This window comes from Variovorax sp. OAS795, from assembly GCF_040546685.1.
Taxonomy (GTDB): Bacteria; Pseudomonadota; Gammaproteobacteria; order Burkholderiales; family Burkholderiaceae_C; genus Variovorax.
In genome coordinates this window covers 1,343,216-1,567,449 of the sequence record NZ_JBEPOH010000001.1, presented here as the reverse complement: position 1 = coordinate 1,567,449, position 224,234 = coordinate 1,343,216, and the positions used below count along the sequence as shown (strand labels likewise).

Genomic DNA, 224,234 nt, shown 5'->3' with positions numbered 1-224,234 from the left:
CCGGTCGATCGGCACCCGCGCCCGCAGCCCCAGCGCCGGGTCGACGTGGATCTCGCCCGCACCGGTCTCCAGCGCATTCGCCAGCTCCACCAGCCCGTTCATCGCCATCCAGGGACAGTGCGCGCAGCTCTTGCAGGTGCCGCCATTGCCGGCGGTGGGCGCTTCGATGAAGGTCTTGCCGGGATTCAGCGTGCGCAGCTTGTGCAGCATGCCGGTGTCGGTGGCGACGATGAATTCGTTCGCGTCCATGCGGCGTGCCGCATTCAGGATTGCGGAGGTCGAGCCCACGGCGTCGGCCAGCGCGATCACGTCGGCCGGAGATTCGGGGTGCACCAGCACCTTCGCCGAGGGATGCGCCTTCATGAGCAGGTCGAGCTCCAGCGCCTTGAACTCGTCGTGCACGATGCAGGCGCCGTTCCAGCTCACCATGTCGGCGCCGGTCTGGCGCTGGATGTAGTCGCCCAGGTGGCGGTCGGGGCCCCAAAGGATCTTGCGGCCCTGTGCATGCAGCGCGCCCACCACGTCGAGCGCGCAGCTCGAGGTGACGAGCCAGTCGGCGCGCGCCTTCACGGCGGCGCTGGTGTTGGCGTAGACCACCACGGTGCGGTCGGGATGCCGGTCGCAGAACGCGCTGAATTGATCCACCGGGCAGCCGAGGTCGAGCGAGCAGTTGGCGTCCAGGTCGGGCATCAGCACGCGCTTCTCGGGCGAGAGGATCTTGGCGGTTTCGCCCATGAAGCGCACGCCCGACACCACCAGCGTGGTGGCGGCATGGTCGCGGCCGAAGCGCGCCATCTCGAGCGAATCGCTCACGATGCCGCCTGTTTCCTCGGCCAGGTCCTGCAGGTCGGGGTGCACGTAGAAGTGCGACACCATGACGGCATTGCGTTCGCGCAGCAGGCGGCGAATGCGCGCCTTCAGCGCGATGCGTTCGTCGGCAGATGGCTCGGGCGGCACGCGCGCCCAGGCATGGCGGGTGTCGCAGGCGCTGCCCTGCGATGCGGGCTGCTCGTAGTCGACGTCGATGATGGAGGCGGTCGCCATGGCGGGTCAGCCCTGCCGGGGTTGGAAGCGCATCGAGTAGTCGACGGCCTTGACGTCCTTGGTCAGCGCGCCGACCGAGATGCGGTCGACCCCGGTTTCGGCCAGGGTGCGCAGGCCTTCGAGCGTCACGCCCCCCGAAATCTCGAGCACGGCCTTGCGCCCTTCGCCGGCCTCGTCGTTGATGCGGACGGCTTCGCGCAGGGTCGGCAGGTCCATGTTGTCGAGCAGCACCATTTGGGCGCCGGCTTCCAGCGCTTCGCGCAGCTGCGAGAGGGTCTCCACCTCGACTTCGATGAAGGCCGCGCGCCCGGCCACCGGCGCCACCGCGCGCAGTGCAGCGGCCACGCCGCCCGCCGCGGCAATGTGGTTTTCCTTGATCAGCACCGCGTCGTACAGACCGATGCGGTGGTTCAGACCGCCGCCGGTGCGCACCGCGTATTTTTGCGCCAGGCGCAGGCCCGGCAAGGTCTTGCGCGTGTCGACGATGCGGGCGCGCGTGCCGCGAACGGCATCGGCGTACAGCGCCGTCTTGGTGGCGACCGCACTGAGCAGCTGAAGGAAATTGAGCGCGGTGCGCTCGGCGGTCAGCAGCGCGCGGGCCTTGCCCTCGATCTCCAGCACGGTCTGATCGGCCGCGCAGCGCTCGCCTTCGCCGCAGAGCCAGCGGATGCGGGCCTCCGGATCGAGCTGCCGCACAGTGGCTTCGACCCAGGGCGCACCGCAGACCACGGCCACTTCGCGCGCCAGCACGCGGGCAACGGCCTGGCGGCTGGGGTCGACCAGCGCGGCGGTCAGGTCGCCGTCGGCAACGTCCTCCTCGAGGGCACGGGCGGCATCGGACTCGGCCAGCGCGGCCACGGCCGGGGCCGAGAAATCAAAGCGAAGGCTCATGGCGGTCTTGTCTCTTCTGTCTCAGGGGGTTTGATCGTGCGGGTCCGACGGGCTCCGGAGCGATTCGGGCACCGGATCGCGGCCGGTGAGCGACGCGACGGCCTCGTGCGGGCTCAGCTTGCCGTCGAGGAGCGCGACCACGCCTTCGGCAATGGGCATTTCGACGCCCAGTCCCCGCGCGCGCTGCACCACGGTGCGTGCGCAATAGACGCCTTCGGCCACGTGGCCCAGCGAAGCGACCGCCTCTGCCAGGGTACGGCCCTGTGCCAGCAGCAGGCCGACCTTGCGGTTGCGGGACAGGTCGCCGGTCGAGGTCAGCACCAGGTCGCCCAGGCCCGACAGGCCCATGAAAGTCTCGGCACGCGCGCCGAGCGCGAGCCCGAAGCGCGTCATTTCGGCCAGGCCGCGCGTGATGAGTGCGGCGCGCGCGTTGAGCCCGAGCGCCAGGCCGTCGCACAGCCCGGTGGCGATGGCCAGCACGTTCTTGACCGCGCCGCCGACCTCGACGCCGACGATGTCGTCATTGGCATAGACGCGCAGGGCCGGCCCGTGGAAGGCGTCGACCAGGGCGTCGCGCACTGCGGGGTGCGGGCTCGCGGCCACCAGCGCGGTGGGCCGGCCCTCGGCGACTTCCTGCGCGAAGCTCGGCCCGCTGAGCACGCCCGCTCTTAATTCAGGAGCAACCTGCGCCCAGATCTCGTGCGCCAGCAAGCCGAAGGCGTTCGGGGATTGGCCACGCGCGGGTTCCACGCCCTTGCAGAGCCAGGCCACCGGCGCGGTCGTGCCGCGCAGGTCCGTGAGCTGCTGGCGCAGGGCGGCCATGGGCGTGGCCACGATGACGAGTTCGGCGCCGGCCTGTGCCTGGCGCAGGTCGCCGGCCCGCACCGCGAGCGCGGCCGGCAACGCGAGGCCGGGCAGGTAGCGGATGTTTTCGCGCGCCTTGGAGATCGCGTCGGCCTGGGACGCATCGCGCGCCCAGAGCGTGACCTCGTGGCGGCCCGCCGCGTTGGCGGCCAGCGCCGTGCCCCAGGCACCGGCGCCATGAACGCAGATCTTCATCGGCGCTGGCGGCGTTGCGCCGGGTTTACTGAGCGAGGGTCGGCGAGGGCTGGCCGGCGGCCTGCGCCTGCTGCTGCTCGTACATGGCCTGGAAGTTGATTTCCGCCAGGTGTACGGGCGGGAAGCCGCCGCGCTGGATGACGTCGGCCACGTTGCCGCGCAGGTAGGGGTAGACGATCTGCGGGCAGGCGATGCCGAGGATCGGGCCCATCTGGTCTTCGGGCAGGTTGCGGATCTCGAAGATGCCGGCTTGCTTGGCCTCGACCAGGAACACGGTCTTGTCCTGGATCTTGGTCTGCACGGTGGCCGACACGGTGATCTCGAAGATGCCTTCGGCGACCGGCTGGGCGTCCACGCCGAGCTGGATGTCCACCGTGGGCTGTTCCTGCTCGAGCAGGATGCCCGGCGAATTGGGCTGCTCGAGCGACAGGTCCTTGAGGTAGACGCGCTGGATCTGGAAAACGGGATCTTGGGCTTGCTGGTCGGCCATGGCTGAACTTTCAGGGATCAAAACAATGCCCGCCGGGGAGAGGTTCCCGCAGCGGGCTGCAGATGAATGAGCAGGCGATTATCGCCCGGCGTCCGGACCGGCCTGGTGACGCCTGGCTGCTTTGTGTATCAGGCGCCTTGCAGCAGCGGCACAAGGCCGCCGCGGCTGTCCAGCGCCATCAGGTCGTCGCAGCCGCCCACGTGGGTGTCGCCGATGAAGATCTGCGGGACCGTGCGGCGCCGGGTGATCTCCATCATGGTGTTGCGGGCTGCCGGGTCGCTGTCGATGCGAATTTCTTCGATCTCCTCGACGCCCTTGGACTTGAGGATCTGCTTGGCACGAATGCAGTAGGGGCAGACGGCGGTGGTGTACATCTTGACGGCTTGCATGGGATGTATCTCAGGGAGATTCAGGCTTTTTCAACGGGCAGGTTAGCGTCTTTCCAGGCCTTCAGGCCGCCGGCCACGGCTTGGGCCTGCTCGTAGCCGAGTTTCTTGGCCATGGCCACGGCGCGCTGCGCGCGGGCGCCCGTGGCGCATACCAGGAGCAGCGGCACGTTCTTGTTCTTGACCGCCCCGGCGAGCTTTTCTTCCAGCTGGTTCAGGGGCACGTTCTTGGCGCCGATCATGTGGCCGGTGGCGAACTCCTCGGGCTCGCGCACGTCGACCAGCACCGCGCGCTCGCGGTTGATGAGGTGGACCGCCCCCTGGGCCGTGAGCGTGCCGCCGCCGGCGCCGCGCAGCAGCGGCCAGGCCAGCATGCCACCCGAGCTGAGCGCCATCAGGATCAACATCCAGTTGGCGGTGACGAATTCGATCAATTTCACGGAGTTTCCTTGGATGGCAAACCCGGGATTTTAGAATGCTGGTTTTCCCAAGCGCTGCCAAAGGCTTCCCACATGCACAAACTGGTACTGATCCGCCATGGCGAATCGACCTGGAATCTCGAGAACCGGTTCACCGGATGGACCGACGTCGACCTGACCGAAACCGGCATCGAGCAGGCCAAGCAGGCCGGCCGGCTGCTCAAGGCCGAGGGCTACGACTTCGACATCGCCTACACCAGCGTGCTCAAGCGCGCCACCCGCACGCTCTGGCACACGCTGGACGAGCTCGATCGCACCTGGCTGCCGGTGGTGCACTCGTGGCGCCTGAACGAGCGCCACTACGGCGGGCTGCAGGGGCTGAACAAGGCCGAAACCGCCAAGAAATACGGTGACGAGCAGGTGCTGGTCTGGCGCCGCAGCTACAGCACCCCGCCGCCGCCGCTGGACGCCGACGACCCGCGCAGCGAGCGCAGCGACGTGCGCTACGCCAAGCTGTCGCCCGAGCAGATCCCGCTGACCGAGTGCCTGAAGGACACGGTGGCGCGCGTGCTGCCGTTCTGGAACGAATCGATGGCGCCCGCCATCCGCGCCGGGCGCCGCCTGGTGGTGGCGGCGCACGGCAATTCGATCCGTGCGCTGGTCAAATACCTGGACGGCATTTCGGACGACGCGATCGTCGGCCTGAACATCCCGAACGGCATTCCGCTGGTCTACGAGCTCGACGACGAGCTCAAGCCCCTGCGCCACTACTACCTCGGCGACGCCGCCGCCGCCGAAAAGGCCGCCGCGGCGGTGGCTTCGCAGGGCAAGGGCTGAAGAAAAGAAAACCCTTGGCGGCGCTCCCCCCGTGGAACCCCGGCAGGCAATCTGCTTCCAAGCTGTGTATATTGGCTCGACAGCCGACAAGGACAATCACTCATGATGGGCCAGAAATTGAAGATTACCGGCTGGGTCGCCGCTGGCGCCGTTGCCGGCGTCCTGACCACCGTCTCGTTGCAGACGGTCGCGCGGGGCTCGCTCGCGCCGCTCCCCCTCGAGGAATTGCAGCAGCTCGCTGCCGTCTTCGGCATGGTCAAGAGCGACTATGTCGAGCCGGTCGATGAGAAGAAGCTCATTTCCGACGCCATCTCCGGAATGGTGGCGGGGCTCGATCCGCATTCCCAGTACTTCGACAAGAAGTCCTTCAAGGAATTCAGGGAAGGCACCACCGGCCGCTTCGTCGGCGTGGGCATCGAGATCTCGCAGGAAGACGGCCTCATCAAGGTGGTGTCCCCCATCGAAGGCTCCCCGGCCTTTCGCGCGGGCCTGAAGCCGAACGACCTGATCACCAAGATCGACGACACGGCCGTGCGCGGCCTGTCGCTCAACGAAGCCGTCAAGCGCATGCGCGGCGAGGCCAACACCAAGGTGCTGCTGACCATCTTCCGCAAGGACGAGAGCCGCACCTTCCCGGTCACCATCACGCGCGAAGAAATCCGCACGCAGTCGGTGCGCGGCAAGGTGGTGGAGCCGGGCTACGGCTGGATCCGCCTGTCGCAGTTCCAGGAACGCACGGTCGACGACTTCGTGAAGAAAGTCGAGGACATCTACAAGGAAGAGCCCAACCTCAAGGGCCTGGTGCTCGACCTGCGCAACGACCCGGGCGGCCTGCTCGATGCGGCCGTGGCCATCTCGGCCGCATTCCTGCCCGAGAACGTCACCGTCGTGTCCACCGATGGCCAGCTGGCCGAGAGCAAGTCGGTCTACAAGGCCGCGCCCGAGTTCTACCAGCGCCGTTCGGGCAGCGACCCGCTGCGCAACCTGCCCGCGGCGCTCAAGACCGTGCCGCTGGTGGTGCTGGTGAACGAAGGCTCGGCCTCGGCCAGCGAAATCGTGGCCGGTGCACTGCAGGACCACAAGCGCGCGACCGTCATGGGCAGCCAGACCTTCGGCAAGGGCTCGGTGCAGACGGTGCGCCCGCTCGGACCGGACACCGGCCTCAAGATCACCACCGCGCGCTACTACACGCCGAGCGGCACCTCGATCCAGGCCAAGGGCATCGTGCCCAACGTGCTGGTCGACGAAAGCGCCGAGGGCAGCCCCTTCGCCGCCCTTCGCATGCGCGAGGCCGACCTCGAGAAGCACCTGGCCAGCGGCCAGGGCCCCGAGACGAAGGACCCGGAACGCGAAAAGGCCCGCGACGAAGCCCGCAAGCGCCTCGAGGAAGAAGCCAAGAAGCCGCCGCAGGACCGCAAGGTGCCCGAGTTCGGCACCGACAAGGACTTTCCGCTGGTGCAGGCGCTCAACCGCCTCAAGGGCCAGCCGGTGCTCGTGAGCAAGACGCAGGTCATCGTCGACAACAAGGAAGAGAAGAAGGAAAACTGAGCGCGCACCTGCCAACGCAGGGCGGGCCCAGGCGCGCATGGACGACCACGACCTGCTGCGCTATTCGCGGCATATCCTGCTCGAGGAATTCGGCATCGACGGGCAAACGCGCGTCAGTGCCGGGCGCGCGCTGGTCATCGGGGCGGGGGGGCTGGGTTCGCCCGTGGCGCTGTACCTCGCAGCCGCCGGCGTCGGGCATGTCACGCTGGTGGACGACGACGAGGTCGACCTCACCAATCTCCAGCGCCAGGTCGCCCACACCCACGCACGCGTCGGCCGCCTGAAGGTCGAATCGGCCGCAGAGGCCATGCGCGGCATCAACCCCGGCATCTCGATCGAGACGCACGCCCAGAGGGCCGACGAGCAACTGCTGTCGCGCCTGGTCGCGGCGGTGGACGTGGTGGTCGACTGCTGCGACAACTTCGCCACGCGGCACGCCGTCAACCGCGCCTGCGTGGCGCACGGCAAGCCGCTGGTGGCGGGCGCAGCCATCCGCTTCGACGGGCAGCTGAGCGTGTACGACACGCGCGACCCCGCCTCCCCCTGCTATGCCTGCATCTTCCCGCCCGACGCGGCATTCGAGGAAACACTGTGCGCCGTGCTCGGCGTGTTCGGCCCGGTGGTCGGCACCATCGGCACCCTGCAGGCCAGCGAGGCGTTGAAGCTGCTGGCCGGCATCGGTCCGTCGCTGGCGGGCAAGCTCCTGATGTTCGACGGGCGCCGCACCGCGTTCGACACGCTGAAGATCGCGCGCGATCCGCATTGCGCCGTGTGCGCAGAGCGCACGACGGGCGCCTGAGCGCAAGCACGCCGCGGCATCAGCGCTGCGGCTGCTGCTGCTTCGCTCCCTTCGCCTTGGACGCACCGGTGGCGGCCGGACCGGCCGTGGGCTTGTTGGCCTGTGACAGCACGGCCTTGCAATCCGCGTCCTCGCCCGGCCCGGTCTCGACCGTCGCGGCCAGGGCCAGCAGCGGATTGAGCGCCCCCAGCACCAGGGCGGCGATGCCGCGCTCGGCCAGGGGCATCGCCTGCACCCCGCCCGTCGGCGCCCCGAAGGTGCCGCCGATGACCAGCGGCGCACGCAGCGACAGGAAGCTCCTGTCCTTGGGCTCGGGGCGCACCACGAAATCGAGCTTCTCGGTCGCGAGGTTCGCCTGGCCGCTGGCATAGAAGACCGTGTCCTCGGTGTCCAGCACCATGCTGCGGCTGGTCATGACGCCCTTGTTGACGTCGAAGGCCACGGCGGCGCAGCGCAGCTCGACGTTCTGGTCGCCGCGCAGCAGGAACTTGATGATCTCGGCGCCGTCCAGCCCCATGAATTCGAGCAGCAGGTTGCTGAACCGCCCTCGCCCCGTCAGCGCCGCCACGTCGCCGGAGGCCCCGCCCAGCCAGCCGGCCACCGACGTGCCGCGGCCCGAGAGATTGATCCGGCCGTCCAGCCTGCTGAAGCTGCTTCGCATGGTCTCGATCTTCGGGACCAGCCGGTTGAGCTGCACGTTGCGCAGGTCGAGCGAGGCGCGGATGTCGGCCGGGTTCTGCGTGGCGTCGATGCGGATGGCGCCGGCCAGCTTGCCGCCGCCCACACCCAGGTCGAGCGGCTCGAGCAACAGCACGCTGTTGTTCAGTTTCACCTGCACGCTGCCGCGGTCGAGCGGCACGTCGCGCACGTTCTTGATCCGGTCGGCGGTGTACTTCACGTCGGCGTTCATGGCCCGCAGCCGGTCGAAGTCGAGCGTGGCCGTCGGCAGCACCCTGGCGTCCCGCGCGCGCTTGGTTTGCTTGATGGTGGGGGGCGGCGCCACGCCCTCCACCGCCTTGGCCGACCGTTCGGTGGGCGGCAGGCCGATGAGCGGGCCGAGGTCGTCCATGTCCATCACCCGCGACCGCAGTTCGCCCCCGAGGTGGGGCACCTTGCCGGCCTGGTCGAAGCGCATGTCGCCCGCGATGTCGGAGAGGCCGAGCCTGCCCTTGAGCCCCGCCACCTCCCATTGCTTGCCGCGCTTGCGCAAGTCGCCGCTCAGTGCATAGGGCGAGGTCTCCGGCAGCGCGATGCCCAGCAACGGGAACAAGGCGCCGAGGGTCTGGCCCTTGAGGTCGAACTTTGCGTCGATGCCTTCGAGTTCGGCGAAGTCGGTCACCGTGCCCGATGCCTTGAGGCGCGTCTGCCCCGCCGCGCCGTCGATCTCCAGCGGAAACGGCGCAGCGCCGGCCGACTTGAGTTGCAGCACGTTGCCCGTCCGGCCTTCGGCGGTGAGTGGCTGGCCCTTGTAACGGCCCTTGATGCGATAGCTCAGGGGCATCTCGCCGCGGCTGGTGTCGTAGCTCACGTCCGCATGCATGTCGACCCCGAGGTGCCCGGCCAGGAAATCGACCGCACCGCTGTCGATTTCCATCACGCCGATGACGGGAACCGTGCCGGGATCGGAGGTGTCCTTGCCCAGCGCCCAGGTACGCCGCCCGTCGGCCTCCATCTGGAGCCCCAGCGTGGGCGAGACGAGCGCCAGCCGCGGAATCACCACCTTCTGCCGGAGGAGCGGCCAGAGGCGGATGTCGAACTCCGCGTGCTCGGCCTTGACCAGGTACGGGTCGCGCGCCCAGGGCGGATTGGCAAACTCGATGCCGTCGGCCTTGACGGTCGCGCCGCGCAGCCCGATGCCGACGTCGAGGCGGCGCGTGATCTCGAACTTGCGCCCGGTCTTCTCGCTGACGTAGCGGTTCAGCGGCTCGCGCAGCCTGTCCCACGGAAAGAGCGCCAGCACCACCGCCAGGACCACGAGCAACAGCACGAAAGCCGCCAGCAACTTGAGCCAGAGCGGTCCGCCGCGAAGCCGGTTGCGAAGGAGGACGTTGGTTGCCATCCTGTCTGGATAAACCTCCCCGGCTTGTTCGCAGGTCGGCAGCGAACCGCAAAAACCGTGAGGCAATGCCTACGGAACGCGCGGCAACCGATGCGTCGTCGGAACCCGCCTACAACACGCATCCTCCGAACCCTGCATGATGCTTGCCGGCGGCGCATCAATCTTCGATGCGCAGGCATACGCCAGCAGGCGTCCCGGGACGCCTGCCAACGTCTGAGGAAGCGCGGTTCGGCATGGATACCAGATTGCAGACCTATATCGTCGAAGACAACCCCACGATCCGTGAAAACCTCATTGGCACTCTGGAAGAACTCACCTGCACGACGGTCGTCGGCTTTGCCGAAACCGAGGCAAATGCGAGGCAATGGCTGCACGACCACAGCCAGGAGTGGGACCTCGCGGTGGTCGACCTCTTTCTCAAGCAGGGCAGCGGGCTGGGCGTGCTCCAGGCCTGCACCGCGCGCCGGTCCAACCAGAAGGTGGTGGTGCTCAGCAACTACGCGACGCCCGACATCCGGCGGCGCTGCGCGGAGTTTGGCGTGGACGCGGTGTTCGACAAGTCGAACGAGATCGACGCGCTGGTCGATTTCTGCATCCTCGAATCCGTGGCTCACCGCCCCTCCGCGGGCGCTGACTGAAGCAGCAGCAAACAAAAAAGCGGCCGCAAGGGGCCGCTTCTTCGTGGGAGCCGGGCTGTTCTTCTCAATCGATCAGCTTGTTCTTCAGCGCGTAGTAGGTGAGGTCGCTGTTCGAGGACAGGTTCATCTTCTCCATCAGGCGCGTGCGGTAGGTGCTCACGGTCTTGACGGACAGCGACAGCGTCTTGGCGATGTCGCCCGCGGTCTCGCCCTTGGCAAGCTTCAGGAACACCTGGAACTCCCGTTCCGAGAGTTGTTCGTGCGGTGCAGCATCGTCCTTGCGGTCGAGCTGGCGCGCAAGCAGTTCCGCCACGGCGGGCGTGATGTAGCGGCGGCCCAGCGAGATGGTGCGGATCGCATTGACGATCTCGATCGGATCGCATTCCTTGTTGAGGTATCCGCTCGCGCCCTGCCGGATGAGATTCATCGCGTAGTGCTCTTCGGGATAGCCGCTCAGGATCAGGATGCCCACGTCCGGCGCCTTGGCGCGGATCATGGCGAGGGCGTCGATGCCGCTCTGGCCGGGCATGGAGAGATCCATCACCAGCACGTCGAGTTCGGTGGTGCGCACCAGTTCGATGGCTTCACGGCCGCTGGCGGCTTCGCCGGCCACGCGCAAGTCGACGTGTTCGGAGAAAAACTGCCTGAGGCCGGACCTCACGATGGCGTGGTCGTCCACAATTCCAATTTTGATCATCTGTTACTTTCTTCGTTGTGTCGCGTCCGTGGAAGCCGCAACATGCCGGTCCCCTGTTTGTTATCGATTATTCACGAACTTGTGTTGAAAGCACCTTCGAAAGTTTCATGCACTGGCTAGCTCCTCCAAAAATGGCCGTGAGCCTCCTGCTCGCGGCGCTGGCTGCACTGGCACTCGTCGGCATCAACGAGGCCGGCTACCGGCAGTCGAGCCGCGCCCTGGCGAACATCGGCGAGGCACAGAAGGTTCGCGCCACGCTCAACCTCATCCTGCAGAACATGCTCGATGCCGAAACAGGCCAGAGAGGCTATCTCCTGACCGGCGAAACCAGCTACCGGCAACCCTACGACATGGCCGTGAAGCAGGTCGACGGGCATCTGGCCACGCTGCGTCAACTTTACGCCGAACGGCCGGTCGAGCGTACCCAGCTGGCGGAGCTTTCCAAGCACGTGCTGCGCAAGATCGCCGAAATGGACATGAGCGTGCGGCTGCGGCAGGACGGCAAGGAAGATGCCTGGAAGTTCGTCATCACGACGGACGTGGGACGCGAGGAAATGGACGCCATCCGCAAGAGCGCCCTGGACCTGGTGGCCGTCAGCAACAAGACCCTGTCCGACAGCCAGGTGCAGGTGATGAAGTCGCTGCAGCTGGCACGCATCGGTACCGCGATCGTGGCGCTGGCTGCTTTCATCGCGTTTTTTCTCTACCTGCGGCAGACGCATGCGCTGCGCTCGATCGGGGAGCGGCAGCAGGAAACGCTGCAGCGCGAGCGCAACGCGCTCGAAGACGAGGTGCGCGAACGCACCGCCTCGCTGGCCGAGCTGGCCACGCACCTGCAGGACGTGCGCGAAACCGAGCGCGGCTATCTTGCGCGGGAGCTGCACGACGAGCTCGGCTCGCTGCTCACCGCGGCCAAGCTGGACGTGGCCCGCCTCAAGTCGAGGCTGCTCGATGCGCCCGACGCGACCCAGCGCCTGCAGCATCTGACCGAGCTGCTCAACAGCGGCATCGCGCTGAAGCGCCGCATCATCGAAGACCTGCGCCCTTCGTCGCTTTCGAACCTCGGCCTGGTCGCGTCGCTCGAGATTCTCGGGCGCGAATTCGCCGAGCGCTCGGGCATCCAGGTGCAGATGGCACTCGAACCCGTCACCATGGACGAGTCGCGCCAGCTCACGATCTACCGCATGGTGCAGGAGAGCCTTACCAACATCGGCAAGTACGCCGAGGCCACCGAAGCGACGATCGTGCTGAAGAACTACGAGAACCATGTGATCGTGGAAGTCGCCGACAACGGCAAGGGCTTCGATCCGCAGCGCACGCATCCGTCGAGCCACGGCCTGGCCGGCATGCTCCACCGCGTCGAAGCTGCCCGCGGCAGGCTCACGATCTCCTCGACCCCTGGACGGGGCACGCGGTTGAGCGCGATGCTGCCGACCCTGAAGGTGCTCTGACGCGGCAGTGCGGGCCGTGGCCGTTCGATCGGCGCCGAGGAACTCGGCCGTCTCCTACGCACCCCGCGCCCGGTTGCTGACAGGGCCCCGCCAGGGGGGCACTTAAGGTTGGACCCAAGCCGTTCATCTCCATTTGGACGGGCCACCTCAACCACGAGCGAAGCCTCGAAGGAGTCCACATGTTGCATTACGCAGTGGTGTTTCTGGTCATTGCCCTCATTGCCGCCGTCTTCGGTTTCGGCGGCATCGCAGCCAGTGCCGTAGGAATCGCCAAGATCCTTTTCGTGATCTTCGCCGTGCTCGCCATCGCCAGCTTCCTGGCCGGCTTGCTCAGGCGCAAGTAGCGTCGTTACGATCCACAGGCTCCCGAACTTCATCTTCCCGGAAAGGAAATTTTCATGAACACGACGACCAAGACTCCCTCGCAACTTGCCGACGAGGCGCGCCAGACTGCCACCGAGGCCGTCGAATCGACCCGTGCCTACGCACAGAACGCGGTGAATGCGGCCGGCGAGAAGGTCCGCGAACTGCGCCGCGATGCGGAACCCGCCGTCGAGCAACTCGCAGCCCGCGTGCAGCAGGCCGTGCAGCGCGGCCTCGATGCCGCCTCCACCACCAGCGCCCGTGCCCAGCGCCGCCTCGAGCAGGCAGCCGACGTGACCGGCCGCTACATCTCCGACCAGCCCGTGCGCTCCGTGCTGATCGCCGCTGCCGCCGGCGCCGCGATCACCGCGCTCATCGTGCTGGCCAGCCGCAACCGCCGGGACGACTACTGATCCGCTGCTGAAGCTCCGTTCCACCGATACCGCGCACCATGCTTCATCCGATCTTTTCCACGGTGCTCGGGCATCCGGAACTCATTGCCGAACATGCGGCGAACTACGCGGCCCTGGTCAGGCAAGAGGCCTCCGAGGCCGGCCGCGGCATCGTCACGCGCATCGTGGCCGGTGTGCTCGCGGCAGCCAGCGCCATGCTGGCGCTCGGGCTCATCGGCGTTGCGGTGCTCGTGGGGGTGCTTCACGGCAGCTTCCACTGGGTGCTGGTGGCCGTCCCCGGCGCGGCGCTGGTGATCGCCGGAATCTGCGCCTGGCTGGCCGCTCGCCCGTTCCCGGCCTACGGCTTCGACGACCTGCGCGAGCAGGTCCACGCCGACCTGACGGCATTGCACGAAGCAGGAGCGCGCCATGAACGACGCTGAGCACAATTCCCTCACGCCGAAGGAGCGGCTCGCCATTTCGCGCCGGGCCCTGGTGCGAGAGCTCAACGGCGAGGACGAGGCGGACGCCCGTTCGGACGCCAGGCTCGCCGCGGCGCAGCAGGAGCTGGACGGGTTGCAGGGCTTCGAGGACAGCCTGGCCTATCGCCCCTCGTCCGGCGGAAGCCGGCGCTGGATATCGATGGCGCGCAGCATGACCGAGCGCTGGTGGCGCCGCCATCCGGCGCACGCCATGGGCCAGCTCGCGCGGCCGGTGCTCGAACACTATGCCCGCAAGGAACCGGCCAAGCTCATGGCCATTGCCGCGGCCACGGGTGCGGCGCTGGTGCTGCTCAAGCCCTGGCGCCTGCTGTCCTTCACGGCGGTGCTGGCGGCTGTGCTCAAGACATCCGACGTGGCGGACGTCGTCAACACGTTGATGCAGAAAAACACAAGCCCACGAAAGGATCCTTCATGAATGCCCAAGTTTCCACGGCCACGAACCCGGCCGGACACGAGCGCCTGGTGCTCGACGAGAAAGCCATCGGCGAGGCCGCCAAGAGCCTCGACGAGGGCGCCGTCACACCGAGCTACGGTCCCTGGCGGGACGACGTCGTGAAGCTGCTCAACGACGCGCTCGCCACCGAACTGGTGTGCGTGCTGCGCTACAAGCGCCACTATTTCACCGCCAATGGCGTGTCGTCGCCTGCGATCGCCGAAGAGTTCCTGGTGCATGCCAACGAAGAGTCGGCCCATGCCGACCGCATCGCGGAGCGCATCGTGCAATTGGGCGGCGAGCCCGACTTCGCACCCTCGCACCTTCTCGAGCGCAGCCACGCGAGCTACGACGAATCCACCGACCTGCAGGCCATGGTCCGCGCCAACCTCGTGGCCGAGCGCATCGCCGTGGAAACCTATCGCCAGATGATCAACCTGATCGGCGACAAGGACCCGACCACGCGGCGCATGCTCGAAGACATCCTTGCCGACGAGGAAGAGCATGCCGACGAACTGAAGGACTGGCTCACCCACTGATGCGTCCAGCCCGCCCGTCACGCAGAAAAAAGCCCGGACCGTCCGGGCTTTTTTCTGCAGGAAGCGAAGCTGGCGCTCAGCCCTTCACCTCGAGCTGGTTGTTCACCGAGCTCACACCCTGGACGCCCTTGGCGATCTCTTCGGCTCGCGCCTTGGCGGCGGCACTGGGGGCGGGGCCCTTGAGGCTCACGACGCCGCCCTTGGTATCGACGTCGATCTTGATCGCGCTCAGGTCCGGGTCCTTGGCGAGGCCCGCCGATACGGACGAGGTGATCGACGCGTCGTCCGCGCTCGCGCTCATGGCGTTGCCGGCGTTCTTTGCAGCGTCCTTGAGGTTGGACATTCCTTCCTTCACTTCGGCCGTGGCGCCCGAAGCATCGATCCTGGCCTTGGCGTCCTTGACGGCCTCGCCGGTCTTGGCGGCGGCGGTGTCGGCCGCCTTCTCGGTTTTTGCGATCGCGCTGTCGAGCTTCTGGCCCGCGGTGCGGTTGTCGGCGTTGTCGCAACCGGCCAGCGCCAGTGCGGCGCCGGCCATCAGCACGGCAAGCCAGGTGCGGGAGAAGGGGAAGCTGTGTTGACGAATCTTGTTCATTGGAAATCCTCCAGTCGCTCGCAGGGAGCGGGGAATAGGCATGGCCAACGCCACGTTGAGGCCGTCCCTACTCTAGCTTTGGGGTGGGTAGACGGGGTATGGCGCGCCGCCCGAAATCCTGTAGGACGGAGGGGCGGCGCTCAGGCCGTGACGATCCAGCCTTCGAGCGGATCGATCGATTCCGGCAGGCCGTAGCCCGGTCCGGGTGTGGACGCGCGCTGTGCGCTCCAGGCCGCCTGCACGAGGCAAAGCACCGCATCGATGTGGTCGCCGCGGGCATCGCCCAGCAGTTCGCTGCGCTGCGCCGCGGTGAGCGCGAGCCGCAGGCCCAGCCGCGAGGTGCCCGCCTCGAGCGCGGCGAGCAGGTCGCTCCGGGCCGCGAGCCGCTCGGCCGTCTGCCTGGCCGCGTCATCGCTCTTGTAGCTGCGGCGCCCGATCAGCTCGCGCGCCAGCAGCCCCGGGTAGGCCTCCAGCGCCACGCGGTTCGGGTTGCACCCGGCGTGCAGGCCCGGCAGGCTCGCGCCCGCGGCCAGGAGCGGCGGCACCCCCGCGTGGAGCATGAAGGCAACGGGCGGGTTGACCCACTTCATCGACGTGCTCGAACCGGCCGGTCCGTCGGTCGCCCGGTGCGCGAACTTGCCGCCGACCGGGCGGGCGGCGCAGAACGCGGCAAAGGTGGCGCGGATTTCTGCGCGGCCAAGGCCTGCGTAGTGGGCCATGAGCGCGTTCCATTGCGTCGGCCAGCCCAGATGCGCCACCAGCTCGCGCGGAAGACCGAACGGAAAGTCGAAGCCGCCGATCCACTCGGGCTCGGTGCGCAGCCACACGGCCCAGTCATCGATCGTCGTGAAGCGCTGCAGCCCGGCCAGCGCGAGCGTGCCCTCCCCGCTGTCGGTGCCGCTCGCGACGACGATCGGCTTGCGCGGCGTGGGAGCGCACGAAAAATCGCAGCCGAAAAGCAGCATCGTGCCTTCCTACCCCAGCGCGAGCGCGACCACGCCAGCCGCAATGAAGGCGGCGCCGAGCAGGCGCAGCAGGCGGTCGCCTTCGCGCAGCAGGTGGCCGCCGATCAGCGCCGCAAAGAGCATCGAGACCTCGCGCGCGGGTGCGACGTGCGAAATGGGCGCCTGCTGCACCGCATAGAGCACCAGCACGTAAGAGACCGGGCTGATCGCCGCCACCAGCAGCGCGTACTTCCACTGCGCGCGCCACATGCGCGCCGTGGTGGCGCGGTCGTGCAGCGCCGCGGGCAGCAAGAGGCCCACGCGCACGAAGTTGCTGAAGTAGTCGAGCAGGATCGGCGACATCGCGAGGAACTTGACCGCATAGCTGTCGGCCACGGTGTAGGCCGCAATGAAGGCGCCCGTCAGCACGCCGTAGCGAATGCCCTTCTCCACCCGCGCGCGCTGCACGGGATCGTGCTTCTTGCGCCACAGGCCCGGTCCGCCGGCGACCAGGAACACGCCGAGCACGACGCCCGCGATGCCCGCCACGCCAATGAGGCTGATGCGCTCGCCAAGGAAGAGGATCGCCACCAGCGACGACAGCAGCGGCCCCGAACCGCGGGCCAGCGGATAGACCACGGTGAGGTCCGACTTGCGGTAGCCGCGCAGCAGGATGACGTAGTAGAAGACGTGCAGCACGCCGCTCAGCGCAACGAAGCCCCACTCCGTGAGGCCCCACCCCGGCACCACGCGCCAGCCCAGGGCAATGCCCACGGGCGCCCACACGACGGCCATGAACACGCCGCTCTGGAAGGCGAAGCGCGCATCGCCGTTCGCCTTCTTCGCGGCGATGTTCCAGCTGGCGTGGATGATCCCGGCCAGCAGGATCAGTCCGAAGGCGGAGAGTGGCACCTCGGCTCAGGCGAGGCAGGAAGAAAGCCAAGTGCCGGCCGCGAGCGCCACGCTCTTCAGTGGCGGCCGACGATGGCGGCTGTGGCCATCAGTTCTTCGAGCAGCGCCAGTGAGACCTTGCCCGACACCGCGTACGGGTTGAGTTCGGGCTTCTCCGAATACTTGAGCAGGGTCGAGGCGTTGAGCTTGGAGAGATTGACCTGGCCCATGGTCCAGCCGCCGAAGCGGCGCTCGGAAATCTCTTCGTAGTGCAGCAGCACCACGTCCTTGTGGCGCGCATCGCGCTGGATGTGGCCATACAGCTCGCTGATGGCCGTGCGCCCGCCTTCGATGGCTTGCAGGAAGGTGCCGGCACCGTAGCAAAGAATGCCGGTGATGCCGCAGGCGGTGTTGTGCGTGCGCGATTGCGCGAGGATGTCTTCGATGGCCGCGGGGCTGTTGTCGACGGCCCGGCTGGCATAGAGGAGTCGAACGAGCATGTTCAGCTCTTTCTGGGCAAGAGGGAAAGGAATTCGCGGCGCAGGCTCGGGTCCTTGAGGAACACGCCGCGCATCACGGAGTTGATCATCTTGCTGTCCATTTCCTTCACACCGCGCCACGCCATGCAGAAATGCTCGGCTTCCATCACCAGCGCCAGGCCGTCGGGCTGCGTCTTTTCCTGGATCAGGTCGGCCAGCTGCACCACGGCTTCTTCCTGGATCTGCGGACGGCCCATGACCCATTCGGCGAGGCGCGCGTACTTCGACAGGCCGATCACGTTGGTGTGCTCGTTCGGCATGATGCCGATCCACAGCTTGCCGATGATGGGGCAGAAATGGTGCGAGCAGGCGCTGCGCACGGTGATCGGGCCGACGATCATCAGCTCGTTCAGGTGCTCGGCGTTGGGAAACTCGGTGAGCGACGGCGGCGCCACGTAGCGGCCCCTGAACACTTCGTTGAGGTACATCTTGGCGACGCGGCGCGCGGTATTGCCGGTGTTGTGATCGTTCTCGAGATCGATCACCAGGCTCTCGAGCACGCCCTTCATCTTGACTTCGACTTCGTCGAGCAAGGACTCGAGCTCGCCGGGCTCGATGAACTCGGCGATGTTGTCGTTGGCGTTGAAGCGCTTGCGCGCCGCGGTCAGGCGCTCGCGGATCTTCACCGAGACGGGCGTGCCCTCGTCGTCGTTGTTGCCATCAGGGCGCGGTGGCACGTCGGTTTTCCTCAGCATCCGCGCATGGTATCAGCGAACGCATTCACGCCGCCGGGGCGGGAGAAGGCCCGCCGCCCCCACCCCGCGGCCTCAGGCCGGGAGCGCGAAATCGGCGACCAGCGGCAGGTGGTCGGACATGCGTGCCCAGATCGGCCCGCGCGGCACCGAGCAGGCCGCTGGCGCCAGCTGCCGCGCGTAGATGAAATCGAGCTGCGCCACCGGCAGGCGCGAGGGATAGGTGAGCGTCGGCGGGCCGCGCAGGTCACTGGTGTCGCGCAGGCCCATGGCGTTCATGGCGTGGCGCATGCGCGCACCCCAGTCGTTGAAGTCGCCCGCCACGACCACCGCCTCGCCCGCCGGCACTTCGCGCTCGATGAACTCGCGCAGCCGCGCCACCTGCCGCACGCGGCTGCCCTTGATGAGCCCCAGGTGCACCACGATGGCGTGCACCGGACGGCCCTCCACCTCGATCACGGCGTGCAGCAGGCCACGCTGTTCGAAGCGATGGTCCGAAATGTCCTGGTGGCCGGTGCGGATCACCGGCCAGCGCGTGAGCAGCGCATTGCCATGCTCTCCATGGCGCGTGACGGCGTTGGTTTCGTAGACCGCGGTGTAGCCCTCGGGCGCGAGAAAATCGGCCTGCGGCATCTCGGGCCAGCGCGCGAAGCGCGCCTGGGCCTGCCGGTTCATCTTGCGCACCTCTTGCAGGCAGACGATGTCGGCGTCGAGCTGCTCGATGGCATGCCCGAGGTTATGGATCTCGAGCCGCCGGGCAGGCCCGATGCCCTGCACACCCTTGTGGATGTTGTAGGTCGCGACCCGGAGCGTGTGTGCCGGCAGGTTCATCGGGCAAATTCTGGCAGCAACAGGATGGCTTCGGCATTCGATGGGGAAAAACACGCATCGGCGGCCTCGCGATAGGGCAGCCATTTCCAGGCGGTGTGCTCGCGGGGGTGGAGCGCGGGCACCACGCGTTCGGGCACGCAAAGCCCGAACAGGTGCTCGGTGTTGTGCGTGATGCCGGGTTCGTAGCGCGCGCGCCAGCCCGGATATATTTCATAGACGTTGCGCAGCTGCCAGTCGACCAGCCTGCTTGCCAGTGCGCTGCCCTGCCCGCACTGGATGCCGGTTTCCTCGGCCACTTCGCGGGCCGCGGTGAGGGCGAGCGGCTCGTCGGCCGCGTCCTTGCTGCCGGTGACCGACTGCCAGAACTCGTCGGCATCGGCGCGCCGGATCAGCAGCACCTCGAGCGCCGGCGTGTGGATGACGACCAGCACCGACTCCGGAATCTTCCAGGGCCGGGCGATGGTCGTCATGGGCGCATCAGGCGGGTTGCTGGACGTTGCGGAGGCGGATATGCAGCTCGCGCAGCTGCTTCTCGTCGACCGGGCTCGGCGCCTGCGTCAGCAGGTCTTGCGCGCGTTGGGTCTTGGGGAAGGCGATGACGTCGCGGATCGATTCGGCGCCGGTCATGAGCATGACGAGGCGGTCCAGCCCGATGGCGATGCCGCCGTGCGGCGGCGCGCCGTACTGCAGCGCGTCCAGCAGGAAGCCGAACTTGAGCTGCGCGTCCTCGGCGTTGATCTTGAGTGCGCGGAACACCTTGCTCTGCACTTCCTCCCGGTGGATACGCACCGAGCCGCCGCCCATCTCGATGCCGTTCAGCACCATGTCGTAGGCCTTGGCAATGCACTTCTCGGGCGCGGTGTCCATGAGGTCTTCATGGCCGTCCTTCGGTGCGGTGAACGGATGGTGCACGGCCGACCAGCGCTGGCCTTCCTCGTCGAACTCGAACATCGGGAAATCGACCACCCACAGCGGCGCCCAGCGGTCCTCGAACAGGCCGCTCTTCTTGCCGAAGGCGCTGTGGCCGATCTTCACGCGCAGCGCGCCGATGGCATCGTTGACGACCTTTTCCTTGTCGGCACCGAAGAACAGGATGTCGCCGTTGCGGGCGCCGGTCCGGGCGATGATCTCGGCCAGCGAGGCGTCGTCGAGGTTCTTGACGATCGGGCTCTGCAGGCCTTCGCGGCCGGCGGCTGCGTCGTTGACCTTGATGTAGGCCAGGCCCTTGGCGCCGTAGATCTTGACGAACTCCTGGTAGGCGTCGATCTCGCCGCGCGAGAGGCCGCCTTCGGCACCGCCGCCCGGCACACGCAGCGCGACCACGCGGCCGCCCTGCATGGTGGCTGCGTTCGAGAACACCTTGAAATCCACGCGCTTCATCAGTTCGGTGAGTTCGGTGAACTCGAGCTTCACGCGCAGGTCGGGCTTGTCGGAGCCGTACTTGAACATCGCGTCGGCGTAGCTCATGGTCGGGAACACCGGCAGGTCGATGCCCGCGGCATTGCGGAACACGGTGCGGATCATGCCCTCGAACATCTCGCGGATTTCTTCTTCGGCGAGGAACGAGGTCTCGATGTCGATCTGCGTGAATTCGGGCTGGCGGTCGGCGCGCAGGTCTTCGTCGCGGAAGCACTTCACGATCTGGTAGTAGCGGTCGTAGCCGGCCACCATCAGCAGCTGCTTGAAGAGCTGGGGCGACTGCGGCAGTGCGAAGAAGCTGCCGTCGTGCACGCGGCTGGGCACGAGGTAGTCGCGCGCGCCCTCGGGCGTGGACTTGCCGAGCATCGGCGTCTCGATGTCGATGAAGCCATTGGCGTCGAGGAACTTGCGCGTCTCCATCGTCACCTTGTAGCGCAGCATCATGTTGCGCTGCATGACGGGGCGGCGCAGGTCGAGCACGCGGTGCGTGAGGCGGGTGGTTTCCGACAGGTTGTCGTCGTCCAGGAGGAACGGCGGCGTGACCGAGGGATTGAGCACCTTGAGCTCGTGGCAGAGCACTTCGATCTTGCCGCTCTTGAGCTGGTCGTTGGTCGTGCCTTCGGGGCGCGAGCGCACCAGGCCGGTGATCTGCACGCAGAACTCGTTGCGCAGGTTCTCGGCCACCGCGAAGGTGGCGGCCCGGTCGGGATCGCACACCACCTGCACGTAGCCTTCGCGGTCGCGCACGTCGACGAAGATCACGCCGCCGTGGTCGCGGCGGCGGTTGACCCAGCCGCACAGGGTGACGGTTTGGCCCATCAGGGCTTCGGTCACAAGACCGCAATAGTGAGTACGCATGGCCATATCTTGAATTCCAGCGCCGCGAAGGCGCGTTTCCTACTTGTTCGCGATGGACGAGGGGCCGCCGGGAACGACCACCCCCATCGAGACGATGTACTTGAGCGCTTCGTCCACGCTCATCTTGAGTTCGATGCAGTCGCTGCGCTTGAGCATCACGAAATAGCCGCCCGTGGGATTGGGCGTGGTCGGCACGTAGACGCTGAGGTAGTCGCCGCCGCCCAGGTGCTCGACCACGTCGCTACCCGGCGCGCCGGTCACGAAGGCGATGGTCCAGACGCCCTCGCGCGGCCATTGCACCAGCACGGCCGTTCGAAAGGCGTTGCCGTTCTCGGAAAACAGCGTGTCGGAAACCTGCTTGACGCTCGAGTAGATGGAGCGCACGACCGGGATGCGCCGCACCACCGCGTCGCCCCAGCCGAGCAGGCGCTTGCCCACGAAATTGCTCGCGATGGCGCCCACGCCCAGCAGGATGGCCAGCGTGAGCAGCACGCCGAGCCCGCGCACGTTGTTGTCGTACAGCCATTTCTGCCAGACCGAAGGCAGCACCCAGAGCGTCTGGTCCAGCGTGTCGATGATCCACTTCAGCACCGCCAGGGTGATGAACAGCGGAACGATCACCAGCAAGCCGGAGAACAGCCATTTGCGCAGGGCGAGCATGTGCGTGGTCTCAGGCGCCCTTGGCGGGGGCCGGGGCTGGCGCAGGGCTGGGCGCGGGGGCCGGTGCGGGGCTGGAGGCTTCCGCGGGCTTGGCAGCGGGGGCCGGCGCGGCGGCGTCGCCGTTGCTTGCCGCGGGGGCCGCTGTTGCAGGCTCGGCCTTCTTGCCGCTGCCTTCGCGGAAATCGGTCACGTACCAGCCGGAACCCTTGAGCTGGAAACCGGCGGCGGTGACCTGCTTCTCGAACGCACTCGCGCCGCACGCCGGGCACACCGTGAGCGGCGCATCGGACATTTTTTGCAGGGCGTCCTTGGCAAAGCCGCAGGCGCTGCACTTGTAGGCGTAAATGGGCATTGGAATTGAGAGGAAAAGCGGCGCGGACCGGGCAAGACGCTGGGCAAAAACCCGGCGAAGGCCGCTCGCAAAGCCCTCGATTATAAGGGCCGCCCCGCCAACAGCGCGCGCCCTCAGGCGGCTTCGGTGGCCAGCAGCCGGTGCGGCGTGCGGGTGTTGGCCACCCATTGCGGCGCCAGCGATCCGGCCACCATCCCGGTAAAGGACGCCAGCACGCCGGCCAGCTGGGCCGGGAACGCCGCACCCCAGGGCATCGCGAGGAACAGCAGCCAGGCGCCGATGCCCAGCAGGATCGAGGCGATGGCGCCCTGGGTGGTGGCGCGGCGCCAGTAGAGGCCGCACACCAGCGGCACGAAGGCCCCCACCAGCGGCACCTGGTAGGCGCCCGACACCAGTTCGTAGATGGGCGTGCCCTGCATGCGGATGGCATAGGCCAGCACGGCCGCGCTGAAGACCAGCACCGTGATGCGCATGGTCATGAGGTTCTGGCGGTCGGTTCCCGCGGGGCGGAACTGGCGCCAGATGTTCTCGGTGAACGTGACGCTGGGCGCCAGCAGGGTGGCCGAGGCGGTCGACTTGATGGCCGACAGCAGCGCGCCGAAGAACAGCACCTGCATCACGAACGGCATCTTCTCGAGCACCAGCGTGGGCAGCACCTTCTGTGGATCGTCCTTGAGCAGCGCGGCAGTCTGCTCCGGCATGATCAGGAGCGCGCTCGCCACCAGGAACATCGGCACGGAAGCAAAGAGGATGTATGCGATGCCGCCGATCACGGGACCCCGGGTCGCGGCCTTGGTGCTGTTGGCCGACATGACGCGCTGGAACACGTCCTGCTGCGGAATGGAGCCCAGCATCATCGTGATGGCCGCGGCAAAGAAGAACACCATGTCGTGCCAGTTGGGCTCGGGCCAGAACTTGAAAAGATCCTTGCTGACGGCAAAGGCCACCACCTTGTCGGCACCGCCGGCCATGTTGCCCGCGAACACCGCGATGATGGCCAGCCCCGCGACCAGGATGATCATCTGGATGAAGTCGGTCACCGCCACCGACCACATGCCGCCGAACAGCGTGTACGCCAGGATCGAGACCACCCCGATCACCATGCCCACCGGAATGCTGATGGCGCCGGCCGACAGCACGTTGAACACCAGCCCGAGCGCCGTGACCTGCGCAGAGACCCAGCCCAGGTAGCTCAGCATGATGATGAGCGAACAGGCCACCTCCACCGTCCGGCCATAGCGCTCGCGGTAGTAGTCGCTGATGGTCAAAAGCGTCATGCGGTAGAGCTTGCCCGCGAAGAACAGGCCCACCAGGATCAGGCAGGTGCCCGCGCCGAAGGGGTCTTCGATCACGCCGTTCAGGCCGCCCTCGATGAACTTGGCCGGGATGCCGAGCACCGTCTCGGAACCGAACCAGGTCGCGAAGGTGGTGGTCACGATCATGAAGAGCGGCAGGTGCCGGCCCGCAATGGCGAAGTCGGTGGTGTTCTTCACCCGCTTGGCGGCGTACAGGCCGATCGCGATGGTGACCAGCAGATAAACGACAACCAGCGTCAACAGCACGGGGACTCTCCTCTAGAACAACTTCACGCGCACCAGCACCTGCATGGCGAGCAAGCCCAATACAAAACCCAAGCCTCCGTAGACGATGGCCTGCAGCAGCCGGTTGGTGCGCTTTTGCGCGGCCAGCAGTTCCAGCAGCTCGCGGCGGTTGTCGGCGGGCCGATTCTCAAGGAAATCGTGCAGCAGGCGCGGCAATTGCGGAAGCAATTTTGCGTAGCGCGGCGCCTCTGCCTTGAGCTGCTCGAACAGCTTCCTCGGGCCGATCTGGTCGACCATCCACTTCTCGAGAAACGGCTTGGCCGTGTGCCAGAGATCGAGCTCGGGGTCGAGCTGGCGGCCCAGTCCCTCGATGTTGAGCAGGGTCTTCTGCAGCAGCACCAGCTGCGGCTGGATCTCGACGTGGAAGCGGCGCGAGGTCTGGAACAGGCGCATCAGCACCATGCCGAGCGAGATTTCGCGCAGCGGCCGGTCGAAGTACGGCTCGCAGACGGTGCGGATCGCCGCCTCCAGCTCATCGATGCGGGTGCCTTCGGGCACCCAGCCGCTTTCGAGGTGGAGCTCGGCCACGCGCTTGTAGTCGCGCCGGAAAAAGGCCACGAAGTTCTGCGCCAGGTATTCCTTGTCCGACTCGGTGAGCGTGCCGATGATCCCGAAGTCGAGCGAGATGTAGCGCCCGAAAGTCGCGGGCTCCAGGCTCACCTGGATGTTGCCCGGGTGCATGTCGGCATGGAAGAAGCCGTCGCGGAACACCTGCGTGAAGAAGATCGTGACCCCGTCGCGCGCCAGCTTCGGAATGTCGACCCCGGCCGCGCGCAGGCGGTCGAGCTGGGCAATGGGCACGCCGTTCATGCGCTCCATCACGATCACCTCGGGGTGGCAGAAGTCCCAGAACATCTCGGGAATCAGCACCAGTTCGAGCGAAGCCATGTTGCGGCGCAGCTGGGCCGCGTTGGCCGCCTCGCGCACCAGGTCGAGCTCGTCGTGCAGGTACTTGTCGAACTCGCCGACCACTTCGCGCGGCTTCAGGCGCTTGCCGTCGGCCGAGAGGCTCTCGACCCAGCCGGCCATCATGGCCATGAGCGCGAGGTCTTTCTCGATCACGCCGCGCATGTTGGGACGCAGCACCTTGACCGCGACCTCGCGCACTTCGCCCTCGTTGGTGCGGATGGTCGCAAAGTGCACCTGCGCGATGGACGCGCTGGCGATCGGTGTCTCGTCGAACTGCACGAACACGTCGCCCACAGGGCGGCGGAAAGCCCGTTCGATGGTCGCAATGGCCACCGCCGAGGGGAATGGCGGCACCCGGTCCTGCAGGAACGCGAGTTCGTCGGCGATGTCGGGCGGCAGCAGGTCGCGCCGGGTCGACAGCACCTGGCCGAACTTGACGAAGATCGGGCCCAGCCGCTCGAGCGCCTCGCGCAGGCGCTGGCCGCGCGGCGCATCGAGGTTGCGGCCGATGGAGACGACCCGCGCCACCACGCGCAGCCAGGGCTTCTGGAAGCTCGTGAGCACCAGCTCGTCCAGGCCGTAGCGCAGCGCGACCCAGACGATGAACAGCCCGCGGTAGAAGCGCCTCATTCGGGCGTGCTCGCCGGGCCGGCCGCCGGACCGCCGGCCTGGGGCTTGCGATCGCCGACGAACTGGCGCAATGCCCCCACGGCGCGGCGCGCGCCATTGGCAACGGTGTGTGCCGGCACGTCGCCGATCAGGCGGGCGAGGTCGTCCTCGACATCCCAGCGCACGTGGTCCACCAGCCAGTTGACCTCGGCCGCGAGCTGCACGTCGCCGATGATCTGCACCGATGGCTTGCCGCCGCGCAGGGTGTTGCGGGCTAGCTCGAAGGGGGATTCGTCGGTGACGGTGAGCGTGAGCTCGGGCACCGATCCGGCAGGCGCCAGGTCGAGCAGGCCCGCGGGCGTGGCGACCAGTTCCATGGTCACGAAGCGCCACTGGAAGCGGACCACGCGGCCCTGCTGCCGGAGCAGGCGCTGCTGGGCTTCGGGTTCCTGCTGCAGCACATGGTTCAGGAACAGCACCGCCCGGTGCTGGATCTCGTGCACCGCCCAGGCGGGCGGCTGCAGACGTTCGCCGATGCGATTGAACAGATCGTCGAGAAAAGAAAATGGGGACGATGGTGTGGCCATGTCCCCATTATCGGTTCTGCGGGCGGCCATCCGGCCGCCGGAATGCGCTTACTGCAGCGCCTGCACGCCGGCCACCAGCCAGCCGCTGTTGCCGCTCGTCGGCTTGGTCATGTTCCAGACTTCGCGGAACGGGCCCGGGCCGGCCGAAGCGTCTTCGCGGATCATGCCGGAGAACTCCACGCTCGCCATGTAGACGTCGGCCAGTTCCTCGATGCCGAGCAGCTTGGCATCGAGCATCACGACTTCGGTCTTGTTCGAGGCGCCGCCGGTGTGGCTGGCGCGATCGGCCAGCTGGGCACGGATCTCGTCGACCATGCCGTCGGTCATCATCGAACGCAGGGTGCTGACGTCGGCGCGGTCCCAGGCGTCCTGCAGCGTCACGAAATTGCGCTTGGCCGCGGCCAGGAAGCCGTCCACGTCGAAGCCGACCGGGATGCCCCAGGACTGCGAACCCGACAGCGCCGAGCCGATCATGCTGCCGCCGGCCGCGGCGCCCGCTGCGGAAAGGCTGCTGCCGTGCCGCTCGTCGGCGGGTGCCGGCGTGGCCTCGAAGGCGCTGGCATTGCGCTCCCAGGGACGGGCCGATGCGTCATTGCCGACGTTGTTCGGGCTGTACTGCGCCGGAGAGCTGGCATTGGCGGGGTTGCCCGCGCCTTCGAAGGCGAAGCCGCCCGGACGGTTGGCACCCGACGACGCCGCCGACCGCGCCTTGAACAGGCGCCAGGCGAACAGTGCGGCCATCACCAGCAGACCGATCAGCAGGATGTTGGCAAAGCCAGCGCCAAGGCCGAGCGAATTCGCGAGCCAGGCGAGGCCGAGGCCCGCGGCCAGGCCGCCGAGCATGGCGCCCCACGGGCGCTTCGGTGCCGCGGCGGCAGGCGCCGGCGTGGCCGGCCGGGGCGCTGCGTTGGTCGCGCTTTGCTGCGTGGGCGCGGTGGGCGATGCGGATTCGCGCTGCGTCACGTTGGACGACTGGCGGCCGACCGATTTGCCGCCGCCGATGCGCGCTGCATCGGCCTGCACGCTGACCAGGGCCAGCACGCATGCCAGGAACAAAGAACTCAAACTTTTCATGTCGTCTCCTCTTTAGAGCGAAGAATTCGCGTCATCAACACTTGATTCCAACATGAAGGGCAACCACGCCACCCGTCATGTTGTGATAGTCCACATGCCCGAAACCGCCCTCTTTCATGAGGGTCTTGAGCTCGTCCTGCGCGGGGTGCATCCGGATGGATTCGGCCAGGTAGCGGTAGCTCGCGTCATCGCCCGCCACCAGCTTGCCCAGCCGCGGCAGGACGTTGAACGAATACCAGTCGTAGGCCTTGGCAAGCGGCTTGGCGACCTTCGAGAACTCGAGCACCAGGAGCTTGCCGCGCGGCTTGAGAACGCGGTTCATCTCCTTCAGGGCAAGGTCCTTGTGCGTCATGTTGCGCAGGCCGAACGCCACGGTCACCACGTCGAAGTGGTCGCTGGGGAACGGCAGTTTTTCTGCGTCGCACACCAGCGTGGGCAGCGCCACGCCGGCATCGAGCAGGCGGTCGCGGCCGGTGCGCAGCATGGCTTCGTTGATGTCGGTGTGCACCACCTGGCCGCTGGCGCCGACCTTCTTCGAGAAGGCCAGTGCGAGGTCGCCGGTGCCGCCTGCGATGTCGAGCACGCGCGAGCCTTCGCCCACGTTGGCCACCATCACGGTGTAGCTCTTCCAGGCGCGGTGCAGCCCCATCGACATCAGGTCGTTCATGAGGTCGTAGCGCGTGGCGACGGAATCGAAGACGCCGCGGACACGTTGCGCTTTCTCGCTTTCGTCGACCTTTTCGAAGCCGAAGTGGGTGGTGCTCATGTGCCCGATATTAGGGCGGAAGCACACACCTCAAGAACGCAACCCTCCAAAGACGGCGGGCATTCGTTGCTTTTTCTTCGAATAGCGGGGCGCCAGGAGGCGCGCCGTGCCTTGGCCCGAGGCTATATTTTCAGGAGCGGAGGCTGTCGGCGCCGTCAGTGGCTGCCGCAGGCGCCACCGCCGCCCTTCTCGATCATCGGCGCATCGCGGTCGGCCCCCGCGGCGGCGAGCCGGCGTTCGTACTCGGCCCAGCGCTCGGCCTGCCTCGCGCCCAGGTCGTACAGCAGGTCCCACGAGAAGATGCCGGTGTCGTGCCCATCGCTGAAGACCGGCTGCACGGCGTAGTTGCCCACGGGCTTGAGGTCGACCAGTTCGACTTCGCGCTTGCCGGTCTGCAGGATCTCCTGCCCCGGGCCATGGCCCTGGACCTCGGCGGACGGCGAGTAGATGCGCATCAGCTCGAAAGGAATGCGGAAGGTGGCGCCGTCGGAAAAACCGACCTCGAGCACGCGCGACTGGCCATGCACGGTGATCGATTGCGGCGTCGGTGCGCCGGCTTGCAAACCTGCCATCAGAAGCTCCTTGTGCCCAGTCGGCCCATCATCTCACGCTCCAGTCCAGGCAGGCGCGCGGCCACGGCGGCCACCTGCACGGCATTCGCCTGGCGCTGCACCGGAGCCCAGACGGAGCCCGGAAAATGGGTGTCGCCGGCAAAGCGCGCGATCACGTGCCAGTGCAGGTGCGGCACCATGTTGCCCAGCGCCGCCAGGTTGATCTTGTCCGGCGACAGGTGCTCGCGCAGGCACTGCTCGACGACCGTCACCGCTTCCATGCACAGCACGCGGTCGGCCGCATCGAGGTCCGAGAATTCGGCCGCGTGTGCGCGCCAGATGACGCGGTAGAAGGCCGGGAAGCCCGCCTCTTCCGCATGGACGACGCGGAGCTTCGCGCCTTCGAACACGACGCGGCCGCCGGGGCCTTCGCAGAAGGGGCAGCCTTGTTGACTGGTCATACCAGCACCCGCTCGATGCCGCCGTTGTTGGCGGCAGCCACGTATTCCGGCATCCAGTCCTTGCCGAGGATCTTGTTGGCCATCTCGACCACGATGTAGTCGGCTTCGAGCAGGCCGTTGTCCAGGTCGTTGCCGTAGCGCGAAAGGCCCTGCAGGCAGCTCGGGCAGCTGGTCAGGATCTTCACGTTGTCCTTCTCGCCGACCTGGCCGCTCTCGCGCAATGCGGCCTCGCCCTTCTTCAGCTCTTCTTCCTTGCGGAAGCGGATCTGGGTGGAGATGTCGGGCCGCGACACGCCCAGCGTGCCCGATTCGCCGCAGCAGCGGTCGTTCTTCAGCACGTTATCGCCGACCAGCGCCTTCACCGTCTTCATCGGGTCCTGCAGCTTCATGGGGCTGTGGCAGGGGTCGTGGTAGAGGTAGCCGCCGCCGCTTGCACCCGCGAGCGTGATGCCCTTCTCGAGCAGGTACTCGTGGATGTCGATGATGCGGCAGCCCGGAAAGATCTTGTCGAACTGGTAGCCCTGCAGCTGGTCGTAGCAGGTGCCGCAGCTCACCACCACGGTCTTGATGTCCAGGTAGTTGAGCGTGTTGGCGACGCGGTGGAAGAGCACGCGGTTGTCCGTGATCATCTTCTCGGCCTTGTCGAACTGGCCGCTGCCGCGCTGCGGATAGCCGCAGCACAGATAACCCGGCGGCAGCACCGTCTGCACGCCCGCGTGCCAGAGCATGGCCTGCGTGGCGAGCCCCACCTGCGAGAACAGCCGCTCCGAGCCGCAGCCCGGAAAGTAGAACACCGCCTCGGTTTCCGGCGTGGTGCCCTTCGGGTCGCGGATGATCGGCACGTAGTCGGCATCCTCGATGTCGAGCAGTGCGCGCGCCGTCTTCTTCGGCAGGTTGCCCGGCATCTTCTTGTTGATGAAGTGGATCACCTGCTCCTTGATCGGTGCCGGGCCCAGCGTGGCCGGCGGCGCGGCGGTCTGCTTCCTTGCGAGCCCGCGCAGCAGGTCGTTGGCCAGGCGCTGCGCCTTGAAGCCGATGCCCACCATGCCCGCGCGCACCGCCTTGATGGTCTGCGGGTTGGTCGCGTTGAGGAAGAACATCGCGGCCGCGTTGCCGGGGCGGAAGCTCTTCTGCCCCATCTTGCGCAGCAGGTTGCGCATGTTCATCGACACGTCGCCGAAGTCGATCTTCACCGGGCACGGCGTGAGGCACTTGTGGCACACGGTGCAGTGGTCGGCCACGTCCTCGAACTCTTCCCAGTGCTTGATGCTGATGCCCCGCCGCGTCTGCTCTTCGTAGAGAAAGGCCTCCACCAGCAGCGAGGTGGCGAGGATCTTGTTGCGCGGGCTGTACAGCAGGTTGGCGCGCGGCACATGGGTGGCGCACACCGGCTTGCACTTGCCGCAGCGCAGGCAGTCCTTCACGCTGTCGGCAATGGCGCCGATGTCGCTCTGCTGCATGATCAGCGACTCGTGGCCCATGAGGCCGAAGCTCGGCGTGTAGGCGTTGGTCAGGTCGGCGTGCAGCAGGGCGGCTTCGCCCGCGGGCGCACGCAGCAGCTTGCCCTTGTTGAAGCGGCCTTCGGGGTCGACGCGCTGCTTGTAGTCCATGAAGGGCTTGAGCTCTTCGTCGCTGAGGAACTCGAGCTTGGTGATGCCGATGCCGTGCTCGCCCGAGATCACGCCGTCGAGGCTGCGCGCCAAGGCCATGATGCGCACCACCGCGGCGTGCGCGGTCTGCAGCATGTCGTAGTTGTCGCTGTTGACCGGGATGTTGGTGTGCACGTTGCCGTCGCCCGCATGCATGTGCAGCGCCACCCACACGCGGCCCTTGAGCACGCGCTTGTGGATGGCCACGCATTCGTCCACGATGGGCGCGAACTCGGCGCCGCTGAAGATCTCCTGCAGCGGCTGGCGCAGCTGGGTCTTCCAGCTGGCGCGCAGGGTGTGGTCCTGCAGCTGCGGAAACAGCGTGTCCACGTCGCGCAGCCATTCGGCCCAGAGCCCACGCACGCCCTGCACCAGCGCCACGGCCTGCGCCACGCGGTCTTCGAGCATCTCGGCCGCCGGGATCTCGTGCGCATCGTCGCTCTTGCCGAGCGGCAGGTTGCCGCGCAGCAGGAAGGCCTCGAGCGCATCGGTGAGCTCCAGCTTGTTCTGGAGCGAGAGCTCGATGTTGATGCGCTCGATGCCGTCGCTGTATTCGGCCATGCGCGGCAGCGGAATCACCACGTCTTCGTTGATCTTGAAGGCGTTGGTGTGCTTGCTGATGGCCGCCGTGCGCTTGCGGTCGAGCCAGAATTTCTTGCGCGCCTCGGGGCTGATGGCAATGAAGCCTTCGCCGCTGCGCGAGTTGGCGATGCGCACCACTTCGGAGGTGACGCGCGCCACGGCGTCGGCATCGTCGCCCGCGATGTCGCCGAACAGCACCATCTTGGGCAGGCCGCCGTGCTTCTTCGACTTGGTGGCGTAGCCCACCGCCTTCAGGTAGCGGTCGTCCAGGTGTTCGAGCCCCGCCAGCAGCACGCCGGAGCGCTTCTGCTCGGCGAACATGAAGTCCTTGATCTCGACGATGCTCGGCACCGCATCCTTGGCATTGCCGAAGAACTCCAGGCAGACGGTGCGCGTGTGCGCCGGCATGCGGTGCACCACCCAGCGGCAGCTGGTGATGAGGCCGTCGCAGCCCTCTTTCTGGATACCGGGCAGGCCCGAGAGGAACTTGTCGGTCACGTCCTTGCCGAGGCCCTCCTTGCGGAAGGTGCGGCCTGGAATGTCGAGGCGCTCGGTGCGCAATCTCGTCTTGCCGTCGGCGGCGTAGTACTGCAGCTCGAAGACGGCGCTCTCGGCATCGTGGATCTTGCCCAGGTTGTGGCCGATGCGCGTGACCTCGAGCCATTCGGCCTGCGGCGTGACCATGCGCCACGAGGCCAGGTTGTCGAGCGCCGTGCCCCAGAGCACGGCTTTCTTGCCGCCCGCGTTCATCGCCACGTTGCCGCCGACGCAGGAGGCTTCGGCCGACGTCGGGTCGACCGCGAACACGAAGCCCGCGCGTTCGGCCGCATCGGCCACGCGCTGCGTGACCACGCCGGCTTCGGTCCAGATGGTCGGCACGGGGTTGTCGAGGCCCGCCAGCGAGACCATCTCGACCTCGGTCATGGCCTCGAGCTTCTCGGTGTTGATGACCACGCTCTTCCATGTGAGCGGAATCGCGCCGCCGGTGTAGCCGGTGCCGCCGCCGCGCGGAATGATGGTGAGTCCCAGCTCGATGCAGCCCTTGACCAGCAGCGCCATCTCGGCCTCGGTGTCGGGGCACAGCACCACGAAGGGGTATTCCACGCGCCAGTCGGTGGCGTCGGTCACGTGCGACACCCGCGAGAGGCCGTCGAACTTGATGTTGTCCTTGGCCGTCAGGCGGCCCAGCACGCGCGTGGCCTTGCGCCGCAGCGCGGCCACGTCGCGGAAAGCGGTATCGAAGGCGGCAACGGCCTGGCCGACGAGGGCGGTGAGTTCGCCCACCAGCTGGTCGCGCGGCAGGTCGCTGTCGGGGGTACGGCGCTTCTGCACCTCGGCCAGGCGGTGCCTGAGTGCATCGACCAACTGGCCGCGGCGGCGGGGGTTGTCGAGCAGGTCGTCGACGAGATAGGGGTTGCGCTGCACCACCCAGATGTCGCCGAGCACTTCGTACAGCATGCGCGCCGACCGGCCGGTGCGGCGCTCGGCGCGCAGCGTCTGGAGCAGTTCCCAGCCGCGCTCGCCCAAGAGGCGGATCACGATCTCGCGATCGGAGAAGCTGGTGTAGTTATAGGGGATCTCGCGCAGTCGTACAGGCTCTGCGGCCTGCGACAACAGCGTGGTCAACGCGGTCGGAGCATTCATCGGGGGTGGCACCTCGGCCGGGCGCTGCGCGCCCATAGCCGGGGGTGGGGATTTTAGGCCAGCGCCCGGGGGTTTGCCCGGAGGTGCCTCAGAACAGCACGCGGCTGCGGATCGTCCCGTTCACCTTGGCCAGCTTTTCCAGCGCAAGGTCGGAGTACGCCGCATCGATGTCCATCACCACATAGCCGATCTTCTCGTTGGTCTGCAGGAACTGCGAGGAGATGTTGATGTTGTTGTCCGAGAAGATCTTGTTGATCTCCGACAGCACGCCCGGCACGTTGCGGTGGATGTGCAGCAGCCGGTGCTTGCCGGGGTGGGCCGGCAGCGCCACCTCGGGAAAGTTGACCGACGAGGTCGAGGTGCCGTTGTCGCTGTACTTCACCAGCTTTTCCGCCACCTCCAGGCCGATATTGGCCTGCGCCTCCATGGTCGAGCCGCCGATGTGGGGCGTGAGGAGCACGTTGTCCAGGCCGCGCAGCGGCGACTGGAACTCATCCTTGTTGGTGCGCGGCTCGACGGGGAAGACGTCGATCGCGGCGCCCAGCAGCTTCTTCTGCTTCAGCGCCTCGGCCAGCGGCTCGATCTTGACGACCGTGCCGCGCGAGGCGTTGATCAGGATCGAACCCGGCTTCATGGCGGCGATTTCCGCCTCGCCGATCATCCACTGCGTGGCCTGCGTCTCGGGCACGTGCAGGGTCACGATGTCGCTCTGGGCCAGCAGCTGGTGCAGCTCGCGCACCTGGCGCGCATTGCCCAGCGGCAGCTTGGTCACCACGTCGTAGAAGGCCACGTGCATGCCCAGCGCCTCGGCCAGCACCGACAACTGCGCGCCGATGGAGCCGTAGCCCACGATGCCCAGCGTCTTGCCGCGGATCTCGAAGGCGTTCTCGGCCGACTTGAGCCAGCCGCCGCGGTGGGCCACGGCGCTTTTCTCAGGCACGCCGCGCAGCAGCAGGATGGCTTCGGCCAGCACCAGTTCGGCCACCGAGCGGGTATTGGAATAAGGCGCGTTGAACACCGCCACGCCATGTTCGCGCGCGGCTTCCAGGTCGACCTGGTTGGTGCCGATGCAGAAGCAACCCGCTGCCACCAGCTTGTGGGCGGCCGCGAACACCTCGGCCGTCAATTGCGTGCGCGAACGGATGCCCAGGAAGTGGACGTCGGCGATCTTGGCCTTGAGCTCCGCGTCGGGCAGCGCGCCGGGCAGCGACTCGATGTTGGTGTAGCCCGCGCCGCGCAGCACCTCCACCGCCGAGGGGTGGATGCCCTCCAGCAAGAGGAACTTGATCCGGCTTTTTTCGAGGGAGGTTTTGCTGCTCATGACGTACTCTCGGAAGCCCCGGCCGCGGCAACAGGCTAGGCCGAAAAAGGCGAATGCGATGCTAGCATGCTGCGGCGCAACACGAGGGGACGCGCCCCGCCGGAAGCCTTGCGCCAAAGGGGTTTTCCCGATTGGAAGATGACAGCGGTCCGTGCGCCAATGTGACGCGGCTGTGTCATGCACATGCCCTAGCATCCGCGCTTTCATTTTCCCTTCAGGAGTCTTCATGCGATTCAAGACGCTCGCGCTGGCCTCGGCGCTGGCCGCCACGCTGTTCAACCCGGCCCAGGCCCAGACCGAGATCCAGTGGTGGCATTCCATGAGCGGCCCGCTCGGCGAATGGGTCAACGACCTCGCCAAGCAGTACAACGCCAGCCAGAAGGAATTCAAGGTCGTCGCGACCTACAAGGGCCAGTACGACGAATCGATGACTGCCGCGATCGCGGCCTTCCGCGCCGGCAATGCGCCGGACATCCTGCAGGTGTTCGAGGTCGGCACCGCCACCATGATGGCCTCCAAGGGCGCGATCAAGCCCGTGGGCGAGGTGATGAACTCGGGCGGTGCCAAGTTCGACCCCAGCGTCTACGTGCCCGCCGTGTCGGGCTACTACACCGCGCCCAATGGCCAGATGCTGAGCTTCCCGTTCAACAGCTCGACGACCATCTTCTATTACAACAAGGACGCCTTCAAGGCGGCCGGCCTGGACCCCGAGAAGGCGCCCACCACCTGGCCCGAAGTCATGGCCGCGGCCGACAAGCTCAAGGCCAGCGGCCACAAGTGCCCCTTCACCACCAGCTGGATGAGCTGGACCCAGCTCGAGAGCTTCTCGGCCTGGCACAACACGCTCTATGCGACGCAGAACAACGGCTTCGGCGGCACCTCGGCGCGCCTGGCCTTCAACTCGCCGCTGCACGTGAAGCACTTCGAGAACCTGGCCAGGATGTCGAAGGACGGCACCTTCGTCTACAAGGGCCGCAACAACACGGCCGACGCCGCCTTCCCCTCGGGCGAGTGCGCGATGATGACGGGCTCCTCCGGCCTGTACGCACGCGTGGCCAAGGACGCCAAGTTCAAGTACGGCATCTCCACCCTGCCCTACTACCCCGACGTGAAGGGCGCGCCCCAGAACACCGTGATCGGCGGCGCCAGCCTCTGGGTCATGTCCGGCAAGCCGGCCGACCACTACAAGGGCGTGGCCAACTTCTTCACCTTCCTGTCCGACACCAAGGTGCAGTCTGAAAGCCACAAGCGCACGGGCTACCTGCCCATCACCACGGCGGCCTACAAGCTGACGGACGCCTCGGGCTTCTACAAGGACAACCCCGGCACCGACGTGGCCGTGACGCAGATGATCCGCAAGACCACCGACAAGTCGCGCGGCGTGCGCCTGGGCAGCTTCGTGCAGATCCGGACCATCATCGACGAGGAAACCGAACAGATCTGGAACGGCAAGCGTTCCGCCAAGGAAGCCCTCGATGCCGCCGTCAAGCGCGGCAACGAGCAGCTCGAACGCTTCGAGAAGGCAAACAAGGGCTGAAGCCCCGATCGGCTCGGCGCCGAGTAGACTCGCCCGCCCGCCACTGCAAAGGCCGTGGGCGGGCGTTTCGTTTTTGAGGGATTCGAGGGGCTATGGAAAAACGCGTTCTATTCCGATCGGCATGGCTGCCATGGCTGCTGATCGCGCCGCAGATGGCGGTGATCCTGGTGTTCTTCTTCTGGCCCGCCAGCCAGGCGATCTGGCAGTCGATGCAGACCGAGGACGCCTTCGGCACCTCCACCGCCTTCGTGGGCCTTGAGAACTTCAAGACCCTGTTCGATGATCCGGCCTACATCGAGTCGTTCAAGGTCACCGCGCTGTTCTCCGTGCTGGTGGCCGGCATCGGCATCTCGATATCGCTGCTGCTGGCGATCTTTGCCGACCGCATCCTGCGCGGTTCGCTGTTCTACAAGACCTTCCTGATCATTCCGTACGCGGTGGCCCCGGCGATCGCGGGCGTGCTGTGGGTGTTCATGTTCTCGCCCAGCATCGGCGTCGTGAGCTATGGCCTGCGCAAGATGGGCATGGACTGGAACCACCTGCTCAATTCCAACCAGGCGCTGTCGCTGATCGTGGTGGCCGCGATCTGGAAGCAGATTTCCTACAACTTCCTGTTCTTCCTGGCCGGGCTGCAGTCGATTCCCAAGGCGCTGATCGAGGCCGCGGCCATCGATGGCGCCGGACCGCTGCGCCGCTTCATGACCATCCAGTTCCCGCTGCTGTCGCCCACCACCTTCTTCCTGCTGGTGATCAACGTGGTGTACGCCTTCTTCGACACCTTCGCGATCGTGCATGCCACCACCGAAGGCGGCCCGGGCCGCGACACCGCGATCCTGGTCTACAAGGTCTGGCACGACGGCTTCCGGGCGCTCGACCTGGGCGGCTCGGCCGCGCAATCGGTGGTGCTGATGGTGATCGTGGTCGTGCTCACGGTGATCCAGTTCCGCTACGTCGAAAAGAAGGTCCAGTACTGATGGCGCATCCTTTCTTCTCTGCTTTCTTCTTCCGGAGTACCCGCCATGATTGAACGCAGGCCCGGCCTCACCGTCCTGTCGCACGTGGTACTGATCCTGGGGATCGCCATCGTGGTCTTTCCGATCTACCTGGCCTTCGTCGCCTCGACCCACACGCGCGACGAGATCCTGCGCGTGCCAATGCCGCTCGTGCCTGGCACGCACATGGTCGAGAACTACACCGCGGCCCTGCTCGGCACCGAAACGCAGGGCGCGCGCGTGGTGGTGGGCCGGATGATGTGGATCAGCCTGGTCACGGCGCTGGTCATCAGCATCGGCAAGATCGCGATCTCGCTGCTCTCCGCCTTTGCCATCGTGTACTTCCGCTTTCCGTTCAAGAAGATCGTCTTCTGGATGATCTTCGTGACGCTGATGCTGCCGGTGGAGGTGCGCATCCTGCCCACCTACAAGGTCCTGGCCGACCTGAACATGCTCAACACCTACGCGGGCCTGACCATCCCGCTGATCGCCTCGGCCACGGCGACCTTCCTGTTCCGGCAGTTCTTTCTCTCGGTGCCCGACGAGCTGGTCGAGGCCGCGCGAATAGACGGCGCGGGGCCGATGCGCTTCTTCAAGGACATCCTGGTGCCGTTGTCGCAGACGTCGATCGCCGCGCTCTTCGTGATCCAGTTCATCTACGGCTGGAACCAGTACCTCTGGCCGCTCCTGGCCACCACCACCGAGGACATGTACCCGGTGGTCATCGGCATCAAGCGGATGATCGCCTCGGGCGACGCCGCGGTCGACTGGAACCTCGTGATGGCCACGGCCATTCTGGCGCTCATTCCGCCGGCCATCGTCGTGGTGCTGATGCAGCGCTGGTTCGTCAAGGGCCTGGTCGACACCGAGAAGTAGCCCACCTCCGAAGCGGCTCACTTCGTGTGGCCGCCTCCCCCTCCAGGGGGCAACACCGGCGGCCCGGCGAAGCCGGTTCCGCGGTGTTTCCCCGGACAGGCCTGCCAGCCACAACCCGATATTCAGAACAGACAACATGTCAGCCATTTCCTTTCGCAACGTCATCAAGCGCTACGGCAAGGGTGCCAAGGCCAACCAGGTCATCCACGGCGTTTCGGCCGAGGTGAACAAGGGCGAGTTCGTCGTCATCGTCGGGCCTTCGGGCTGCGGCAAGTCCACGCTGCTGCGCATGGTGGCGGGCCTGGAAGACATCTCGGCCGGCGACATCGCCATTGGCGGGCGCGTGGTGAACCTGCTCGAACCCTCCGAGCGCGACATCGCCATGGTGTTCCAGAACTACGCGCTCTACCCGCACATGAGCGTGTTCAAGAACATGGCCTATGGCCTGAAGATCGCCAAGCTGCCCACCGCAGAGATCAAGACGCGGGTCGACAAGGCCGCCAAGATCCTCGAACTCGGCCACCTGCTCGAGCGCAAGCCGCGCGAGCTGTCGGGCGGCCAGCGCCAGCGCGTGGCCATGGGCCGGGCCATCGTGCGCCAGCCGCAGGTGTTCCTGTTCGACGAGCCGCTGTCCAACCTGGACGCCAAGCTGCGCGCGCAGACCCGCCTGGAGATCCAGAAGCTGCACCGCGAACTCGGCATCACCTCGCTGTTCGTCACGCACGACCAGGTCGAGGCCATGACGCTGGCCCAGCGCATCATCGTGATGAACGGCGGCGTGATGGACCAGTTCGCAACGCCCGAGGAGGTGTACAACCGCCCCGCAACCACCTTCGTCGCGAGCTTCATCGGCTCGCCGCCGATGAACCTGCTGCACCATGCGCCGGGCGTGCGGCCCGGCCAGATCCTCGGCATCCGTCCCGAGCACATGAAGCTGGACGAAAGCGGCTGGACCGTGCAGGTCGAGTCGGTCGAACTGCTGGGCGCCGAGCGGCTGGTGTACGGCCGCATCGGCGAAGAGCAGATCATCATGCGCACCGACGAAAGCGACCATCCGCCGGTTGCGGGCGACACGGTCAAGATCGCGGCGCGCCAGGACAAGCTGCACTGGTTCGACGCCGGTTCCGGCAAGCGGGCAGACTGAAGAATGGCGGCGCTGAAACCCTGGCCCTACCCGCGCTGGATCGCCCACCGCGGCGCCGGCAAGCTGGCGCCGGAGAACACGCTGGCGGCCTTCAGGCTCGGCGCCGCGCACGGCTACCGCATGTTCGAGTGCGACGCCAAGCTCAGCGCCGACGGCGTGGCCTTCCTGATGCACGACGCCACGCTCGACCGCACCACCAGCGGCCAGGGCACCGGCGGCACGCAGCCCTGGAGCGCGCTCTCGCAGCTCGACGCGGGCAGCTGGCATTCGCGCGCCTTCGCGGGTGAGCCGCTCGCCACGCTGGAAAACCTTGCGCGCTACTGCCTGGCCAACGGCCATCTGCTCAACATCGAGATCAAGCCCACGCCCGGGACCGAGCGCGAAACCGGCGAAGCGGTGGCGCGGCTCGCGGCCCGGCTGTGGCAGGGCGCTGCCACGCCGCCTCTGCTCACGTCGTTCAAGGCCGAATCGCTGGCGGGAGCCCAGGCCGTCCAGCCCGAGCTGCCGCGCGGGTTGCTGCTCGATACGCTCCAGGACGGCTGGCTTGCGGCTGCGACCGGGCTCGACTGCGCCGCCGTCGTCTGCAACCACGCGCTCTGGAATGCCGCCACGGTGGCGCAGGTGCACGATGCCGGGATGCGCGCGCTGAGCTACACCGTCAACGACGAATGGGCCGCAGAGCGGCTGATCGTGCTCGGCACCGACGGCATCATCACCGACCGCGTCGACCTGTTCAGTCCCGCCGGTTGACCTCCGCAGCGGGCCGCGACGGCCTGACACACGCTGTCACGCGCCGCGCCGGGCCCCTGGAATGCTGCCTTCTATGATGGCAGCCATGAGTTTGATCCCACGCCTGATGGCCCTTTGCCTGGCCGCCATGCTGTCGTGCGGCCCTGCGATGGCACAGCCCGACAGCGGCACCAGCACCAGCAGCACCACCGCCACGGCCCCTGAACCCGAACCCACCGTCGCCGAGCTGCGCGAGCAGCTCACCAAGATCACCGCCGCGGCCGATTCCAGCGCGGACATGCGCAAGCTGCTGGCGCAGATCAGCGACATCGGCACGCAGGCTGACAAGTTCGTGGCGGCGCGCACCGGCGAGCTGGCCGACCTGAATGCGCGCCTCGGTGAACTCGGCAATCCGCCGGCCGCCGGTGCCACCGAAGATCCGGACATCACGCGCCAGCGCAGCCGGCTCACGAAGGAACGCAATGCGCTGGACGCGGACATCCGGCTGGCGCGCCTGCTGTCCATCGACGTGCGGCAGCGCGCCACCGAACTGGTGACGCAGCGCCGCGAACTCTTCGAGGCGCAGATCACCGAGCGGGCGGCCTCGCCGCTGACCGGCGAGTTCTGGACCGACCTGCAAGCCGCATGGCCGAACGACCTGGCGCGCTTCAAGGCGATGGTGGGCAGCCTGCGCGACGGACTCGCACAGGCCCTGCAGCAAGGCACGCGGGTCGCGGTGCTCGGGGCACTGGCCGTGGCCCTGCTGTTCGCGGTGCTGGGTACCTGGGTGGCCGAGCACCTGCTGACGCGCATCGCCGCACGGCTGCTGCCCGCGGGGCGGCTTCGGCGCTCGCTCCTGGTGATCGCGATCGTCGCGAGCCACGTGCTGCTGGTCGCGGCGGCGGCGCACGGCTTCGTGCGCGTGCTCGAGGAATACGCCACCTGGGAGCCGCAGGCGCGCAAGGCGATGCGCTCCATGGCGCAGGCGCTGGTGTTCATGGCCTTCGTGATCGGGCTGGGCCGCGGCCTCCTGGCCACCCGCCGGCCTTCGTGGCGGCTGCCGCCGATACCCGATGCCATGGCGGTCCGGTTGGCACCGCTGCCGTGGCTGGTGGCCGCGGTGGCTGCGCTGGCCTGGGCGCCGGTGGAGATCAATGCGCTGGTCGAAGCGAGCTTTGCGGCGGTGGTCGCCACCCACGTGCTCACCGCGCTGGTGCTCACCGCGCTGGTCGCCGCGGTGCTGCAGCGGCTGCGGCCCCTGCGCGCCGACACGCCCGACGCCGACCTGCCGGAGCGGCCGATGTGGGTGGGCCTGCTGGTGGCCTGCATCGGCATCCTGATGGTGGCGATATGGGTCCTGGTGGGCCTGGGCTACGTGGCGCTCGCGAGCTTCCTGGCCTCGCAGCTGACCTGGAGCGGCATCGTCGCGGCCGCGTTCTACGTGCTGTTCAAGTTTGCCGACGACGTCTTCATGGCTGGCGTGTCGTCGCGCAGCACCTTCGGCCAACGCCTGCAGAAGAGCTTCGGGTTCGCGCCGCAGACGCTCGACCAAGCCGCGACCGTGCTGTCCGGCCTGAGCCGCGTGGGGCTGTTCTTCTACATGCTGATTGCGCTCGCGGCGCCCCTGGGCACCGGGCCCAGCGAGGTGTTCCAGCGCAGCGGCAAGTTCGGCACCGGCGTGAAGGTCGGCGAGTTCCAGCTGGTGCCGGGCGCCATCCTGAGCGCCATCGCGGTGGCCGTGATCGGCTTCATCGTGCTCAGGGTCTTCAAGCGCTGGCTCTCGCGCAGCTACCTGCCCAGCACACAGTTCGAGCCCGGCATGCAGAGCTCGATCACCACGCTGCTCGGCTATGTCGGCGGCATCCTCGTGGTCGCGTTCTCCCTCTCGGCGCTGGGCATCGGCGTGGAGCGCATCGCATGGGTGGCCAGCGCGCTGTCGGTGGGCATCGGCTTCGGGCTGCAGGCGATCGTGCAGAACTTCATCTCGGGCCTCATCCTCCTGGCCGAGCAGCCGGTGAAGGTGGGCGACTGGGTGGTGCTGGGCACCACGGAGGGCGACGTGCGGCGCATCAACGTGCGCGCCACGGAGATCCAGCTCGGGGACCGCTCGACGGTGATCGTGCCCAACTCCGAGTTCATCACCAAGACCGTGCGCAACATGACGCTGACCAATGCGGAAGGACGGGTGCTCATCCGCCTGCCGATGCCGCTGACCACCGACGCGCAGCGCGTGCGCGACCTCATCCTGGAAGCCTGCCGCGCGCACGAGGGTGTGCTGGAAACCCCCGCCCCTTCACTCACGCTCGAAGGTGTCGAGGGCGGCCTGCTGATCTTCCAGGCGATTGCCTATGTGCCGAGCCCGCGGCTCGCGGGCGGGGTGCGCAGCGACCTGCTGTTCACGATTCTCGACCGCATGCGCGCGGAGCAGATCGAACTCGTGCCCTATGCGGCCATGCCACCGCCCGCCGTTGCCGGCCAGACCGGGCCGGTCGCCGCCTAGTTGCCGCATCCGCTCCCCGGACCCTGGGTTGGCTGAAGCAACATCCTGAAACGCGCTTCACCGACCGGCGCCTACCCTCGCCAGCCGCGGGACACGAGCCATTGGCTCGTGCCGCAGGCCAGCACCAGCGCCGCGTAGGCGCCCATCGTGCCGTCCCGACCCGACAGGACCAGCCCGCCCAGGAGCGCCAGCGCGCCGGCGCCGGAATTGACCGCCGCCTGGATCCACCAGGCGGGCGCACCCGCCTTCCGGGCCAGGCCTCCACCCGCCAATGCGCAGGCAAAGCCCACCGCCAGGGCGGGTGCCAGGAAGTTGAGCAGGTGGTTGAGGAGAGCCGGCAGGGACATGGGGTGGGGAAGCGGGTGAAGAGAAGCGAAAGCGGCCATACCCCTCGGCAGCCGCAGCGCTCCTGCTGATTTTATAATCAGCGGATATGTCAGTCTGGGCCCTCGGGTTGAACCACACGACCGCGCCGCTCGACCTGCGCGGCCGTTTCGCGTTCGCGCTCGACCAGCTGGCTCCCACGCTGCACAGCCTGCGCAACTCGTTCCCCACCGGCCGGCACCCCCAGGTCGAGGCCGCGATCATCTCGACCTGCAATCGCACCGAGATCTACTGCGCCGCCGAGCACGCGGCGCTGGAGCACACCGTGGGCTGGCTGGCCGAAAGCGGCGGCGTGGCGCCCGCCCTGCTGCGCTCGCATGCCTACACGCTGCAGGACGACGAGGCCGCGCGCCATGTGTTCCGCGTGGCCAGCGGGCTCGACTCCATGGTGCTCGGCGAGGCCCAGATCCTCGGCCAGATGAAGGACGCCGTGCGCGCGGCCGAGACCGCCGGCGCGCTCGGCAGCACGCTCAATCAGTTGTTCCAGCGCTCCTTCGCGGTCGCCAAGGAAGTGCGCACCGCCACCGAGATCGGCGCCCATTCCATCAGCATGGCGGCCGCGGCCGTGCGGCTGGCGGGCCAGCTGTTCGAAGATTTGCACCAGACGCGCGTGCTGTTCGTGGGCGCGGGCGAAATGATCGACCTGGCCGCCACGCACTTCGCGGCCAAGGACCCGAAGTCGATCGCGATTGCCAACCGCACGCTCGAACGCGGCGAAAAACTCGCCTCCCGCTTCGGCGGAGAAGCCATGCGGCTCGCCGACCTGCCGAACCGGCTGGCCGAGTTCGACATCGTGGTGAGTTGCACGGCCAGCACGCTGCCGATCATCGGGCTGGGCGCGGTCGAACGGGCGCTCAAGACGCGCAAGCACCGCCCGATGTTCATGGTCGACCTGGCCGTCCCGCGCGATATCGAGCTCGAGGTGAAGGCGCTCGAAGACATCTATCTCTACACGGTGGACGACCTTGCCCAGGTGGTGCAGCAGGGCCAGGCCAACCGCCAGGCCGCGGTGGCGCAGGCCGAGGTCATCATCGACGCCGGCGTGCAGAGCTTCATGCACTGGCTGGGCCAGCGTGGCACGGTGCCGCTGATTCAGCAGCTCAATGCCCAGACCGACGAGTGGCGCGCCGCCGAGATCGCACGCGCGCGCAAGCTGCTGGCCAAGGGCGAATCGGTCGATGCGGTGCTCGAAGCCATGGCGCGCGGGCTCACGCAAAAGATGCTGCACGGCGCGCTGGCCGAACTCCACGCGGGCGATGCGACCTCGCGCGAGCACACCGCGCAGACCATCTCGCGCCTGTTCCTGCGCAAAGAGCGTTAGCGACGCGAAGCCGGACTTCCGAACGCAGGAGTCGCCAAGGTTTCCGAGGGATCGCAAAGGGATTCCCGAACCATCCGGCTTCTTCTGCGCCTCTTGCGAAACCTTGGCGACTCTTGCTTCCAAGGGACCCGATCCCAGACCCCAGTGAAACCCTTTCTCCGCCATCAACTCGAACGCTACGCCGCACGCCTGGGCGAACTCGACTTCCTGCTTTCGCGCGAAGACATCATGAGCGACATGGCGCAGTACCGCACCATCTCGCGCGAGCATGCCGAGGTCACGCAGATCGCGGGCCGCTACGAGCGCTACAGGCAGCGCGAGGCCGACATCGCCGGCGCGAACGAGATGCTCGACGATCCCGACATGGCCGAGATGGCACGCGAAGAGATCGCAGGCGCCGAGGCCGAGCTGGTGCAGCTCGAGGAAGAACTGCAGCGCCTCCTGCTGCCCAAGGACCCCGACGACGCGCGCAATGCCTTCCTCGAAATCCGCGCCGGCACGGGCGGCGACGAATCGGCCCTGTTCGCGGGCGATCTGCTGCGCATGTACACGCGCTACTGCGAGCGCGCCGGCTGGCGCTGCGAGGTGGTGAGCGAAAGCGAAAGCGAGCTCGGCGGCTACAAGGAAGTGGTGATCCGCATCGTCGGCACCGACGTGTTCGGCCACCTGCGCTTCGAGTCGGGCGGGCACCGCGTGCAGCGCGTGCCGGCCACCGAAACCCAGGGCCGCATCCACACCAGCGCCTGCACAGTGGCCGTGCTTGCCGAGCCCGACGAAACCGTGGCGGTGCAGATCAACCCGGCCGACCTGCGCATCGACACCTACCGCGCGAGCGGTGCGGGCGGCCAGCACATCAACAAGACCGACTCGGCCGTGCGCATCACGCACATCCCCACGGGCATCGTGGCCGAATGCCAGGACGACCGCAGCCAGCACCGCAACAAGGCCAAGGCACTGCAGGTGCTCTCCGCACGCATCCAGGAAAAGGAGCGCAGCGAGCGCGCCGCCAAGGACGCCGCCATGCGCAAGGGGCTGATCGGCAGCGGCGACCGCTCGGACCGCATCCGCACCTACAACTTTCCGCAGGGCCGGCTCACCGACCACCGCATCAACCTCACGCTCTACAAGCTGCTCGCCATCATGGAAGGCGACCTGGGGGATGTGCTGGAGGCCCTGCGCGCGGCGCGAGAGGCCGAGCAGCTCGCCGAGCTGGAGTCGAGCCTGCCGGCATGACGCCCACGGCCCCGACCGCACCCGCCACCGTGGCGCAGGCCCTGGCTGCGGCCGTGGCGCGGGGCGTCGACCGGCTCGACGCCCAGTTGCTGCTGCTGCATGCGCTGGGGCGCGCGCCGCACGACCGTGCGTGGCTGCTGGCGCACGACACCGATGCCATCGCAGGCACGGCATGGGCAAGTCTGTCGGCGCAGCTGTCGCGCCGGCTGGCGGGGGAGCCGGTGGCGTACCTGCTCGGCGAAAAGGAATTTCACGGCCTCCGCCTGCACGTCGACGCGCGCGTGCTGGTGCCGCGCCCGGACACCGAGACGCTGGTCGACTGGGCCCTGCAATGCCTCGAAGGCCGCGAGAAGCCGCGCGTGCTCGACCTGGGCACCGGCAGCGGCGCCATCGCACTGGCGCTGCAGCATGCGCGGGCCGATGCCCGGGTCGACGCGGTCGATGCGAGTGCCGATGCACTGGCCGTCGCCAAGGCCAACGCCCAGCGCCTCCGGCTGCCGGTAGGTTTCAGCCAGGCCCACTGGCTCGATGGCGCCGCGAGCGGCTACGCCGTCATCGCCAGCAATCCGCCCTACATTGCCGCCGGCGATCCGCACCTGCCGGCGCTCCGGCACGAGCCCGCGTCCGCGCTGGTGGCCGGGGCCGACGGGCTCGACGACATCCGCCAGATCGTGCGGGACGGCCCCTCGCACCTTGCAGAAGGCGGCTGGCTGCTGCTCGAACACGGGCACGACCAGGCCCCGGCCGTGCGCCGGCTGCTCGAAGCGCGCGGGTTTGCCGAAGTCCAAAGCCGCGTCGACCTTGCCGGCATCCAGCGCTGCTCCGGCGGAGTCTGGCGCACGGTGAAATAATCCCCCCAGCCCACTTTTCAGGAGTCCCCATGTCCGACGCCCAGCAACGCATCGACGATCTCGTCAAATCCAACGAACTCGTGCTCTTCATGAAGGGGAATGCGAGCTTCCCGATGTGCGGTTTCTCCGGCCGCGCGATCCAGATCCTCAAGGCGGTCGGCGTCGACACCAAGACGCTCAAGACCGTCAACGTGCTCGAAGACGACGGCATCCGCCAGGGCATCAAGGAATACAGCAACTGGCCCACCATTCCCCAGCTCTACGTGAAGGGCGAATTCGTCGGCGGCTCGGACATCATGATGGAGATGTACGAGTCGGGCGAGCTGCAGCAGGTCCTGGGCGGCAGCAACCCGGCCTGAATTCCCGGCACGCCCCATGAGCCACGCGCACGGCCAGGACGGCCATTCGCACGACGGCCGTTCCCACGGCGGCGAGTCCGCGCCGGCCTGGAAGCACGACGGCGTGCGCGTGGTCGCGGCCAACCAGCTCGACACCAACACCGCACAGACGCCCGGCATGAACCGGGCGGCAGCGATCAACTTCGCGCGCGTGGGCGCGCAGAAGCTCTGGGCCGGCACCGTCACCATCCATGCCGACGCCAAGACCGGCGCCCACCACCACGGGCACCTCGAGTCGGTGATCTACGTGGTGCGCGGCCGGGCGCGCATGCGATGGGGCGAGAAGCTCGAGTTCACGGCCGAGGCCGGGCCGGGCGACTTCATCTACGTGCCACCCTACGTGCCGCACCAGGAAATCAACGCCAGCCCGACCGAGCCGCTCGAATGCGTGCTGTGCCGCAGCGACGGCGAGGCGGTCGCGGTCAATCTCGATATCGAGCCGGTGGAAAAACCGGAATCGGTGCTCTGGGTCGACCCCACGCATCCGCACGGCGGCGTCTAGCCCCCTCAGTCATGGCACGATGGCGCACTTCGACGTGCCGCCATGACCCTGACCCAAAGCCTGCTCATCATCGTGTTGCTGATCGCGATGAGCGCGTTCTTCTCGATTGCCGAAATCACCCTTGCCGCCTCGCGGCGCCTGCGCCTTCGCCAGATGGCCGACGATGGCGATGCGCGGGCGGAAAAAGTGCTGCGCGTGCAGGAGCAGCCCGGCCACTACTTCACCGTGGTGCAGATCGGCCTCAATGCCGTGGCGATTCTCGGCGGCGTGGTGGGCGAGGGCTCGCTCAGCCCGTACTTTGCGCGTTTCTTCGAGCACTGGATGAGCGTGGAGGCTTCGGGCAACCTGGCTTTCCTGTGCTCGTTCGTGATCGTCATCGCGGTGTTCCTGGTGTTCGCCGATCTCTTTCCCAAGCGGCTCGGCATGAGCAACCCGGAACGCATCGCGGTGCGCATGGTCGGGCCGATGCTGCTGCTGATCACCGCCTTCAAGCCGCTGGTGTGGCTGTTCACGCGCTCGACCGACATGCTCTTCAAGCTGCTCGGCATGCCGCTGGTGCGCGACGACAAGATCACCTCGGCCGACATCCTGGCCATGACCGAAGCCGGCGCGCTCGCGGGCGTGCTCGCGGTGCGCGAGCAGCAGGTGATCGCCAACGTGTTCGAGCTCGACACGCGGCTGGTCAGCAGCGTCATGACCGTGCGCGACAACATCGCCTGGTTCCTGCACGACGATCCCGAGTCGGTGCTGCGGGCGCGCATCATGGCGGAGCCTTTCTCGGCCTACCCGGTGTGCGACGGCGACATCGACCACGTGCTCGGCTATGTCGACGCGAAGGAGATGTTCCAGCGCGTGCTGGGCGGCCAGCCGCTGGCCTTCGACCAGGGCCTCACGCTGCACAAGGCGCTGGTCATCCCCGACCGGCTCTCGCTCACCGAGGTGCTCGAGCAGTTCCAGCAGGCGCGTGAAGACTTCGCGATCATCGTCAACGAATACAGCCTCGTGGTCGGCGTGATCACGCTCAACGACGTGATGAGCACGGTGATGGGCGACCTCGTCTCCACGCCCGACGAGGAACAGATCGTCAAGCGCGACGAAAACTCGTGGCTGATCGACGGCATCACGCCGATCCAGGACGTCCAGCGCGCGCTGCACATCGACGAGCTGCCCCATCCCGACGAATACGAGACGCTGGCAGGCTTTTTGATGGTGATGCTGCGCCGGGTGCCCAAGCGCACCGACAGCGTGAGCTGGGGCGGCTACACCTTCGAGGTGATGGACGTCGACAGCTACCGGATCGACCAGGTGATGGTGACGAAGACCTAGCGCCCCAAAAAGCACGATCGTGCAGTTCCCAGCCGCGCGCGGTCGGTTCCGGGTGGACCGGCAAGGAGCACCGCTGACGGCCACACCGCCGCACTTGAAACTCCCCCGTTTGCCCTTATCATTAGCACTCGCTGCAGATGAGTGCTAACAAGCCCTCGCCCAGTCGATGGGCCGCCGGCCTCCCCGATCGGTGCCCGACCACAACCCCGTTTCTTATTCAGGAGATGCAATGAAACTTCGTCCTTTGGCCGATCGCGTGATCGTCAAGCGTGTTGACAGCGAAACCAAGACCGCCTCTGGCATCGTCATCCCCGACGCAGCCGCCGAAAAGCCCGATCAGGGTGAAGTCCTGGCCGTGGGCCCCGGCAAGCGCACCGACAAGGGCGACCTGACCGCACTGACCGTCAAGGTCGGCGACCGCGTCCTGTTCGGCAAGTACAGCGGCCAGACCGTCAAGGTCGATGGCGACGAACTGCTGGTCATGAAGGAAGACGACCTCTTTGCGGTTGTCGAAGCGAAGTGATTTTGCGGGACAGACCAGGCAGGCGCGAAGCGGCTGACTGCTCTGTCCCCAAGTGATTAATAACTGATTTCGGAGTAATACAACATGGCAGCAAAAGACGTAGTCTTCGGCGGTGAAGCCCGCGCACGCATGGTCGAGGGTGTCAACATCCTGGCCAACGCAGTCAAGGTGACCCTGGGCCCCAAGGGCCGCAACGTGGTGCTCGAGCGCTCGTTCGGCGCCCCCACCGTCACCAAGGACGGCGTGTCGGTCGCCAAGGAAATCGAACTCAAGGACAAGCTCCAGAACATGGGCGCACAGCTCGTGAAGGAAGTGGCCTCCAAGACTTCGGACAACGCCGGTGACGGCACCACCACCGCGACCGTGCTGGCACAAGCCATCGTTCGCGAAGGTTTCAAGCTGGTGGCTGCCGGCATGAACCCGATGGACCTGAAGCGCGGCATCGACAAGGCTGTCACGGCCCTGGTCGCCGAGCTGAAGAAGGCTTCCAAGCCCACGACCACCTCGAAGGAAATCGCTCAAGTCGGCTCGATCTCGGCCAACAGCGACGAAACCATCGGCAAGCTCATCGCTGACGCGATGGACAAGGTCGGCAAGGAAGGCGTGATCACCGTCGAAGACGGCAAGTCGCTGGACAGCGAACTCGACGTCGTCGAAGGCATGCAGTTCGACCGCGGCTACCTGTCGCCCTACTTCATCAACAACCCCGAAAAGCAATCGGCGCTGCTCGACAACCCGTTCGTGCTGCTGTTCGACAAGAAGATCAGCAACATCCGCGACCTGCTCCCCACGCTGGAACAAGTCGCCAAGGCTGGCCGTCCCCTGCTGATCATTGCCGAAGAAGTCGAAGGCGAAGCCCTGGCTACGCTGGTCGTGAACACGATCCGCGGCATCCTGAAGGTCGTGGCTGTCAAGGCACCTGGCTTCGGCGACCGCCGCAAGGCCATGCTCGAAGACATCGCCATCCTGACGGGCGGCAAGGTCATCGCTGAAGAAGTGGGCCTGACGCTCGAAAAGGTGACGCTGGCCGACCTCGGCCAGGCCAAGCGCATCGAAGTGGGCAAGGAAAACACCATCATCATCGACGGTTCGGGCGCGGCGGCCGACATCGAAGCCCGCGTGAAGCAAGTGCGCGTGCAGATCGAAGAAGCCACGAGCGACTACGACCGTGAAAAGCTGCAAGAGCGCGTGGCCAAGCTGGCCGGCGGTGTTGCAGTGATCAAGGTCGGCGCCGCCACCGAAGTCGAGATGAAGGAAAAGAAGGCTCGCGTCGAAGACGCCCTGCACGCCACCCGCGCTGCAGTGGAAGAAGGCGTCGTGGCTGGCGGCGGCGTGGCTCTGCTGCGTGCCAAGCAAGCCGTGGGCGATTCGATCAAGGGCGACAACGCCGACCAGGACGCCGGCATCAAGCTGGTGCTCAAGGCCATCGAAGCTCCCCTGCGCGAAATCGTGAACAACGCCGGCGGCGAAGCCTCGGTGGTCGTGAACGCTGTGCTCGCAGGCAAGGGCAACTACGGCTTCAACGCCGCCAACGACACGTACGGCGACATGCTCGAACTGGGCATCCTGGACCCGACGAAGGTCACCCGCACCGCGCTGCAGAACGCAGCATCGGTGTCCTCGCTGCTGCTGACGACCGAAGCCATGGTCGCGGACGCACCGAAGGATGAAGCCGGTGCCGGTGGCGGCATGCCCGACATGGGCGGCATGGGTGGCATGGGCGGCATGGGCATGTAATGCCCGGCTGAGCACTGCTCACCAACCAGAAGGGCCGCGAAAGCGGCCCTTTTTCATTGCACGTCGGAATTGCTGAATTGGCGTTGCAATGCGGCGTACAGCCCCTGGAATCGTGCATGGCGAATCTTGTGCGCACCTGCTTGCTCGGCCGAGGGCGTCAGTTGCTGTTTGACGGGCGGCAGCGTGCACACCTCGGCCACGGTGCCGCCGTCGGCCAGCCAGGCCAGGCGCGCCGCACCCAGCGCACCGCCCGTCTCGCTGCCCGCATAGAGCGTGAGCGGCAGCTGGAAGATGTCGGCCAGCAACTGGCCCCACCACGCGCTGCGAGCGCCGCCGCCCACCAGCGCGACTTCGCGCAGCGGCATGCCGGCCGGCAGGCGCAGGGTGTCGAAGCCGTCGCGCAGGCCGCAGCTCACGCCCTCGACCACGGCATAGGCGATCTCCGCCGGGCCATGCGCATGCGTCAATCCGAACAGCACGCCCTGCGCATGGGGGTTGTTGTGCGGCGAACGCTCACCCGACAGGTAGGGCAGGAACAACGGGCAGCGCTCGCGCTGCGCCGTCTCGACCGATGCGGCCGCTTCGAGCAGCGCAGCCTCGTCGGCAAACCTGAATGCCTTGGCAGCCCAGCTCACCGCGCTCGCGGCCGAGAGCATCACCGACATCTGGTGCCAGCGCTTCGGCAGTGCATGGCAAAAGGCATGCATCGCCTGCGCCGGGTTCGGAAGAAAGCGGTCGGTCGATACGAACACCACGCCCGATGTGCCGAGCGAGACGAAGCCCTGCCCCGGCTCGACAAGCCCCATGCCGACGGCGCTCGCGGCGTTGTCGCCCGCGCCGCCTGCAATCAGCACGGTCCCGTTGCCAACGCCCCAGCGCGCCGCAAGTTCGGGCTTGAGCTGCGCCGACACCTCGCTGCCTTCGACCAGCCGCGGCATGTGGTCGCGCGTGAGACCCGTGGCGGCGAGCAGCTCGTCGGACCAGTCGCGCGCGCCCACGTCGAGCCACAGCGTGCCGGCGGCGTCGGACATCTCGCTGACCGCCTCGCCGCTGAGCATGAAGCGCAGCCAGTCCTTCGGCAACAGCACGCGCGCGGTGCGCTTGAAGATGTCAGGCTCGTGTTCGCGCACCCACAGCAGCTTGGGCGCGGTGAATCCCGGCATCGCCAGGTTGCCCGCGATCTCTCCCAGGCGCGGCACGGCCCGGGTGATCGCCTCGCACTGCGCGCCGCTGCGCCCGTCGTTCCAGAGGATGGCGGGCCGCAGCACCGCGCCCGCCGCATCGAGCAGCGTGGCGCCGTGCATCTGGCCCGAGAGGCCGATGGCGCGCACGGCGGCGAGCGCGCCGGCATGCGCCTGCCGCAGCTCGGCCATGACCTGTTCCAGCGCCTGCCACCATTGGCTCGGCGACTGTTCCGACCAGAGCGGTTGCGGCCGGTCGACCGTGAGCGGCGCGCGCGCCACGCCGACGATGCGGTGATCGCCTGCGAGCAGCAGCGCCTTGAGCTCGGAGGTGCCGAGGTCGAGTCCCAGATACAAGTGGGTGCTCCTTGGTTCAGCCGAAGCGCGTGTCGGCCTGGCGTCGGAACTCGCTGGGCGTCATGCCCTTGATTTCGAGAAAGCGCCGGTTGAAATTGGCGACGTTGTTGAAGCCCACCTGGTAGCAGATGTCGGTGACGTAGTGGTCGGTCTGCATGAGCAGGTGGCAGGCACTGTTGATGCGCACGCGGTTGACGAAATCGGTGAAGCTGTTGCCGGTGGAGCGCCGGAAGAAGCGGCTGAAGCGGCTCTCACTCATGCCGAGCTCGGCCGCCACGTCGGACATCGAGATCGAGTCCGCGAGGTTGGCCGTGAGGCGGTTGACGATTTCGTTGATCTGGTCGACCTGCGCGTCGCCGTCGGCGCCTTGCGCGCCCTGCATCTGCACGCTCGACAACAGCCGGTAGTCGGTGCATTGCGCAAGGTCGGCCATGAATTCCAGGAACAGCCCGAGCCGGCGTGTGCCGCGCGCGGCCTTGATGCTGTCCCAGTGCGATTGCGCCTGCTGCGACATGCCGAAGAACTCGATGCCGTGCCGCGCCCGCTCGAACAGCTGCATCACCTCGCGCAGTTCGGGAATCTCCGCTGCCGCGCGTTCGATGGGCTCGTGGCGGAACTGAATCACGCGGTCTCGCCCTGCTGCGCCGCCTTCGGGCACGTCGAGCGAGATCCAGTTGTGCGGCAGGCGGGGCCCGCAGAGCACCAGGTGCCCGGGCTGGAACGGCCCGATCCAGTCGCCGATGAAGGCCTTGCCCGAGGTCTCGGTGATCAGGTGCAGCTCGTAGTCCTCATGGAAATGCCATCGCACCAGCGGGCTCGGGAAGCCGTGCGCAAGGCAGCGCACCAGGCCGGTTTCAGGAGCTTCGTAGCCCAGTGACGGAGAGCGCGCGATGTCGCGCTCCAGTTCGGGCTGGCGCTGGCGCGGGATCGCGCGTTTGCGGCTGGTCGTGGTCATGGCAGCACGGGATTTCAGGACCGGGACAGGACCGGCCCGTGGTCTTGCTGCGCGAGCGCGGCGCGCACCGCTTCGAGCGTGGGTGGATCGGCCCCTTCGCGGGTGCAGTTCAACGCGGCGGCCGTGGCCGCGAAGCCCATCACCTCGCGCCAGGTCTCGTCCGCCAGCTGGCCGAGCTGCGCCGGATGGTCGACGCCCTGCGCCAGCAGCGCGACCGACAGCCCCGCCGTGAAAGTGTCGCCCGCGCCGATGGTGTCGACCACCTGGACGCGCGGCGCAGCGACGGTGAGCGGCTCGTGCCCCGTGCGCCAGAGCGTGGCCCCCGCGCCGCCGCGCGTGACGATGACCGCATGCGCGCCGGCTTGCAGGCACTCCGCGGCCAGCGCATCGACCGGCCGGCCGGGCGCCAGCAGCTCGGCGTCTTCATCGCTGAGCTTGACGAGGTCGGCCATGGCCAGCCAGTCCATGACACGCACGCGATACGCCGCCATGTCGGGAATGAGGCTGGGCCGGACGTTGGGATCGAACACGATCACACGGCGCCCGGCATTGGCCGTGACCAGCTCGGCGATGCGCGTGGCCGCGGGTTCCTGCAGCAGCGAGATGGAACCGAAATGAAGAAAGCGGCAGTCCGCGGGCAGCTGCGGCAGCGGCTCGGGCGCCCAGGTCGCGTCGGCGCTGCCGCGGGTGTAGAACGCGTAGCGGTTGGTCTGCGGCGTGCGCTCGACAAAGGCCAGGGTCGAGGGCGCATCGCTGCGCAGGATGTAGCTGGTGTCCACCCCGTTGCGTTCGAGAAAACACAGCAGCCGTTCGCCGAACAGGTCGTTCGACAGCTGCGTGAGAAAGCCGGTCGGCTCGCCCAGCCGCGCGCAGGCCACGGCCGTGTTGAGCGGCGAGCCGCCTTCGTGGCCCAGGAATGCGAGCGTGCCGGGCTCGCTGGCGGTGAAATCGATCAGGGCTTCGCCCGTGAGTGCAATGCGCATGGTTCTCGGATTCTCTTCTTTCAGGACAAGGCGCGCGCGTCGGCCAGGAAGCCGCGCTCCGCGGCCAGCGTGGCGGGATGGTCGAGCAGTTCGGCCAACAGGCGCGGCGGAATCGTGATGGCCCGCACGCCCAGTTCCAGCAACGAAAGATACGCCTCGCGCGAGCGGACGCTGGCGACCAGGAGGCGTGTGCCGGACGAAGGCCGCTGGGAGACCAGGGCCTGCATCCGGGCGATCAACGCGAGTCCGTCGATGCCGACATCTTCGAGCCGCCCGAGGTAAGGCGCCGCATAGGCCGCGCCGAGCTGCGACGCGAAGTGCGCCTGTTCGGGCGCGTACACCGCGGTCCATGTCACCGGCACGCCTTGCGCGATGAGCCTTGCACCGGCATCCAGCCCTTGGCGCGTGGCGGGAATCTTGACGACCAGTTGGCCCGGGTCGAAGTGCGACAGCAAGGCGCGCGCGTCTTCGAGCATGCCGTCGACCTCGCTCTCATGCACCTGCGCCTGCACCTGGCGGGCGCCCAGGTCGATGCAGCGCTTGAGCAAGCCCGGCAATTCGCCCCGGCCGATGCCGGCGCGCCGCAGCAGCGTGGGATTGGTCGTCACGCCGTGCACGACCGGATGCGGGAGGCAGGTCTTCAGCTCTGCCAGGTCGGCGCTGTCCAGGTAGAGGTGGAAATCTTGATTCATGGATGGGTTGCTTCAAAAGCAGCAGTGTGTTCAGGGCGCGTGCACAGGCCACCGGGTACTCCCCTCCGCGAATGTCCCCCGCCTTCTGCTCCACCTTTATTTCGCTGCGGGGAGCACCCGGCGCCCTGCGCACACCGGGCGCGGCTCTCGTGCTCGCCGATCAACCGGTGCTCTGCCCAACGCACCCGCTGGCGGGGTGCCTTGCGCAGCGAAATAAAGGAGGAGGCCGCAGGCCGGGGGACGTTCGCGGAGAAAGGTACCCCGTCGGCGGGAGCGCGCCCTGAACGCGGCACCTCATGCACAGCAAACTTCATCTCAGCTCATCACATTGCCACCATCGACATTCAAGGTCTGCGCCGTGATGTAGCGCGCCTCGTCGCTGGCAAGGAACACCGCCGCCCCCGCGATGTCGCTGGGCAGCCCCATGCGGCCGAGCGGCACCTCCAGGCCCACGCGGCGCTTCTTCTCTCCCGGCGGCAAGCCTTCGGCCTTGGCGAAGAGGCTGTCGACATGGTCCCACATCGGCGTGTCGACCACGCCCGGTGCAATGCCGTTGACGCGAATGCCGTGCGGCGCCATGGCCAGCGCGGCGCTCTGGGTGTAGCTGATCACCGCCGCCTTGGTCGCGCAGTAGTGCGACACCAGCGCTTCGCCGCGGCGCCCGGCCTGCGACGCCATGTTGATGACCGAGGCACCCTGGGCGCCGGTCTCGACCATGTGGCGCAGCACGGCCTGCATCACGAAGAACATGCCCTTTACGTTGACCGCGAACAGCCTGTCGAACGAAGCCTCGTCGCTGTCGAGCAGCGGCGCCAGGTCGAACACGGCTGCGTTGTTGAACAGCGTGTGGACCGGCCCGAACGCGACCTGCGCCTCGGCCAGCATGTGCGCGATGGCCTGCGTGTCGGTCACGTCGGCCGCAATGTAGGCGAGCTTGTCGGGATGGCCTTGCTGCAGCGCACGCACGGCGTCGGGCGCCGCCGTTGCACGGTCGATCACGCTGCAGCGCGCACCTTCCGCCATACAGGCCTCGGCCACGGCCAGGCCGATGCCGCCGCCCGCGCCGGTCAGCAGCACGTGGCGGTTCTTCAGACGTTCGCTCATACCTTTGTTCCCCCATTCACAAGATTCTTCACCCGCGCGCTCGCACCGCGCACGGCATCGACCAGCCGCGCATCGCCCGCGACAGGGCCCCAAAGTCCGGCGTCCGAGCACAGCGCGAGCACCGGATCGGCCGCGCCGCAGATCGCACGCGCCACCGCCTCGTCCATGCCCTGGTCCTGGTACGCATAGGGCAGTGCCCCGCGATGCCAGAGCTGCAGGAAGGCGAGGAACAGCGCGGGCAGCATGGCGACGCTCGAGATCGGCTGACCCGCAGCGAGCCGCTCGCGTACCGTGGGCGCGATGAAGCCCGGGATCTTCGAGAACCCGTCGGCCGCGACCCGCTGGTTGGTGTCGCGGATCGCGGGATTGCCGAAGCGCTCGAGCACCACGTCGCGATACGCCGCAAGATCGATCGGGCTCGGACTGAGGCACGGGATGACGTCGTCGGTCACGTAGTCGAAGGCCACCTTGCGGATCGCGGCGTGGTGCGTGCCCTCGTGGATGAAGCCCAGCCCGGCCAGCGTGCCGGCCCAGGCGATGCAGCTGTGCGTGGCATTGAGGATGCGGATCTTGGCTTCTTCATAGGGCTGCACCGATGCGACCAGTTCCACGCCCACGCGCGCCCAGTCGGGTCGGCCGGCCGCGAAGTTGTCTTCGATCACCCACTGGATGAAGCTCTCGCCGGTGATCGCGGCCGCATCGTCGCGGCCCGTGGCGGCCTGCACGCGCGCGCGCAGTTCGGGCGGCGGGCGGGGCGTGATGCGGTCCACCATCGCGTTGGGGCAGGCGGTGTTCGCCTGCACCCATGCGAGCAGATCGGCGTCTCCTGCGCGCTCGATGAATTGGAGCAGCCCGGCACGGAAACGATCGCCGTTGTGGCGCAGGTTGTCGCAGTTCAGCAGCGTCACGGCGCCGGCCTGCGCGGCCTTGCGCGCGCGCAGGATCGCGCAGACGGCGCCGTAGATGGTCACGCCTTCGCCGCCCGGCTCGCTGCGGCGCGCGCGCTCGATGTCGGCCGACAGGTCGGCGAACGTCAGGTCCAGCTTGCCCTTCGTGTCGAGGTAATAGCCCGCCTCGGTCACGGTGAAGGACACGATGCGCGTGGACGGCGCCGCACCGCGTGCGATCACCGCGGACAGCGAGGGCTCCCAAGCCAGCACTTCGCGGATGGCTTCGATCTCTTCGTAGCGGTACTCGCCCGCGGGCGACACGGTTTCGAGCGTGTAGCGCCCGCCCTGCGCCTGCAGGGCGGCAACCACATCGGCCATGTCGGGCCGGATGTTAGCGCCCGACAGCGACCAGCGGGTGTCGCCCGCATCGATCAGGCGCTGGAGGTAGACGGCCTGGTGGGCCCGATGGAAGGAGCCGAGGCCGAGGTGGAGCACCGTGAACTCCGAAGGAGCCGGTGGAGAAGGCGCGACAAGGGGCGCAGCTGCAGGGATCACGGGAAACGTCCGGAAGAAAATGGAAAGGCTCAGGCGGAGACCGCGCGGCCCTCGCGGTTGAACAGATGCAGCACCGAGGGATCGAGCTCGACCGCCACGTCGTCGCCCGCATGCAGCGGCGTGCGTTCGTTCTGGCGCGCGATCAGCGGCACGCCGCCCACGTCGACGTGGATCAGCGTGTCGGCCCCCAGCGCCTCGATCAGCTCGACACGCCCCGGCACGCCCGCAGCGGTAGTCTGCTTCGGATGCACGCGCAGGCCCTCGGGCCGCACGCCCAGGAAGCCATCGTCCGGCAGGCGTCCGCCGGTGGCCGCCGAGAAGCTCGGAATTGCGCTGGCCGCCACCATGTTCATCGACGGCATGCCGATGAACTGTGCGACGAACTGGTTGGCCGGGTGGTCGTACAGCTCCAGCGGCGTGCCGACCTGCTCGATCAGCCCGTCCCGGAGCACCACCACGCGGTCGGCCAGCGTCATGGCCTCGACCTGGTCGTGTGTCACGTAGATGGTGGTCGCGCCGAGCGAGCGGTGCAGCTTGTGGATCTCGACCCGCGTATTGCCGCGCAGCGCCGCATCCAGGTTGGACAGCGGCTCGTCGAACAGGAACACCTTGGGCGCGCGCACGATGGCGCGGCCGATGGCCACGCGCTGGCGCTGGCCGCCCGACAGGTCCTTGGGCGTGCGGTCCAGGTACTGCGTGAGGTTGAGCGTCCTGGCGGCATGCTCGACCTTGGTCTTGATCTCGCCCTTGGGCACGCCCGCGAGCTTGAGCGCGAACGACATGTTGTCGTACACGCTCATGTGCGGATAGAGCGCATAGCTCTGGAACACCATCGCCAGGTCGCGCTTGCCCGATGGCGTCCAGGTGATGTCCTTGCCGTCCAGCAGCAGGTTGCCGCTGGTGATCGGCTCGAGTCCCGCGATGAGGCGCAGCAGCGTCGACTTGCCGCAGCCCGAAGGGCCGACGAAGACGATGAACTCGCCCTTGCGGATTTCGAGATCGACGCCCTTGATGATGTCGGCGTCGCCGAAGCTCTTCTTGATGTCCTTGAGTTGCAGGTAGGCCATGAGGTGTCTCCCTTTCTTTACTTGACGGCGCCGAAGGTCAGGCCCTGGACGAGCTGCTTCTGGCTGAACCAGCCGAACACCACGATGGGCGCGATGGCCATCAGCGAAGCGGCCGACAGCTTGGCCCAGAACAGGCCCTCGGGGCTGGAGTAGGAGGCAATGAGCGTGGCCAGCGTGCCGGCCTTGGCGGAGCTCAGGTTGAGTGCCCAGAAGGCCTCGTTCCAGCTCAGGACCAGGCACAGGAGGCCGGTCGATGCGAGCCCACCGACGGACAGCGGCAGCACCACATGGCGGAACTCGGTCCACAGTCTGGCGCCGTCCATGCGCGCGGCCTCGAGGATCTCGTTCGGAATGTCCTTGTAGGCGCTGTAGAGCATCCACACCATGATCGGCAGGTTCGACAGCGTGAACACGACCGTGAGCGCGGTGAGCGAATCCAAGAGGCCCGCGGTCTGCGCGAGCACGTAGATCGGCACCAGCGCGCCGACGGCCGGCATCATCTTGGTGGAGAGCATCCACATCAGGATGTCGCGCGTCTTCTTCGTGCGGAAGAAGGCCATCGAGTACGCGGCCGGCGCTGCGATCAGGAGGCCGATGACGGTCGAACCCAGGCTGGTGATGAGCGAGTTGCGCGCATACAGCAGGTAGTCGCTGCGGCGCTGCACTTCGCCGAAGTTGTCCAGCGTGGGCTCGAAGATGAAGAGCGGCGGTACGTGGATCGCCTGCAGCTCCGTCTTGAAGGCTGTGAGGAACAGCCAGCCGAGCGGAAAGAACAGGAGCAGCGCCGCGGCCCACGCCCCCACGGTGCGCAAGAGTTGCGGAAGGAAATTGCCGGGTTGCATGGTCGTTCCCTCAGTCCAGGTTCTTGCCGATGATGCGGATGAGGAACACCGCCACGATGTTCGCCAGCACCACCGCGAACAGCGCACCGGCCGAAGCCACGCCCACGTCGAAGTTCATCAGCGACTGCTTGAAGATCAGGTAGGTCATGTTGGTGCTCTCGTTGCCCGGCCCGCCATTGGTGGTGATGGCGATCTCGGCGAACACGCTGAGCAGGAAGATCATCTCGATCATGATCACCACCGCCATCGGCCGGCCGAGGTGTGGAATGGTCAGGTAGAAGAAGCGCTGGAACGCGCTGGCGCCGTCCATGCGCGCGGCCTCCATCTGCTCGCGGTCGAGCGACTGCAGCGAGGTGATGAAGATCAGGCACGCGAAGGGCAGCCACTGCCAGGCCACCATGACGATCACCGAGAACAGGGGCACATCGGTGAGCCAGTCGACAGGCTGCGCGCCGAAGAAGCGCCACACGTCGGCCAGGATGCCGTAGATGGGGTTCATCATCATGTGCTTCCAAAGCAGCGCGTTGACCGCGGGCATGACGAAGAACGGCGAGATGAGCAGCACCCGCACGATGCCGCGGCCCGGGAAGGGCTCGTTCACCAGCAGCGCGAGCAGCACGCCGAACACCACCGTGATGCCGATCACGCTGCCGATCAGCATCAGCGTGTTCCAGGTGGCGGGCCAGAAGTCCGGGTCGGTGACGAAATAGTGAAAGTTCTCGATGCCCGCGAACGTGCGCTCGCCGGGCTGCATGAGGTTGTAGTTCACGAGCGAGAAGTACAACGTCATCGCGAGCGGCACGATCATCCACAGGAGGAGCGTGAGCACGGCGGGCGCCATCAGGGCCCGGGGCAGGAGTCGGTTCATCTTGGTTCCTCTCAGGCTGTTGCCCCCTCTCCCGCTTGCGGGAGAGGGTTGGGGTGAGGGCATGCGGCGGCTGTCATGGGCACGCCGCCCCCTCACCCTGCCCTCTCCCCGAGCGGGAGAGGGGAAAGACAGCTTTCTACTTGTAGTACCCGGCCTTCTTCATCTCCCGCTCGGCCGCCGTCTGCGATGTCTTCAGCGCCTGGTCGACCGTGACCTTGCCCGACAGCGCCGCGCTCATCTGCTGGCCGACCGCCACGCCGATGGCTTGGAATTCCGGAATGGCCGCGTACTGCACGCCCACGTAGGGCGACTTGGGCAAGGTGCTGTCGCTGAGGTTGGCGGTGTCGATCGCCTTCTTCTCGGCCGCGGCGAACTTGGCGACCTTCTGGAACTCCGGGTTCGCATAGGTCGACTTGCGCGTGCCGGTGGGCACCGTGGCCCAGCCATGCTCCTTGGCGACCAGGTTCACGTAGTCCTTGGAGGTGGCCCACTTCACGAAGGTCTGCGCGGCCGCGCCCTTGGTCGAGCTGGCGGGAATGGCCAGGTTCCAGGTCCACAGCCAGTTGGCACCCTTGGGCGTGACGGCCACCGGGGCTTGTGCGAACGCGACCTTGTCGGCCACCTTCGACTGCTTCGGGTCGCTGATGAACGAGGCCGCGATGGTCGCATCCACCCACATGCCGCACTTGCCTTCGTTGAAGAGAGCGAGGTTCTCGTTGAAGCTGTTGGCCGAGGCACCGGGCGGGCCGTAGGACTTCATCAGGTCGACGTAGAAGTTGATCGCGTCCTTCCACGGCTTGGTGTCGATCTGCGGCTTCCACTGCATGTCGAACCACTGGCCGCCGTTGGTGTTGACCAGCGTGGTCAAAAACGCCATGTTGTCGCCCCAGCCGGGCTTGCCGCGCAGGCACATGCCGTACACGCCGGCCTTCGGGTCGTGGATCTTGCCGGCCAGTTCCTTCACCTGGGCCCAGGTGGGCTGCTCGGGCATCTGGAAGCCGGCCTTGTCCGCCAGGTCCTTGCGGTACATGAGCATCGAGCTCTCGCCGTAGAACGGCGCGGCGTAGAGCTTGCCTTCGTAGGACAGGCCGCCGCGGATGGCGGGCAGCAGGTCGTCGGCATCGTAGGCGGCGTCGGTGGCGATCGGCTGGAGCCAGCCTTTCTTCGACCAGATCGGTGCTTCGTACAGGCCGATGGTCATCACGTCGAACTGGCCGCCCTTGGTGGCGATGTCGGTCGTCACGCGCTGGCGCAGCGTGCCTTCTTCCAGGGTCACCCACTTGAGCTTGATGTCGGGATTGGCTTTCTCGAAGAAGGGCGTGAGCTTCTGCATCTCGATCATGTGGCCGTTGTTGACGGTGGCAATCACGAGTTCGGTGGCGGCCTGGGACACGAGCCCCGTGCCGGCGAGTGCGAGGACGAGGCCCGCTTTCAGAAAACGCTTCATGTTGTCTCCTAGAGGTGAGCGACGCCCTGTGCCGGGTCGCCGTGGCCTGGATTCTGGAGAAACACGCTTGCGGCTTTGGTACTGCGTCAGGCCGGAATGGTACTTTGATGCACCGATTGGCTAGGATAATCCCTAGTTACCGCAATACAGCATGGAAGCACCCATGCAAAAGGGCCGCTTGCGCGGCCCTTGGTGGCTGTTCTCTCGGGCGCACAGGCGCCGGGCAAGTTCAGGTGGCGGGCACGCCGTGCGGATTGGTCTCGGGCTGCGAGGGCTGCACGTAGAAATAGATCAAGACGAGGTTGACGATCGGAATGATCATCAAGAGCTGCAGCCAGCCGCTCTTGCCGATGTCGTGCAGGCGGCGCGCGCCCACGGCCAGCGCGGGCAAAAGAAAGCCCAGGGCCGCGATGACATACACGTACTCATGGATCAGGCTCGCCACGATGAGCACGACGATCTCCGCCAGCACGAACCACCAGTACTCCGAACGCGAAGCACGCCCGCTGAAATCGGCGTACTTGCTGAAGCAGGTCTTGACCGCTGTTTGAAAGTCCATTGATCGACTCCTCTTGATTGTTCCCAGGGAAACTTCCCCGGACCATCATATCGGCCGGTCTTTCAACTGCAAATTCGGCCATTGGTTCTCAAACCAATGGCCTAGTTCCTCAGGCCTGGCTGCCGCCCAGGCGCTGCAGCAGCCCCGCGGTCGAGGCGTCGAGCCCCATGATGTCGCCGGACGCGAGCCGCGGCTCGATGTCTTTCGCGAGCACCTTGCCCAGTTCCACGCCCCACTGGTCGAAACTGTTGATGCCCCACAGCGCGCCGCTGGTGAACACGCGGTGCTCGTACAGCGCGAGGAATGCGCCGAGCGACTCGGGCGTGAGCTTCTCGAACACGAAGAACGTGCTCGGCCGGTTGCCCGGAAAGTTCTTGTGGCCGCCAGCATCCAGCTTGCCGACCATCAGAGCCTGCGCCTGCGCGAGCGCATTGGCCAGCAGCTTGGGGTGGTGGCCTTCCAGGTCGTGCGCGGCATCGCGCACCGCCACGAATTCGAGCGGGATCACGTCGGTGCCCTGGTGCAGCATCTGGAAGTAGGCGTGCTGGCCGTTGGTGCCGGGCTCACCCCAGAGCACCGGCGAGGTGCCAAGGCCTGCGGGCAGCGGGGCGCCGCTCGCATCGACCTGCTTGCCGTTGCTCTCCATCTCCAGCTGCTGCAGGTAGGCCGGCAGGCGCCTCAACGCGCTGTGGTACGGCGCAATGCCGCGGCTGGTGAAGCCGTGGAAGTTGCGGTACCAGACGTCGAGCAGCCCGAGCCGCACCGGCAGGTTCTGCGCCAGCGGCGCGGTGCGGAAGTGCTCGTCCATGGCGTGCGCACCCGCCAGCAGCCGGCGGAATCCGTCGGTCCCGATGGCCAGCGCGATCGGCAGGCCGATGGCCGACCACAGCGAATAGCGCCCGCCCACCCAGTCCCAGAAGCCGAAGGTGGTGTCGATGCCGAACTGCTTCGCTGCCTCGACGTTGGTGGTGAGCGCGGCGAAGTGGCCCGCGATGTCGGTGCCGCCCGACTGCGCGTACCAGCGCCTGGCCGAGTGCGCGTTCGCCATCGTCTCGGCCGTGGTGAAGGTCTTGGACGCGATGAGGAACAGCGTGTGCTCGGGCGCCAGGTCCCGCAGCACGCCGGCCAGTTCGTGGCCATCGACGTTCGAGACGAAATGGAAGCGCTTGCCCGGTGCGGCAAACTCGGCCAGCGCGAGCACCGCCATCTGCGGTCCCAGGTCGGAGCCGCCGATGCCGATGTTGACCACGTCGGTGATCGTGTGGTCGCCGCGCACCTTCTCGGCATAGGCCAGCATCGCATCGAGCGTGGCGTGCACCTCGCGCAGTTCGGCCGCGGTCTTGCCCACGGGCGCATCGGCCGGTGCGCGCAGCAGCGTGTGCAGCACGGCGCGGTCTTCGGTGTTGTTGATGTGCTCGCCGGCAAACATGGCGTCGCGGTGCGCCTCCAGGCCGCACTCCTTGGCCAGCGTGAGCAGCAGCTCCTCGATGCGCATGTCGACCAGGTTCTTCGACAGGTCGGCAAACACATGCGGCGCCTCCTGGCTGAAGCGCTCGAAGCGTCCCGCGTCGTCCACGAAGGCGTGGCGCACGTCGAACTGGCGGCCTGCGGTCTCGAAGTAGCTGCGCAGTTGCGCCCAGGCGGGCGCGCGGTCGCAGCGAAGGGTCATGGCCATGTCTACTTGCCGCTTTCCTGCATGAGTTTTTCGAGCTTCACGGCATCGGCCGCGAAGGCGCGGATGCCTTCGGCCAGCTTCTCGGTGGCCATGGCATCTTCGTTGAGCGCGAAGCGGAAGCCCGGCTCGTCGTAGCCCAGCTTCTGCGTGGTGGCCGCTGCCGCGGCCTTGCCAGCGTCGAGCGCGTGGTCGAGCGGCGCGTCGCTGGCGGCCAGCTCGGCCAGGAGCTCGGGGCTGATGGTCAGCAGGTCGCAGCCGGCCAGGGCCTGGATCTGCCCCACGTTGCGGAAGCTCGCGCCCATCACCTCGGTCTTGATGCCGTGCTGCTTGTAGTAGTTGAAGATCTCGCGCACCGACTTCACGCCCGGGTCGTTCGGGCCCGCGCTCGCGGCTTCGTCCCACTTGGCGCCGGCCGACTTCTTGTACCAGTCGTAGATGCGGCCCACGAAGGGCGAGATGAGCTGCACGCCGGCCTCGGCACAGGCCACGGCCTGCGCGAACGAGAACAGCAGCGTCAGGTTGGTGCGGATGCCCTTCTGCTCGAGCGCACGCGCCGCCTGGATGCCTTCCCACGTGGAGGCCACCTTGATCAGCAGGCGCTTCTGGGTGTCGATGCCTTCGGCCTTGTAGAGCGCCACGATGCGCTCGCCGCGCGCAATGGTGGCGGCGGTGTCGAACGAGAGGCGGGCGTCGACCTCGGTGGAGACGCGGCCGGGAATGATCGAGAGGATCTCGGCACCGAAGCGCACCAGCAGGCGGTCGATGACCTCGTCCAGCGGCTTGCCCGCATGCTTCTTGACGGCTTCGTCGAGCAGCGGCCGGTATTCGGGCTTCTGCACCGCCTTCAGGATGAGCGAGGGGTTGGTGGTCGCGTCCTGCGGCCTGGAAATGCTGAGTTGCTTGAAGTCGCCGGTGTCGGCGACCACGGTGGTCCATTGGCGGAGAGCATCGAGTTGATTCATGTCGAAGATTATTCTGTGCGGGTGATCACAAGTCCTGCACGCAGTTGCGCTGGGGCCGATGTTTTCATGCGCACCGTAGCACGGCTTTTCGACCGTGCTGCGTCGGCCTGTAAGCGGCAGGGGCATGCACCCGCCCCGCTGCCCTACAACTGCTGTGGTCCGCCGCTGACTGCGCCCCGCCCCGGTGGCGGGCTACCCTGCAGCGTCTCGCCTTGATGCTTTCGACTACAGGAGTGCCCTTCCCATGTCCCTTCGACGCCGCACCGCCGCGCCCGCTGCCGCCCGCCGCGCTCCTTTCGACGACCGCCGCACCAGCGCCGCCATCGGCACCCTGGCAACCGCCTTTGTCGTCGGCGGCGTGGCAACCTGGCTCGCCCTGGGCGCGGGGCGCACCGCGCGTGCGCAACTCGCAGGTCCCGCCGACGGCGCGCCGCTGATGCGGGCGCCGCTGCAGGTGGTGGCGCCGGTCGACATCCAGCGCTATGCCGGCACCTGGCACGAGCAGGCCCGCTTGCCCAACCGCTTCCAGAAGCAGTGCACCGGCCCTGTCACCGCCGAATACATTCCCCAGCCCGACGGCACCGTGCAGGTGCGCAACCGCTGCGTGCGGCCCGACGGCAACTTCGACGAGGCCGTGGGCACGGCGCGCGTGGTGCCGGTCGCGGGCCAGCCCGGCGCGGGCCGGCTCGAAGTGCGCTTTGCGCCTTCATGGCTCTCCTGGCTGCCGATGGTGTGGGGAGACTACTGGATCCTGAAGCTCGACCGCGACTACCAGGTGTCGCTGGTCGGCACGCCAGACCGTGAGTACCTGTGGGTTCTTTCGCGTGAACCGCGACTGGAAGATGCCGCGCTGCAGGCGGAGCTGGACTACGCCGCCAGCCTCGGCTTCGACACTGCGAAGGTGGTGCTCACCGGCCAATAGCCGCGGCGGACGGCAGGTAGCGGCCCAGCTGCGCGGCCAGCGCGGCCGGGTGCGTGCAGTGGATGGCGTGCCAGCCGAAGGCGCGCGCCGCCTCCACGTTGGCGGCCGAGTCGTCGATGAACACCGTCTGCTGCGGATCGAGCGCATGGCGCACCGCCAGCAGTTCGTAGATCTCGCGATTCGGCTTGATGAACTTCACGTCCCCGGAGAAGACACCGCCGTCGAATCGACGCATGAAGCCGTGCCGCCGCTCGATGGCACGCGCATAGGGCGAAGGCATGTTCGAGAGGTAGTAGAGGCGCAGCGCCTCGCCGGCATCGCGCCGCGCGAACAGCCCCTGCAGCAGTTCGAGCGTGACGGGAATCGCCTCGAGGCGCTCGCCCAGGTCCCCGAGCATGTCGCCAAGCCGCGCAGCCGGCAGCGACAGCCGTTGCGACATGCGCGCAATGGCGTCTTCGAGCGAGCGGGTGCCGCAGTCGAAGCACAGCCAGTCGTCATGGTGGAACAGCGCACGGCCCAGCGCCGCCGCGGCAAGCTCAGTGGGCGCGTGTTCGGGAAGATGGGCCTGCACCAGCCGGGTGGGCTCCCAGGCCAGGAGCACGGCGCCAAGATCGAAAACCACATTCATGGCGCCATTGTTTCATGTGCCGGGCACCACGCTGACGCCGTGCGCCGCCAATGACAGCGTGGCCTGCGCACCCGCAGCCAGGGGGCGCGAAAGATCCGTCGACACCACGAAGACCGGCCCGAGCGAGGTGTCGAAGCCGTATTCGTAGAAGCTGCCGAGGTAGGCCGCCTTGCGCAGCGTCGCGGGCAGCCCCTGCCCCGCGTCGGCAGCGCCGATCTCCCAGGCCTCGGGCCGCACCGCCACCTTCACCGTGCCGGGCGCCACCGCATGGCGCGGCTGCAGCCGCAGCGGGCCGAGCACCACGCTGCCGTCGGCCTGCGCAACCGCCGGGAACACCATCGCCTCGCCCATGAAGCCGGCGACGAACTCGCTCTCGGGCCGGCCGTAGAGCTGCTCGGGTGTGCCGCGCTGGGCGATCACGCCGTGGTCCATGACGATGATCTGGTCGCTCACGGCCAGGGCTTCGCTCTGGTCGTGCGTGACATAGGCCACCGTGAGCTTGAGGCGCTGCTGCAGGGCGCGGATCTCTTCGCGCATCTCGCGCCGCAGGCGGGCGTCGAGGTTGGACAGCGGCTCGTCGAACAGCAGCACGGCGGGCTCCAGCACCAGCGCGCGCGCCAGCGCCACGCGCTGCTGCTGGCCGCCTGAAAGCTCGCTCGGCAGCCGCTCGTCGAAGCCGACCAGCCCCACGCTCCTGAGCGCCTCGCGGGCCCGCGACGTGGCCTCGTCCTTCTTCACGCCGCTCATGCGCAGGCCGTAGCCCACGTTCTCGATCACGTTCATGTGCGGGAACAGCGCATAGCTCTGGAACATCATGCTCACGTTGCGCTCGGCCGGCCCCAGCGTGGTGACGTCGCGCCCGCCCATGAGGATCGATCCCGAGGTCGGCGATTCGAGCCCTGCGATCATGCGCAGCGTGGTGGTCTTGCCGCAGCCCGACGGCCCGAGGATCGTGGTCAGCGTGCCGACCGGCACCTCGAAGCTGATGCCCTTGACCGCGAGCGGGCCGTTCCTGTCGCTGCCGTAGCGCTTGGTGACGTTGCGGAATTCGATGCCGTTGCTCATGTGTTCTTTCCGGTCAATGCACCACGGGCGCGGCCACCATCGGCACGCCCGCCTTGCGCCGCCCCAGCTTGCGCTCTCCCACCACCCACTGCACCAGCGCGATGGCCAGCGACATCAGGATCATGAGCACCGTGCAGTAGGCCAGCGCGATGCCGTAGTCGCCGTTGCCGACGCGGCCGATGATGTAGGTGGTGGCGAGTTCGTTCTCGGCCGTGACCAGGAAGATCACCGCGCTCACCGTGGTCATGGCACGCACGAAGCTGTAGACCAGCGCAGCGACCAGCGCCGGCTTCAGCAGCGGCAGCACCACCTTGAAGAGCGTCTGCGACGTGGAGGCACGCAGCATCAGCGAGGCTTCGTCCAGGGACCGGTCGAGTTGCTTGAAGGCCGCCGTGCCGGCGCGCACGCCCACCGGCAGGTTGCGGAACATGAAGCACAGCACGATGATGAGGCCGGTGCCCGTGAGCTCGAACGGCGGCACATTGAAGGCCAGGATGTAGCTCACGCCCAGCACCGTGCCCGGGATGGCAAAGGCCAGCAGCGCGCCGAACTCGAACACGCCCTGCCCCTTGAACTCGTTGCGCGCCAGCAGCCAGGCAATGAGCAGGCCGAGCGCCGCTGTGATCGGCGCCGAGATGCCCGCGAGCTTGAGCGTGGTGATGAGCGAGTTCCATGCGGTGCCGGCCCACACCAGGCCGAACTGTCCCCACTCGAGCGCGAATGCACTCTTGAAATGGTTGAGCGTGAAGGTGTAGTCGCGGCCCCAGGTCTGCACGAAGCCGCCCGCGAAGGCGAACAGGTAGACCACCGCGGTGAACGCGATCCACGGGAGCGCGATGCAATGGATGGTGCGGCGCACGCCGTCGGGCAGCGCCATGGCAATGCCCGCGTCGCCCTTGCCGCTCACGGTGGTGTAGTTCTGCTTGCCCAGCACACCGCGCTGAAGCGCGAAAACACCCAGAGCGAAGATCGTCAGCACCCAGGCCAGCGAAGCCGCGCGGCCCTGGTCGTACTGCGCGCCGACGATGGCAAAGAAGATGTCGGTCGAGAGCACGGAGAACTGGCCGCCGACCACCACCGGGTTGCCGAAGTCCGCAATGCTCTCGATGAAGCCGACCAGGAAGGCATTGGCGAGGCCGGGCTTCAGGAGCGGCAGCGTGATGGTGAAGAAAGTGCGGCGCCGGTCCGCGCGCAGCATCTGCGCGGCTTCTTCGAGGCTCGGGGCGATGCCCTGCACCACGCCGCGCATGATCATGAAGGCGATGGGCGTGAACGCGAAAAGCTGCGCCACCAGCACGCCGGGCATGCCGTAGAACCAGCGCGTCGGCTCGATGCCGAAGACGTTTTCGAGCAGCTGGTTGACGATCCCCGCGCGGCCGAACAGCAGGATGAGCCCGAGGCCCACCACGAACGGCGGCGTGATGATCGGCAGCAGCGCGAGCACCCGCAAGGCACCCTGCCCGCGCTTGCTGCCGCGCTCGGCCATGAGCGCCATCAGCGTGCCGAGAAAGGTGGTGCCGGCGGCCGTGAGCAAGGCCAGCACCAGCGTGTTCCAGGCCACGCCGCAGCGCACACCGCCCGCAATGCAGCCCAGCCCCCAGATGCGCTCGGTGAAGACGCGCGCGGCAAACGCCGTGATCGACCATCGCCCGTCTTCGTCGAAGAACGCGCCGGCCAGCGCCTTGCTCACCGGATAGGCGATGAACAGCGCCATCAGCACGCCGCAGCCGATGACCGCCGCAGCCACGAAAAGGTCGCCCTTGAAGAGCCCGAGCCGCGCGATGCCGAAGGCCGCGAGCAGCGTGAGTGCGGTGAGCGCCACGAAGCCGCCTGCGCCGATGCCGAACTGGTTGAGGGCCAGTTCGCCGAATTGCGTGTTGAGCGCCGCGAAGCTCCAGCCGCGCGCACCGATGGTGAAGCCCGCTACGGCAAGCCCGATGGCGCCGATCGCGCCGCCTGCCAGCAGCCAGCGCCCCTGCGCCCGGCCGGCCGGCAGCGAGGCACCGATGGCGCACATCGCCAGACCCACGAGGCCGATGAAGAGCCAGCTGCGCCCTTGCGTGGCTGCCTGCATCAGGCCGTTGGCACCCTCGGCCTGCCCGAACACCTGCGGAATGGCCTCGTACCACGTCGCATCCTGGATCGCATACCAAGGGAGCAGCAGGTAGGACGCGAAGCCCAGCGCCACCCACGCCCAGATCCAGCGCTGCGAGCGCCGGGCCGCTGCCGCGGCGGCCGGGTTGGCCGGCCCGGCGCCGGCGACAGGGGTGGCCACTTAGCGCGGCAGCGAGTTGACGTCTTTTTCCCAGCGCGCGATCAGGCGCCGGCGCTCGGCGCTGGCACCGTACTTGGCGTAGTCGTAGTTGATGAACTTGATCTTCTTGAAGTCCGGGATGCGCGGATCGAGCTTGGCCGTCGTGTTGCTGGGCAGCTGGAACTGCTTGTTGGCGGCGCCCAGCTCCTGCGCGCTCGGCGTCAGGGCCCATTCGTAGAACTTCTTGGCGGCCTCGAGGTTGCGGGCGCCCTTGATGATGCTCATGGAGCCGATCTCGGCGCCGGTGCCGTCGCTGGGCGTGATGGTCTCGACCGGAAAGCCCTGCATCTTCTCGCCCGGGCCGTCATGCACGAAGCTGATCGAAACAGCCGTCTCGCCGCGCGCCACCGCCTTGATGGGGCCGGTGCCCGAGCGGGTGTACTGGCCCACATTCTTGTGCAATGCCTTCAGGTAGTCGAAGGCCTTGTCCTCGCCCATGAGCTGCACCAGCGTGGCGATCATGGTGTAGGCGGTGCCGCTGGACGCGGGGTTGGCCACCTGGATGTCGCCCTTGTATTCGGGCTTGAGCAGGTCGGACCAGGTCTTGGGAACAGGCAGCTTCTTCTTGGCGAGCAGCTCGGGGTTGTAGCCGAAGCCCAGCGGGCCGGAGTAGATGCCCACGGTCTTGTAGCCCGACTGCCTGGCCTGCTGCTGCGCCCAGGGGTGAAGCTGCGCCAGGGTGGGCGACTTGTACTCGAGCGTGAGGCCCTGCTCGGCTGCCTGCAGGTGCGGGTCGCCGGTGCCGCCGAACCAGACGTCGGTCTTGGGGTTGTCCTTCTCGGCGATGAGCTGCGCCAGCGCCTCGCCCGAGCCCTTGAGCGACATGTTGATGCGGGTCCCGGTGGTGCGCGCATAGACGGTGGCGATCACGTTGCACCATTCGGCCTGGACCGAGCAGATGACGTTGACCGTGCCCTGGGCCGATGCGGCGGCCGACAAACCCGCCAGGACCGCTGCAGTGAAAAGCTTCTTCATGTGAAAACCTCGCCTCGAAAACAAAAATAGGCCTCCCGGCCGGGGTGCAGCGTAGCTTTCGTACAGGTTTCATGAATCGGTACAAGTACCATTCGGTTGAAACAGGCCACTCGGCACCAAGACAAAAGGAAATTCGACACATGAGCTTCGATCTCGTTCTGTTCGGCGGTACTGGCGATCTTGCATGGCGCAAGCTGATGCCTGCGCTGTTCCAGGCCTTCAGGCACGGCAGCCTGCCGAAAGACGGACGCATCGTGGGCGTGGCGCGGGACGACCTCTCGGACGACCAGTACCGCGAGCTGATCCAGTCGCGCTTCAACGCGGTGGAAGGCGCCAAGCGCCCTTCGGCCGAAGAGTTCGAGAAGTTCGCCTCGATGCTGTACTACCTGCGCATGGACTTGTCCAAGCCGGCCGACTACGCGCGGCTTGCCGACCTGCTCAAACAGCGCAATGCGGACACGGTGGTGATGTACGTGGCGACGGCGCCGGCGCTTTTCACCCAGGTGGTGGAACAGGTCGCCGCCGCGGGCCTGAACGGGCCGGCGACCCGCATCGTGCTCGAGAAGCCGCTGGGCCACGACCTGGCGTCCAACCGCGCGATCAACGCCGCGGTGTGCAAGGTGTTCGAGGAGAAGCAGGTCTTCCGCATCGACCACTACCTGGGCAAGCCGTCGGTGCAGAACCTGTTCGCGATGCGTTTCGGCAATGCGCTGTTCGAGCCGATCTGGCGCCGCGAGCACATCGCCAACATCCAGATCACCATCGCCGAAGACCTGGGCGTCGAGAAGCGCGGGGCCTTCTACGACCAGACCGGCGCGCTGCGCGACATGGTGCAGAACCATGCGCTGCAACTGGTCTGCGCCATCGGCATGGAGCCGCCGATCAACTCGCATGCCGATGCCATCCGCGACGAGAAGCTCAAGGTGCTGCGCGCGCTCAAGCCCTGGACGCCCGAGACGCTGGGGCTGCACGCCATCCGCGGCCAGTACGTGGCCGGCACGGCCTACGGCGAGCGCGTGCCGGGCTACCGGGACGAACCCGGCGTTGACCCGGAAAGCCGCACCGAGACCTTCGTGGCGCTGCGCACCGAAATCGCCAACTGGCGCTGGGCCGGCGTGCCGCTCTACATCCGCACCGGCAAGCGGCTGGCGTCGCGCGATGCGCGCATCGAAGTCAACTTCAGGCCCACGCCGCATGCGATCTACCGTGCGCCTTCGGGAGCGGTCAACAAGCTGGTGATCAACCTCCAGCCCAAGGACGGCCTGGAGCTGCACATGCTTGCGCAGGCGCAGGACAACCGCCAGCGCAACGGCCACAGCGCCGCGCAGCTGGCGCCGGTGCAGCTGGACCTCGACTTCGACAAGCGCTTCGGCGCCGAACGCGTGGGTGCCTACGAACGGCTGCTGCTCGACGTGATCGACGGCCGGCTGAACCTGTTCGTGCGCAGCGACGAGCAGGAAGAAGCCTGGCGCTGGGTCGAGCCGCTGATCGACAGCTGGGCCTCGGACGGCGCGCCGCGACCGTACGCCGCCGGCACCTGGGGGCCGAGCGCATCGAGCGCGATGATTGCGCGCGACGGCTTCTCGTGGGGCGAGGAGCAGTAGCGCCTCAGCCGAACTGCAGGCAGCGCATGCTCAGCGTGCCTGACTGAAAGCCCTCGTAGACGGTCTTCGCGCGTTCGCCCGCACCCGCGGCGCCGAGGGCGTAGAGAAACGGGTAGTAGTGGTCCGGCATGGCGACCGCGGTGGCGGCGCCCTCGAGCTTCTCGTAGGCGACCAGCGCCCGGTCGTCCCGGCCCGCGAGCGCGGCCTTCACCGCATCGTCGAAGGACTGCGCCCACGGCCGGCTGGCCATCAGGCCATCGGGCGTGCCGCGATCCGTGGCGCGCAGGTTGTGCACCACGTTGCCGGTCCCCATCACAAGCACGCCCTTGTCGCGCAACGCCGCAAGGTCGCGGCCGATGGCGTAGTGAAAAGCCGCCGGCTTGTCGTAGTCGATGCTGAGCTGGAAAACGGGAATGTCGGCCTTCGGATAGAGGTGCTTGAGCACCGTCCAGGTGCCGTGGTCCAGGCCCCATTGCTGGGTGCCGACCACGGCCGCCTGCCTGACCGCGCCGATGGTGTCGCGTGCCAGTGCGGGGTGGCCCGGCGCCGGGTATTCGATGTCGAACAGCGCCTGCGGGAAACCGCCGAAGTCGTGGATCGTCTTCGGCCGCTCCTGCATGCCCACGCCGGTGGCGCCGCGGCTCAGCCAGTGCGCTGAAACGCTGAGGATGGCCGCGGGGCGCGGCAGCTCCCTGCCCCACGCGGACAGCCGGCGCGTGAACGCGTTGTCGGCCAGCGCATTCATCGGCGAGCCGTGGCCGATGAAGATGACCGGCATCCGCTGAAAAGGCGCACCCGCGGCGGCATGCGACAACGAACACAGGGACGCCAGCGTCGCCGTTGCGCCGACTGCCGAGCCCATGAGAAAGCCGCGCCGGCCGAGCGCCGAGGAGATCGGCTGGCGGCTGCCTTCGCTGGTGTTCTTCTTCATGGTCATGGCCGCACTCTGAACCGCCTCCGCGTGTCTGTCGGTGCGTTTGCGCACACCTTGGGCTAGATGCGGCCCTCTTCCACCGCATGGCAGGCCACCTGCACGCCCTTGATGGCCAGGAGCTGCGGCCGCTCGGACGAGCAGCGCGCATTCGCATGCGGGCAGCGCGGATGAAACGCACAGCCCGTGGGCGGATCGAGCGGATTCGGCACCTCGCCCTGCACCGGCGTGCGCGAGCGGCCGGTGTGCTTCATCTGCGGGATCGCGTCGAGCAGCATGCGCGTATACGGATGCTGCGGCTCGGCAAAGAGCTTCTGCTTGTCGGCCACCTCGACCAGCCGGCCCAGGTACATCACGCCGACCTGGTCGGCCACGTGGCGCACCACCGCGAGGTTGTGCGAGATGAAGAGATAGGTCAGGCCCCGCTGGCGCTGCAGGTCCTTCATGATGTTGAGCACCTGCGCCTGCACGCTCACGTCGAGCGCAGAGGTCGGCTCGTCGCACACCAGGAACTCGGGCTCGGTGGCAAGGGCGCGCGCAATCGAGATGCGCTGGCGCTGGCCGCCAGAGAACTGGTGCGGGTACTTGCTCATGTCCAGCGGCGAGAGGCCGACGGACTTGAGCAGCTCGCCCACGCGCTCGCGCAGTTCGGCCTTGCCGCGCAGGATGCCGTGCTCGCGCAGCGGCTCGCCGATGATGTCCTCGACGATCCAGCGCGGGTTGAGGCTCGCGTAGGGGTCCTGGAAGATCATCTGGATGCGGCGGCGCAGCTTGCGGCCTTCGGCGGTCTTGAACGCGGCGTGCGCGTCCTGGCCGTCGAACTGCAGTCCGCCACGTGTCGGCGCATACAGGCCGACCAAGAGGCGGGCCACGGTGCTCTTGCCGCAGCCCGATTCGCCGACCAGCGCCAGCGTCTTGCCGCGCTCGATGGAAAAGCTCACGCCGTCCACGGCATGCAGCAGCACGCGCGGCTTGCGTTCGAGCACGCGGTTGAGCCAGGGCGGCGAGACGTCGAAAGTGCGGGCCAGGTCGTGGGCGACCACGAGCGGCTCGCCGCCTTGCGCCTTGCGGGGTTCCAGGACGGCGCTCATCGGGTCACCTCGTCGATCGGTGCGGCTGCATCGGGCACGGCGCGTTCGCCGGCAAGCTGCGCGCTGTGGTGCCGCGCCGCGAGCTCGGACCGGCCCTCGTGCGGGTCCGCGGCGTCATGGAGCCAGCAGGCGGCGCGCGTGGCGCCCGCGTGCATCAGCTCCGGGCGCTCCGTCAGGCAGCGTGCGAAGGTGCGCGGGCAGCGCGGGTTGTAGGCACAGCCCTTCGGAATGGCATTGAGCCGGGGCATGGCGCCGTCGATCTGGTTGAGCCGCTCGCGGTCGCTCGCCATGTCGGGAATCGACGCCATCAGGCCGGAGGTATAGGGATGCGCCGGCTGGTGGATCACCTCGTGCACCGGGCCAATCTCGGCAATGCGGCCCGCATACATCACGGCGACGCGGTCGCAGGTCTCGGCGATCACGCCCATGTCGTGCGTGATCAGCATCACGGCCGCGCCGCGCTCCTTGCAGATGCGCTTGAGCAGCTGAATGATTTGCGCCTGGATCGACACGTCGAGCGCCGTGGTCGGCTCGTCGGCCACGATGAGCTTGGGCTCTGCCGCCAGCGCCAGTGCAATCACCACGCGCTGGCGCATGCCGCCCGAGAACTGGTGCGGAAAATGGTCGATGCGCTGCTCGGCGGCCGGAATGCCGGTGTCCTGCAGCAGGCCGATGGCGCGCCGCCGCGCCTCTGCGTCGGTCACCGGCAGGTGGGCGCGGATGGTTTCCACCAGCTGCCGGCCCACGGTGTAGAGCGGGTTCAGCGAGGTCAGCGGGTCCTGGAAGATGGCGCCGATCTTGCGGCCGCGGATGGGCCGCATCGCATCGAAACCGAGGTTGTCGATGCGCCGGCCTTCGAGCACGATCTCTCCGCTGGCCACGCGGCCCGGCGGCTCGAGCAGGCCGATGATGGCCGCGCCGGTGAGCGACTTGCCGGCGCCCGACTCGCCCACCACGCCCAGGATTTCGCCGGGCGCGATGTCGAATGAAATGCCGTCGAGCGCACGCAGCGTGCCGCGGCGGTGCGGAAACTCGACGACGAGGTTGTTGACCTGGAGCAGCGTCATGGTGGCGTTGTCCTTCTTGTTCAGCGCAGGCGCGGGTTGAGCGCGTCGCGCAGCCAGTCGCCGAGCAGGTTCACGCTGAGCGCGATCAGCACCAGCATCAGGCCCGGAAAGACGGTGATCCACCACTCGCCCGAGAACAGGTACTGGTTGCCGATGCTGATCAGCGTGCCCAGCGATGGCGATGTCGGCGGCACGCCGACGCCGAGGAACGACAAGGTCGCCTCGGTGATGATGGCCGTGGCCACCTGGATCGTGGCGAGCACCATCACCGGCCCCATCACGTTGGGCAGCACGTGGCGCAGCATGATGCGAAGCGGCGCCACGCCGGTGACCCGCGCGGCCTGCACGTATTCCTTGTTGCGTTCCACCAGCGTGGAGCCGCGTACCGTGCGCGCGTACTGCACCCAGCCGGTCAGCGAGATGGAAATGATGAGCACGCCGAAGGCCAGCGACTCGTGCGCGTTGGGGAACAGCGCGCGGCCCACGCCGGCGATGAGCAGCGCCACCAGGATGGGCGGGAACGACAGCATCACGTCGCACAGGCGCATGAGGAACGAATCGAGCCAGCCGCCGAGGAAACCCGCCAGCAGGCCGAGCACCACGCCCACCGTGATCGACAGCAGCACCGACACGATGCCGACGATCAGCGAGATGCGCGCGCCGTAGATCACGGCGGAGAGAATGTCGCGGCCCTGGTCGTCGGTGCCGAGCAGGTACTTGGAGGAGCCTTCGGCGCTCCAGGCCGGCGGCAGGCGCGCGTCGCCGAGTTCGAGCGTCGCAAGGTCGAACGGGTTGTGCGGCGAGACCCATCCCGCGAAGGCTGCGCAGAACAGGCAGGCCAGCGCGATGAGCGCCGCCCCCATGGCCACCGGCGAGTTGCGAAAGCTGTAGCCGACATCGCTGTCGAGCCAACGGGCGAGTGTTTTTTTCATCGTGAAGAAAAAGGATGGGCCCGCAAGAAGCGGGCCCATGGTCTGGCCGCCCATCGGGCGGCCAACGGGATCACGGCTTGATGCTCATCCACTTGAACGGCATGTAGTTGTCGGCCATCTGCGTCAGCGCCACCTTCTTGCTCACGCCCCAGGCGAGCGTCTGCTGGTGCAGCGGCAGGTGGCCGATGTCGGCCGTGTGCAGGTCGAAGGCTTCCTTGAGCATGGCGTCGCGCTTCGGCTTGTCGGTCTCCGACTGGATCTTCTTGGTCAGCTCGTCGACCTTGGGATTGCAGTAGGCGCCCAGGTTGAACTGGCCCGCGCCGGTCTTGTCGTCGGGGCAGGCCATCAGCGCGGTGAGCGCGTTGTGCGAGTCATAGGTGGTGGGCGTCCAGCCCAGCATGTAGAAGCTGGTGTCGCGGCGCAGCACCTTCGGGAAATACGTGCCCTTGGTCTCGGCGGCGAGGTTGATCTTGACGCCGACCTTCGCGAGGTTGGAGGCCACGCTCTGGCAGATCTGGCCGTCGTTCACGTAGCGGTCGTTCGGGCAGTTCATCGTCACTTCGAAACCGTTCGGGTAGCCGGCATCGGCCAACAGTTTCTTGGCCGCCTCGACATCGTAGGGCAGGCGCTTGTCCTGCGCTTCGTTCCAGCCGTTGATGCCGGGGCCGACCATCAGCGCGGTGGGGCGCGAGGCCCCGCGCATCACGGTGCGCTGGATGCCGACGATGTCGATGGCCTGGTAGAAGGCCTGGCGCACGCGCTTGTCCTTGAACGGGTTCTTGCCCTTGACGCTGGAGTACAGCAGCTCGTCGCGCTTCTGGTCCATGCCCAGGAAGATGGTGCGCAGCTCGGGGCCCGAGATGACGCGTGCCGTGGGGCTGGCGTTGACGCGCGCGATGTCCTGCACGGGCACCGGCTCCATGACGTCGACCTCGCCCGAGATCAGCGCGGCGACGCGCGTGGCCGGGTTGGCGATCGGCGTGAAGATGATCTCCTGCGCGTTGCCCTCGATCTTGCCCCAGTAGGTCGCATTGCGCGTGAAGACGGTACGCACGTTCGGCTGGCGCTCGCGCACGCGGAACGGGCCGGTGCCGTTGGCCTTGAACGAGGCGGTGTTCTCGATGCCCTTGCGGCGGTCTACCGGCGTCACGGCCTTGTTCTCTTCGCACCACTTCTTGCTCATGATCATGAGCTGCGTGATCACGTCGGGAAGAATCGGGAACGGGCCCTTGGTCTCGATCTCGATGGTGTGCGAATCGACCTTGCGCACTTCCTTGATGTCGGTGGTGTTGGACTTCATGTCAGAGCCGTCGCCCGAGGCGCGCGCGAAGCTGAAGAGCACGTCGTCGGCCGTGAAAGGCGTGCCGTCGTGGAACTGCACGTTCTTGCGCAGTTCGAAGCGCCACACGGTGGGCGAGGTCTGCTTCCAGCTGGTGGCCAGGAGCGGCGCAACGCTCAGGTCCTTGTTGCGGCCGGCCAGCGTTTCATAGACGTTGGCGGTGGTGCTGAGCTGCAGCGATTCGTTGAGCGAATGCGGGTCGAGCGACAGCGCATCTCCCTGGTTCGCGATGCGGATGGTTTGCGCACCGGCCATGAGGCTGGTGGCGCCCAGCAGGCACAAAACTGCGACCGCGGCCGCCTTCTTCTGGAAACTCATTGGGAACACTCCTCGGGTTGGAATCGGAAATACATCAAGGCGCCGTGGTAGCGGCGTCTTTCCTCGGCTGCTCGCTGCGGGTAGCAGCCAGCGGCATGCCCTGCTCGACCAGCCCCGCATGCAATGCGGCGCCGAGCGGCAGGATCTCGTCGTTGAAGTCGTAGCGGCTGTTGTGCAGGAAGGCACCGTTGCGCGCGTCCTGGCCGACGCGCAGGTAGGCGCCGGCTTTTTTCTGCAGCATGAAGGAGAAGTCTTCCGCGCCCATGCTGGGCTCCATGCTGCGGTCGACATTGGAAGCGCCCACCAGCGACTCGGCCACGTCGGCCGCGAACATCGCCTCGGGCGCGGTGTTGATGGTGGCCGGATAGATGCGCTCGTACTTGATGGTGGCGGTGGCGCCGAAGCCTGCGGCAATGGCCGTGCAGAGCTCGCCGAGCCGCTGCTCGACCTGCGCCTGCACGCGCGCACTGAAGGTGCGCACCGTGCCGACCAGGGTGGCCTCGCCCGGGATCACGCTCATCGCGCCCAGGTCGCCCGCCTGCACCGCGCAGATGCTGACGACCGCCGCGTCGATGGGCCGCACGCTGCGCGACACGATGGTCTGCGCGGCCGTGATGATGTGCGCGGCCACCACGACGGGATCGATGGTCTGGTAGGCATGGGCACCATGCCCGCCCTTCCCCTTGATCTCGATGGTGACGCGGTCCGCCGCGGCCATCATGGCGCCGCGGTTGATGCCCACGGTGCCGGCCGGCATGCCGGGCCAGTTGTGCATGGCATAGACCGATTGCACCGGGAAGCGGTCGAACAGGCCGTCTTCGATCATCACGCGTGCGCCGGCAAATCCTTCTTCGCCGGGCTGGAAGATCAGCACCGCGGTGCCGTCGAAGTTGCGCGTTTCGGCAAGGTAGCGCGCTGCACCGACCAGCATGGCCGTGTGCCCGTCGTGGCCGCAGCCGTGCATCAGGCCGTCGTTGGCGGAGCGCCAGCCGAAATCGTTGTCCTCGCGCATGGGCAGCGCGTCCATGTCGGCGCGCAGGCCGATCATCCGGCCGCTTGCCGTCGACTTGCCTCGCACGACGCCCACCACGCCGGTCTTGCCGATGCGGTCGTGGATCTCGTCCACGCCGCAGGCGCGCAATGCCTCGCGCACGCGGCCTGCGGTGTAGACCTCTTCGAAGCCGAGCTCCGGGTGGGCGTGCAGGTCGCGGCGGAACGCCGTGATCTCCGGATAGAAGCTCGCGATGTGCGCAAACGCCCGTCCGGAAGCTTTCAGCCGGGGAGCTGCCGCGGCAACAGTCATCTCAATGTCCTCCCGCCTTGCCGACGCGCAGCCTCGGATCGACCACGAAATAGAGCAGGTCGACCACCAGATTGATCACCACGAAGATCAGGGCGATGAGGCACAGGTAGGCCGCCATCACGGGAACGTCGGCGAAGGTCACGGCCTGGATGAACAGGAGCCCCATGCCGGGCCACTGGAACACCGACTCGGTGATGATCGCGAAGGCAATGAGGCCGCCGAGCTGCAGGCCGGTGATGGTCATCACGGGCACCAGCGTGTTCTTGAGCGCATGGCCGAAATGGATGGCGCGGTTGGAAAGGCCACGGGCGCGCGCAAACTTGATGTAGTCGGTGCGCAGCACCTCGAGCATCTCGGCACGCACCAGACGCATGATCAGGGTCAGCTGGAAGATCGCGAGCGTCACGGCCGGCAGGATGATGTGATGCCAGCCGTCGGCACGGAACAGACCGCTGCTCCACCAGCCGAACTGCACCGTCTCTCCGCGTCCGAAACTCGGGAACCAGCCCAGCAGCACGGCAAACACGAGGATCAGCAGGATCCCGATCAGGAAGGTGGGAAGCGACACGCCCAGCAGAGACACGGTCATGAACACCTGGCTCATGAAGGTGCCGCGGCGAAGCGCCGTGTAGACGCCCATCGGAATGCCGATGAACAGCGCCAGCACGGCAGCCACGAGCGCGAGCTCGAGCGTGGCCGGAAAACGCTCGCCGATGAGGCGCGACACCTTGGCGCCCTGGCGCAGGCTCAGGCCGAACTCGCCCTGCGCCGCGTTGACGAGAAAGTGCCAGAACTGCACGAAGAAGGGCTGGTCGAGCCCCAATGCGGCGCGCAGTTCGCGGATCTGCTCGGGCTTGGCATCCTGGCCCAGCAGAAAGACGACCGGGTCGCCCACATATTGGAAGAGAAGAAAGGCGATGAACGCGACCGCGATCATGACGATCACGGCTTGGATCAAGCGGCGCAAGACAAATGCAATCATTCAGCAAACAGAGTGAACTGGCATGCTAGCAGTGCAAGGTGCGTGCCCGCACGGGGGTTCCCCGGGGGTGCACGCTGATGGTGCGCATCGCCTGGGCCGATGCAGCGGCAATGCCGCAAATAAAAAAGCCACTCGACTTTCGTCGAGTGGCTTTTTACTCTTTCGATTCGAAGCTGGCTTGCGCCAGCGTCAGATCAGAAAGCGTGACGGATACCGAAGTCGTAGCCGGTCGAGGTCTTCGGGGTGAAGACGCCGTTGGCGATGAAAGCCGGGCCGCCAACAGTCAGGTTTGCACCGTTCTTGTTGCTGACGCGAGCGATCGTTGCGTACAGAGCCGTACGCTTCGACAGGTTGTGCACGTAGCCGAGAGCCAGCTTGTTGGCCTTCGGGTCAGCGACGTCAGGAGCGAACAGCACGACCGGGTCGTTGAAGTCATACTTGACGTGCGAGTACGAAGCGCGGATCAGGCCAGCACCGACGGGCACGGTCACACCGATGAGGTAGCCGGTCAGGTCGACGTCAGGACGGCCGCCCAGGAACGGGCTGACTTCGTAGTCAACCTTGTTCTTGGCCTTCGACAGTTCACCGAAGAGCTTCACGGGACCGAAGTCATACGAAGCGCCGAGGTTCAGCGTGTTGACCTTGGTGGTCGTGCCGACGTAGTACTGGTCGCCGACCGTGCTGCTGCCGTAAGCAACTGCCACGTCCAGAGGACCGTTGGCGTAGCCGAAGCGGCCACCAACGTAACGGCCTTGGCGAGCGATGTTCGCGGTGGCAGGGGTAGCGGTGCCCGGATCGTACTTGGTCTTCTCGCTGAAGCCGTACTGGAGCTGGCCGTAGAAGCCGCCCAGGTTCGGCGGCAGGAAGTAGCCGATCGTGTTGCTGGCGCGGACGTAGTTGCTTGCGCCCGTGTTGGTGATCGAACCCACGGCAGCTGCCGGGGTGCCGAAGGCGCCGAAGGTGCCGTTGGCGGTCGAGATCAGGTTGGTGCCAACGCCGTTGGTGCCGAACGGATCGAACACGGTGTCGTTCCAGAAGGTCGGGGTGTAGTCACGGCCGAGGCGGACTTCACCGAAACCACCCGACAGGCTCACGGTCGAGCGGCGAGCGAAGGTGGCAACACCTTCCGAACCGTCGTCGTTCTTGATCGGGGCTTCGAGCCAGAAGCTCGCTGCCAGGCCACCACCGAGGTCTTCCGTTCCACGGAAGCCCAGACGGCTGGAGTTGTAGCCCGAGTTAGCCAGTTCACGACGGCTCGTCTTGACGCTGCCTTGGTTCAGGTAGAACGGGTTCAGGAACGTGGCACCGTTCAGGTCACGCGAGGTGTTCGAGTAGCCGCTGATCGACGCGTCGACCACACCGAAAAGCGTGACGGACGACTGAGCCGAGGCAACACCGGCAACAGCCAGGGCAGCCAGAGCAACTAGAGATTTTTTCATTGCAAGTTTCTCCAAGGTTAAACATAGGGCTCCGGTGCGAAGGGCTCACCGTGACTGGCACTTTGTGCTCCCACCGGACCCCGGGCCAACCTCCTTTTGGGAAGTTGATGCTATTGCACCAGAGCGGCTGCGGTACGGCAAAACAAATCGCCCGAAATCTCGGGTGGCCCATGCGTTTCGTTGCAGTCGTGCAACAAAGGGCTCGGCAGGCCTCCGAAACCACCATGTGAAATTTAAGCAAGTGTTTCCGCAAGCCTTTTTCGCATGCGTTCAAATAGCGGCATGACTTCTTCGCTCGATCCGGTCCTGAGTGCGGCAGATGCGGCATTGCGTACTCTTTTTGCCCGTCCGCATGCCATGCGGTCCATGCCCACCCCGGTCCAGGCGCCCGGTGTGTTGACCGATTCGGAGCGGCGCGAGGCGGGCGCATTGATGCGGGTGAACCACGTGGGCGAGGTCTGCGCACAGGCGCTTTACACGGCCCAGGCCGCCGTGGCGCGGGATCCGGGCCTCCGGGCCCGCTTGCTGGAGGCCTCGCACGAAGAAACCGATCATCTCGCCTGGACCCGGCAGCGGCTGGACGATCTGGGCGCGCGGCCTTCGGTCCTGAACCCGCTCTGGTATGCGGGCGCTTTCGGCCTGGGTCTCGTGGCCGGGCGCCTGGGCGACCCGATCAGCCTGGGCTTCGTTGCGGAAACCGAGCGCCAGGTCGAAGCCCACCTGGACAGCCATCTGGGGCGCCTGCCGTCCGGCGACAGCGCTTCGCGGGCAGTGGTCGAGCAGATGAAGATCGACGAGGCGCGGCACGCGGCACAGGCCATCGACGGCGGTGCGGCGGAATTGCCGGCGCCGGCCAAGGCCCTGATGCGTTTCGCCTCCCGCGTGATGACCACGCTGGCGCACCGCATCTGACACCTTGCGGAATCAGGTCTCGACAAGGTCGAAGCTGGTGGTGATCTCGGCCGTCTTTGCGAGCATGATGGTGGCCGAGCAGTAGGTATCGTGGCTGAGGGCGATGGCGCGCTCCACGGCAGACGCCGGAATGCCCTTGCCTGCGACGGTGAAGTGCATGTGGATCTTGGTGAAGACCTTCGGGTCCTTTTCGGCACGCTCGCTGGTCAGCTTGACGCTGCAGCGCTCGACCCGGTGCCGGCCGCGCTTCAATATCAGCACCACGTCGTACGCCGTGCAGCCGCCGGTGCCGGCCAATACGGTCTCCATGGGACGGGCGGCCAGGTTCTGGCCCCCGTTCTCGGGTTTTGCGGCATCGGGCGCGCCGTCCATCACCAGGACATGACCACTGCCCGTCTCGGCCACGAAGCCCATGGCCGATCGCGTGCCGGCATCGCCGGTCCAACTTACTGTGCATTCCATTTTTGCCAGATCCAATCAGGACGTTCAGTGAAAAAAGTCCGCTGAGACATCAATTTGTGTGTGGGAATTGCGTCACTCGCTTGTTGCAACGCAGCAAACAACCGATATACTTTATTTCATCGCGCACCAAGCCGTGCGCACCGGTTGTCTCCTCCACCCTTCCAATTGGTGGATTTAGCCCCGAGCCGCAAGGCTCGGGGCTTTTTTCTTTGCGGCGGCGCCGTTGGGGCCGCGAGCGCAACCCACTCTAGTTTTTTCAGTCCGAAGGGCAGTTGCTCTGGCTGCCCTGGCTGTTGCCGGTGTTGCCTCGGCTCAGTCGTCCGTCACGCTTTTCGGTGTGGTCGACGCGTCGATCAGCCACTACGAAACCAGCAGCCGTTCCCTCATCACCGGCTCCAGCTTCAAGCAAAGCCAAACCGTGCTGGCCAACTCGGGTTACAACACGAGCCGCCTTGGCTTCCGCGGTACCGAAGACCTCGGTGGTGGCCTGGCAGCGAGCTTCTGGCTCGAATCGCCGATGTCCAACGACGACGGCGCCTCCTCCATCGGTATCAGCTTCTCACGTCGCTCGACCGTGAGCCTGTCGGGTGGTTTCGGTGAAGTCCGCCTCGGCCGTGACTACACCCCGACCTTCTGGAACGACACCGTGTTCGATCCGTTCGGCACCAACGGCGTTGGCACCAATGTCATTAACTCGTCACACAGTGCCATCCTGACGGGCTTGGGACTCCCGTCCGACTCGAACTATGTCCGGGCAAACAACACCATTGGCTATTTTCTGCCGCCCAATCTGGGAGGCTTCTACGGTCAAGTGCAATACGGACTGCACGAGAACGTGAAGACCAGTGGCGTTCAAGTAAGCAAGACGGGCCGCTACGTGGGCGGTCGAGTCGGCTACGCAAACGGGCCGCTGGACGTTGGGCTTGCATATGGCAAGAGCGATGTCTTCAACAACGGCGCAGGAACGGGTATCGACGCAAGAACATTGAACCTTGGCGCTTCGTATGACTTCGGTGTTGTGAAGCTCTTTACCGAATTGTCTCGCGTCACCAACGAATTCTATGCATCTCAGCTGGGCTCTGAAAAGATCGGCCTCAATGGATTCTTGATCGGTGCCACTGCACCGGTCGGCGCTGGATTGATCCGCGTTGCCTACTCCCAGGCCAAAGCGAACTTCGATGGCAACGACGATCCACGCAGCCGCAAGTTTGCAATCGGCTACGTGCATAACCTGTCGAAGCGGACCGCGCTGTACACCACGGTTGCCCGGGTCGCGAACAAGAACGGCGCACCGATCACCGTCGGCGGTGCCCCCCGATTCTCCACTGCCGCTGGCTACGAACCCCGCAATTCGACCGGCTACGACTTCGGCATCCGCCACGCCTTCTGATCGATCACGGACCTGATCCGATGCTGGCTTCAGCCAGTTCGAGTCGACTCAGTGTCGAGCCGCCCAGCGCAAGCCGGGCGGCTTTTTGGCTTTGTTCAAGTTGCGCGGCCGCGCCTGCTTTGCAACAGGCCCACATTCATTTCGCCGTTCAGAACCGAAGCGTAGAAGCGCTCGACCATGTTCACGCTGGTGCGCGCGTTGCGTGCGAGGGTCAGCATGTCGATGCCTTGGCCGTACAACAAGCGCAACGTGATGGCGGTGTGGCGCAGGCAGTAAAGCGTTCTCGACTGGCCGAGCGGTCCCTTCTCCAGTGCGGTGGCCTCGAGCACCCAGTGAAAAAGAAAATTGAGCACCGCGAGCGCATGCTCCCGGTTCTTCAGTTGCGGCATGAAGATGTAGTCTTCCGCGCCGCCAGAGCCTTGCTCGCGCCGCCGGTCGAGCAAGCATTCGTACACCCGCACAGCCGGACGCAAGCTCACGATCGGTTGGCTGTGCCGTTTCGTCTCGGGCAAGTTCATCCGCAGATAGACGTGCTTGCCGCGCACGATTTCGATGTGCTTGTGCTTCATGAGCTTGATATCGCTCGGACGAACAAAGGTGTTGACCATCCAGCGGATCAACCAGGGCAGCTCCTCCGGCATGACGAGCAGTTCACGCGCAATCCAGAAGCGCTCGCCCGGCGCAAGCTGCGCAAGCATCGGGTGGGCTTGTCCCCGCAGCCTGCGCGCCGCCGCCACGAGGGCCCGGTACTCCGCAACGCTGAAACTGCCGCGCGGCTGGCTGCGCACCTTGACCTTCGGGAAGGCCGGCGCATCGCGAAGCACGCCGGTGTTCACGCCGTGCGTCACCACCTTGCGCAGCAGCACCACGTACTGAGCGATCGTCGTGCTGGTGAAGCCCTGCGCGCCAAGGTGATCGATCAGGCGCTGCGCATCGGAGGTGGCAAACGCCTGTGCCGTCACGGTCCCGAGCAACGGGAGGATGTGGGCCCGCAATCTGTTGCCCATCACCTGCCAGGTGGGCCGCCCGATTTCGCCGCGCTGCACACGTGCAGCCTCGGCCTGCATCAATCCTTTGGAAAGGTCGCTGACAGAAACGGATAACAAATTTTGCTCATTTGTTAACTGACTGGCGGACGGGAGGGTCGCGGGATAAGCACGCCCAAAAAAACCCGAATCGTTCGCGGCGGGGGCTCTTTGAATGAGGTTTATGACATTTGTGTCCATGTCATATCCGCAAGCAATCCCGATGCCTCTTATCATCGTCAGTTATCAAATGAAAACTCCCTTGGAAAAAACCGTGCGCGACGTACCTGTTCCGGCACTGACGCCCGCCGACTATCTCAGAAAAATTCTGAACGCCCGCGTGTACGACGTGGCGATCGAATCCGCACTCGAGAAAGCCGACGCGCTGAGCGAGCGGCTCGGCAACACGGTGCTGCTCAAGCGCGAAGACCAGCAACCGGTGTTCAGCTTCAAGCTGCGCGGCGCCTACAACAAGATGGCGCATCTCACATCCGAGCAGCTCGCGAGTGGGGTCATCTGCGCATCGGCCGGCAATCACGCGCAAGGCGTGGCGCTGGGCGCACGCAAGCTCGGTGCGCGCGCGGTGGTGGTCATGCCCGTGACCACGCCCCGGCTCAAGATCGATGCGGTGCGCGGCTTCGGCGGCGAAGTGGTGCTGCATGGCGACAGCTATTCGGATGCCTACCTGCACGCGCTGGAGCTGCAGGCGCAGCAAGGCCTCACCTTCGTGCATCCTTTCGACGATCCCGACGTGATCGCGGGCCAGGGCACCATCGCAATGGAAATCCTGCGGCAGCACCAGGGCCGTCTCGACGCGGTGTTCGTCGCAATCGGCGGCGGCGGTCTCATCTCGGGCGTGGCCAACTACATCAAGGCGGTGCGTCCCGAGATCAAGGTGATCGGCGTGCAGATGAACGACTCCGACGCGATGATGCAGTCGGTGGCGGCGCGCCAGCGCGTGAGCCTTGCGGACGTCGGGCTGTTCTCGGACGGCACCGCGGTCAAGCTCGTGGGCGAAGAGACCTTCCGGATTGCCAGCAACCTGGTCGACGAATACATCGCGGTCGATACCGACGCCGTCTGCGCAGCCATCAAGGACGTCTTCGTCGATACGCGCAGCATCGTCGAGCCGGCGGGCGCGCTTGCGGTGGCCGCCATCAAGCAGTACGTGGCCGGCCATGGCCGCCATGGCGAGACCTACGCCGCCATCCTGTGCGGCGCCAACATGAACTTCGACCGGTTGCGTTTCGTGGCCGAACGCGCCGAAGTCGGCGAGGAGCGCGAGGCGTTGTTCGCGGTGACGATCCCCGAAGAGCGCGGCAGCTTTCGCCGCTTCTGCGAACTGGTCGGCGAGATGCCGGCCAGCGAGTCGAAGGAAACCGGCTCGACCGGCGGCGCGCTGCGCAATGTGACGGAGTTCAACTACCGCATCAGCGACGCGGCCAAGGCCCATGTGTTCGTCGGCCTCACCACGTCCGCGCGGGGCGAATCGACCACCATTGCGCAGAACTTCAACGCCCATGGCTTCGACGCAATCGATCTCACGCACGACGAACTCGCCAAGGAGCACCTGCGGCACCTGGTCGGGGGGCGCACGGGCCTTGCCCATGACGAGCGGCTGCTGCGCTTCGTGTTTCCGGAGCGGCCGGGTGCGCTGCTCAAGTTCCTGAGCCTGATGCGGCCGAACTGGAACATCAGCCTCTTTCACTACCGCAACCAGGGCGCCGACTACGGCCGCATCCTGGTGGGCTTGCAGGTTCCGGCCGGCGATGCGGCTGCGTTCGATGCTTTCCTCGAGACGCTGGGTTACCCCTACGTCGAGGAAACGGCAAATCCGGCGTATCGCCTGTTCCTGCAGGCCTGACGGAACGCCCGCTGGCGCTTGCCGCTTCTACTGTGCGGCTGGCGCAGGCACAGGCGCCGCTGGCGGCGTTTGCTGCTGCGCCGCCGCCTCGGCAGGCGGCGCCACCACGGCGGGCACGGTGGCCGGGAACATCCCGACGGGCCGAGCCGATGGCGTCATCCCCGCTGGCGCCGGGCTGCTGACGCTGATCGGCGCACGCACCGGCAGCTGCAGCGTGAAAGCCGCCGGTCCTTGTGCGCTGGCGCCGAGCGTCGCCGAACGCACCCCCACCGACTGCAGCACGTAGTTGTCGCCAACGCGCGAACCGACGCGGAACGGCCGTGGCGGCTTGCCGTCGATGGCGATCAGGGCGGCGCCCTGGTTGAGCGGATCCGCCACCACGCCAGACAAGGCGAAGCGGCTGGCGGCCTCGGGCGCCGCGGGCGCCGCGTCCGAGGAAGACACCGCGCCGAACAGCCGCGCCACCGCGTCCGCGTCGGCAGAAACCGATGCCCGGGGCATCGTGGCCGCTGCGGCCACGGGCTCGGTCGGGCTCGCGAGCCGCAGTCCCCAGAACACCGCCGCACCGGCAGCCAGCGCCCAGAGTCCCGCGGTTGTAAAGGGCGCGTGCCAGCGCGCGGCGGAGTAGGGACTTGTCATTGCCGCGGATTATCATGCAGCGCGCCTTCCGAACCCTGTCATCCAAGCCATGAAAAAAATCCTTCGCGACGCCACCCGAACCGCCCAGCGCGGCTTTACGCTGATCGAATTGATGGTGGTTCTGGTCATCATCGGCGTGCTCGCCGCGCTGATCGTGCCCAACGTGATCGAACGCGCGGACGACGCCCGCGTGACCGCCGCCAGGACGGACATCAACAACCTGATGCAGGCGCTCAAGCTCTACCGCCTGGACAACCAGCGCTACCCCACCGCCGAGCAAGGCCTGCAGGCGCTGCTCGTGCGCCCCACCGCGGGTCCGGCCGCGCCCAACTGGAAGCCCTACGTCGAAAAGCTGCCCAACGATCCGTGGGGCCATCCGTACCAATACATGAACCCGGGCATCAAGGGCGAAATCGACGTGCTCTCGCTCGGCGCCGACGGCCAGGCCGGTGGCGAGGGCAAGAATGCCGACATCGGCAGCTGGCAGTAGGCGGCTCCGCGGCTTCACGCTGCTCGAGCTGATCGTGGTGATCGCGATCATCGCGGTCGCCACAGCGGGCGTGAGCTTCGCAATGCGCGACAGCAGCGCGGCCCGGCTCGACCGCGAGGCGGACCGGCTGGCGGCGCTGCTCGAATCGGCGCGTGCCCAGTCGCGCGCAAGCGGCGTGGCGGTGCGCTGGCGGCTGGTGGAGGGCGGCAGCTTTGTGTTCGACGGCCTCCCGCCCGGCGCCCTGCCCAGCGGCTGGGCCAGCGAGGGCATCAGCGCCCAGGCGGCGCTCGCCAATGGCGCGCCGGTGCCCGCCGTGCTGCTCGGGCCCGATCCGATCATCGCCCCACAGCAGATCGTTCTTTATTCGGAAGGTCCGCCCGCGCGTTCGCTGCGCATCGCCACCGATGGCTTGCGCCCCTTCACGGTTGCCGCGCCATGAAAACCGCGCGTCGACCGGTCTGCAGCGGGTTCACGCTGATCGAAGTGCTGATCGCGCTCGGCATCGTCGCGCTGGCGCTTGCGGCCGGCTCGCAAGCCACGATGTCGCTGACGCGCAATGCGCAGCGCCAGTCCGACCTGCTGCTGGCCGACCTGTGCGCGGAAAACGAACTCGCCAAGGCACGGCTCGCGCAGCAAATGCCCGCGGTGGGCGACTCGGGCTCCATCTGCGTGCAGGCCGGCGTTTCCTTCAACGTCACCACGTCCACCATCGCCACGCTCAATCCCAACTTCCGCCGCGTGGACGTGCAGGTGCGCGACGAGGCCAATGCGCCGGTGCTGCGCATCTCGACCGTGGTGGGGCGTTTCTGATGCAGCGCTTCGCAAGCCGCCGAAGCCGACGGGGCTTCACCCTGATCGAACTGCTGGTGGCCATTGCGGTCATGGCGCTGCTTGCGATCATGAGCTGGCGCGGCCTGGACGGCATGTCGCGCGCCACTGCGCAGAACCAGCAGCGCGCCGACGCGGTGCTCACGCTGCAGACCACGCTCGCGCAATGGAGCGCGGACCTGGACGCGGTGGCCGCGATCGCCCAGACCCGCCCCATCGATTGGGACGGCCGCGCGCTGCGCCTCACGCGCCGCAGCAGCGACGCGGCCTCGCCGGCCATGCTGGTGGTGGCTTGGACGCTGCGATCGGGTGCCGATGGCACCCGCTGGCGACGCTGGCAATCGCAGCCCTTCACCACGCGCGGCGAATGGCAGCAAGCCTGGAACCTCGCCGCCTCATGGGCACAGGACGGCGGCACCGGAGAAACCGCCCTCGTGCCGGTCGATGGCTGGCAGCTCTTCTATTTCCGCGCGAACACCTGGACGCCGGCCGGCGAACTGCCGAGCAGCACGCCCATCCCGGCGAACCCGGCGAACGCTACAGGCGCCATCGTCACCATGCCCGACGGCATTCGCCTGGTGCTGAACCTGTCTCCCGGCGACGGACTGTCGGGTGCCATCACGCGCGATTGGGTCAAACCGACGGTGGGAGCACCGCGATCGTGACGGCGTCTCACTTCAATTTTTCTGCGCACGGCCGGCGCCCAAGCACCCGCCGCCAGTCCGGAGCCGCGCTGCTTGCGGCCATGCTGACCGTGATGCTGGTCGCCACCTTCGCTGCCGCGGCGCTTTGGCAGCAGTGGCGCGCGTCCGAGGTCGAGGCCGCCGAGCGCGGGCGCGTGCAGGCGGCGTGGATCCTCATCGGCGCCCTCGACTGGTCGCGCCTGATCCTGCGTGAAGACGCCCTCACCGGCGGTCCCGACCACCTGGCCGAACCCTGGGCGGTTCCGCTCGCGGAAGCCAGGCTCGCGAGCTTTCTCTCGGCCGAGAAGAACGTGTCCAGCGACAACCTCGAGGGACTGCCCGACGCGTTCCTGTCGGGCCGCATTGTCGATGCGCAATCGAAGCTCAACGTGCTCTCGCTGGTCGACGGCAACAAGCCGGTGCCCGCGAGCGTCGCCACCTTCACCAAGCTGTTCAACATCCTGGGCCTGCCCGCCTCGGAGCTCAGCGCGATGACCGCCGCGCTGGTGCGCACGCTGGCCACCGGAACCGATGCCGCCGGCGGCGGGGACGCCGGCGCGGCGCCGCTGATGCCCCAGGAAGTTTCGCAGCTCGTGTGGCTGGGCCTTTCGCCTTCGACCGCGGCGGCCCTCGAGCCCTACGTGACGGTCCTGCCGATTCGCACGCCGCTCAACATCAATACCGCGAGCGCCGAAGCCATCAGCGCCAGCCTGCCGTCATTGAGCATCAGCGATGCACGGCGGGTGGTGGAAAAACGCACGAATGCGTTCTTCAGGCAGATCACCGATGCAAACGCCGCCCTGCCCAACAACGCCTCCGGCTCCCAGTTCAACGCCAGCCAGCACAGCGTCAGCACCCAATTCTTCGAGGTCTACGGCAAGCTGCGGCTCGATCGCACCTGGGTCGAAGAACGCTCTCTTTTGCAGCGCGAAGGCCTCACCGTGAAGACGATCTGGCGCAATCGCGGGGCCGGCATGACCGACCCTCCGGCTAAACCCTGAGTCGCGGCTTCTCCCATCAATTTCTTGCACCAGGAATCGTCCCACACCCCGTCGCATCGACGTCACACGCTACAAATAAAGTAGCAACCCCGCAGCAGGCACACCCCTACAATCACCCGCCCTTCCGAAATCGAAATGACACCGCTGCTGCTCATCGCCCCCCTCCCTCCGGCAGACTCCGCCGGCGAGTACGACTGGGCCCAGGCAGGTGACGACGGCATCGCCTTGCGCGACCATGGGCACGCACTGCTCGCACTGCTGCCGGCCAGCCCGGACGTCATGCTCGGCATTCCCGCCGCGGCGCTGTCATGGCACCGCGTCACCCTGCCCAAGGGCAGCATGGGCAGCACCTCGAAGCTTCGCGCCGTGCTCGATGGCCTGCTCGAAGAGCAGCTGCTCGACGAGCCCGAGGCCCTGCATTTCGCGCTCGAACCCGAGGCCAGGGCCGGCGTGCCGGTCTGGGTCGCGGCCTGCAACCGCATCTGGCTGCGCAGCCTCGTGCAGGGCCTCGAATCCGCGGGACGGCGCGTGGTGCGCATCGTTCCCGAATTCGCGCCGCAGCCCGCCGACGGCCCGCCGCTGCTGCAGGTCACGGGCGTTGCCCAGGCGCCGCAGCTCACCGTGTGCGATGCCGACGGCGTGGTGTCGCTGCCGCTGGCCGGCGCAGGGTTGGGGTTCGCCGGCAGCCTGCCGCTGGACACCGCCGTCATCACCGCCGAACCTGCTGTCGCCGAAGCCGCCGAGCACCTGCTCGAGCGCCGCGTGCCCATCGTGCAGGCGCCGCAGCGCTGGCTCCAGGCCGCGCGCTCGCCCTGGGAGCTTGCACAGTTCGACCTGGCCGTGACCGGCCGCGCCCGCGCCGGCAAGAAGTTTGCATCCGTGGTCCAGACGCTGCGCTATGCGCCCGAGTGGCGCGCCGCCCGCTGGGGCGTCATCGCACTGTTGCTGACCCAATTGATCGGCCTCAACGCGTGGGCCTGGAAGGAGCGCAATGCCCTCGAGTCCAAGCGCCAGGCGCTTAGCACCATGCTGACCCAGACCTTCCCTTCCGTGAAGCTCGTGGTCGATGCACCGGTGCAGATGGCGCGCGAGGTCGCTGCGCTTCAGCAGGCCGTGGGCGATGTCGCGGGCAGCGACTTCGAGCCGATGATCGGCGCGCTTGCCACCAACCTTCCCGCGGGCCGCACGCCCAGCGCCATCGACTACAGCGCCGGCCAGCTGCGCCTGCGTGGACTGGGCTTGCAGCCCTCCGAGCTCAGCCGTCTCTCCGGTGCCATGGGCCCGCGCGGCTACAGCGTGCGGGCCGAAGGCGACCTTCTGCTGGTGCAGGCCGAGGCTTCGCGATGAACTTCAGCGAACAACTCCGCGCCCGCTGGGCTTCGCTCGACCTGCGCGAGCGGCGCATGGTCGCCATCGCGGCCGGGCTCGTCGCGCTCGCACTGCTGTGGTGGATTGCGCTCGCGCCCGCGCTGCGCACCTTGGCCGCGGCACGGGCCGAACACGCGCGGCTCGATGCCCAGTTGCAGCAGATGGCCACGCTGCAGAACCGTGCCAAAGCCCTCCAGGCGCAACCCCGCCTGAACCGCGACGACGCACTGCGCGCCCTCGAGACCTCGGTGCGGCAGAGCCTGGGGAGCAACGCCCAGCTCATGACGGCCAGCGGCGATGGCGCCGCCACGATCACGCTGCGCGCCGTGCCGGCCGACGCGCTGGCCCAGTGGCTCTCCCAGGCGCGCGGCAACGCCCATGCCGTGCCGCGCGAAGCCCACCTGACCCGCGCCGCCGCCACGCCGCCGGCCGCGGGCAACAAGGACCCGGAACCTCCCAAGGTACGCTGGGAGGGCACGCTGGTGATGGCCCTGCCCGCGGCCCGTTGAGCACACCCATGGTGACGCGCACCGCCCTTTCCGATTCCGCGGCGAACCAAGGCTGGCGCTGGGCCCTGCTCGGTGTCGTGATTGGCGCGCTGATCGCGCTCGTGCTGTTCGCGCCCGCCCGCTGGCTCGCCGCGGGGCTGTCGAGCTGGAGCCAGGGCCGGTTGCTGCTCGTCAATCCGCGCGGCACGGTCTGGAACGGCGCGGCGGTGGTGGTTCTTGCAAGCGGTGCCGGCGGCACCGAGGCGGTGTCCCTGCCCGGCGCGCTCAACTGGCGCATGCGGCCCACCTGGAGCGGCATGTTCGCCATGCTCGACCTGCCCTGCTGCACGGCCCGGCCGCTCCAGCTCAGGGCCAGCCCACGCGCCGATGGCATGCAGCTGCAGTGGGGCGACGGCAGTTCGCGCTGGCCCGCCACCTTGCTGGCCGGCCTGGGCGCGCCGTGGAACACGCTCAAGCTCGAAGGCACGCTCGATCTTTCCACCAAGGCCCTGTCGATGCAATGGAACGGCCCCGTGCTGCGCATTGCCGGCCAGGCCACGCTCGATGCCACCGACGTATCGTCCAGCCTGTCGACCCTGAAGCCAATGGGCAGCTACCGCCTCACGCTCGAAGGCGGCAGCCGGCCCAGCCTGCTGCTGAGCACGCGCGAAGGCAGCCTGCAGTTGAATGGCAGCGGCAGCTGGAACGGCACCGCCTTCCGCTTCAACGGCGAGGCCAGCGCCGCCCCCGGCCGCGAAGACGCACTTTCCAATTTGTTGAACATCATCGGACGGCGCGAGAACGCGCGTTCGATCATCACCCTGGGTTGATCATGAAGAAGCCACTGACCTCGCAGCACGGCAGCCGCCCCGGCATCGTTGCGCTTGCCGCGCAGATGCTGATTGCCGCCGCCTTCATGCAGGCCGTTGCGCCCGCGTTCGCGCAGGCCGGCGGACCGGACGCGCCGCGCCGGGGCGAACCCATCACGCTCAACTTCGCCAACGCCGACATCGAAGCCGTGGCCCGCACCATGGCCGTGGTCACCGGCCGCGATGTGGTGGTCGATCCGCGCGTCAAGGGCACGATGAACCTCGTCACCGACCGCGCCATCGCACCGGCCGCGGCGTTCAACCAGTTCGCCTCCGCGCTGCGGCTGCAGGGCTTTGCCGTGGTGGAGGCCGAGGGCCTCTACAAGGTGGTGCCCGAAGCCGACGCCAAGCTGCAGACCCAGACCGTCAACACCGCGACGCCCAGCGCGGGCTCGGTGGCCGGCAACCAGATCGTCACGCAGATCTTCAGGCTCAACTACGAATCGCCGAACAGCCTGCTGCCGGTGCTGCGCCCGCTCATTCCGCCCAACAACACCATCAACGTGAACCCGGGCAACAACTCGCTCGTGATCACCGACTACGCCGACAACATGCGCCGGCTGGCGCGCATCATCGCGGCGCTCGACGTGCCCAACGCGTCGGACATCGAGGTGATTCCGCTCAAGCACTCGATTGCCACCGACATGCTGCCGCTGATCACCCGGCTGGTCGATGGCAGCGGCTCGGGCGCAACACCCGGGGCCGCCGCGCCGGGCGTGGCCGATGCGTCGTTCCGCACCACCTTGCTGGCCGACCCGCGCAGCAACGCGCTGATCCTGCGCGCGGCCAATCCGGCGCGGGCCGCACTGGTGCGCACGCTGGTCCAGAAGCTCGACCGCGCCCCCGCCGAGACCAGCAACGGCGCGGCCGGCAACATCTACGTGGTCTACCTGAAGAACGCAGATGCCGTACGCCTTGCGGCCACGCTGCGCGCCGCCATGGCCGCGAACCAGCTGCCAGGCACGCCGGGCGTGCCCGGCGCCGCGGGTGGCGGAGGCCAGGCGCAGCAACAGCAGCAATCCAATGTCCCGCAGGCCATGTCGACCAGCTTCGGCGGGCAAGGCGGCTCGCCGGCCGCCAGTGCGCCGCTGAACAATGCCAACCAGCCCTCCACCGGCGGGCAGATCCAGGCCGACCCCTCGACCAATTCGTTGATCATCACGGCACCGGAGCCGCAATACCGGCAGATGCGCGCGGTGATCGACAAGCTCGACGGCCGGCGCGCGCAGGTCATGATCGAGGCGCTGATCGTCGAGGTCAGCGCCAAGAAGGCCGCCAACTTCGGCGTCCAGTGGCAAAGCGCGCTGGGCAACTCCGCGGTCATCGGCACCAACTCGAGCCTGGCCAGCGCCAACATCCTGGCGCTGACGCAGGCCCTGGCCACCGGCGACGTGAAGGGGGTGCGGCCGTCCACGGGCCTCAACCTCGGCATTGCCGGCAAGATCGGCGGCCAATACATCCTGGGCGCGATCGCCAACTTCTTCAACAGCGACGGCGATGCCAACGTGCTCTCGACGCCCAACCTGCTGACACTGGACAACGAAGAAGCCAAGATCGTCATCGGCCAGAACGTGCCCTTCGTCACCGGCCAATACGCCAGCAGCCTGGGCACCGGCGGCATCAACCCGTTCACCACCGTGGAGCGCAAGGACGTGGGCCTCACACTGCGCGTGCGCCCGACCATCAACGAGAACGGCACCGTGAAGATGACCATCTTCCAGGAAACCTCGACGGTCGACCAGAACACGATCAACAACTCCAACGGCCCGACCACCAACAAGCGTTCCATCGAGTCCAGTGTGCTGGTGGAAGACGGCGGCCTCGTCATGCTCGGCGGCCTGCTGTCCGACGACTACAACAACACGATCGAGAAAGTGCCGCTGGCCGGCGACATCCCGGTGCTCGGCAACCTGTTCAAGAACGAAGTGCGCTCGCGCACCAAGAGCAACCTGATGATGTTCCTGCGGCCCGCGGTCATGCGCGACGGCGCCTCCACCGAGGCCTTTGCCTACGACCGGTATGACGAGATCCGCGGCATGCAGCAGCGCGCGCAGCCGAACACCGACAACGTCATGCTGCGCGGCGTGGATGCCGCGCCGGTGCTGCCCGAGGCGCCGCTGCCCCGGTCCGTCGACCGCACGAGCAGCGGCAACGCAAGCGGCGAGCGCATCCAGGGCACCCAGCTCATTCCGCCGCCGCGCCCTCCGGCCGACACGCGCACCCTGCGCGCCAGCCCGCTGCGCGGGGCGCTGCCGCCCACCGCCGATCCGACCACCTCGCGCGAACTGCCCTGAGGCCGCGGCCCACCGCTCCGACGACCACGTACCGACCGGATCCGCCCATGCGCCACCCCTTGCCCTACGCGTTCGCACGCAGCCAGCAGCTGCTGCTCGAGGAAGCCGACGACGGCCGCCGCACGCTGTGGATGTCCAGCCATCCTTCGCGCAGCGCGCTCGGCGAAGTCACGCGCAAGTACGGGGTGCAGGCCTTCGAGGTACTGGCCGACGGGCCGCTCGCCCAGCGCATCAGCGCAGCCTATGCGCAGGGCGAATCGAGCGCCGCCGCGGTGGTGAGCGAGGTACAGGGCGATGCCGACCTGTCCCGCATGATGCAGGAGCTGCCGGCCGTCGAAGACCTGCTCGAGAGCGCGGGCGATGCGCCCATCATCCGCATGCTCAATGCGCTGCTCACGCAGGCTGCGCGCGACGGCGCGAGCGACATTCACATCGAGCCCTACGAGCGCACTTCGTCCGTGCGCTTTCGCATCGATGGCACGCTGCGCGAAGTGGTGCAGCCCAACCGCGCGCTGCACGCGGCGCTGATCTCGCGGCTGAAGATCATGGCCGATCTCGACATCTCCGAGAAGCGGCTGCCGCAGGATGGGCGCATCTCGCTGCGCATCGGCACGCGCGCGGTGGACGTGCGCGTCTCCACGCTGCCGAGCGCCCACGGCGAGCGCGCCGTGCTGCGCCTGCTGGACAAGACCGAATCGAAGCTCACGCTCGAATCCGTCGGCATGCAGGGCGACACGCTCGAGCGTTTCGAGCGCCTCATCGCGCAGCCCCACGGCATCATCCTGGTGACCGGCCCCACCGGCTCGGGCAAGACCACCACGCTGTACGCCGCGCTGGCCCGGCTCGATGCGAGCCGCAGCAACATCATGACAGTGGAAGACCCGATCGAATACGAACTGCCGGGCGTGGGCCAGACGCAGATCAACGCCAAGATCGAGCTCACCTTCGCGAAGGCCCTGCGCGCCATCCTGCGGCAGGACCCCGACGTGATCATGATCGGCGAGATCCGCGATTTCGAAACCGCGCAGATCGCCATCCAGGCCTCGCTCACCGGCCACCTCGTGCTCGCGACGCTGCACACCAACGACTCGGTCAGCGCCGTCACGCGCCTGACCGACATGGGCGTGGAGCCCTTCCTGCTCAGTTCGTCGCTCCTGGGCGTGCTCGCGCAACGCCTGGTGCGCAAGGTCTGCACGGTGTGCGGAGGCCCCGGCTGCGAGGCCTGCGGCCAGACCGGCTACCAGGGCCGCACCGGCATCTTCGAACTGCTGGTCGCCAACGACGAAGTGCAGGCGCTCATCCACGGCAAGGCGGCCGAAAGCCAGCTCTTCGAAGCGGGCGCGCGCGGCGGCCTGCGTTCGATGCGCGAGGACGGAGAACGCCTGGTGCAGGCCGGCATCACCTCGCGCGCCGAGCTGTTGCGGGTCACGCGCGAATAAATATCTTCCCGCTGCGCCATGCCCGCCTATTCCTTCGAAGCCATCGACGCCAGCGGCCAGTCGCGCGAGGGCGTGCTCGAGGCCGACACCGCGCGCAGCGCACGCAGCCTGCTGCGCGCGCAGGCGCTCATCCCGCTGTCGGTCACGCCCGTCGGCAGCAACCATGTCAACGGCACCGGCAGCGGCGGGCTGCGCCGCTGGCTCGGCGGCGGCGCCAGGATCTTCAGTTCCACCGGCCTCGCGGTCTGGACGCGGCAGCTCGCGGGCCTGGTGTCTTCTGGCCTGCCGCTCGAACGCGCATTGACCGCACTCACCGATGAAGCCGAGACCGAGCCGCAGCGCAACCTCGTCGCGTCGCTGCGCGCCGAGGTCAACGCGGGTTCGCCCTTCGCGCGTGCGCTCGCGGCCCACCCGCGCGAGTTCTCGCCCATCTACACCGCGGTGATCGGCGCGGGCGAGCAGAGCGGCAACCTCGGGCTGGTGCTCGACCGGCTCGCCGATGACTTGGAGGAACGCCAGGCGCTGCAGCAGAAGCTCATCGGCGCGGCGCTCTACCCGGCCATCGTCACCCTGGTGGCGATCGTGATCGTGATCTTCCTTGTGAGCTATGTCGTGCCGCAGGTGGCGCAGGTGTTCGCGGGCACCAAGCGCTCGCTGCCCTTTCTCACCACGGCGATGCTGTCGCTGAGCGCCGCGGTGCGCAGCTACGGCTGGTGGATGCTCGGCGGCTTGGTGGCCGTCGCCGTCGGCGTGCGGCTCGCGCTGGCGCAGGAGGCCTTCCGGCTCAAGTTCGACGCGGCCTGGCTCAAGCTGCCGCTGGTCGGCAAGCTCGCGCGCGGCTACAACGCGGCGCGCTTTGCCAGCACGCTGGCCATGCTGGCCACGGCCGGCGTGCCGATCCTGCGCGCGCTGCAGGCGGCCTCCGAAACACTGGGCAACCGCGCGATGCGAGCCGATGCCCTCGATGCGCTGGTGCTGGTGCGCGAAGGCGCACCGCTGGCCTCGGCGCTGGCGCAGAAAAAGCGCTTCCCGGGACTGGTGTCGATGTTCGCGCGGCTGGGGGAGCAGACCGGCACGCTGCCACTCATGCTGCAGCGCGCGGCCAACCAGCTGGGCGCTGAAGTGCAGCGCCGCGCGATGCACCTGGCGACCATTCTCGAACCCTTGCTGATCGTGGCCATGGGCGGCGTGGTGATGCTCATCGTGCTGGCGGTGATGCTGCCCATCATCCAGTTGAACCAGTTCGTCAAGTAACGCCTCCAGGAGCCCCGCACGCCATGCCCGTCACGCTCGAAGACAAACTCGTGGTCGCGATCTCGTCGCGCGCGCTGTTCAATCTCGAAGAAGAGAACAGGATCTTCGAGGCCGGCGACAACGAGGGCTACATGAAGCTGCAGCTCGACCGCATCGACGTGCCGGCCGCGCCGGGCATTGCCTATTCGCTGATCCGCAAGCTGCTTCGCTTCAACGACGACGGCGTGCAGCGCGTCGAGGTGGTGATCCTCTCGCGCAACGACCCGGTCTCGGGCATGCGCATCTTCCGCTCCAGCGCGGCCGCCGACATCAAGCTGCAGCGCGGCGTGTTCACGCAGGGGCGTCCGCCTTTCGGCTACCTGCGGCCGCTGCGCTCGCACCTGTTCCTGTCGGTCAATGCCGAGGACGTGCGCGAGGCCTTGGTCGCGGGCTTTCCGGCCGCACGCGTGCTGGTCGAATCGGTGAAGGCCAGCGACGCCTGGCCCAACGAAGTGCGCATTGCCTTCGACGGCGACGCGGTGCTGTTTTCCGATGAAGCCGAGCGCGTGTTCCAGGCCGAGGGGCTCGATGCCTTCCAGGCCCACGAACTCAGCAAGGCCGACCTGCCCTTGCCCGAAGGCCCGTTCAAGCCCTTGCTGTCCGCGCTGCATCGCCTGCAGATGGCCGGCAACGCGCAGATGCGCATCCGCACCGCGCTGGTCACGGCACGCAGCGCACCGGCGCACGAGCGCGCGATCCGCACCCTCATGAAGTGGAACATCCGCGTGGATGAAGCCATGTTCCTCGGCGGCCTGCCCAAGGGCGAATTTCTGCGCGAGTTCGAACCCGATTTCTTCTTCGACGACCAGACCGGCCACGTCGACGCCGCGGCACGCCACGTGCCGGCCGGCCACGTCTCCAGCGGCATCAGCAACGAGCACTGAGCCGGCTACGCCGCGGCGGTGCGAAGCCGAAGATGCCGCAGCCTGAACAGCAGCATCGCGGCGATGCTCACGTTCAGCAGGTTCCATCCGATGCCGTTCAGGAACGCCGCGTGGTAGCTGCCGGTCAGGTCGAACACCTTGCCCGACATCCAGCCGCCCAGCGCCATGCCGAAGAGCGTGAACATCAGCACCGTGCCCACCCGCCGGCCCGCCTCGGCGGGCGGAAAGTGCTCGCGCACGATGATCGCGTAGGAAGGCACGATGCCGCCCTGGAACAGGCCGAAGAGCGCCGAGATCACGTAGAGCGGCACCAGCCCGTCGAAGGGGAGGAACAGCAGCAGCGCCACGCACTGCAGCACGCCCCCCAGGAGCAGCGTGCGCAGCCCCCCGATGCGGTCGCAGATGGCGCCCGAGACCAGCCGGCTCACCACGCCGAAGGCCAGCATCAGCGACAGCATCTGCGCACCGCGCGCGGCGCCGTAGCCCAGGTCGCTGCAATAGGCCACGATGTGCACCTGCGGCATCGACATGGCAACGCAACAAGCCACGCCGGCCACGCACAGCAGGCCTTGTGCCGTGCCCATGCTGAAGCCGAACGGCCGCGTCATGTCGCGACTTCGCAGGGCGCTCGGCCCCGTGGCCGACGCCGCCCCCGAAGACTCGACTGCAATGCCCGGCGGCCGCGCCCGCATGAAGAGCGCCAGCGCCGCCATGACAAGGCCGCAGAACACGCCCATGCCGATGTAGGTCTGGCGCCAGCCGACGGACTCGATGAAATGCTGCGCGATCGGCGGCCAGATGGCGCCAGCCACGTAGTTGCCGCTCGCGCACACCGCCACGGCAATGCCGCGCCGCTTGACGAACCAGAGCGAGGTGTCGGCCACCAGCGGCGCAAAGGCTGCCGCACTGCCCAGAAGGCCGACCAGCACCGCCTGCGCCCACATGAAGGCCACGATCCCATCGGCCATGCCGCAGGCGACATAGCCGAGCCCGAGGCTCACGGCGCCCCCCAGCAACGGCCACATCACGCCGAAGCGATCGGCCAGCCGCCCCATCAGCACGCCGCCGATGCCGAAGCCCAGCATCAGCAGCGTGTAGGGCAGCGATGCATCGGCGCGCGCGACACCGAACTCGGCCTGCACGGCGGGCAGCATCACCGAGACGACGTACATGCCGCTGCTGCCGACGGTCATGATGAGCAGGGTCAGGCCGAGCCGCCACATGGCGTAGCGCGAATCGGGCTGGTGTTCGGGGCGAGGCGAAGCCTTCATTGTCTGGATTGCGCGCAGCGGGCGCCGGGAGTGTCTCCAGGTCGAGCATAGCGCTCACCTGCAGCGCTCACACCGGGAACGCGGCTTCCCCCCGCGCCGCACGGGACGCGGGAGCCCTGCCAGGCGCGCCGGGCGCCTTCAATTCGGCTGCAGTGCGTGAACCGCCGCAGCCTTCGGCATCGGGCCGCCGGGCTTGGGCTTTTCGTTGCAGCCGGCGGCCAGCAGGCCGAGGCAGAACAGAAGGACAAGGGATGTGCTTCTCATGGGCCGAGGCTACGCCGGCGCGGCCGCAGGTCAAGTCGGACGCGGCGCCGTCCTCGCTGGAGCCCGAAAGGACGGGCGGAGGATGGTGCACCGCAGCCGCCGTTTCAGCGCCGCTTAAGGCTGGCCCGCGCGAGCGGGCTACGATGCACGCGATGCGCCGACCGGCGCGCTTCGCCCGACCTCACCGCCATGGCCACTGACTCCCGCATTGCCCGGACCTTCTCGACCCTGCGGCGCATCCTTGCGCTCGCGGCGCCCTACTTCCGCTCCGAAGAAAAATGGCGGGCCCGCCTCATGCTGGCGGGCATCGTCGCGCTGAATCTCGCCTACGTCTATGCCCTGGTGCTTTTCAACCAGTGGTACGGACGCTTCTACGATGCCTTGCAGAACAAGGACGCCGGCATCTTCTGGCGCGAGGTGGGCGTGTTCGGCTGGCTGGCGTTCGCCAACATCGCGATCCAGGTGCTCAAGTTCTATGTGACCCAGCTGCTGCAGCTGCGCTGGCGTGCATGGATCACGCGCAGCTATCTGTCGCGCTGGATGGCCGACCGCACCTTCTACCACCTGGAACTGGCGCGCTATGCGCAGGACGATGGCCGCACGCCGGACAACCCTGACCAGCGCATCCAGGAAGACATGCAGATGTTCACCGACGCCACCATGACGCTGTCGATGGGCCTCTTGAACGCGGTCGTCACGCTGGTGAGCTTCGTGGGCATTCTCTGGGGCCTCTCGGGCATCGTCGATTTCACGATCGGCGGGACCACCTACCACGTGGCGGGCGCCATGGTCTGGCTGGCGCTGGTGTATTGCGTGGTCGGCACGGTCATCACGCACTACATCGGCCGGCCGCTGATCGGGCTCAACTTTCGCCAGCAGCGCTTCGAAGCCGACTTCCGGCACCACCTGGTGCGCGTGCGCGAGTACAGCGAAGCGATTGCGCTGGACCATGGCGAAAAGGTCGAGCGCGGCCAGCTCGACCTTCGCTTCGGCTCGGTGCTGCGCAACTACCTGCTTCTCATCAAGCAGCAGAAGAACCTGGTGACCTTCACCGCCTTCTTCGGACAGGCGGCGGTGATCTTTCCCTTCATCGTGGCCGCGCCGCGCTTCTTCAGCGGCGCCATCCAGCTCGGCCAGCTGATGCAGATCTCATCGGCCTTCGGCAAGGTGCAGGATTCGCTCAGCTGGTTCGTCGACAACTACGACCGCGTGGCCGTCTGGCGCGCCACCACCGACCGGCTCACCAGCTTCGACGATGCGATGCGTGCCCACGCCGCGCGCAGCCAGGAGCTCGATCGCGACGGCGCCGCGCCCTCGCTGCAGACCGGCGACCTCGCCGTGGCGCTGCCCAACGGCACGCCGCTCCTCGCGGGTGCTGCGCTGGCCGTGAAGCCCGGCGACAGCGTGCTGCTGCAAGGCCCATCGGGCAGCGGCAAGTCGACGCTGTTCCGCACCTTCGCCGGCATCTGGCCGTTCGCGCGGGGCCATGTGAAGGTGCCCGAAGGCGCGGTGTTCATGCCCCAGCGGCCCTATGTGCCCGACGGCACCCTGCGCAATGCGCTGGCCTACCCGAACCCGGCCGAGAACTACAGCGATGCCGAGCTGCGCCAGGCATTGGTCGATGCGCTGCTGCCGGGCCTGGTCGACCGGCTCGACGACAGCGATGTGTGGAGCCAGAAGCTCTCCGGCGGCGAGCAGCAGCGCCTGTCGATCGCGCGCGTGCTGCTGAAGAAACCGTCGTGGCTGTTCGCCGACGAGATCACCAGCGCGCTCGATGCCGAGGCCGAGGGCGTGCTCTACAAGCGGCTTTCCGACCGGGTGAAGGCCGCGGGCGGTGCCATGGTGTCGATCGCGCACCGCGCGGCGGTGGGCGACTTCCACAACCAGCGCTGGACCCTGGTGCCGCAGGCCGAGGGTGCGGCGGCCGGCAGCGCACGCTACCGGCTCGAGACCTTGCCGGCGCCTGCCGCCTAGGCGCCGGCGGCGTAGCGCTCCCAGCCCTTCTTGCGCAGGTCGCAGGCGGGGCATTCGCCGCAGCCGTAGCCCCAGGCCTGCCGGTGCGCGCGGTCGCCGAGGTAGCAGGTGTGGGTTTCCTCGACGATGAGGTCGACCAGCGGCTCGCCGCCCAGGCGGTGCGCCATCTGCCAGGTCTCGGCCTTGTCGATCCACATCAGCGGCGTCTCGATGACGAGGCGGCGCTCCAGGCCCAGCGACAGCGCGAGCTGCATCGCTTTCATGGTGTCGTCGCGGCAGTCGGGATAGCCAGAGAAGTCGGTCTCGCAAACGCCTGTGACGATCACCTGCAGGCCGCGCCGGTAGGCGAGCGCACCGGCCAGCGTCAGGAACAGCAGGTTGCGGCCCGGCACGAAGGTGTTGGGCAGGCCGTCGGCCTGCATCTCGAAGGCCACCTCTTCGGTCAGCGAGGAGCCGCCGAGTTGCGCCAGCGCCGCGAGCGTAAGCTCGTGGTCTTCCCCGAGGCGCGGCGCCCAGTCGGGAAAGCGCTCGCGCAGCTTCGAAAGGATGGTGCCGCGCACGTCGAGTTCGACGCGGTGCCGCTGGCCATAGTCGAAACCCAGTGTCTCGACGCGCTGGTAGCGGGAAAGCGCATCCGCGAGACAGGTGGTCGAGTCCTGGCCACCGGAGAACAGGACGAGGGCGGTGGTGTGCAGGGGCATTTCGCTTCAACGGAGGGCCGTTGCGGGTTCAAAGCGTTGATTTTCGCAGCCCGGACGCCGCGGCGTCGCGCGGGGGCAACAGCCGGGGCGGCGCGGACACGCACGGTGCACCACAAAAGTACGCCATCGGGGAGAATCCAGTTCCCCCGGAGGCCGCGACCCATGCGCGAACAAGGGCCGGTCTACGGCCTTGACGACTACCTGCAGACACGCAATTTCGCAGCGCTCGATGGCTTGCGAGCCCTGGCCGTCTTCCTCGTTTTCGGCTTTCACTTCGGCGGCCCCAAGTGGGACAGGTTCTCCGGCTGGCTGGGCGTGCATGCGTTCTTCGTGCTCTCCGGCTTCCTGATCACCACCTTGTTGCTGCGCGAGCGCGACGCCACGGGCAGGGTGTCGCTGAAGGCCTTCTACATCCGCCGCGCCGCCCGGATCCTGCCGCTCTACTTCCTGGTCTACCTGCTGGTGCTGGGCCTGAGCTACATCGCCCAGGGCACGGCGTGGGAACAGATGAAGGCGGCCACCCCGTACTACCTCACGCTGCTGAACGAGTTTGCCGGCTTCGCGCCGCTGCAGATGACCTGGACCCTGGGCGTCGAGTGGAAGTACTACCTCGTGTGGCCGGTGGTATTCGCGCTGTTCGGCTCGACCTGCGCCTCCCGCTTCGGAACCGTGGCGTGCGGCCTGACGCTGCTGGCCGCGGTCTGGACAATGGGCGCGCATCCCTCCTGGTTTTCGCCCTGGCACTACGCCGGAATGCTGGCCGGATCGGCAGTTGCCATCGCGATGCACTCGCGCCGGACGTTCGGCTGGATGCGCGTCTTCATGTCGCCGGCCGCAGCCGCCGTGGTCGCACTGGCGCTCGTCGCGGTGCACCGCAAGTCGCTCGCCCTCTCGGCCTGGCTCGGCGAGCCGCAGCTGATCGCCATCTACGTGGTGCTCGTGGCCATGCTGCTGCCCTCGCTGGTTGCAAGCACCTGGCTGCAGCGTGTGCTCTCGTCGCGCTTTCTCCTGTTCGTGGGACGCCGGTCGTATGCGATGTACCTGGTGCAGTACCTGGCCGCTCAGGCCGTGATCGGCATGTCGCCCTCCACCGTTGCCGGCCCGTTGCTGCTGTTCGCGTCCTTCGGCGTGGCGCTGGTCGCCTCCGACTTTCTCTACCGCTGGTTCGAGAAGCCCATCACCGCCTGGGGTCAGCGGCGCGCCGGGGCCGCAGCGCAGCAGGCGCCCGCACTGCCCGCCGCGGCCGGCGGCGCCGCGTCGGCCTGAAGCCGCCCTCTTCTTCCTTTTAGAGGAAGCGCTCCAGCAGCTTGCGCGAGGCGCGGTCGAGCACCTTCACGTCGGGAATGCGGAACTGCACGCCATGCGCGCTGGCGATCAGCAATGCGCCGCCTTCGAGCCGCCGGATGTCTTCCTCGGCCTTGAGCACGAAGCTGGTGTCGCCCCGGTCGGTGCCCACGGTCCAGGTGCTGGGCACGCCGAAGCTCGACACGCCATGCAGCTTCAGCAGCGTGGGGGCGAAATCGCGCACCGCGAGTTCCTGCTCGAGCAGCGTGCGGGTCTGCGCCGGCAGCGCTTCCACGCGGTCGATCCAGACCAGTTCGCGGCCCTCGCTGCCGACCAGCGAGACGCCTTCTCCGGGCGCACTGAGCGGAAAGGCCCGCACGGGCGTGACGCCCGCGTGGCGCTCGCCCCCTTCATCGGTCAGCACCAGGCGGCCGAAGCTGTCGCGTTCGAGTTCGAACACGGGCGTGGGGGTGTTGTCGTCGTTGCTCATCACGCGTCTCCCGCCGGGTGGGCTGCATGGCTGACCGGCTGCTGGGCGCCGGCACGTTCGTCGACCGCACCTTCGCTCGCCTCTTCATCGGCCTGGCGCAACTGCGCCTGGTAGAGCCGCCAATAGGCCCCCTGCCTGGCCATCAGCGCATCGTGCGGGCCCACCTCGACCACTTCGCCGCGGTCCATCACCACCAGCCGGTCGGCCTTGCGCAGCGTCGACAGGCGGTGCGCAATAGCAATGGTGGTGCGGCCCTGCACGAGGTTGTCCAGCGCCTTCTGGATCTCTTTCTCGGTCTCGGTGTCCACCGCCGAAGTCGCTTCGTCGAGGATCAATATACGCGGGTCGATCAGCAGCGCGCGCGCGATGCTGATGCGCTGGCGCTCGCCGCCCGAGAGGCCCTGGCCGCGCTCGCCCACGAGCGAGTCGTAGCCATGCGGCAGGCGCAGGATGAAGTCGTGCGCATGGGCGGCGCGCGCGGCCGCCACCACCTCCTGGCGCGTGGCGTCGGGCTTTCCGTAGGCAATGTTCTGCGCGATGGTGCCGAAGAAGAGAAACGGCTCCTGCAGCACCAGCCCGACGTGGCGCCGGTAGTCGGCCACGGCAAAGCGGCGGATGTCGGTGCCATCGACCTTGATGGCGCCGTCGGTCACGTCGTAGAAGCGGCAGATCAGGTTGACCAGCGTGCTCTTGCCCGAGCCGCTGTGGCCCACCAGGCCGATCATCTCGCCGGGCTCGATGGTGAGGTCGAGGTCGCGGATCACCGCGCGCGAACCGTAGCGAAAGCCCAGCCCGCTCATCTCGATGCGCCCCTGCACGCGCTCGACCTTCACCGGGTTGGCCGGCTCGGGCACGTTGCTCACGTGGTCGAGGATGTCGAAGATGCGCTTGGCGCCCGCCGCCGCCTTCTGCGTGACCGACACGATTCGGCTCATCGAATCGAGGCGCGTGTAGAAGCGGCCGATGTAGGCGATGAACGCCGTCAGCACGCCCACGGTGATGCTGCCGCGCGCCACCTGCCAGATGCCGAAGCCCCAGACCACGAGCAGGCCGATCTCGGTCAGCAGCGAAACGGTGGGCGTGAACAGCGACCAGGTGCGGTTGAGCTTGTCGTTCACCTGCAGGTTGTAGACGTTGGCGACGCGAAAACGCTCGGCTTCGCGGCGCTCCTGCGCAAAGGCCTTGACCACGCGGATGCCGGGAATGGTGTCGGCCAGCACGTTGGTCACCTCGGACCACACGCGATCGATCTTCTCGAAGCCGGTGCGCAGGCGGTCGCGCACCACGTGGATCATCCACGCGATGAACGGCAGCGGCACCAGGGTGACCACGGCCAGCAGCGGGTTGATGGAGACCAGGATGATCGCGGTCATCACAATCATCAGCACGTCGTTGGCAAAGTCGAGCGCGTGCAGCGAAAGGAAGACGTTGATGCGGTCGGTTTCCGAGCCGATGCGCGACATCAGGTCGCCCGTGCGCTTGCCGCCGAAATAGTCGAGCGGCAAGGTCAGCAGGTGCTCGTAGGTGGTGGTGCGCAGGTCGGCGCCGATGCGCTCCGACACCAGTGCCAGCAGGTAGGTGCGCGCCCAACCCAGGCCCCAACCGACCAGCGCCGCGCCGAGCAGGCCGCTCAGGTACAGGCCCACGCGGGACGGATCGATCTTCTGCCCGTTCTGGAACGGGATCAGGATGTCGTCCATCAGCGGAATGGTCAGGTACGGCGGCACCAGGGTCGCGGCGGTCGAGATCAGCGTCAGCAGGAATCCCGCGATCAGCTGCTTTCGATAGGGCTTGGCGAAGCGGCCGAGGCGCAGCAGCACCCAGGTAGAGGGCGGTGTCTGCAGCTCGGCATCGGCACCCGCGAGGTCGTCGGCGTCGGGCTCGGCTGTCACCTCGGCGACAGTGCCGTTTTCACGCTGGCCGAAGAGCTTGAGCAGCCGCAGCGCGGCCGGCTGGTGGGCCAAGGTGTAGCGCCAGCGCGCCAGCAGCCCCCCGGCACCCGTCAGTTCGAGCGTTGCGACGCCCGAATGGTCGCTCAAATGCAGATCCAGCGACGAATCCGATAGTGTCCACTCACACCATTGGCCGCCCGGCTGCAGCGCCAGCAAGCGCCGGTCCGTCAGCGCGAGGAGGCCAAAGGTAAACCGAAGTTCGTCGTCAAGGTCAACCGGGAATGTGACCAGAACGTTTTCCGCGGCAGCGAGCCGGCTTTTCAGTGCGTCTGAAGCCGCCTCGGTTTCGCCCTCCCGGGCGCCGACTGGATCGTGATGTTGCATTGTGTTTCTTTGACTCTTGCCCGTCGCGGACCGCATGGACCGCGTCATGGCGCCCTTTGTCGGGCGCCGATTCTGACCGATCGCCATGGGCGCGCTTGAAGGCGCCGCGGTGCTCGGCCAAAGCACATCGAACGTTTGCATGACCCGTTTCGACGACATCCGCCTGCTGCGCATCAACTATTTGCGCGGTCCCAACCTCTGGACCTACCGGCCCGTGCTGGAAGTCTGGCTCGACCTGGGCCAGCTGGAGGACTACCCTTCCAACAAGATCGACGGCTTCACGGACCGCCTCACGGGCCTGCTGCCGGCGCTCATCGAGCACCACTGCGGCGTGGGGGAGCGCGGCGGCTTCATCCAGCGGCTGACCGAAGGCACGTGGTCGGGCCACGTGCTCGAGCACGTCGTCATCGAGCTGTTGAACCTGGCCGGCATGCCGACCGGTTTCGGCCAGACCCGCAGCACCTCGGAGCACGGCGTCTACCGCATGGTGTTCCGTGCGCGCGACGAGCAGGTGGCCCGCGTGGCGTTGGCCGAAGGCCACCGCCTGCTCATGGCCGCCATCAACAACGACCCCTTCACCGCCGACGACGTGCACAAGGCAGTGGGCGCCGTGAAGGCCAAGGTCGAAGACTGCTACCTCGGCCCGAGCACCGCGGCCATCGTGGCCGCCGCCACCGACCGCGGCATCCCGCACATCCGGCTCAACAGCGGCAACCTGGTCCAGCTGGGCTATGGCGCCAACCAGCAGCGCATCTGGACCGCCGAGACCGACTACACCAGCGCCATCGGCGAATCGATCGCCAGTGACAAGGAGCTGACCAAGTCGCTGCTCGCGAGCTGCGGCGTGCCGGTGCCCGAAGGCCAGGTGGTGGCCAGCGCCGAAGAAGCCTGGGAAGCCGCAGAGGACATCGGCCTGCCGGTGGCCGTGAAGCCCTCGGACGCCAACCACGGGCGCGGCGTGTCGCTCGAACTCACCACGCGCGAAGAAGTCATTGCCGCGTTCGCGGTGGCCGAGCCCGAAGGGAGCGACGTGATGGTCGAGCGCTTCATCCGCGGCCACGAACACCGCCTGCTGGTGGTGGGCGGCGAAGTGGTGGCGGCCGCGCGCGGCGAGGTCATCACCGTCACGGGCGACGGCAGGAACACGGTCGCAGAGCTGATCGAGAAGCAGCTCAACAGCGATCCGCGCCGCGGCGCCGAAGAAGAGTACCCGCTCGACCTGATCGTGCTGGACACCGATGCCAAGCTGCAGCTCGAACTCAAGCGCCAGGACCTCGACGGCACGTCGGTGCCGGCCGCCGGCCGCGTGGTCACGATCCAGCGCAACGGCAACATGGCCAACGACTGCACCGACCAGGTCCACCCTGAAGTCGCGCATGCCGCCGTGCTGGCCGCACGCGTCGTGGGCCTGGACATCGCGGGCATCGACCTCGTGGCGCAGGACATCGGCAAGCCGCTCGGCCCGCAGCGCGGCGCCATCGTCGAAGTCAACGCCGGCCCCGGCCTGCTGATGCACCTCAAGCCCGCGGTCGGGTCGCCGCGCCCGGTCGGCCGCGCGATCTGCGACCACCTGTTTCCCAACGACGCGCCAGGCCGCATTCCGGTGGTCGGCGTCGCGGGCTCCAAGGACACCGCCGTGCTCGCACGCCTGGTGGCCTGGCTCATCAACCTGGGCGGACGCCACACCGGCCTCGCCTGCCGCGACGGCCTGTTCCTGGAGCGCCGCCGCGTCGATGCGCGCGACAGCGCCAACTGGGAGGCCGGCCACCGCCTGCTCGTGAACCGTGCCGTGCAGGCCGTGGTGATCGAGAACGGTGCCGAAACCATCCTGCGCGACGGCCTGGCCTACGACCGCTGCGAAGTCGGCATCGTGACCGACCTCGAAGGCGCCGAAGCGCTGGCCGACTACGACATCACCGAGAGCGACCAGATGGTCAAGGTGCTGCGCACGCAGGTCGACGTGGTGCTCGGCGAGGGCACGGCCGTGCTGAACGCGGGCGATCCGCGCGTGGCGGGCCTGGCGCCTCTGTGCGATGGCGCGGTCATTCTCTACGCCGCCGATCCGCAGGCCGCCGCGCTCACCGCCCACCAGGGCGCCGGCGGCAAGGCGGTGCTGGTGCGGCAGGACCGCGTGGTGCTGGCCAACGGCAGCAGCGAATCGTTCCTGCCCGGCCTCGGCCGCCTGACCGTCTGGCGCGCCACCCACGCCGGCGTCAGCCTCGAGAGCCTGCTCGCGGCCGTTGCGGCGGCCTGGGCCATGGGCATTCCGCTGAACCTGATCGGCGCCGGCGTCGAGGCCTTCGAGGCCGACCTGCAAGCGGCCCTCGCCTCGCTGCAGCTTTCGCAGACGCAGCCGCTTTCGTCCCAACCACAATTTGCCTGATGCGCGCCGCCCCATGAAAGTCACCCGTACCCGCGCCTTGCGCGGCCCCAATCTCTGGAGCCGCCACACCGCCATCGAAGCGGTCGTCGCCTGCCAAGGCGACGAGAACGCCATCAGCCGGCTGCCGGGCTTCGAGGCCCGCCTGCGCGCGCGCTTTCCCACCATCGGCGAGCTGCACCCCATGGTGCTGGGCCAGCCTCTGGCATTGGCGCACGTGCTCGAGAACGCCGCCGTGGCGCTGCAGTGCCAGGCCGGCTGCGCGGTCAACTTCGGCCACACCGCGCCGACGGTCGAAGAAGGCGTCTACCAGGTCACCTTCCAATACAGCGAAGAAGCGGTCGGTCGCCGTGCGCTCGAACTGGCTGAAGAACTGATCGCAGCCGCGCTGGCCGACACGCCCTTCGACGCCACCGCCGCCATCACCGAGCTGCGCGACCTCGACGAATCCGAGCGCCTCGGTCCGAGCACCGGCTCCATCGTCGATGCCGCCGTGGCACGCGGCATTCCCTACCGCCGCCTCACCAGCGGCAGCCTGGTGCAGTTCGGCTGGGGGGCCAAGCAGCGCCGCATCCAGGCGGCCGAGATCGACAGCACCAGCGGCGTGGCCGAATCGATCGCGCAGGACAAGGAGCTCACCAAGCAATTGCTCAATGCCGCGGGGGTGCCCGTGCCGCTGGGCCGCCCCGTCACCGATGCCGGCGACGGCTGGGCCGCCGCCACGGAGATCGGCCTGCCCGTCGTCGTGAAGCCGCAGGACGGCAACCAGGGCAAGGGCGTCACCGTCAACATCACGACGCACGAGCAGCTCACGGCCGCCTACGACTCGGCCGCCGCTTACGGCGAAGTGATGGTCGAGAAATTCTTGCCGGGCTTCGACTTCCGCCTGCTGGTGGTTGGCGACCGCCTGGTGGCCGCCGCGCGGCGCGATCCGCCGCACGTGATCGGCGACGGCAGCTCCACCGTGCGCCAGCTGGTGGACACCGTGAACCTCGATCCGCGCCGCGGCGAAGGGCACGCCACCTCGCTCACCAAGATCCGGCTCGACGACATCGCCGTCGGCCGCCTCGAAGCCCAGGGCCTCGCGCCCGACAGCGTGCCCGAGCGCGGCCAGCGCGTGGTGCTGCGCAACAACGCCAACCTGTCCACCGGCGGCACCGCCACCGACGTGACCGACACCGTGCACCCCGAAGTCGCCGCGCGCGCAGTCGATGCAGCGCAGATGGTCGGCCTGCACATCTGCGGCGTCGACATGGTGTGCGAGAACGTGCTGCGTCCGCTCGAGGAGCAGCACGGCGGCGTGGTCGAAGTGAACGCCGCGCCCGGTCTGCGCATGCACATCTCGCCTTCGTTCGGCCGCGGCCGCGCAGTCGGCGAAGCCATCGTCGACACGCTCTTCGCGCCCGGCGACGACGGCCGCATTCCGGTGGTGGCCGTCACCGGCACCAACGGCAAGACCACCACCGCGCGCCTCATCAACCACCTGCTCGCATCGAGCGGCCTGCGCACGGGCATGACCAACACCGACGGCGTGTACGTGGACGGCCGCCAGACCGACAGCGGCGACTGCAGCGGCCCCAAGAGCGCGCGCAATGTGCTCATGCACCCCGACGTGGATGCGGCCGTGTTCGAAGTCGCCCGCGGCGGCGTGCTGCGCGAAGGCCTCGGCTTCGACCGCTGCCAGGTGGCCGTGGTCACCAACATCGGCAGCGGCGACCACCTGGGCCTGAACTACATCACCACGGTCGAAGACCTCGCGGTGCTCAAGCGCGTGGTGGTGCGCAACGTCGCGCCCAACGGCTATGCGGTGCTCAACGCGGCCGACGTCAACGTCGCCGCCATGGCAGCGGGCTGCCCCGGCCATGTGATCTTCTTCACCGCCGACCGCCAGCACCCCGTGATGGCCACGCACCGCGCGCAGGGCAAGCGCACCGTCTACGTCGACCAGGACACGCTGGTCGCGGCCGAAGGCTCGTGGCGCGAACGCATCGCGCTGCGCGACGTGCCGATCACGCGCAACGGCACCATCGGCTTCCAGGTCGACAACGTGATGGCCTCGGTGGCCGCGGCGTGGGCCGTGGGCCTCGACTGGGACACCATCCGCAGCGGCCTCGCAAGCTTCATGAACGATGCGGCCGGCGTGCCGGGCCGCTTCAACGTCATGGACTACCGCGGCGCCACCGTCATCGCCGACTACGGCCACAACACCGACGCCATGCGCGCGCTGGTGTCGGCCGTGGACACCATGCCGGCCAACAAGCGCTCGGTGGTGATCAGCGGCGCGGGCGACCGGCGCGATTCCGATATCCGCGACCAGACCGCCATCCTGGGCCAGGCCTTCGACGACGTGATCCTCTACCAGGACGCGGCCCAGCGCGGCCGCGCCGACGGCGAGGTGATGGCGCTGCTGCGCCAGGGCCTGCAGGGCGCGGCGCGCACACGCCAGATCGACGAGATCCGCGGCGAATTCGTCGCCATCGACACGGCGCTGGCCCGGCTGCAGCCCGGCGACCTGTCGCTGATCCTGGTCGACCAGGTCGAGGAAGCACTGGCGCACCTGGCGCAGCGCATCGCGGCGGGCTGACGGCACGCCGGGGCCGCGCGCCGGCCGCCATGCCGGACACGTCCCACACGCATCGGCGAGTCTGGCGGGGGCTGCGTTCCCCATGCCGTCCCACACCATGCACGCGCGCACCGGACCACACTGCGGGTCCGGTCGCGCTTTCGGAGGGCGCGCCCTAACCAGGAGCACCCGATGACAACAACAGTTCGATCCACCCTTTCTGCTGCCGCCTTCTTTGCAGCCAGCGGTTTACTCATGTTCGGCGCATTGCCCGCAGCGGCGCAGGCACCCGGTTCCGCCGAGCGTGCGCAGCAGGAGCGAGCCACCTGCGACGGCGTGCAGCAGGACCGTGCCGCATGCCTGCGCGAAGCCGGCGCCGCGCGCCAGGAAGCAGGGCGCAATGGCCTCACCAGCGTGGGCCCGGCCCGCGCCGACGCCAATGCCATGGCGCGCTGCCGCGAACAGCCCGCGGCCGACCGCGCCGATTGCGAAGCACGCCTGCAGGGCGGCGCACGCACCAGCACCGAAGGCAGCGTGATGGGCGGCGGCATCATCCGCGAAACAGTCACGCCGCTGCCGGCGCAACCGGTCGCTCCCACGCGTTGAACACCGGCCGCGCGGAACCTCGCGCGGCCCGTCGCGTCCAACATTTCACTCTCGTTTCAGGTCACTCCAAGGAGCACACCATGAAGAGCAATACCCGTTCGATGATTGCCGCCCTGATTGCGGTTTGCGGCGTTGCCGCGGCCACGTCGGCAGCGGCCCAGCCGCGTCGCGACTCTACCTACCAGCAGGAACTCGCGGTCTGCGGCCACATCCAGCAAGACCGCGCCGCCTGCATTCGCGAAGCCGGCGCCGCACGCCAGGAAGCCGCGCGCGGCGGGCTGACGAGCGCCCCCGACTACCAGCGCAATGCCCTCGCGCGCTGCGGCCTGCAGCCGCCCGCGGACCGGGCCGATTGCGAGGCCCGCGTTCTCGGCGGCAGCGGCAACACGAGGGGCGCTGTCGATGGCAGCGTGTTGGGCGGCGGCGTGATCCGCGAGTCGGTGACGACGGTCGTCATGCCCGCACCCGGCGCGATGCCGGCCCCGATGCCCGCGCCTTCACGCGCGCCGGCACCGATGGTGGCGCCCATGCAGCCGATGCAGCCGCAGCCCATGCAACCGATGCAGCAGATGCAACCAATGCAGCCCATGCAGCCCATGCCGGCTCCGGCGCGCTGAGCGAAGCACCACCGCCCGGCGAGGGCGGTGGCATCGAAGACAAGCGCGGGCCGGTCGGGATGACCTTGCTTGTCACGGAACTGTCATGAAGCACGGCGGCGTGCTAGCTATAGTTCTCGCTCCCTGCCCACCGAGGAACTCTTTCCCATGAATGCCATCAAGGTCGCCCGCCGATTCATCGAAACGGACCCGGCCAACGACTCGGCCAAGATCCTGGCGCAGCTCGTGCTGGCGCTCGAATCCGCACGCAGCTTCGAGCTGGTCACGCTCTACGACCTCGACTACAGGAGCTTCGAACTCGCGATGGACATCCTGAAGGAATGGCGGCTCGACCGCTACTACGCGAGCAAGTCGAAGTTGTTCGACCTGTCGCTGCAGGTCAGCGAGCTCGAGAAGAGCTGAGCGCCCTTCCCTGTCTTTTTTTTCGCTTCAACGCGCCCAGCGCAGCACCAGCGGATCGAGCCGTGTCGCGGTCTCGATCAGGCCGGCGCGCGTGTCGGGGTGCAAGGCGGGCAGCGGATGGCGCGGCGCCTCGCAGTCGATCACGCCGCCCTCTTTCATCAACGCCTTGCAGGCCAGGAGCCCTGCCTGGCGGTTCTCGTAGTTGATGAGCGGCAGCCACTGCTGGTAGAGCGCAAAGGCCTTGTCGCGGTCGCCGGCGCGGTGCGCCTCGATGATGGGACGAATGCCGTCGGGATAACCGCCGCCCGTCATGGAGCCGGTCGCACCCGCATCCAGGTCGGGCATCAGCGTGATCGCCTCCTCGCCGTCCCACGGGCCTTCGATGGCATCGCCGCCGAGGCGGATCAGCTCGCGCAGCTTCGACGCCGCCCCCGCCGTCTCGATCTTGAAATAGGCCACATGCTCGATCTCCCGCGCCATGCGCGCAAGAAAAGTGGCTGACAGCACGGTGCCGCTGGCGGGCGCATCCTGGATCATGATCGGAATGCCCACGGCGTCCGACAGGCCGGCATAGAACTCGAAGATCTGCGGCTCCGGCACGCGGAAGGTCGCGCCATGGTAGGGCGGCATCACCATGAGCATGGCGGCGCCCATGTCCTGCGCACACCGGCTGCGTTCGGCGCAGATGCGGGTGCTGTAGTGGGTGGTGGTGACGATCACCGGCACGCGGCCCGCCACATGCTCCAGCACCGTGCGCGTGAGCACTTCGCGCTCGTCGTCGGAGAGCACGAACTGCTCCGAGAAGTTGGCCAGGATGCACAGGCCGTCGGAGCCCGCGTCGATCATGAAGTCGACGCAGCGCTTCTGGCTTTCGAGGTCGAGCGCGCCCTGTTCGGTGAAGGTGGTGGGCACCACCGGGAAGATGCCGCGGTATCTGGGAGTCATGTTGGATCAGTGTGAATGGCGGGGAACGGCGGAGCCTCTGCAGCCCACCAGAAAGTCGAAGTCGCAGCCTTCGTCGGCCTGCAGCACGTGGTTGACATAGAGCTTCTGGTAGCCGCCGCCGCGCGTGCTCATCGGCTGTGCGTCGGTGCTGGTGAGCGCAGCCAGGCGCGCCGCCAGCTCTTCGTCGCTGATGTCCAGGTGCAGGCGCCCCGCATCGCAGTCGAGTTCGATCCAGTCGCCGTCGCGCACCGCCGCCAGCGGGCCGCCATCGGCCGCCTCGGGCGCGACGTGCAGCACCACCGTGCCGTAGGCCGTGCCGCTCATGCGCGCATCCGAGATGCGCACCATGTCCTTCACGCCCTGCCGCAGCAGCTTGGGCGGCAGGCCCATGTTGCCGACCTCGGCCATGCCGGGGTAGCCCTTCGGGCCGCAGTTCTTCATCACCATCACCGAGCTGGCATCGATCTCGAGGCTTTCATCGACGATGCGCGCCTTGTAGTGCTCCAGGTTCTCGAACACCACGGCCCGCCCGCGGTGCTTCAGCAGTTCGGGCGAAGCCGCGGAGGGCTTGAGCACCGCGCCGCGCGGCGAGAGATTGCCGCGCAAAATGCGGATGCCGCCGTCGGCGATCAGCGGCTTGTCGAGCGGGCGGATCACTTCGTCGTTGAGGCTCGGCGCCTCGCGCACGTTGTCCCAGATCGATTGCCCGTTGACGGTGAGCGCGCCCGGGTGCGGCAACAACCCGTTCTCGCCCAGGCGCCGCAGCACGGCCGGCAGCCCGCCCGCGTAATAAAACTCTTCCATCAGGAAGCGGCCCGAGGGCAGCAGGTCGACGATGGTCGGCGTGTTGCTGCCGATGCGGGTCCAGTCTTCCAGCTCCAGGTCAACGCCGATGCGTCCGGCAATCGCCTTCAGGTGGATCACTGCATTGGTCGAACCGCCGATGGCCGCATTGACGCGAATCGCGTTCTCGAAAGCCTCGCGCGTGAGGATCTTCGACAGCGTGAGCCCTTCCTTCGCCATCTCGACCGCACGCATGCCCGACATCTGCGCGAGCACGTAGCGCCGCGCATCGACGGCCGGAATGGCTGCGTTGTGCGGCAGCGATGTGCCCAGCGCCTCGGCCATGCAGGCCATGGTCGAAGCCGTGCCCATGGTGTTGCAGGTACCGGCCGACCGCGACATGCCGCCTTCGGCCGAAAGGAACTGGTGCAGGTTGATCTCGCCGGCCTTGAGCGATTCGTGCAGCTGCCACACGGCCGTGCCGGAGCCGATGTCCTTGCCGTCGAGCTTGCCGTTGAGCATCGGTCCGCCGGTGACCACGATGGCCGGGATGTCGCAGCTCGCAGCGCCCATCAAGAGCGCGGGCGTGGTCTTGTCGCAGCCCGTGAGCAGCACCACTGCATCGACCGGGTTGCCGCGGATGGCTTCCTCCACGTCCATGCTCGCGAGGTTGCGCGTGAGCATCGCGGTGGGCCGCAGGTTCGATTCGCCGTTGGAGAACACCGGAAACTCGACCGGAAAGCCGCCCGCCTCCGAGATGCCGCGCTTCACATGTTCCGCAATCTTGCGGAAGTGCGCATTGCAGGGCGTGAGTTCCGACCAGGTGTTGCAGATGCCGATGATCGGGCGGCCGTCGAACTCGTGGTCCGGGATGCCCTGGTTCTTCATCCAGCTGCGGTACATGAAGCCGTTCTTGTCGGCCGAACCGAACCATTCGGTCGAGCGAAGCTTCTTCTTGGGAATGTCGTCCGGCATGCGGGTGTCCTGAAAAACGAAAGAGAGAGAAAAAAGCGAGGTCAGCGCCGCGGCGCGCGCGACGTGAAGAAGCGCTGCAGCAGGCAGAACACGAAGAGCAGCGCGCCCACGACGATGCGGGTCCACCACGAGCTCAGCGTGCCGTCGAAGGAAATCAGGGTCTGGATGATCCCGAGCATCAGCACGCCGAACAGGGTGCCCGCCACGTAGCCCACGCCACCCGTGAGCAGCGTGCCGCCGATCACCACCGCCGCAATGGCGTCGAGCTCCAGCCCCAGGGCATGCAGGCCGTAGCCCGAGAGCATGTAGAACGTGAAGATCACGCCCGCCAGCGCCGAGCAGAAGCCCGACAGCGTGTACACGCCCACGAGCGTGCGGCGCACCGGCAGGCCCATCAGCATGGCCGAATGCTCGCTGCCGCCAATGGCATACACCGCGCGGCCGAAGGGCGTGCAGTGCGCAATGAACACCGCCGCGAGCAGCACCACGATCGCGATCACCGCGCTGATCGACAGCGACGCCTCGCCCCACATCGGAATGCGGATCTGCGAGACCTCGGAATAGAACGCGTTGGTGATGCTGATCGAATCGATGCTGATCAGGTAGCAGAGCCCGCGTGCCAGGAACATGCCCGCCAGCGTGACGATGAAGGGCTGCAGCCTGAAGCGCTCGATGAGCAGGCCCATGAACGCGCCGAAGGCCGTGCCCATGGCAAGTACCAGCGGAATCACCACCGCGGGGCTCCAGCCGTGCTTCTCGACCAGCGAGGCCGATACCATCGTGGTGAGCGCGATCACCGAACCCACCGAGAGGTCGATGCCGCCCGAAAGGATCACGAAGGTCATGCCCACGGCAACGACGATCAGGAACGCGTTGTCGATCAGCAGGTTGAGAAACACCTGCGCCGAGAAGAAGCCGTCGTAGAACACCGAGCCCAGCGTGGCCATCAGCATGAACAGCGAGATGGTCGCAGTCAATGGCAAGTACTTGGGATTGATCCCCGTCTTGCCCCCTCTCCCGCGCGCGGGAGAGGGTTGGGGCGAGGGTGCCGTCTCGATCACCGCGCTCATGCCCGTTCCCCTTCATGCACCGGCCGCTGCACCAATGCCCGCACTTCAGCCCTGAACTCCGGCGACTGCAGCAGCATCACCGCGAACACCACCACCGCCTTCACGACCAGGTTGATCTCCGGCGGCACGCCCAGCGAATAGATGGCATAGGTCAGCGTCTGGATGATGAGCGCGCCGATCACGCTGCCCATGAGGCTGAAGCGCCCGCCGGTGAGCGCCGTGCCCCCCAGCGTCACCGCAAGGATCGCGTCGAGTTCGAGCAGCTGGCCCGCATTGTTGCCGTCCGCGCTCTTGACGTTGGAGCTGATCAAGAGGCCCGCGATGCCCGCGCAGACGCCGCAGAACGCATAGGCGCCGACGATGAGGCGCCGCGCCTGCACGCCGGCCACGCGCGCCGCGGTCGGGTTGATGCCCACCGCCTGGATGAACAGCCCCAGCGCCGTGCGCGTGATGGCCAGGTACAGCAGCACGAACACCGCCGCCACGATGAAGAGCGAGAACGGCAGCCCGAGCAGGTAGCCGCTGCCGAGAAAGAAAAACGGCTTGTAGTAGATCGTGATGATCTGCCCGTCGGCGATCAGCTGCGCGATGCCGCGGCCCGCCACCATGAGGATCAGCGTCGCGATGATCGGCTGCATGCCGACCTTGGCGACCAGCATGCCGTTCCAGAGCCCGCACAGGAGCGCGATGCCCAGGGCCGCGACGATTGCGAGCCACATCGGAAAGCGGCTCACGTCGCTTGCCACCGAACCGCCGATCATCCACGCCGCCAGCGCCGCCGCAATGGCCACCACCGCGCCCACCGAGATGTCGATGCCGCGCGTGGCGATGACCAGCGTCATGCCGAGCGACACCAGCACCAGCGGCGCCGCGCGATTCACGATGTCGATCAGGCTGCCGTACAGGTGGCCGTCCCGCCATTCGAGGTGCAGGAAGCTGGCGTTGAAGGCGGTGTTGACGCCGAGCAGGAGCAGCAATGTGACGATGGGCCAGGCGAGGCGATGGCTCATCGCACCGCCCAGAAGTTTTCTGGCATTGGTCATGTCAGGCGGCTCCATCGAACACAGCGCAACGCATCGGTCTTGCTCCCTCTCCCGCTTTCGGGAGAGGGTTGGGGTGAGGGTGCGGCCGACGCAAAGGCCTGTGGCTTGTCGAAGGCCTCTGCCCTCACCCTAGCCCTCTCCCACAAGCGGGAGAGGGAACAACACGGGGACAGCGCGTGCGTCATGCTGCTGCAATCATTTCGTAGACCTCGTCCTCGGTCGCGCCGCCCGGCAGCTCGCCCACCTTCCTGCGATCGCGCAGCACCACAATGCGGTGCGCCACGCGCACCACTTCGCTGATTTCCGAGGAGATGAAGACCACCGCCATGCCCGCGCGTGCGAGCCGCAGGATTTCTTCCATGATTTCCTGCTTGGCCGCCACGTCGATGCCGCGCGTCGGCTCATCGAGGATCAACAGGCGCGGCTCGGTCGCGAGCCAGCGCGCGATCATGGCCTTCTGCTGGTTGCCGCCCGACAGCAGGCCGATCGGTGTTTCCACGCTCGCGGTCTTGATGCCCAGCGATGCGACGAAGCGCTCGGCCATCGTGGTCTGCTCGGCGTGGGAGAGAAACTTGCGCGTGCCGAGGCGCGCCTGCAGGGCCAGCGCGATGTTCTCGCGCACCGAGAGCTCGGCCACGATGCCATCGGTCTTTCGCTCTTCGGGGCAGAGTGCGAGTCCTTCGCGGATCGCATCGGCCGGATTGGAGAAGCTGACGGCCCGGCCGTCGATCTTGAGCACGCCGCGGTCGGGCGATTCAAGGCCGAACAGCAGGCGTGCCAACTCGGTGCGCCCCGCGCCGAGCAGCCCGGCGATGCCGACGACCTCGCCGGCACGTACGCGCAGGTCGGTCGCCTGCAACTGCCCCGCCTGGCCCAGCCCTTCGGTCTGCAGCAAGGCGGTCGCGGTTTCATCGAACGCGGGCAGCGCCGCGGGACGTGCCGACTGGGCGGCCAACTCGCGCCCGAGCATCGCTGCGATCAGCGCCTGCGGCCCGAGGTCCGCGGCCTTCCATTCGCCGACCCATTGGCCGTTGCGAAGCACGGTGATCCGGTCCGACACCGCATACATCTGGTTCAGGAAATGCGTCACGAAGACGATTGCGAGCCCTTCGCCGCGCAGGCGGCGCAGCACTTCGAACAGCTTCTCCACTTCGTCGTCGTCCAGGCTCGAAGTCGGCTCGTCGAGGATCAGCACCTTGGACGACACGCCGAGCGCACGCGCGATCGCGACCAGCTGCTGCACCGCGACCGAGTAGCTGGACAAAAGCCGTGTCACGTCGATGTCCAGCCCGATGCGCGCCAGCAATTCGGCCGCCCGGCGATTCACCGCCGTCCAGTCGATGCGGAATCCCTGCGCCGCGCCGCAGCGCGGATAGCGGCCGGCAAAGACGTTCTCGGCCACCGAGAGGTTCGGGCACAGGTTGACCTCCTGGTAGACCGTGCTGATGCCCAGCTTCTGCGCGTCGAGTGGCGAGGCCGGGTGAATGGCCTGCCCGTCCAGCCGTGTCTCGCCGCCGCTCGACGGCAGCACGCCCGTGAGCACCTTGATGAGCGTGGACTTGCCCGCGCCGTTCTGCCCCATGAGCGCATGGATCTCGCCCGGGTAGAGCCGCAGCTGCACGTCGCGCAGCACCGGAATGCCGCCGAACTGCTTGTGGATGCCCCGCAGTTCGAGCACGGGGCTGATGCTGCTCTGGCTCATGCGCTTACTTGTTCTTGTTGTAGACGTCGATGAACACCGCGGCCAACAGAACCAGGCCCTTGATGACCTGCTGGTAGTCGATGCCGATGCCCAGGATCGACATACCGTTGTTCATCACGCCCATGATGAAGGCGCCGATCACCGCGCCCATCACGCGGCCCACGCCGCCCGAGGCCGAGGCGCCGCCGATGAAGCAGGCCGCGATCACGTCGAGCTCGAAGCCCAGGCCCGCCTTGGGCGTGGCCGTGTTGAGCCGTGCCGCGAACACCAGGCCCGCGAGCGCGGCCAGCGCGCCCATGTTCACGAAGGTCAGGAACGCGAGCCGCTGCGTCTTCACGCCCGACAGCCGCGCGGCCTTCTCGTTGCCGCCCAGCGCATAGATGCGCCGGCCGATGGTGGTGCGGTTGGTGACGAAGTCGTACACCACGATCAGCACCGCCATCACCACCAGCACGTTGGGCAGGCCCTTGTAGGTCGAGAGCAGGTAGCTGAAGAAAAGGATGATGGCCGCGAAGAACAGGTTCTTCACGAGGAAGAACGCATAGGGCTCGGTCTCCATCCCGTGCGCCGCGAGCTTGGCCCGGCCGCGCAGCTTGAAGAACACCAGCGCCGCCGCGGCCAGTGCGCCGACCACCAGCGAAGTGATGCGCAGCCCACCGGCGTCGAGACCGCCCAGCGGATCGGGAATGAAGCCCGAGCTCAGCCGCTGGAACTCGACCGGGAACGGCCCCACCGATTGCCCCGCCAGCAGCGCGAGCGTGAGCCCCTTGAACACCAGCATGCCCGCGAGCGTGACGATGAACGAAGGGATCTTGCGGAACGCGACGAACCAGCCCTGCGCCGCGCCGATGACCGCACCCGCTGCGATGCTGATGATGGCCGTGGGCACGAAGTGCCATTCGTACTCGACCATCAGCACCGCCGCCAGCGCACCGATGAAGCCGCAGACCGAACCCACCGACAGGTCGATGTGGCCCGCCACGATGACCAGCAGCATGCCCAGCGCCATGATGACGACGTAGCTGTTCTGCAGCAGAAGGTTGGTGAGGTTGAGCGGACGCAGCAGCGTGCCGTCGGTCAGCACCTGGAACAGCACCATGATTGCGACCAGCGAGATCAGCATGCCGTACTCGCGCAGGTTGTTCTTCAGAAAGCCCGCGTGCAGCTTCGGGGAAGCCTCTGCAATGGGGACCGCGGCATTCACCGCGTTGACTTCAGGCTGGGACATGAACGGAACTCCCTGCGCTCACGATGGCGTGCATGATGCGCTCCTGCGAAGCCTCGGCCGCCGGAAACTCGGCCACGAAGCGGCCCTCGTTCATCACGTAGATGCGGTCGCACATGCCGAGCAGTTCCGGCAGTTCGGAAGAAATCATGAGAATGCCTTTGCCCTCGCTCGCGAGCTGGTCGATGATGGTGTAGATCTCGTACTTGGCGCCCACGTCGATGCCGCGCGTGGGTTCGTCCAGAATCAACAGTTCGGGCTTGGTGAAGAGCCATTTGCTCAGCACCACCTTCTGCTGGTTGCCGCCCGAGAGGTTGACCACCAGCTGTTCCACGCCCGAAGAGCGGATGTTGAGTGCCTTGCGGTAATCGACCGCAACCTTGAATTCGCGCGCGTCGTCGATCACCATCGCATGGGAAACCGCCTCCAGGTTGGCCAGGCTCACGTTCTTGCGGATGTCTTCTTCCAGTACCAGCCCCAGGCCCTTGCGGTCTTCGGTCACGTAGGCGATGCCCTGGTCGATGGCCTTTCGCACCGTGCCCACGTCCACCGGCTGGCCGTGCATCAGCACCGTGCCGCTGATGCGCTGGCCGTAGGACTTGCCGAACACGCTCATCGCGAGCTCGGTGCGTCCGGCGCCCATGAGGCCCGCGATGCCGACGATCTCGCCGCGCCGCACATGCAGGTTCACGCCCTTGATCTGCTCGCGGTCGGCATGCAGCGCGTGGTGCACGCGCCAGTCGCGCACCTCGAACACCGTCTCGCCGATCTTCGGATGGCGCTGCGGATAGCGGTGCGCCATGTCGCGGCCGACCATGCCGCGGATGATGCGGTCCTCGCTGATCGGCTGCCCGCGGCAGTCCATCGTCTCGACCGTGGCGCCGTCGCGCAGCACGGTGATCGAGTCGGCCACCTTGGCTATCTCGTTGAGCTTGTGCGAGATCAGGATCGACGCGATGCCTTGCCGCTTGAGTTCGAGCAGCAGCATCAGCAGCGCATCGCTGTCGTTCTCGTTGAGGCTCGCGGTGGGCTCGTCCAGGATCAGCAGCTTGACGTCCTTGGCCAAGGCCTTGGCAATCTCGACCAGCTGTTGCTTGCCCACGCCCAGGTCGGTCACCAGCGTGGTGGGCGGCTCCTTGAGTCCCACCTTGGCGAGCAGCTCGCGCGTCCGCGCATAGGCGGCAAACCAGTCGATCACGCCGCCGCGCGCAATCTCGTTGCCGAGAAAGATGTTCTCGGCAATGGACAAGAGCGGCACCAGCGCCAACTCCTGGTGGATGATGATGATGCCGAGCTTCTCGCTGTCGGCAATGCTCCTGAAGCGGCGCAGCTCGCCCTCGAAGTGGATCTCCCCGGTGTAAGAGTCGCATGGGTAGACGCCGCTCAGCACCTTCATGAGCGTCGACTTGCCCGCGCCGTTCTCGCCCACCACCGCGTGGATCTCTCCCGCGCGCACCGCCAGGTTGACGTCGGAGAGCGCCTTCACGCCCGGAAACGTCTTGGTGATGCCGCGCATCTCCAGGATGCGTGAATCCGCTGCCGCCATTGCCACGCTCACTTGACCTGGCTTTCCTTGTAGTAGCCGCTGTCGACCAGCACCTGCTTCCAGTTGGCGCCGTCCACGCTCACGGGCTTGAGCAGGTACGACGGCACCACCTTGATGCCGTTGTTGTAGGTCTTGGTGTCGTTCACCTCGGGCGTCTTGCCCGACAGCATCGCGTCGGCCATTGCCACCGTGACCTTGGCCAGTTCACGCGTGTCCTTGAACACGGTCGAGGTCTGTTCCTTGCGCAGGATCGACTTGACCGAAGGAATCTCCGCATCCTGCCCCGAGACGATCGGCATCGGCTGCGAGGCCGAGCCGTAGCCCACGCCCTTGAGCGACGACAGGATGCCGATCGACAGGCCGTCGTACGGCGACAGCACCGCGTCGACGCGGTCCTTGGTGTAGTAGGCCGACAGCAGGTTGTCCATGCGGGCCTGCGCCACCGCGCCATCCCAGCGCAGCGTGCCCACCTTGTCCATGCCCATCTGCTTGCTGCGCACCACCAGCTTGCCGCTCTTGATGTACGGGTCCAGCACCGACATGGCGCCGTTGTAGAAGAAGAAGGCGTTGTTGTCGTCGGGCGAGCCGCCGAACAGCTCGATGTTGAATGGGCCCTTGCCGCTCTTCAGGCCGAGCGCCGCCTCGATCGACTGCGCCTGCAGCACGCCGACCTGGAAGTTGTCGAAGGTGGCGTAGTAGTCGACGTTCTTCGAGCCCTTGATGAGGCGGTCGTAGGCGATGACCTTCACGCCCTTGTCGGCCGCCTTCTGCAGCACGTCGGACAGCGTGGTGCCGTCGATGGCCGCGATCACCAGCACCTTCGAGCCCTTGGTCACCATGTTCTCGATCTGCGCGAGCTGGTTCGGAATGTCGTCGTCGGCGTACTGCAGGTCGGTCTTGTAGCCCTTCTCCTTGAAGTACTTGACCATGTTGGCGCCGTCGGCGATCCAGCGCGCCGACGACTTGGTGGGCATGGAGATGGCGATCAGGCCCTTGTCCTGCGCATGCGCGATCGGCGCGATGCCGACGATGGCGAAAGCCAGGCCCGCGATCGAGGCCTTGAGGAAGTTGCGTTTCATGTTGCGATCCGTTGATTCGATGGAGAACTCAATACTTTCGATTCGGGAATTCCTTGGCGGCGACTTCCATCGGGAAGATCGACTCCTCGGTCACGATGCGCTTGGGCAGCGTCTTGCCGGCCTTGATGTCTTTCACCGCGCTCATCAGCTGGGGGCCGAGCAGCGGGCTGCACTCCACCGACACGTTGAGCTTGCCGGCGATCATGGCTTCGAAGGCGCCCTTCACGGCGTCGATCGAGATGATGGTGATGTCCTTCGCGGGCTTCAGGCCCGCTTCCTCGATGGCCTGGATGGCGCCGATGGCCATGTCGTCGTTGTGCGCGAACAGCACGTTGATCTTCTTGCCGTCGGCCTTCAGGAAGGCTTCCATCACTTCCTTGCCCTTGGCGCGCGTGAAGTCGCCGGTCTGCGAGCGCACGATCTTGAACTTGGGGTCGGCCTTGATGATTTCCTCGAAGCCCTTCTTGCGGTCGATGGCGGGCGCCGAGCCCACGGTGCCCTGCAGCTCGACGATGTTGACTTCGCCCTTCTGGTCCTTCATCTTCTCGACCAGCCAGCGGCCCGCCTTGCGGCCTTCCTCGACGAAGTCGGAACCCATGAAGGTCACGTAGAGCGAGTCGTCCTTGGTGTTGACGGAGCGGTCGGTCAGCACCACCGGGATCTTCGCGGCCTTGGCTTCGCGCAGCACGGTTTCCCAGCCCGACTCCACCACCGGCGAGAAGGCGATCACGTCGACCTTCTGGGCGATGAAGGAGCGGATCGCCTTGATCTGGTTTTCCTGCTTCTGCTGCGCGTCGGAGAACTTGAGCTCGATGCCCGCTTCCTTGGCCGATGCCTTGATCGACTCGGTGTTGGCGGTGCGCCATTCGCTCTCGGCCCCGACCTGGCTGAAGCCCAGCACGATCTTCTTCTGCGCCAGCGCGGTGGCGGGCAGGAGGCTGCCCAGGGAGGCGGCGGCGAGTGCGATGCTGAGGGTGCGGCGATTGAGTTTCATTGGAATGTCTCCTTCTTACTGTGTTTGCTTGCTGATGAAAACCGTCCGTGGTGGTCAGGCCAGCATGAAGCCGGTCTTGACCGTCGTGTAGAACTCCGCGGCATGGCGCCCTTGTTCGCGCGGCCCGTAGCCCGACCCCTTGCGGCCGCCAAAGGGCACGTGGAAGTCCACGCCCGCGGTCGGCAGATTGACCATCGTCATGCCGACTTCGGCATGACGCCTGAAATGCATCGCGTGCTTGAGCGAGTTGGTGCAGATGCCCGCGCTCAGGCCCGAAGGCGTGTCGTTGCACAGGGCCAGTGCCTCGTCGTAGTCGGCAGCGCGCAGCACGCAGGCCAGCGGGCCGAAGATTTCCTCGCGGGCGATGCGGTGTCCTGGCCTGGCAAGAAAAAGGGCCGGGCTCATGTAGTGGCCGGCCGTCGCGCGCTCGAGCCGCTCGCCGCCCCAGACGTGCTCGGCACCCTCTTCGCGTGCAATGCCGACCCAGGCCAGGCTGCGCGCCAGGCGCTCTTCGTCGACCAGCGGACCGATGTCGATCCCGCGTTCGAGCGCGTGGCCGATCTTCAGCGCCTTGAGCCGCGCGCAAAGACGCGAGACGAACATGTCGTGCACGCCGGCCTCCACAATGAGCCGGCTCGACGCCGTGCAGCGCTGGCCGTTGGAGAAGTAGGCGCCCTGCACCGCGCAATCCACCGCATGGTCGATGTCGGCATCGGCCAGCACCACCAGCGCGTTCTTGCCGCCCATCTCGAGCTGCACCTTGGCCCGCCGCGCGGCGGCCGCCTGGAGGATGCGCTCGCCGTTGCGCGCCGATCCGGTGAAGCTCACCGCATCGACCAGCGGGCTGTCGACCAGCGCCTGGCCGGCCTCGCGGCCACTGCCCATCACGAGATTGAACACGCCCGCGGGCAGCGCGGCGCGGCTGATGATTTCGGCCAGCGTCCAGCCGCAGGCCGGCACCAGCTCGGCGGGCTTGAACACCACGCTGTTGCCATGAGCCAGAGCGGGCGCAATCTTGGTGGCCGGCACGGCCAGCGGCGAGTTCCACGGCGTGATGAGGCCGGCCACGCCGACCGGCTCGCGCGTGACGTCGACCTGCACCCCAGCGCGCAGCGAGGCCATGTTTTCGCCCCCGCCCCGCATCGCTTCGCCCGCGAAGAACTTGAAAGTCTGTCCAGCGCGCGTGGCCTCGGCCACGGCTTCGGGCAAGGTCTTGCCGACTTCGCGCGCCAGCAAGAGGCCCAGTTCGTCCTTGCGCGCCAGGAGCTCGGTGCCGATGCGGTCGAGCACGTCGGCCCTGCGCTGCGGCGTGCTGTGGCTCCAGTGCGGAAAGGCATCGGCGGCGGCGCGGACCGCGGATTCGACCTGGCGGCGATCGGCACGTGCGTATTCGGCCACCACTTCGCTGGTGTCCGAGGGATTGGCGCTCACACCCGTGGTCGCGCTGGTCTCCCAGCGGCCGTTGATGTATTGCCGCACGTTCTGATGGATCTCGCCGTGAATCACCGCTGCGCCGACCTTTGTCTCTGGTTTTCGGAAGTGGGGCGAGTCTAGGAACAGAATTGATATCGATCCAATCATTTTTTCGACAAAATGCATATCGATCATCGGATTCTGGAAAACCCTTTGAGCCCAAAGCTCTCAAGACAACCGCACGAGACATGACCAACTACAACCACTGGTTCATCCGCGCCCGCCTCAAGACGCGGCAGCTGCTTTTGCTGGTGGCGCTCGCGGAGGAAGGCAACATCCACCGCGCGGCGCAGGTGCTCAACATGACCCAGCCCGCCGCCTCCAAGCTGCTGAAGGACCTGGAGGACGTGCTGGAGGTGCCGCTGTTCGACCGGCTGCCGCGCGGCATGCGTCCCACCTGGTACGGCGAAACCATGATCCGCCATGCCCGCGTGGCGCTGGCCAGCCTCAACCAGGCGCACGACGAGCTCACCGCGCTGAAGGCGGGCCGCTTCGGCCAGGTGGGCGTGGGCGCCATCACCGCACCCGGCCTCACGCTGATGCCGCCGGCGGTGGCGATGGTGAAGCGCGAGCAGCCCGACCTTCGCGTGTCGCTGGAGATCGAGACCAGCGCGGTGCTGATCGAGCGGCTCGAGCAGGGCAAGCTCGACATCCTGGTGGCGCGGCTCTTCGCCGAGCACGACAAGTCGCAGCTTCGCTACGAGGCGCTGGCCGAGGAGCCGGTGTGCGCGCTGGTGCGCCCCGGCCATCCGCTCCTGGGCGTGAGCGGGCTCACACTGCGCGACGTGGTGGGCGCGGGCTGGATCGTGCCGCCCGCGGGCAGCGTGCTGCGCCACCGCTTCGAGCTGATGTTCCAGGAAGAAGGGCTGGTGCCGCCGAACAACATCATCGAAAGCTCGGCCCTGCTGTTCATCACGCGCATGCTGCAGCAGAGCGACATGGTGGCCGTGCTCGCATCCGACGTGGCGCGCTACTACGCCGCGCACGGCATCGTGTCGCTGCTGCCGCTGGACATGCCCTGCCACATGGACGCCTTCGGCATCATCACCCGCACCGACCGCCTGCCGTCGCCCGCGGCCAAGGTGATGATGAAGGCGCTGAAGACCGCGAGCCTGAGCGTCTATGGACGCAAACTCGAGATGGACTGATCAGGTCCAGCCTGCATCGACGGTGAACTCCTGCGCGGTGCACATCTTCGCGTCGTCCGATGCGAGGAACAGCACCATGCGCGCGATGTCCTCGGGCAGCAGCTTGTCGGGCAGGCACTGGTTGCGCTTGAGCGATTGCTCGCCTTCGTCGTCGAGCCAGAGCTTCACCTGCCGGTCGGTCATCACCCAGCCGGGCGACACGGTGTTGATGCGGATGCGGTCCTTGCCGAGGTCCACCGCGAGGCCGCGCGTGAGGCCGTTCACCGACGACTTCGCAATGGCGTAGCAGGGGTAGCCCGAGCCCTTGGTCTGCCAGCCTGTGGAACCCAGGTTGACCACCGAGCCGAAGCCCAGCCGCCGCATTCCCGGCACCACCGACTGGATCGCGAACAGCGCGGGCCGCTCGTTGATGGCCATGCGGTTGTCGTAGTACTCGGGCGTGACCGATTCGAGCGTGTGGCGGTCGTCGCTCGCCACGTTGTTGACCAGCACCGCGAAGTCGCCCAGCTCGGCGGCCGCGTCGGCGATCGCCTTCTGCAACGCGCCGATGTCGCGCACGTCGCAGGTGCGCCACCATGGTGCGGCATGGCCGTCTTCGCCGATCTGCCTGGCGAGCGCGGCGCTGGCGCTTTCGGCAATGTCGACGAACGCTACGCGTGCGCCCTGCGCGGCAAACGCCGCCACGATGGCCGCGCCGATGCCGCTGCCGCCGCCGGTGACGAACACGGTGCGTCCCTTCAGGCTGGGATGGATGGAAAGCTGCGGGGAATCCTTCAAGATGCGTGTCTCCAGAGAGCTGGCTGCAACATTGCAAAATCAATATCACTTGATGCCAAATAGTTTGGTTTCTATTATCAATATGCCTTGATACGATCCGCCGCGTCAAGGACCGAGACAACCAAGGCGCAAACAATGACCCCGAATGGCAGCTCCGCATCCCCCTCCGCACCCCTGGGTGCGCCCACCATCCTCGGCCAGCCGGAGTGCTTGTGGCCTGCCGGCGCAACGCTCGGCGAAGGCACGCTGTGGTCGCAGCGCGAACAGGCGCTCTACTGGATCGACATCCTCGGCTGCCGCCTGTACCGGCACGACCCGGCGAACGGTGCGCGCCAAAGCTGGCAATTCGACGAGGAGATCACGGCGCTGGCGGAGCGTGCCGGTGCGCCCGGGCTGATCGTCACGATGCGCCGCGGCTTCGCCTTCTTCGACCCGGCGGTGGACGCGCCGCCGCGCTACCTTCACCAGCCCGAGCCCGACCGGCCGAACAACCGCTTCAACGACGGCAAGTGCGACCGGCAGGGCCGCTTCTGGGGCGGCACCATGGACTTCGATTGCGTGGCGCCCACGGGCGCGCTCTACCGCTTCGACGCCGACGGCCGCTGCACGCGGCACGACGACGGCTTTGCAGTGACCAACGGGCCGGCGTGGTCGCTCGACGAGCGCACGATGTATTTCAACGCCACCGTGGAAGGCTGCGTTTACGCCTACGACTTCGACAGCGCCGCGGGCACAGTCAGCAACAAGCGCGTGTGGCTTCGCTTTGCAAAAGGCGACGGCCTGCCCGACGGCATGACGACCGACGCGGCCGGGCGCCTGTGGATCGCCCGCTGGGGCGGCCACTGCGTGAGCTGCCACGACCCCGTGAGCGCCGACGAGCTGTGCCGCATCGAATTGCCCGCGAGCAACGTCACGGACTGCGCTTTCGGCGGCGCCGACCTGTGCACGCTGTACATCACGACGGCGCGCAGCGGGCTCACGGATGAAGAACTGAAGGCCGAGCCGCTGGCCGGCGGGCTGTTCTCGGTGCGCATCGGGAGCCCGGGGCTGCCGGCCGCTGAATTCGGAGCCGACGCAAACAAAGCTGCGAATTCTTGATGCGTGCGCCGGGCAAATAAAGGTCCAAGGCCACGTCAGCTCTTGTCGAACACGCGCCGATAGCGCACGTGGCCGCCAAGCTCGCGCCGCGTCTTGTTGGTCACCGACCGCACGCCCGCGCTGGTCCCCACCGTCTCCATGGCCAGCAGCTGCTCGCGATCCTCGTCGGTCAGCGCGGGGAACTCGCCTTGATGCAGGGTTTGGTGCTCGTGGATCCGGCGCTCCAGATCCGACAACGACGCGAGCGGCCGGGCTTCGTTGTAGCTCGTGGGCTGCGGCCCGCTGCCGTCGCCTCTGCGCAGTCCCTCCAGGCGCTTGGCCGTCCATTCAACCTTGCGCTGGATCATCGCGATCTTCTCCTTGCGGTCGAAGTCGGTGACCGGCCCCACCATGTAGAAGGAGGCATGGGAGTCGTGCACCAGCTGGTCGAAGAATTCGTCGATCTCCCGGGGCACCCGGAAATCGGGTCTCATCGCTTCGCTGCGTACGCGCAGAAAGTCCCGCTGTGCAGGAGTGAGCCCTGAAGGGGCATTGGGCGCGGTCCGCGCGAGGGCCTCGTCCCTTCGCACTTGCATCAGCGCCTCGGCCATGTCCGAGTAAAAATCGCCATTGCTTTCGCAGATGTCGATCCGGTCCTGCTGGACGGCCCTGGCATGCGACGGCAGCGCGGTCGGATCGTTCAGGTACTTCATGCGCCAGCGCCAGTACAGCTGCACGTGGCCGCGCATCTGCTCTTCGATGGTGCCGCTGAAGCCGACGACGAATTCGCGGTAGGCGTTGAAGAGCCTGGCGCAGTCGGGGTCGATCTTCAGATCGTTGGCCACTTCATCGCCCTTTGCGACCTTCTGGAGCTGTTCGATGGTCAGCAACGGCACCATGCTGCGCTGCGCCTCCCGGTACATCTCCAGGAGCGGCACCTGCGACAGCAGCTTGGTGCGCGAGCCAACCGCCTTGCCCTGGCACCCCGGCGCGTAGCCGCCGCCCACATCCGAGTGGGCACCCGGATACACCATCTCGGCGCAGTTGGCCGGATAGCCCTTGTCGCCGATGCGCCCGGTCGACAGCGGAAAGTTGATGCGTATCTCGTGCGCCGCGCAAAAATGCACCGTGCGCTCCACGCTGGGCACGATGTCCAGCGTGCCGTTGGCCCAGCCGCCCAGGCCGCGCCAGAACGGCGAGGCGTCGGCCATGCCCACCGAGGCCACCGAATCGAAGAGCCCGAGAAACTGGAAGCGGAACGGCACGCCCGCGAGCGTGTAGCCACCCGCCGGCCCCTTCTTGAGCAGCAGGTGGTGCACGAAATGGCAGAAGGCCCGCGCCTGCGCCGCGCCGCGCGAAAAGCCGAACACCGACACGTTGACCTGCAGCAGCTTCTTGGACGGCTTGGCTTCGGCCTTGGCGGCGAGCACCCGCTCGAGCTGGCTGAGCTTGCCACTCTCCAAGCCGCCGAAGTATCGGCGCTTGCCCTCCAGGTTGCTGCCGGTATTCTGAGAGGCATGGAGAGGGCCGGCGATGGCATCGGCGCCAACCTGAGCCTCGGGAACGAGTCGTTCGTCCGAACACATCGATCGTTTCATCGCATTGAGCAACTGGATCATCGCCCAGTTGATGCGCGCATCGCCGCCCTTGGCCATGGCCTTTCCATCGGGTGTTTCCGTCGGCTCGCCGACCTTATCGAAAGGAGTGCCGACGCCAGGAACATAGAAGCGGTAGTAGCCCTCGTCGGGCGCATCCTTGAAGGCATCGTGCAGCACCACCACGTTGCTGTGGCTGCGCATGTTGGCATCCTTGACATCTTCCTGGTCGCGCTTCTTGTTGTTGTTGGTGCCATCGAAGAAGATGCCCACATGAGCCATCGAGGCGCACATGTTGCTCCTTTCCGTGGCATCGAAGCACGATGCGGCGCTGATGCGCTGCATCTGTTCGAGCAGGGTGAATGGGCGCTCGCCGACCAAGGCTGCGGGCATGGTTTGAACGGACATGATGGGGCTCCCTGCTTTGTTTTATTCAGTGGTGTCGGGCTTCTTGGGGTAGCCCATGTGAGAGGGGTGACTGGGGTTTTGTGGCCCCGGGTCGTACACCCACACCTTGATCTCGTCATTGGGTAAGAAAAAAACTTGTACTAAGGCCCCCTCCTCGTAGCGCTCCACGGGGACGACCTTGGTGAGGGTGCGCTGTCGCCAGCAGCAAGCGCTACGCTCATCAGGCGTCATCGGTTCCAACTTAGACCACGGCAGGGTGTAGTCGCCAATCGTCCAACTCACCTTCACGGTCAGTTCCGGCGACCACTTCGCAGGCAGCGACACGCAGCACGATGTCGAGCCGCCTCCGCCATACGGGGGCAGGTTCGAGCCGCGCATGCCGTTGACGTAGTACTCCTGCACGCCTTCGGCCGTGAAGTTGTAACCCGTGATGCCCACGGTCACCGGCTTCGCGGCGTTGGGATCACAAGCCGCAAGGCCCACCCCGGCAACCACTATAAAAAGCGCGACGAGCCATCGATGCAAGCAGACGCCGAGCCTTCGCTCGATCAAGCCGAAGGGTCGCACGCCACGCATGACGGCAGGCATGGTTTGAACGGACATGATGGGGCTCCCTGCTTTGTTTTATTCAGTGGTGTCGGGCTTCTTGGGGTAGCCCATGTGAGAGGGGTGACTGGGGTTTTGTGGCCCCGGGTCGTACACCCACACCTTGATCTCGTCATTGGGTAAGAAAAAAACTTGTACTAAGCCCCCCTCCTCATAGCGTTCCACGGGGACGACCTTGGTGAGGGTGCGTCGTGCCAGGCAGCACTTGATCGCCTCCGAGATGTCCATTGCCTGGATCTGGTCCATGGGGGCGGTCCAATGACCCGTGATCCATTCCACCTTGACCGTCAGGTCTGGCGACCATTTCGCCGGCAACGACACGCAGCACGATGTGGAGCCGCCTCCGCCATACGGCGGCAGGTTCGAGCCGCGCATGCCATTGACGTAATACTCCTGGATGCCTTCGGAAGTGAATGTGTAGCCCGTGATGCCCACGGTCACCGGCTTCGCTGTGGTGGGACTGCAAGCCGCAAGGCCCACCCCGGCAACCACCATGACAAGCGCGACAAGCCATCGATGCAAGCAGACGCCGAGCCTTCGCTCGATCAAGCCGAAAGGGCGCTCGCCGACCAAGACGGCGGGCATGGTTTGAACGGACATGATGGGGCTCCTGCTTTGTTTTATTCAGTGGTGTCGGGCTTCTTGGGGTAGGCCATTCCCGAGATGTGTTTCTCGTGACCCAAGTCGTATTGACTGACCCACACCTTGATTTCGTCGTGAGGCAAGAAGAACACCTGAACAATGCCGCCCACCTCATAGCGCTCCACGGACACGACTTTGCTGAGGGTGCGTTGATGCCAACAGCAAGCAGACTCTTCCTGCACCGTCATGTTTTTTCTTTCCCCCCATGGACGGGTGTAGTGCCCGATCGTCCAGCTCACCTTCACGGTCAGTTCCGGCGACCACTTCGCAGGCAGCGACACGCAGCACGATGTCGAACCGCCCCCGCCATACGGGGGCAGGTTCGAGCCGCGCATGCCGTTGACGTAGTACTCCTGCACGCCTTCGGCCGTGAAGTTGTAGCCCGTGATGCCCACGGTCACCGGCTTCGCGGCGCTGGGACTGCAAGCCGCAAGGCCCAGCGCCACAGCCAGCAGGGCAAGCGCAATGAGCCATCGATGCAAGCAGACGCCGAGGCTTCGCTCGACCAAGCCGAAAGGTCGCTCGCCGGGCATGGCGGCGGGCATCGACATGAATGTCATCGAGAGTCTTTGGGAGGAGCAACGGCCGCCGCCGCATTCGCGTTTGCAAGGCGCTGCATCGCTTGCCATTCCACGCCGGCTTTCCACTGCGAGATTTCTGCGTTCAGCGCCGAGGCGCCGCTGCGCACGCGCAGCCAGGTTTCGCCCAGTTCGGTCAGTCCCTCGAAGCCGTCCGGCGCGCGCAGCGCCAGCGAGACGAAGGCCCATTTATCTTTAGGCCGCGTGATGCCCAGGGCCCGCATTCTGGGCAACAGCGTCTGCAGCCATTGGTGCAGTTCGTTCCCGCTACGCGCATCGATCCACTTGGCTTCGATGGCGCGCACGCTGGCGTGCAGCATGTCAGCCTCCACTGCGTCGAGCAGCGCCGCGTACTGCGCGTTGTCGAGCACCAGGCTGCCTTCGGCCGGCTGCACGTGCGGCATCGCTTCTGTCGCAGCGCGTTTCAATCCGCCGCTGCGATCGGGCCACGCCCAATGGCTCACCGCGGCGTGCAATCGGGCTTCCTGGGCAGGCTGCAGTTGAAACAGGAAGCTGCTCAGCACGCGGGTGTCGCCGATGCGCAGGTAGAGCAGCATGCCGTCCTCGGTTTCGGCGGCGCCCAGCCACGCGAGCGCGGCGCATACCGCCGGCAGTCCTGCACGGCTCTGCACGAAGCTGACACCAGGCTTGCCGGCCAAGGCGATGCGCAGGGTTTCGAGCGCATCCTTGGCGTGCAGCGTGCGCCAGGGCCACACGAGCAAGCCCAATTCCTCGTAGTCAGCCAACACGGAGTCGTCGAAGGACTGGGTTGCAACGCCGTAGGCGTCGCGCAGGCGCTGGCGGCCTGCGTCCCCGGCGATGCCACCGTCGACTACGACATACGTAGCGTCCGTCCCCAGCCCGTCGGCATCCAGTTGCTCCCCCCACTCTTTGACAAGGCCCAGCGTGGCTGCGGGAAAGGCGTCCTGTAGATAGAGGCGGTTCATCAGCTGTCCACCCCTTTTCGACCCGACAGGCGAACCGATTCAAGAGCGGTGCAGCCCAGGAACTCGGAGGTGGCAGGGCTGCTGATGGCGAGCGTGCGCGCGCGCGCAGCATTGAGTGCGGACATGACGATTTCTCTCCCTGAAGATGCCCCCTGTGTCAGGGGCTATCCGTTCCGAGCATTGCGGCCTTCGCGATCCGAAGGCCACGGAGGTCGGCGGCTACGTGGCCGAATTCTGGGAGCGAAAGCGGGAACGGAAGGCGATCAGGAATGTCAACAAATATAAGTGCGCGCAATTCGCTTCGGAAGTGCCACATATTCCACACGCACAGTCCTGGGGATGAACGCTTGAGTCGAATTGGGCACCAGACATCTCAGCGTGCGCCCCCCGATGTCGGCCGCCGGCTTTGCATTTGCTCAACACATGCCGAACCGGTGCAGCGTGGTGCTCTTGAACACGTCGCCCGGCCGCAGCACCGTCGAAGGAAACTCCGGCTGGTTCGGCGAATCGGGGTAGTGCTGCGTTTCAAGGCACAGCCCCGCGCCCTGCCTGAAGCTCTCGCCCTCGCGGCCCCGAAGGCTTCCATCGAGAAAATTGCCCGAATAGAACTGCACGGCCGGTTCGGTCGTGTGCACTTCCATCACGCGCCCCGATGGCGCGTGCGCGAGGCGCGCCGCGAGCGCCATGCCGGCGGGCTCGCGGTCGAGCACCCAGTTGTGGTCGTAGCCGCCAGCCACGCGCAGCTGCTCGTGCGGATCGTCGATGCGTTCGCCGATCAAGGTGGGCTCGCGAAAGTCGAACGGGGTTCCGGCCACCGTCGCCAGGCCGAGCGGAATCAGGCCCGCGTCCACGGGACAGTAGCGGCTTGCGGGAATCATGAGGCGATGGTCGCGCACGGCGCCGCCGCCTGCCAGGTTGAAGTAGTCGTGGTGGCTCAGGTTCAGCACCGTGGCGCGGTCGCTCACGGCGCGGTAGTCGATGCGCCAGGCGTTTTCGGTGGTGCTGAGCGCATAGCGCACGGTCACCTGCACTTCGCCGGGATAGCCCTCTTCGCCATCCGCGCTGGTGTAGCGCAGTTCGATGGCGACCTCATCGCCGTCGCCTTGCGCCGGCACCGCATCGATCTGCCAATAGCGCGTGCCGAAGCCCTGGTGCCCGCCATGCAGCGAGTTGGCGCCGTTGTTGAGCGGCAGCTGATGCGCCACGCCGTCGAGCGTGAAGCGCCCGCCCGCGATGCGGTTGGCGTAGCGGCCCACGATGGTGCCGAAGTGCGGATGCGGCTTCAGGTAGTCCTCGAGCGAGGGCAGGCCGAGCACGACGTTGCCGCCTTGGCCATGGCGGTCGGGCACCTGCAACGCCGTGACGATGCCGCCGAGGTTGATGGCGCTGAGGCGGAGGCCGCGGCCGTTGTCCAGCGTGTATTCGGTGACTGCACGGCCGTCGGGCATGCGGCCGAAGGCCTCGGTCGTGATACGGGCGGAGGTGCTGCTGTTGGGCAATGGCATGGTCTCGAGGGTATCTTTTCGTTTATTGAAGCATTGCTTCGCGTGCGCAGAGCGACGCGGTCTTCAGGCCGATGCGGTCCGTGAGGTCATGGTTCTGCGGCGGCTCGGCCGCGTGCGTCATCACGTCCACGCGATGGCCGGCCCGGGCGACCGCGTCGGCAAAACGCTCCTGCAAGTCGAACGGCGTGTTCCTGTCGTCGCGGTTGCCCACGAGCACGATGCGCCGCAGCGGATCGCGCACGATGCCGCCGACATGTTCGAGCGGATCGTAGAACTGCGTGCTGCCCGTGGTGTCGCTCAGGCCATCGCGCGATTGCTTCAGCCGGCGCGCGCGCTCCAGCAGGCCATAGGCGCCGGAGGTCAGCACTGCACAGGCGATGCGCGTGCGGCCGAGCGTGAGCAGCGCCGCGCCCGCCGTGGCACCGCCGCTGTGGCCGAGGATCACGATGCGCTGGATCCGGTGCCGCTGCATCAGCGCATCGAGCGCGGCGTCGAGTGCGTGGAACTCGGCCAGCTCGCGCCGCTTGCGGTGGTCGCCCGACGAGCCGTAGGTGCCGGGCCGCGCCATGAAGACCCAGGGCACGCCCGCGCGGTCGCGGCTGCGCTGGGCATCGAGCATGCGCAGGGGCACGGTGTTGCCGGGAATGCGCTCGGGCGCCTGGTTCATGACGCCGTCGCGGTCGCCTGAAAATTGCACGATGGCGATGCGGGCGTCATCGATGTCGCCGCTTGCGAAGTAGCGGATGCAGGCCGGCCCCTCGGCAGGCTGCACCCACAGGTAGCCCGCGCGGTCGGGGCAGTTGGCGCGCACCGCGGGCTGGTTCCATTGCAGCGTTGCGCCATCGGCCGCCATCGCGGAGGGCTGCGACTGCGGCTGAGGGCCGCCGCGCTGCGCGCATGCGGCCTGCGCCAGCGCCAGCAGCGCGAGAGGAACGAACCGCCAGCGTCCGGTGGCCACGGTGTTCAGGCGATTCATGCGGCCACGCGGCCGGGCCGCACCGCGAACGGCACCTGCCTGGGCAACAGGATCGGCTCCGGCCGATCGGCGTCGCCGACCAGCCCGATCTCGAGCTGGAGTTGCGCGTCATGGAGCCGCCTGGCCGCGGGCGGCCGCAGGCCGTGGAAGTCGCGGTAGATGCGGCCGGGCTGCCATCGGCTGGTGGGCCACATCCAATCGCAGGGATCGTGGTCCATTGCGGCGCCCCAGGCCGGCATGGTGGCGGGCGATTGCGGCACGGCGCGGATGTCGAACCGCCAGTCCACGTCCGTCGCCTCATCGATCTGCCAGAAGGTCTCGACGTACAGCATGCCCCGGCCTGCGATCGCGGCCGGGGTGGTCCGCGCTCCAAGCAGCCGCAGCGGGCCCAAGGACAAGGGCCGTGCAAGCGCCGCCTCGGCCGGCACTGACGCAGCCAGCCATTCTTCGCGTGGCTGCTGCACCGCCAGGATCTCCGCGTCGCTCTTGTGCATCTTCATCGGCAGGAGCGGCATCGGCTGCGGCGTTCTCGCGGCTGGATGCAGGTCGAGCGCGCACTGCCCGTCGGGTGCGATCGCGAAGCGGGCGCCGAGCGCCGCCGATTTGCGCATGAAGCGCTCCACCGCCGCCGCGGCACGTTCGCCTTGGAGCTGCGCCGTCCGGCCGAAGCCCGTTTCGATGGGCGTGAACACCACGCGCCGCACACCCTCGGTGCCCAGGTGCAGCGAGAACACGCCGCTCTCGTCGCTGTCTTCGCTCTGGCGGCCGATGGCGTCGAACAGCAGGTCACCGGCGTCATGAATGATCGGCCGGCCCTTGTGGATCTCGACGCCTTGCACGACATGGGCCGAGGCACCGAGCACGGCATCGGCGCCGGCCTCGATGATGGCGCGGCCGACTGCGATCTCGTCGGCGCCGGGGGCCGGCTCATGGTTCTTTCCCCAATGCACGGCCACCAGCACCACATGCGCCTGGGCGCGCACGGCAGCAATGCGCGGCGCGAGGCATGCCGTCCACGCGGAGGGCGACGAGATCGGAAGGTAGGCGTTGCCGGCCCTGGCCTCGCCCGCCGCAAAGCGCGGCTGCGTGGCGTCGATGGCAAAGAGCGCCACGTTCAGATCCCCCGCGCGCCGCAGCGCGGGCGCGAGCGCCGCCTCCAGCGTGGGACCGGAACCCGCGTGGCCGATGCCTGCGGCATCGAGCAGCGCCGCATGCTCCGCGAGCGCCCCGGCGCCATAGTCTCCGCTGTGGTTGTTGGCGGTGGCGACCAGGTCGATGCCGACCTCGGCCAGCACGCGCAGCATTTCAGGCCGCGCGCGAAAGTAGTGCGGGCCGCCCTCGCCCTTCGGCACTCCTTGCTCGCCACGCGTCGCCACCACGCATTCGAGATTGACGATGCGCAGGTCCGCCTCGGCGAGCACCGGCACGCCACCGAGCACCGAGGCCGGGCCGAGTTGCTGCGTCCGGTAGTGCTGCCTGCGGCCGAGATTGACGTCGCCGCCCCATGCCACGATGGGGCCGGCAGCGAACGAAGGCCAGGGTGCGGCGGCGGGGTTCTCGTCCGCACGTTCAGGACGCTTGTCCGGGTCTTCGCCCTCCCGCGTTTGCAGGAACCTGAGGTACGCCACATAGCCCGAGAGATAGTGCTCCACGTCGTCGATGCGCACGCGAAAGCTGTGGTGCTTGATGAAGAAGGCGCCCGCGACACGGCCCGGGTTGCGGAAGAACATCGCGAGCTCGGGCCAGAAATAGCCGTTGGCCAGGTAGCGCGCGCGGTGCTCCAGCGCGCGGTCGAACTTCTGGCGGTCAAAGCCGTCGAGCAGCGGCCGCAGCGCGGCGTCGGCGGCAAGCCGCGCCACCATCTCGCGCGCGGCCATCATCAGCTCCAGCAGCGTCGGAAAAGTGGTGATGCGCTCGAGCACGAAATCCAGGTGGTCGGCAACGTTCTGCAGCCCGAAGCGGTAGTAGCGCGTTTCGGGCCGGTGGCGCGTGAGCTCGTTGACGCAGTAGCTCAGCCAGTGGTCGTGCGCGCGCCAGTGCTCCGCGGCAATGAAATGGTCGAAGGCTTTCTCGACCACCGCGAGCCAGCGCGGATCGCGCGTGAGCCCGTAGAGGCGCATCAGGCCGAACGCCGCTTCCCCGTCGTAGTAGATGACGCGGAACGCATCCTTCACGTCGAGCGACGGGTGGTCGAGCACGTGCACGAAGCGTCCGCTCGCCGGGTCCTGCATGGCCTGGATGCCGAGCGCGAGCTGCTCCAGCAGGGGCAGGTATTGCGCGTCGCCCGTGAGCTCGGTGTACTTGGCGAAGGCCAGCAGGCACACCGCATTGCCGCCCAGCTTGATCTCGTTGCCGATGTCCAGCAGGTAGGCGGCGCGCGTGCCATCGGGCAGCTCGGCCTGGCGGATGAGGCGCGCGGCGATGAAGCCGAGCGAACGGTCGATGGCCGCTTTCTGCGCATCGCTGCGGGTCAGCTCCCAGGCCTCGATCAGCGCATAGGTCGAGCTGGCGTGGCGCAAGGTGTTGTAGGTGGGAATCGCGCGGTCGAAGCACGGGAACCAGCCGTAGTGGAACTCGCCCGTGGGCTTGACCTGGGCGGCGAGATAGGCGCTGGCCGTGTCGACCATGGCGCGGACCTGCCCCGGCCCCCAGTCGTCGAGCCGGCGATAGCCGGCGGCCTGCCCCTTGGCCGTGAGCGGCCAGGTGCCATTGGCATCGGCGTAGGCGCCGCGCGTGGAGAAGCACCACACCGGCGCCTCGTCGTCGGACGGAAAATCCATCTCGACGCCGAAGCGCCGCTTCGCGTGGAGGCGCAGGTTACCGGCGTTGGGCTCCGCGTGCTCCGCGGTGCCGTTGTAGAAGATGGCGCTGCCGCTGATCTCCTGCGCGAGCAGCGCCGCATCGAACGCCTCGTCGAACGACACGCCCTGGTTGAAGTAGTTGCGCTTGGTCCGCAAGAGGCGGGACTTCAACTCGCCCCAGGCCGTGGCTTCTGCGTGCTCGACGAGCTCCACGCGCACGCGGCTGGCCTGCAGGCCGATGCGACCGGCAAGCGCGAGCGCCGCATCGCGGGCCCGCTGCCAGGCTGCTTCGGCGCTGCCTGCGCGCCCCACCACCACGCGCGCGCGGCTCGCGTCGTCGCCGAGCGCGACGAACATGACGCAGCCCGCCTCGGGCGTCGCGGCCCGGCACTGCAGCGCGCCGCCGGCATCCGCCAGGCACTGCCTGGCGCGGTTCAACAACAGATCGAGGGAGGGCATCGGTTCTTGGGTCATGCAGCCGCGAATGATGACAGGCTGCGCCGCGGCCGCAAATCCCGGCTGTCGGACCTGGCGCCGCCTCTCAAGCCAGCGCGCGGTAGAAGTAAGTGGTACCGCAGGGCGCGCCATCGGGCAGCAGCGCAAAGCCGGGGATCACGCCGAGCCGCGTCCAGCCCAGCCGCGCATAGAGCCGCTCGGCCTCGGCGCTGGAGGTGTCAAGCACGAGCAAGGTCTTGCCGCGTTCACGGGCGAACTGCTCGGCGGCCTGCATGAGCATCGCCCCCAGCCCCTGTCGCCTGGCGCGCCGGTGCACCAGCATCTTGGCCACTTCGGCGCGATGCGGCTGGTTCTCGGGCATCTCGAGCAGCAGCTGCACGGTTCCGACGATGCCTTGCGCGTCTTCGGCCACCAGCAGCACGCGGTCGCCGCGTGCCACGCCCTCGCCCACGCGGCGCCAGAACGCCGCAGCGCGCTCGCGGCTCAGCGGTCGCATGAAGCTGACCGAAGCGCCGCCCTCCACGCAATCGGCGAGCACGTCGGCCAACTGCCGGGCCTGTGCGTCGTCCACACCGGGCAGCATGCGGATGCGCGCCGCGGGGCTTGCGGTGTCGGTGGTCGTCATGTCATCTCCACGAAGAGGGCAAGGTTGCGATCACGACGGCATAGCGTGCATGCTGCCGCGAGGGGTTGTAGTAGCTCATGGGGCGGTCGAGCACCATGGCCAGGCAGTCGCCCGCGCCGAGCCGGTGGCGGTCGTCGCCGAGGGTGACCTCGATGGTCCCTTCGAGCACCCACACCTGCTGGTGGACCTGGGGTTCCCGCGCGGCGGTCTCGTAGGCCACGCGCGCCTTGGGCGGAAACAGCACCTCGACGATGTGGATCGGCGATGCGGTGCCGCCGGGCGAGACGTTGCGGCGCACATAGCCCGAATGCGGATCGCGCCATTGCAGCTGGTCGGCCAGGCGAGCCACCGGGCCGGCTTCGGGCTGCGGCGTCTCGAACAGCGAGGCCAGCGGAACGCCGAGTCCGGTCGCGAGTTTTTCGAGCACCACCGCCGTCGGACTGCTTTCGCCGCGCTCGATGAGCGAGATCATCGAGCGGCTGACACCGCAATGCGCCGCGAGCGCTTCGAGCGAGAGGCCGCGGTCCGCGCGCAGGTCGCGCACGCGCTGCGCAATGCGATCGTTCAGGCTCTGTGGTCTTGCTTCCATGATGTCGGAGGACTATCCAACATGATGGAATCGAAGTCAACACCGCTGCCAGTCATTTCGAAGCGAGAGAAGCTGGGCATGTTCCCGTCATCTCCTTCGGTTCGGCGCCCGGCGCGCGGCTGCCGCTACAAAAGCATGAATGCCGCCGCCGCGACCACCGTGGGCCCGAGTGCGCCCAGCAGCAGTCCGCCGGCGCCGATGGTCTCGTCGGAGAAGCCGCGCTTCAGCAGCGCGACGCCCGCAGGGTTGGGTGCGTTGGCGATCACCGTCAGCCCGCCGCCAGCCACCGCGCCGGCCACGAGCATGTATTTCGATTCTTCCGGGATGCTCGCGATCAGCGAACCCAGGTAGGTGAGCGCCGCGTTGTCGGTGATGGCCGTGAGCCCCAGCGCGCCGAAGAACAGCGCCAGCGGCTCCAGGCCGGAGACGATCGGCTCCAGCCACCAGCGCTGCATGCCGCCGAGCACCACCAGCCCGGCCAGGAAGAAGCCGACCAGCAGCGCCTCCTTGATGATCAGCGGTGCCTGGTGGCGTTCGTAGGCCTGCGTGAACCCGAGGAACATCAGGAACAGCCCGAGGAAGGCCACCGGATGATGGGCGAACACGACGATGCCCGCGAGCAGGACGAGGTGCACCAGGGCCACCGCTGCCGGCACGGGCTCCTCGTCGGGCACTGCGTGGGAGACCGCTGCGGCGACCAGGTGCTTGCGCAATACGAAGGTTGCCACGGTGGCATTGACGATGACGGCGACGGCGGCCTTCCAGCCGAAGGTGGCCAGCATGAAAGCGCTGTCCCACTGCCAGGTGGACGCAACCATCAATACCGGCGGCGCGGCGTAGGAGGTGAGCGTGCCGCCGATCGACACGTTCACGAACAGCACGCCCAGCGCGAGGTACTTCACCGCCTCGGGCACTTGCGGCCTGAAGATCCGGGGCGCGAGCATCAGCGCCGCAATCGTCATGGCGGCCGGCTCGGTGACCAGGGAACCCAGCAGCGGAACGGCCGCGAGCCCGAGCCATGCCGCCGCAACCGGTGTCGGCAGCGGCATTGCGCGGGCGACGATCGCCACGCCCGACATGACCGTGCGCAGCACGGGCCGGGAGGCCGCCACCACCATCACCACGAAGACGAAGAGCGGCTCGGTGTAGTTGCGCGACTCCGCATAGCCGAGCGCGTCGCCGCCGCCGACCACCAGTGCCATCGCCAGCACCAGCACGATGGCCCAGAACCCGAAGACCACCTCGACCTCGCCGAGCAGGTGGAACAGTCCGGCGTGGCGGGGAAAACGGTGCGACAGCCGCTCGAACTGCTTGGCGGCAAAGGTATGGACGAGGGCCACCGCGAAGATGGCTGCGGCGATGTACTGGACGGCGGGTTCTTGCATGGGCTTGGCGTGACGATTCCGCGAGGCGGCCCGACCGTCGCATGAACCTGCGGTGCCGCATGAAAGACCAGCGGCGCCGCACCCGGCCCCCAGTTTAACGGCTGCTAGGGCTGCTGCAGGCGTTGCAGCACTTCGGCGCTCGGATACCCATCGGCGGGCAGGCCCACGCTGCGCTGGTAGCGGCGCAGCCCGTCGCGCGTCGCGGGCCCCATCACGCCATCGGCCGTGCCGGTGGCAAAGCCGCGCTGGTTGAGTGCGTTCTGCAGCTCGATGGTCTGGCTGCGCGACAGCGCCGCCATGTCCCGCGGCCATGGCGCCTGCACGCCGGGTCCACCGCCCAGGCGCTGCGCAAGAAGGCTCACCGCAAGTGCGTAGTTGATCGAGTTGTTGTAGCGCAGCACGGCGCGGAAGTTGGGCCCGACCAGGAAGGCCGGACCGCGCGCGCCCGCAGGCAGCAGCACGCTGCCATCGGCGAACGCGGGCAGCGGCTGGCCGTCGATGGTGCGCAGCCCCTCGACCGCCCATTGCGCGCTGGACTGGCGCACGGCCATGTCGGCGCGGCCGAAGTCGAAGCCCGCCGGCAAGCGCAGCTCGGCGCCCCACGGCATGCCGGCCTGCCAGCCCGAACGCGAAAGAAAGTTCGCCGTCGTCGCCACGACGTCGGGCATGCTGCCCCAGATGTCGCGCCGGCCGTCGCCGTCGGCATCCACCGCATAGGCGAGGAAGTTGGAGGGCAGGAACTGCGTCTGGCCCATGGCGCCGGCCCAGGAGCCGACCATGCGTTCGCGCGCGATGTCGCCGCTGTCGAGTATCTTCAGCGCGGCAATCAACTCGCCGCGCGCCCACTCCTCGCGGCGCCCTTCGAAGCCGAGCGTTGCGAGCGCGTCGATGACCGGGGTGTTGCCGTAGTTGGCGCCGTAGTTGCTCTCCATGCCCCAGATGGCGACCACCACGGCCGGCGGCACGCCATAGCGCGCGGCCGCGGCATCGGCCTCGGCACGCACCTGCGCGAGCTTCTCCTGGCCTGTCGCGATGCGCTGCGGCGTGACGGCATTGTCGAGATAGTCCCACACCGTGCGCGTGAACTCGGGCTGGGCGCGGTCGAGTTCGATCACGCGCGGCAGGTACTGCACGGGGTCCAACGCGCTTCGCAACGTTGCTTCGCTGATGCCCTGCGCTCGCGCGGTGGCGCGGAAATCCGCCACCCAGCTGGCGAAGCGCTGTGCGATGGCCGCGTCTCCGGCGGGCGCCTGCGCTGGCATCGAAGGCGCAGGGCGTGCGCTTGTTGCCGATCCCGACGGCGTTTGGACGGGGGTGGATGGCGTGGACGCGCAGGCGGCCAACAGCACGGCAACGGCGCCAGACGATGCCAGGCGCGCGAAGCTGCGGGAATACGGAAAGAGCGGAAAGAGGATGCTGGTTGAATGCATCCGATGGATTCTCACCGCTGGCCAGCGGGCGCTGTTACCAGACGCTGCACCGTGCGGCGGGTGCGCCGCGCGGGCACGGGACTCACATACTCGGGCTGGAAACAACGCTGGCTGCCATCGGCGAATTCGATCGTGACGGAGACCGCATCGGCGCTCGCCACGCTGCCCACGCCGTAGCGCGGCACGCGCACGGACGCGCCTCGCGCAAAGACCTCACGCGGGGCCGGTGCCCTGTCTGCATCGGCTTCTTCAACGGTCGATTGCGCGGCCCGTGCGCGCTCGTGCCTCGCCAGCCGCACGCAGTTGTCGCAGGCACCGCAGCGCTGCGCGAGCTCGTCGCTTCCCAGGCTCGAGAGGAGCACCTGCCAGCGGCACATGCCGGTGGTCGCATAGAAGGTCATGCGCTCCAGCGCTTCGCGATCCTGCTCGCGCTTTTCGCGATGGCCTTGGAGCAATGCGTCGAGTTCGGCATCTTCGAGCGGCGGCCTCTTGCCCCAGCGCAGCGCCCCGTCGCTGTCGCGCTCCACCAGGCCCTCCTGCCGCAGCAGGCTGAGCAGCACGCGAAGCTTGCCGCGCGGAAGGTGCGCGCGCTGCTGGAGCTCCGCCGCCTGCCACCCGGCCCGCTCCTCGGGCGGCGCACCCGACAGCACCTGCTGCAGTGCGCGCAATTCGGCCGCCTCGGGCAGCCATCCGGCCAAGAAGAACTGCTGCACGGCTTTGTCGCGCCGCAGGTAGAGCAGCACGCAATCTGCGCGTTTGCCATCGCGGCCGGCGCGGCCCGTCTCCTGGTAGTAGGCGTCCAGGCTCGAGGGCATCTGGTAGTGCAGCACGAAGCGGATGTCCGGTTTGTCGATGCCCATGCCGAACGCGTTGGTCGCCACCATCACGCGAAGCTTGCCCGCCATGAAGGCGTCTTGCGCATCGCGCCGCTCGGCCGCGCGCAGCTTCCCGTGGTACAGGCCGACGGAAGCGCCGGTGCCGGCCAGTTCGGCGAACAGCGCCTCGGCCGCCTTCACCGTCGCGGTGTAGACGATGCCGCTGCCCTGCAGGCCCGCGACCAGCGCCAGCGCACGCTGCAACTTGTCTTGCTCGCGCATGGCCGGCTCGACGGCGTAGTGCAGGTTGGGCCGGTAGGCGCCGGTGTCGATGAGGCCCGCGCGCGGAATGCCGAGCTTCTCCATGATCTCTTCGGCGACCTCGTCGTTCGCGGTGGCCGTCAGAGCCAGCACCACGGGCTTGCGCAACGCGCGCACCGCGGCGCCGATCTCCAGGAACGCGGGCCGGAAGTCGTGCCCCCATTGCGAGATGCAATGCGCCTCGTCCACCACCAAGAGCGACGTGGGCCGCTGCTGCAGCAGCTTCAGGAAGGCGGCATCGGCCAGCCTTTCGGGCGTGCTGAAGATGACGCGCGCGCTGCCATCGGCAATGGCCTTCTCTGCGGCGTCGATCTCTTCGGCGGTGCACTGGCTGTTCAGCTGCACGGCCCGCACGCCGTTCGCATCGAGCTTCTCGCACTGGTCCTTCATGAGCGCGATCAGCGGCGAGACCACCACGGTCTGCCCGGGCGCAAGCACCGCGGGCACCTGGTAGCAGAGCGATTTTCCGGCGCCGGTGGGCATGACGGCGAGCGCCGATTGGCCGGCCACCACGCGATCGATCACAGGGCGTTGCCCGGGCCGCAACCGCTCGTGGCCGAACACCTCGCGAAGCACCCGGTCCACCTCGGAAGCGGCGGGGTTCGTGCGGCCATGCGCCTTGCGTGCGGGACTACGCACGGTTGTCGCTGGCTGTTGCGTCTTCTTCTCCGGTTGCATGCTGGCCGCGAATCTGCCTTGCGATCGCCCGTTGTCTTGTGAGAGCGCGCCCACGTGCCGTGTCGGCGGATGTGCGCTGTGCGCACGGCGGCACAAATTGCCGCAAATGCTGCGTCCTGCGCACGGGCCCGGCGGCGACGGTGTTGGCGACGTGTTGGCTGCATGTCGCCGACATGCGCGCAGGCATGGCCGTTGCCCTGCATGGAGGCCCTGTGTCCGCAAGGCAGCCATCCAACGAGAGCGCCATCTTGAACACCGACGAACCCCACCCGCCCGAACCCGGCGAACCTTCGCCCGCTTCGGCCGCACCCTTGTTCCGCTCTTTCTGGATGGGAGGCTACGAAGGCGCCGACCACGTGAACAGCCGCGGCGAGGAGGTCCTGATGAACCGCCGCAGCGGCCACTGGGAACGGCTCGAGGAAGACTATGCGCTGCTCGCGCGCTTCGGCATCGGCACCATCCGCGAAAGCGTCGGCTGGCGTGCCTGCGCCATGGCGGAACCGGGCGCCGGAATGGCCCGCGTCGCGCGCACCGCGGCGCTGGCCCGCAAGTTCGGCCTGCAGGTCATCTGGACGCTCCACCACTATGGTGTTCCCGAGGGCGTCGACATGTTCTCGCGCGACTTTCCCGCGCAGCTGGCCGAGTTCTGCGACGAGGCCGCGCGCACCTTGAAGGACAGCGGCGACGGGCCGCTGTCCTTCCAGCCCGTCATCGTCGAGGACGGGCCGCCCGACGAGCTCATCGCCCTCGGCGGCGTGTTTGCCGGGCTCTGGAAGCTCCAGGCCGAAGGCCAGGAGACGCCGTGATGCCGATGTCAGCGGCGCAGGCGGCGCGGCGGCCGGCGGCGCTTGAGCGCCATCGCGACCAGTGCCAGCGCCGCGATGCCGATGGCCGCCTTGCGCGCCGCGCCCATGGGGTTGTGCCTGAGCTCGGCGCGGCCGCCCATCTCCGCATACAGGTTGGGCAGATGGCCGCGCGAGATGTCGTCGATCAGCGCCTCGCCCATCTGAATCCGGTCGGCCATGAGCAGCATGAGCCAGTGCCGCAGGTCGTTCTCCGAGTGCCGGAAAGCCAGCCGCCGCAGCCGGCCGCTCAGGCCGGAAGGCGGCAGCGTGCTGCCGAAGATGGGCGTGATGCCGGGGCGCTCGGTCGAGTGGAGAACTTCGACGTTGGCGTGCTGCTGCTGAGGCGGCTCCACCGCATGGGGAAGGCGCGGCGGCGTGCGCTCCTTGGGATAGGCGGGACGCACGGCGGGGTCGAGGTCCGCGCCCCAGCCGATGATGTGCGCATGGCTCGGCGATGGCGAACGCATGTTCGAGGTGGCGGGTGTGTTCATCTGTTCGCTCCCGGGTTCAGTGGCTTGCGGCCGCGGTGGTCGCTTCTTGCGCAACCCCCGGCGGCACCAGCACGGTCTTGATGCAGTTGTCCAGCTTGCTGGAGAAGATGTGATACGCGTCGGCCACGTCGCGCAGGTCGATGCGGTGCGTGATCACGCGGCGCGGATCGAGGCGCCCGGCCTGGATGTGTTCGATGAGCCGCGGCAGGTGCCGCTTCACGCTGGCCTGGTTCATGCGCAGCGTGAGCCCCTTGTTGACCGCGTTGCCGATGGGCACGGCATTGAACGTGGGCCCGTAGACGCCGACGATCGACACGGTGCCGCCCTTGCGGACCGAGTTGATGCACCAGTGCAGCACCGTGGCCGCGCCGGCCTGCAGCTTGAGCTTGATGCCCAGCAGCGTCTGGGCGAAGTTGCCCGCCGCCTCGCAGCCTACGCAGTCGATGCACACGTCGGCGCCAAGCCCGTCGGTCATGTTCTTGATGTGGATCGCCATGTCGCCGACATGCTTGAAGTCGATGACCTCGCATTGGGCATACGAGCGCACGAACTCCAGCCGGTAGTCGACGTGGTCCACCACGATCACGCGGCCCGCGCCGAGCAGCCAGGCCGACTTGGCCGCGAAGATGCCGACCGGCCCCGCGCCGAAGATCACCACCGTGTCGCCCTCGCGGATGCCGCCCATCTCGGCGGCCTGGTAGCCGGTGGGCAATGCATCGGTCAGCAGCACCGCATCGTCCAGGTCCATGCCCGACGGAATGACCGTGGGGCCCACGTCGGCCATCGGCACGCGCACGTACTCGGCCTGCCCGCCGTCGTAGCCGCCGGCAGTGTGCGAGTAGCCGTAGATGCCGCCGACCGCGGTGGCTTCCGGGTTGGTCGCATGGCAGTTGCCGTAGAGCTCCCGCTGGCAGAAGTAGCAGCTGCCGCAGAAGATGTTGAAAGGCACCAGCACGTGGTCGCCCGGCTTCAGGTGCTGCACCGCCGAGCCGACCGACTCGACCACACCGGTGAACTCGTGGCCGAAGGTGGAGCCGATGCGGGTGTCGGGCACGAGGCCGTGGTAGAGGTGCAGGTCGGAGCCGCAGATGCACGAGCGCGTCACGCGCACGATGGCATCGCCGGGGTGCTCGATCTCGGGCTCGACCTTGTGCACCGCACGGATCCGGTAGGGGCCGCGGTAGTTCATTGCCAGCATCGGTTGCTCCTTCAGTGTGCGGGATTCAACGGGAAATCGCTTGGTGGATCATTCGGAATAAAGCCGGTGAAAACCGGATCCGGGCGACCAGCATCGACGCCAGTCCAGGGTGCCGCGCAAGCAGAGGCCCACAGGGTTCGTCGGACTGCGCCCACATCGACTCATGCGTCGGTCCGCGCCGGCCAGGCGGGGCCGAGCTCGCGGTGCATGGCCGAGGCCGCGATGGCCGCGCCGCCCATCGCCACCACGATCTGGTTGAGCCCGGAAGACACGTCGCCGGCCGCATACAGGCCGGGCACATGGGTCGCATGGTGGCCGTCGATGCCGACGTAACCCGTTTCGTCGACCGATGCGCCAAGCGCTTCTGCGAGCTTCGAATGCACGGTCACCCCGAGCGCGCAATAGAGGGTGTCGCACAGCGTGCGCGCGCCGGCATGCATCACTTCGATGCGCTCGCCGTCGCGGCGCATGGCGTCCACCGGTGCATCGTTCCAGCGGATGCCGGCCTCGGCCAGCTTGCGGCGATCCTCCGCAGGCAGACCCGGACTGCCCTGCGCCATGAACAGCGTGATGTCGGCGCTGAAGTGGCGCAGGTAGAGCGCCTCTGCCACGCCGGCCGGGCCGTTGGCATAGACGCCCACGGCCTTGCCGATCACCTCGTAGGCATCGCACACCGGGCAATAGCGCAACACGCCGGCATCGAGGGCGTCGCGCACCTGCGGCATGGCGGGCGGGATGTCCGTCACGCCGGTGGCCAGGAGCATGCGACGGCCTTCGATCGGGCCAGCCCGGGTGTCCAGGCGAAAGCCGTCGGGCACTCGCGCTGCCCGCTCGACGAAGCCGTGCACGATGCGTACCGGGTAGCTGCGCAACTGGTCCCGCAGCATGTCGCGCACCTCCGCGCCGGAGACCCCTTCTGCAAAGCCCGGATAGTTGTGCGAGCGCGGGATCTTCTCGATGCGGCTTTGCCCCGCATCGACCAGCACAACGGAGCGGCGAAACCGCGCCAGGTAGATGGCCGCCACGAGCCCGGCCGGGCCGCCACCCACGACGACCGCATCGGCCAGGGATTCGCGTGCGGTCGGCACGATGACAACGGCTGGGGGCGGCGCGCAGCGCGAGTTCGGGCTAGCCCTTGGGCTTGCCCAGTTCCGTGGCCAGCTCGTCGAGGGCGGCGTCGTCCGACATGCCCAGCTCGGCACCGGTCGGGGGATTGCCGGTGGGGTCGGAAGCCGTCCGCACGGCCATGGCTTCCACCGCGGCCTGGTCTTCCGCGGTGAGCTGCACGGAGGGTTCGCCCGAGCCACCGTCCACCGCCATCTGCTGGTCGGGCTTGCCGACGTATTCCCATTTTTCGCCCTGGTTCCAGGGGCCGCGCACCTCGCCGCCCTTGGACATGTCGAAGTAGACCTTCGTGAACTCGGGCATGCCTGGCAGCTTGCCCGGCGGGAAGTTCGGCTGGATGGCGTAGAGCGCCTTCTCGAACGATTTCTGGTGCGCGATCTCGCGCGTCATCAGGAAGCCGAGCGCCTCCTTCACGCCCGGATCGTCCGTGAGGTTGATCAGCCGCTCGTAGACGATCTTGGCACGCGCCTCGGCCGCGATGTTGGAGCGCAGGTCGGCCGTGGGTTCGCCGATGGTGTCGATGTAGGCGGCCGTCCAGGGCACGCCGGCCGAGTTGACCAGCGCGGGGCCGCCGCCATAGAGCACCTGCGTGACATGGCTGTCGTTGCCCGCGCCGGTGATGGTGCGGAAGGCTTCCGCCTCGGCGTCGACCCCTTCGGCCAGCCGCCCCTTGGCGCCCTTGTTGAGCATCGCGACGATGGTGCCGATGACTTCGAGATGGCTCAACTCTTCCGTAGCGATGTCGAACAGCATGTCCTTGCGCCCGGGGTCGTCCTCGCCCACGGCCTGGGTGAAATAGCGGCAGGCCGCGGCCAGCTCCCCCTGCGGGCCGCCGAACTGTTCGAGCATGAGGTTGGCAAGGCCCGGATTGGTCTCGCTGACGCGGACGGTGTATTGCAGTCGCTTGTTGTGGGAGAACATGCGTGGAGCTCCTTTGCAGAAATGAAAAGAAGAAAAGGACGAGTGCGGCCTTTCATGTTGCAAAGACCCGCGCCCTCCGGACTCGGCATGCGCGCCACGCTGTTGTAGGTTGAGTCCGGCTCCGGCCGGGTCGCTCCTCGCTCTTCTGCATGCGTGTGCGCGTGCGCGGGCGTGTCTTCAACCGCTTTCGGCATGCAGCGGCCTGCCCTCCGCGCTCGGCTCTTCGGCACGCTCCTGCCCGGTGCCGCGCTGGACCGGGGCATCAGAGAAGCGAACGATCCAATCGATGATCCGGCGGGCCGCGTCCTCGCGGCACGAGGGTGCGCCGCTGCCGAGAAAGCCATGCGTCTCACCCGGGTAGAGCACCAGTTCCGTCGGCGTGTCGCCCGCCCGCGCCAGCGACACGAACAGCTCTTCGGACTGGCACTTGGGGCAGCGCTCGTCGTCCTTGCCCTGCATGAAGAGCGTTGGCGTCTTCGACTTGCCGATGTGCTGCAGAGGCGACAGCCTGGTGGCGAGCTCGCGGTCGAACGCCGGCGAACTGGCCATGTAGAAGGGATCGGCGTAGTAGCCACCGTCGGAGGTGCCGAAATGGGTCTCGATGTTGCCGACGGGTGCCATCACCACGGCGGCGGCAAACGCGTCGGAGTTGCCGGTGGCGTAGCCGCTCAGGTATCCCCCGTACGACTTTCCCGAGATGGCCACGCGGCCGTCCGACACCCCGTCGGCGCGCAGCCGCTCGATGGCCGCGAGGTGCTGCGGCAAGTCGCGGCTGCCCCAATGCCCCGCGAGCCTCCGGCAGAAGTCGCGGCCATAGCTGGCGGAGCCGACCGCGTTCAGGGCCAGCACTGCCCACCCTCTGGCGCACAGCACCTGCCAGAAGACGTTGGTGTCGAAGTCGAGCAGCGCGTAGCTCGCCGGGCCGCCGTGCACGTCGTTCAGCAAGGGCTGGGGCCGGGTGCAGCCACGTGCGCGAAGAAGCCAGCCCTCGATGCGCTCGGTGCCGCCCCGGCCATCGGGCACGTCGAACTCCACCGTGTGCGCGTCGATGCCGATGCGGTCCTGCCACCATGGGTTCAAACGGCTCAGCTGCCGTTCCATGGCGGGCTGGGCGCCGGGGCCTTCCCCACCTTCGTCGCAGCGCGGCCGTGCCCACAGCTCGCTGGGCAGCGACGGATGGTCCACGCTGTAGACAAAATGCCGCGCCGAACAGCCGAAGACGCCGAGCTGACGGTCTCCGCCAGCGAGCACCTGCAGCGACTCCTGCGCCACGTCGAGCGAGACGATCTGGTGCCGCCCGCGATGTGCCCGCGTGAACACCAGGCGGCTGGCATCAGGCGTCCATTGCACCGAGCCGGGATCGGCCACGTCCACCGTGTCTTCGCACAGTGCGCGCACCTTGCCCGACGGCAGGTCGAGGATCCACAGCCGCGGCTCGGCATCCCCCTCTTCGCGCGCGCCGGTGAAGGCGATGCGTTGACCGTCGGGGGACCAGCACGGCTGCATCACGATGGCGTGGTCGTGCGTCAGGCGGCGCGCGTTGCGGCCGTCCGCATCGCACACCCAGAGATCGTTGCAGTGCGCAAAGCGTCCTTCCCGCGTGCGCGCGAAGGCAATGCGCCGCCCATCCGGCGAGACATCGAAGGCGAGCACGTCGAAAGCGCCGTCCGTCAGCTGGGTATGCCTGCCGCTGGCCGCATCGAGCCGGAACAGGTGGAACTCCCGCTGCAGCAGATAACCCACCCCGTCCTCCTTGTAGGGCAGGCGCCATGCGAGCTCCGGCATGCATCTGCGTGTTTCGGGCGGCTTGCCGTGGCCGCGTGCGCCGCGCAGGTCCGGGTCGGTCTTGACCGCGGCCGCGACCACCAGCGAGCGGCCGTCGGGCGCCCACCGCAGATTGGACACGCTCTGCGGAAATGCGCCGAGCTGCCACGCCTCGCCGCCGTCGCGCCGTATCAGGTGCACCTGCGGAGATCCCCCGCGGTCCGACAGGAACGCGAGCCGCTTTCCGTCCGGCGACCAGCGCGGCGACTCGTCCCGCCCCGGGGCGCGCGTGAGCTGCCGGGCGGCCGAGCCGTCCAGCGCAAAGGTCCAGATGCACGAGACGTAGCTGTCTTTCTCGCAATCGACCGACAGCACGGCGCAAGCCGCGAGCTCGAGCCCCGGTGCGCAGTGCACATCGAGGATCTTCTGGTGCAGGTACAGGTCTTCGACGCTGAAGTGTTGCGTCATGGTGGCTCCCTTCTCTTGGTCACAGTCACAGCATCGGAAAGAGGCAAACCGCGTGCCCGGACCGATCCCCGCACCTGCTTGCCGGCAGCTGCACCGCAAGCAAGGCGTGCCGCAGAAAGAGAGGCCTGCGCACGCAGTGGCCCAGGAGAAATCGTCCTGCATCCCCCGCCCTTTCCGTCCGACTGTTCCTGCGTGCGCCCGGGCCGCACGATGGCCGCTCGCGAACCACTGGAGCACAGCCATGACACGCAAGCAATCGCCCGACGCACCGGCGGATTCCGCACCCCTCAAGCCCAGCGAACTGCCGCTGGAGGCCGAGGTGCGTGCGAAGGATCTCGAACTGGACGAACCGGCAACGCCGGAAGAACTGGAAGGCATGGATGGCGATGAAGCGCAGCCCGGAACGGGCGAGAACGCGCCGGGCTTCCTGAAGCGCCGCAAGCCCTGAACGGCGATCCGCGCAGTCCTCGCGGGCCCGCCGCCGGGTTCATGCGTCGCCGCCGGTGACCTCGTTCATCCAGCGCAACAGCTCGTCGACGAACCGGCGCTGCGCCTGCTCGCTCGACAGCGCGTGATCCGCCCCTTCGAGCACGCGGTAACTGAGCGACCGCGCGTTTTTGAACGACGTCCTGTAGCTCTTCACGGCGGGATGGGGCACCGTGTCGTCGTGTTCGGATTCGACCAGCAGGACGTCACCCCCGAACGTCTCGCAGGCGGCCAGCGCCGCGTTGTCTTCCGGGCCGCGGACCCTGCGGCGATAGTGGTCGAGGTCGTCCTTGTCCAGCGCTTCCTTGGGAACACGCCAGTCCTCGTCGCGGTACAGGGCCGGCGAGCGGAGCGCCATCCACTGGAGCGGCCTTTGCGCGCTCAGGAGCGCGCCGAGATAGCCGCCATAGCTGAAGCCGATGAACGCGACCGCGCGCGGCTGGAAGTCCTCGCGCTCCACGAGGCTGTCGTAGGCGGCCACGAGTTCCTTGAGGTTCTGGTCGCGATTCATCTTGCGACGCGAGCCGCGGCGCTTGCGCTCGCCCGGAAAATCGATGCGGCGGACGCTCCAGTCCTCGGCGGCCAAGGCCTCGCAGATCCGGTCGTACGACGGGTCGTCGCAGTCGTCCCAGCCGGATGCAAGGAGCACCGCGGGCTTTTGCCCTTTGCGCGCGTTATTCGGCATTGCGAAAGAATTCACGGGCAGTCATTTTGCGCATGCCGTCATGGATGAGCACGGATGCAGCCACCGTCCGACACGGCGCGGTGCGCCGAAGACTTAGATTGGTCCTGTCCCCGGCGACGGTCGGGCCGGCTACTGCAGGCTTGCAAGGAGAATCATGAAAACGCCCGAACCCCTGCTGCGCGCGCTCGCGCTGGCCTGCATGGCGGCGCTCGCCGCGGGATGCGCGGCGCCGCTGGATCCGGCCGCGCCCGACACGCGGGCAAGCCGCACAGGCGGGCTGCAAGACCCGCAGTTCGTCACCGCGGCGGCCGGCAATGGCCGCTACGAGGTCCAGGCCTCGCGCCTGGCCATGTACCGCGCCGCCAGCCCGCAGGTGCGGGCCTACGCGCAGATGCTGGTCGACCATCACACACGGGCCCACAGCGAGCTCATGGAACTGGTGCGTGCCAGGGGCATGCGGCTTCCGGGCGTGCTGCCGCGCGGCAAGCATGCCAAGCTCGACCGGCTGGCCTCGGCCACGGGAGACGAGTTCGATCGCATCTATGTCCGGCTCGTCGGCATCGAAGACCACCAGGCCGACATCGCGCTTTTCGAACGTGCGGGGCGTGAACTCCGAGATCCCGAACTGCGGGCCTGGGCGAACAAGACCCTGCCGACCCTGCGCTCGCACCTGGAGGCCGCACGGTCGCTCAACCTGGCGGCACGCTGAGCGTGGATTCGGCACCGGCAAGAAACTCGATCAGGGACGCGTTCACCTCCCCCGGCATCTCGTGGTGCAGCCAGTGCGTGGCGCGCGGCAGGTGCACCACCTCGCAGTCGCTGCAGAAGGCCGCGCCTGCTTCGGCCAGGCCGCTGGAAAGCGCCGGGTCGGCATCGCCCCAAAGCACCTTCACCGGGATCTCGATGCGGCGCCGCAGGGGCCTGGCGAGCGGCATGGCGCGGTACCAGTTCAGCATGGCCTGCAGCGCGCCCTCGCGCGACCACGCCTCGCGGTACCTGGCGAGCTCGGCCTCGTCGAAGCTGCCGGGCAGGCTGCTGCCGGAGAGCGTCAGCGCCAGCAGCGCATGATCGTTCGCGCGCAGCGCCATCTCGGGCAGCCAGGGCATCTGGAAGAAGCCGACATAGGCGCTTCGCACGGCTTGCAGCGGATGCGTGAACGCATAGGTTGCCAGCGTTGCCGGATGCGGCGCATTGAGGATCGCGAGGCGGCTCAGCCGTGCGGGCTCTCGCGCGGCAAGATGCCACGCCACGATGCCGCCCCAGTCGTGGCCAACGACCGCAAAGCGCTCGTGCCCGAGCTGGCTGCACAGGGCGCAGACATCGTCGGCCAGCGTGTCGAGCGCATAGGCGCGGACGCCGGCGGGCTTGCCCGACTCGCCGTAGCCGCGCTGGTCGGGTGCGATCACCTGCCAGCCGGCGCCGGCGAGCGGCTCCATCTGCCAGTGCCAGCCGTACCAGAACTCCGGGAAGCCATGCAGCAGGACCAGCGGCGGCCCGTCGGCGGGCCCGCAGGTGGCCAGGTGGAAGCTCACCCCGTTGGCGGCGATGCGCCTGTGGTTGATCACCGCGATCCCAGCGCGATCCAGTCCGCAATGCCGAGGGATCGATGGGCCAGGCCGTCGCTGCGAAGTGTGGTGTTCATCGAAGATGCTCCTTGGGTTGGCCTTGTGTTGGACAAGAACGAATGCAAGGCGGGATGCTCTTCGCCGTCCGATGCAGCGGCGTAGGAGAAAAGGCGATGCACGCGTCAGCGCCGCTTGCAGCTCGTGCAAGGCCCTGCTCATCGGTAGCGGCGCCGGGTCGCACGCCCATCTCACGCGGCCCGGCGGATTGCTCCTACACAGGCCGGCGACTGCCGGGCGAGAGTTTTTCTTCCAGGAGAAAACAATGCCACATGAAACCTACGCCGCATGCATCGAGGCCTGCAACGCGTGCGCCACGGCATGCAACCACTGCGCCGCGGCCTGCCTGAAGGAACCTGACGCCGCAATGATGGCCAGGTGCGTCGCGCTCGACATGGACTGCGCGGCCACCTGCCAGTTGGCCGCCGCCACCATGGCGCGCGGCGGCGAGTTTGCCAACGCCATTTGCGCACTGTGCGCGGAAATCTGCCAGGCCTGCGGCGAAGAATGCGGCAGGCACGAGCACGGGCACTGCCAGGCGTGCGCCAAGGCCTGCCGGGATTGCGCGGCCGCCTGCCGCGCCATGGCGGGCTGAGCCGCGGCTGGCCTGCGAGCGGTGTCGCTCAGCGCCTTGCGCGCAGCAGCTCCGCTTCTTTTGCAAGCGCCACCGCTTCGACCACCTGCGCCAGGGTAAGCGGTCCGGTGAGTTCGACCCTGCCGTCGACGACGCTCTGCAGCGCCGCGCTTCCCTCGCGTCCGGTCAGCCAGGCAAACGCCGACGTGATCGAGCCGCCGCCGAACCTGGCGCGCAGCGCCTCCGAGGCGGCGCGGCTGACCTCCACGAACGCAGCATGATCGGCCGCGGCAGACGCGGCGCGCACGACGACGCAGAAGGCCTCGAGCTTGTCGGCCTCGGCACGCAGGCGGCTTGCGTCGGCTGCACGGGGAGCGTCGCCATCGCGAGGCGGTTCGAGGGGATCGGTGGAGGGGTCGGGAAGCATGGGGGCATTCGTTGCAGCGAGCCTTCGATTGTCGCGGCAGGCGGTGCCGATGCCTGGATTCACGACCTCTCACTCGATGAAAAGCAGCGCCGGGCATTCGAGCGAGGCCCGAACGGCCTGGATGAATTCAGCCGCGAGCTGCCCGTCCACCACGCGGTGGTCGAAGGAAGAAGACAGGTTCATCATGCGCCGCGCGGCCACCGCGCCGTCCCGCATCACCGGCCGCTGCACGATGCGGTTGACGCCGACGATCGCCACTTCGGGCGCGTTGATGATCGGCGTGGAAACAATGCCGCCCAGCGCGCCGAGGCTGGTGACCGTGATGGTGGAACCGTTGAGTTCCCCGCGCGTGGCCCGGCCGGCACGTGCGGCATCGGCCAGGCGCGCGATCTCGGTCGCGCTGGACCAGAGGTCGCGTGCTTCCGCGTGGCGCAGCACGGGCACCATGAGGCCGGCGGGCGCCTGGGTGGCGATGCCGACATGCACCGCGCCGTGGCGCGTGAGCACGCCTTTCTCGTCGTCGAAGCGGGCGTTGACCTGCGGAAAGCGCGGCACCGCGATCACGATGGCGCGCACCAGCAGCGGCAGCAGCGTGAGGTGCGCGCGACCTTCGCCCCAGCGTTCGTTGAGCTGGGCGCGCAGCAGTTCCAGCTCGGTGACGTCGACCTCCTCCACATAGGTGAAGTGCGGAATGCGGCGCGTTGCGTCCTGCATGCGCTCGGCGATGCGGCGCCGCACGCCGGTGATGGGCACGGCCTCCTCGTCGTCGCGCTCCGCAAGGGGTGGCGCAGCCGGCGCCGGCGGGCCGGGCCGGCGGACCAGCCAGGCGTCGAGGTCCTCGTGCAGGATGCGGCCCTGGCCGCCGCTTCCCGGTACCTGCCGAAGGTCGATGCCGAGGCGCGCGGCGCGATGGCGCACCGCGGGCGCGGCGAGCGGCTTGGCGGACGATGGGGGTGCCGGTTCGGCCGCCGGGGACGCCGGCGCTTGCGCGAGTACAGGGGCAGGCACTTGCGAGGTTGCAGGTGCAGGTTCGAGGGCAGGTGCTGGCGCGGCATGCGCCGCTTGCGCCTCGGATTCGGCTTCGACATCGATCCGGATCAACTCCGCGCCCACCGCCATCTGCCGCCCCACTTCACCGCCGAGCGCGAGCACCTTGCCCGCGACCGGCGAGGGAATCTCGACCGTGGCCTTGTCGGTCATCACGTCGGCCAGCACCTGGTCTTCGGCCACGGTGTCGCCGGGCTGCACGCGCCACGCCACCAGTTCCACTTCGGCAATGCCCTCGCCGAGGTCCGGCACCTTGATCGCATGCGTGGCCATTCAGTTCTCCATGGCGCGCCGGAATGCAGCGCCGACGCGCGCCGGACCCGGGAAGTAGGCCCACTCCTGCGCATGCGGGTAGGGCGTGTCCCAGCCGGCCACGCGGCCGATCGGTGCCTCCAGGTGATGGAAGCAATGCTCCTGCACCAGCGCCGCCAGCTCGGCCCCGAAGCCGCTGGTGCGCGTGGCCTCGTGCACGATCACGCAGCGCCCGGTCTTCTTCACCGACGCGACGATCGCCTCCAGGTCCAGCGGCCACAGACTGCGCAGGTCGATGATCTCGGCATCGATGCCGGTTTCCCTCGCGGCCGCTTCCGAGACGAAGACCATGGTGCCGTAGCTGACCACCGTCAGGTCGGCGCCGGGACGGAACACGCTGGCCGATTCGAGCGGCACCGTGTAGTAGCCCTCGGGCACCTCGCCCAGCGGATGGCCGGTCCAGGACACCAGCGGACGGTCGTGGTGGCCGTCGAAGGGGCCGTTGTACAGCCGCTTGGGCTCCAGGAAGACAACCGGGTCGTCGTTCTCGATCGAGGCGATCAGCAGGCCCTTGGCGTCGCGCGGGTTGGAGGGCATCACGGTGCGCAGCCCGCAGACATGGGTGAACAGCACCTCCGGGCTCTGGCTGTGCGTCTGGCCGCCATAGATGCCGCCGCCGCAGGGCATGCGGATGGTGATCGGCGCGGTGAAATCGCCCGCCGACCGGTAGCGCAGGCGCGCCGCCTCGGACACGATCTGGTCGTAGGCGGGATACACGTAGTCGGCAAACTGCACTTCCACCACCGGACGCAAGCCATAGGCGCCCATGCCGATCGCCGAGCCGACGATGCCGCCCTCGTTGATGGGCGCATCGAACACGCGCGAGCGTCCGTACTTGGCCTGCAGCCCTTCGGTGCAGCGGAACACGCCGCCGAAGTAGCCCACGTCCTGGCCGTAGACGATCACGTTGGCGTCGCGCTCGAGCATCACGTCCATGGCGGAACGCAGGGCCTGGATCATGGTCATCGAAGCCATGGCGCTCAACCCTCCGACGCCAGCTGTTCGCGCTGCCGCTTCAAGTGCTCGGGCATGTCCTTGTAGACGTCGTCGAACATGGTCGCGGCGCCGGCGACGTGGCCGTCGGCCATGGAGCCGAAGCGCTCGGCCTCCTTGAGCGCCGCGTTCACCTGCGCTTCCAGCTCCGCCTGCGTGCGCTCGTGCTCCTGCTGCGACCAGGCGCCGAGGATCGTGAGATGTCTGGCAAGGCGCGGGATCGGATCGCCGAGCGGAAAATGCGCCCAGTCGTCGGCCGGCCGGTAGCGCGACGGGTCGTCCGAGGTCGAGTGCGCGCCCGCGCGGTAGGTCACCCATTCGATCAGCGTGGGGCCGAGGTTGCCGCGGGCGCGCTCCGCGGCCCAGCGCGAGGCGGCCAGCACCGCGAGAAAGTCGTTGCCGTCGACGCGCAGCGAGGCAATGCCGCAGCCGACGCCGCGCGCCGCGAAGGTGGTCGCTTCACCGCCCGCAATCGCCTGGAAGGTCGAGATCGCCCACTGGTTGTTGACCACGTTGAGGATCACCGGCGCGCGGTACACATGGGCGAACGTCAGCGCGGTGTGGAAGTCGGATTCGGCCGTGGCGCCGTCGCCGATCCACCCTGACGCGATGCGCGTGTCGCCCTTGATGGCCGATGCCATGCCCCAGCCCACCGCCTGGATGAACTGCGTGGCCAGGTTGCCCGAGATCGAGAAGAACCCCGCCCGCTTCATCGAATAGCACACCGGCAGCTGCCGCCCCTTGAGCGGATCGCGCTCGTTGGACATCAGTTCGCAGATCAGTTCGACCATCGACACGTCGTCGCGCACCAGCAGCAGCCCCTGCTGGCGGTACGTGGGAAAGCACATGTCGCCCGGCTGCAGCGCGAGCGCATGGCCGGTGGCAACAGCCTCTTCGCCGAGGCACTGGATGTAGAACGAGATCTTCTTCTGCCGCTGCGCGATGAGCATGCGGGCGTCGAAGGCCCGTGTCTTCATCATTGCGCGAAGCCCCCGTCGCAACAATTCGGGAGCGGCGTCGGGCACCCATGGACCAACGGCGCGGCCTTCGTCGTCGAGCACGCGCACCAGCGTGTAGGCCAGGTCGGCCGTGTCGGCGGGCGATGCATCGACCGGCGGTTTTCGCACTTCGCCGGCACGCGACAGGGGGAGATAGGAGAAATCGGTCTCGCGCCCCGGCCGCCCGGTGGGCTCCGGCACATGCAGACGAAGAGGTGCGCCCTGGCTCATCGCGTGGTCTCCGCGCTCGATGGAATCGCTCGCCAGAAAAGCCTAGCGAATTTCCGCCCGAAGCGCAGTCGGCCAAGCGCGTATTTCTCGCTCGATCCGCGACGCCGGCAGCGCGCGGGAGGCGTGCCTCAGGCCGCAGCTTCGAAGAAGGCGAGCTTCCGGGCGCGAGGCAGCGCCTTGACCTTGATTTCGGCACGCAGCGCACTTCCCTTGTCGGCGTATTCGCGGGCGGCCAGAACGCGCAGCGGCGGACGCGCGCGCGTGAATTTGGCGCCCAGCCCGAACACATGCTGGAAGAAGCGCTGCTCCACGTCGATCGCGATCCCCGTGTAGTACACGCCGCCTTCGCATTCGAGCAGGTAGAGCCAGTAGGGCACGGGGCCGGATATGCAGGCGGTGGGAGGCATGGCCCGGGATTGTGCAGCGACAATATCCCGATGGCCCAAGGCAAACGCATCTCGGCGGACATCGACAGCGGCGCCCTCGAGGCGATCCGGCGCATGGGCGCGGCAGCCAGGCTGGCACGTACCCAGGCCGGTGAAGGCCAGGCCACGGCGGCCACGCGGCTGGGCGTGCATGTCCAGACGGTGGCCCGCATCGAATCGGGCGAACCGGGCGTCGCCATCGGGCACGTGCTGGGCATGCTCGCGCTCTACGGCATCGGCACCGAGCTGCAGCTCCCCGGCAACACCAGGCCCGACGCCTGAGCGGTTCATCCGCGGGCTGCGAGCCGGCGGGAGCAGGCGTACAGTGGGGTGACCGAGCCCGCCGACGCTGGCAGCCATCGCAGCCACATCGGGGCTCTCCACGAATGGAGGTCGACGATGGCCCAGCATGCGATTACCGCGCTTCACTTCAAGGACGGTGCGATGGATCTCGTCGCCATTCATCCGGTCGCGGAGCGGGAGTTCGGTTCGAAAGACTTTTCCCTCGGCACCGCGCAGCGAATCAGCGTGGCGGAATGCGCCACGCTCCTTGCCGCCGGCGAGGAGGTGTGCCTGGCGCGGCGCACCGAGAACCATGGCTGGGAGGTTCTCTGCGACGTGGAGCTCCTGCCGGGCGGCGCCGGCATCACGGGCGTGGACATCGTCGGGCGCCCTAACGATGCCTTGCAGCAGCTTCCCGTGTGGGACTGAGGCCGGGCGACGCGCTGCAAGCCGCCGCGCGCTATATTGCGCGCTCAGCAATAGAGAGAGAAATCAACATGGCAAAAGCCTATTGGGTCAGCGCGTACCGCGCGGTCAACGACGCCGACAAACTTGCGGCCTACGCGAAACTGGCCGGTCCCGCCATCGCCGCCGGCGGCGGGCGCTTCCTGGCGCGCGGCATGCCCGCCGAGGTCTACGAACACGGTCTGGCGCAACGCACCGTGCTGATCGAATTCGACAGCGTCGAGCATGCCAAGGCCGTGCACGACAGCCCCGACTACCAGGCCGCGCTGGCCGCGCTGGGCGACGGTGTCGAGCGGGACCTGCGAATCGTCGAAGGCGTCTAACCGGGCCGGTGGCTGGCCCGACGGGGCACGTCGCCTATTCCTTGCCTCTCGCGCCCCGGACCCATCGCGGGTCGGTGTGGCGCCCGCTGTATTCCCGGTCGATCTCGTCGATCAGCTTGTCGGCATTCTTCGGGTCGACCGCGGCAAGGATCGCCTCGATCTTCGCCTCCACCCGGTCGTCGCCTTCCTTCGATTGCGGCGAGCCCAGGAAGAGCAGGAACGCGAGGCCGCCCACCTGCCACAACAGCTGCAGGAACTCGGACTGCCAGTTCTCCAGCGTGTCGCGCATCATCTCGACCAGGTAGTTGTTGAACTCGACGGGATGGGCGAATTGCGTCTGCTCATTCACATAGGCGAACCAGCCGAAGACCCAGTGGCCCACGAGCGAAATGAGAAAAAAACCAAGCGTGACCCAGGCGAAGCCGTAAAGCTTCCAGACGGATTTCTTCATGCGGGAGCTCCCTTGTTGTTCGACAAGGGAAATGTGGCCGCGTGCAGGGGCCGGGCGGGAAGGAGAACGCCGACGTTGCGTCGTTGGAGCGTCCTACGCCGCTGCGCCTGCCCTCACTCCACCGTCACGCTCTTGGCCAGGTTGCGCGGCTTGTCGACGTCGGTTCCGCGCGCGCAGGCCGTGTGGTACGCCAGCAATTGCAGCGGCACCACGTGCAGCAGCGGGGAGAGCGCGCCGTAGTGCTCCGGCATGCGGATCACGTGCAGGCCTTCGCTGCCCTTGATCCTGGTGTCGCCGTCGGCCAGCACGTAGAGCACGCCGCCGCGCGCGCGCACTTCCTGCAGGTTGCTCTTGAGCTTCTCGAGCAGGGTGTCGTTGGGCGCCACGGCCACCACGGGCATCTCGCTCGTGACCAGCGCGAGCGGGCCGTGCTTGAGCTCGCCGGCGGCATAGGCCTCGGCGTGGATGTAGGTCACTTCCTTGAGCTTGAGCGCGCCTTCGAGTGCGATCGGATAGTGCAGCCCGCGGCCGAGGAACAACGCGTTGTCCTTGCGTGCGAAGTCTTCGGCCCAGCCGATGATCTGCGGCTCGAGCGCGAGCACCGATTGCAGCGCCACGGGCAGGTGGCGCATCTCCTTCAGGTAGCGCGCCTCGTCGGCTTCGCTCAGGCGGCCCTTGCTTTGCGCAATGGCCAGCGTCAGCAGGAACAGGCCAGCCAGCTGCGTGGTGAAGGCCTTGGTCGAGGCCACGCCAATTTCCACGCCGGCGCGCGTGATGTAGGCGAGCTTGCATTCGCGCACCATCGCGCTCGTGGCCACGTTGCAGATGGTGAGGGTCTGCTCCATGCCGAGCGAGCGCGCATGCTTGAGCGCGGCCAGGGTGTCGGCGGTTTCTCCGGACTGGCTGATGGTGACCACCAGCGTCCTGGGGTCGGGCACCGACTCGCGGTAGCGGTATTCGCTCGCGATCTCGACCTGCGTCGAGATCTTCGCGATGCCTTCGAGCCAGTACTTGGCGGTGCAGCCGCTGTAGTAGCTGGTGCCGCAGGCCAGGATGAGGATCTTGTCGATGTCCTTGAACACGCGGTGCGCGCTGGCGCCGGTGGCGCCGTCCTGCCCGATGCCGTCGAACAGCTCGGGCACGATGCCGGCCACGCCTTCGAGCGTGTCGCCGATGGCGCGCGGCTGCTCGAAGATTTCCTTCTGCATGTAGTGGCGGTAGGGGCCGAGCTCGGCCGCGCCGCTGTGCGCCTGCACGGTGCGCACCTGGCGCTCCACGGGCTTGTGGTGGCGGTCGACGATCCAGTACTTGCCGGGCTGCACATCGACCACGTCGCCCTCTTCGAGGTAGACGATCTGGTCGGTCACGCCGGCCAGTGCCATGGCATCGCTCGCGAGGAAGTTCTCGCCGCCTTCCTTGCCCGCGCCGAGGATCAGCGGCGAGCCTGCGCGCGCACCGACCACGCGCTGCGGCTCGTCGCGGCAGATCACCGCGATGGCGTAGGCGCCGTGCAGCTGCAGCACCGCGGCTTTCACGGCTTCGAACAGATCGCCGTCATAGAGGCTGTCGACCAGGTGGGCGATGACCTCGGTGTCGGTCTGGCTCTCGAACACGTAGCCCCTGGCTTCGAGCGCCGCGCGCAAGGATTCGTGGTTCTCGATGATGCCGTTGTGAACCAGCCCGATGCGGCCGGGCCGGGTGCCCTGCGCATCGGCACCGGGGCCGTGGCTGAAATGCGGGTGCGCGTTGTGCACGGCCGGCGCGCCGTGCGTGGCCCAGCGCGTGTGGGCGATGCCGGTCAGGCCTTCGACATGGTCCTCGCGCACCTGGGTGACGAGGTCCGCCACGCGCGAGGTGGTGCGCGCCCGCGTGAGGCCGCCCGCATGAACCGCCACGCCACAGGAGTCGTAGCCGCGGTATTCGAGCCGCTGGAGGCCCTGCACGAGGACGGGAACGATGTTGCGATGGGACGCTGCTCCGACGATGCCGCACATGGTGAGTTGCCTTGGAAGAAGGTGAAGACCTGATGGTAGAGAGCGAAGTGAAAAATATGCAGTCAAAATTCAACCGGCTGCGGAGTTAAATTTCATCGACTCACGAAATTGAATTTTTCTTCCATAATCTTGGCTCATATGGAACCTATTTCGCTGGATGCAATAGATCTGCGCCTACTCGATGCGCTGCAGCGCGACGCATCGCAAACCAACCAGCGCCTTGCCGCCGACGCCGGCATCTCGCCGCCCACCTGCCTGCGCCGCGTCCAGCGCCTGCGGCAGCAAGGACTGATCGAGCGGCAGGTTGCCCTGCTCTCGCCCGACCGGCTGGCGGCAGTGCTGGGGCACGGACTGCAGGCGGTGGTCGAAATTTCGCTCGACCGGCAGGATGCGGCAGCGCTCGACGCCTTCGAGGCGCGCGTGATCGCCGACGATGCCGTGCAGCAGTGCTGGCGCGTGTCACCCGGACCCGATTTTGTGCTGGTGGTGGCCGCCCGCGACATGCCGGACTACGGCGCGCTGGCCCAGCGGCTCTTCACCGCCGATGCCAATGTGCGCAACGTCAAGGCCTTCTTCAGCCTCAAGCGCGCGAAGTTCGAACCCAGGCTGCCGCTCACGCCTCCCGCGCCCTGACCGCGCGGCGCGGCGCGATCACGCCTTCGGCTTCTTCTGTGGACGCTTCCAGTTCGAAAAGCTCACGGGCTTGCTGCGCGCCACCGTCAGCGCGCCGGGCTCGGTCGACTTGTTGACCGTGGAGCCGCCGCCGATGGTGCCCCCGGCGCCGATGGTGACCGGCGCCACCAGCACGCAGTTGCTGCCCACGTGCACGTCGTCCTCGATGACGGTGCGGTGCTTGTTGGCGCCGTCGTAGTTGGCGGTGATGCTGCCCGCGCCGTAGTTGACACGCCGGCCCACGCTGGCGTCGCCCAGGTACGCCAGGTGGTTGGCCTTGGCGCCGTCGGCAAGGGTCGAGTTCTTGACCTCGACGAAGTTGCCGATGTGCACCTCGGTGCCCAGTTGCGCGCCCGGCCGCAGCCGCGCGAACGGGCCGACGAGCGAGCGTTCGCCCACGGTCACGCCGGCCTTCTCGCCGTCGATGTGGGTGAAAGGGTGGATCACCGCGCCCGCTTCGATGCGCGCATTGGCAATCACGCAGTTCGCGCCGATGCGCACGCCTTCGCCCAGGTACACCGCGCCTTCGAACACGCAGTTGACGTCGATCTCGACGTCGGCCTCGCAGGCCAGCGTGCCGCGCAGGTCGAAGCGCGCGGGGTCCGCAAGCCGCACGCCTTGCGCCATCAGCGCATCGGCCTGGCGCAGCTGCCACGCGCGCTCCAGCGACGCCAGTTGCGCGGGGCTGTTGATGCCGGCCACCTGCAGCGCATCGGCGATGACATGCGCGACCACGGGCACCCCGTCGGCGGCGGCCAGCTTGACGATGTCGGTGAGGTAGTACTCGCCCTGCGCATTGCGGTTGTCCAGCCGTGCGAGCCAGCCCTTGAGCAGGCCTGCGGGCACCGCCATCACGCCGCTGTAGATCTCGCGGATCTGGCGCTGTGCCTCGGTGGCGTCCTTCTGCTCGACGATGGCCGTGACGTCGCCGGCCCCCTCGCCTTCGGCCCGCACGATGCGGCCGTAGCCGGTGGGATCGCCGAATTCGATGGTCAGGAGCGCGAGCCGCTGGCCCGCGCTGGCCGCGATCAGCGCGCGCAGCGTGTCCTCGCCGATGAGCGGCACGTCGCCCGACAGCACCAGCACCGTGCTGTCGTCGGGCAGCAGCGGGACCGCCTGCTGCACCGCGTGGCCGGTGCCCAGCTGAGGCTCCTGCCGCGCGAACTGCAAGGTGGCGCCCACGGCGCTGGCCGACATGGCCGCCTCGACCTCGTCGGCGCCGTGGCCGGTGACCACGACCACATGCCGGGCGCCGATGCGCGCGGCGGTATCGGTCACGTGCGCGAGCAATGCACGCCCGGCCAAACGATGCAACACTTTGGGCAGCCTGCTTTTCATGCGCGTGCCTTTGCCGGCCGCCATGATGACGACGTCGACCGGTCCCTGGTTGTCTTGCGGAATCTGATTCATGCTTCTTTCTACCCGAATGCGTTGCGCCAACACGGCGCGAATTATCGGCTTGCTGCTGCTGGCCGCCGCGCTGGGTGCGTGCAGCGCGGTCAAGCTCGCCTACAACAATCTTCCCGAGGTGAGCTATTGGTGGCTCGACGCCTACGTCGACTTCGACGGCTCGCAAACGCCCAAGGTGCGCGACGAGCTCGCGCAGCTGCTGGCCTGGCACCGGCAGAACGAACTGCCCCGGGTGCTCGGCCTGCTGCAGGAAGCGCAGATGCTGGCGCCAAGGGAAGTGACCGCGGCCCAGGCCTGCCGCATGGCGGACGAGATACGCGAGCGGCTGCTGGCCGTGGCCGAGCGCGCGGAGCCCGCCGGCACCGAACTGGCGCTGAGCCTGGGCGAGGCGCAGCTGCGGCAGCTGGAACGCAAGTACGCGAAGAACAACGCCGACTACCGCAAGGAATGGCTCAGCCGCAGCGCGGCCGAGGTCCAGGAGAAGCGCTACGACAAGTTCGTCGAGCGGCTGGAAGACTTCTACGGCCGTCTGACCGCGGACCAGCGCGACATGGTACGGCGGCAGGTGGCGCAATCGGTGTTCGATCCGCGGCTCGCGGATGCCGAGCGCCGCAAGCGCCAGCAAGAGGCGCTGCAGCTGCTGCGCGGCTTCAACGCCGCCCCGCCGCCGGCGGCCGAGGCCCGTGCCGCCATCCATGCCTATGTGATGCGCATCGCCGACCCGCCGCCGGGCCCCTGGCGTGAGCACCAGCAGGCCTTGCTGCAGGAAGGCTGCCGCAACCTGGCTGCCTTGCACAACGCCACCAGCGCAAGCCAGCGCGAACAGGCGGTGCGCCGGCTGCAGGCCTACCAGGACGATCTGAGGCAGCTGGTGGCCGCGCGCTGATCGCCCCGCAACGGCTGCGGTTGCGCCGCTAGATCAGCGGCGTCGGTCGCATCGGGCGCTCGAAATAGTCGCCGAGCGTTTCGAGCGCATGGGGTTCGAGGATGCGCAGCCAGCCGGCGTCGAGCTTGTAGAGCCCGAGGGCCTGGAGCTTGCGCAGCGTCTTGTTGGTGTGCACCAGCGAGAGCCCCAATGCATCGGCCAAATGCTGCTGGTTGAACGGAAACTCGACCCAGCCGTCGCGCTCCATGCCCACGCGCTGGGCCCGGCGGTACAGGTGCATCAGCAGCATGGCCACGCGCTCGCTCGCGTTGCGGCGGCCGGCGGTGACGAGGTTGTCGTCCACCATTTTTTCCTCGCGCGCGGCCAGCCAAGTGATGTCGTAGCCCAGCTTCGGGTGCGCATGGAACAGTTCCCAGAGCCGGTCGCGCGAGAACGCGCAAAGGGTGGTGTCGGTGACGGCCTCGACGCCGTGGGTCTGGCCCTCGGAAAACTCGTCCTGCAGGCCGATGAAATCGCCCGGCAGCAGGAAATTGAGGATCTGGCGCCGCCCGTCGCTCAGCGTCTTGTAGCGAAAGGCCCAGCCGGCATAGAGCGTGAACAGGAAGGGGCTCGGCCGATGCTCCTCGACGATCGCGCTGCCCGCCGGCACGCGGCGGGAGCCGACGCGGAACGACTCGATGGTCTTGCGTTCTTCCGGCGTCCCCGGCAGGAAGGCCTCGAGCGTGCGCAATGCACAGTCGTCGCAGGGGTTGGCCCCCTGGGGCGGCGAAGCGGGGGGTGAATAGTCCTCGAATCTCACGCGCCACTATAGGCTTTTCGCCTGTGTCTTTTTACATTTCGCAGGGGCCGGCAGGTTCATAGACTTTGCACGTTTTCCGCCCCCCGACCGCATGACCGAAGAACACGCCCTTCACGAGATCTTTTACTGCAGCATGCTCACGCAGGACCTGCCGCCCGCCACGGTCGGCTCGATCGTGACCCAGGCCCGCGCGCGCAATGCCCAGCAGCGCATCACCGGCCTGCTGGTTTTCGACGGCCTGCGCTTCTGCCAGCACCTGGAGGGACCGCTGGGCGCCGTGGAATCCCTGATGCACCGCATCGCCCAGGACCCGAGGCACACGGCCGTGAAAGTGGTCTACCGCGGCCCGCTGGCGGCACGCCGCTACACCGGCTTCGGCATGGGGCTGGCCGAAAGCGAGGGCCCCGATCTCATGGCCGGTGTGCATGCGCTGGAAGGCGAAACCGCGCTGAAGCACTTCCTGGCGCTGCGGCCCAGCTTCGACATCAACGCCTGAAAAGAAAAAAGGCGGCCGAAGCCGCCTTTCCGTCTGTGGGAAACCAGGCGCTCAGGCCGGATCCCACGAGTAGGTGGCACCGTAGCCGTCCCACGCTTCCATGACGATGCGCTGGCCGGCGGCCACGGTCATCGACTCGCCCGGTGCCAGCACCAGGTCTTCGCTGGGCTGGGCCGAGGTGGCATCCGGCGTGATCCACACGCGGCCCTGCCTGACGCGCAGCACGCTGGCCGACCGCGCCTTCAGGCTCATGGCCTCGCCGGGCGCGATCTGCCAGGCGCCACGGCGCACGGCCGGCGGAACGGCGGCAGCGGTGCGGGTGGGCGCGAGAGAGGCGAGCGATGGGTTGGTGCAGACGGCGGTGGACATGATGAAACTCCTTGGGCGTTGCCGAAGTGCGATGGCACAGACGGAGGCAATAGCGCAGTTCGGGAATGAATGATCGTTTTTGCGCCGTTGGCAGTCCAATGAAAACGAGGTAGCCTACTGATTCCGAATCCGCATCAATCGAATCGGCGCCCGCCGCCCCTCCTCCCATGCAGCATTCCCAGACCCACCTGCGCTCCCGGCCCATCTCGGCGGGCCACCTGCGCGCCTTCGAGGCGGTTGCCCGGCACCTGAACTTCCGTGCCGCCGCCGAGGAAATGGCGCTCACCCAGTCGGCCGTGAGCCGACAGATCCAGTCGCTGGAGGAAGAAGTGGGCGTGGCGCTGTTCCTGCGCCACACGCGGGCGGTGGAGCTCACGAGCGCGGGTGCGCAGCTGCTGCTGGCGGTGCAGCAGTCGCTGCCGCGCATCGATACCGCCGTGCGCCAGATCCGCCAGAGCGCGGGGCGCAAGAGCGTGTCGCTCACCACGTTTGCGTCTTTCGCATCGATGTGGCTGATCCCCCGGCTGGAGGCGTTCCAGCGCGACAACCCGGAGATCGACATCCGCATCGATGCCAGCGACGTGGCGGTCGACCTGGACGTGGCCGACGTGGACATCGCCCTGCGCTACGGCCCGCGCGAAGCCATGCCCGCCACGGCCGTGCGCCTGTTCGGCGAAACGCTCACGCCGGTGGCCAGCCCCTGGCTGCTGAAGAGCAGCCCGCCCATCAAGACCCCGGCCGACATCGCCAATTTCACGCTGATCGAGGCCGGCGACGCGCACCGCACGCACCTCGAATGGCTGACCTGGCGGCGCTGGTTCGAAGTGAATGGCATGGAGCGCGCGCAGCCCAGGCGCTGGCTCTATTTCAACTATGCCTACCAGATGGTGCAGGCCGCGCTCACCGGCCAGGGCGTGACGCTGGCGCGCAGCTCGCTCATCGCCGAAAGCCTGGCCAACGGCGACCTGGTCGAGGTGCTGCCGCAGCACCGCATGGATTCGCCGATGGGCTACTGGCTCATTGCCGGGCCACGCAACGCGCTGCGACCCGAAATCCGGGCGTTCTGGGACTGGCTGCAGAGCCAGGCCGTGACCACGCGCGAGACCATCGGCGAGGTGCCCGATCCGGACACGGTCGACAACATCGACTGAAGGCAGTCAGGACATTGGCCAGACCACGCCGTTGTCGTTGAGGATCGCGTCCAGCGGCAGGTCGTGCGGCCCGGGCTCGAAGTCTTCGAGAAAGCCGTTGGTGAAACCCAGCCCCACGGTGAAGGGCCGCGGCTCCAGCGCCGCCAGCGTGCGGTCGTAGAAGCCGCCGCCATAGCCCAGCCGATAGCCGCCGGCGCTGTAGCCCACGCAGGGCACGAACAGCAGCGTCGGCACGATCAGCTCGGTGTCCTTGGGCTTGGGAATGCCGTAGGCGTCTTCCTCCATCTGGCAGCCCGGGTACCAGGCATGGAAAGTCAGCGTCTTGTGCACCTTGTTCATCACCGGCAGCCCGATGCGGCGGCGCTGCGGCTCTTCGATCAGTTCGCCGTCTTCCTTCCAGCGATGCAGCGCGGGAAGCGGATCGAACTCGCCTTTGATCGGCCAGTAGGCGCCGATCACGGTTTCGGGCCGGCCGACCAGCCAGATCCGCATGACCCGCTGCAGCAGATCCGCCCTGGCAAGGCGGTCCGGCATGGCGAGGCGCTGCTCGATCAGTGCTTTTCTCACCTGATCCTTGAGAAAACCCGTGGTCGCCGAGGTGTCGGCATCCTTTGACTTGTCCATAATCCCCCGATGCAGTTCCCAAGCATTTTGGCATCCATGCGCCATCGCCCGCGCCGCGCCGCGCCCGCACACGTTTTTTCGGCCGTCCTGGCTGCGGCCGCCCTGCTTTCGCAGCAGCCGGCCAGCGCGCAGACCAACACCAACGATGACGTGGTGATCCAGATGAAGCAGGCGTTCCAGCGCGGCGACAAGGGCCGCCTGGCCGCCCTGCTGCCGCAGGCGCGCGGCCACGCGCTCGAACCCTGGGCCGCCTACTGGGAGCTCAAGGCCCGCCTGCAGGAGGCGTCGGCCAGCGAGGTGCAGGACTTCTTCGCACGCTATCCCGGCACCTACCAGGAAGACCGCCTGCGCAACGACTGGCTGCTGCTGCTGGGCCAGCGCCGCGACTGGGACGGCTTCTCTTCGGCAGTGGCAGGCTTTCGCATGGGCGACGACCCGCAGGTGCGCTGCTACGCCGTGCTGGTCGAGGCCCTGCGCTCCGGCAACGCCACGCAGGCGCAGGCCGACGAAGTCCGCCGCAGCTGGTACAGCCAGAAAGAGGCGGACGACGGCTGCCTCACCGCCGCCGACCGCATGGTCGCGGCCCGCCTGATGACGACCAACGACGCCTGGAAGAAGGCGCGCCTGGCGATGGAGGCCAATCGCCCGCAGGCCGCACGCGGGGCCGTGACCATCGCCGCGCCCGATGCGCTGCCGCTGTTCGAAGAGCTCAACGCCAGCGCGGCCAAGTTCCTGACGGGCCGCGCCTTCGTGGCCGCCAAGTCGCGCAAGGAACTGGTGGTGCTGGCGCTCATCAAGGTGGCCATGGCCGACCCGGACCAGGCCGCCTCGCAGCTCGACAGCAAATGGGGGCCGATGCTGTCGGCCGAAGAGCGCAACTGGCTCTGGGGCACCATCGGCCGGCAGGCAGCGGGCAAGCTGTCCCCGCTGGCCGGCAGCTACTTTGCCAACGTCACGAAGAACGGCGACCTGTCCGACGACATGCTCGGCTGGCGCGTGCGCGCCGCGCTGCGCGCCGGCCAATGGAAGGAAGTGGCGCCCGCCATCAATGCGATGAGCGACACCGCCCAGCAGGAGCCGACATGGGTCTACTGGAAGGCGCGCGCCCTTGCCGCGGCGGGCGGCGACGAGCGCCGGGCCCAGGCGCGCGAGCTCTACCAGAGCATTGCCGGCACCCGCGGCTTCTACGAGATGCTGGCACTCGAAGAACTGGGCCAGCGCACCGTGGTGCCCACGCGCCCCGCACCGCTCACGCCCGAGGAAAAGAACGCCGCGCGCAGCAACATCGCGCTCAACCGCGGGCTCTATGCCATTGCCATCGGCCTGCGGGCCGAAGGCACGCGCGAATGGAACTACGCCACCAACCTGCACGACAAGGGCGGCATGGACGACCGCGCGCTGCTGGCCGCGGCCGACTTCGCCTGCCAGCGCGAGGTGTGGGACCGCTGCATCAACACCAGCGAGCGCACCAAGGGCGTGATCGACGCGGAGCAGCGCTTCCCCATGCCGTTCCACGACACCGTGCTGCGCAAGAGCCAGGACATCGGGCTCGACCCGGCCTACGTCTACGGCCTGATCCGCCAGGAAAGCCGCTTCATCATGGATGCACGCTCGGGCGTGGGCGCCTCGGGCCTGATGCAGGTCATGCCGGCCACCGCGCGCTGGACCGCGCGCAAGATCGGCATGAACGACTTCACGCCGGGGCAGATCAACGACCGCGAAACCAACATCACCATCGGCACCAACTACCTGAAGCTCGCGCTCGACGATTTCGACGGCTCCATGGCGCTGGCCGCCGCCGCCTACAACGCCGGCCCCGGCCGGCCGCGCAGCTGGCGCAACGGCCCGGTGGTCGAAGCCGCGATCTGGGCCGAGAACGTGCCCTTCAACGAAACCCGCGACTACGTGAAGAAGGTGCTCGCCAACACCACCAACTACGCCGCGCTGATCAGCGGGCGCCCGCAATCGCTGAAGGAACGCCTCGGCCGGGTCGGCCCGCGCGATGCCTCGGAACCGGAGCCCAACAAGGACCTGCCCTGAGATGAGCTGGGGCACCGAGGTCCTGGACACCGTCGCGGCCGAGTTCTCGGACGTGGGCGACGTCGCCCAGCTCACGCGCATCATGGTCCGCCTGATGCTGGCGGCGGTGCTCGGCTTCATGCTGGGCTTCGAGCGGGAGCAGCAAGGCAAGGCGGCGGGCGTGCGCACCCACATGCTGGTGGCCATCGGCTCGGCATTGTTCGTGCTCATTCCGCAGCAGACCGGCATCGTGCCGGCCGACATGAGCCGCGTGATCCAGGGCCTGGTGGCCGGCGTGGGCTTCCTGTGCGCCGGCACCATCCTCAAGCAGGGCAAGGACGAGCACCAGGTGCAAGGCCTCACCACCGCGGCGGGCCTGTGGATGACGGCCGCCATCGGCATGGCCTGCGGGCTCGGCCGAGAGGTCACGGCGGTGCTCAGCGCGCTGTTGGCGCTGGCGGTGCTCTCGCTGGTACCGCGGCTCGTGAACCTGATCGAGCGCATCACCGGGCCGGCGCGCACCGACGGCAAGGACGACGGCGCGCCCCGCGTGATCGCCTCGCCCGAGGACACGCCGCCGCGCTGAAGCCGGGCGGAGGGCCCCGCGCCGCATCAATCCGCGCGGGCTTCGGCATCAATCCACACGCGCGGCCGCGCTAGCATCGAGGGTTCTCATCCGAACCGCGGGACTCCACGATGCGCAAGCTCTACATCGGCAACAAGAACTACTCGTCATGGTCCATGCGGCCATGGGTGCTCATGAAGCAGGCCGGCATCCCTTTCGACGAGGTGAAGGTGCGCTTCGACTCCTTCGAGGCCAATTCGCAGTTCAAGAACACCATCGGCAAGCTCAACCCCGTCGCCAAGGTGCCGGTGCTGGTCGATGGCGACCTGGTGGTGTGGGACACGCTGGCCATTGCCGAGTATCTGGCCGAGACTTTCCCGGACAGGCCGCTGTGGCCTCGCGCGGTGGCCGACCGGGCCCGCGCCCGCAGCATCTGCGCGGAGATGCATTCGGGCTTCGGCAACCTTCGCACCCTGTGCGGCATGAACATCGAGGCCTCGCTGCCCGAAGTCGGCGCGCGGCTCCTGAAGGACAACCCGGGCCTGCAGGATGAAATGAACCGCATCGTGCAGATGTGGACCGGCCTGCTCGAAGCCCATGGCGGCCCGATGCTGTTCGGCGAGTTCGGCATTGCCGATGCCTACTTCGCGCCCGTCGGAACGCGCATCAAGACCTACGGGCTGCCGGTGACGCCGGCCGTGTCGGCCTACATCGAGCGCGTGCAGGCCCTGCCCGGCGTCAAGGCCTGGATCGACGATGCACTGGCCGAGAAGGATTTCCTGCAGTTCGAAGAGGCCTACCGCACCGGACGCTGAGAGCCCGGGCAACCGCGCGGCCCGGCGCATTCCCTACACTGGGCGCATGAAAACCTATCTCGTCGGCGGTGCGCTGCGCGACCGGCTGCTCGGACGGCCGGTGTCGGACCACGACTGGCTGGTGGTGGGCGCCACGCCCGAAGAGATGGTCTCGCGCGGCTACCTGCCCGTGGGGCGCGACTTTCCGGTGTTCCTGCACCCTCGCACGCGCGAGGAATACGCCCTGGCGCGCACCGAACGCAAGAGCGCTCCGGGCTATCGGGGCTTCACCGTCCACGCCTCGCCCGACGTCACGCTGGAGCAGGACCTCGCCCGGCGCGACCTCACCGTCAATGCCATTGCGCTGCCGGCCGAGTTCGTGCGGGCCGATGGCAGTTTCGAGCCCGATCCCGACCGGCTCGCCGATCCCTTCCATGGCCGGCGCGACCTCGAAGCGCGGCTGCTGCGCCACGTCACCGACGCCTTCCGCGAAGACCCGGTGCGCATCCTGCGGGTGGCCCGTTTCGCGGCGCGCTTCGACGATTTCTCGGTCGCGCCCGAAACCATGGCCTTGATGCGCGAGATGGTCGCGGCCGGCGAAACCGGTGCGCTGGTGGCCGAACGCGTCTGGCAGGAACTGGCGCGAGGCCTGATGGAAACGCGGCCGTCGCGCATGTTCGAGGTGCTGCGTGCGTGCGGCGCCCTCGCCGTGCTGCTGCCCGAGGTCGACCGGCTCTGGGGCGTGCCGCAGTCGGCGGAACATCATCCGGAAGTGGACACCGGCGTGCACCTGATGATGGTCCTCGACACCAGCGCGAGGCTCCAGGCGCCGCTTGCGGTGCGCTTCGCCTGCCTGATGCACGACCTGGGCAAGGGCACGACCGATCCCGCCGAGCTGCCGCGCCATCCGGGCCACGAGAAACGCAGCGCCGAACTGCTGCACGCGGTGTGCGACCGCTGGCGCGTGCCGGTCGACGTCCGCGAGCTGGCCGAGGTGGTGGCGCGCGAGCACGGCAACGTCCATGGCAGCGGCCCGCTGGACGCGGCGGAACTGGTGCGCCTGCTGGAGCGCTGCGACGCCTTCCGCAAGCCGGCGCGCTTTGCCGACGTGCTGCTGGCCTGCGAGTGCGATTCGCGCGGCCGCCTCGGCTTCGAGGACCAGGCCTACCCGCAGCGCGGGCGGCTGCTCACGGTGCTCTCCGCGGCGGCCGGCGTGGCGACCGATGCGGTGGCGCGCAAGGCGCAGCAGTCGGGCGCCGCCGGGCCGCAGATCGGCGAGGCGATCCACCGCGCACGGGTCGAGGCCGTGGCAGCATTGCCGGGCTGAGCCGGGTCCGCCATCCGGTCCTCCGCGGGCGGGATTGCGCTGCGTGCGGGGCTTTGGCCGACACGGGAAATGCCTTGCCCGTGCTATGGTTTTCACCAATGCCAATGTCCTCTCAGATGCCTCCCCCGCTGGACCGGGATACCGCCCTCTTCCTCGACTTCGACGGCACACTGGTCGCGCTTGCGCCCACCCCCGAAGCCATCGAGGTTCCTCCTGCGCTGGTGGGGCTGCTCGAAGACCTGCGCGACCAGCTCGGCGGGGCCCTGGCCGTGGTGTCGGGCCGCCAGATCGACGCCATCGACCGCTTCCTCGCGCCGCTGCGGCTGCCCGCCGCCGGCGAACACGGCGTGCAGCGCCGCGACCCAGAGGGCCGCATGCAGGAACAGCACGCGCCCGACCTCATGCCCATCCTGGACATCGCCAACGAGCTGGCGCGCGTACATGAAGGCCTGCTGGTCGAACGCAAGCACGCGGCCATTGCGCTGCACTACCGCCTGGCGCCGCAGCTGGAGGCCGTGTGCAGGGACGCCATGTCGCGCGCCATTGCGGGCCGGCCGCAGCTGGAGCTGATGCACGGCAAGTTCGTGTTCGAGGTCAAGCCCACGGGCATCAACAAGGGGATTGCCATCGAGGCCTTCATGAACGAGGCTCCGTTTGCCGGGCGCAAGCCGGTCTTCGCGGGCGACGACACCACCGACGAGAGCGGCTTCGCCGTGGTGCAGCCGCGCGGCGGGATCGGCATCAAGGTGGGCTCGGGTCCGAGCCTGGCGCTGCACCGGCTCGAATCGCCGCGCGCCGTCTTCGAATGGCTGGTGCAGCTGCGCGACCACCTGGCCGCGCCCGAACACAAGAAAGAAGCGACCCCGAGGAGCCCCGAATGACCGAGCTGCAACTGTCCAAGGCACCCGAAGACCGCGCGGGAACCTCCCTTTCCGGCGCGGCCAGGCCCGCCGGGCCCGCGCCGGTCGATGCCAAGGCCGCGGCGCAGGGGGCGCCGCGCGGCTTCGGGCCGCCGGCCGAGCCCTCGCTCAACGTCGGCGTGATCGGCAACTGCGCCTACAGCGCGCTCATCGACGCGCGTGGCCGCGCCGTGTGGTGCTGCCTGCCGCGCTTCGACGGCGACCCGGTGTTCAACGCCCTGCTGCATCCCGGCGAGGACGCCGGCGCATGGGCCATCGAGATCGAGGACTTCGCCTCCAGCAAGCAGTGGTACGAGCCCAATACCGCGGTGCTGCGCACGCAGCTCTTCGACAGCACCGGCCAGGGCATCGAGATCACCGACTTTGCGCCGCGCTTCTATAGCCGCTCGCGCTACTTCCGGCCGCTCATGATGGTGCGCCGCGTGCGGCCCATCGCCGGCGCGCCGCGCATCCGCGTGTCGCTCGACCCGCGCTTCCAGTGGGGCGCCACGGCGCCGCTGGAGGTCACGCGCGGCAGCAACCACATCCGCTACGTGGGGCCGGACGTGACGCTGCGGCTCAACACCGATGCGTCGATCTCGCACATTCTTTCGCGCCAGCCCTTCGTGCTCTCGCGCGAGTACAACTTCATGTTCGGCGTCGACGAGACGCTGCTCGACGGCATCGCCGACACTGCGCGCAGCTTCGAGCAGGAAACCATTTCCTACTGGCGCACCTGGAGCAAGCGGCTGGCCATTCCGTTCGAATACCAGGACGCGGTGATCCGCGCGGCCATCACGCTCAAGCTCTCGCTCTACGAGGACACGGGCGCCATCGTCGCGGCCATGACCACCAGCATTCCGGAGGCGCCGGGCAGCCAGCGCAACTGGGACTACCGCTACTGCTGGCTGCGCGACGCCTTCTTCGTGGTGCGCGCGCTCAACTCGCTGAGCGAAGTCGGCACCATGGAAGACTACCTGCGCTGGCTCGGCAACGTGGTGATCGGTTCGCACGGCGAGCACATCCAGCCGCTGTACGGCATCGGGCTGGAGCGCGAGCTACCCGAGTCGATGGTCGATGGCCTCCAGGGCTACCGCGGCATGGGCCCGGTGCGCGTGGGCAACCAGGCGCAGGAGCATTTCCAGCACGACGTCTACGGCAACATCGTGCTCGGCGCGGCGCAGGCCTTTCACGACCACCGCCTGCTGGCCCGCGCGGGCGTGGCCGAGTTCCCGCACCTGGAAGCCGTCGGCGAACAGGCGATCCGCGTCTACGGCACGCCCGATGCCGGCATGTGGGAGCTGCGCACCCGCGCCCGCGTGCACACCAGCTCGGCACTGATGAGCTGGGCGGCCTGCGACCGGCTGGCCAAGATCGCGCGCGCACTGGAGCTGCCCGAGCGCGCCGCGTACTGGCATGGCCATGCCGCGCGCATGAAGGAAGAAATTCTCGAGAAGTCATGGTGCGAGGAGCGCCAGGCCTTTGCCGAAAGCTTCGGCGGCCATGAACTCGACGCCAGCATCCTGCTGATGGTGGAAGTGGGCCTGATCGACGCGCGCGACCCGCGCTTCATCTCCACCGTGGACGCCATGGAAAAGTCGCTCTGCGACGGCCCCTACATGCGCCGCTACGAAGCGGCCGACGACTTCGGCAAGCCCGAGACCGCCTTCAACATCTGCACCTTCTGGCGCATCGACGCGCTCGCCAAGATCGGACGCAAGGCCGAGGCCCGGCAGATCTTCGAGACCATGCTGGCGGCGCGCAACCCCCTGGGCCTGCTGTCGGAAGACACGCATCCGGTCACCGGGGAGATGTGGGGCAACTTCCCGCAGACCTACTCGATGGTGGGCATCATCAACGCGGCCGTGCGGCTGTCGGCGCCGTGGGACTCGTGCATATGAGCGCGGCGCGGGGGGTGCACCCATGAGCCGGCTCGTCGTTGTTTCCAACCGCGTGGCGGACCCGCGCAAGCCGGCGGCCGGCGGCCTGGCCGTCGCGCTCGGCGAAAGCCTGCAGCAAAGCGGCGGCCTCTGGTTCGGATGGAGCGGCCAGATCGTGGAGGACGGGCCCACGGGCGAAGGCGAGCTGCACAGGCTGCAGGCCGGCAAGGTCACGCTCGCCACCATCGACCTGAGCCGCGAGGACCACGACAGCTACTACCTGGGCTACAGCAACGACGTGCTGTGGCCGGTGTTCCACAACCGGCTGGACCTGGCGCATTTCGAGGCCGGCTTCATCGGCGGCTACCGGCGCGTGAACCAGCTGTTCGCGCGCAAGCTGATGCCGCTCCTGAAGCCCGACGACATCATCTGGATCCACGACTACCACCTGATGCCGCTCGCGGCCGAGCTGCGCGCCATGGGCTGCACGCAGCGCATCGGCTTCTTCCTGCACATCCCGCTGCCGCCGCAGATCATCATCGCGGCCGTGCCGCAGCACGAATGGCTCATGCGCTCGCTGTTCTCCTACGACCTGATCGGCTTCCAGGCGCAGCAGGACGTGCAGCATTTCGAGCACTACGTGCGCAACGAGGCACATGGCGAATACATCGGCGACGACATGTACCGCGCCTACGGGCAGACGGTGCGCTGCAGCGCCTTCCCCATCGGCATCGACGTCGACGAGTTCGCGGCGCTCACCCATGGCAAGGAGTCGCGCGACATGTTCGAGACCATGAAGCGCGAGTATTCGCAGCGCCGGCTGCTGCTGGGCATCGACCGGCTCGACTACTCCAAGGGCATCCCGCAGCGGGTGCGGGCGTTCCGCGAACTGCTCGCCAACTACCCCGAGAACCGGCGCAGCGCCACGCTGATCCAGATCGCATCGCCCACGCGCGAAACGGTCGATGCCTACGGCGACATCCGGCGCGAGCTGGAATCGCTGTGCGGCGCCATCAACGGCGACTACGGCGAGCTCGACTGGATGCCGGTGCGCTACATCCACCGCATGGTGGCGCGCAAGCGCGTGCCGGGGCTGTGCCGCGCCGCGGCCGTCGGGCTGGTGACGCCGCTGCGCGACGGCATGAACCTGGTCGCCAAGGAATACATCGCGGCGCAGGACCCGGCCGATCCCGGCGTGCTGGTGCTGTCGCGCTTTGCCGGCGCGGCCGAGCAGCTGAAGGAAGCGCTGCTGGTGAATCCGTACGACACGCACGGCACGGCAGAAACCGTGCAGCAGGCGCTGCAGATGCCGCTCGAGGAGCGGCGCGAGCGGCACCAGAAGCTGCTGTCGCGCATCCGCGAGCAGGACATCCACTGGTGGCGGCGCAGCTTCCTCGACGCGCTGCGCCACGCCGCGAGCCAGCGCTAGCTGTGAAGCGTCAAGAGGTTGTTTCTTGACGAGTTGATTCTGGAGATGGGCGCGACGCCGCCGATGCCGCTGTGCGGGCGATGCCAGTTGTAGTGGTGCTGCCAGCTTGCCAGGGCATCGGTTCGATGGGCTGAGTTCTGGTAGGTCCAGCCGTAGGCCCACTCTCGCAACGCGGACTGGATGAACCTCTCGGCCTTGCCATTGGTCTGCGGCCGGTAGGGGCGCGTGAAGCTGTGCTTGATGCCCAGTTCCGTGCAGGTTGCCCTGAACTCGCGCGAGCGAAACGCTGGGCCGTTGTCCGTGAGCAACCGCTTGACGATGATGCCCAGGCGGGCGTAATAGGCCACCGCATTGCGCAGGAACAGGACCGCCTGCGCTTGCTTCTCGTCCGGGTGCATGGCGGTGAATGCCAGCCTGGCGTGGTCGTCGATGGCCACGAACAGCGTCTCCCAGCCAGCGCCGTCGACCGAGTCGCGCCGGTTTCCTGTGACACGGTGGCTGGGCCGCACGATGCGCCCAAGCTTCTTGGTGTCGATGTGCAGCAGATCGCCGGGCGCCTCGTGCTCGTAGCGGACAACGGCCTCGACGGGCACCAGGTCGCTCAACTTGGACATGCCCGCTCGCGCCAGGACGCGACTGACCGTGGACTCCGAGACGCCTACGCTGCGTGCGATGCGAGCCTGCAGCATCCGGCGTTTGCGCAGCTCGACGATGAGCAAGGCCTTGCCTGCATCGATGGCCCTGGGCGAGCGCGTGGGCCTGGAGGATGCATCGGCCAACGCGGCTTCGCCGCCGGCCAGATAGCGACCGAGCCACTTCCTGGCCGTTGGCGCAGTGACGCCGTGTGCGGCTGCGGCTCGCACGGCATCCAGGCCTTCCAAGGTCATCTGTTTGACCATCTCGATTCGGCGGGCAAAGGTAAGTCGGGCATGCTTATGGGTGTTCATCCGGTTGGGCGTCCTGAGTGGATTGGGTGTTTGGCGACTTCCAGTCTCTCAAACCCAATCCGGATGAACACCGGATACAACCTATTGAAGCTTCACAGCTAGCCAGCCCGCGCTTCAAGCGCCGGTCAGGAGCCGCACCAGCCGCATCACGGGCCGGGCCTCTGCGGACCGGACGGCCGGTGCCGGTGCCGGTGCCGGCGCTTGGTGCGGCGCATGCACGCGCAGCCGCACCGGCGAGAGCGCCAACAGCTCGATCCAGCCGCCCCGCCCCAGGCGATGCACGTCGCCTTCGGCCAGCACGCTCTTCACGGTGAACACGGTGTCGCCGAACCATGAAGGCGGAGACACGAGCTGGGCGCGGCCCTCCAGCATCTGGAGCCAGGTCGCGGGATCGAGCGCGATGCGCAGGGCTTCCCCAGGTTGCAGGGCGACGGTGTCGGGCAGGTGAAGGGGCGTGGTGGTGGGCATGGCGCGGCTTTCGGGTTGGGTGCAGCCATCGTAGGAATTCAAGCGCTCCCGAAACAGGCACACGCCAGGTCGATTCGCACCGGAACAGCGGGCGGCACAGCGCATCTGTTATGGTCGTTTTCCTTAGCAACTGCATCTGTTTTTGGATGCGCGATCGGGGGAGCATCGACGCCATGGACTCGCTACCGCTCTACCGGCAACACGCAGCGCACTATGTGGACGCGATCCACACCGGCTCGCTCAAGCAAGGCGACAAGCTGCCCTCGCTGCGCAGCCTCATGCGCCTGCACGGCATCAGCCTCTCGACCGCGCTGCAGCTGTGCCGCACCATGGAGAGCGACGGATGGGTCGAGGCGCGCGACCGCTCGGGGTACTTCGTGCGCCGCCCGAAGCGGCTCGCAATTGCACCGCTGGACGAGCCGGCCGTGGGCCTCGCGCCCGATCCGGCGCAGTACGTGGGCATCCACGCCAAGGTCTCCGATTTCGTCGCGCGCCGGCGGCAGATTCCCGAGAAGCTCAACCTCTCGATCGCACGCGGCGCACCCGAGCTGTACCCTGCCGAGGCGCTGCGCAACGCAATGACGCGCTTGCTGCGCCAGCAGCCCGAGATGCTCACGGTCGCCTCGCCGCTCAAGGGCCACCGGCCGTTCCGCGAAGTGCTCGCGCAGCGCAGCCTGCGCGTGGGCATGGCGATTTCTCCGGAAGACATCCTGGTCACCAACGGCTGCATCGAGGCCCTCAACCTCGCGCTGCGCGCCGTGGCGCAGCCGGGCGACACGGTGGCGGTGGAGTCGCCCACTTTCTACGGCCTCTTGCAGGTGCTCGAGAGCCTGGGCATGCGCGCGCTGGAGATCCCGACCAGCCCGCAGACCGGCCTCTCGATCGAGGCGCTGGAGCTGGCCATCGGCACCTACGACAACATCAAGGCGGTGGTGGTGGTGCCGCATCTTCAGAACCCGCTCGGCAGCGTGATGCCCGATGCCCACAAGGCGCGGCTTGCGCAGCTGTGCGAGCGGCACGCGATCCCGCTGATCGAGGACGACACCTACAGCGAACTCGTCGACGCCCCGACCCCGCCGCGCGCGCTCAAGTCGTGGGACGCCAGCGGCAACGTGATCCACTGCGCCTCGCTGCACAAGATCCTTGCGCCTGGCCTGCGGCTGGGCTGGATCGCCGCCGGACGCTGGCAGGCGCGGGTGGAAATGCTCAAGTTTGCGCAGACGCGCAACAACGAAGGGCTCTCGCAGGGCGCGGCGGGCCTCTTCATGGGCACCGGCGCCTACGACCGCCATCTGCGCCATCTGCGCGGCTGCCTCAAGACGCAGCGCGAGCAGACCGCCGATGCGATCGCCAGCCATTTTCCCGCGGGCACGCGCATCAACCTGCCGCCCGGCGGCTTGCAGCTGTGGGTGGAACTCCCGGAGCGCCTTTCGTCTTCACGGGTCTTCGATGCGGCGCTCGCGGAGCGCATCGTGGTGGCGCCGGGCACGCTGTTTTCCAACTCCTCGCGCTTCGACCACTGCCTGCGCATCAATTGCGGCTGGCCCTATGGCGAGGCGGTGGACACCGGCCTCAGGCGCCTGGGCCAGATCGTCGGCATGCTGGCCCGCGAAGCCGCTGCACCGTCGCCGCCTGCTGCTGCCGCCCGGCCGCTGCAGGCGCGCCGGATTCAGTCCAGGAGCGCCAGGGCGGCGTAGTCGCCGACCTTCTCGCCGAGCCCGGCGGGCACCAGCATCACGCCGCGCGTGAGCGGCGTCAGCTTGCCGTCGACCTGCGCCTGCAGCCGCGGCAGCAGGAAGTCGCGGTGGTGCCAGAAAACGCTGCCGCCCAGGCTGATGCGCTGGAGATCGAGCGTGGCGACGAGGTTGTAGAGCATCCGGCCGATGACGCGGCACAACTCATCGACGATCCCCAGGGCGTGCGGCTCGCCGCTCGACGCGGCCGCGAACAGGTCGGGCGCGGGTTGGCCGAAGCGGCGCGCAATGGAGTTGCCCGCCACCAGCGCTTCCACATCGCCGTGGTTGCCGCAGCCGCAGAGCGCGCCGCTCGCGTCGTCGGCCACGAAGCTGTGGCCCGCGTGCCCGGCGTTGCCGTTCTTGCCGCGCAGCGCGCGGCCGTCGACGCACAGGCCCACACCCACGCCGGTGCTCCACGTGACGTAGGCGCAGTGGTCCAGGCCCTGGAGCGCGCCCCAGTGGCGCTCGGCCTCGAGCGCGGCCACGGCATCGTTCTCGACCCGCACGCTGCCGAAGCGCCGGGCCAGCGGTGCCTCGAGGACCGCGCTCATCCAGTTGTTGGGCAGGCCGCGCGCGGGGCCCGCAATGCCGCCGCAGATGTTGGGTGTGGCCAGTTCCACCATGCCGCCGCGCAGTTCGAACGGGCCCGCCGACGAGACGCCCACGCGGTCGATGGCGTCGGGCGCCACGCCCTGCTCGGCGCAGACCTCCTCGATCATCCGGATGATCTGCACGGCGACGGCATCGTTGTCGCCGGTCTTGGCGGTCGGCTCGCTGCGGCGGCCGACCAGTGGCGCATCGCTCGAGGCGGAAAGGCTCACGGCCACCTTGGTGCCGCCGATGTCTACGCAGGCTCTCATCGCGTGGTTCTTCTCTTTTCGGACAGGGGGTTCATCGGTGCGGTGCGCGCTAGATGAAGCGCGCCACCAGCGCGGCGATCATGCTGAGCACCAGGGTGCTGGAGATCGGCAGCTGCCAGTGGCGGCCGAATGCGCGGAACTCGAAATCGCCCGGCAGCCGCCCGAAGCCGAACCGGCGCAGCCATGCCGTGAGGCCGCTCATGAGCACCAGGGCAAGGACGACGACGATCAGCCAGCGGAACATGGAAGCAGTCTAGGACGCTTCAGGCCGCCGCTGCCAGCATGGCCATTGCCTGGCTGTGGAGTTCGGGCGTGGCCGCGGCGATCACGCGGCCGTCGGAGGCCAGGCCCAGCGGCTTGCCTTCCCAGTCGGTGATGACACCGCCCGCGGCCTCGATCAGGCCCGCCGGGCCGAGGTAGTCGTAGGGCTGGAGGCCGGTTTCCACCACCAGGTCGATGGTGCCGCCGGCCAGCTGCGCATAGCCGTAGCAGTCGCCGCCGAAGCGCCGCATGGCGCACTGCCGGCTCAGGCGGTCGAAGGCCTGCCAGTCGGCCGGTGCAAAGATGTCGGGCGAGGTGGTGACGATGCGCGCCTGCCCCACCGCGGTGCAGCCGCTCGCGCGCACCGGCTGCCCGTTGCGCGTCGCGCCCTGGCCGGACTGGCCGATCCAGCGCTCCTTGAGCACCGGCATGTCGACCATGCCGAGCACCACGCGCGGGCCTTGCAGCACGCCGATTAATGTGCCCCACAGCGGCGATCCGGTGATGAAGCTGCGCGTGCCGTCGATCGGGTCGAGCACCCAGACGCGACTGGCATCGAGCCGCTCGAGGCCGTGCTCTTCGCCGAAGATGCCGTCGGCCGCGGCGCGCTCTGCCAGGATCTCGCGCATGGCGGTTTCGGCTGCGCGGTCCGCCAGCGTGACGGGGCTCGCGTCGGCCTTGGTGACGATGTCCAGCGGCGTGCGGAAGTAGTGCATCGATTGCGCGGAGGCCGCGTCGGCCAGCGCATGGGCAATCGACAGGAGATCGGGGATCGGGGGGCTCATGGAAAACTCACGCGTGCCAAAAAACAGCAATTAGACCCGAGCCGGACCGGTTTGACATGCCGGGTGCCCTGGCCCTAGCATGGTCCGGAACTCCTCTTTTTCCATGCCGACCTCCTTCCGATTTCTTCGCACCGCCCTGCTCGCCCTCCTCTTGGGGGCCGTGGCCGCGCTGGCGCAGGCCACGCCTTCCGCATCGGAGCAGAAGCTCATCGACGCGCTGATCCTGCGCGTGTCGAACATGAAGACCATGACCTTCATGCGCAATGGCGACGAGCACAGCGCCGCCGATGCCGCCAAGCACATGAAGGCCAAGTTCGACCACTTCAAGGACGAGATCGTCACCGCGGAAGACTTCATCGACCGCTGCGCCTCGCGCTCCGAGATGACGGGCAAGCCCTACCAGGTGAAGCTGCATAACGGCGCCGTGAAGGACGCGCAGGAGTTCCTCAACGCCGAGCTGCGCACGCTGCGCAAGGGCAACGGCTAGCCCGTTTCAGAACGGCGTATCGCCGGCCACCGTGGTGCGGTTCAGGCGGCGGCGCAGGTGGTCGGGCGTGCCGGCCGCCAGGTGCATCAGGGATCGGTTGTCCCAGAACACCAGGTCGTGCGGCGCCCAGTGGTGGCGGTACACGAAATCGGGCTTCACGCTGTGCGCGAACAGCGCGGCCAGCAGCACATCGCTTTCATCCTGCGGCAGCCCGACGATGCGCGTCGTGAAATGCTCGCTGACGAACAGCGCCTTGCGGCCCGTCTCGGGATGCGTCCGCACGACCGGCTGCACGGCGGGCGTGACCTGGTCGATCTGCGCCTGCGACAGCTTGGGCCGCCACGGGTTCCTGGCGCGCAGCTCGTCGTACTTGGCAAGGTAGCTGTGCTCCGCCTTGAGCGGCAGGATGCGCTGCTGCAACGCCGGGTCCAGCGCTTCCCAGGCCAGGTGCTGGTCGGCGAAGAGCGTGTCGCCGCCTTCGCTGGGCAGCTCCTGCGCATGCAGCAGCGAGCCGAGGCTCGGCTGGGGCTTGTACGAGATGTCCGAGTGCCAGTAGACACCCGCGTCGCCCAGCCCGATGGGCTCGCCGTTCTCCTTGATGTTGCTGACGATCAGGATCTCGGGATGGTCCTTCAGGTGGAACTGGTGCAGCACATGGATTTCGAGCGCGCCGAAGCGGCGGCTGAAATCGATGTGCTCGGCCGGAGTGATCTGCTGGTTGCGGAATACCAGGACGTGGTGGTCGAGGTGCGCGCGGTGGATGCGGGCGAAATCCTCGTCGTTGATGGGCTTGGAGATGTCCAGGCCCAGGATTTCTGCGCCTACAGGGGCGGGGAAGGGGCGCACTTCGAAGTGCTGCGCGGGGGCTTCTGTCTTTGGGGAAGCGGTCATACCGCCAATGTAGGTTGACTGAGGTGGTTTCTCAACGAAATCCTCGTTGGTAGCTTATTTGCCGTTGTCGGTTGTTTGGGTTCCGAGGCCGGGACTCGCCCCGGCGGGCGACTCACTTTCTTTGCTTCGCCAAAGAAAGTAAGCAAAGAAAGGCGACCCCTGCTGTCTGCGTCCCTTCGCTGCGCTACGGGCAGCCTTCGCTCCCGCTCGGCCCCAACTCAACAGTGGCCGAGCGAAGCAAAGGCCCGTGTGATTCCCCCGCCCCTCTGTATGCGCCGAGGAGCGCAGGGTTTCGCGGATCAGGGCTCGCAGCTGTTTGAGCGAAGCGAGTTCTGCGAGACCCCGCGAAACCCGAGCACCGCAGGTTGCCCGCAGCGAAGCGGAGGGTCGCAGACAGTGGGGTCGCCTTTTCTTTGCTTACTTTCTTTTGGCGAAGCAAAAGAAAGTGAGTCCGCCGCCGGGCGGAATCCCGGCCTCGGTAAGCAAACAAGGCCAACAGCCCGAAAAGTCAAAGCGTATGACTCCGATCCCCCTCCACAAACCCCATCGCATCCCAAGGCTCGCCCACAGCAAACCCCACCACCTTGAACAGCTCCCCCATCTCATGCTCATGGATGAGCCGGGCCGCCATTCCCCTTTCCGCCGTGGAGGCCTGCTCCATCCTTGATAAAAGCCCGCAGTTCAGAAGAAAGCGCGCCTGGCTCGTGTAGCCCAGCACTTCGAGCCCCGCTTCCTGCCCCGCCAGCGCGATGCCGGTGAAGTTGACGTGCGCCGTGATGTCCTTGTAGCCCACGTCCGACAGCGGATCGCCATCGGCCTGGTGCGCGCGGTGGCACATCACTGTTCCCATGTGGCGCTGCGGGTGGTAGTACTCGCGTTCCGGAAAGCCGTAGTCGATGAAGAAGGCCGCGCCCCGGGTCAGGCGGTCCGCCAGGGTGGCGATGAAGGCCTCGGCCTGGGGATGGATCTCGGTCAGGTAGTCGTGCGGGCCCGGCACGTTGAAAGGAGGGCGCAGTTCGGTGGGGCGGTCGGCCCAGGTCCATCCGTCGGCGCCTGCATTGCGCACCACGCCGCGCTCCTGCCATTGGCCGCCCACGCGCGCCAGCAGCTGCACCGGCATGGCGTCGAGCACCTCGTTGCCGATCACCACGCCCTGCATGGCCTCCGGCAGTTCCCCGAGCCATTCGACGCGGCCGGCATGGCGCACCAGCGCCTGCTGCTGCCGCTCGCGCAAGGTGCCCGAGAGGTCGACGATGCGGTAGCGCACGTCGCCGCGGCCCATGTCGTCCAGCGCGTGCAGCAGCTGCACCGCGAGCGCGCCGGAGCCGGCGCCGAACTCCCAGACCGTGTCGGTGCCGGTCTTCTCCAGCGCCTCGGCGACCTGGGCGGCCAGTGCCTGGCCGAACAGCGGCGTGAGCTCGGGCGCGGTCACGAAGTCGCTGCCCGAAGACGGCATGTGGCCGAACTTGGCCGAGGTGTTGGCGTAGTAGCCCAGCCCCGGCGCGTACAAGGCGAGCGCCATGAAGCGGTCGAAGCCGATCCAGCCGCCGGCGCGTTCGACGGCGCGGGCAATCAGGGTATCGAGGGCGATGGGTAAACTGTTCGTCGTCTTTGTCGTCACGCCCCGATTCTCCCTTCTCTCTTCGCATGAGCACAGCGCCTCTTCCTCCTGTTACGCCGGTCCGCCGCACCGTCCTGGTCACGGGTGCCGGACGCCGGCTGGGCCGCGAGATCGCGCTGGCGCTGGCCGCGGGCGGGTGGCAGGTGGCGGTGCACTACCGCAGCTCGCAGGCCGAAGCCGAGCAGACGTCGGCGGAGTGCGCCGTTCTTTCGGGCCATGGCTCGGCGGTCTTCGAGGCCGACCTGCTCGACGAAGGCGCCACGCGCGCCTTGCTGCCGCGCGTGGCGGCGCATTTCGGCAGCGTCGATGCGGTGGTCCACAGCGCGGCGCTCTTCGAGCACGACGATGCGGCCAGCTTCAGCTACGCGCTCATGGAGCGCCACGCGCGCAGCAACACGGGCGCGGCCATCCTGCTGGCGCAGGCACTGCGCGACCACCTGGCGCTGCGCGATGCGCAGGGTGCTGTGGTGCACCTGCTCGACCAGAAGCTCTGGAACCCGAACCCCGACTTTCTCAGCTACACGCTGTCCAAGGCGGCCCTCGAAGCCGCCACGCCGATGCTGGCCATGGCGCTGGCGCCGCGGGTGCGGGTGGTGGGCGTGGCACCCGGCCTCACGCTGCCGAGCCACATGCTGGACGACGCGAGGTTTTCGCAGCTGCACAAGCTGTCGCCACTGGGCCGCTCCTCGACGCCGGCCGACGTGGCGGCCACGGTGAAGTTCGCGCTGGAGAACAACTCGATCACCGGCACCACGCTCCTGGTGGACGGGGGCCAGCACCTGATGAAATTCGACCGCGACTTCTCGCTGATGTGAGCCCCACCATGCCTTCCACCCCCATCGGCCGCCAGACCCTCACCCTGCAGGGGCTTCGCTTCGACGCCAACCTGGGCATCCTCGACCAGGAGAAGACGGCGCCGCAGCCGATCCAGGTCGATGCCGAGCTGCACCTGGGCGCGCAGCCGCTGATGCCCCAGGACGACGACATCTTCCATGTGCTGGACTACCGGAAGGTGCGCCGCATCATCATCGACGAGTGCACGGCCGAGCATGTGAACCTGCTCGAAACGCTCATCGGCAAGCTCGCGCAGCGCCTGCTGCAGCTGCCCGGCGTGGTGGGCGTGCGAGTGAAGATCGCCAAGCTCGAGATCTTCGACGACTGCGAGGTGGCCATCCGCATGGAAGCCGGGGAATGGTGATCCAAGGCAAAATCGGGGCTTCCTCCCCCCGATTTGCCTGAAGCAGCCCACCATGAACGCCGTCTGGAACGACGAGGCGCCCGTCGCCGGCGCCACCCCCGCCCCCCACCAACTCGCTGAAGATCGAACGCGAGACGCACAAGCTCGAAAAGCGCCTGTGCCGCGAGGTGGGCCGCGCCATCGTCGACTACAACATGATCGAAGAGGGCGACAAGGTCATGGTGTGCGTCTCGGGCGGGAAGGACAGCTACGCCATGCTGGACATCCTGCTCAAGCTCAAGGCCCGCGCGCCCATCCATTTCGACATCGTCGCGGTCAACCTCGACCAGAAGCAGCCCGGCTTTCCCGAAGAGGTGCTCCCCAGGTATTTGAGCGAACTGGGCGTGGACTTCCACATCGAGAACCAGGACACCTACAGCATCGTCAAGCGCGTGATCCCCGAGGGCAAGACCACCTGCGGCCTGTGCAGCCGGCTGCGCCGCGGCATCCTGTACCGCGTGGCCGACGAGCTGGGCGCCACCAAGGTGGCGCTCGGCCATCACCGCGACGACATGCTGCAGACCTTCTTCCTCAACATGTTCTTCGCGGGCAAGCTCAAGAGCATGCCGCCCAAGCTGGTGAGCGATGACGGCAAGCACATCGTGATCCGCCCACTCGCCTACGTGGCCGAGAAAGACCTGGTGCGCTGGGCCCAGCACCGCGAATTCCCGATCATCCCGTGCACGCTCTGCGGCAGCCAGGAAAACCTGCAGCGCAAGCAGGTCGGCGAAATGCTGCGGGATTGGGACAAGAAGCACCCCGGCCGCGTGGAGAACATGTTCACCGCGCTGCAGAACGTGGTGCCTTCGCACCTGCTCGACGGAACGCGGCACGATTTCAAGGGTCTGAAGGCCACCGGCGTGGCCGATGAAGACGGCGACAAGGCCTTCGACACGCCTGCTTTCGACCTGCTCTCCCAGGCACCTGCAGCCCTGCGCATCTTCCAGGGCTGAACGGGCAACCCAGGGGAATTTTGGGCCGCGGAGCCCGGAGATCCTCATGAAACGTGCGTTCCTTGCTCTTCTTTTGCTGGCCGGCCTGAGCGGCTGCGCCACCTCCTGGGTGGTCGACAGCGACGTGAAAAGCTTCTCTTCGCTCGGCGCCGTGCAGTTCGGCGCCACCTACCGCTTCGATCGCCTGCCGTCGCAGCAGGCCGATGCCGCACGGCAGGAATCGCTCGAGGCGATGGCCGCCGCGGCGCTCGAGAAAGTCGGCCTGCGCCGCGACGACGCGAATCCGCAATACAGCGCGCAGATCGGCGCGCGCGTGACGATCGGCCTCTCGCCCTGGGCCGACCCCTGGCTCTTCGACGGCCCCTGGGGCGCCACCGGCTATGGCTACCACGGCTACGCACGGCGCTGGTATGGCGGCGGCTGGTATGGCGGCCCAGGCTTCATTCCGCCGGCTGCCAACCCCTGGTACGAGCGCGAGGTCAGCATCGTGCTGCGCGAGGTCGGCTCCAACCGGGTGGTGTACGAAACGCGGGCCCGGAACGACGGGCCCTACGGTGCCAGCGCGGCCATCCTGCCGGTGATGTTCCAGGCTGCGCTTGCGGGCTTCCCGAATCCGCCGCCGGGCGAGCGCCGCGTGAACATCGAGCTCTCGGCGGCGAACGGGAAATGACGGCCCCCTAGAATCCCGCCGGATGGAAGAAATCACCCGCCTGATTGCCGTTCGCCATGGCGAAACCGCCTGGAACGTCGACACGCGCATCCAGGGCCAGCTCGACATCGGGCTCAATGCCACCGGCCTCTGGCAGGCCCGGCGCGTGGGGCAGGCGCTGGCGCATGAAGACATCGGCGCCATCTACGCGAGCGACCTGTCGCGCGCCTGGCAGACCGCGCAGGAGATCGCGCGGCCCCATGGCCTCACAGTCCACCCCGAACCGGGCCTGCGCGAACGCGCCTTCGGCCACTTCGAAGGCATGAGCTTCGCGGAAATCGAGGCCACCCTGCCCGACCAGGCCCGGCGCTGGCGCGAGCGCGATCCCGAGTTCGAGCCCGAAGGCGGCGAGAGCCTGCTGGTGTTTCGCGAACGGGTGACGCGCATTGCGTCGAAGCTGGCAGCGCGCCATCCGGGCCGGCTGGTGGTGCTGGTGGCGCACGGCGGCGTGATGGACGTGCTGTACCGCGCCGCCACGCGGCAGGACCTGCAGGCGCCGCGCACCTGGCAGCTCGGCAACGCGGCCATCAACCGCATGCTGTGGACGCCCGAGGGCTTCAGCCTGGTGGGCTGGAGCGACACCGCGCACCTGGTGGACGACGCGCTGGACGAGACAACCAGCTGAGGGTGCGGGGAGCGAGTTCAGGCCGGCGAGTGCGAGACCTCGGCCTTCGCCTCGCCGGGCAGCTCGACCATCGGCCCGGTGCCGCTGTAGCGGTCGAGCGCCAGGTAGATGGCCGGCGTGATGTAGAGCGTGATCACCTGCGAGAAGATCAGCCCGCCCACCACCGCCACGCCCAGTGGCTGGCGAAGCTCGGCGCCGGCGCCCAGGCCCAGTGCGAGCGGCAGCGCGCCCATCAGCGCCGCCAGCGTGGTCATGAGAATGGGGCGGAAGCGCAGGCGGCAGGCCTCGCGGATCGCATCTACCGGCTTCATGCCCTCGGTGCGCTGCGCATCGAGCGCAAAGTCGATCATCATGATCGCGTTCTTCTTCACGATGCCGATCAACAGCAGGATGCCGATGGTGGCGATCAGCGTCAGGTCGAAGCCGAAGAGCTTGAGCGAGAGCAAGGCACCCACGGCCGCCGACGGCAGCCCGGCCAGGATGGTCAGCGGGTGGATGTAGCTTTCGTACAGAACGCCCAGCAGCACGTAGATCACCAGCACGGCCAGCACCAGCAGCACGGCCTGGCTGGACTGCGAGCTCTGGAACACCGCCGCATCGCCGCCATACGTGGTGATGATCGACGGCGGCATCTTCAGCTCTTCCTTGAACTGGTCGATCTTCGCGGTCGCGTTGCCCAGCGGCACGTCGGGCGCAAGATTGAACGACACGGTGACCGCCTGCAGCTGGCCCTGGTGGTTGACCGAGGTGGGCCCCACGGTGCGCTTGACGGTCGAGAACGCGGAGAGCGGCACCAGCCGTCCCGTGGTGCTGCGCACCGACAGGCGCGACATGTCGTCCTCGAACTGGCGGTCGTTGTCGGAGGCAGAGAGAATCACCTGGTAGGTGTTGCTCGCGCCGTAGATGCTGCCGATCTGCCGGTCGCCGTACGCGTTGTAGAGCGCCGTGCGCAGGTCGCCCACGGCCACGCCGAGCACGCCGGCCTTGTCGCGGTCGACCTCGAGCGTGGCCTGCAGGCCGCGGTTCTGCGAATCGCTGGTCACGTCGCGGAAGGCCGGATCGGCGCGCATGCGCTCCATGAGCCGCGTGGCCCAGGGCACCATCTCGCCCGCGTTGACGCTTTGCAGCGTGTACTGGAAGCGCGCCTTGCTCTGGCGGCCGCCCAGGCGCAGGTTCTGCACCGGCTGCATGTAGACCGCAATGCCCGGGATCTCGCGGAAACGCTGGCGCAGCGACTCGAGCACCGCGGCCATCTTGGGGCGCTCGCTGCGCGGCTTGAGCACGGCGAACAGGCGGCCGGAGTTCTGCGTGGCCGTGGGGCCACCCACGCCGACGAACGAGCTCACGTACGCCACGCTCGGGTCGGCTTGAAGAGAAGCGGCCACGCGTTCCTGCAGCGCGTTCATGGCGGTGAAGGAAATGTCCTCGGCCGCTTCCGTCGTGATCTGGATCTGCCCGATGTCTTCCTCGGGGAAGAAACCCTTGGGAATGGAGACGAACAGCCATGCCGTGACGATGAAGGTGCCGCCCGCCATCAGCAGCATCAGCGTGCGGTGTCCCAGCGTCCAGTCGAGGGTTCGCATGTAGCTGCCATGAACCCAGCGGTAGCCGCGCTCGAACGCGCGGCCGATGGCGGTGCCGGGCTCCGGATGCTCCTCTTCGTGGTCGAGCACGCCTTCCTTGCGGGGCACGTGCTTGAGCAGCCGGCTCGCGAGCATCGGCACCAGCGTGAGCGACACCACGGCCGACACCAGCACCGCCAGCGCCACCACCACCGCGAACTCGTGGAACAGCAGGCCGATCACGCCCGGCATGAAGAAGATCGGAATGAACACCGCCACCAGCGAGATCGAGATCGAGATGATGGTGAAGCCCACCTCGCGCGCGCCGCGCAGCGCCGCGGCGAAGGGCTCCATGCCCTTCTCGACGTAGCGCATGATGTTTTCGAGCACCACGATCGCGTCGTCCACCACCAGGCCCACGGCCAGCGTGATGCCCAGCAGCGAGACGTTGTCGAGGCTGTAGCCGAAGGCGTAGAGCAGCGCCACCGCGCCGATCAGCGAGATGGGAATGGTCGCCGCCGGAATCAGCGTGGCCACCAGCCGGTGCAGGAACAAAAAGATCACCAGCACCACCAGCGCGATGGTGCCCAGGAGCGTGAGCTGCACGTCGTGCACGGCCTCGCGGATGGACAGCGAGCGGTCGTTCACCATGTGGATCTCGACCGACTGCGGCAACTCCGCCTTGAAGCGCGGAATGAGCGCGCGGACCGCGTCCACCACTTCCACCGTGTTGGCATTCGGCTGGCGCTGCACGGCAAGGGAGATGGAGCTCTGGCCGTTGAAGCTGCTCGCGGTCTTGACCGACTCGAAGCTGTCTTCGATGGTCGCCACCTCGTCGAGCCGCACCGGCGCGCCGTTGCGCTGCCCGACGATCAGCTTGGCGAAATCTTCCGCCTTGGTGAGCTGCCGGTTGGCCTGGATGGTGAGCGTCTGGCGCGGCCCGTCGAGCGTGCCGACCGGCGTGTTGGCATTGGCCGAGTTCACCGCCCGGGCGAGTTCGTCGAGCGTGATGTTGCGGGCGTTGAGCAGGTCGGCATTGGCCTTGATGCGCACCGCGAAGGCCTTGCGGCCATAGACGCCCACTTGCGCCACGCCATCGATGGTGGACAGCGTGGGCGAGATCAGGTTCTCGGCGTAGTCGTTGAGCTCCGCCGGGTTCATCGACGGGGAGATCAGCGCGATGAACAGCACCGGCGCATCGGCCGGGTTCACCTTGCGGTACGACGGCAGCTGCGTGAGCTCCTGCGGCAGCTGGCGCTGGGCGCGCAGCAACGCGGCCTGCACGTCGACGGCGGCGGCGTCGATGTCGCGGCTGCTCACGAACTCCAGCGTGATCGAGCTCACGCCCTGCGTGTTCACCGAACTGATGGTCTGTAGCCCGGGAATGGTCGAGAACTGCTTCTCGAGCGGCAGCGCCACCGACGACGCCATGGTGTCGGGGCTCGCGCCCGGCAGCTGGGCATTCACGTTGATGACCGGCGTGTTGTAGCTGGGCAGCGCCGCGACCGGGATGCTGAAGTACGCGAAGATGCCCGCGACCACCACGGCGGCGGACAGCAGCACCGTCATCGCGGGACGACGGATGCAGAGCTCCGAGATGTTCATGCGCGTTCCCGCGGAGCCTGGGCGTCAGACGATGCCGCGCTGCCCGGCGTCACGCCGGTGGTGCCGGCCGGCGCGGGCTTCTTGTCGACGCGGATCTTGCCGCCCGGGCGCACGTTCTGGCTGCCCTCGATGACCACCTGCTCGCCCGGCTCGACACCACCCACCGCCACCTTGGTGCCGAAGGTGTAGAGCACCTGCACCTTCCGGCGCTTGGCGTTCTTCGCCTCGTCGACCACGTAGAGCGAAGCGCCGTCGGACAACATCATGAGCGCCGCCGCCGGCACCACGGTGGCGCCGGAGAGGGTGCGCACCGTGATGCGCGTGCCGACGAACTGGCCCGGCCACAGGCTCTGGTCGGCGTTGTCGAACACCGCCTTGGCGCGCACGGTGCCGATCTGCGGGTCGACCGTGTTGTCGACGAAATTCAAGACACCGGTCAGTGGCTCCTTGCGCCCGGTGACCAGTGCCTCGACCTTGGACCGGCTGCGCGCCGCGGCCAGCAGGTCCTGCAGGTTGGCTTCGGGCACCGGGAAACTCACCGCGATGGGGTCCAGCTGCGTGATGGTGACCAGCGACAGCGTGGGCTGCACCAGCGTGCCGGGGTAGATGTTGACGGCGCCGATGCGTCCCGCGATGGGCGCGCGCAGCGTGGCGTAGCCGAGCGCCACCTGCGCCGACTGAACGGCGGCGCGGTCGGCCGCCACCGCGGCGCGCTGCGCCTCGAGCTGCGACAGCGTGGCGTCGGTGGCGCTCTTGGAAATGAAGTTCTGCGCCAGCAGCTCCTGGCTGCGCCGGTACTGGCGCTCGAGGTCGGCCATGGTGGCCTCGTCGCGCTTCTGCTGGGCGCGGGCGCGGGCCAGGTTGGCCTGGTCGTTGCGGTCGTCGAGCGTGAAGAGCAGCTGGCCTTCCTTGACGAACTGCCCTTCCTTCACATGCACCGCCGCCACGGTGTTGGTCACCTGGGGCCGCAGGTCGACGCTGTTGAGGGAGACCACGCTGCCGTTGACCTGCACCGTCACCGGCACGTCCTGCCGCTCGGCGGTGGCCAGGGTGACGAGCGCCGGGGGCGCCGTGCCCGCCGGTGCGCCGCCCGCGGTGGCGGCCGGTTTGGCGCCCTTGGCCGCCATGCGGTCGCCAGCCCCGCTCCACCACCATCCCGCGACGGCTACGATCACCACACCTGCAAGGCCGAGGACGAGTTTTTTCTGCATTGGTTTCTGAGCACTTTGGGCTGACAGCGGCTATTGGAGCAGCCGTCGGCCCGGAGAGTCCACGCGTGCCGTAAAGATAAGTAAAGCCACCCTGCAAGGCCCATGCACCACCCACCGTGGCCGGCGCCGGGGGGATTTCGCCCCCCTCGTTAAAATCGCCGCTCCACAGCCTCTGGATATACCCCATGAACCGCTGCAAGAAACCCGCCAATGCTCTCACTTTCATAGCGCTTTGCACAGTAGCTGCAACCCTTTATTCCGTTGACGCAACGGCCCAGGCGGACGTGCCGCGGCCGCAGACGCAGAACGAGTCCATGGTGGGCGGGCGCACCTTTCCCATCGGCACGCTGCGCGGCAAGTTCATGGTGCTCAGTGCGCCCGACGTCGAGCTCGACGGCCATGCCGACCGGCTGGCGCCCGGCGCCCGCATCCGCAGCGAACAGAACATGCTGGTGATGGCGGGCAGCATCGCCGGCCAGAAATACCTGGTGAACTACACGCGCGATGCCGCCGGCCTGCTGCGCGAGGTGTGGATCCTCACGCCGGGCGAGGCCAGCGCCAGCCGCGAGTCGCTCAACAAGCCGTTCCTGAACATCTGGCCGTTCACCTCGAACGACACCCTCAACACGCAATGAAAAAGCCGGCGGGCCCATGCCCGCCGCACCGCAGCGGGCGATAGCGCGCGCTGCATTTGGCCTTTCCGCAGCGGGAGGGCCGGAGAGCACCCCATGAGCAAAAAAGTCTTTATCAAAACCTTCGGCTGCCAGATGAACGAGTACGACTCGGACAAGATGGCCGACGTGCTGAATGCCGCCCAGGGCTACGAGCCGACGCAGGACGTGGAGGAGGCCGACCTGATCCTCTTCAACACCTGCTCGGTGCGCGAGAAGGCGCAGGAGAAGGTGTTCTCCGACCTCGGCCGCGTGAAGCACCTGAAGGCCAAGGGCGTGAAGATCGGCGTGGGCGGCTGCGTCGCGAGCCAGGAGGGCGAAGCCATCATTGCGCGCGCGCCCTATGTCGACATCGTGTTCGGCCCGCAGACGCTGCACCGCCTGCCCGAGATGCTGAACGACCGCGAGCGGCTGAACCGCCCGCAGGTGGACATCAGCTTTCCGGAGATCGAGAAGTTCGACCACCTGCCGCCCGCGCGCGTGGAAGGCGTGACCGCGTTCGTCTCGATCATGGAAGGCTGCTCCAAATACTGCAGCTACTGCGTGGTGCCCTACACGCGCGGCGAGGAAGTGAACCGGCCCCTGGACGACGTGCTGGTGGAGATCGCGGGCCTGGCCGACCAGGGCGTGCGCGAGGTCACGCTCCTGGGGCAGAACGTGAACGCCTACCGCGGCCGCATGGGGGACACGGCCGAGATCGCCGATTTCGCGCTGCTGATCGAATACGTGGCCGAGATCCCGGGCATCGAGCGCATCCGCTACACCACGAGCCACCCGAACGAGTTCACGCCGCGGCTCATCGAGGCCTATGCCAAGGTGCCGCAGCTCGTGAGCCACCTGCACCTGCCGGTGCAGCACGGCAGCGACCGCATCCTGATGGCGATGAAGCGCGGCTACACGGCCATGGAATACAAGAGCACGGTGCGAAAGCTGCGCGCGATCCGGCCCGAGCTCGCGCTGTCGAGCGATTTCATCGTCGGCTTCCCGGGCGAGACCGACGAGGACTTCGCCAGGATGATGAAGCTGATCGACGACTGCCAGTTCGACAACAGCTTCAGCTTCATCTTCAGCCCGCGGCCCGGCACGCCCGCCGCCGCGCTGCAGGACGACACGCCCCATGCGGTGAAGCTGGCCCGCCTGCAGGCGCTGCAGCGCGTGATCGACGGCAACGTGCGCCGCTTCGGCGACGCGCTGGTCGGCACCACGCAGCGCGTGCTGGTCGAAGGCGCTTCCCGCAAGGACGCGAACGAGCTCATGGGCCGCACCGCCTGCAACCGGGTCGTCAACTTCGAGGGCGATGCGCGCCTGGTCGGGCAGATGGCCGACCTGCGCATCACGCGCTCGCTGGCCTACACGCTGCGCGGCGAAGTGGCCACGCGCGAATCGTCGACGGCGCCGGCTTCCACCGCGCTCGCCGCCTGATGGCGAAACGCTCGTCGACGCGGGGCTCGTTCCAGCAGCTCCTTCTTTTCGCTTTCCTCCTGATCACCGCGCTCCTGGTGGGCGTGGCGCTGCGCTCGGTGTTCCAGTACGACGCGCTCATGACCCAGAGCCGCGACGCGGCTGCGCGCGCGCTGCGGCTGTCGGGCGCGGCCCAGTCGCTGGCCGAGCGCAGCGCCGCCATGGAGCGCGCCGGGCGCCAGTCGCTGGTGCTGAACGACGCCGTCCTGCGGCGCCGCTTCGACGACGCCGCGCGCGAGGCGCACGGCGTGCTCGAGCGGCTCGAGCGCAACGGCCTCGCGCCCACCGGCATCGAGATGTGGCGCAGCCAGCTCGGCCTCATCGAGGGCCTGATGAGCGGCAGCCCCGACACCGCGCTCTCGCGCGAGAACAGCATGGCCATCCAGTTTCGCGACCTGGATTCGCTCAACACCAACATCGCGCAGCAGGCCCAGTTCCTGATCGAGATGCAGAACGATGCGCTCGCCAAGCGCATCGAGAATGCGCGCCGCCGGCTGATGCGCGAAGTGGTGGCCGCGAGCGTGCTTGCGGTGTCGCTGGCGCTGGCTTTCGGCATCTGGCTCGCGCGCCCGTTCAAGCGGCTCGAGCACGCGATCGTCGGCCTCGGCCAGAACCGGCTCGACGAGCCGATCGACATCCGCGGGCCGGCCGACGTCCGGCGGCTGTCGCAGCAGCTCGAATGGCTGCGCCTGCGGCTGACCGAACTGGACGCCGACAAGGCCCGCTTCCTGCGCCACGTGTCGCACGAGCTCAAGACGCCGCTGGCCGCGCTGCGAGAAGGCGTTTCGCTGCTCGAGGACGGCGTGACGGGCCCGCTCAACCCGGCCCAGCTCGAAGTGGCGCAGATCCTGAACCAGAACACCGTCTCACTGCAGAGTCAGATCGAGGCACTGCTGCGCTTCAATGCCGCCGCCTTCGAGGCGCGCGAGCTGCGCCGCGAACGCACCGAGCTGCTGCCGCTGATCGAGGAACAGATCGAGGCGCAGCGGCTGCAATGGCAGGCGCACGGCCTGCGCGTACGCGCCGAAGGCGAGCCGCTCGCGCTCACGGTGGACCGCGTCAAGCTGGGGACCGCGGTGGCCAACCTGCTGTCCAATGCCATCCGCTATTCGGCGCCCGGGGGCGTGATCACCCTCACGGTGTCGAGCACGCCGGATACTGCGTGCATCGATGTCAACGACGCGGGTCCGGGTATTGCCGAAGGCGACCGGGACCGGATTTTCGAGCCCTTCTACAGGGGCGAGCGCCAGCCCGAGCACGCCGTCAAGGGCACCGGCATCGGCCTTTCGATCGTGCAGGAGTACATTGCTGCCCATGGGGGCCGCATCACCCTGCAGCCAGGCGGGCCCGGCGCGCGCTTTCGCATCGAACTGCCGCGCACGGCCTGAACCCTTCCTGAAGCTCCGCGATCCGGGCATCCAACTGAAACACCGCCTCTTGTTCTTTTTTCGACCCATGCTTTTTCCGTTCGTCCGCAGTTCGACCCTGTCCGGGGCGGTGGCCATGCCCTTCGTCCTGCTGCTGGCCGCCTGCGCGACGCAGCCCAAGCCGCCGGCCGAGGCCGACGCCCTGCCCCCGCCGCCCGCCGCGCCACGCGTGGTGCCGGTCGAGGCCGAGCCCCAGGCGCCCGCCACGCAGCCGGCATCGCTCTTCACGTTGATGACCCAGGGCCCGGTCGCGGCCATGCTGGCGTACGCCGACAAGGTTCGCCCACTGGGCGGCACCGAGCTGAGCGCTGAAATCACCCGCGCCGGCGACCCGGGCGATTCGCCCACGGCGCAGATGCAGCTCGCGCTGCTGCTGGCGCAGACCCGCGTCCCGGCCGACCTGGTCCGCGCGCTGGGCCTGATGCAGCGCGTGATGGCCAATCCGTCGTCCGATGCGCAGCCGCTGCAGCCGCTGGCGCGTGCGCTGGCGGCGCGCTACGTGGAACAGCGCCGCGTCGAGGACGACCGCGACAAGCAGGTGCAGCAGCTGCGCGAGAGCCAGCGCCGCATCGACCAGCTCAACGACCGCATCGAAGCGCTGCGCGCCATCGAGCGCAGCTTCGCGCGGCCCAACAATGCCCCGGTGCCCGCCCTGCCCGCACCCGGCACCACCAAACCCCCGCCATGAACATCCTCCAACCCGGGAAGGGACCCCTTCGATGAGCAGCCCCGGCGCACGCCTGCTGGTGGTCGACGACGACCCGGACATGCTGCGGCTGCTCTCGATGCGGCTGATGTCGGCCGGCTACCAGGTCACGGCCGTGACCTCGGCGGAAACCGCGCTCACGCAGCTCGAGATCGAGCATCCGCAGCTGGTGCTCAGCGACGTGCGGCTGCCCGGGCGCGACGGGCTCCAGCTGTTCGACGAGATCCGCAAGCGGCATCCGTCGCTGCCGGTCATCCTGCTCACCGCGCACGGCACCATTCCCGACGCGGTGGAAGCCACCGCTCGCGGCGTGTTCACCTATCTCACCAAGCCCTACGACGGCCGCGAACTGCTGGACAAGATCGCCCAGGCGCTGGCGCTCGGCGCGCCGGCCAGCACGCCCGCGAGGGGCGGCGACGAAAGCTGGCGCTCCGAAATCGTGAGCCGCAGCAACCGCATGTCCGAACTGCTGGCCGAAGCGCGCATGGTCGCCAAGTCGGACGCCTCGGTGCTGCTGCGCGGCGACAGCGGCGCGGGCAAGGAACTGCTGGCGCGTGCCATCCACAAGGCCAGCGCGCGCGCCGACAAGCCCTTCGTGGCGGTCAATTGCGGCGCCATTCCCGAGGCGCTGCTCGAATCGGAATTGTTCGGCCACATGAAGGGCGCCTTCACCGACGCGCACGCCAATCACAAGGGCCTGTTCCAACAGGCCGACGGCGGCACCCTGCTGCTGGACGAAATCGGGGACATGCCGCCCGCGCTGCAGGTCAAGCTGCTGCGCGTGCTGCAGGAACGCGCGGTGCGCCCGCTGGGCGCCAGCCAGTCGATCGAGGTCGACGTGCGCATCATCTCGGCCACCCATCGCGACCTGGACGCGGCGATGGCGGCGGGCCAGTTCCGCGAAGACCTGTATTACCGGCTCAACGTGGTGACGCTCACGCTGCCACCGCTGTCGGCCCGGCGCGAAGACATTCCGCTCCTGGCCAATCACTTCCTGCAGAAGCTGTCGACCAAATACGGCAAGCGGCTCTCCGGCTTCGCGCCCGAGGCGCTCAAGGCGCTGGCGACCGCCGCCTGGCCCGGCAACGTGCGCCAGCTCTACAACGTGGTGGAACAGGTTTGCGCCCTGTCGAGCTCGCCCTTGATCCCGCTCGCGCTCGTGCAGCGGGCGCTGCGGGTGCCGACGGTCGAGGTCCAGACCTATGCCGAGGCCAAGCAGCGCTTCGAGCGCGACTACCTCGTGGGCCTGCTCAAGCTGACCGATGGCAACGTGGCCGATGCCGCGCGGCTGGCGGACCGCAACCGCACCGAGTTCTATCGCCTGCTGCAAAAGCACGAACTCACGCCGGGGCACTTCAAGGCCGACGCTGTCGCTCCCGGCAACGAGCCTGTCGCCGAGTAGCGACGCCCCTAAACCGTTGATTCATAACGGTATTTTCCACCAGCCTCTTGGGCTTGTCGGGATTCGGCGACAAAAACGGGGGTTTCAGGGCCCGCCAACCGGCCTCCTCCCCCAAAACTGCATCCAGGTCGACGCAAGTCATTGATCTGAAAGCGTTTTTCCAGGCTGGCACAGGGTTTGCCCCTGTACTGGCATGACAGCACTCACCAGCCCATCTTTCGCACTGCGCCCGCAGCGCGACGGCCTGCGTCAAAAGCAGTTTTCCCTCTCGCGGCCCCGTTCCGCGGGTCATTCGCCGGCCGCGCTCGCAAGCGCAGGCGGCGCCGAACCGGATTGCGTCATCAAGCGCTTTCCTGCCATTGGCGACACCCCTTCCCTCGACAAGCAACGTTGGTAAATCACACATGAAGCCGAACGACTTCTCCCAACTGAACGTGCTGACCGAAGCCGACTTTTCGCACCGCAGCCCGGTGCGCGAAGAACGCCACCCCAACGCCGTGACCGCTCCTCCGGTCAACCGCGGTTCCATGGCGCCCCGCCCCTGGCGCGGCTTCTGGAACAGCCTGGGCACCGCCCTCCTGGTCAAGCTCGGTGCCGGCGGCAAGCCGGAAGCCGAAACCGCCGAAGCCGGCGCACAGGTCAAGCAGCCCTGGCAGCGTGCCGCGGCGCAGCGCCGCTTCGCCTTCATGGCGCTCACGCTGCTGAGCACCGTGATCGCGTCCACGCTGTTTGCCGGCGTGCAACCCGACTACGACAACGTCTGGCTCGAATACGGCCAGATCGGCCTGTACGGCCTGCTCTCGGGCTGGGTCGTCACCGGCTTCGTGACCGCACTGATGGGTTTCTACGTCTCGGTGCGCGGTGACAAGCACGCGCTCTCGGTCAAGCAGGTGGCCCACCACGCGATGAACCCCGAGGCACGCACCGCGATCATCATGCCGATCTGCAACGAAGACGTTGCGACGGTGTTCGCCGGCCTGCGCGCCACCTGCGAATCGGTTGCGGCCACGGGCCACGCGAAGCAGTTCGACGTGTTCGTGCTGTCCGACAGCTACACGCCCGAAACCGCCGCCGCCGAGCGCGCCGCCTGGGAAGACCTTCGCGCCGCGCTGGCCGAGAGCCCGAACCAGCCGCAGGTCGAGGTGTATTACCGCCTTCGCACCCGCCGCACGCATCGCAAGGCCGGCAACGTGGCCGACTTCTGCCGCCGCTGGGGCAAGGACTACCGCTACATGGTCGTGCTCGATGCCGACTCCGTGATGAGCGGCGACTGTCTGACCTCGATGGTCAAGCTGATGGAAGCCAACCCGACCGCCGGCATCATCCAGACCGCCACGCAGGCCATCGGCCACGTGACGCTGCATGCCCGCGCCCAGCAATTCGCCTCCCGCGTGACGGGCCGCCTGTTCACGCTGGGCATGCAGTTCTGGCAACTGGGCGAATCGCACTACTGGGGCCACAACGCGATCATCCGCGTCGAGCCCTTCATGAAGCATTGCGCGCTGGCCCCCATCGAGGGCACCGGCGGCATGTCCGGCGGCATCATGTCGCACGACTTCGTCGAAGCCGCGCTGATGCGCCGCGCCGGCTACAACGTGTGGCTCTGCGCCGACCTGGTCGGCAGCTACGAACAGCAACCGCCGGACCTGCTGGCCGAACTGCAGCGCGACCGCCGCTGGTGCCAGGGCAACCTGCAGAACGCCCGCCTGATGGCCGAGCCCGGCATCCACCCGGTGCACCGCGCGATGTTCGTGACCGGCACGATGGCCTATGTCTCGGCACCGCTGTGGCTCGCGTTCCTGACACTCGGCACCGCACTGTGGCTGAGCGGCTCGAGCCTGATCTCCAGCTGGAGCGTGCTGCCGGCGGAACTGGCCGGCCTGTGGGTCTGGACCCTGTGCCTGCTGTTCCTGCCCCGCGTGCTCGGCATCGCCGCCGTGCTCATGCGCGGCGAGCAGCGCCAGTACGGCGGTCTGTGGGGCCTCGTGAAGAGCTCGATGCTCGAAAGCGTCCTGGCCATCGTGCAGGCACCGGTTCGCATGCTGGCCCACTCGCTGTTCGTGCTGGTCGCCCTCACCGGCATCAAGCTCGACTGGAAGTCGCCTCCGCGCGAAGCCGCCGCCGTGCCCTGGAAGATCGCGGTGTCGCAGCTCGCTCCGATGAGCATCGTGGTCGGCGCGCTGGCCGTGGGTGTTGCAATGATCGACCCGAGCGCGCTGATCTGGCTCATGCCCGTCGGCCTGCCGCTGCTGCTGGCCATCCCGCTCACGGTGCTGACCAGCCAGATCGCGCTGGGCACGTCGCTGCGCGACCGCGGCTACCTGCTGATTCCCGAGGAATCGCGCTCGCCGGCCGTGCTGCGCCGCGCCTGGATGCATGCGCTGCGCCTTGCGCGCCCCGCGGCGCTGGCCACGGCCTGATGCACTGAAGACACAGCCTCTCGAAAAGCCGGCCCCAGGGCCGGCTTTTTTCATGGCGCATGGCTAGAATCGCGCCTTCCTTTTCCAACCCACGGATCCTCCGATCCCCTGGAGCGCCAAGTGCCCCGATTCGCCGTCACCACTCACTGACGCCGACAACACCACTTCACTGGCCATGTCGGGCGCCAAGCTGCGCATTCCGCTGACCAGGCACGGCCTACCGCCGCCGAAGTCGATCCTCTTCCCAGCTTCGCTCCCGCACGTTGTCGGTTCTTCCTGATTTGCATCTGGAGAACAACGTGTTCCCTCTCTCTTCCCTTTCATCGATTCCGCTGCTCAAGTACCCACGTACTGCGCACCTGGAAGGATCGCGCCTTCAGGCGGGCGACACCGACGATGGCCAGACGCGGTTGTCCGCGCTGCTCGGCCTCGATGTGGTCATCGAGGAAAAACTCGATGGCGCCAACGCGGCCGTGTCGTTCACCTCGGCAGGTGAACTGCTGTTGCAGTCGCGTGGCCACTACCTCGCGGGTGGCGCCGGCGAGCGCCAGTTCAACCTGTTCAAGCACTGGGCCGCCGCGCACGAGGCTGCTTTGCTGGAGCGGCTCGAAGACCGCTACGTGATGTACGGCGAGTGGTGCTTTGCCAAGCACAGCTGCTGGTACGACCGGCTGCCGGCGTTTTTCCTGGAGTTCGATCTCTACGACCGGAGGGCGCAGTGCTTCCTGTCGACGCCGGCGCGGCATGCACTGCTCGATGGCAGCCCGGTCATTTCGGTGCCGGTGCTCTATGACGGCGAGATGCCGCACCACGCGAAAGCATTGCGCTCGCTGGTGCAACCATCGCTCGCGCGCAGTGCAGGCTGGAAAGAGGCTTTCGAACAAGCCGTGACGCAGGAGGGCCAGCCGCTCGAGCTCGTGCGGCAGCAGACCGATCTGTCCGATCTTGCCGAGGGCCTGTACCTCAAGACCGAGTCGGACGGCCAGGTGACGGGCCGCTACAAATGGGTGCGTCCGGATTTCGTCCAGACCATCCTCGACTCGGGCTCGCACCACAGCCGGCGGCCGGTGCTGCCCAACCAGCTGGCGCCTGGCGTGGACCTCTACGCACCCACGCCCACGGCAACATGGCACGACCTGGGACTGCGCACCCTGCACTCCCCGGCCGAGCTTGCGGACAAGGGGAAAACGCGATGACCTTCGACGATCTGCGCGCCCTGGTGCCAGCGCCGGGCGCGGGGGCCGATTGGCCGCAATGCTGCGAACTGCTGCCGGAGCTGCTGCGTCTCGAAGAGACGCCGCAAGACCCGTACTACCACGCCGAGGGCAACGTCGGCATCCACACGCGCATGGTGCTCGACGCGCTGATGCAGGATGCGCACTACCAGTGCGCCGGTGCCGGCGGCCGTTTCGTGCTCTTCATGGCCTGCCTGCTGCACGACATCGCCAAGCCAGACACCACGGTGATCGATGCCGCGAGTGGACGCATCGGGCAACCCGGCCACTCGCGCCGCGGCGCGGTCGACGTGCGCGTGCTGATGTGGAAGGCCCGCGTGCCGTTCGCGCTGCGCGAAGCCGTGTGCCGGATCATTGCGGTGCACCAGTTTCCATTCCATGCCTTTGCCTCGCGCAAGGGCGTGCGGCCCGAGTGGCTGGTGCACAAGCTCTCATGGGAACTGAGCCTGCCCGACCTGTGCTGCGTCGCGCGCTGCGACATGCTCGGGCGGCACTATGAAAAGCGTGCCGACAGCATGGCCGACATTGCAATCTTCGAGGAACTCGCGCGGGAAGAAGGCTGCTGGGAAGGTCCGCGCCCGATGGCCGACGCGCACACGCGCCTCGCCTACTTCCGCGGCGCCGACACCAGCCCCGATTACCCGCTGTTCCAGACCCCGGGTTCAGAGGTGACGGTGATGTGCGGGTTGCCGGCCAGCGGCAAGAACCATTGGGTGGCGCAGCACCGGAAGGGCTGGCCGATCGTGTCGTTCGACGATGCGCGCGCCGAACTCGGGTTGAAGCACGGCGAGAACGACGGGCTTGCCGCGCACCATGCGGTCGACCTGGCGAAGGCGCTGCTGCGCAAGCAGGAGCGCTTCGTATGGAACGCCACGCACCTGAGCCAGCAGATGCGAGCCAAGACCCTCGACCTGCTGTGGAACTACCACGCGCAGATCGAACTGGTGTACCTGGAAGTGCCGCATGCCGAGCTGATGCGCCGCAATCGCGGGCGCGACACCACGCTGTCGAACGCGGGCATCGAACGGATGCTGCACCGCTGGGAACTGCCGCCGCCGAGCGAGGCGCACGATACGGTCTACGAAGTGCAGACCTGAAAGCGACGAAGCCCGCCGGGCGTACCCCGGCGGGCTTCTGTCCTTCCAACTATATATATGTGTGTGCGCGATCAGAACGGCAGCTTCGGCCCGCCAGGCCCACCCATGCCGCCCATCCCCTTCATGCCGCCCATTTTCTTCATCATCTTCATGAGGCCGCCGCCCTTCATCTTCTTCATCATGCCCTGCATCTGCTCGAACTCGTTGAGCAGGCGGTTCACCTCCTGAACCTGCACGCCGGCACCGGCCGCGATGCGGCGCTTGCGCGTGGCCTTGAGCAGTTCGGGCTTGCGGCGCTCCAGCGGGGTCATGCTCTGGATGATGCCTTCCTTGCGGCGGATGTCGCGCTCGGCGCGGGTCATGTCGGCCTCGGTGGCCTTGGCGGCCATCTGCTGCGGCAGCTTGTCCATGAGGCTGGACAGGCCGCCCATCTGCTTCATCTGCTGCAGCTGGCCAAGGAAGTCGTTCAGGTCGAAGCCCGCACCGCTCTTGACCTTGGCCGCGAGCTTCTGCGCCGCCGCCACGTTGACGCCGGCCGTGACCTGCTCGACCAGCGCAACGATGTCGCCCATCCCGAGGATGCGGCCCGCGTGGCGCTCGGCGTCGAACACCTCGAGGCCGTCGATCTTCTCGCTGGTGCCGGCAAACTTGATCGGCACGCCCGTGACCTGCCGCACCGACAGTGCCGCGCCGCCGCGCGAATCGCCGTCGGTCTTGGTCAGGATGATGCCGGTGAGCGGCAGCGCATCCTTGAAGGCCTTGGCGGTGTTGATCGCGTCCTGGCCCTGCATCGCGTCGACCACGAACAGCGTCTCGACTGGGTCGAGTGCGCCGTGCAACTGCTTGATCTCGGTCATCAACACTTCGTCGATGGCCAGGCGGCCTGCCGTGTCGACCAGCAGCACGTCGAAGAAATGACGCTTGGCATGGTCGAGCGCCGCGCGTGCGATGTCGAGCGGCTTCTGGTCCGGCGTGCTGGGGAACCATTCGGCACCGGCCTGCCTGGTGACCATCTTGAGCTGCTCGATCGCGGCGGGGCGGTAGACGTCGCCCGACACGGTGAGCACCTTCTTCTTGCGCTTCTCGATCAGGTGCTTGGCCAGCTTGGCGGTGGTGGTGGTCTTGCCGGCGCCCTGCAGGCCGGCCATCAGGATCACCGCGGGCGGCTGGGCCGCAAGATTGATGTCCGACACGCCCTCGCCCATGGTGGCGGCAAGCTCGCGGTTCACGATGCCGACCAGCGCCTGGCCCGGCTTGAGCGAGCCCAGCACTTCCTGGCCGAGCGACTTTTCCTTCACGCGCGCCACGAAGTCGCGCACCACGGGCAGCGCCACGTCGGCCTCGAGCAGCGCCATGCGCACTTCGCGCAGCATGTCCTGCACGTTGCTTTCGGTGATGCGGGCCTGGCCGCTCATCGTCTTGACGAGGCGGGAAAACTTTTCTGTGAGGGCGGTGGCCATGAAGGAGATGCCTTGCTGCCCGCCGCGGCGGGTCATTGGAAAGTCGGAAACCGGAGATCGGCCGCTTGCTGCGCCACGGGGAAAGTGCGCACGGCTGGGGGAGATAAACTCTACCGATGATTTTAGCGATCCCCTCTCCACTCGCGGTGGCGCTGGGCATCGCCACCGCGGCTGCCTACGGATTTGCCGCTGCCGCGGGTGCCCGGCTGAGCCGAAAAACCACCCAATGGGCCCTCGGCCTGGCATGGCTGCTGCATGCCGCGGTGCTGGGCCACGGCCTGGTCGGCAGCCAGCCGCACTTCGGCTTTGCGCCCGCGCTCTCCGTCACCGCGTGGCTGGTGCTCACCGTCTACGCGGTCGAAAGCAGCATGTATCCGCAAATGAAGGTGCGCCGTGCGCTGGCCTGGCTCGGCGCGGCGGCCGTGTTGCTCGGGGTGCTGTTTCCCGGTACGCCGCTGCACGTCTCGGCATCGCCCTGGCTGCCGCTGCACCTGGCGCTGGGCATAGCGTCTTACGGCTTGTTCGGCGCGGCGGTGGTCCATGCCTGGCTCATCACGCGGGCCGAAAAGCAGATCCGCCTGGCCACCGAGCCGCAGGCCGGCCTGCCGCTGCTCACGCTCGAACGGCTCACCTTCCGGTTCGTGATGGCGGGCTTCGTGCTGCTCTCGGCCACGCTGCTGGCCGGCCTGCTGTTCAGCGAAACACTCTATGGCGCGTCGTTCCGCGGCTGGAAGTGGGACCACAAGACCGTGTTCTCGGTGCTCGCCTGGATGAGTTTTGCCGTCCTGCTGATCGGCCGCGTGCGCTTCGGCTGGCGCGGCCGCACGGCGCGGCGCGTGCTGTACGCCGGCTCCGTCCTGCTGCTGCTGGCGTACGTGGGCTCGCGCTTCGTGCTCGAAGTGGTCCTGGCGCGCGGCGCATCATGAAATACCTGCTCGTTCTCGCAGTGCTGTGGGTGGCCATCTGGCTCTGGCGCAAGAACCGCCGTGAAGAAATGCGCGACGCCCAGCGCGAGCAGGCGGCGGCACGCGCCCAGCGCCCGCCGCCTCCACCCGGCGCCCCGCAGGCCATGCTGCGCTGTGCGCATTGCGGCTTGCACCTGCCCGCGGGCGATGCGATCGGGGGGCCGGGCGACGCGGTCTACTGCAGTGCCGCGCACCGCCAGGCTGCCGAGCGCGGCTGAACGGACGCAGCGCCTCCATGAGTTCTTCCCTCTGGCAGCGAGGCGAGGCCGCCACCGACTGGGACCTGCTCGAACCGGGCCGCAGCGAGAGCGCCGCGCTGCTGCGTTTGTGGCGCGGCTTCATGGCGGCACGCTGCTTCGTCGCGCTGGTGCTGGTGCTGCTGCAAGGCGTGGCCCTGGCGCTCGGCCAGACGATGCATCCGCTGGCCATTGCGCTGTCGGCCGGCTACCTGGTCACGACCTGGCTGGGCGCCCGCTACGCGCATTTCACGCCCCCGATCCGGGGCTTCGCGGCGCTGTGGTTCCTCACCATCGGCATCGACCTGGGCACCTTCACCGCCCTCCAGGTGCTCCAGGGCGGCAACATCAACTACACGCCGCTGTTCGCGTTGCCGGTGCTCATGAGCGCGGTGCTCGGCACCGTGACGGTGGGCCTGGGCACCACGGCCACCGTCACCCTGCTGCTGCTGGCCGACGCGGGCTGGCACTGGCTGCAGCAGCCCGGCGATTCCTCCACCCGCTTCGTGCAGGCGGCGCTCACCGGCACGGGGCTCTTCGTGGTGGCCCTGCTGGCGCACGAACTCGCGCGCCGGCTCGCGCGCGAGGAAGAAACCGCCCTGCGCAACCGCAGCAGCGCGCAGATGCAGGCGCAGGTCAACGACCTGGTGATCGAGACGCTGAGCGAAGGCGTGCTGGTGATCGACGCCGAAGGCATGGTGCACGCGGCCAACCCGGCGGCGGACGCCATCCTCGGACAGGGATTGGCCCGGCTCGCGCTGCCTTTTGCGCTGCATGCGCAGCCGGCCTGGCATGCGCTGGCGGCCTTGGCGCGCCAGACCTTCGCACGCCGCGCACCGCAGAGCGAAGAAATTCCCGTGGCCCAGGCGCGCGGTGCGGCGCGCGAAGTGCGGGTGCGCACGCGGCTCACGCCCACCAGCGACCAGCGCGTCGGCAGCCTGTGCGTGATGTTCCTGCAGGACCTGCGCGAACTCGAGGCCCGCATCCGCACCGAGAAGCTGGCCGCCATGGGCCGCATGTCGGCCGCGGTGGCGCATGAGATCCGCAATCCGCTGGCCGCCATCACCCAAGCCAGCGCCCTGCTCAACGAAGACCTCACCGACCCGGCGCACCGCAAGCTGACCAGCATGGTCCAGCACAACGCGCAGCGGCTTGCCCGCATCGTGGACGACGTGCTCGATGTTTCGCGCGCGCGCCAGCAGCGCGTGCTCTCGCTCGGCGAACAGGTGGCGCTCGATCCCGCGGTGCGCGCGCTGGCCGAGGAATGGGTTCGCCACACGCAGCGCAAAGGGGTGCTGATCACGCTCGATGCGCCCGACAGCGAGGTGCGCTACGACGTCGAGCACCTGCGTCGCCTGCTGGTGAACCTGCTGGACAACGCGGCGCGCTATGCCAGCAGCCGGGAAGGGTCGATCCAGGTCGTCACCACCACGCAGCGCGGCGGTTCCAGCCGGCCCAGCCTGCAGGTGTGGAGCGACGGCGCGCCGCTGGAGCCCGCCGTGCAGCGCCACCTGTTCGAGCCCTTCTTCTCTTCCGAGAGCCGCTCCAGCGGGCTCGGGCTCTTTCTCTGCCGGGAGCTGTGCCGGCGCCATGGCGCCACCATCGGCTACGAACGGCGCGCGCTCGTCGCGGGCGGCCCCGAGGGCAACGAATTCTTCGTCAGCTTTGCACCCAGCGAAAACCGGCTGACACAATAGCGCCCGTGAGCACTCCTCCTCCTTCCCTGCAGCGTCCGGCCAACATCCTGGTCATCGACGACGAACCCGACCTGCGCACGCTGTACGAACTGACGTTGCTGCGCGAGGGCTATCGCGTCGAGGCCGCCGGGAGCGTCTCCGAAGCCTGGCAGCACCTTGAGGCCGGGCAGTTCGATGCGGTGATCACCGACATGCGGCTGCCCGACGGACAAGGCATGGAAATCATCCACCGCATCCAGAAGAACCAGCGCAGCGAGCGCTGCGTCGTGATGACGGCCTACGGCTCGGCCGAGAACGCGGTCGAGGCACTGAAGGCCGGCGCCTTCGACTACCTCACCAAGCCCGTCGACCTGAAGCAATTCCGCGCGGTGGTCGCTTCCGCCGTGCAGGCCCGGCAGGCGCCGCCCGCCAGGGCGGTGCGTGCGGCGGCCGCCGAGCCGGGCGAACCCCGCGCCGATGCGCTCGCCGTTCCCGCCAGTGGCATCACGGCGCTCCAGCGGCTGGTGGGCGACTCGGAACCCATGCGGCTCGTCAAGTCGCGCATCGCCAAGGTGGCGCGCGGCATGGCGCCGGTGCTGGTGCGCGGCGAATCGGGCACCGGCAAGGAACTGGTGGCGCGCGCGGTTCACGCCTGCAGCCAGCGCAGCGAAGGCCCCTTTGTCGCGGTCAACTGCGGCGCGATTCCCGAGAACCTGCTCGAGGCCGAATTCTTCGGCGCCCGCAAGGGCTCCTACACCGGCTCGTCGCAAGACCGCGACGGCTACTTCCAGGCTGCGCGCGGCGGCACGCTGTTTCTCGACGAGATCGGCGACCTCCCGCTGGCCATGCAGTCCAAGCTGCTGCGCGCCATCCAGGAGCGCAGCGTGCGCTCGATCGGCTCAACCCAGGAAGACGCCGTGGACGTGCGCGTCGTGAGCGCCACGCACAAGGACCTGCACGCCGAAGTGCAGGCCGGCCGTTTCCGGCAGGACCTGTTCTACCGGCTCAACGTGATCGAGATTGCGGTGCCCGCGCTGCGCGACCGGCGCGAAGACCTGCCCGCGCTTTGCGCCGCGCTGCTCGCGCGCATCGCGCAGGATGGCGGCTTGCCGGTGCCGCATCTTTCCGTCGAACTGCTGCGTCGCCTCGCCCAGCATCCGCTCGACGGCAACGTGCGGGAACTCGAGAACCTGCTGCATCGCGCCGTGGCGCTCAACGACGGCGACGAGCTTCACCTCGACCTCACGGCGGGCGGACGGCCTGGGGCGGCGCCGCCAGATGCGGCCGCTGCGGCCACCGCGCCTTCGCCCCTGTCTTCTTCGGTGGCCGACGGTGAATCGCCTGCCGCGCCCGCACCGTCCGCAACCGCGGTGGCCGACGCCAAGCCGGCCGCCCTTCCCTCCGACCTGCAGGCCTACCTGGACCAGCAGGAGCGCGAAATCCTCGTGCGCGCACTGCGCGAAAGCGGCTTCAACCGCACCGCGGCCGCCGCGCGGCTCGGCATGAGCCTGCGCCAGATCCGCTACCGCATTGCGCGGCTGGGCATCACCACGCCCAACGGCGACGAAGGCGCCGCCAGCCCGGCCGATGACTGACGCAGCGGCCATGGCAGCAGGCGGCAGCAACGACGACGGCCTCTGGCAAGCCGGCTGGTACCGTTTCGCCAAGGCGCTGCGCTCGCCCAATTTCGGTCCCCGGCCCGCGGGCGCACAGACCGACCTGATCGTGCTGCATTCGATCAGCCTGCCGCCGGGCGAATACGGCGGCGATGCCGTGCAGCAGCTCTTCGCCAACCAGCTCGACTGGGACGCGCATCCTTATTTCCAATCCATTCGAGGCCTCGAAGTTTCCTCGCACTTCTATGTGCGGCGCAGCGGCGAGCTCTGGCAGTTCGTGAGCTGCGACGACCGCGCCTGGCACGCCGGCGTGTCCGCGTGGCGTGGCCGCGAGAACTGCAACGACGATTCGATCGGCATCGAACTCGAGGGCCTGGAAGGCGAGCGTTTCGAAGAAGCGCAATACGAAACGCTGGCGAGCCTCGCGGCCGCGATCGCGCAGCACTACGCCATCGAGCACATCGCCGGCCATGAACACATCGCGCCGGGCCGAAAGCAGGACCCGGGTGCCGGCTTCGATTGGCCGTTGCTGCGCGCCCAGCTCGGCTGGGACGCGCGAATGTTCCCGGCTCAGGCGATTCCGCGCTAATTTTTTTTATCGGACACCGCGCCGCGATGCGCTGCGTTCGCGGTCCATCGCGCGCCGCATTGCGCGTGCGAAGCGCAGCAACCATGCGCCTTGCAGGCCCAAATCGGCCGGCAAGCCACGTCCCGCGCGGGCTGCGAGACCATGGTCCACTGTCCACGCGGCACCGATGGGCCGTGTGCGTTCCGTAGAGAAATACCCGTACGGGTTAAACTTCGGCAAAACACTACCTGTAGTGGCTTGTGGACCCTCGGCACCCTAGATATAGTGTGTTCCGTCCGGCCAACAACGCCGGCGCAACGCCCGGCCAAGGCGCTGCCAACCAACAAGAATTGCCAACCGAGAGGAAGCGAATGCAAACAACCCTGAACACCCCATCGACCCCGCGTGCCGTTCCTTCCACGCCGCCGCAACAGCGCGATACCGCGGGCTCCACCACCGCCCAGAATCTTGCGAACTACCAGATCATTCGCCGCAACGGCGCCGTGGTTCCGTTCGAACCCAACAAGATCGCCATTGCGATGATGAAGGCCTTCCTGGCGGTGCACGGCACCCAGGGCGCCGCTTCGGCCAGCGTGCGCGAAACGGTCGACGTCCTCACGCAAGGCGTGATCCGCGCCATGGTCCGCTCGCGTCCGGGCGGCGGCACCTTCCACATCGAAGACGTGCAGGACCAGGTCGAACTCGGCCTGATGCGCGGCGGCCACCACGAGATCGCGCGCGCCTACGTGCTCTACCGCGAGCGCCGCACCCAGGAGCGCTCCAAGCAAGGCGCGCAGGAAGCACCGGCCGCGCCGATGCTCCACGTGCTGGACGGCGGCGAACGTGTCGCGCTTGACCTGAACGAGCTCAAGGGCCTGATCGAATCGGCCTGCGAAGGCCTGGGCGACGGCATCACCGCCGCGCCGATCGTTGCAGAGACGATGCGCAACCTGTATGACGGCGTGCCGCTCGACGAGGTCTACAAGGCCTCGATCCTGGCCGCGCGCACGCTCATCGAGAAGGACCCCGACTACACCTTCGCGACCGCCCGCCTGCTGCTGCACACGATCTTCAAGGAGATCATCGGCCGCGAAGTGATGCCCGCCGAGCGCGCCCAGACCTACGCCGACTACTTCCCGCAGTTCATCAAGAAGGGCGTCGAGAACGAACTGCTCGACGAGAAGCTGCTGCAGTACGACCTGCCCCGCCTGGGCGCGGCGCTCAAGGCCGAGCGCGACAACCAGTTCGATTACCTCGGCCTGCAGACGCTGTACGACCGCTACTTCCTGCACGTGCGCAAGAACCGCATCGAGCTGCCGCAGGCTTTCTTCATGCGCGTGGCCATGGGCCTTTCGCTGGGCGAAATCGACCGTGAAGCGCGCGCCATCGAGTTCTACGAAGTGCTGTCCTCGTTCGACTTCATGTCGAGCACGCCCACGCTGTTCAACGCCGGCACGCTGCGCTCGCAGCTGTCCAGCTGCTACCTGACCACCGTGCCCGACGACCTGGACGGTATCTACGAGTCGATCAAGGAAAACGCGCTGCTGTCGAAATTCGCCGGCGGCCTGGGCAACGACTGGACCCGCGTGCGCGCGCTCGGCAGCCACATCAAGGGCACCAACGGCGAATCGCAAGGCGTGGTGCCGTTCCTCAAGGTGGTCAACGACACGGCCGTGGCGGTGAACCAGGGCGGCAAGCGCAAGGGCGCCGTCTGCACGTACCTGGAAACCTGGCACCTGGACATCGAGGAGTTCCTGGAACTGCGCAAGAACACCGGCGACGACCGCCGCCGCACGCACGACATGAACACGGCCAACTGGATTCCCGACCTCTTCATGCGCCGCGTGATGGAAAAGGGCACCTGGACGCTGTTCTCGCCCTCCAACGTGCCCGACCTGCACGACCTGTTCGGCGCCGACTTCGAGAAGGCCTACGTGGCCTACGAGGAAAAGGCCGCGCGCGGCGAGATCAAGCCCGCCCGCACCATCCAGGCCTCGGACCTTTGGCGCAAGATGCTCACGATGCTGTTCGAGACCGGCCATCCCTGGATCACCTTCAAGGACGCCTGCAACGTGCGCTCGCCGCAACAGCACGCCGGCGTGGTGCACTCCTCGAACCTGTGCACCGAGATCACGCTGAACACCAGCGACACCGAAACCGCCGTCTGCAACCTGGGTTCCGTGAACCTGCTGCAGCACCTGAAGGACGGCAAGGTCGACCACGACAAGCTCAAGAAGACCATCGCCACCGCGATGCGCATGCTCGACAACGTGATCGACATCAACTACTACGCCGTGAAGAAGGCGCGCGACTCGAACCTGCGCCACCGTCCGGTCGGCCTGGGCCTGATGGGCTTCCAGGACGCGCTGTACGAACTGCGGATTCCCTACGCCTCGCAGGAAGCCGTGCAGTTTGCCGACGAGTCGATGGAAGCCATCTGCTACCACGCCTACTGGGCCTCGACCGAGCTCGCCAAGGAACGCGGCAAGTACTCCAGCTACAAGGGCTCGCTCTGGGACAAGGGCATCCTGCCGATCGACACGCTCGAGCTGCTTGAGAAGGCCCGCGGCGGCTACGTGGAAGTGGACCGCTCGGCCACGCTCGACTGGGACGCGCTGCGCCAGAAGATCAAGGCCGACGGCATGCGCAATTCGAACTGCGTGGCCATCGCACCGACCGCGACCATCTCCAACATCATTGGCGTCGACGCGTCCATCGAGCCCTGCTTCGGCAACCTGTCGGTCAAGTCGAACCTGTCGGGCGAGTTCACCGTGATCAACCACTACCTGGTGCGCGACCTGAAGCGCCTGGGCCTGTGGGACGACGTGATGGTGATGGACCTGAAGCACTTCGACGGTTCGCTGCGCCCGATCGATCGCGTTCCGCAGGACGTGAAGGCGCTCTACGCCACCGCGTTCGAGGTCGAGACGACGTGGCTGGTCGAAGCCGCCGCGCGCCGGCCAGAAGTGGATCGACCAGGCGCAATCGCTCAACATCTACATGGCCGGTGCATCGGGCAAGAAGCTCGACGACACCTACAAGCTCGCATGGCTGCGCGGCTTGAAAACCACCTACTACCTGCGCACGCAGAGCGCGACGCACGCGGAAAAATCGACGGTGCAATCGGGCCGCCTCAACGCCGTGTCTTCGGGCAGCGATGCATCCTCGGGCATGAGTGCGCTTGATGCCGCGGCTGCCGCAGCGAAGGCGCAGATGAATGCGATGCCTGCGACCGACATCGCGTTCTGCGGCGTCGACGATCCGACCTGCGAAGCATGCCAATGACGCGCGAGTGAAGTAGAGAGGTGCATGCACGACGCGCGAACTCTCAGTCGATCACGGCATCGACTGACATCGCGCGATGCATGAGAGCAACATAACAACCACATAAATGGAGCGCGACGTGAACGAGCACTTTGCAACTCACATCGTTGCTCCGATAATCGAGCATTGGATTTTTCTATGTTGACCTGGGACGAAGAAGTCAAGCCCTCCTTGCCAAAGGATATGCAACAAGGATTGCAACAGCACCACGCATCGACCAGCGGCATGACCGCAGGCCGATCGGTGGACGCTCCGACTTCGTCGATTGCACAGCAGCCCACCGCAGCACCCGTCGCTGCGCAGCGCGTCAAGGCTTCCGACAAGCGCATCATCAACGGCCAGACCGACGTCAACCAGCTGGTGCCGTTCAAGTACAAGTGGGCCTGGGAAAAATACCTGGCCACCTGCGCCAACCACTGGATGCCGCAAGAAGTGAACATGACGCGCGACATCGCGTTGTGGAAGGACCCGAACGGCCTGACCGAAGACGAGCGCCGCATCGTCAAGCGCAACCTCGGCTTCTTCGTGACCGCCGACTCGCTGGCCGCCAACAACATCGTGCTGGGCACCTACCGCCACATCACGGCGCCCGAATGCCGCCAGTTCCTGCTGCGCCAGGCCTTCGAGGAAGCGATCCACACGCACGCCTACCAGTACATCGTCGAGTCGCTCGGCCTGGACGAGAGCGAGATCTTCAACGCCTACAACGAAGTGCCGTCGATCCGCGAGAAGGACCAGTTCCTGATCCCGTTCATCGACGCCATCAGCGACCCGCTCTTCAAGACCGGCACGCACGAAACCGACCAGACGCTGCTCAAGTCGCTGATCGTGTTCGCCTGCCTGATGGAGGGCCTGTTCTTCTACGTCGGCTTCACGCAGATCCTCGCGCTCGGCCGCCAGAACAAGATGACCGGCGCCGCCGAGCAGTACCAGTACATCCTGCGCGACGAGTCGATGCACTGCAATTTCGGCATCGACCTGATCAACCAGCTCAAGCTCGAGAACCCCGGCCTCTGGACCCCCGAGTTCAAGGCAGAGATCAAGGCCCTCTTCATGAAGGCCGTCGAGCTCGAGTACAAATACGCCGAAGACACCATGCCGCGCGGCGTGCTCGGCATGAACGCCTCCATGTTCAAGGGCTACCTGCGCTACATCGCCAATCGGCGGGCACAGCAGATCGGCCTCGAAACGCTCTTCCCGAACGAGGAAAACCCGTTCCCCTGGATGAGCGAAATGATTGACCTGAAGAAAGAGCGCAATTTCTTCGAGACCCGCGTGATCGAATACCAGTCGGGTGGCGCGCTCTCCTGGGATTGAATCTTTCCGACAAGAATTAATGAATTCAAGAATTGCCCTTGCCACCGATCGCGCCGAAGAGCGCGGCATGGACGAGGGCTCAGGTGTTCATGGTGCTGGGGCTCAGATTCCAACGCCATGAATCGCTTTGCGCTACCAACGTGCGCGGAGTGCTTCAATAGGTTGATTTTTTCAACTTGATCAAGGAGAAATAGAAATGGCAACTGCAAAGAAAGCGCCGGCTAAGAAAGCCGCTGCAAAGAAGGCTCCGGCAAAGAAGGTCGCGGCCGCTAAGAAGGCTCCGGCGAAGAAGGTAGCTGCGAAGAAGGCTCCTGCCAAGAAGGTCGCAGCCAAGAAGGTAGCCGCCAAGAAGGCGCCTGCGAAGAAGGTAGCCGCGAAGAAGGCAGCTCCCGCCAAGAAGGCCGCTGCCAAGAAGGCTCCGGCAAAGAAGGCCGCAGCGAAGAAGGCTCCTGCCAAGAAGGCGGCGGCGAAGAAGGCTCCGGCGAAGAAGGCCGCTGCCAAGAAGGCCCCTGCGAAGAAGGCTGCCGCCAAGAAGGCTCCTGCCAAAAAGGCTGCGGCCAAGAAAGCCGCGAAAAAGCCCGCTGCCAAGCCTGCCGCTGCTGCCAAGAAGCCTGCTGCAAAGAAGGCTGCCAAGGCAGCAGCTCCTGCCGCAGCGCCTGCGCCTGCTGCGCAAACGACGCTGAACCCGCAGGCAGCCTGGCCGTTCCCTACGGCCAGCAAGCCCTGAGCTTCCCAGCGCCTTTGACGGCAAAAAGCCCGGCACCTCACGGTGTCGGGCTTTTTTTATGGGCGCCTGAACAAAGCGACTCAGAGGCCGAGCGCCTGCCGGTCGATCTGGTAGTTCTGCGGTCCGCGCTGTGCGATCTTGAGCGCACCGATGCGGTTGCCCAGCGCCGCGCATTGCGCGAGCGGCCATTCCTTCTCGAGGCCGAACAGCAGCGCACCGCGCCAGGCGTCGCCGCAGCCGGTGGGCTCGACCACGGCGGTCGGCGTCACGCCCGGCACATGCGCGCGCTCGCCATCGGTCCAGACCTCGCAGCCATCGGCGGCCAGCGTGACCACCAGGCCGCGCACGCGCTTCGAGATCTCGGCCAGGCTCCAGCCGGTGCGCTGCGAAAGCATTTTTCCTTCGTAGTCGTTGACCACGACCCAGCTCGCCAGGTCGACGAAATGCTTGAGGGCGTCGCCGTCGAACATCGGCAAGCCCTGGCCCGGATCGAACACGAACGGGATCCCTGCGGCGGCGAACTGTTCGGCATGCTGCAGCATGGCGTCGCGGCCGTCGGGCGCGATGATGCCGACGCGGATGTCTTCGCGCGCCACGACCTTGGTGAGGTGCGCCTGTTGCATCGCGCCGGGATGGAACGCCGTGATCTGGTTGTTGTCAACGTCGTTCATGATCATCGCCTGCGCGGTGAAGGTGTCGTCCAGCTGGCGGACGAACTCGGTGCTGATGCCCAGCGTCCGCATGCGCTCCAGGTAGTCGGCGCCGTCGCTGCCGAGGGTGGCCATCGGCAGCGCCGTACCGCCCAGTGCGTTGAGGCTGTAGGCAATGTTGCCGGCGCAGCCGCCGAAGTCGCGCCGCAGGCCCGGCACCAGGAAAGACACATTCAGGATGTGCAGCTGGTCCGGAAGAATCTGGTCGGCGAACCGGCCCTCGAAAGTCATGATGGTGTCGAACGCGAGGGAACCGCAAATCACTGCTGCCATGGGTGGACCGTTAGTTTGGAATGGATGAAAAAGTCGAACGCGCGCCCGGCCTAGGGATAGAACGCCTCGACGCGGTAGCCGGCGATCGGCGGCAGCGTGGCCGCCTCGGTGGCGGACAAGGTCAGCGGCAACGACGCGGCCTGGTCGGCACGTGCCGCAAGCACCGAGGGCGCGCCATAGTCGGAGGCCGTCAGCACGCGGCGCACCACGGCACGCTCTTGCGTATCGAGCAGCGAGAGCTCGATCGCCGGCATGGCAAGGGGAACGGCGGCGCCGTTGCGCAGGGTGAAGCTGAGCCGGTAGTCGTTGTTGCCGCTCTTCTCGCGTGCGAAGGCGGCGCCCTCGATCACGATGTCGCCGATCTGGCGCAGCGCCGCGAGCTCGCAGCCGGAGAGCTGGCAGAGCGAAGCAAGTGCCGGCCGCAGGTTCGGCTGTCGGGCCACGATGCCGTCGCGCTCGTGGCGCAAGACCTGGACGACCAGCAGCAGGACGGCAAGCACCGCAACGCCGCGAAGCCCGAGCCGCACGGGGCGACGCTGCCAGAAAGCTGCGCCCTCGGGGCTCGGTTTTTCGTTGTCGAACAGCGGAACCCGCTCGGAATCTTCTTCGGCATCGCTGTGCGGCGCGGGGACAGCGACGGCCGTTGCATCGGGCTCGCTGGCCTCGCGCACCATCGAAGAGGCCGACGCCTTGGCGGCCGTGCGCTCATCCCGCGCCTTGGCACTGGCGATCTTGGCCGACTTGATGCGCGCCCTGCGCAGCGCCTTCTGCATCTGCACCTGGTCGCGGTCCTGCGCAGCCTCGTGCTTCTCGTTCTCGTCGCTGGCGGAGGCCGTAAGCTCGCGCGCCTTCAGGCGCAGGGCCGGCAAAGGCGGCGGTGGTGGCGGCGGGGGGGATGGCGGGGCCGCAAGGTTCAGGTCGATGTCGGGGAACGGCGGCAGCGAACTCGGCGGCGGACGCCATTCAGGCTCGTTGGCCTCGAAGTCCGACCACAGCTCGTCCGCGACGATGCCGTGTACCGGCAGCGATGCCGGCCCGGGCGCCGTGGCGGAAGCTGCGGGCGCTTCGCCAGGTCCGGGCTCGTCGTCCGACAAATCGGCATCTTCGTCCGCAGGCCGGGATTCACCCGAAGGTTCTTCCGGGGGCTCGGGTGGTTCGGATGACTCGGAGATGGCAGCAGGCGGCGGCGCAGTGCCGGCGGCCGGAACGGCGTCGGGCGCTTCGTGCAGGTCGAGGGTGGCGTCGAACACGTGGCTGCAACGGCCGCAGCGCACCCAGCCGTCCGAGATGCGGAGCTGGTCGCGAACCACCTTGAAGGTGGTGTTGCAGGCGGGGCAGCGCGTGACGAGGCTCATGACCGGGCGATTGTAGGGTCCGGCCCTCGCCGCGAGAGCGCCATCGCGGCAACGCGAACGGCCGACTGCGTCCTCAGCAGCGCGCCGTCATCAGGATCCAGCCGTCCTCGCTGTCGCTGACTTCGAGCGCCGCATACGGCGCATAGGCCTGCTTCAACTCGTCGGCCTGGCGCTCGAGGATGCCGGCCAGAACCAGCGATCCACCGGGTGCCACATGGCTGTGCAGCAAGGGCGCGAGCACCTTGAGCGGTGTCGCCAGGATGTTGGCCAGCACCGTGTCGTAGCGGCCCCTGGCGGCTTCGGGCAGGCCGGCATTCAGGCGCACGCCGTTGGCTTCGGCGTTGAGGCGGGTGGCCGAAACGGCCGCTTCGTCGATGTCGACGGCGTCGATGTCGGGCGCACCGAACTTGGCCGCGCCGATGGCCAAGATGCCGGAGCCGCAGCCGTAGTCGAGCACGCGCTGGCCGCCGAACCCGCCCTGCTTCGCGATCCACCGCAGGCACATGCGCGTGGTCGGATGCGTGCCGGTGCCGAAGGCCAGTCCCGGATCCAGGCGGATCACCTGCCTGGCCGCGCCGGGCGGCTCGTGCCAGGTGGGCACGATCCAGAATTCGGGCGTGATCTCGACCGGCGCAAACTGCGATTGCGTGAGCCGCACCCAGTCCTGGTCCGGCACGGGCGCCACGCCGAGCACTTCGCAGCCTTCGAAGAAATCCTGCAGCGCAAGCACCGACGCCGCCTCGTTGGCGAGCGCTTCGTCGGCAAACAGCGCGATCACGCGCGAGCGCTGCCAGCCCTCCTTGGGCGGCGGCATGCCGGGCTCGCCGAACAGTGCCTGCTCGGCGTCGGTCTGCGCGTCGGCGTCTTCCACCGACACGCTCAGCGCATCAAGTGCGTCGAGCGCGTCGCCGAGCATTTCGACCCGGTCTTCCGGCGCCATCAGGCGAAGTTCAAACATGGCGGCGTCCGGTATCGTTCAGCGCTTGTGGGCCGCGAGCCACTCTTCGAGATAGTGGATGTTGGTGCCGCCGCTCATGAACTTGGCGTCGACCATCAGTTCGCGGTGCAGCGGAATGTTGGTCTGGATGCCTTCGATCACGGTTTCGTTCAGCGCCGTGCGCATGCGTGCCATGGCCTGCTCGCGGGTGTCGCCGTAGACGATGATCTTGCCGATCATGGAGTCGTAGTTCGGCGGCACGAAGTAGTTGGTGTAGGCATGCGAATCGACGCGGACGCCAGGTCCGCCCGGCGGATGCCACATGGTGATGCGGCCCGGCGACGGCGTGAACTTCCAGGCGTCTTCGGCATTGATGCGGCACTCGATGGCGTGGCCGCGCATCTCGATCTGGCGCTGCGTGAAGGGCAGCTTCTCGCCGGCCGCGACCATGATCTGCGTCTTCACGATGTCGATGCCGGTGGTGAACTCGGTCACCGGGTGTTCCACCTGCACGCGCGTGTTCATCTCGATGAAATAGAACTCGCCGTTCTCATAGAGGAACTCGAAGGTGCCGGCGCCGCGGTAGCCGATCTTCTTGCAGGCCGCCGCGCAGCGCTCGCCGATCTTCTCGATCAGCTTGCGGGGAATGCCCGGCGCCGGCGATTCCTCGATCACCTTCTGGTGGCGTCGCTGCATGGAGCAGTCGCGCTCGCCCAGGTAGACCGCATTCTTGTGCTTGTCCGCGAGGATCTGGATTTCGACGTGGCGCGGGTTCTGGAGAAACTTCTCCATGTACACGGCCGGGTTGTTGAATGCACCGCCGGCTTCCGCCTTGGTCATCTGGATGGCGTTGATCAGCGCCGCCTCGGTGTGCACCACGCGCATGCCGCGCCCGCCGCCGCCGCCGGCGGCCTTGATGATGACCGGGTAGCCGATGGCGCGCGCAATGCGCTTGTTGGTGGCGGCGTCGTCCGAGAGCTCGCCTTCGGAGCCGGGCACGCAGGGCACGCCGGCCTTGATCATTGCCTGCTTGGCCGCGACCTTGTCGCCCATCGTGCGGATGTTGTCCGGCGTGGGGCCGATGAACTGGAAACCGCTCTGTTCGACGCGCTCGGCGAAGTTGGCGTTCTCGCTCAGGAAGCCGTAGCCGGGATGGATTGCCTCGGCGTCGGTCACCTCGGCCGCCGAGATGATCGCCGGCATGTTGAGATAGCTCAGCGACGACGGCGCCGGGCCGATGCAGACGGCCTCCTGCGCGAGCTTGACGTACTTCGCGTCGCGGTCGGCCTCGGAATAGACCATCACGGCCTTGATGCCGAGCTCGCTGCAGGCGCGCTGGATCCGGAGGGCGATTTCCCCCCGGTTTGCAACCAGGATCTTCTTGAACATGGTCACTCGATGATGAACAGTGGCTGGCCGTATTCGACCGCCTGACCGTTTTCGCCGAGGATCTGGGTGATCGTGCCGGATTTGTCGGCTTCGATTTCGTTGAGGATCTTCATCGCTTCGATGATGCAGATGGTGTCGCCCTCGTTGACCTTGCTGCCGATTTCGACGAAAGCCGCCGCGCCAGGGCTGGACGAGCGGTAGAAGGTTCCCACCATGGGCGACTTGACGGCATGCCCGGCGGGCGCAGCCTCGGGTGCCGGGGCGCTGGCGATCGCGGGAGCCGGGGCGCCGCCGGCTGCAGGAGCCGCGGCCGCGGGAGCAGCCACCGTCTGCACATATTGCACGGGTGCGGCGATGCCGCCCTTGACGATGCGAACCTTGCCTTCGGTTTCGGTGATTTCCAGTTCGGAAATATTGGATTCCGACACCAGGTCGATCAGTGTCTTGAGTTTGCGCAGATCCATGAGGCTCCAGTGCCGACTTTGCCGGTCATTAGGAAGTAACTTGGCTAAAAATCGGCGATCTTTAGCGATTGGCGGCGAATGCCGAGTGTGTATCTGATTCTAACCGTGAACCAGATCACGCCGCCAAGCCGCCAGGTCGGCGGCTTCGAGCTTGCCCATTTTACGGGCCGCCACAGCGCCGCTGCCGTTCAGGACGAGCGTGAAAGGCAAGCCGCCCGCGGTATTTCCCAGACTTTTCACCAGCTCCGTTCCCTGCAAACCGGCCAAACCCGTGGGATAACTGACGGGTGTTTTCTGCAGGAATTTGCGCACGGCGCTCGGTTGGTCGATGGCCAAACCGACAACTTGCCAGCCGTTCCCCCCATTTTCGCGGAAGAAGCGATCGATCATCGGCATTTCCTCCACGCACGGAGGACACCAGGTCGCCCAGAAATTCAGGAGCAGCGGCTTGCCGCGGAGATCGGAAAACACCAGCTCGCCGCCTTCGGGACGGTCGAAGCGTTGCGACCAGAAGGCCGCATCGAGCATCTCCCCCTCCGCGCGGCTGCCGCGCTCACGCCACCATGCACCGCCCAGGCCCGCCGCGGCGGCCGCGACCGCCACGCCGCCGTAGAGAAGGCGGCGCCGTGTGGGCGAAGAAGTCATTCACTTGTCCTTTTCTTTTTCGATCAGCCGGCGCAGCGCAGCGAGGTCGCCGCGGGGCGCGCGCCCCTGGGCGTCGGGACGAAGCGCGCCGCGCAGGTCGTCCAGGTCGTACACCAGCAAGTGGACGCCGATTTCTTCGCCGAGGGCGCGGCTCGCGGCATGCACGCTGAGGGCCTCCACCTGCTCGCCATGAAATCCGGTCACCATGCGCGGCTCGTAGTCCACGTGATGGTCGATGAGGGCAATCTCGGCCGACTTGGAATCATCGCAGAACAACTGAATATAAATGTCTGACAGCCGGGTCGCGGTACCGTGCCAGACGGCCCCCCCGACATGCGGCCGGAATGCCGCCATGCGCTCCATCCATTCGAGCGCAAGAAGCCGCAGGGCATGCAGTTCCTGGGGCTGGGTGTCGGCGCAATACAGCGCGATGTAGTCGCGGACTTCGGCCTCGACCTCGTCGTTGTTGGGCAGCGCCGTGCGCGACGACAGGCCCAGGTCTCGTACCGCGCGGCGCTTGGCCGGGCCGTACTCCAGCCCCTCCTCGACGACGAGGCGGGCTGCGGTGGCGGCGATCTCACGCTTGGTGGTCGTGTCCATCGGGATATTTTGCCCGC

The 224,234-nt window shown here is 67.5% G+C and carries 210 protein-coding genes and 2 pseudogenes (1 of these 212 cut by a window edge); 92 read left to right on the top strand and 120 right to left on the bottom strand.

Features of this window, described 5'->3' with window-relative positions:
• From nadA to ABID97_RS07390, 6 genes are all read right to left on the bottom strand, one after another.
• A protein-coding gene (nadA, locus tag ABID97_RS07415; RefSeq protein WP_354397880.1) for a quinolinate synthase NadA crosses the window boundary here: on the bottom strand, positions 1-1,044 show its 5' portion. The gene continues 75 nt to the left of window position 1, outside the view; only the first 1,044 of its 1,119 coding nucleotides appear in the window; it begins with the start codon at positions 1,042-1,044; its stop codon lies beyond the left edge, outside the window.
• A 6-nt stretch (positions 1,045-1,050) separates the two neighbouring features.
• Positions 1,051-1,935 carry a carboxylating nicotinate-nucleotide diphosphorylase gene (nadC, locus tag ABID97_RS07410; RefSeq protein WP_354397879.1) on the bottom strand — a complete coding sequence of 295 codons (885 nt, stop codon included), beginning with the start codon at positions 1,933-1,935 and terminating at the stop codon, positions 1,051-1,053.
• Positions 1,936-1,956: 21 nt separating this feature from the next.
• On the bottom strand, positions 1,957-2,994 hold the full coding sequence (locus ABID97_RS07405; RefSeq protein ID WP_354397878.1) for an NAD(P)H-dependent glycerol-3-phosphate dehydrogenase: 1,038 nt from the start codon (positions 2,992-2,994) through the stop codon (positions 1,957-1,959).
• A gap of 25 nt (positions 2,995-3,019) precedes the next feature.
• Complete coding sequence (gene secB, locus ABID97_RS07400; RefSeq protein ID WP_028258796.1) at positions 3,020-3,484, bottom strand: protein-export chaperone SecB; 465 nt, start codon at positions 3,482-3,484, stop codon at positions 3,020-3,022.
• Positions 3,485-3,612: 128 nt separating this feature from the next.
• Positions 3,613-3,873 (bottom strand): glutaredoxin 3, encoded by a 261-nt coding sequence (grxC, locus tag ABID97_RS07395; protein WP_307575216.1) that lies wholly within the window; start codon positions 3,871-3,873, stop codon positions 3,613-3,615.
• 20 nt (positions 3,874-3,893) lie between these two features.
• Positions 3,894-4,277: a rhodanese-like domain-containing protein gene (locus ABID97_RS07390; protein WP_503012806.1), complete on the bottom strand. Its 384-nt coding sequence runs from the start codon at positions 4,275-4,277 to the stop codon at positions 3,894-3,896.
• Between the two features lie 105 nt (positions 4,278-4,382).
• Between ABID97_RS07390 and gpmA the strand changes: the two genes are divergently transcribed.
• The 3 genes from gpmA to ABID97_RS07375 all read left to right on the top strand — a co-directional run bounded on the left by gpmA (position 4,383) and on the right by ABID97_RS07375 (position 7,473).
• On the top strand, positions 4,383-5,126 hold the full coding sequence (gpmA, locus tag ABID97_RS07385) for a 2,3-diphosphoglycerate-dependent phosphoglycerate mutase (RefSeq protein WP_354397877.1): 744 nt from the start codon (positions 4,383-4,385) through the stop codon (positions 5,124-5,126).
• 105 nt (positions 5,127-5,231) lie between these two features.
• A complete protein-coding gene (locus ABID97_RS07380; RefSeq protein ID WP_354401691.1) occupies positions 5,232-6,674 on the top strand; it encodes a S41 family peptidase in 1,443 nt (480 codons plus the stop codon).
• A 37-nt stretch (positions 6,675-6,711) separates the two neighbouring features.
• Positions 6,712-7,473: a HesA/MoeB/ThiF family protein gene (locus ABID97_RS07375; protein ID WP_354397876.1), complete on the top strand. Its 762-nt coding sequence runs from the start codon at positions 6,712-6,714 to the stop codon at positions 7,471-7,473.
• A 19-nt stretch (positions 7,474-7,492) separates the two neighbouring features.
• Here ABID97_RS07375 and ABID97_RS07370 read toward each other — a convergent pair whose 3' ends face one another.
• Positions 7,493-9,532 (bottom strand): AsmA family protein, encoded by a 2,040-nt coding sequence (locus tag ABID97_RS07370; protein WP_354397875.1) that lies wholly within the window; start codon positions 9,530-9,532, stop codon positions 7,493-7,495.
• A 233-nt stretch (positions 9,533-9,765) separates the two neighbouring features.
• Between ABID97_RS07370 and ABID97_RS07365 the strand changes: the two genes are divergently transcribed.
• Positions 9,766-10,170 (top strand): response regulator, encoded by a 405-nt coding sequence (locus tag ABID97_RS07365; protein ID WP_354397874.1) that lies wholly within the window; start codon positions 9,766-9,768, stop codon positions 10,168-10,170.
• A gap of 64 nt (positions 10,171-10,234) precedes the next feature.
• Here the strand turns inward: ABID97_RS07365 and ABID97_RS07360 are convergent, their stop codons facing one another.
• A complete protein-coding gene (locus ABID97_RS07360; RefSeq protein WP_007837167.1) occupies positions 10,235-10,867 on the bottom strand; it encodes a response regulator in 633 nt (210 codons plus the stop codon).
• A gap of 131 nt (positions 10,868-10,998) precedes the next feature.
• Here ABID97_RS07360 and ABID97_RS07355 point away from each other — a divergent pair, with 131 nt between their 5' ends.
• The 6 genes from ABID97_RS07355 to ABID97_RS07330 all read left to right on the top strand — a co-directional run bounded on the left by ABID97_RS07355 (position 10,999) and on the right by ABID97_RS07330 (position 14,548).
• A complete protein-coding gene (locus ABID97_RS07355) occupies positions 10,999-12,318 on the top strand; it encodes a CHASE3 domain-containing protein (RefSeq protein WP_354397873.1) in 1,320 nt (439 codons plus the stop codon).
• A gap of 179 nt (positions 12,319-12,497) precedes the next feature.
• Positions 12,498-12,662, top strand: coding sequence for a DUF1328 domain-containing protein (locus ABID97_RS07350; RefSeq protein ID WP_354397872.1), 165 nt, complete (start codon positions 12,498-12,500; stop codon positions 12,660-12,662).
• Positions 12,663-12,716: 54 nt separating this feature from the next.
• Complete coding sequence (locus ABID97_RS07345; RefSeq protein ID WP_354397871.1) at positions 12,717-13,094, top strand: hypothetical protein; 378 nt, start codon at positions 12,717-12,719, stop codon at positions 13,092-13,094.
• Between the two features lie 38 nt (positions 13,095-13,132).
• On the top strand, positions 13,133-13,516 hold the full coding sequence (locus ABID97_RS07340; protein ID WP_354397870.1) for a hypothetical protein: 384 nt from the start codon (positions 13,133-13,135) through the stop codon (positions 13,514-13,516).
• Positions 13,503-13,991 (top strand): hypothetical protein, encoded by a 489-nt coding sequence (locus ABID97_RS07335; protein ID WP_354397869.1) that lies wholly within the window; start codon positions 13,503-13,505, stop codon positions 13,989-13,991. The genes ABID97_RS07340 and ABID97_RS07335 overlap by 14 nt, the downstream gene beginning before the upstream one ends.
• Entirely contained in the window at positions 13,988-14,548 is a 561-nt protein-coding gene (locus ABID97_RS07330; protein ID WP_354397868.1) for a ferritin-like domain-containing protein, read from the top strand. The genes ABID97_RS07335 and ABID97_RS07330 overlap by 4 nt, the downstream gene beginning before the upstream one ends.
• Before the next feature lie 76 nt (positions 14,549-14,624).
• On the opposite strand, the gene ABID97_RS07325 is transcribed toward ABID97_RS07330, so the two are convergent.
• From ABID97_RS07325 to serA, 19 genes are all read right to left on the bottom strand, one after another.
• Complete coding sequence (locus ABID97_RS07325; RefSeq protein ID WP_354397867.1) at positions 14,625-15,140, bottom strand: BON domain-containing protein; 516 nt, start codon at positions 15,138-15,140, stop codon at positions 14,625-14,627.
• Between the two features lie 140 nt (positions 15,141-15,280).
• Positions 15,281-16,105, bottom strand: coding sequence for a DUF429 domain-containing protein (locus tag ABID97_RS07320; RefSeq protein WP_354397866.1), 825 nt, complete (start codon positions 16,103-16,105; stop codon positions 15,281-15,283).
• A gap of 9 nt (positions 16,106-16,114) precedes the next feature.
• The gene (locus ABID97_RS07315; RefSeq protein WP_354397865.1) at positions 16,115-16,996 is read right to left on the bottom strand and encodes an EamA family transporter; all 882 of its coding nucleotides are present in this window, start codon (positions 16,994-16,996) and stop codon (positions 16,115-16,117) included.
• 56 nt (positions 16,997-17,052) lie between these two features.
• Entirely contained in the window at positions 17,053-17,475 is a 423-nt protein-coding gene (locus ABID97_RS07310; protein WP_354397864.1) for a BLUF domain-containing protein, read from the bottom strand.
• Between the two features lie 2 nt (positions 17,476-17,477).
• The gene (folE, locus tag ABID97_RS07305) at positions 17,478-18,209 is read right to left on the bottom strand and encodes a GTP cyclohydrolase I (protein ID WP_354397863.1); all 732 of its coding nucleotides are present in this window, start codon (positions 18,207-18,209) and stop codon (positions 17,478-17,480) included.
• A 72-nt stretch (positions 18,210-18,281) separates the two neighbouring features.
• Positions 18,282-19,037: an endonuclease/exonuclease/phosphatase family protein gene (locus tag ABID97_RS07300; protein ID WP_354397862.1), complete on the bottom strand. Its 756-nt coding sequence runs from the start codon at positions 19,035-19,037 to the stop codon at positions 18,282-18,284.
• The gene (gene nudB / locus ABID97_RS07295) at positions 19,034-19,507 is read right to left on the bottom strand and encodes a dihydroneopterin triphosphate diphosphatase (protein WP_354397861.1); all 474 of its coding nucleotides are present in this window, start codon (positions 19,505-19,507) and stop codon (positions 19,034-19,036) included. Before nudB ends, ABID97_RS07300 begins: the two co-directional genes overlap by 4 nt.
• A gap of 7 nt (positions 19,508-19,514) precedes the next feature.
• The gene (gene aspS / locus ABID97_RS07290) at positions 19,515-21,320 is read right to left on the bottom strand and encodes an aspartate--tRNA ligase (RefSeq protein ID WP_354397860.1); all 1,806 of its coding nucleotides are present in this window, start codon (positions 21,318-21,320) and stop codon (positions 19,515-19,517) included.
• A 33-nt stretch (positions 21,321-21,353) separates the two neighbouring features.
• Positions 21,354-21,974 carry a DUF502 domain-containing protein gene (locus ABID97_RS07285; RefSeq protein WP_354397859.1) on the bottom strand — a complete coding sequence of 207 codons (621 nt, stop codon included), beginning with the start codon at positions 21,972-21,974 and terminating at the stop codon, positions 21,354-21,356.
• Positions 21,975-21,984: 10 nt separating this feature from the next.
• Positions 21,985-22,326: an FmdB family zinc ribbon protein gene (locus ABID97_RS07280; protein WP_354397858.1), complete on the bottom strand. Its 342-nt coding sequence runs from the start codon at positions 22,324-22,326 to the stop codon at positions 21,985-21,987.
• 113 nt (positions 22,327-22,439) lie between these two features.
• Positions 22,440-23,888, bottom strand: coding sequence for a high affinity choline transporter 1 (locus ABID97_RS07275; protein ID WP_354397857.1), 1,449 nt, complete (start codon positions 23,886-23,888; stop codon positions 22,440-22,442).
• Positions 23,889-23,900: 12 nt separating this feature from the next.
• The gene (gene ubiB / locus ABID97_RS07270; RefSeq protein WP_354397856.1) at positions 23,901-25,466 is read right to left on the bottom strand and encodes a ubiquinone biosynthesis regulatory protein kinase UbiB; all 1,566 of its coding nucleotides are present in this window, start codon (positions 25,464-25,466) and stop codon (positions 23,901-23,903) included.
• Complete coding sequence (locus ABID97_RS07265) at positions 25,463-26,032, bottom strand: ubiquinone biosynthesis accessory factor UbiJ (protein ID WP_354397855.1); 570 nt, start codon at positions 26,030-26,032, stop codon at positions 25,463-25,465. Before ABID97_RS07265 ends, ubiB begins: the two co-directional genes overlap by 4 nt.
• A gap of 48 nt (positions 26,033-26,080) precedes the next feature.
• Positions 26,081-27,106 carry a Tim44 domain-containing protein gene (locus ABID97_RS07260; protein WP_354397854.1) on the bottom strand — a complete coding sequence of 342 codons (1,026 nt, stop codon included), beginning with the start codon at positions 27,104-27,106 and terminating at the stop codon, positions 26,081-26,083.
• Between the two features lie 34 nt (positions 27,107-27,140).
• A complete protein-coding gene (gene ubiE, locus ABID97_RS07255) occupies positions 27,141-27,872 on the bottom strand; it encodes a bifunctional demethylmenaquinone methyltransferase/2-methoxy-6-polyprenyl-1,4-benzoquinol methylase UbiE (RefSeq protein ID WP_354397853.1) in 732 nt (243 codons plus the stop codon).
• A 155-nt stretch (positions 27,873-28,027) separates the two neighbouring features.
• A complete protein-coding gene (locus ABID97_RS07250) occupies positions 28,028-28,444 on the bottom strand; it encodes a gamma-butyrobetaine hydroxylase family protein (RefSeq protein ID WP_354397852.1) in 417 nt (138 codons plus the stop codon).
• Positions 28,444-28,884: an HIT family protein gene (locus ABID97_RS07245; protein ID WP_354397851.1), complete on the bottom strand. Its 441-nt coding sequence runs from the start codon at positions 28,882-28,884 to the stop codon at positions 28,444-28,446. Before ABID97_RS07245 ends, ABID97_RS07250 begins: the two co-directional genes overlap by 1 nt.
• Positions 28,881-32,759 carry a DUF3683 domain-containing protein gene (locus ABID97_RS07240; protein ID WP_354397850.1) on the bottom strand — a complete coding sequence of 1,293 codons (3,879 nt, stop codon included), beginning with the start codon at positions 32,757-32,759 and terminating at the stop codon, positions 28,881-28,883. The genes ABID97_RS07245 and ABID97_RS07240 overlap by 4 nt, the downstream gene beginning before the upstream one ends.
• 88 nt (positions 32,760-32,847) lie before the next feature.
• Positions 32,848-34,080, bottom strand: a complete 1,233-nt coding sequence (gene serA, locus ABID97_RS07235; RefSeq protein ID WP_354397849.1) for a phosphoglycerate dehydrogenase — start codon at positions 34,078-34,080, stop codon at positions 32,848-32,850.
• A gap of 226 nt (positions 34,081-34,306) precedes the next feature.
• On the opposite strand from serA, the gene ugpB reads away from it, so the two are divergent.
• From ugpB to ABID97_RS07205, 6 genes are all read left to right on the top strand, one after another.
• A complete protein-coding gene (ugpB, locus tag ABID97_RS07230; protein WP_354397848.1) occupies positions 34,307-35,617 on the top strand; it encodes a sn-glycerol-3-phosphate ABC transporter substrate-binding protein UgpB in 1,311 nt (436 codons plus the stop codon).
• Positions 35,618-35,709: 92 nt separating this feature from the next.
• Positions 35,710-36,591, top strand: a complete 882-nt coding sequence (gene ugpA, locus ABID97_RS07225) for a sn-glycerol-3-phosphate ABC transporter permease UgpA (RefSeq protein WP_354397847.1) — start codon at positions 35,710-35,712, stop codon at positions 36,589-36,591.
• 45 nt (positions 36,592-36,636) lie between these two features.
• Entirely contained in the window at positions 36,637-37,485 is an 849-nt protein-coding gene (gene ugpE, locus ABID97_RS07220; RefSeq protein ID WP_354397846.1) for a sn-glycerol-3-phosphate ABC transporter permease UgpE, read from the top strand.
• 136 nt (positions 37,486-37,621) lie between these two features.
• Positions 37,622-38,629, top strand: coding sequence for a sn-glycerol-3-phosphate ABC transporter ATP-binding protein UgpC (gene ugpC, locus ABID97_RS07215; protein ID WP_354397845.1), 1,008 nt, complete (start codon positions 37,622-37,624; stop codon positions 38,627-38,629).
• A 3-nt stretch (positions 38,630-38,632) separates the two neighbouring features.
• Positions 38,633-39,379, top strand: coding sequence for a glycerophosphodiester phosphodiesterase (gene ugpQ / locus ABID97_RS07210; RefSeq protein ID WP_354397844.1), 747 nt, complete (start codon positions 38,633-38,635; stop codon positions 39,377-39,379).
• Positions 39,380-39,452: 73 nt separating this feature from the next.
• A complete protein-coding gene (locus tag ABID97_RS07205) occupies positions 39,453-41,858 on the top strand; it encodes a DUF3772 domain-containing protein (RefSeq protein WP_503012757.1) in 2,406 nt (801 codons plus the stop codon).
• A gap of 71 nt (positions 41,859-41,929) precedes the next feature.
• On the opposite strand, the gene ABID97_RS07200 is transcribed toward ABID97_RS07205, so the two are convergent.
• A complete protein-coding gene (locus ABID97_RS07200; RefSeq protein WP_354397842.1) occupies positions 41,930-42,205 on the bottom strand; it encodes a hypothetical protein in 276 nt (91 codons plus the stop codon).
• Positions 42,206-42,291: 86 nt separating this feature from the next.
• Here ABID97_RS07200 and hemA point away from each other — a divergent pair, with 86 nt between their 5' ends.
• The 8 genes from hemA to groL all read left to right on the top strand — a co-directional run bounded on the left by hemA (position 42,292) and on the right by groL (position 50,133).
• Complete coding sequence (gene hemA, locus ABID97_RS07195) at positions 42,292-43,563, top strand: glutamyl-tRNA reductase (protein ID WP_354397841.1); 1,272 nt, start codon at positions 42,292-42,294, stop codon at positions 43,561-43,563.
• A gap of 144 nt (positions 43,564-43,707) precedes the next feature.
• The gene (prfA, locus tag ABID97_RS07190) at positions 43,708-44,796 is read left to right on the top strand and encodes a peptide chain release factor 1 (RefSeq protein ID WP_354397840.1); all 1,089 of its coding nucleotides are present in this window, start codon (positions 43,708-43,710) and stop codon (positions 44,794-44,796) included.
• Complete coding sequence (prmC, locus tag ABID97_RS07185) at positions 44,793-45,647, top strand: peptide chain release factor N(5)-glutamine methyltransferase (protein WP_354397839.1); 855 nt, start codon at positions 44,793-44,795, stop codon at positions 45,645-45,647. Before prfA ends, prmC begins: the two co-directional genes overlap by 4 nt.
• Before the next feature lie 29 nt (positions 45,648-45,676).
• On the top strand, positions 45,677-46,006 hold the full coding sequence (grxD, locus tag ABID97_RS07180; protein ID WP_354397838.1) for a Grx4 family monothiol glutaredoxin: 330 nt from the start codon (positions 45,677-45,679) through the stop codon (positions 46,004-46,006).
• A 16-nt stretch (positions 46,007-46,022) separates the two neighbouring features.
• The gene (locus tag ABID97_RS07175; protein ID WP_354397837.1) at positions 46,023-46,547 is read left to right on the top strand and encodes a cupin domain-containing protein; all 525 of its coding nucleotides are present in this window, start codon (positions 46,023-46,025) and stop codon (positions 46,545-46,547) included.
• Between the two features lie 42 nt (positions 46,548-46,589).
• Complete coding sequence (gene paeA, locus ABID97_RS07170) at positions 46,590-47,873, top strand: polyamine export protein PaeA (protein WP_354397836.1); 1,284 nt, start codon at positions 46,590-46,592, stop codon at positions 47,871-47,873.
• A 229-nt stretch (positions 47,874-48,102) separates the two neighbouring features.
• Entirely contained in the window at positions 48,103-48,396 is a 294-nt protein-coding gene (locus ABID97_RS07165) for a co-chaperone GroES (protein WP_307702566.1), read from the top strand.
• A gap of 84 nt (positions 48,397-48,480) precedes the next feature.
• A complete protein-coding gene (gene groL, locus ABID97_RS07160) occupies positions 48,481-50,133 on the top strand; it encodes a chaperonin GroEL (RefSeq protein ID WP_021005833.1) in 1,653 nt (550 codons plus the stop codon).
• Positions 50,134-50,186: 53 nt separating this feature from the next.
• Here the strand turns inward: groL and xylB are convergent, their stop codons facing one another.
• From xylB to tal, 13 genes are all read right to left on the bottom strand, one after another.
• Positions 50,187-51,671, bottom strand: a complete 1,485-nt coding sequence (xylB, locus tag ABID97_RS07155) for a xylulokinase (protein WP_354397835.1) — start codon at positions 51,669-51,671, stop codon at positions 50,187-50,189.
• Between the two features lie 16 nt (positions 51,672-51,687).
• Entirely contained in the window at positions 51,688-52,626 is a 939-nt protein-coding gene (locus ABID97_RS07150) for an AraC family transcriptional regulator (protein WP_354397834.1), read from the bottom strand.
• A gap of 14 nt (positions 52,627-52,640) precedes the next feature.
• Positions 52,641-53,609, bottom strand: coding sequence for a carbohydrate kinase family protein (locus ABID97_RS07145; protein ID WP_354397833.1), 969 nt, complete (start codon positions 53,607-53,609; stop codon positions 52,641-52,643).
• A gap of 20 nt (positions 53,610-53,629) precedes the next feature.
• On the bottom strand, positions 53,630-54,301 hold the full coding sequence (locus ABID97_RS07140) for a transaldolase family protein (protein ID WP_354397832.1): 672 nt from the start codon (positions 54,299-54,301) through the stop codon (positions 53,630-53,632).
• A 315-nt stretch (positions 54,302-54,616) separates the two neighbouring features.
• Positions 54,617-55,405 (bottom strand): L-iditol 2-dehydrogenase, encoded by a 789-nt coding sequence (locus ABID97_RS07135; RefSeq protein WP_354397831.1) that lies wholly within the window; start codon positions 55,403-55,405, stop codon positions 54,617-54,619.
• Positions 55,402-56,790, bottom strand: a complete 1,389-nt coding sequence (dalD, locus tag ABID97_RS07130) for a D-arabinitol 4-dehydrogenase (protein WP_354397830.1) — start codon at positions 56,788-56,790, stop codon at positions 55,402-55,404. Before dalD ends, ABID97_RS07135 begins: the two co-directional genes overlap by 4 nt.
• An 89-nt stretch (positions 56,791-56,879) precedes the next feature.
• Positions 56,880-57,917 carry an ABC transporter ATP-binding protein gene (locus tag ABID97_RS07125; protein ID WP_354397829.1) on the bottom strand — a complete coding sequence of 346 codons (1,038 nt, stop codon included), beginning with the start codon at positions 57,915-57,917 and terminating at the stop codon, positions 56,880-56,882.
• Positions 57,918-57,934: 17 nt separating this feature from the next.
• Positions 57,935-58,759 (bottom strand): carbohydrate ABC transporter permease, encoded by an 825-nt coding sequence (locus ABID97_RS07120; protein WP_354397828.1) that lies wholly within the window; start codon positions 58,757-58,759, stop codon positions 57,935-57,937.
• 10 nt (positions 58,760-58,769) lie between these two features.
• Positions 58,770-59,627, bottom strand: a complete 858-nt coding sequence (locus ABID97_RS07115) for a carbohydrate ABC transporter permease (RefSeq protein WP_354397827.1) — start codon at positions 59,625-59,627, stop codon at positions 58,770-58,772.
• Positions 59,628-59,763: 136 nt separating this feature from the next.
• Positions 59,764-61,074, bottom strand: coding sequence for an ABC transporter substrate-binding protein (locus tag ABID97_RS07110; protein WP_354397826.1), 1,311 nt, complete (start codon positions 61,072-61,074; stop codon positions 59,764-59,766).
• Positions 61,075-61,303: 229 nt separating this feature from the next.
• A complete protein-coding gene (locus ABID97_RS07105; protein ID WP_354397825.1) occupies positions 61,304-61,633 on the bottom strand; it encodes a DUF805 domain-containing protein in 330 nt (109 codons plus the stop codon).
• Positions 61,634-61,742: 109 nt separating this feature from the next.
• Complete coding sequence (gene pgi / locus ABID97_RS07100) at positions 61,743-63,308, bottom strand: glucose-6-phosphate isomerase (RefSeq protein WP_354397824.1); 1,566 nt, start codon at positions 63,306-63,308, stop codon at positions 61,743-61,745.
• 2 nt (positions 63,309-63,310) lie between these two features.
• On the bottom strand, positions 63,311-64,270 hold the full coding sequence (gene tal / locus ABID97_RS07095; protein ID WP_354397823.1) for a transaldolase: 960 nt from the start codon (positions 64,268-64,270) through the stop codon (positions 63,311-63,313).
• Between the two features lie 244 nt (positions 64,271-64,514).
• On the opposite strand from tal, the gene ABID97_RS07090 reads away from it, so the two are divergent.
• Positions 64,515-65,192, top strand: a complete 678-nt coding sequence (locus ABID97_RS07090) for a lipocalin family protein (protein WP_354397822.1) — start codon at positions 64,515-64,517, stop codon at positions 65,190-65,192.
• On the opposite strand, the gene ABID97_RS07085 is transcribed toward ABID97_RS07090, so the two are convergent.
• From ABID97_RS07085 to ABID97_RS07070, 4 genes are read right to left on the bottom strand one after another with little or no spacing between them, the layout of a single operon-like run.
• Entirely contained in the window at positions 65,179-65,820 is a 642-nt protein-coding gene (locus tag ABID97_RS07085; RefSeq protein ID WP_354397821.1) for an HAD family hydrolase, read from the bottom strand. The two genes, ABID97_RS07090 and ABID97_RS07085, sit on opposite strands and share 14 nt — an antisense overlap.
• A gap of 12 nt (positions 65,821-65,832) precedes the next feature.
• On the bottom strand, positions 65,833-66,885 hold the full coding sequence (locus tag ABID97_RS07080) for an ABC transporter ATP-binding protein (RefSeq protein WP_354397820.1): 1,053 nt from the start codon (positions 66,883-66,885) through the stop codon (positions 65,833-65,835).
• A 13-nt stretch (positions 66,886-66,898) separates the two neighbouring features.
• Complete coding sequence (locus ABID97_RS07075; protein ID WP_354397819.1) at positions 66,899-69,160, bottom strand: ABC transporter permease; 2,262 nt, start codon at positions 69,158-69,160, stop codon at positions 66,899-66,901.
• Positions 69,161-70,174 carry an ABC transporter substrate-binding protein gene (locus ABID97_RS07070; RefSeq protein ID WP_354397818.1) on the bottom strand — a complete coding sequence of 338 codons (1,014 nt, stop codon included), beginning with the start codon at positions 70,172-70,174 and terminating at the stop codon, positions 69,161-69,163.
• A 140-nt stretch (positions 70,175-70,314) separates the two neighbouring features.
• On the opposite strand from ABID97_RS07070, the gene zwf reads away from it, so the two are divergent.
• The gene (zwf, locus tag ABID97_RS07065; protein ID WP_354397817.1) at positions 70,315-71,778 is read left to right on the top strand and encodes a glucose-6-phosphate dehydrogenase; all 1,464 of its coding nucleotides are present in this window, start codon (positions 70,315-70,317) and stop codon (positions 71,776-71,778) included.
• A gap of 4 nt (positions 71,779-71,782) precedes the next feature.
• On the opposite strand, the gene ygiD is transcribed toward zwf, so the two are convergent.
• From ygiD to ABID97_RS07025, 8 genes are all read right to left on the bottom strand, one after another.
• Positions 71,783-72,715 (bottom strand): 4,5-DOPA-extradiol-dioxygenase, encoded by a 933-nt coding sequence (gene ygiD / locus ABID97_RS07060; protein ID WP_354397816.1) that lies wholly within the window; start codon positions 72,713-72,715, stop codon positions 71,783-71,785.
• A 56-nt stretch (positions 72,716-72,771) separates the two neighbouring features.
• The gene (locus ABID97_RS07055) at positions 72,772-73,800 is read right to left on the bottom strand and encodes an ABC transporter ATP-binding protein (protein ID WP_354397815.1); all 1,029 of its coding nucleotides are present in this window, start codon (positions 73,798-73,800) and stop codon (positions 72,772-72,774) included.
• Entirely contained in the window at positions 73,797-74,867 is a 1,071-nt protein-coding gene (locus tag ABID97_RS07050) for an ABC transporter ATP-binding protein (RefSeq protein ID WP_354397814.1), read from the bottom strand. The genes ABID97_RS07055 and ABID97_RS07050 overlap by 4 nt, the downstream gene beginning before the upstream one ends.
• 20 nt (positions 74,868-74,887) lie before the next feature.
• Positions 74,888-75,799, bottom strand: a complete 912-nt coding sequence (locus ABID97_RS07045; RefSeq protein ID WP_354397813.1) for an ABC transporter permease — start codon at positions 75,797-75,799, stop codon at positions 74,888-74,890.
• Between the two features lie 70 nt (positions 75,800-75,869).
• The gene (locus ABID97_RS07040; RefSeq protein WP_354397812.1) at positions 75,870-77,456 is read right to left on the bottom strand and encodes an ABC transporter substrate-binding protein; all 1,587 of its coding nucleotides are present in this window, start codon (positions 77,454-77,456) and stop codon (positions 75,870-75,872) included.
• A 34-nt stretch (positions 77,457-77,490) separates the two neighbouring features.
• Complete coding sequence (locus tag ABID97_RS07035; RefSeq protein WP_354397811.1) at positions 77,491-78,759, bottom strand: M20 aminoacylase family protein; 1,269 nt, start codon at positions 78,757-78,759, stop codon at positions 77,491-77,493.
• A 1-nt stretch (position 78,760) separates the two neighbouring features.
• Positions 78,761-79,741, bottom strand: coding sequence for an ABC transporter permease (locus tag ABID97_RS07030; protein WP_354397810.1), 981 nt, complete (start codon positions 79,739-79,741; stop codon positions 78,761-78,763).
• Between the two features lie 194 nt (positions 79,742-79,935).
• On the bottom strand, positions 79,936-81,180 hold the full coding sequence (locus ABID97_RS07025) for a porin (protein WP_354397809.1): 1,245 nt from the start codon (positions 81,178-81,180) through the stop codon (positions 79,936-79,938).
• A gap of 282 nt (positions 81,181-81,462) precedes the next feature.
• Here ABID97_RS07025 and coq7 point away from each other — a divergent pair, with 282 nt between their 5' ends.
• Positions 81,463-82,092 carry a 2-polyprenyl-3-methyl-6-methoxy-1,4-benzoquinone monooxygenase gene (coq7, locus tag ABID97_RS07020; protein WP_354397808.1) on the top strand — a complete coding sequence of 210 codons (630 nt, stop codon included), beginning with the start codon at positions 81,463-81,465 and terminating at the stop codon, positions 82,090-82,092.
• A gap of 12 nt (positions 82,093-82,104) precedes the next feature.
• Here the strand turns inward: coq7 and ABID97_RS07015 are convergent, their stop codons facing one another.
• Complete coding sequence (locus ABID97_RS07015) at positions 82,105-82,554, bottom strand: OsmC family protein (protein ID WP_354397807.1); 450 nt, start codon at positions 82,552-82,554, stop codon at positions 82,105-82,107.
• A gap of 223 nt (positions 82,555-82,777) precedes the next feature.
• Between ABID97_RS07015 and ABID97_RS07010 the strand changes: the two genes are divergently transcribed.
• The gene (locus ABID97_RS07010) at positions 82,778-83,944 is read left to right on the top strand and encodes a porin (protein WP_503012756.1); all 1,167 of its coding nucleotides are present in this window, start codon (positions 82,778-82,780) and stop codon (positions 83,942-83,944) included.
• Between the two features lie 95 nt (positions 83,945-84,039).
• On the opposite strand, the gene ABID97_RS07005 is transcribed toward ABID97_RS07010, so the two are convergent.
• Positions 84,040-85,170 carry a site-specific integrase gene (locus ABID97_RS07005; protein ID WP_354397806.1) on the bottom strand — a complete coding sequence of 377 codons (1,131 nt, stop codon included), beginning with the start codon at positions 85,168-85,170 and terminating at the stop codon, positions 84,040-84,042.
• Positions 85,171-85,219: 49 nt separating this feature from the next.
• Between ABID97_RS07005 and ilvA the strand changes: the two genes are divergently transcribed.
• Positions 85,220-86,833 carry a threonine ammonia-lyase, biosynthetic gene (gene ilvA / locus ABID97_RS07000; RefSeq protein ID WP_354397805.1) on the top strand — a complete coding sequence of 538 codons (1,614 nt, stop codon included), beginning with the start codon at positions 85,220-85,222 and terminating at the stop codon, positions 86,831-86,833.
• Between the two features lie 27 nt (positions 86,834-86,860).
• Here ilvA and ABID97_RS06995 read toward each other — a convergent pair whose 3' ends face one another.
• A complete protein-coding gene (locus tag ABID97_RS06995; protein ID WP_354397804.1) occupies positions 86,861-87,472 on the bottom strand; it encodes a type II secretion system protein N in 612 nt (203 codons plus the stop codon).
• 49 nt (positions 87,473-87,521) lie between these two features.
• Between ABID97_RS06995 and gspG the strand changes: the two genes are divergently transcribed.
• The 12 genes from gspG to ABID97_RS06935 all read left to right on the top strand — a co-directional run bounded on the left by gspG (position 87,522) and on the right by ABID97_RS06935 (position 99,109).
• The gene (gene gspG / locus ABID97_RS06990; RefSeq protein ID WP_093019789.1) at positions 87,522-87,962 is read left to right on the top strand and encodes a type II secretion system major pseudopilin GspG; all 441 of its coding nucleotides are present in this window, start codon (positions 87,522-87,524) and stop codon (positions 87,960-87,962) included.
• Positions 87,937-88,401, top strand: coding sequence for a GspH/FimT family pseudopilin (locus ABID97_RS06985; RefSeq protein WP_354397803.1), 465 nt, complete (start codon positions 87,937-87,939; stop codon positions 88,399-88,401). The genes gspG and ABID97_RS06985 overlap by 26 nt, the downstream gene beginning before the upstream one ends.
• Positions 88,398-88,772: a type II secretion system minor pseudopilin GspI gene (gene gspI / locus ABID97_RS06980; RefSeq protein WP_354397802.1), complete on the top strand. Its 375-nt coding sequence runs from the start codon at positions 88,398-88,400 to the stop codon at positions 88,770-88,772. The genes ABID97_RS06985 and gspI overlap by 4 nt, the downstream gene beginning before the upstream one ends.
• Positions 88,772-89,455, top strand: coding sequence for a PulJ/GspJ family protein (locus ABID97_RS06975; RefSeq protein ID WP_354397801.1), 684 nt, complete (start codon positions 88,772-88,774; stop codon positions 89,453-89,455). Before gspI ends, ABID97_RS06975 begins: the two co-directional genes overlap by 1 nt.
• Entirely contained in the window at positions 89,452-90,474 is a 1,023-nt protein-coding gene (gene gspK / locus ABID97_RS06970; protein ID WP_354397800.1) for a type II secretion system minor pseudopilin GspK, read from the top strand. The genes ABID97_RS06975 and gspK overlap by 4 nt, the downstream gene beginning before the upstream one ends.
• Before the next feature lie 135 nt (positions 90,475-90,609).
• Positions 90,610-91,821 carry a type II secretion system protein GspL gene (gene gspL, locus ABID97_RS06965; protein ID WP_354397799.1) on the top strand — a complete coding sequence of 404 codons (1,212 nt, stop codon included), beginning with the start codon at positions 90,610-90,612 and terminating at the stop codon, positions 91,819-91,821.
• Positions 91,818-92,351 carry a type II secretion system protein M gene (locus tag ABID97_RS06960; RefSeq protein ID WP_354397798.1) on the top strand — a complete coding sequence of 178 codons (534 nt, stop codon included), beginning with the start codon at positions 91,818-91,820 and terminating at the stop codon, positions 92,349-92,351. Before gspL ends, ABID97_RS06960 begins: the two co-directional genes overlap by 4 nt.
• Positions 92,352-92,359: 8 nt before the next feature.
• Positions 92,360-93,160 carry a type II secretion system protein N gene (gene gspN / locus ABID97_RS06955; RefSeq protein ID WP_354397797.1) on the top strand — a complete coding sequence of 267 codons (801 nt, stop codon included), beginning with the start codon at positions 92,360-92,362 and terminating at the stop codon, positions 93,158-93,160.
• A 2-nt stretch (positions 93,161-93,162) separates the two neighbouring features.
• A complete protein-coding gene (gene gspD, locus ABID97_RS06950; RefSeq protein ID WP_354397796.1) occupies positions 93,163-95,493 on the top strand; it encodes a type II secretion system secretin GspD in 2,331 nt (776 codons plus the stop codon).
• 47 nt (positions 95,494-95,540) lie between these two features.
• Complete coding sequence (locus ABID97_RS06945) at positions 95,541-96,932, top strand: GspE/PulE family protein (protein WP_354397795.1); 1,392 nt, start codon at positions 95,541-95,543, stop codon at positions 96,930-96,932.
• Positions 96,933-96,950: 18 nt separating this feature from the next.
• Complete coding sequence (gspF, locus tag ABID97_RS06940; protein WP_354397794.1) at positions 96,951-98,186, top strand: type II secretion system inner membrane protein GspF; 1,236 nt, start codon at positions 96,951-96,953, stop codon at positions 98,184-98,186.
• 23 nt (positions 98,187-98,209) lie between these two features.
• Entirely contained in the window at positions 98,210-99,109 is a 900-nt protein-coding gene (locus ABID97_RS06935; RefSeq protein ID WP_354397793.1) for a 5'-nucleotidase, read from the top strand.
• Positions 99,110-99,114: 5 nt separating this feature from the next.
• On the opposite strand, the gene ABID97_RS06930 is transcribed toward ABID97_RS06935, so the two are convergent.
• A complete protein-coding gene (locus tag ABID97_RS06930; RefSeq protein WP_354397792.1) occupies positions 99,115-100,380 on the bottom strand; it encodes an MFS transporter in 1,266 nt (421 codons plus the stop codon).
• Positions 100,381-100,833: 453 nt separating this feature from the next.
• Here ABID97_RS06930 and ABID97_RS06925 point away from each other — a divergent pair, with 453 nt between their 5' ends.
• Positions 100,834-102,618, top strand: a complete 1,785-nt coding sequence (locus ABID97_RS06925) for an ABC transporter ATP-binding protein/permease (protein WP_354397791.1) — start codon at positions 100,834-100,836, stop codon at positions 102,616-102,618.
• On the opposite strand, the gene queC is transcribed toward ABID97_RS06925, so the two are convergent.
• The gene (gene queC, locus ABID97_RS06920) at positions 102,615-103,319 is read right to left on the bottom strand and encodes a 7-cyano-7-deazaguanine synthase QueC (RefSeq protein WP_503012755.1); all 705 of its coding nucleotides are present in this window, start codon (positions 103,317-103,319) and stop codon (positions 102,615-102,617) included. The genes ABID97_RS06925 and queC overlap by 4 nt on opposite strands.
• 162 nt (positions 103,320-103,481) lie before the next feature.
• Between queC and ABID97_RS06915 the strand changes: the two genes are divergently transcribed.
• Positions 103,482-104,585, top strand: a complete 1,104-nt coding sequence (locus ABID97_RS06915) for an acyltransferase family protein (protein WP_354397790.1) — start codon at positions 103,482-103,484, stop codon at positions 104,583-104,585.
• A 19-nt stretch (positions 104,586-104,604) separates the two neighbouring features.
• On the opposite strand, the gene ABID97_RS06910 is transcribed toward ABID97_RS06915, so the two are convergent.
• Positions 104,605-105,093: a cyanophycin metabolism-associated DUF1854 family protein gene (locus ABID97_RS06910; RefSeq protein WP_354397789.1), complete on the bottom strand. Its 489-nt coding sequence runs from the start codon at positions 105,091-105,093 to the stop codon at positions 104,605-104,607.
• Entirely contained in the window at positions 105,093-107,369 is a 2,277-nt protein-coding gene (locus tag ABID97_RS06905; protein ID WP_354397788.1) for a cyanophycin metabolism-associated ABC transporter, read from the bottom strand. Before ABID97_RS06905 ends, ABID97_RS06910 begins: the two co-directional genes overlap by 1 nt.
• A gap of 139 nt (positions 107,370-107,508) precedes the next feature.
• Here ABID97_RS06905 and ABID97_RS06900 point away from each other — a divergent pair, with 139 nt between their 5' ends.
• From ABID97_RS06900 to ABID97_RS06880, 5 genes are all read left to right on the top strand, one after another.
• On the top strand, positions 107,509-109,752 hold the full coding sequence (locus ABID97_RS06900; RefSeq protein WP_354397787.1) for a cyanophycin synthetase: 2,244 nt from the start codon (positions 107,509-107,511) through the stop codon (positions 109,750-109,752).
• A 13-nt stretch (positions 109,753-109,765) separates the two neighbouring features.
• Complete coding sequence (gene cphA / locus ABID97_RS06895) at positions 109,766-112,333, top strand: cyanophycin synthetase (protein WP_354397786.1); 2,568 nt, start codon at positions 109,766-109,768, stop codon at positions 112,331-112,333.
• A 171-nt stretch (positions 112,334-112,504) separates the two neighbouring features.
• A complete protein-coding gene (locus ABID97_RS06890) occupies positions 112,505-112,918 on the top strand; it encodes a hypothetical protein (RefSeq protein ID WP_354397785.1) in 414 nt (137 codons plus the stop codon).
• A gap of 80 nt (positions 112,919-112,998) precedes the next feature.
• Positions 112,999-113,535 (top strand): hypothetical protein, encoded by a 537-nt coding sequence (locus ABID97_RS06885; protein ID WP_354397784.1) that lies wholly within the window; start codon positions 112,999-113,001, stop codon positions 113,533-113,535.
• Between the two features lie 147 nt (positions 113,536-113,682).
• Positions 113,683-113,937: a hypothetical protein gene (locus ABID97_RS06880; protein ID WP_354397783.1), complete on the top strand. Its 255-nt coding sequence runs from the start codon at positions 113,683-113,685 to the stop codon at positions 113,935-113,937.
• A gap of 27 nt (positions 113,938-113,964) precedes the next feature.
• Here ABID97_RS06880 and ABID97_RS06875 read toward each other — a convergent pair whose 3' ends face one another.
• The 10 genes from ABID97_RS06875 to ABID97_RS06830 form a co-directional block, all read right to left on the bottom strand.
• Entirely contained in the window at positions 113,965-114,882 is a 918-nt protein-coding gene (locus tag ABID97_RS06875; RefSeq protein WP_354397782.1) for a dihydrodipicolinate synthase family protein, read from the bottom strand.
• 6 nt (positions 114,883-114,888) lie between these two features.
• Complete coding sequence (locus tag ABID97_RS06870) at positions 114,889-116,640, bottom strand: IlvD/Edd family dehydratase (RefSeq protein ID WP_354397781.1); 1,752 nt, start codon at positions 116,638-116,640, stop codon at positions 114,889-114,891.
• 41 nt (positions 116,641-116,681) lie between these two features.
• Positions 116,682-117,710 (bottom strand): galactofuranose ABC transporter, permease protein YjfF, encoded by a 1,029-nt coding sequence (yjfF, locus tag ABID97_RS06865; RefSeq protein ID WP_354397780.1) that lies wholly within the window; start codon positions 117,708-117,710, stop codon positions 116,682-116,684.
• Positions 117,707-118,753, bottom strand: coding sequence for an ABC transporter permease (locus ABID97_RS06860; RefSeq protein ID WP_354397779.1), 1,047 nt, complete (start codon positions 118,751-118,753; stop codon positions 117,707-117,709). Before ABID97_RS06860 ends, yjfF begins: the two co-directional genes overlap by 4 nt.
• A 181-nt stretch (positions 118,754-118,934) precedes the next feature.
• On the bottom strand, positions 118,935-120,455 hold the full coding sequence (locus ABID97_RS06855; protein WP_354397778.1) for a sugar ABC transporter ATP-binding protein: 1,521 nt from the start codon (positions 120,453-120,455) through the stop codon (positions 118,935-118,937).
• A 4-nt stretch (positions 120,456-120,459) separates the two neighbouring features.
• Positions 120,460-121,683 carry a multiple monosaccharide ABC transporter permease gene (gene mmsB / locus ABID97_RS06850; RefSeq protein ID WP_354397777.1) on the bottom strand — a complete coding sequence of 408 codons (1,224 nt, stop codon included), beginning with the start codon at positions 121,681-121,683 and terminating at the stop codon, positions 120,460-120,462.
• Complete coding sequence (gene mmsA, locus ABID97_RS06845) at positions 121,670-123,226, bottom strand: multiple monosaccharide ABC transporter ATP-binding protein (protein ID WP_354401688.1); 1,557 nt, start codon at positions 123,224-123,226, stop codon at positions 121,670-121,672. Before mmsA ends, mmsB begins: the two co-directional genes overlap by 14 nt.
• Before the next feature lie 8 nt (positions 123,227-123,234).
• Positions 123,235-124,305, bottom strand: a complete 1,071-nt coding sequence (gene chvE, locus ABID97_RS06840; RefSeq protein ID WP_354397776.1) for a multiple monosaccharide ABC transporter substrate-binding protein — start codon at positions 124,303-124,305, stop codon at positions 123,235-123,237.
• A 28-nt stretch (positions 124,306-124,333) separates the two neighbouring features.
• Complete coding sequence (locus tag ABID97_RS06835; protein WP_354397775.1) at positions 124,334-125,299, bottom strand: ABC transporter substrate-binding protein; 966 nt, start codon at positions 125,297-125,299, stop codon at positions 124,334-124,336.
• A gap of 54 nt (positions 125,300-125,353) precedes the next feature.
• Positions 125,354-126,805 (bottom strand): aldehyde dehydrogenase family protein, encoded by a 1,452-nt coding sequence (locus tag ABID97_RS06830; protein ID WP_354397774.1) that lies wholly within the window; start codon positions 126,803-126,805, stop codon positions 125,354-125,356.
• Positions 126,806-126,960: 155 nt separating this feature from the next.
• Between ABID97_RS06830 and ABID97_RS06825 the strand changes: the two genes are divergently transcribed.
• On the top strand, positions 126,961-127,920 hold the full coding sequence (locus ABID97_RS06825; RefSeq protein WP_055801935.1) for a LysR family transcriptional regulator: 960 nt from the start codon (positions 126,961-126,963) through the stop codon (positions 127,918-127,920).
• Here ABID97_RS06825 and ABID97_RS06820 read toward each other — a convergent pair whose 3' ends face one another.
• On the bottom strand, positions 127,921-128,697 hold the full coding sequence (locus ABID97_RS06820) for an SDR family NAD(P)-dependent oxidoreductase (RefSeq protein ID WP_354397773.1): 777 nt from the start codon (positions 128,695-128,697) through the stop codon (positions 127,921-127,923).
• Between the two features lie 135 nt (positions 128,698-128,832).
• Here ABID97_RS06820 and ABID97_RS06815 point away from each other — a divergent pair, with 135 nt between their 5' ends.
• The gene (locus tag ABID97_RS06815; RefSeq protein ID WP_354397772.1) at positions 128,833-129,795 is read left to right on the top strand and encodes an SMP-30/gluconolactonase/LRE family protein; all 963 of its coding nucleotides are present in this window, start codon (positions 128,833-128,835) and stop codon (positions 129,793-129,795) included.
• A gap of 35 nt (positions 129,796-129,830) precedes the next feature.
• Here the strand turns inward: ABID97_RS06815 and ABID97_RS06810 are convergent, their stop codons facing one another.
• From ABID97_RS06810 to ABID97_RS06745, 14 genes are all read right to left on the bottom strand, one after another.
• Positions 129,831-131,777, bottom strand: coding sequence for a T6SS phospholipase effector Tle1-like catalytic domain-containing protein (locus ABID97_RS06810; RefSeq protein WP_354397771.1), 1,947 nt, complete (start codon positions 131,775-131,777; stop codon positions 129,831-129,833).
• A gap of 21 nt (positions 131,778-131,798) precedes the next feature.
• Positions 131,799-132,380, bottom strand: coding sequence for a Tli1a family immunity protein (gene tli1a, locus ABID97_RS06805; protein ID WP_354397770.1), 582 nt, complete (start codon positions 132,378-132,380; stop codon positions 131,799-131,801).
• Positions 132,381-132,401: 21 nt separating this feature from the next.
• Positions 132,402-132,983 carry a Tli1a family immunity protein gene (gene tli1a / locus ABID97_RS06800; protein ID WP_354397769.1) on the bottom strand — a complete coding sequence of 194 codons (582 nt, stop codon included), beginning with the start codon at positions 132,981-132,983 and terminating at the stop codon, positions 132,402-132,404.
• 20 nt (positions 132,984-133,003) lie between these two features.
• Positions 133,004-133,585, bottom strand: a complete 582-nt coding sequence (gene tli1a, locus ABID97_RS06795) for a Tli1a family immunity protein (RefSeq protein ID WP_354397768.1) — start codon at positions 133,583-133,585, stop codon at positions 133,004-133,006.
• The gene (locus tag ABID97_RS06790; RefSeq protein WP_354397767.1) at positions 133,582-134,550 is read right to left on the bottom strand and encodes a DUF4123 domain-containing protein; all 969 of its coding nucleotides are present in this window, start codon (positions 134,548-134,550) and stop codon (positions 133,582-133,584) included. Before ABID97_RS06790 ends, tli1a (ABID97_RS06795) begins: the two co-directional genes overlap by 4 nt.
• Positions 134,550-134,675: a hypothetical protein gene (locus ABID97_RS06785; protein ID WP_354397766.1), complete on the bottom strand. Its 126-nt coding sequence runs from the start codon at positions 134,673-134,675 to the stop codon at positions 134,550-134,552. The genes ABID97_RS06790 and ABID97_RS06785 overlap by 1 nt, the downstream gene beginning before the upstream one ends.
• 291 nt (positions 134,676-134,966) lie before the next feature.
• The gene (locus tag ABID97_RS06780) at positions 134,967-136,055 is read right to left on the bottom strand and encodes an aldose epimerase family protein (protein WP_354397765.1); all 1,089 of its coding nucleotides are present in this window, start codon (positions 136,053-136,055) and stop codon (positions 134,967-134,969) included.
• 22 nt (positions 136,056-136,077) lie between these two features.
• Positions 136,078-137,031, bottom strand: coding sequence for an alpha/beta hydrolase family protein (locus ABID97_RS06775; RefSeq protein WP_354397764.1), 954 nt, complete (start codon positions 137,029-137,031; stop codon positions 136,078-136,080).
• Positions 137,028-140,291 (bottom strand): CapA family protein, encoded by a 3,264-nt coding sequence (locus tag ABID97_RS06770; RefSeq protein WP_354397763.1) that lies wholly within the window; start codon positions 140,289-140,291, stop codon positions 137,028-137,030. The genes ABID97_RS06775 and ABID97_RS06770 overlap by 4 nt, the downstream gene beginning before the upstream one ends.
• An 82-nt stretch (positions 140,292-140,373) precedes the next feature.
• A complete protein-coding gene (locus ABID97_RS06765; protein ID WP_354397762.1) occupies positions 140,374-140,913 on the bottom strand; it encodes a GNAT family N-acetyltransferase in 540 nt (179 codons plus the stop codon).
• A 1-nt stretch (position 140,914) separates the two neighbouring features.
• Positions 140,915-141,502, bottom strand: a complete 588-nt coding sequence (locus ABID97_RS06760) for a helix-turn-helix domain-containing protein (RefSeq protein WP_354397761.1) — start codon at positions 141,500-141,502, stop codon at positions 140,915-140,917.
• Between the two features lie 125 nt (positions 141,503-141,627).
• Entirely contained in the window at positions 141,628-142,887 is a 1,260-nt protein-coding gene (locus ABID97_RS06755; RefSeq protein ID WP_354397760.1) for a putative Na+/H+ antiporter, read from the bottom strand.
• A 104-nt stretch (positions 142,888-142,991) separates the two neighbouring features.
• Complete coding sequence (locus tag ABID97_RS06750; protein ID WP_354397759.1) at positions 142,992-144,317, bottom strand: lytic murein transglycosylase; 1,326 nt, start codon at positions 144,315-144,317, stop codon at positions 142,992-142,994.
• An 11-nt stretch (positions 144,318-144,328) separates the two neighbouring features.
• A complete protein-coding gene (locus ABID97_RS06745) occupies positions 144,329-146,092 on the bottom strand; it encodes a RecQ family ATP-dependent DNA helicase (protein WP_354397758.1) in 1,764 nt (587 codons plus the stop codon).
• Positions 146,093-146,379: 287 nt separating this feature from the next.
• On the opposite strand from ABID97_RS06745, the gene ABID97_RS06740 reads away from it, so the two are divergent.
• Positions 146,380-146,937 carry a hypothetical protein gene (locus tag ABID97_RS06740; protein ID WP_354397757.1) on the top strand — a complete coding sequence of 186 codons (558 nt, stop codon included), beginning with the start codon at positions 146,380-146,382 and terminating at the stop codon, positions 146,935-146,937.
• An 8-nt stretch (positions 146,938-146,945) separates the two neighbouring features.
• Here the strand turns inward: ABID97_RS06740 and ABID97_RS06735 are convergent, their stop codons facing one another.
• The 5 genes from ABID97_RS06735 to ABID97_RS06715 form a co-directional block, all read right to left on the bottom strand.
• The gene (locus tag ABID97_RS06735; protein ID WP_354397756.1) at positions 146,946-147,467 is read right to left on the bottom strand and encodes a hypothetical protein; all 522 of its coding nucleotides are present in this window, start codon (positions 147,465-147,467) and stop codon (positions 146,946-146,948) included.
• 16 nt (positions 147,468-147,483) lie between these two features.
• Positions 147,484-148,665 carry a zinc-dependent alcohol dehydrogenase gene (locus ABID97_RS06730; protein ID WP_354397755.1) on the bottom strand — a complete coding sequence of 394 codons (1,182 nt, stop codon included), beginning with the start codon at positions 148,663-148,665 and terminating at the stop codon, positions 147,484-147,486.
• A gap of 161 nt (positions 148,666-148,826) precedes the next feature.
• Complete coding sequence (locus ABID97_RS06725; protein ID WP_354397754.1) at positions 148,827-149,753, bottom strand: NAD(P)/FAD-dependent oxidoreductase; 927 nt, start codon at positions 149,751-149,753, stop codon at positions 148,827-148,829.
• Positions 149,754-149,793: 40 nt separating this feature from the next.
• Positions 149,794-150,711 (bottom strand): manganese catalase family protein, encoded by a 918-nt coding sequence (locus ABID97_RS06720; RefSeq protein WP_354397753.1) that lies wholly within the window; start codon positions 150,709-150,711, stop codon positions 149,794-149,796.
• Positions 150,712-150,888: 177 nt separating this feature from the next.
• Positions 150,889-152,943 carry a S9 family peptidase gene (locus tag ABID97_RS06715; protein WP_354397752.1) on the bottom strand — a complete coding sequence of 685 codons (2,055 nt, stop codon included), beginning with the start codon at positions 152,941-152,943 and terminating at the stop codon, positions 150,889-150,891.
• 241 nt (positions 152,944-153,184) lie between these two features.
• Here ABID97_RS06715 and ABID97_RS06710 point away from each other — a divergent pair, with 241 nt between their 5' ends.
• A complete protein-coding gene (locus ABID97_RS06710) occupies positions 153,185-153,391 on the top strand; it encodes a hypothetical protein (protein ID WP_354397751.1) in 207 nt (68 codons plus the stop codon).
• Positions 153,392-153,430: 39 nt separating this feature from the next.
• Here the strand turns inward: ABID97_RS06710 and ABID97_RS06705 are convergent, their stop codons facing one another.
• Positions 153,431-154,114: an alpha/beta hydrolase family protein gene (locus tag ABID97_RS06705; protein WP_354397750.1), complete on the bottom strand. Its 684-nt coding sequence runs from the start codon at positions 154,112-154,114 to the stop codon at positions 153,431-153,433.
• Between the two features lie 154 nt (positions 154,115-154,268).
• Here ABID97_RS06705 and ABID97_RS06700 point away from each other — a divergent pair, with 154 nt between their 5' ends.
• Positions 154,269-154,823, top strand: a complete 555-nt coding sequence (locus ABID97_RS06700) for a DUF4142 domain-containing protein (protein WP_354397749.1) — start codon at positions 154,269-154,271, stop codon at positions 154,821-154,823.
• On the opposite strand, the gene ABID97_RS06695 is transcribed toward ABID97_RS06700, so the two are convergent.
• A complete protein-coding gene (locus ABID97_RS06695) occupies positions 154,804-155,679 on the bottom strand; it encodes an alpha/beta fold hydrolase (RefSeq protein ID WP_354397748.1) in 876 nt (291 codons plus the stop codon). The genes ABID97_RS06700 and ABID97_RS06695 overlap by 20 nt on opposite strands.
• Between ABID97_RS06695 and ABID97_RS29515 the strand changes: the two genes are divergently transcribed.
• A complete protein-coding gene (locus tag ABID97_RS29515; protein WP_503012754.1) occupies positions 155,660-156,331 on the top strand; it encodes a four-helix bundle copper-binding protein in 672 nt (223 codons plus the stop codon). The two genes, ABID97_RS06695 and ABID97_RS29515, sit on opposite strands and share 20 nt — an antisense overlap.
• Before the next feature lie 28 nt (positions 156,332-156,359).
• Here the strand turns inward: ABID97_RS29515 and ABID97_RS06685 are convergent, their stop codons facing one another.
• The 5 genes from ABID97_RS06685 to ABID97_RS06665 all read right to left on the bottom strand — a co-directional run bounded on the left by ABID97_RS06685 (position 156,360) and on the right by ABID97_RS06665 (position 160,725).
• Positions 156,360-156,737, bottom strand: a complete 378-nt coding sequence (locus tag ABID97_RS06685) for a hypothetical protein (RefSeq protein ID WP_354397746.1) — start codon at positions 156,735-156,737, stop codon at positions 156,360-156,362.
• 69 nt (positions 156,738-156,806) lie between these two features.
• Positions 156,807-158,057, bottom strand: a complete 1,251-nt coding sequence (locus tag ABID97_RS06680; protein ID WP_354397745.1) for a dihydrolipoamide acetyltransferase family protein — start codon at positions 158,055-158,057, stop codon at positions 156,807-156,809.
• Positions 158,058-159,071 carry an alpha-ketoacid dehydrogenase subunit beta gene (locus ABID97_RS06675; protein ID WP_354397744.1) on the bottom strand — a complete coding sequence of 338 codons (1,014 nt, stop codon included), beginning with the start codon at positions 159,069-159,071 and terminating at the stop codon, positions 158,058-158,060.
• 5 nt (positions 159,072-159,076) lie between these two features.
• On the bottom strand, positions 159,077-160,318 hold the full coding sequence (locus ABID97_RS06670) for a 3-methyl-2-oxobutanoate dehydrogenase (2-methylpropanoyl-transferring) subunit alpha (protein ID WP_354397743.1): 1,242 nt from the start codon (positions 160,316-160,318) through the stop codon (positions 159,077-159,079).
• Positions 160,319-160,446: 128 nt separating this feature from the next.
• On the bottom strand, positions 160,447-160,725 hold the full coding sequence (locus ABID97_RS06665; protein ID WP_354397742.1) for a GIY-YIG nuclease family protein: 279 nt from the start codon (positions 160,723-160,725) through the stop codon (positions 160,447-160,449).
• 30 nt (positions 160,726-160,755) lie between these two features.
• On the opposite strand from ABID97_RS06665, the gene ABID97_RS06660 reads away from it, so the two are divergent.
• The 3 genes from ABID97_RS06660 to ABID97_RS06650 all read left to right on the top strand — a co-directional run bounded on the left by ABID97_RS06660 (position 160,756) and on the right by ABID97_RS06650 (position 161,813).
• Complete coding sequence (locus ABID97_RS06660; RefSeq protein ID WP_354397741.1) at positions 160,756-161,025, top strand: helix-turn-helix domain-containing protein; 270 nt, start codon at positions 160,756-160,758, stop codon at positions 161,023-161,025.
• Positions 161,026-161,142: 117 nt separating this feature from the next.
• The gene (locus ABID97_RS06655) at positions 161,143-161,454 is read left to right on the top strand and encodes a hypothetical protein (protein ID WP_354397740.1); all 312 of its coding nucleotides are present in this window, start codon (positions 161,143-161,145) and stop codon (positions 161,452-161,454) included.
• Positions 161,455-161,522: 68 nt separating this feature from the next.
• Positions 161,523-161,813 carry a DUF1330 domain-containing protein gene (locus ABID97_RS06650; protein WP_354397739.1) on the top strand — a complete coding sequence of 97 codons (291 nt, stop codon included), beginning with the start codon at positions 161,523-161,525 and terminating at the stop codon, positions 161,811-161,813.
• A gap of 34 nt (positions 161,814-161,847) precedes the next feature.
• Here ABID97_RS06650 and ABID97_RS06645 read toward each other — a convergent pair whose 3' ends face one another.
• Positions 161,848-162,264, bottom strand: a complete 417-nt coding sequence (locus ABID97_RS06645) for a DUF6766 family protein (protein ID WP_354397738.1) — start codon at positions 162,262-162,264, stop codon at positions 161,848-161,850.
• Between the two features lie 113 nt (positions 162,265-162,377).
• Positions 162,378-164,258 (bottom strand): glutamine--fructose-6-phosphate transaminase (isomerizing), encoded by a 1,881-nt coding sequence (glmS, locus tag ABID97_RS06640; protein WP_354397737.1) that lies wholly within the window; start codon positions 164,256-164,258, stop codon positions 162,378-162,380.
• Positions 164,259-164,396: 138 nt separating this feature from the next.
• Between glmS and ABID97_RS06635 the strand changes: the two genes are divergently transcribed.
• Positions 164,397-164,891 (top strand): Lrp/AsnC family transcriptional regulator, encoded by a 495-nt coding sequence (locus tag ABID97_RS06635; protein ID WP_354397736.1) that lies wholly within the window; start codon positions 164,397-164,399, stop codon positions 164,889-164,891.
• A gap of 18 nt (positions 164,892-164,909) precedes the next feature.
• On the opposite strand, the gene glmU is transcribed toward ABID97_RS06635, so the two are convergent.
• The gene (glmU, locus tag ABID97_RS06630) at positions 164,910-166,340 is read right to left on the bottom strand and encodes a bifunctional UDP-N-acetylglucosamine diphosphorylase/glucosamine-1-phosphate N-acetyltransferase GlmU (protein WP_354397735.1); all 1,431 of its coding nucleotides are present in this window, start codon (positions 166,338-166,340) and stop codon (positions 164,910-164,912) included.
• On the opposite strand from glmU, the gene ABID97_RS06625 reads away from it, so the two are divergent.
• Entirely contained in the window at positions 166,339-167,226 is an 888-nt protein-coding gene (locus tag ABID97_RS06625) for a DUF6279 family lipoprotein (RefSeq protein WP_354397734.1), read from the top strand. The genes glmU and ABID97_RS06625 overlap by 2 nt on opposite strands.
• A gap of 28 nt (positions 167,227-167,254) precedes the next feature.
• Here the strand turns inward: ABID97_RS06625 and ABID97_RS06620 are convergent, their stop codons facing one another.
• A complete protein-coding gene (locus ABID97_RS06620) occupies positions 167,255-168,025 on the bottom strand; it encodes a Crp/Fnr family transcriptional regulator (protein WP_354397733.1) in 771 nt (256 codons plus the stop codon).
• Positions 168,026-168,116: 91 nt separating this feature from the next.
• On the opposite strand from ABID97_RS06620, the gene ABID97_RS06615 reads away from it, so the two are divergent.
• Positions 168,117-168,521 carry a BLUF domain-containing protein gene (locus tag ABID97_RS06615; protein ID WP_354397732.1) on the top strand — a complete coding sequence of 135 codons (405 nt, stop codon included), beginning with the start codon at positions 168,117-168,119 and terminating at the stop codon, positions 168,519-168,521.
• Between the two features lie 51 nt (positions 168,522-168,572).
• Here the strand turns inward: ABID97_RS06615 and ABID97_RS06610 are convergent, their stop codons facing one another.
• Positions 168,573-168,890 (bottom strand): DUF2917 domain-containing protein, encoded by a 318-nt coding sequence (locus ABID97_RS06610; protein WP_354397731.1) that lies wholly within the window; start codon positions 168,888-168,890, stop codon positions 168,573-168,575.
• A 167-nt stretch (positions 168,891-169,057) separates the two neighbouring features.
• Here ABID97_RS06610 and ABID97_RS06605 point away from each other — a divergent pair, with 167 nt between their 5' ends.
• Positions 169,058-170,041: a LysR substrate-binding domain-containing protein gene (locus ABID97_RS06605; protein WP_354397730.1), complete on the top strand. Its 984-nt coding sequence runs from the start codon at positions 169,058-169,060 to the stop codon at positions 170,039-170,041.
• 6 nt (positions 170,042-170,047) lie between these two features.
• Here the strand turns inward: ABID97_RS06605 and ABID97_RS06600 are convergent, their stop codons facing one another.
• Positions 170,048-170,665 (bottom strand): 5-formyltetrahydrofolate cyclo-ligase, encoded by a 618-nt coding sequence (locus ABID97_RS06600; protein WP_354397729.1) that lies wholly within the window; start codon positions 170,663-170,665, stop codon positions 170,048-170,050.
• Between the two features lie 36 nt (positions 170,666-170,701).
• Here ABID97_RS06600 and ABID97_RS06595 point away from each other — a divergent pair, with 36 nt between their 5' ends.
• The 7 genes from ABID97_RS06595 to otsA all read left to right on the top strand — a co-directional run bounded on the left by ABID97_RS06595 (position 170,702) and on the right by otsA (position 179,578).
• A complete protein-coding gene (locus ABID97_RS06595) occupies positions 170,702-172,705 on the top strand; it encodes a lytic transglycosylase domain-containing protein (protein ID WP_354397728.1) in 2,004 nt (667 codons plus the stop codon).
• A 1-nt stretch (position 172,706) separates the two neighbouring features.
• Positions 172,707-173,270, top strand: a complete 564-nt coding sequence (locus ABID97_RS06590) for an MgtC/SapB family protein (RefSeq protein WP_354397727.1) — start codon at positions 172,707-172,709, stop codon at positions 173,268-173,270.
• Positions 173,271-173,380: 110 nt separating this feature from the next.
• Positions 173,381-174,064: a glutathione S-transferase family protein gene (locus ABID97_RS06585; RefSeq protein WP_354397726.1), complete on the top strand. Its 684-nt coding sequence runs from the start codon at positions 173,381-173,383 to the stop codon at positions 174,062-174,064.
• Between the two features lie 46 nt (positions 174,065-174,110).
• Positions 174,111-175,370: a multifunctional CCA addition/repair protein gene (locus tag ABID97_RS06580; protein WP_354397725.1), complete on the top strand. Its 1,260-nt coding sequence runs from the start codon at positions 174,111-174,113 to the stop codon at positions 175,368-175,370.
• 104 nt (positions 175,371-175,474) lie between these two features.
• Positions 175,475-176,251 carry a trehalose-phosphatase gene (gene otsB / locus ABID97_RS06575; RefSeq protein WP_503012753.1) on the top strand — a complete coding sequence of 259 codons (777 nt, stop codon included), beginning with the start codon at positions 175,475-175,477 and terminating at the stop codon, positions 176,249-176,251.
• On the top strand, positions 176,248-178,170 hold the full coding sequence (locus ABID97_RS06570) for a glycoside hydrolase family 15 protein (protein WP_354397723.1): 1,923 nt from the start codon (positions 176,248-176,250) through the stop codon (positions 178,168-178,170). The genes otsB and ABID97_RS06570 overlap by 4 nt, the downstream gene beginning before the upstream one ends.
• A 22-nt stretch (positions 178,171-178,192) precedes the next feature.
• Complete coding sequence (gene otsA, locus ABID97_RS06565) at positions 178,193-179,578, top strand: alpha,alpha-trehalose-phosphate synthase (UDP-forming) (RefSeq protein WP_354397722.1); 1,386 nt, start codon at positions 178,193-178,195, stop codon at positions 179,576-179,578.
• On the opposite strand, the gene ABID97_RS06560 is transcribed toward otsA, so the two are convergent.
• Entirely contained in the window at positions 179,575-180,525 is a 951-nt protein-coding gene (locus tag ABID97_RS06560) for an IS481 family transposase (protein ID WP_354397721.1), read from the bottom strand. The genes otsA and ABID97_RS06560 overlap by 4 nt on opposite strands.
• 114 nt (positions 180,526-180,639) lie before the next feature.
• Entirely contained in the window at positions 180,640-180,993 is a 354-nt protein-coding gene (locus ABID97_RS06555; RefSeq protein WP_354397720.1) for a hypothetical protein, read from the bottom strand.
• A 173-nt stretch (positions 180,994-181,166) separates the two neighbouring features.
• Here ABID97_RS06555 and ABID97_RS06550 point away from each other — a divergent pair, with 173 nt between their 5' ends.
• Positions 181,167-182,690 (top strand): aminotransferase-like domain-containing protein, encoded by a 1,524-nt coding sequence (locus tag ABID97_RS06550; protein ID WP_354397719.1) that lies wholly within the window; start codon positions 181,167-181,169, stop codon positions 182,688-182,690.
• Here ABID97_RS06550 and ABID97_RS06545 read toward each other — a convergent pair.
• The 3 genes from ABID97_RS06545 to hisN are packed head-to-tail and all read right to left on the bottom strand — an operon-like array spanning position 182,663 to position 184,635.
• Positions 182,663-183,589: an ROK family protein gene (locus ABID97_RS06545; protein WP_354397718.1), complete on the bottom strand. Its 927-nt coding sequence runs from the start codon at positions 183,587-183,589 to the stop codon at positions 182,663-182,665. The two genes, ABID97_RS06550 and ABID97_RS06545, sit on opposite strands and share 28 nt — an antisense overlap.
• A 49-nt stretch (positions 183,590-183,638) precedes the next feature.
• Entirely contained in the window at positions 183,639-183,833 is a 195-nt protein-coding gene (locus ABID97_RS06540; RefSeq protein ID WP_354397717.1) for a DUF2905 domain-containing protein, read from the bottom strand.
• 19 nt (positions 183,834-183,852) lie between these two features.
• Positions 183,853-184,635, bottom strand: coding sequence for a histidinol-phosphatase (gene hisN, locus ABID97_RS06535; protein ID WP_354397716.1), 783 nt, complete (start codon positions 184,633-184,635; stop codon positions 183,853-183,855).
• 103 nt (positions 184,636-184,738) lie between these two features.
• Between hisN and ABID97_RS06530 the strand changes: the two genes are divergently transcribed.
• Complete coding sequence (locus ABID97_RS06530) at positions 184,739-185,122, top strand: DUF5329 family protein (protein WP_354397715.1); 384 nt, start codon at positions 184,739-184,741, stop codon at positions 185,120-185,122.
• 6 nt (positions 185,123-185,128) lie between these two features.
• Here the strand turns inward: ABID97_RS06530 and ABID97_RS06525 are convergent, their stop codons facing one another.
• Together ABID97_RS06525 and ABID97_RS06520 are read right to left on the bottom strand one after the other, a co-directional pair.
• Positions 185,129-186,013 carry a TauD/TfdA dioxygenase family protein gene (locus ABID97_RS06525; protein ID WP_354397714.1) on the bottom strand — a complete coding sequence of 295 codons (885 nt, stop codon included), beginning with the start codon at positions 186,011-186,013 and terminating at the stop codon, positions 185,129-185,131.
• A gap of 508 nt (positions 186,014-186,521) precedes the next feature.
• Positions 186,522-187,634, bottom strand: a complete 1,113-nt coding sequence (locus ABID97_RS06520; protein ID WP_354397713.1) for a class I SAM-dependent methyltransferase — start codon at positions 187,632-187,634, stop codon at positions 186,522-186,524.
• Positions 187,635-187,660: 26 nt separating this feature from the next.
• Between ABID97_RS06520 and ABID97_RS06515 the strand changes: the two genes are divergently transcribed.
• The 5 genes and pseudogenes from ABID97_RS06515 to ABID97_RS06495 all read left to right on the top strand — a co-directional run bounded on the left by ABID97_RS06515 (position 187,661) and on the right by ABID97_RS06495 (position 191,158).
• Complete coding sequence (locus ABID97_RS06515) at positions 187,661-188,449, top strand: SDR family oxidoreductase (protein ID WP_354397712.1); 789 nt, start codon at positions 187,661-187,663, stop codon at positions 188,447-188,449.
• Between the two features lie 8 nt (positions 188,450-188,457).
• Positions 188,458-188,832 carry a dihydroneopterin aldolase gene (locus ABID97_RS06510; protein ID WP_354397711.1) on the top strand — a complete coding sequence of 125 codons (375 nt, stop codon included), beginning with the start codon at positions 188,458-188,460 and terminating at the stop codon, positions 188,830-188,832.
• A gap of 52 nt (positions 188,833-188,884) precedes the next feature.
• Positions 188,885-189,824: pseudogene (gene ttcA / locus ABID97_RS06505) on the top strand (tRNA 2-thiocytidine(32) synthetase TtcA).
• A 46-nt stretch (positions 189,825-189,870) separates the two neighbouring features.
• On the top strand, positions 189,871-190,494 hold the full coding sequence (locus ABID97_RS06500) for a DUF4136 domain-containing protein (RefSeq protein WP_354397710.1): 624 nt from the start codon (positions 189,871-189,873) through the stop codon (positions 190,492-190,494).
• A 22-nt stretch (positions 190,495-190,516) separates the two neighbouring features.
• Positions 190,517-191,158: a histidine phosphatase family protein gene (locus ABID97_RS06495; RefSeq protein ID WP_354397709.1), complete on the top strand. Its 642-nt coding sequence runs from the start codon at positions 190,517-190,519 to the stop codon at positions 191,156-191,158.
• Between the two features lie 17 nt (positions 191,159-191,175).
• Here the strand turns inward: ABID97_RS06495 and ABID97_RS06490 are convergent, their stop codons facing one another.
• Both ABID97_RS06490 and ABID97_RS06485 read right to left on the bottom strand, forming a co-directional pair.
• Entirely contained in the window at positions 191,176-194,325 is a 3,150-nt protein-coding gene (locus ABID97_RS06490; protein WP_354397708.1) for an efflux RND transporter permease subunit, read from the bottom strand.
• Positions 194,322-195,452, bottom strand: coding sequence for an efflux RND transporter periplasmic adaptor subunit (locus ABID97_RS06485; protein WP_354401685.1), 1,131 nt, complete (start codon positions 195,450-195,452; stop codon positions 194,322-194,324). The genes ABID97_RS06490 and ABID97_RS06485 overlap by 4 nt, the downstream gene beginning before the upstream one ends.
• A gap of 368 nt (positions 195,453-195,820) precedes the next feature.
• On the opposite strand from ABID97_RS06485, the gene ABID97_RS06480 reads away from it, so the two are divergent.
• The 9 genes from ABID97_RS06480 (at position 195,821) to ABID97_RS06440 (ending at position 205,955) form a co-directional block, all read left to right on the top strand.
• On the top strand, positions 195,821-196,171 hold the full coding sequence (locus ABID97_RS06480; RefSeq protein ID WP_354397707.1) for a hypothetical protein: 351 nt from the start codon (positions 195,821-195,823) through the stop codon (positions 196,169-196,171).
• A gap of 93 nt (positions 196,172-196,264) precedes the next feature.
• Positions 196,265-197,629: a tRNA (N6-isopentenyl adenosine(37)-C2)-methylthiotransferase MiaB gene (gene miaB, locus ABID97_RS06475; protein ID WP_354397706.1), complete on the top strand. Its 1,365-nt coding sequence runs from the start codon at positions 196,265-196,267 to the stop codon at positions 197,627-197,629.
• Entirely contained in the window at positions 197,629-199,056 is a 1,428-nt protein-coding gene (locus ABID97_RS06470; protein ID WP_354397705.1) for a sensor histidine kinase, read from the top strand. Before miaB ends, ABID97_RS06470 begins: the two co-directional genes overlap by 1 nt.
• 67 nt (positions 199,057-199,123) lie before the next feature.
• Entirely contained in the window at positions 199,124-199,783 is a 660-nt protein-coding gene (locus tag ABID97_RS06465) for a hypothetical protein (RefSeq protein ID WP_354397704.1), read from the top strand.
• Between the two features lie 31 nt (positions 199,784-199,814).
• Positions 199,815-201,203 (top strand): sigma 54-interacting transcriptional regulator, encoded by a 1,389-nt coding sequence (locus ABID97_RS06460; RefSeq protein WP_354397703.1) that lies wholly within the window; start codon positions 199,815-199,817, stop codon positions 201,201-201,203.
• A gap of 193 nt (positions 201,204-201,396) precedes the next feature.
• Positions 201,397-201,600 carry a hypothetical protein gene (locus tag ABID97_RS06455; RefSeq protein WP_354397702.1) on the top strand — a complete coding sequence of 68 codons (204 nt, stop codon included), beginning with the start codon at positions 201,397-201,399 and terminating at the stop codon, positions 201,598-201,600.
• 7 nt (positions 201,601-201,607) lie between these two features.
• Positions 201,608-203,623: a glucans biosynthesis glucosyltransferase MdoH gene (gene mdoH, locus ABID97_RS06450; protein ID WP_354397701.1), complete on the top strand. Its 2,016-nt coding sequence runs from the start codon at positions 201,608-201,610 to the stop codon at positions 203,621-203,623.
• Between the two features lie 299 nt (positions 203,624-203,922).
• Positions 203,923-204,819, top strand: a complete 897-nt coding sequence (locus tag ABID97_RS06445) for an RNA ligase family protein (protein WP_354397700.1) — start codon at positions 203,923-203,925, stop codon at positions 204,817-204,819.
• Positions 204,816-205,955, top strand: a complete 1,140-nt coding sequence (locus ABID97_RS06440; protein WP_354397699.1) for an AAA family ATPase — start codon at positions 204,816-204,818, stop codon at positions 205,953-205,955. The genes ABID97_RS06445 and ABID97_RS06440 overlap by 4 nt, the downstream gene beginning before the upstream one ends.
• Before the next feature lie 71 nt (positions 205,956-206,026).
• Here the strand turns inward: ABID97_RS06440 and ffh are convergent, their stop codons facing one another.
• Positions 206,027-207,415 (bottom strand): signal recognition particle protein, encoded by a 1,389-nt coding sequence (gene ffh / locus ABID97_RS06435; RefSeq protein ID WP_354397698.1) that lies wholly within the window; start codon positions 207,413-207,415, stop codon positions 206,027-206,029.
• Positions 207,416-207,531: 116 nt separating this feature from the next.
• On the opposite strand from ffh, the gene ABID97_RS06430 reads away from it, so the two are divergent.
• The 8 genes and pseudogenes from ABID97_RS06430 to ABID97_RS06395 all read left to right on the top strand — a co-directional run bounded on the left by ABID97_RS06430 (position 207,532) and on the right by ABID97_RS06395 (position 217,844).
• Positions 207,532-208,341 (top strand): cytochrome C assembly family protein, encoded by an 810-nt coding sequence (locus ABID97_RS06430; RefSeq protein WP_354397697.1) that lies wholly within the window; start codon positions 207,532-207,534, stop codon positions 208,339-208,341.
• Positions 208,338-208,598: a PP0621 family protein gene (locus tag ABID97_RS06425; protein ID WP_354397696.1), complete on the top strand. Its 261-nt coding sequence runs from the start codon at positions 208,338-208,340 to the stop codon at positions 208,596-208,598. Before ABID97_RS06430 ends, ABID97_RS06425 begins: the two co-directional genes overlap by 4 nt.
• Before the next feature lie 17 nt (positions 208,599-208,615).
• On the top strand, positions 208,616-210,313 hold the full coding sequence (locus ABID97_RS06420; RefSeq protein ID WP_354397695.1) for a two-component system sensor histidine kinase NtrB: 1,698 nt from the start codon (positions 208,616-208,618) through the stop codon (positions 210,311-210,313).
• 5 nt (positions 210,314-210,318) lie between these two features.
• Complete coding sequence (locus tag ABID97_RS06415; protein WP_503012752.1) at positions 210,319-211,887, top strand: sigma-54-dependent transcriptional regulator; 1,569 nt, start codon at positions 210,319-210,321, stop codon at positions 211,885-211,887.
• Complete coding sequence (ampD, locus tag ABID97_RS06410; RefSeq protein ID WP_354397694.1) at positions 211,880-212,497, top strand: 1,6-anhydro-N-acetylmuramyl-L-alanine amidase AmpD; 618 nt, start codon at positions 211,880-211,882, stop codon at positions 212,495-212,497. Before ABID97_RS06415 ends, ampD begins: the two co-directional genes overlap by 8 nt.
• A gap of 350 nt (positions 212,498-212,847) precedes the next feature.
• Positions 212,848-215,761: pseudogene (locus tag ABID97_RS06405) on the top strand (ribonucleoside-diphosphate reductase subunit alpha).
• A 177-nt stretch (positions 215,762-215,938) separates the two neighbouring features.
• Entirely contained in the window at positions 215,939-217,117 is a 1,179-nt protein-coding gene (locus ABID97_RS06400; RefSeq protein ID WP_354397693.1) for a ribonucleotide-diphosphate reductase subunit beta, read from the top strand.
• Positions 217,118-217,313: 196 nt separating this feature from the next.
• On the top strand, positions 217,314-217,844 hold the full coding sequence (locus tag ABID97_RS06395) for a histone H1-like DNA-binding protein (protein ID WP_354397692.1): 531 nt from the start codon (positions 217,314-217,316) through the stop codon (positions 217,842-217,844).
• 80 nt (positions 217,845-217,924) lie between these two features.
• Here ABID97_RS06395 and ABID97_RS06390 read toward each other — a convergent pair whose 3' ends face one another.
• The 7 genes from ABID97_RS06390 to ABID97_RS06360 form a co-directional block, all read right to left on the bottom strand.
• Entirely contained in the window at positions 217,925-218,827 is a 903-nt protein-coding gene (locus ABID97_RS06390; protein ID WP_354397691.1) for a carbohydrate kinase family protein, read from the bottom strand.
• A gap of 50 nt (positions 218,828-218,877) precedes the next feature.
• Entirely contained in the window at positions 218,878-220,182 is a 1,305-nt protein-coding gene (locus ABID97_RS06385) for a zinc-ribbon and DUF3426 domain-containing protein (protein ID WP_354397690.1), read from the bottom strand.
• A 73-nt stretch (positions 220,183-220,255) separates the two neighbouring features.
• On the bottom strand, positions 220,256-221,140 hold the full coding sequence (gene prmA, locus ABID97_RS06380; RefSeq protein ID WP_354397689.1) for a 50S ribosomal protein L11 methyltransferase: 885 nt from the start codon (positions 221,138-221,140) through the stop codon (positions 220,256-220,258).
• An 18-nt stretch (positions 221,141-221,158) separates the two neighbouring features.
• The gene (gene accC, locus ABID97_RS06375; protein ID WP_354397688.1) at positions 221,159-222,508 is read right to left on the bottom strand and encodes an acetyl-CoA carboxylase biotin carboxylase subunit; all 1,350 of its coding nucleotides are present in this window, start codon (positions 222,506-222,508) and stop codon (positions 221,159-221,161) included.
• 2 nt (positions 222,509-222,510) lie between these two features.
• Positions 222,511-222,972, bottom strand: a complete 462-nt coding sequence (gene accB, locus ABID97_RS06370) for an acetyl-CoA carboxylase biotin carboxyl carrier protein (RefSeq protein WP_354397687.1) — start codon at positions 222,970-222,972, stop codon at positions 222,511-222,513.
• A 99-nt stretch (positions 222,973-223,071) separates the two neighbouring features.
• Positions 223,072-223,617, bottom strand: a complete 546-nt coding sequence (locus tag ABID97_RS06365; protein WP_354397686.1) for a TlpA family protein disulfide reductase — start codon at positions 223,615-223,617, stop codon at positions 223,072-223,074.
• Positions 223,618-224,217 (bottom strand): hypothetical protein, encoded by a 600-nt coding sequence (locus tag ABID97_RS06360; protein ID WP_354397685.1) that lies wholly within the window; start codon positions 224,215-224,217, stop codon positions 223,618-223,620.
• Between the last annotated feature and the right edge of the window lie 17 nt (positions 224,218-224,234).

Bases quoted from the DNA above. Each gene is read 5' to 3' on its own strand.
- chvE (WP_354397776.1), bottom strand. From the start codon at position 124,305: ATGAAACGCAACTTCCTCAAGGCCTCGATCGCGGGCCTGGCTTTCGCC.
- ABID97_RS07380 (WP_354401691.1), top strand. From the start codon at position 5,232: ATGGGCCAGAAATTGAAGATTACCGGCTGGGTCGCCGCTGGCGCCGTT.
- ABID97_RS07200 (WP_354397842.1), bottom strand. From the start codon at position 42,205: ATGTCCCTGCCGGCTCTCCTCAACCACCTGCTCAACTTCCTGGCACCC.
- prmA (WP_354397689.1), bottom strand. From the start codon at position 221,140: ATGTTTGAACTTCGCCTGATGGCGCCGGAAGACCGGGTCGAAATGCTC.
- ABID97_RS06810 (WP_354397771.1), bottom strand. From the start codon at position 131,777: ATGTCCGTTCAAACCATGCCCGCAGCCTTGGTCGGCGAGCGCCCATTC.
- ABID97_RS07005 (WP_354397806.1), bottom strand. From the start codon at position 85,170: ATGGACACAAATGTCATAAACCTCATTCAAAGAGCCCCCGCCGCGAAC.
- ABID97_RS07105 (WP_354397825.1), bottom strand. From the start codon at position 61,633: ATGGACTTTCAAACAGCGGTCAAGACCTGCTTCAGCAAGTACGCCGAT.
- ugpE (WP_354397846.1), top strand. From the start codon at position 36,637: ATGATTGAACGCAGGCCCGGCCTCACCGTCCTGTCGCACGTGGTACTG.
- ffh (WP_354397698.1), bottom strand. From the start codon at position 207,415: ATGGCCACCGCCCTCACAGAAAAGTTTTCCCGCCTCGTCAAGACGATG.
- ABID97_RS06685 (WP_354397746.1), bottom strand. From the start codon at position 156,737: ATGCTTCCCGACCCCTCCACCGATCCCCTCGAACCGCCTCGCGATGGC.
- ABID97_RS06660 (WP_354397741.1), top strand. From the start codon at position 160,756: ATGGCCCAAGGCAAACGCATCTCGGCGGACATCGACAGCGGCGCCCTC.
- ABID97_RS07165 (WP_307702566.1), top strand. From the start codon at position 48,103: ATGAAACTTCGTCCTTTGGCCGATCGCGTGATCGTCAAGCGTGTTGAC.
- ABID97_RS06495 (WP_354397709.1), top strand. From the start codon at position 190,517: ATGGAAGAAATCACCCGCCTGATTGCCGTTCGCCATGGCGAAACCGCC.
- ABID97_RS06855 (WP_354397778.1), bottom strand. From the start codon at position 120,455: ATGAGCCAGAGCAGCATCAGCCCCGTGCTCGAACTGCGGGGCATCCAC.
- paeA (WP_354397836.1), top strand. From the start codon at position 46,590: ATGACCCTGACCCAAAGCCTGCTCATCATCGTGTTGCTGATCGCGATG.
- ABID97_RS07080 (WP_354397820.1), bottom strand. From the start codon at position 66,885: ATGAGCAACGGCATCGAATTCCGCAACGTCACCAAGCGCTACGGCAGC.
- ABID97_RS06700 (WP_354397749.1), top strand. From the start codon at position 154,269: ATGAAAACGCCCGAACCCCTGCTGCGCGCGCTCGCGCTGGCCTGCATG.
- pgi (WP_354397824.1), bottom strand. From the start codon at position 63,308: ATGGCCATGACCCTTCGCTGCGACCGCGCGCCCGCCTGGGCGCAACTG.
- ABID97_RS06400 (WP_354397693.1), top strand. From the start codon at position 215,939: ATGTTGACCTGGGACGAAGAAGTCAAGCCCTCCTTGCCAAAGGATATG.
- ABID97_RS06890 (WP_354397785.1), top strand. From the start codon at position 112,505: ATGACAACAACAGTTCGATCCACCCTTTCTGCTGCCGCCTTCTTTGCA.
- ABID97_RS06420 (WP_354397695.1), top strand. From the start codon at position 208,616: ATGAGTTCTTCCCTCTGGCAGCGAGGCGAGGCCGCCACCGACTGGGAC.
- gspG (WP_093019789.1), top strand. From the start codon at position 87,522: ATGAAAAAAATCCTTCGCGACGCCACCCGAACCGCCCAGCGCGGCTTT.
- mdoH (WP_354397701.1), top strand. From the start codon at position 201,608: ATGAAGCCGAACGACTTCTCCCAACTGAACGTGCTGACCGAAGCCGAC.
- secB (WP_028258796.1), bottom strand. From the start codon at position 3,484: ATGGCCGACCAGCAAGCCCAAGATCCCGTTTTCCAGATCCAGCGCGTC.
- nadC (WP_354397879.1), bottom strand. From the start codon at position 1,935: ATGAGCCTTCGCTTTGATTTCTCGGCCCCGGCCGTGGCCGCGCTGGCC.
- ABID97_RS07245 (WP_354397851.1), bottom strand. From the start codon at position 28,884: ATGACCAGTCAACAAGGCTGCCCCTTCTGCGAAGGCCCCGGCGGCCGC.
- ABID97_RS06875 (WP_354397782.1), bottom strand. From the start codon at position 114,882: ATGACTCCCAGATACCGCGGCATCTTCCCGGTGGTGCCCACCACCTTC.
- tli1a (WP_354397768.1), bottom strand. From the start codon at position 133,585: ATGACATTCATGTCGATGCCCGCCGCCATGCCCGGCGAGCGACCTTTC.
- ABID97_RS06935 (WP_354397793.1), top strand. From the start codon at position 98,210: ATGCCCGTCACGCTCGAAGACAAACTCGTGGTCGCGATCTCGTCGCGC.
- ABID97_RS07365 (WP_354397874.1), top strand. From the start codon at position 9,766: ATGGATACCAGATTGCAGACCTATATCGTCGAAGACAACCCCACGATC.
- ABID97_RS06545 (WP_354397718.1), bottom strand. From the start codon at position 183,589: ATGAGAGCCTGCGTAGACATCGGCGGCACCAAGGTGGCCGTGAGCCTT.
- ABID97_RS06665 (WP_354397742.1), bottom strand. From the start codon at position 160,725: ATGCCTCCCACCGCCTGCATATCCGGCCCCGTGCCCTACTGGCTCTAC.
- ABID97_RS07340 (WP_354397870.1), top strand. From the start codon at position 13,133: ATGCTTCATCCGATCTTTTCCACGGTGCTCGGGCATCCGGAACTCATT.
- ampD (WP_354397694.1), top strand. From the start codon at position 211,880: ATGACTGACGCAGCGGCCATGGCAGCAGGCGGCAGCAACGACGACGGC.
- ABID97_RS07250 (WP_354397852.1), bottom strand. From the start codon at position 28,444: ATGGCAGGTTTGCAAGCCGGCGCACCGACGCCGCAATCGATCACCGTG.
- ABID97_RS07090 (WP_354397822.1), top strand. From the start codon at position 64,515: ATGTCCCTTCGACGCCGCACCGCCGCGCCCGCTGCCGCCCGCCGCGCT.
- ABID97_RS06945 (WP_354397795.1), top strand. From the start codon at position 95,541: ATGCGCCACCCCTTGCCCTACGCGTTCGCACGCAGCCAGCAGCTGCTG.
- ABID97_RS06645 (WP_354397738.1), bottom strand. From the start codon at position 162,264: ATGAAGAAATCCGTCTGGAAGCTTTACGGCTTCGCCTGGGTCACGCTT.
- ABID97_RS07300 (WP_354397862.1), bottom strand. From the start codon at position 19,037: ATGAACCTGCCGGCACACACGCTCCGGGTCGCGACCTACAACATCCAC.
- ABID97_RS07175 (WP_354397837.1), top strand. From the start codon at position 46,023: ATGAGCCACGCGCACGGCCAGGACGGCCATTCGCACGACGGCCGTTCC.
- ABID97_RS06425 (WP_354397696.1), top strand. From the start codon at position 208,338: ATGAAATACCTGCTCGTTCTCGCAGTGCTGTGGGTGGCCATCTGGCTC.
- ABID97_RS06600 (WP_354397729.1), bottom strand. From the start codon at position 170,665: ATGGACAAGTCAAAGGATGCCGACACCTCGGCGACCACGGGTTTTCTC.
- ABID97_RS07070 (WP_354397818.1), bottom strand. From the start codon at position 70,174: ATGAAGAAGCTTTTCACTGCAGCGGTCCTGGCGGGTTTGTCGGCCGCC.
- ABID97_RS06925 (WP_354397791.1), top strand. From the start codon at position 100,834: ATGGCCACTGACTCCCGCATTGCCCGGACCTTCTCGACCCTGCGGCGC.
- ABID97_RS06615 (WP_354397732.1), top strand. From the start codon at position 168,117: ATGACCGAAGAACACGCCCTTCACGAGATCTTTTACTGCAGCATGCTC.
- ABID97_RS06720 (WP_354397753.1), bottom strand. From the start codon at position 150,711: ATGTTCTCCCACAACAAGCGACTGCAATACACCGTCCGCGTCAGCGAG.
- ugpC (WP_354397845.1), top strand. From the start codon at position 37,622: ATGTCAGCCATTTCCTTTCGCAACGTCATCAAGCGCTACGGCAAGGGT.
- ABID97_RS06880 (WP_354397783.1), top strand. From the start codon at position 113,683: ATGAATGCCATCAAGGTCGCCCGCCGATTCATCGAAACGGACCCGGCC.
- glmU (WP_354397735.1), bottom strand. From the start codon at position 166,340: ATGAATCAGATTCCGCAAGACAACCAGGGACCGGTCGACGTCGTCATC.
- hisN (WP_354397716.1), bottom strand. From the start codon at position 184,635: ATGAGCCCCCCGATCCCCGATCTCCTGTCGATTGCCCATGCGCTGGCC.
- ABID97_RS07310 (WP_354397864.1), bottom strand. From the start codon at position 17,475: ATGCTCGTTCGACTCCTCTATGCCAGCCGGGCCGTCGACAACAGCCCC.
- accC (WP_354397688.1), bottom strand. From the start codon at position 222,508: ATGTTCAAGAAGATCCTGGTTGCAAACCGGGGGGAAATCGCCCTCCGG.
- ABID97_RS07335 (WP_354397869.1), top strand. From the start codon at position 13,503: ATGAACGACGCTGAGCACAATTCCCTCACGCCGAAGGAGCGGCTCGCC.
- tli1a (WP_354397769.1), bottom strand. From the start codon at position 132,983: ATGTCCGTTCAAACCATGCCCGCCGTCTTGGTCGGCGAGCGCCCTTTC.
- hemA (WP_354397841.1), top strand. From the start codon at position 42,292: ATGTCAGTCTGGGCCCTCGGGTTGAACCACACGACCGCGCCGCTCGAC.
- ABID97_RS06680 (WP_354397745.1), bottom strand. From the start codon at position 158,057: ATGGCCACGCATGCGATCAAGGTGCCGGACCTCGGCGAGGGCATTGCC.
- ABID97_RS07115 (WP_354397827.1), bottom strand. From the start codon at position 59,627: ATGAACCGACTCCTGCCCCGGGCCCTGATGGCGCCCGCCGTGCTCACG.
- ygiD (WP_354397816.1), bottom strand. From the start codon at position 72,715: ATGACCATGAAGAAGAACACCAGCGAAGGCAGCCGCCAGCCGATCTCC.
- grxD (WP_354397838.1), top strand. From the start codon at position 45,677: ATGTCCGACGCCCAGCAACGCATCGACGATCTCGTCAAATCCAACGAA.
- ABID97_RS07035 (WP_354397811.1), bottom strand. From the start codon at position 78,759: ATGACTGTTGCCGCGGCAGCTCCCCGGCTGAAAGCTTCCGGACGGGCG.
- ugpB (WP_354397848.1), top strand. From the start codon at position 34,307: ATGCGATTCAAGACGCTCGCGCTGGCCTCGGCGCTGGCCGCCACGCTG.
- ABID97_RS06705 (WP_354397750.1), bottom strand. From the start codon at position 154,114: ATGCCGAATAACGCGCGCAAAGGGCAAAAGCCCGCGGTGCTCCTTGCA.
- ABID97_RS07240 (WP_354397850.1), bottom strand. From the start codon at position 32,759: ATGAATGCTCCGACCGCGTTGACCACGCTGTTGTCGCAGGCCGCAGAG.
- ABID97_RS06560 (WP_354397721.1), bottom strand. From the start codon at position 180,525: ATGAACACCCATAAGCATGCCCGACTTACCTTTGCCCGCCGAATCGAG.
- ABID97_RS06465 (WP_354397704.1), top strand. From the start codon at position 199,124: ATGCTTTTTCCGTTCGTCCGCAGTTCGACCCTGTCCGGGGCGGTGGCC.
- ABID97_RS06735 (WP_354397756.1), bottom strand. From the start codon at position 147,467: ATGAACACACCCGCCACCTCGAACATGCGTTCGCCATCGCCGAGCCAT.
- ABID97_RS06885 (WP_354397784.1), top strand. From the start codon at position 112,999: ATGAAGAGCAATACCCGTTCGATGATTGCCGCCCTGATTGCGGTTTGC.
- groL (WP_021005833.1), top strand. From the start codon at position 48,481: ATGGCAGCAAAAGACGTAGTCTTCGGCGGTGAAGCCCGCGCACGCATG.
- ABID97_RS06570 (WP_354397723.1), top strand. From the start codon at position 176,248: ATGACCGAGCTGCAACTGTCCAAGGCACCCGAAGACCGCGCGGGAACC.
- ubiE (WP_354397853.1), bottom strand. From the start codon at position 27,872: ATGAGCACCACCCACTTCGGCTTCGAAAAGGTCGACGAAAGCGAGAAA.
- ABID97_RS07085 (WP_354397821.1), bottom strand. From the start codon at position 65,820: ATGAATGTGGTTTTCGATCTTGGCGCCGTGCTCCTGGCCTGGGAGCCC.
- serA (WP_354397849.1), bottom strand. From the start codon at position 34,080: ATGAGCAGCAAAACCTCCCTCGAAAAAAGCCGGATCAAGTTCCTCTTG.
- ABID97_RS06765 (WP_354397762.1), bottom strand. From the start codon at position 140,913: ATGACGACCACCGACACCGCAAGCCCCGCGGCGCGCATCCGCATGCTG.
- mmsA (WP_354401688.1), bottom strand. From the start codon at position 123,226: ATGGCGGCAGCGGATTCACGCATCCTGGAGATGCGCGGCATCACCAAG.
- ABID97_RS06915 (WP_354397790.1), top strand. From the start codon at position 103,482: ATGCGCGAACAAGGGCCGGTCTACGGCCTTGACGACTACCTGCAGACA.
- ABID97_RS07030 (WP_354397810.1), bottom strand. From the start codon at position 79,741: ATGATTGCATTTGTCTTGCGCCGCTTGATCCAAGCCGTGATCGTCATG.
- ABID97_RS07280 (WP_354397858.1), bottom strand. From the start codon at position 22,326: ATGCCCATTTACGCCTACAAGTGCAGCGCCTGCGGCTTTGCCAAGGAC.
- ABID97_RS06590 (WP_354397727.1), top strand. From the start codon at position 172,707: ATGAGCTGGGGCACCGAGGTCCTGGACACCGTCGCGGCCGAGTTCTCG.
- ABID97_RS06585 (WP_354397726.1), top strand. From the start codon at position 173,381: ATGCGCAAGCTCTACATCGGCAACAAGAACTACTCGTCATGGTCCATG.
- ABID97_RS06460 (WP_354397703.1), top strand. From the start codon at position 199,815: ATGAGCAGCCCCGGCGCACGCCTGCTGGTGGTCGACGACGACCCGGAC.
- gspD (WP_354397796.1), top strand. From the start codon at position 93,163: ATGAAGAAGCCACTGACCTCGCAGCACGGCAGCCGCCCCGGCATCGTT.
- ABID97_RS06995 (WP_354397804.1), bottom strand. From the start codon at position 87,472: ATGACAAGTCCCTACTCCGCCGCGCGCTGGCACGCGCCCTTTACAACC.
- ABID97_RS06655 (WP_354397740.1), top strand. From the start codon at position 161,143: ATGGCCCAGCATGCGATTACCGCGCTTCACTTCAAGGACGGTGCGATG.
- ABID97_RS06395 (WP_354397692.1), top strand. From the start codon at position 217,314: ATGGCAACTGCAAAGAAAGCGCCGGCTAAGAAAGCCGCTGCAAAGAAG.
- ABID97_RS07045 (WP_354397813.1), bottom strand. From the start codon at position 75,799: ATGAAAAAAACACTCGCCCGTTGGCTCGACAGCGATGTCGGCTACAGC.
- ilvA (WP_354397805.1), top strand. From the start codon at position 85,220: ATGAAAACTCCCTTGGAAAAAACCGTGCGCGACGTACCTGTTCCGGCA.
- ABID97_RS07325 (WP_354397867.1), bottom strand. From the start codon at position 15,140: ATGAACAAGATTCGTCAACACAGCTTCCCCTTCTCCCGCACCTGGCTT.
- ABID97_RS07110 (WP_354397826.1), bottom strand. From the start codon at position 61,074: ATGAAGCGTTTTCTGAAAGCGGGCCTCGTCCTCGCACTCGCCGGCACG.
- ABID97_RS06610 (WP_354397731.1), bottom strand. From the start codon at position 168,890: ATGTCCACCGCCGTCTGCACCAACCCATCGCTCGCCTCTCTCGCGCCC.
- ABID97_RS06835 (WP_354397775.1), bottom strand. From the start codon at position 125,299: ATGAAACTCAATCGCCGCACCCTCAGCATCGCACTCGCCGCCGCCTCC.
- ABID97_RS06905 (WP_354397788.1), bottom strand. From the start codon at position 107,369: ATGCAACATCACGATCCAGTCGGCGCCCGGGAGGGCGAAACCGAGGCG.
- ABID97_RS06825 (WP_055801935.1), top strand. From the start codon at position 126,961: ATGACCAACTACAACCACTGGTTCATCCGCGCCCGCCTCAAGACGCGG.
- ubiB (WP_354397856.1), bottom strand. From the start codon at position 25,466: ATGAGGCGCTTCTACCGCGGGCTGTTCATCGTCTGGGTCGCGCTGCGC.
- yjfF (WP_354397780.1), bottom strand. From the start codon at position 117,710: ATGAGCGCGGTGATCGAGACGGCACCCTCGCCCCAACCCTCTCCCGCG.
- ABID97_RS07265 (WP_354397855.1), bottom strand. From the start codon at position 26,032: ATGGCCACACCATCGTCCCCATTTTCTTTTCTCGACGATCTGTTCAAT.
- ABID97_RS06755 (WP_354397760.1), bottom strand. From the start codon at position 142,887: ATGCAAGAACCCGCCGTCCAGTACATCGCCGCAGCCATCTTCGCGGTG.
- ABID97_RS07025 (WP_354397809.1), bottom strand. From the start codon at position 81,180: ATGAAAAAATCTCTAGTTGCTCTGGCTGCCCTGGCTGTTGCCGGTGTT.
- ABID97_RS07355 (WP_354397873.1), top strand. From the start codon at position 10,999: ATGGCCGTGAGCCTCCTGCTCGCGGCGCTGGCTGCACTGGCACTCGTC.
- ABID97_RS06730 (WP_354397755.1), bottom strand. From the start codon at position 148,665: ATGCTGGCAATGAACTACCGCGGCCCCTACCGGATCCGTGCGGTGCAC.
- ABID97_RS07150 (WP_354397834.1), bottom strand. From the start codon at position 52,626: ATGACCACGACCAGCCGCAAACGCGCGATCCCGCGCCAGCGCCAGCCC.
- ABID97_RS06635 (WP_354397736.1), top strand. From the start codon at position 164,397: ATGGAACCTATTTCGCTGGATGCAATAGATCTGCGCCTACTCGATGCG.
- tal (WP_354397823.1), bottom strand. From the start codon at position 64,270: ATGAATCAACTCGATGCTCTCCGCCAATGGACCACCGTGGTCGCCGAC.
- ABID97_RS07125 (WP_354397829.1), bottom strand. From the start codon at position 57,917: ATGGCCTACCTGCAACTCAAGGACATCAAGAAGAGCTTCGGCGACGCC.
- otsA (WP_354397722.1), top strand. From the start codon at position 178,193: ATGAGCCGGCTCGTCGTTGTTTCCAACCGCGTGGCGGACCCGCGCAAG.
- zwf (WP_354397817.1), top strand. From the start codon at position 70,315: ATGAGCTTCGATCTCGTTCTGTTCGGCGGTACTGGCGATCTTGCATGG.
- ABID97_RS07345 (WP_354397871.1), top strand. From the start codon at position 12,717: ATGAACACGACGACCAAGACTCCCTCGCAACTTGCCGACGAGGCGCGC.
- ABID97_RS06550 (WP_354397719.1), top strand. From the start codon at position 181,167: ATGGACTCGCTACCGCTCTACCGGCAACACGCAGCGCACTATGTGGAC.
- ABID97_RS07405 (WP_354397878.1), bottom strand. From the start codon at position 2,994: ATGAAGATCTGCGTTCATGGCGCCGGTGCCTGGGGCACGGCGCTGGCC.
- ABID97_RS06540 (WP_354397717.1), bottom strand. From the start codon at position 183,833: ATGTTCCGCTGGCTGATCGTCGTCGTCCTTGCCCTGGTGCTCATGAGC.
- coq7 (WP_354397808.1), top strand. From the start codon at position 81,463: ATGACTTCTTCGCTCGATCCGGTCCTGAGTGCGGCAGATGCGGCATTG.
- ABID97_RS29515 (WP_503012754.1), top strand. From the start codon at position 155,660: ATGCGCCTGTGGTTGATCACCGCGATCCCAGCGCGATCCAGTCCGCAA.
- ABID97_RS07015 (WP_354397807.1), bottom strand. From the start codon at position 82,554: ATGGAATGCACAGTAAGTTGGACCGGCGATGCCGGCACGCGATCGGCC.
- ABID97_RS06390 (WP_354397691.1), bottom strand. From the start codon at position 218,827: ATGGCAGCAGTGATTTGCGGTTCCCTCGCGTTCGACACCATCATGACT.
- gpmA (WP_354397877.1), top strand. From the start codon at position 4,383: ATGCACAAACTGGTACTGATCCGCCATGGCGAATCGACCTGGAATCTC.
- ABID97_RS06780 (WP_354397765.1), bottom strand. From the start codon at position 136,055: ATGCCATTGCCCAACAGCAGCACCTCCGCCCGTATCACGACCGAGGCC.
- miaB (WP_354397706.1), top strand. From the start codon at position 196,265: ATGAGCAAAAAAGTCTTTATCAAAACCTTCGGCTGCCAGATGAACGAG.
- ABID97_RS06500 (WP_354397710.1), top strand. From the start codon at position 189,871: ATGAAACGTGCGTTCCTTGCTCTTCTTTTGCTGGCCGGCCTGAGCGGC.
- ABID97_RS07375 (WP_354397876.1), top strand. From the start codon at position 6,712: ATGGACGACCACGACCTGCTGCGCTATTCGCGGCATATCCTGCTCGAG.
- ABID97_RS07055 (WP_354397815.1), bottom strand. From the start codon at position 73,800: ATGAGCGCCGTCCTGGAACCCCGCAAGGCGCAAGGCGGCGAGCCGCTC.
- ABID97_RS06485 (WP_354401685.1), bottom strand. From the start codon at position 195,452: ATGGCGGCCAAGGGCGCCAAACCGGCCGCCACCGCGGGCGGCGCACCG.
- ABID97_RS07360 (WP_007837167.1), bottom strand. From the start codon at position 10,867: ATGATCAAAATTGGAATTGTGGACGACCACGCCATCGTGAGGTCCGGC.
- ABID97_RS06790 (WP_354397767.1), bottom strand. From the start codon at position 134,550: ATGAACCGCCTCTATCTACAGGACGCCTTTCCCGCAGCCACGCTGGGC.
- folE (WP_354397863.1), bottom strand. From the start codon at position 18,209: ATGCTGAGGAAAACCGACGTGCCACCGCGCCCTGATGGCAACAACGAC.
- aspS (WP_354397860.1), bottom strand. From the start codon at position 21,320: ATGGCCATGCGTACTCACTATTGCGGTCTTGTGACCGAAGCCCTGATG.
- queC (WP_503012755.1), bottom strand. From the start codon at position 103,319: ATGCCCCTGCACACCACCGCCCTCGTCCTGTTCTCCGGTGGCCAGGAC.
- nudB (WP_354397861.1), bottom strand. From the start codon at position 19,507: ATGACGACCATCGCCCGGCCCTGGAAGATTCCGGAGTCGGTGCTGGTC.
- ABID97_RS06530 (WP_354397715.1), top strand. From the start codon at position 184,739: ATGCCGACCTCCTTCCGATTTCTTCGCACCGCCCTGCTCGCCCTCCTC.
- ABID97_RS06605 (WP_354397730.1), top strand. From the start codon at position 169,058: ATGCAGCATTCCCAGACCCACCTGCGCTCCCGGCCCATCTCGGCGGGC.
- ABID97_RS06430 (WP_354397697.1), top strand. From the start codon at position 207,532: ATGATTTTAGCGATCCCCTCTCCACTCGCGGTGGCGCTGGGCATCGCC.
- ABID97_RS06595 (WP_354397728.1), top strand. From the start codon at position 170,702: ATGCGCCATCGCCCGCGCCGCGCCGCGCCCGCACACGTTTTTTCGGCC.
- ABID97_RS07040 (WP_354397812.1), bottom strand. From the start codon at position 77,456: ATGAGTTTCCAGAAGAAGGCGGCCGCGGTCGCAGTTTTGTGCCTGCTG.
- ABID97_RS06510 (WP_354397711.1), top strand. From the start codon at position 188,458: ATGCCTTCCACCCCCATCGGCCGCCAGACCCTCACCCTGCAGGGGCTT.
- ABID97_RS06490 (WP_354397708.1), bottom strand. From the start codon at position 194,325: ATGAACATCTCGGAGCTCTGCATCCGTCGTCCCGCGATGACGGTGCTG.
- tli1a (WP_354397770.1), bottom strand. From the start codon at position 132,380: ATGTCCGTTCAAACCATGCCTGCCGTCATGCGTGGCGTGCGACCCTTC.
- ABID97_RS07205 (WP_503012757.1), top strand. From the start codon at position 39,453: ATGATGGCAGCCATGAGTTTGATCCCACGCCTGATGGCCCTTTGCCTG.
- ABID97_RS06900 (WP_354397787.1), top strand. From the start codon at position 107,509: ATGACCCGTTTCGACGACATCCGCCTGCTGCGCATCAACTATTTGCGC.
- ABID97_RS06455 (WP_354397702.1), top strand. From the start codon at position 201,397: ATGACAGCACTCACCAGCCCATCTTTCGCACTGCGCCCGCAGCGCGAC.
- ABID97_RS06960 (WP_354397798.1), top strand. From the start codon at position 91,818: ATGAACTTCAGCGAACAACTCCGCGCCCGCTGGGCTTCGCTCGACCTG.
- mmsB (WP_354397777.1), bottom strand. From the start codon at position 121,683: ATGTCCCAGCCTGAAGTCAACGCGGTGAATGCCGCGGTCCCCATTGCA.
- ABID97_RS06525 (WP_354397714.1), bottom strand. From the start codon at position 186,013: ATGACCGCTTCCCCAAAGACAGAAGCCCCCGCGCAGCACTTCGAAGTG.
- grxC (WP_307575216.1), bottom strand. From the start codon at position 3,873: ATGCAAGCCGTCAAGATGTACACCACCGCCGTCTGCCCCTACTGCATT.
- ABID97_RS06815 (WP_354397772.1), top strand. From the start codon at position 128,833: ATGACCCCGAATGGCAGCTCCGCATCCCCCTCCGCACCCCTGGGTGCG.
- ABID97_RS06715 (WP_354397752.1), bottom strand. From the start codon at position 152,943: ATGACGCAACACTTCAGCGTCGAAGACCTGTACCTGCACCAGAAGATC.
- gspI (WP_354397802.1), top strand. From the start codon at position 88,398: ATGAAAACCGCGCGTCGACCGGTCTGCAGCGGGTTCACGCTGATCGAA.
- ABID97_RS07135 (WP_354397831.1), bottom strand. From the start codon at position 55,405: ATGAGCGAACGTCTGAAGAACCGCCACGTGCTGCTGACCGGCGCGGGC.
- ABID97_RS07330 (WP_354397868.1), top strand. From the start codon at position 13,988: ATGAATGCCCAAGTTTCCACGGCCACGAACCCGGCCGGACACGAGCGC.
- ABID97_RS06440 (WP_354397699.1), top strand. From the start codon at position 204,816: ATGACCTTCGACGATCTGCGCGCCCTGGTGCCAGCGCCGGGCGCGGGG.
- ABID97_RS06675 (WP_354397744.1), bottom strand. From the start codon at position 159,071: ATGGCTTCGATGACCATGATCCAGGCCCTGCGTTCCGCCATGGACGTG.
- ABID97_RS06670 (WP_354397743.1), bottom strand. From the start codon at position 160,318: ATGAGCCAGGGCGCACCTCTTCGTCTGCATGTGCCGGAGCCCACCGGG.
- ABID97_RS06975 (WP_354397801.1), top strand. From the start codon at position 88,772: ATGCAGCGCTTCGCAAGCCGCCGAAGCCGACGGGGCTTCACCCTGATC.
- ABID97_RS07260 (WP_354397854.1), bottom strand. From the start codon at position 27,106: ATGAAAAGTTTGAGTTCTTTGTTCCTGGCATGCGTGCTGGCCCTGGTC.
- ABID97_RS07350 (WP_354397872.1), top strand. From the start codon at position 12,498: ATGTTGCATTACGCAGTGGTGTTTCTGGTCATTGCCCTCATTGCCGCC.
- gspL (WP_354397799.1), top strand. From the start codon at position 90,610: ATGACACCGCTGCTGCTCATCGCCCCCCTCCCTCCGGCAGACTCCGCC.
- ABID97_RS06515 (WP_354397712.1), top strand. From the start codon at position 187,661: ATGAGCACAGCGCCTCTTCCTCCTGTTACGCCGGTCCGCCGCACCGTC.
- ABID97_RS07120 (WP_354397828.1), bottom strand. From the start codon at position 58,759: ATGCAACCCGGCAATTTCCTTCCGCAACTCTTGCGCACCGTGGGGGCG.
- glmS (WP_354397737.1), bottom strand. From the start codon at position 164,258: ATGTGCGGCATCGTCGGAGCAGCGTCCCATCGCAACATCGTTCCCGTC.
- ABID97_RS06580 (WP_354397725.1), top strand. From the start codon at position 174,111: ATGAAAACCTATCTCGTCGGCGGTGCGCTGCGCGACCGGCTGCTCGGA.
- ABID97_RS06785 (WP_354397766.1), bottom strand. From the start codon at position 134,675: ATGTCCGCACTCAATGCTGCGCGCGCGCGCACGCTCGCCATCAGCAGC.
- ABID97_RS07390 (WP_503012806.1), bottom strand. From the start codon at position 4,277: ATGTTGATCCTGATGGCGCTCAGCTCGGGTGGCATGCTGGCCTGGCCG.
- ABID97_RS06625 (WP_354397734.1), top strand. From the start codon at position 166,339: ATGCTTCTTTCTACCCGAATGCGTTGCGCCAACACGGCGCGAATTATC.
- ABID97_RS06985 (WP_354397803.1), top strand. From the start codon at position 87,937: ATGCCGACATCGGCAGCTGGCAGTAGGCGGCTCCGCGGCTTCACGCTG.
- ABID97_RS06770 (WP_354397763.1), bottom strand. From the start codon at position 140,291: ATGCCCTCCCTCGATCTGTTGTTGAACCGCGCCAGGCAGTGCCTGGCG.
- ABID97_RS06930 (WP_354397792.1), bottom strand. From the start codon at position 100,380: ATGAAGGCTTCGCCTCGCCCCGAACACCAGCCCGATTCGCGCTACGCC.
- ABID97_RS06555 (WP_354397720.1), bottom strand. From the start codon at position 180,993: ATGCCCACCACCACGCCCCTTCACCTGCCCGACACCGTCGCCCTGCAA.
- ABID97_RS06860 (WP_354397779.1), bottom strand. From the start codon at position 118,753: ATGACCAATGCCAGAAAACTTCTGGGCGGTGCGATGAGCCATCGCCTC.
- ABID97_RS06870 (WP_354397781.1), bottom strand. From the start codon at position 116,640: ATGCCGGACGACATTCCCAAGAAGAAGCTTCGCTCGACCGAATGGTTC.
- ABID97_RS07370 (WP_354397875.1), bottom strand. From the start codon at position 9,532: ATGGCAACCAACGTCCTCCTTCGCAACCGGCTTCGCGGCGGACCGCTC.
- ABID97_RS06710 (WP_354397751.1), top strand. From the start codon at position 153,185: ATGACACGCAAGCAATCGCCCGACGCACCGGCGGATTCCGCACCCCTC.
- ABID97_RS07140 (WP_354397832.1), bottom strand. From the start codon at position 54,301: ATGAATCAAGATTTCCACCTCTACCTGGACAGCGCCGACCTGGCAGAG.
- ugpQ (WP_354397844.1), top strand. From the start codon at position 38,633: ATGGCGGCGCTGAAACCCTGGCCCTACCCGCGCTGGATCGCCCACCGC.
- ABID97_RS06470 (WP_354397705.1), top strand. From the start codon at position 197,629: ATGGCGAAACGCTCGTCGACGCGGGGCTCGTTCCAGCAGCTCCTTCTT.
- ABID97_RS06650 (WP_354397739.1), top strand. From the start codon at position 161,523: ATGGCAAAAGCCTATTGGGTCAGCGCGTACCGCGCGGTCAACGACGCC.
- ugpA (WP_354397847.1), top strand. From the start codon at position 35,710: ATGGAAAAACGCGTTCTATTCCGATCGGCATGGCTGCCATGGCTGCTG.
- ABID97_RS06365 (WP_354397686.1), bottom strand. From the start codon at position 223,617: ATGACTTCTTCGCCCACACGGCGCCGCCTTCTCTACGGCGGCGTGGCG.
- ABID97_RS06360 (WP_354397685.1), bottom strand. From the start codon at position 224,217: ATGGACACGACCACCAAGCGTGAGATCGCCGCCACCGCAGCCCGCCTC.
- ABID97_RS07320 (WP_354397866.1), bottom strand. From the start codon at position 16,105: ATGCTGCTTTTCGGCTGCGATTTTTCGTGCGCTCCCACGCCGCGCAAG.
- ABID97_RS07285 (WP_354397859.1), bottom strand. From the start codon at position 21,974: ATGCTCGCCCTGCGCAAATGGCTGTTCTCCGGCTTGCTGGTGATCGTT.
- gspN (WP_354397797.1), top strand. From the start codon at position 92,360: ATGGTGACGCGCACCGCCCTTTCCGATTCCGCGGCGAACCAAGGCTGG.
- ABID97_RS06385 (WP_354397690.1), bottom strand. From the start codon at position 220,182: ATGAGCCTCGTCACGCGCTGCCCCGCCTGCAACACCACCTTCAAGGTG.
- otsB (WP_503012753.1), top strand. From the start codon at position 175,475: ATGTCCTCTCAGATGCCTCCCCCGCTGGACCGGGATACCGCCCTCTTC.
- prmC (WP_354397839.1), top strand. From the start codon at position 44,793: ATGACGCCCACGGCCCCGACCGCACCCGCCACCGTGGCGCAGGCCCTG.
- ABID97_RS06775 (WP_354397764.1), bottom strand. From the start codon at position 137,031: ATGAATCGCCTGAACACCGTGGCCACCGGACGCTGGCGGTTCGTTCCT.
- ABID97_RS07050 (WP_354397814.1), bottom strand. From the start codon at position 74,867: ATGACGCTGCTCCAGGTCAACAACCTCGTCGTCGAGTTTCCGCACCGC.
- cphA (WP_354397786.1), top strand. From the start codon at position 109,766: ATGAAAGTCACCCGTACCCGCGCCTTGCGCGGCCCCAATCTCTGGAGC.
- gspF (WP_354397794.1), top strand. From the start codon at position 96,951: ATGCCCGCCTATTCCTTCGAAGCCATCGACGCCAGCGGCCAGTCGCGC.
- accB (WP_354397687.1), bottom strand. From the start codon at position 222,972: ATGGATCTGCGCAAACTCAAGACACTGATCGACCTGGTGTCGGAATCC.
- ABID97_RS06910 (WP_354397789.1), bottom strand. From the start codon at position 105,093: ATGAGCAACGACGACAACACCCCCACGCCCGTGTTCGAACTCGAACGC.
- ABID97_RS06750 (WP_354397759.1), bottom strand. From the start codon at position 144,317: ATGCATTCAACCAGCATCCTCTTTCCGCTCTTTCCGTATTCCCGCAGC.
- ABID97_RS06760 (WP_354397761.1), bottom strand. From the start codon at position 141,502: ATGGAAGCAAGACCACAGAGCCTGAACGATCGCATTGCGCAGCGCGTG.
- ABID97_RS07145 (WP_354397833.1), bottom strand. From the start codon at position 53,609: ATGCGCATTGCACTCACGGGCGAAGCCCTGATCGATTTCACCGCCAGC.